The 226092-nt window shown below is 64.0% G+C and carries 214 protein-coding genes and 2 tRNA genes (2 of these 216 running past the window's edge); 69 read left to right on the plus strand and 147 right to left on the minus strand.

What is annotated here, in order from left to right; genetic code table 11:
- Positions 1–1306, plus strand: the 3' portion of a protein-coding gene (locus tag F0Q04_RS22635; protein ID WP_182343644.1) for an ATP-binding cassette domain-containing protein. It extends 611 nt beyond the left edge of the window; the window shows 1306 of its 1917 coding nt (coding positions 612–1917); its start codon lies beyond the left edge, outside the window; the stop codon is at positions 1304–1306.
- A 40-nt stretch (positions 1307–1346) separates the two neighbouring features.
- Here the strand turns inward: F0Q04_RS22635 and F0Q04_RS22640 are convergent, their stop codons facing one another.
- On the minus strand, positions 1347–2813 hold the full coding sequence (locus F0Q04_RS22640) for a PLP-dependent aminotransferase family protein (RefSeq protein WP_182343646.1): 1467 nt from the start codon (positions 2811–2813) through the stop codon (positions 1347–1349).
- A 236-nt stretch (positions 2814–3049) separates the two neighbouring features.
- Here F0Q04_RS22640 and F0Q04_RS22645 point away from each other — a divergent pair, with 236 nt between their 5' ends.
- The 7 genes from F0Q04_RS22645 (at position 3050) to F0Q04_RS22675 (ending at position 9466) form a co-directional block, all read left to right on the plus strand.
- Entirely contained in the window at positions 3050–3646 is a 597-nt protein-coding gene (locus F0Q04_RS22645; RefSeq protein ID WP_116927847.1) for a LysE family translocator, read from the plus strand.
- A 265-nt stretch (positions 3647–3911) separates the two neighbouring features.
- Positions 3912–5099 carry a PLP-dependent aminotransferase family protein gene (locus F0Q04_RS22650; protein ID WP_182343648.1) on the plus strand — a complete coding sequence of 396 codons (1188 nt, stop codon included), beginning with the start codon at positions 3912–3914 and terminating at the stop codon, positions 5097–5099.
- Between the two features lie 111 nt (positions 5100–5210).
- A complete protein-coding gene (locus F0Q04_RS22655) occupies positions 5211–5852 on the plus strand; it encodes a glutathione S-transferase (RefSeq protein ID WP_182343651.1) in 642 nt (213 codons plus the stop codon).
- Positions 5853–5930: 78 nt separating this feature from the next.
- Complete coding sequence (locus F0Q04_RS22660; RefSeq protein ID WP_182343653.1) at positions 5931–6815, plus strand: PhzF family phenazine biosynthesis protein; 885 nt, start codon at positions 5931–5933, stop codon at positions 6813–6815.
- A gap of 22 nt (positions 6816–6837) precedes the next feature.
- Positions 6838–7776, plus strand: coding sequence for a PhzF family phenazine biosynthesis protein (locus F0Q04_RS22665; RefSeq protein WP_182343655.1), 939 nt, complete (start codon positions 6838–6840; stop codon positions 7774–7776).
- Complete coding sequence (locus F0Q04_RS22670; RefSeq protein ID WP_232539449.1) at positions 7773–8465, plus strand: VOC family protein; 693 nt, start codon at positions 7773–7775, stop codon at positions 8463–8465. The genes F0Q04_RS22665 and F0Q04_RS22670 overlap by 4 nt, the downstream gene beginning before the upstream one ends.
- A gap of 32 nt (positions 8466–8497) precedes the next feature.
- The gene (locus F0Q04_RS22675; protein WP_182343657.1) at positions 8498–9466 is read left to right on the plus strand and encodes a threonine dehydratase; all 969 of its coding nucleotides are present in this window, start codon (positions 8498–8500) and stop codon (positions 9464–9466) included.
- 17 nt (positions 9467–9483) lie between these two features.
- On the opposite strand, the gene F0Q04_RS22680 is transcribed toward F0Q04_RS22675, so the two are convergent.
- Positions 9484–10329 (minus strand): creatininase family protein, encoded by an 846-nt coding sequence (locus F0Q04_RS22680; protein WP_182343660.1) that lies wholly within the window; start codon positions 10327–10329, stop codon positions 9484–9486.
- Between the two features lie 69 nt (positions 10330–10398).
- Entirely contained in the window at positions 10399–12387 is a 1989-nt protein-coding gene (locus F0Q04_RS22685) for a sigma-54-dependent Fis family transcriptional regulator (protein ID WP_182343662.1), read from the minus strand.
- A gap of 295 nt (positions 12388–12682) precedes the next feature.
- Between F0Q04_RS22685 and F0Q04_RS22690 the strand changes: the two genes are divergently transcribed.
- From F0Q04_RS22690 to F0Q04_RS22700, 3 genes are all read left to right on the plus strand, one after another.
- Positions 12683–14203, plus strand: coding sequence for an aldehyde dehydrogenase family protein (locus F0Q04_RS22690; protein ID WP_116926383.1), 1521 nt, complete (start codon positions 12683–12685; stop codon positions 14201–14203).
- Positions 14204–14342: 139 nt separating this feature from the next.
- Positions 14343–14744, plus strand: a complete 402-nt coding sequence (locus tag F0Q04_RS22695) for a DUF779 domain-containing protein (RefSeq protein WP_182343663.1) — start codon at positions 14343–14345, stop codon at positions 14742–14744.
- Between the two features lie 172 nt (positions 14745–14916).
- Positions 14917–15357, plus strand: a complete 441-nt coding sequence (locus tag F0Q04_RS22700; protein ID WP_133248163.1) for a polyhydroxyalkanoate granule-associated phasin — start codon at positions 14917–14919, stop codon at positions 15355–15357.
- Between the two features lie 12 nt (positions 15358–15369).
- Here the strand turns inward: F0Q04_RS22700 and F0Q04_RS22705 are convergent, their stop codons facing one another.
- Positions 15370–17196, minus strand: a complete 1827-nt coding sequence (locus F0Q04_RS22705; RefSeq protein WP_182343665.1) for an ABCB family ABC transporter ATP-binding protein/permease — start codon at positions 17194–17196, stop codon at positions 15370–15372.
- 41 nt (positions 17197–17237) lie between these two features.
- Between F0Q04_RS22705 and F0Q04_RS22710 the strand changes: the two genes are divergently transcribed.
- Entirely contained in the window at positions 17238–17651 is a 414-nt protein-coding gene (locus F0Q04_RS22710) for an acyl-CoA thioesterase (protein WP_021028940.1), read from the plus strand.
- 105 nt (positions 17652–17756) lie between these two features.
- Here the strand turns inward: F0Q04_RS22710 and F0Q04_RS22715 are convergent, their stop codons facing one another.
- Entirely contained in the window at positions 17757–18377 is a 621-nt protein-coding gene (locus F0Q04_RS22715) for a bactofilin family protein (RefSeq protein ID WP_182343667.1), read from the minus strand.
- Between the two features lie 172 nt (positions 18378–18549).
- Entirely contained in the window at positions 18550–19065 is a 516-nt protein-coding gene (locus F0Q04_RS22720; protein ID WP_116926379.1) for a thioesterase family protein, read from the minus strand.
- Positions 19066–19163: 98 nt separating this feature from the next.
- On the opposite strand from F0Q04_RS22720, the gene F0Q04_RS22725 reads away from it, so the two are divergent.
- From F0Q04_RS22725 to F0Q04_RS22735, 3 genes are read left to right on the plus strand one after another with little or no spacing between them, the layout of a single operon-like run.
- Positions 19164–20231, plus strand: coding sequence for a glycosyltransferase family 2 protein (locus F0Q04_RS22725; RefSeq protein WP_116926378.1), 1068 nt, complete (start codon positions 19164–19166; stop codon positions 20229–20231).
- Positions 20228–20662, plus strand: coding sequence for a GtrA family protein (locus tag F0Q04_RS22730; RefSeq protein ID WP_420093992.1), 435 nt, complete (start codon positions 20228–20230; stop codon positions 20660–20662). The genes F0Q04_RS22725 and F0Q04_RS22730 overlap by 4 nt, the downstream gene beginning before the upstream one ends.
- Positions 20659–21474: a ChbG/HpnK family deacetylase gene (locus F0Q04_RS22735; protein ID WP_232539451.1), complete on the plus strand. Its 816-nt coding sequence runs from the start codon at positions 20659–20661 to the stop codon at positions 21472–21474. The genes F0Q04_RS22730 and F0Q04_RS22735 overlap by 4 nt, the downstream gene beginning before the upstream one ends.
- A 7-nt stretch (positions 21475–21481) precedes the next feature.
- On the opposite strand, the gene F0Q04_RS22740 is transcribed toward F0Q04_RS22735, so the two are convergent.
- From F0Q04_RS22740 to F0Q04_RS22800, 13 genes are all read right to left on the minus strand, one after another.
- A complete protein-coding gene (locus F0Q04_RS22740; protein ID WP_182343671.1) occupies positions 21482–22264 on the minus strand; it encodes an enoyl-CoA hydratase in 783 nt (260 codons plus the stop codon).
- Between the two features lie 93 nt (positions 22265–22357).
- Entirely contained in the window at positions 22358–23200 is an 843-nt protein-coding gene (locus tag F0Q04_RS22745) for a thioesterase family protein (RefSeq protein ID WP_116926375.1), read from the minus strand.
- A 164-nt stretch (positions 23201–23364) separates the two neighbouring features.
- On the minus strand, positions 23365–24564 hold the full coding sequence (locus F0Q04_RS22750; protein ID WP_182343673.1) for an acetyl-CoA C-acyltransferase: 1200 nt from the start codon (positions 24562–24564) through the stop codon (positions 23365–23367).
- Between the two features lie 2 nt (positions 24565–24566).
- On the minus strand, positions 24567–25016 hold the full coding sequence (locus tag F0Q04_RS22755; protein WP_182343675.1) for an endonuclease domain-containing protein: 450 nt from the start codon (positions 25014–25016) through the stop codon (positions 24567–24569).
- A gap of 8 nt (positions 25017–25024) precedes the next feature.
- Positions 25025–27433, minus strand: a complete 2409-nt coding sequence (locus F0Q04_RS22760; protein WP_182343677.1) for a 3-hydroxyacyl-CoA dehydrogenase/enoyl-CoA hydratase family protein — start codon at positions 27431–27433, stop codon at positions 25025–25027.
- Positions 27434–27501: 68 nt separating this feature from the next.
- Positions 27502–27951, minus strand: coding sequence for a DUF2147 domain-containing protein (locus tag F0Q04_RS22765; protein ID WP_420093966.1), 450 nt, complete (start codon positions 27949–27951; stop codon positions 27502–27504).
- Between the two features lie 39 nt (positions 27952–27990).
- Positions 27991–29793 (minus strand): acyl-CoA dehydrogenase C-terminal domain-containing protein, encoded by a 1803-nt coding sequence (locus F0Q04_RS22770; protein ID WP_182343679.1) that lies wholly within the window; start codon positions 29791–29793, stop codon positions 27991–27993.
- A 19-nt stretch (positions 29794–29812) separates the two neighbouring features.
- Positions 29813–30562 (minus strand): TetR/AcrR family transcriptional regulator, encoded by a 750-nt coding sequence (locus tag F0Q04_RS22775; protein WP_021028953.1) that lies wholly within the window; start codon positions 30560–30562, stop codon positions 29813–29815.
- Positions 30563–30732: 170 nt separating this feature from the next.
- A complete protein-coding gene (gene slmA / locus F0Q04_RS22780) occupies positions 30733–31413 on the minus strand; it encodes a nucleoid occlusion factor SlmA (RefSeq protein ID WP_021028954.1) in 681 nt (226 codons plus the stop codon).
- Between the two features lie 200 nt (positions 31414–31613).
- A complete protein-coding gene (gene argB, locus F0Q04_RS22785; protein WP_116926370.1) occupies positions 31614–32507 on the minus strand; it encodes an acetylglutamate kinase in 894 nt (297 codons plus the stop codon).
- Positions 32508–32580: 73 nt separating this feature from the next.
- Positions 32581–33681 (minus strand): glycosyltransferase family 4 protein, encoded by a 1101-nt coding sequence (locus F0Q04_RS22790; RefSeq protein WP_116926369.1) that lies wholly within the window; start codon positions 33679–33681, stop codon positions 32581–32583.
- Complete coding sequence (locus tag F0Q04_RS22795) at positions 33681–34472, minus strand: glycosyltransferase family 2 protein (protein WP_232539452.1); 792 nt, start codon at positions 34470–34472, stop codon at positions 33681–33683. The genes F0Q04_RS22790 and F0Q04_RS22795 overlap by 1 nt, the downstream gene beginning before the upstream one ends.
- Before the next feature lie 65 nt (positions 34473–34537).
- Positions 34538–35431, minus strand: coding sequence for a glycosyltransferase family 2 protein (locus tag F0Q04_RS22800; RefSeq protein WP_182343681.1), 894 nt, complete (start codon positions 35429–35431; stop codon positions 34538–34540).
- 93 nt (positions 35432–35524) lie between these two features.
- Between F0Q04_RS22800 and F0Q04_RS22805 the strand changes: the two genes are divergently transcribed.
- Together F0Q04_RS22805 and F0Q04_RS22810 are read left to right on the plus strand one after the other, a co-directional pair.
- Positions 35525–39217, plus strand: a complete 3693-nt coding sequence (locus F0Q04_RS22805) for a methyltransferase domain-containing protein (protein ID WP_182343683.1) — start codon at positions 35525–35527, stop codon at positions 39215–39217.
- A gap of 64 nt (positions 39218–39281) precedes the next feature.
- Positions 39282–41312, plus strand: a complete 2031-nt coding sequence (locus tag F0Q04_RS22810; RefSeq protein WP_182343685.1) for a glycosyltransferase family 2 protein — start codon at positions 39282–39284, stop codon at positions 41310–41312.
- A gap of 1218 nt (positions 41313–42530) precedes the next feature.
- Here F0Q04_RS22810 and F0Q04_RS22815 read toward each other — a convergent pair.
- From F0Q04_RS22815 to F0Q04_RS22925, 23 genes are all read right to left on the minus strand, one after another.
- Positions 42531–43397, minus strand: coding sequence for a class I SAM-dependent methyltransferase (locus tag F0Q04_RS22815; RefSeq protein ID WP_182345874.1), 867 nt, complete (start codon positions 43395–43397; stop codon positions 42531–42533).
- 14 nt (positions 43398–43411) lie between these two features.
- The gene (locus F0Q04_RS22820) at positions 43412–44308 is read right to left on the minus strand and encodes a class I SAM-dependent methyltransferase (protein ID WP_116926364.1); all 897 of its coding nucleotides are present in this window, start codon (positions 44306–44308) and stop codon (positions 43412–43414) included.
- An 86-nt stretch (positions 44309–44394) separates the two neighbouring features.
- Entirely contained in the window at positions 44395–45702 is a 1308-nt protein-coding gene (locus F0Q04_RS22825) for an ABC transporter ATP-binding protein (protein WP_116926410.1), read from the minus strand.
- Between the two features lie 11 nt (positions 45703–45713).
- Complete coding sequence (locus F0Q04_RS22830; RefSeq protein ID WP_182343687.1) at positions 45714–46514, minus strand: ABC transporter permease; 801 nt, start codon at positions 46512–46514, stop codon at positions 45714–45716.
- A gap of 89 nt (positions 46515–46603) precedes the next feature.
- Positions 46604–47485, minus strand: coding sequence for a peptidylprolyl isomerase (locus F0Q04_RS22835; protein WP_165841201.1), 882 nt, complete (start codon positions 47483–47485; stop codon positions 46604–46606).
- A gap of 178 nt (positions 47486–47663) precedes the next feature.
- Complete coding sequence (locus tag F0Q04_RS22840) at positions 47664–49178, minus strand: cell surface protein (protein WP_182343689.1); 1515 nt, start codon at positions 49176–49178, stop codon at positions 47664–47666.
- Between the two features lie 178 nt (positions 49179–49356).
- Positions 49357–49800, minus strand: a complete 444-nt coding sequence (locus F0Q04_RS22845; protein WP_133248161.1) for a hypothetical protein — start codon at positions 49798–49800, stop codon at positions 49357–49359.
- Complete coding sequence (gene gspD / locus F0Q04_RS22850; RefSeq protein WP_182343691.1) at positions 49800–52247, minus strand: type II secretion system secretin GspD; 2448 nt, start codon at positions 52245–52247, stop codon at positions 49800–49802. Before gspD ends, F0Q04_RS22845 begins: the two co-directional genes overlap by 1 nt.
- Positions 52248–52290: 43 nt before the next feature.
- Complete coding sequence (locus F0Q04_RS22855; protein WP_116926359.1) at positions 52291–52932, minus strand: hypothetical protein; 642 nt, start codon at positions 52930–52932, stop codon at positions 52291–52293.
- Positions 52929–53495, minus strand: coding sequence for a type II secretion system protein GspM (gene gspM / locus F0Q04_RS22860; protein ID WP_116926358.1), 567 nt, complete (start codon positions 53493–53495; stop codon positions 52929–52931). The genes F0Q04_RS22855 and gspM overlap by 4 nt, the downstream gene beginning before the upstream one ends.
- Positions 53492–54853 carry a PilN domain-containing protein gene (locus F0Q04_RS22865; RefSeq protein ID WP_182343693.1) on the minus strand — a complete coding sequence of 454 codons (1362 nt, stop codon included), beginning with the start codon at positions 54851–54853 and terminating at the stop codon, positions 53492–53494. Before F0Q04_RS22865 ends, gspM begins: the two co-directional genes overlap by 4 nt.
- 18 nt (positions 54854–54871) lie before the next feature.
- Positions 54872–55735 (minus strand): general secretion pathway protein GspK, encoded by an 864-nt coding sequence (locus tag F0Q04_RS22870; protein ID WP_232539453.1) that lies wholly within the window; start codon positions 55733–55735, stop codon positions 54872–54874.
- Between the two features lie 5 nt (positions 55736–55740).
- The gene (locus F0Q04_RS22875; protein ID WP_182343695.1) at positions 55741–56463 is read right to left on the minus strand and encodes a prepilin-type N-terminal cleavage/methylation domain-containing protein; all 723 of its coding nucleotides are present in this window, start codon (positions 56461–56463) and stop codon (positions 55741–55743) included.
- Entirely contained in the window at positions 56460–56900 is a 441-nt protein-coding gene (locus F0Q04_RS22880; RefSeq protein WP_021028971.1) for a type IV pilus modification PilV family protein, read from the minus strand. Before F0Q04_RS22880 ends, F0Q04_RS22875 begins: the two co-directional genes overlap by 4 nt.
- Positions 56897–57352: a GspH/FimT family pseudopilin gene (locus tag F0Q04_RS22885; RefSeq protein WP_116926355.1), complete on the minus strand. Its 456-nt coding sequence runs from the start codon at positions 57350–57352 to the stop codon at positions 56897–56899. The genes F0Q04_RS22880 and F0Q04_RS22885 overlap by 4 nt, the downstream gene beginning before the upstream one ends.
- A gap of 82 nt (positions 57353–57434) precedes the next feature.
- The gene (gene gspG / locus F0Q04_RS22890; protein ID WP_021028973.1) at positions 57435–57866 is read right to left on the minus strand and encodes a type II secretion system major pseudopilin GspG; all 432 of its coding nucleotides are present in this window, start codon (positions 57864–57866) and stop codon (positions 57435–57437) included.
- Between the two features lie 27 nt (positions 57867–57893).
- Positions 57894–59168 (minus strand): type II secretion system F family protein, encoded by a 1275-nt coding sequence (locus tag F0Q04_RS22895; protein WP_116926354.1) that lies wholly within the window; start codon positions 59166–59168, stop codon positions 57894–57896.
- A complete protein-coding gene (gene gspE / locus F0Q04_RS22900; protein ID WP_182343697.1) occupies positions 59161–60897 on the minus strand; it encodes a type II secretion system ATPase GspE in 1737 nt (578 codons plus the stop codon). The genes F0Q04_RS22895 and gspE overlap by 8 nt, the downstream gene beginning before the upstream one ends.
- A 109-nt stretch (positions 60898–61006) precedes the next feature.
- The gene (gene rfbC, locus F0Q04_RS22905) at positions 61007–61555 is read right to left on the minus strand and encodes a dTDP-4-dehydrorhamnose 3,5-epimerase (protein ID WP_116926352.1); all 549 of its coding nucleotides are present in this window, start codon (positions 61553–61555) and stop codon (positions 61007–61009) included.
- A gap of 4 nt (positions 61556–61559) precedes the next feature.
- A complete protein-coding gene (gene rfbA / locus F0Q04_RS22910) occupies positions 61560–62450 on the minus strand; it encodes a glucose-1-phosphate thymidylyltransferase RfbA (protein WP_182343699.1) in 891 nt (296 codons plus the stop codon).
- Positions 62451–62452: 2 nt separating this feature from the next.
- Positions 62453–63346, minus strand: coding sequence for a dTDP-4-dehydrorhamnose reductase (rfbD, locus tag F0Q04_RS22915; RefSeq protein ID WP_182343701.1), 894 nt, complete (start codon positions 63344–63346; stop codon positions 62453–62455).
- Between the two features lie 58 nt (positions 63347–63404).
- Positions 63405–64460: a dTDP-glucose 4,6-dehydratase gene (rfbB, locus tag F0Q04_RS22920; protein WP_116926349.1), complete on the minus strand. Its 1056-nt coding sequence runs from the start codon at positions 64458–64460 to the stop codon at positions 63405–63407.
- 117 nt (positions 64461–64577) lie between these two features.
- On the minus strand, positions 64578–65351 hold the full coding sequence (locus tag F0Q04_RS22925) for a type III pantothenate kinase (protein WP_116926407.1): 774 nt from the start codon (positions 65349–65351) through the stop codon (positions 64578–64580).
- 176 nt (positions 65352–65527) lie between these two features.
- On the opposite strand from F0Q04_RS22925, the gene lysM reads away from it, so the two are divergent.
- A complete protein-coding gene (gene lysM / locus F0Q04_RS22930; protein ID WP_116926348.1) occupies positions 65528–65992 on the plus strand; it encodes a peptidoglycan-binding protein LysM in 465 nt (154 codons plus the stop codon).
- Between the two features lie 73 nt (positions 65993–66065).
- Here lysM and F0Q04_RS22935 read toward each other — a convergent pair whose 3' ends face one another.
- The 6 genes from F0Q04_RS22935 to F0Q04_RS22960 all read right to left on the minus strand — a co-directional run bounded on the left by F0Q04_RS22935 (position 66066) and on the right by F0Q04_RS22960 (position 73687).
- The gene (locus tag F0Q04_RS22935) at positions 66066–68915 is read right to left on the minus strand and encodes a class I SAM-dependent methyltransferase (protein WP_182343703.1); all 2850 of its coding nucleotides are present in this window, start codon (positions 68913–68915) and stop codon (positions 66066–66068) included.
- A gap of 5 nt (positions 68916–68920) precedes the next feature.
- Entirely contained in the window at positions 68921–70306 is a 1386-nt protein-coding gene (locus tag F0Q04_RS22940; protein WP_182343705.1) for an ABC transporter ATP-binding protein, read from the minus strand.
- The gene (locus tag F0Q04_RS22945; protein WP_232539454.1) at positions 70296–71123 is read right to left on the minus strand and encodes an ABC transporter permease; all 828 of its coding nucleotides are present in this window, start codon (positions 71121–71123) and stop codon (positions 70296–70298) included. The genes F0Q04_RS22940 and F0Q04_RS22945 overlap by 11 nt, the downstream gene beginning before the upstream one ends.
- Positions 71124–71223: 100 nt before the next feature.
- Positions 71224–71655 carry a rhodanese-like domain-containing protein gene (locus F0Q04_RS22950; RefSeq protein ID WP_182343707.1) on the minus strand — a complete coding sequence of 144 codons (432 nt, stop codon included), beginning with the start codon at positions 71653–71655 and terminating at the stop codon, positions 71224–71226.
- 39 nt (positions 71656–71694) lie between these two features.
- The gene (locus F0Q04_RS22955; protein ID WP_232539455.1) at positions 71695–72786 is read right to left on the minus strand and encodes a M48 family metallopeptidase; all 1092 of its coding nucleotides are present in this window, start codon (positions 72784–72786) and stop codon (positions 71695–71697) included.
- A 73-nt stretch (positions 72787–72859) separates the two neighbouring features.
- Positions 72860–73687 (minus strand): lysophospholipid acyltransferase family protein, encoded by an 828-nt coding sequence (locus tag F0Q04_RS22960; RefSeq protein ID WP_116926344.1) that lies wholly within the window; start codon positions 73685–73687, stop codon positions 72860–72862.
- Between F0Q04_RS22960 and F0Q04_RS22965 the strand changes: the two genes are divergently transcribed.
- Positions 73686–74159: a hypothetical protein gene (locus tag F0Q04_RS22965; protein WP_133248160.1), complete on the plus strand. Its 474-nt coding sequence runs from the start codon at positions 73686–73688 to the stop codon at positions 74157–74159. The two genes, F0Q04_RS22960 and F0Q04_RS22965, sit on opposite strands and share 2 nt — an antisense overlap.
- A 312-nt stretch (positions 74160–74471) precedes the next feature.
- Positions 74472–76580 (plus strand): replication restart helicase PriA, encoded by a 2109-nt coding sequence (gene priA / locus F0Q04_RS22970; RefSeq protein ID WP_182345880.1) that lies wholly within the window; start codon positions 74472–74474, stop codon positions 76578–76580.
- On the opposite strand, the gene F0Q04_RS22975 is transcribed toward priA, so the two are convergent.
- The 5 genes from F0Q04_RS22975 to F0Q04_RS22995 all read right to left on the minus strand — a co-directional run bounded on the left by F0Q04_RS22975 (position 76577) and on the right by F0Q04_RS22995 (position 79820).
- The gene (locus F0Q04_RS22975; RefSeq protein WP_116926343.1) at positions 76577–77527 is read right to left on the minus strand and encodes an AEC family transporter; all 951 of its coding nucleotides are present in this window, start codon (positions 77525–77527) and stop codon (positions 76577–76579) included. The genes priA and F0Q04_RS22975 overlap by 4 nt on opposite strands.
- 161 nt (positions 77528–77688) lie before the next feature.
- Positions 77689–78048 carry a hypothetical protein gene (locus F0Q04_RS22980; RefSeq protein WP_021028991.1) on the minus strand — a complete coding sequence of 120 codons (360 nt, stop codon included), beginning with the start codon at positions 78046–78048 and terminating at the stop codon, positions 77689–77691.
- A gap of 109 nt (positions 78049–78157) precedes the next feature.
- Positions 78158–78556 (minus strand): roadblock/LC7 domain-containing protein, encoded by a 399-nt coding sequence (locus F0Q04_RS22985; protein WP_021028992.1) that lies wholly within the window; start codon positions 78554–78556, stop codon positions 78158–78160.
- Entirely contained in the window at positions 78553–79119 is a 567-nt protein-coding gene (locus F0Q04_RS22990) for a GTP-binding protein (RefSeq protein ID WP_232539456.1), read from the minus strand. The genes F0Q04_RS22985 and F0Q04_RS22990 overlap by 4 nt, the downstream gene beginning before the upstream one ends.
- Entirely contained in the window at positions 79116–79820 is a 705-nt protein-coding gene (locus tag F0Q04_RS22995) for a hypothetical protein (RefSeq protein WP_116926341.1), read from the minus strand. The genes F0Q04_RS22990 and F0Q04_RS22995 overlap by 4 nt, the downstream gene beginning before the upstream one ends.
- A 272-nt stretch (positions 79821–80092) precedes the next feature.
- Between F0Q04_RS22995 and F0Q04_RS23000 the strand changes: the two genes are divergently transcribed.
- Genes F0Q04_RS23000 through F0Q04_RS23010 form a run of 3 tightly spaced genes read left to right on the plus strand, consistent with a single transcriptional unit; the run spans position 80093 to position 83856 of the window.
- Positions 80093–82171 carry an ATP-dependent helicase gene (locus F0Q04_RS23000; RefSeq protein ID WP_116926340.1) on the plus strand — a complete coding sequence of 693 codons (2079 nt, stop codon included), beginning with the start codon at positions 80093–80095 and terminating at the stop codon, positions 82169–82171.
- Positions 82172–82177: 6 nt separating this feature from the next.
- Positions 82178–82606, plus strand: a complete 429-nt coding sequence (locus F0Q04_RS23005) for a hypothetical protein (protein ID WP_182343709.1) — start codon at positions 82178–82180, stop codon at positions 82604–82606.
- Between the two features lie 59 nt (positions 82607–82665).
- Positions 82666–83856, plus strand: a complete 1191-nt coding sequence (locus tag F0Q04_RS23010) for a phospholipase A (RefSeq protein WP_182343711.1) — start codon at positions 82666–82668, stop codon at positions 83854–83856.
- Between the two features lie 197 nt (positions 83857–84053).
- On the opposite strand, the gene F0Q04_RS23015 is transcribed toward F0Q04_RS23010, so the two are convergent.
- From F0Q04_RS23015 to F0Q04_RS23075, 13 genes are read right to left on the minus strand one after another with little or no spacing between them, the layout of a single operon-like run.
- On the minus strand, positions 84054–84950 hold the full coding sequence (locus F0Q04_RS23015) for an alpha/beta hydrolase (RefSeq protein ID WP_232539457.1): 897 nt from the start codon (positions 84948–84950) through the stop codon (positions 84054–84056).
- The gene (locus F0Q04_RS23020) at positions 84940–85338 is read right to left on the minus strand and encodes a RidA family protein (RefSeq protein ID WP_116926337.1); all 399 of its coding nucleotides are present in this window, start codon (positions 85336–85338) and stop codon (positions 84940–84942) included. Before F0Q04_RS23020 ends, F0Q04_RS23015 begins: the two co-directional genes overlap by 11 nt.
- A 27-nt stretch (positions 85339–85365) precedes the next feature.
- The gene (locus F0Q04_RS23025) at positions 85366–85821 is read right to left on the minus strand and encodes an acyl-CoA thioesterase (RefSeq protein WP_116926336.1); all 456 of its coding nucleotides are present in this window, start codon (positions 85819–85821) and stop codon (positions 85366–85368) included.
- 1 nt (position 85822) lies between these two features.
- Positions 85823–86533 carry an ABC transporter ATP-binding protein gene (locus F0Q04_RS23030; protein WP_182343713.1) on the minus strand — a complete coding sequence of 237 codons (711 nt, stop codon included), beginning with the start codon at positions 86531–86533 and terminating at the stop codon, positions 85823–85825.
- Positions 86533–87297, minus strand: a complete 765-nt coding sequence (locus F0Q04_RS23035) for an ABC transporter ATP-binding protein (protein WP_116926402.1) — start codon at positions 87295–87297, stop codon at positions 86533–86535. The genes F0Q04_RS23030 and F0Q04_RS23035 overlap by 1 nt, the downstream gene beginning before the upstream one ends.
- 11 nt (positions 87298–87308) lie before the next feature.
- Complete coding sequence (locus tag F0Q04_RS23040; protein ID WP_182343715.1) at positions 87309–88319, minus strand: branched-chain amino acid ABC transporter permease; 1011 nt, start codon at positions 88317–88319, stop codon at positions 87309–87311.
- Positions 88312–89232: a branched-chain amino acid ABC transporter permease gene (locus tag F0Q04_RS23045; protein WP_182343717.1), complete on the minus strand. Its 921-nt coding sequence runs from the start codon at positions 89230–89232 to the stop codon at positions 88312–88314. The genes F0Q04_RS23040 and F0Q04_RS23045 overlap by 8 nt, the downstream gene beginning before the upstream one ends.
- A gap of 3 nt (positions 89233–89235) precedes the next feature.
- A complete protein-coding gene (locus F0Q04_RS23050; RefSeq protein WP_116926332.1) occupies positions 89236–90420 on the minus strand; it encodes an ABC transporter substrate-binding protein in 1185 nt (394 codons plus the stop codon).
- A gap of 44 nt (positions 90421–90464) precedes the next feature.
- Positions 90465–92096, minus strand: a complete 1632-nt coding sequence (locus tag F0Q04_RS23055; RefSeq protein WP_182343719.1) for a benzoate-CoA ligase family protein — start codon at positions 92094–92096, stop codon at positions 90465–90467.
- A 59-nt stretch (positions 92097–92155) separates the two neighbouring features.
- Positions 92156–93331, minus strand: a complete 1176-nt coding sequence (locus tag F0Q04_RS23060; protein ID WP_182343722.1) for an acyl-CoA dehydrogenase family protein — start codon at positions 93329–93331, stop codon at positions 92156–92158.
- A gap of 1 nt (position 93332) precedes the next feature.
- A complete protein-coding gene (locus F0Q04_RS23065) occupies positions 93333–94187 on the minus strand; it encodes an enoyl-CoA hydratase family protein (RefSeq protein ID WP_116926401.1) in 855 nt (284 codons plus the stop codon).
- Between the two features lie 23 nt (positions 94188–94210).
- Positions 94211–94984 (minus strand): SDR family NAD(P)-dependent oxidoreductase, encoded by a 774-nt coding sequence (locus tag F0Q04_RS23070; RefSeq protein ID WP_116926329.1) that lies wholly within the window; start codon positions 94982–94984, stop codon positions 94211–94213.
- A 12-nt stretch (positions 94985–94996) separates the two neighbouring features.
- Positions 94997–97324 carry a bifunctional salicylyl-CoA 5-hydroxylase/oxidoreductase gene (locus F0Q04_RS23075; protein ID WP_182343724.1) on the minus strand — a complete coding sequence of 776 codons (2328 nt, stop codon included), beginning with the start codon at positions 97322–97324 and terminating at the stop codon, positions 94997–94999.
- Between the two features lie 116 nt (positions 97325–97440).
- On the opposite strand from F0Q04_RS23075, the gene F0Q04_RS23080 reads away from it, so the two are divergent.
- Positions 97441–97974 (plus strand): MarR family winged helix-turn-helix transcriptional regulator, encoded by a 534-nt coding sequence (locus F0Q04_RS23080; protein WP_420093967.1) that lies wholly within the window; start codon positions 97441–97443, stop codon positions 97972–97974.
- 80 nt (positions 97975–98054) lie between these two features.
- On the opposite strand, the gene F0Q04_RS23085 is transcribed toward F0Q04_RS23080, so the two are convergent.
- Entirely contained in the window at positions 98055–98540 is a 486-nt protein-coding gene (locus F0Q04_RS23085; protein ID WP_021029012.1) for a universal stress protein, read from the minus strand.
- A 125-nt stretch (positions 98541–98665) separates the two neighbouring features.
- Between F0Q04_RS23085 and tgt the strand changes: the two genes are divergently transcribed.
- Together tgt and F0Q04_RS23095 are read left to right on the plus strand one after the other, a co-directional pair.
- Positions 98666–99838 (plus strand): tRNA guanosine(34) transglycosylase Tgt, encoded by a 1173-nt coding sequence (tgt, locus tag F0Q04_RS23090; RefSeq protein WP_182343729.1) that lies wholly within the window; start codon positions 98666–98668, stop codon positions 99836–99838.
- A 368-nt stretch (positions 99839–100206) separates the two neighbouring features.
- Positions 100207–101628, plus strand: coding sequence for a GGDEF domain-containing protein (locus F0Q04_RS23095; protein WP_116926326.1), 1422 nt, complete (start codon positions 100207–100209; stop codon positions 101626–101628).
- Here the strand turns inward: F0Q04_RS23095 and F0Q04_RS23100 are convergent.
- The 3 genes from F0Q04_RS23100 to F0Q04_RS23110 are packed head-to-tail and all read right to left on the minus strand — an operon-like array spanning position 101625 to position 103443.
- Positions 101625–102410, minus strand: coding sequence for a DUF2145 domain-containing protein (locus F0Q04_RS23100; protein WP_232539458.1), 786 nt, complete (start codon positions 102408–102410; stop codon positions 101625–101627). The two genes, F0Q04_RS23095 and F0Q04_RS23100, sit on opposite strands and share 4 nt — an antisense overlap.
- Positions 102411–102427: 17 nt before the next feature.
- The gene (locus F0Q04_RS23105; protein ID WP_116926325.1) at positions 102428–102904 is read right to left on the minus strand and encodes a hypothetical protein; all 477 of its coding nucleotides are present in this window, start codon (positions 102902–102904) and stop codon (positions 102428–102430) included.
- A 38-nt stretch (positions 102905–102942) separates the two neighbouring features.
- Positions 102943–103443, minus strand: coding sequence for a YiaA/YiaB family inner membrane protein (locus F0Q04_RS23110; RefSeq protein WP_116926324.1), 501 nt, complete (start codon positions 103441–103443; stop codon positions 102943–102945).
- A gap of 226 nt (positions 103444–103669) precedes the next feature.
- Here F0Q04_RS23110 and mdeB point away from each other — a divergent pair, with 226 nt between their 5' ends.
- From mdeB to F0Q04_RS23125, 3 genes are all read left to right on the plus strand, one after another.
- Positions 103670–106309: an alpha-ketoglutarate dehydrogenase gene (gene mdeB / locus F0Q04_RS23115; RefSeq protein WP_116926323.1), complete on the plus strand. Its 2640-nt coding sequence runs from the start codon at positions 103670–103672 to the stop codon at positions 106307–106309.
- Positions 106310–106564: 255 nt separating this feature from the next.
- Positions 106565–107770: an ABC transporter substrate-binding protein gene (locus tag F0Q04_RS23120; RefSeq protein ID WP_021028330.1), complete on the plus strand. Its 1206-nt coding sequence runs from the start codon at positions 106565–106567 to the stop codon at positions 107768–107770.
- Positions 107771–107921: 151 nt separating this feature from the next.
- Positions 107922–108830, plus strand: coding sequence for a dienelactone hydrolase family protein (locus F0Q04_RS23125; RefSeq protein WP_116926322.1), 909 nt, complete (start codon positions 107922–107924; stop codon positions 108828–108830).
- A gap of 98 nt (positions 108831–108928) precedes the next feature.
- Here F0Q04_RS23125 and F0Q04_RS23130 read toward each other — a convergent pair whose 3' ends face one another.
- Genes F0Q04_RS23130 through F0Q04_RS23140 form a run of 3 tightly spaced genes read right to left on the minus strand, consistent with a single transcriptional unit; the run spans position 108929 to position 112137 of the window.
- A complete protein-coding gene (locus F0Q04_RS23130; protein ID WP_182343733.1) occupies positions 108929–109222 on the minus strand; it encodes a DUF333 domain-containing protein in 294 nt (97 codons plus the stop codon).
- Positions 109223–109250: 28 nt separating this feature from the next.
- Positions 109251–111227, minus strand: a complete 1977-nt coding sequence (locus F0Q04_RS23135; RefSeq protein ID WP_116926320.1) for an MFS transporter — start codon at positions 111225–111227, stop codon at positions 109251–109253.
- A 55-nt stretch (positions 111228–111282) separates the two neighbouring features.
- Positions 111283–112137 carry a hypothetical protein gene (locus tag F0Q04_RS23140; RefSeq protein ID WP_133248159.1) on the minus strand — a complete coding sequence of 285 codons (855 nt, stop codon included), beginning with the start codon at positions 112135–112137 and terminating at the stop codon, positions 111283–111285.
- Between the two features lie 91 nt (positions 112138–112228).
- On the opposite strand from F0Q04_RS23140, the gene F0Q04_RS23145 reads away from it, so the two are divergent.
- Positions 112229–112981, plus strand: a complete 753-nt coding sequence (locus tag F0Q04_RS23145) for a helix-turn-helix domain-containing protein (protein ID WP_182343735.1) — start codon at positions 112229–112231, stop codon at positions 112979–112981.
- Here the strand turns inward: F0Q04_RS23145 and F0Q04_RS23150 are convergent.
- Both F0Q04_RS23150 and F0Q04_RS23155 read right to left on the minus strand, forming a co-directional pair.
- Entirely contained in the window at positions 112978–114198 is a 1221-nt protein-coding gene (locus F0Q04_RS23150) for an FIST signal transduction protein (RefSeq protein WP_232539459.1), read from the minus strand. The genes F0Q04_RS23145 and F0Q04_RS23150 overlap by 4 nt on opposite strands.
- Positions 114199–114310: 112 nt before the next feature.
- Positions 114311–115255, minus strand: a complete 945-nt coding sequence (locus F0Q04_RS23155; RefSeq protein WP_182343737.1) for a PhaM family polyhydroxyalkanoate granule multifunctional regulatory protein — start codon at positions 115253–115255, stop codon at positions 114311–114313.
- Between the two features lie 154 nt (positions 115256–115409).
- Here F0Q04_RS23155 and F0Q04_RS23160 point away from each other — a divergent pair, with 154 nt between their 5' ends.
- Complete coding sequence (locus F0Q04_RS23160; RefSeq protein WP_182343739.1) at positions 115410–115823, plus strand: VOC family protein; 414 nt, start codon at positions 115410–115412, stop codon at positions 115821–115823.
- Positions 115824–115977: 154 nt separating this feature from the next.
- Here the strand turns inward: F0Q04_RS23160 and F0Q04_RS23165 are convergent.
- The 20 genes from F0Q04_RS23165 to F0Q04_RS23260 all read right to left on the minus strand — a co-directional run bounded on the left by F0Q04_RS23165 (position 115978) and on the right by F0Q04_RS23260 (position 127094).
- Positions 115978–116054: transfer RNA gene (locus F0Q04_RS23165), tRNA-Met, on the minus strand.
- A 210-nt stretch (positions 116055–116264) separates the two neighbouring features.
- A tRNA-Met gene (locus F0Q04_RS23170) sits at positions 116265–116341 on the minus strand.
- Positions 116342–116507: 166 nt separating this feature from the next.
- A complete protein-coding gene (gene rplQ, locus F0Q04_RS23175) occupies positions 116508–116894 on the minus strand; it encodes a 50S ribosomal protein L17 (protein WP_021028321.1) in 387 nt (128 codons plus the stop codon).
- Positions 116895–116998: 104 nt separating this feature from the next.
- Positions 116999–117994, minus strand: a complete 996-nt coding sequence (locus F0Q04_RS23180) for a DNA-directed RNA polymerase subunit alpha (protein ID WP_021028320.1) — start codon at positions 117992–117994, stop codon at positions 116999–117001.
- Between the two features lie 119 nt (positions 117995–118113).
- A complete protein-coding gene (gene rpsD / locus F0Q04_RS23185) occupies positions 118114–118737 on the minus strand; it encodes a 30S ribosomal protein S4 (RefSeq protein ID WP_021028319.1) in 624 nt (207 codons plus the stop codon).
- An 82-nt stretch (positions 118738–118819) separates the two neighbouring features.
- Positions 118820–119221, minus strand: a complete 402-nt coding sequence (rpsK, locus tag F0Q04_RS23190; protein WP_021028318.1) for a 30S ribosomal protein S11 — start codon at positions 119219–119221, stop codon at positions 118820–118822.
- An 18-nt stretch (positions 119222–119239) separates the two neighbouring features.
- A complete protein-coding gene (gene rpsM / locus F0Q04_RS23195; RefSeq protein ID WP_021028317.1) occupies positions 119240–119605 on the minus strand; it encodes a 30S ribosomal protein S13 in 366 nt (121 codons plus the stop codon).
- A 22-nt stretch (positions 119606–119627) separates the two neighbouring features.
- Entirely contained in the window at positions 119628–119741 is a 114-nt protein-coding gene (rpmJ, locus tag F0Q04_RS23200) for a 50S ribosomal protein L36 (protein WP_003050535.1), read from the minus strand.
- A 93-nt stretch (positions 119742–119834) separates the two neighbouring features.
- Positions 119835–121154, minus strand: a complete 1320-nt coding sequence (secY, locus tag F0Q04_RS23205) for a preprotein translocase subunit SecY (protein ID WP_021028316.1) — start codon at positions 121152–121154, stop codon at positions 119835–119837.
- A 21-nt stretch (positions 121155–121175) separates the two neighbouring features.
- The gene (gene rplO, locus F0Q04_RS23210; protein WP_027011218.1) at positions 121176–121607 is read right to left on the minus strand and encodes a 50S ribosomal protein L15; all 432 of its coding nucleotides are present in this window, start codon (positions 121605–121607) and stop codon (positions 121176–121178) included.
- 11 nt (positions 121608–121618) lie between these two features.
- A complete protein-coding gene (rpmD, locus tag F0Q04_RS23215) occupies positions 121619–121801 on the minus strand; it encodes a 50S ribosomal protein L30 (protein ID WP_021028314.1) in 183 nt (60 codons plus the stop codon).
- 11 nt (positions 121802–121812) lie between these two features.
- Positions 121813–122331: a 30S ribosomal protein S5 gene (gene rpsE / locus F0Q04_RS23220; RefSeq protein ID WP_027011217.1), complete on the minus strand. Its 519-nt coding sequence runs from the start codon at positions 122329–122331 to the stop codon at positions 121813–121815.
- Positions 122332–122346: 15 nt separating this feature from the next.
- Positions 122347–122712, minus strand: coding sequence for a 50S ribosomal protein L18 (gene rplR, locus F0Q04_RS23225; protein ID WP_021028312.1), 366 nt, complete (start codon positions 122710–122712; stop codon positions 122347–122349).
- A gap of 11 nt (positions 122713–122723) precedes the next feature.
- Positions 122724–123257 (minus strand): 50S ribosomal protein L6, encoded by a 534-nt coding sequence (gene rplF, locus F0Q04_RS23230; protein WP_027011216.1) that lies wholly within the window; start codon positions 123255–123257, stop codon positions 122724–122726.
- Positions 123258–123283: 26 nt separating this feature from the next.
- A complete protein-coding gene (gene rpsH / locus F0Q04_RS23235) occupies positions 123284–123679 on the minus strand; it encodes a 30S ribosomal protein S8 (RefSeq protein ID WP_021028310.1) in 396 nt (131 codons plus the stop codon).
- An 18-nt stretch (positions 123680–123697) separates the two neighbouring features.
- On the minus strand, positions 123698–124003 hold the full coding sequence (gene rpsN / locus F0Q04_RS23240) for a 30S ribosomal protein S14 (RefSeq protein WP_021028309.1): 306 nt from the start codon (positions 124001–124003) through the stop codon (positions 123698–123700).
- Positions 124004–124011: 8 nt separating this feature from the next.
- Positions 124012–124560, minus strand: coding sequence for a 50S ribosomal protein L5 (rplE, locus tag F0Q04_RS23245; RefSeq protein ID WP_021028308.1), 549 nt, complete (start codon positions 124558–124560; stop codon positions 124012–124014).
- A gap of 10 nt (positions 124561–124570) precedes the next feature.
- Entirely contained in the window at positions 124571–124888 is a 318-nt protein-coding gene (gene rplX / locus F0Q04_RS23250) for a 50S ribosomal protein L24 (protein WP_021028307.1), read from the minus strand.
- Between the two features lie 12 nt (positions 124889–124900).
- A complete protein-coding gene (gene rplN / locus F0Q04_RS23255; protein WP_027016133.1) occupies positions 124901–125269 on the minus strand; it encodes a 50S ribosomal protein L14 in 369 nt (122 codons plus the stop codon).
- Positions 125270–125495: 226 nt separating this feature from the next.
- Positions 125496–127094, minus strand: a complete 1599-nt coding sequence (locus F0Q04_RS23260; RefSeq protein WP_116926312.1) for a glycerol-3-phosphate dehydrogenase/oxidase — start codon at positions 127092–127094, stop codon at positions 125496–125498.
- Between the two features lie 346 nt (positions 127095–127440).
- Between F0Q04_RS23260 and F0Q04_RS23265 the strand changes: the two genes are divergently transcribed.
- Together F0Q04_RS23265 and glpK are read left to right on the plus strand one after the other, a co-directional pair.
- Positions 127441–128214 carry a DeoR/GlpR family DNA-binding transcription regulator gene (locus F0Q04_RS23265; protein ID WP_116926311.1) on the plus strand — a complete coding sequence of 258 codons (774 nt, stop codon included), beginning with the start codon at positions 127441–127443 and terminating at the stop codon, positions 128212–128214.
- Positions 128215–128282: 68 nt separating this feature from the next.
- A complete protein-coding gene (glpK, locus tag F0Q04_RS23270; protein WP_182343741.1) occupies positions 128283–129776 on the plus strand; it encodes a glycerol kinase GlpK in 1494 nt (497 codons plus the stop codon).
- Between the two features lie 68 nt (positions 129777–129844).
- Here the strand turns inward: glpK and aqpZ are convergent, their stop codons facing one another.
- A complete protein-coding gene (aqpZ, locus tag F0Q04_RS23275) occupies positions 129845–130546 on the minus strand; it encodes an aquaporin Z (protein WP_021028304.1) in 702 nt (233 codons plus the stop codon).
- Between the two features lie 146 nt (positions 130547–130692).
- On the opposite strand from aqpZ, the gene F0Q04_RS23280 reads away from it, so the two are divergent.
- The 3 genes from F0Q04_RS23280 to F0Q04_RS23290 all read left to right on the plus strand — a co-directional run bounded on the left by F0Q04_RS23280 (position 130693) and on the right by F0Q04_RS23290 (position 134518).
- Positions 130693–131967, plus strand: coding sequence for an esterase-like activity of phytase family protein (locus tag F0Q04_RS23280; RefSeq protein ID WP_182343743.1), 1275 nt, complete (start codon positions 130693–130695; stop codon positions 131965–131967).
- 138 nt (positions 131968–132105) lie between these two features.
- Entirely contained in the window at positions 132106–132939 is an 834-nt protein-coding gene (proC, locus tag F0Q04_RS23285; RefSeq protein WP_182343745.1) for a pyrroline-5-carboxylate reductase, read from the plus strand.
- Between the two features lie 298 nt (positions 132940–133237).
- Positions 133238–134518 (plus strand): aspartate carbamoyltransferase, encoded by a 1281-nt coding sequence (locus F0Q04_RS23290; RefSeq protein ID WP_021028302.1) that lies wholly within the window; start codon positions 133238–133240, stop codon positions 134516–134518.
- 253 nt (positions 134519–134771) lie between these two features.
- Here the strand turns inward: F0Q04_RS23290 and F0Q04_RS23295 are convergent, their stop codons facing one another.
- The 6 genes from F0Q04_RS23295 to F0Q04_RS23320 all read right to left on the minus strand — a co-directional run bounded on the left by F0Q04_RS23295 (position 134772) and on the right by F0Q04_RS23320 (position 147227).
- Positions 134772–139814: an ExeM/NucH family extracellular endonuclease gene (locus tag F0Q04_RS23295; protein ID WP_182343747.1), complete on the minus strand. Its 5043-nt coding sequence runs from the start codon at positions 139812–139814 to the stop codon at positions 134772–134774.
- A 171-nt stretch (positions 139815–139985) separates the two neighbouring features.
- On the minus strand, positions 139986–140870 hold the full coding sequence (ubiA, locus tag F0Q04_RS23300; RefSeq protein ID WP_182343748.1) for a 4-hydroxybenzoate octaprenyltransferase: 885 nt from the start codon (positions 140868–140870) through the stop codon (positions 139986–139988).
- A 46-nt stretch (positions 140871–140916) separates the two neighbouring features.
- A complete protein-coding gene (locus tag F0Q04_RS23305) occupies positions 140917–141717 on the minus strand; it encodes a phosphatase PAP2 family protein (RefSeq protein WP_182343750.1) in 801 nt (266 codons plus the stop codon).
- Between the two features lie 193 nt (positions 141718–141910).
- Positions 141911–142879, minus strand: coding sequence for a LysR substrate-binding domain-containing protein (locus F0Q04_RS23310; protein ID WP_021028298.1), 969 nt, complete (start codon positions 142877–142879; stop codon positions 141911–141913).
- A 502-nt stretch (positions 142880–143381) separates the two neighbouring features.
- Positions 143382–145604, minus strand: coding sequence for an ATP-dependent DNA helicase RecG (gene recG, locus F0Q04_RS23315; protein ID WP_182343752.1), 2223 nt, complete (start codon positions 145602–145604; stop codon positions 143382–143384).
- Positions 145605–145691: 87 nt separating this feature from the next.
- Complete coding sequence (locus F0Q04_RS23320) at positions 145692–147227, minus strand: glycine betaine ABC transporter substrate-binding protein (protein ID WP_232539460.1); 1536 nt, start codon at positions 147225–147227, stop codon at positions 145692–145694.
- A 179-nt stretch (positions 147228–147406) separates the two neighbouring features.
- Between F0Q04_RS23320 and queA the strand changes: the two genes are divergently transcribed.
- Positions 147407–148552: a tRNA preQ1(34) S-adenosylmethionine ribosyltransferase-isomerase QueA gene (gene queA / locus F0Q04_RS23325; RefSeq protein WP_182343754.1), complete on the plus strand. Its 1146-nt coding sequence runs from the start codon at positions 147407–147409 to the stop codon at positions 148550–148552.
- A gap of 36 nt (positions 148553–148588) precedes the next feature.
- Here the strand turns inward: queA and F0Q04_RS23330 are convergent, their stop codons facing one another.
- The 5 genes from F0Q04_RS23330 to F0Q04_RS23350 all read right to left on the minus strand — a co-directional run bounded on the left by F0Q04_RS23330 (position 148589) and on the right by F0Q04_RS23350 (position 152802).
- The gene (locus F0Q04_RS23330; RefSeq protein WP_116926303.1) at positions 148589–148936 is read right to left on the minus strand and encodes an FHA domain-containing protein; all 348 of its coding nucleotides are present in this window, start codon (positions 148934–148936) and stop codon (positions 148589–148591) included.
- Positions 148937–149008: 72 nt separating this feature from the next.
- On the minus strand, positions 149009–149764 hold the full coding sequence (locus F0Q04_RS23335; protein WP_182343756.1) for an ABC transporter ATP-binding protein: 756 nt from the start codon (positions 149762–149764) through the stop codon (positions 149009–149011).
- 15 nt (positions 149765–149779) lie between these two features.
- Positions 149780–150781 carry an iron chelate uptake ABC transporter family permease subunit gene (locus tag F0Q04_RS23340; protein ID WP_116926301.1) on the minus strand — a complete coding sequence of 334 codons (1002 nt, stop codon included), beginning with the start codon at positions 150779–150781 and terminating at the stop codon, positions 149780–149782.
- A 1-nt stretch (position 150782) separates the two neighbouring features.
- A complete protein-coding gene (locus F0Q04_RS23345; RefSeq protein WP_182343758.1) occupies positions 150783–151814 on the minus strand; it encodes an ABC transporter permease in 1032 nt (343 codons plus the stop codon).
- A 37-nt stretch (positions 151815–151851) separates the two neighbouring features.
- On the minus strand, positions 151852–152802 hold the full coding sequence (locus F0Q04_RS23350) for a siderophore ABC transporter substrate-binding protein (protein WP_182343760.1): 951 nt from the start codon (positions 152800–152802) through the stop codon (positions 151852–151854).
- 563 nt (positions 152803–153365) lie between these two features.
- Between F0Q04_RS23350 and F0Q04_RS23355 the strand changes: the two genes are divergently transcribed.
- Positions 153366–154217, plus strand: coding sequence for a DMT family transporter (locus F0Q04_RS23355; RefSeq protein WP_232539711.1), 852 nt, complete (start codon positions 153366–153368; stop codon positions 154215–154217).
- A gap of 83 nt (positions 154218–154300) precedes the next feature.
- Here F0Q04_RS23355 and F0Q04_RS23360 read toward each other — a convergent pair whose 3' ends face one another.
- Together F0Q04_RS23360 and F0Q04_RS23365 are read right to left on the minus strand one after the other, a co-directional pair.
- Complete coding sequence (locus F0Q04_RS23360) at positions 154301–155902, minus strand: gamma-glutamyltransferase family protein (protein ID WP_116926298.1); 1602 nt, start codon at positions 155900–155902, stop codon at positions 154301–154303.
- 74 nt (positions 155903–155976) lie between these two features.
- Entirely contained in the window at positions 155977–156966 is a 990-nt protein-coding gene (locus tag F0Q04_RS23365) for a Bug family tripartite tricarboxylate transporter substrate binding protein (RefSeq protein WP_165841204.1), read from the minus strand.
- A 267-nt stretch (positions 156967–157233) separates the two neighbouring features.
- Here F0Q04_RS23365 and F0Q04_RS23370 point away from each other — a divergent pair, with 267 nt between their 5' ends.
- Entirely contained in the window at positions 157234–158157 is a 924-nt protein-coding gene (locus tag F0Q04_RS23370; protein WP_182343762.1) for a LysR family transcriptional regulator, read from the plus strand.
- Positions 158158–158166: 9 nt separating this feature from the next.
- Here F0Q04_RS23370 and F0Q04_RS23375 read toward each other — a convergent pair whose 3' ends face one another.
- A complete protein-coding gene (locus tag F0Q04_RS23375; protein WP_116926394.1) occupies positions 158167–158859 on the minus strand; it encodes a uracil-DNA glycosylase in 693 nt (230 codons plus the stop codon).
- Positions 158860–158894: 35 nt separating this feature from the next.
- A complete protein-coding gene (locus F0Q04_RS23380; RefSeq protein ID WP_182343764.1) occupies positions 158895–160676 on the minus strand; it encodes an enterochelin esterase domain-containing protein in 1782 nt (593 codons plus the stop codon).
- A 174-nt stretch (positions 160677–160850) separates the two neighbouring features.
- Here F0Q04_RS23380 and F0Q04_RS23385 point away from each other — a divergent pair, with 174 nt between their 5' ends.
- The gene (locus F0Q04_RS23385) at positions 160851–161258 is read left to right on the plus strand and encodes a DUF5329 domain-containing protein (protein WP_182343766.1); all 408 of its coding nucleotides are present in this window, start codon (positions 160851–160853) and stop codon (positions 161256–161258) included.
- A 33-nt stretch (positions 161259–161291) separates the two neighbouring features.
- On the opposite strand, the gene trpC is transcribed toward F0Q04_RS23385, so the two are convergent.
- The 8 genes from trpC to gph form a co-directional block, all read right to left on the minus strand.
- Positions 161292–162092, minus strand: coding sequence for an indole-3-glycerol phosphate synthase TrpC (gene trpC, locus F0Q04_RS23390; RefSeq protein WP_182343768.1), 801 nt, complete (start codon positions 162090–162092; stop codon positions 161292–161294).
- Between the two features lie 26 nt (positions 162093–162118).
- A complete protein-coding gene (trpD, locus tag F0Q04_RS23395; RefSeq protein WP_116926293.1) occupies positions 162119–163150 on the minus strand; it encodes an anthranilate phosphoribosyltransferase in 1032 nt (343 codons plus the stop codon).
- Between the two features lie 28 nt (positions 163151–163178).
- On the minus strand, positions 163179–163838 hold the full coding sequence (locus F0Q04_RS23400; protein ID WP_182343770.1) for a LysE family translocator: 660 nt from the start codon (positions 163836–163838) through the stop codon (positions 163179–163181).
- Positions 163838–164410, minus strand: a complete 573-nt coding sequence (locus F0Q04_RS23405) for an anthranilate synthase component II (protein WP_116926291.1) — start codon at positions 164408–164410, stop codon at positions 163838–163840. Before F0Q04_RS23405 ends, F0Q04_RS23400 begins: the two co-directional genes overlap by 1 nt.
- 2 nt (positions 164411–164412) lie before the next feature.
- Entirely contained in the window at positions 164413–164742 is a 330-nt protein-coding gene (locus F0Q04_RS23410) for a chorismate mutase (protein WP_116926290.1), read from the minus strand.
- Entirely contained in the window at positions 164739–166238 is a 1500-nt protein-coding gene (gene trpE / locus F0Q04_RS23415; RefSeq protein WP_116926289.1) for an anthranilate synthase component I, read from the minus strand. The genes F0Q04_RS23410 and trpE overlap by 4 nt, the downstream gene beginning before the upstream one ends.
- Before the next feature lie 292 nt (positions 166239–166530).
- Positions 166531–166941, minus strand: a complete 411-nt coding sequence (speD, locus tag F0Q04_RS23420; protein ID WP_182343772.1) for an adenosylmethionine decarboxylase — start codon at positions 166939–166941, stop codon at positions 166531–166533.
- A gap of 40 nt (positions 166942–166981) precedes the next feature.
- Positions 166982–167692 carry a phosphoglycolate phosphatase gene (gene gph / locus F0Q04_RS23425; RefSeq protein ID WP_182343774.1) on the minus strand — a complete coding sequence of 237 codons (711 nt, stop codon included), beginning with the start codon at positions 167690–167692 and terminating at the stop codon, positions 166982–166984.
- Between the two features lie 148 nt (positions 167693–167840).
- On the opposite strand from gph, the gene F0Q04_RS23430 reads away from it, so the two are divergent.
- The 6 genes from F0Q04_RS23430 to F0Q04_RS23455 all read left to right on the plus strand — a co-directional run bounded on the left by F0Q04_RS23430 (position 167841) and on the right by F0Q04_RS23455 (position 175075).
- Complete coding sequence (locus tag F0Q04_RS23430; protein WP_269780252.1) at positions 167841–168437, plus strand: GspH/FimT family pseudopilin; 597 nt, start codon at positions 167841–167843, stop codon at positions 168435–168437.
- Between the two features lie 95 nt (positions 168438–168532).
- A complete protein-coding gene (pilV, locus tag F0Q04_RS23435; RefSeq protein ID WP_182343776.1) occupies positions 168533–169135 on the plus strand; it encodes a type IV pilus modification protein PilV in 603 nt (200 codons plus the stop codon).
- A gap of 1 nt (position 169136) precedes the next feature.
- A complete protein-coding gene (locus F0Q04_RS23440; RefSeq protein WP_182343778.1) occupies positions 169137–170105 on the plus strand; it encodes a PilW family protein in 969 nt (322 codons plus the stop codon).
- A gap of 21 nt (positions 170106–170126) precedes the next feature.
- Complete coding sequence (locus F0Q04_RS23445) at positions 170127–170924, plus strand: pilus assembly PilX family protein (protein ID WP_182343780.1); 798 nt, start codon at positions 170127–170129, stop codon at positions 170922–170924.
- Positions 170925–171022: 98 nt separating this feature from the next.
- Positions 171023–174634, plus strand: coding sequence for a pilus assembly protein (locus tag F0Q04_RS23450; RefSeq protein ID WP_182343782.1), 3612 nt, complete (start codon positions 171023–171025; stop codon positions 174632–174634).
- A 12-nt stretch (positions 174635–174646) separates the two neighbouring features.
- The gene (locus F0Q04_RS23455; RefSeq protein WP_269780253.1) at positions 174647–175075 is read left to right on the plus strand and encodes a type IV pilin protein; all 429 of its coding nucleotides are present in this window, start codon (positions 174647–174649) and stop codon (positions 175073–175075) included.
- 94 nt (positions 175076–175169) lie between these two features.
- Here F0Q04_RS23455 and rpe read toward each other — a convergent pair whose 3' ends face one another.
- The gene (gene rpe, locus F0Q04_RS23460) at positions 175170–175850 is read right to left on the minus strand and encodes a ribulose-phosphate 3-epimerase (RefSeq protein ID WP_182343784.1); all 681 of its coding nucleotides are present in this window, start codon (positions 175848–175850) and stop codon (positions 175170–175172) included.
- 50 nt (positions 175851–175900) lie between these two features.
- Between rpe and apaG the strand changes: the two genes are divergently transcribed.
- The 6 genes from apaG to F0Q04_RS23490 all read left to right on the plus strand — a co-directional run bounded on the left by apaG (position 175901) and on the right by F0Q04_RS23490 (position 180902).
- Positions 175901–176311 carry a Co2+/Mg2+ efflux protein ApaG gene (apaG, locus tag F0Q04_RS23465; protein WP_021025695.1) on the plus strand — a complete coding sequence of 137 codons (411 nt, stop codon included), beginning with the start codon at positions 175901–175903 and terminating at the stop codon, positions 176309–176311.
- The gene (locus F0Q04_RS23470) at positions 176311–178404 is read left to right on the plus strand and encodes a site-specific recombinase (protein ID WP_182343786.1); all 2094 of its coding nucleotides are present in this window, start codon (positions 176311–176313) and stop codon (positions 178402–178404) included. The genes apaG and F0Q04_RS23470 overlap by 1 nt, the downstream gene beginning before the upstream one ends.
- Position 178405: 1 nt before the next feature.
- A complete protein-coding gene (thiL, locus tag F0Q04_RS23475; RefSeq protein WP_182343788.1) occupies positions 178406–179389 on the plus strand; it encodes a thiamine-phosphate kinase in 984 nt (327 codons plus the stop codon).
- A 65-nt stretch (positions 179390–179454) separates the two neighbouring features.
- A complete protein-coding gene (locus F0Q04_RS23480; RefSeq protein ID WP_420093968.1) occupies positions 179455–180009 on the plus strand; it encodes a phosphatidylglycerophosphatase A in 555 nt (184 codons plus the stop codon).
- Positions 180006–180533, plus strand: a complete 528-nt coding sequence (locus F0Q04_RS23485; RefSeq protein ID WP_116926278.1) for a CinA family protein — start codon at positions 180006–180008, stop codon at positions 180531–180533. The genes F0Q04_RS23480 and F0Q04_RS23485 overlap by 4 nt, the downstream gene beginning before the upstream one ends.
- Before the next feature lie 132 nt (positions 180534–180665).
- Complete coding sequence (locus F0Q04_RS23490; RefSeq protein ID WP_027010612.1) at positions 180666–180902, plus strand: glycine zipper domain-containing protein; 237 nt, start codon at positions 180666–180668, stop codon at positions 180900–180902.
- 43 nt (positions 180903–180945) lie between these two features.
- Here the strand turns inward: F0Q04_RS23490 and F0Q04_RS23495 are convergent, their stop codons facing one another.
- From F0Q04_RS23495 to F0Q04_RS23505, 3 genes are all read right to left on the minus strand, one after another.
- A complete protein-coding gene (locus F0Q04_RS23495) occupies positions 180946–182031 on the minus strand; it encodes a TFIIB-type zinc ribbon-containing protein (protein ID WP_182345893.1) in 1086 nt (361 codons plus the stop codon).
- Positions 182032–182194: 163 nt separating this feature from the next.
- On the minus strand, positions 182195–183298 hold the full coding sequence (locus F0Q04_RS23500) for an SPFH and helix-turn-helix domain-containing protein (RefSeq protein ID WP_182343790.1): 1104 nt from the start codon (positions 183296–183298) through the stop codon (positions 182195–182197).
- A gap of 139 nt (positions 183299–183437) precedes the next feature.
- Positions 183438–184247, minus strand: coding sequence for a UPF0149 family protein (locus F0Q04_RS23505; protein WP_116926275.1), 810 nt, complete (start codon positions 184245–184247; stop codon positions 183438–183440).
- Between the two features lie 216 nt (positions 184248–184463).
- Here F0Q04_RS23505 and F0Q04_RS23510 point away from each other — a divergent pair, with 216 nt between their 5' ends.
- Together F0Q04_RS23510 and F0Q04_RS23515 are read left to right on the plus strand one after the other, a co-directional pair.
- Complete coding sequence (locus F0Q04_RS23510; RefSeq protein WP_182343792.1) at positions 184464–186185, plus strand: FMN-binding glutamate synthase family protein; 1722 nt, start codon at positions 184464–184466, stop codon at positions 186183–186185.
- A gap of 69 nt (positions 186186–186254) precedes the next feature.
- Positions 186255–187121, plus strand: coding sequence for a hypothetical protein (locus F0Q04_RS23515; protein WP_116926391.1), 867 nt, complete (start codon positions 186255–186257; stop codon positions 187119–187121).
- Between the two features lie 75 nt (positions 187122–187196).
- Here the strand turns inward: F0Q04_RS23515 and F0Q04_RS23520 are convergent, their stop codons facing one another.
- Positions 187197–188540 (minus strand): dicarboxylate/amino acid:cation symporter, encoded by a 1344-nt coding sequence (locus F0Q04_RS23520; RefSeq protein WP_165841196.1) that lies wholly within the window; start codon positions 188538–188540, stop codon positions 187197–187199.
- A 156-nt stretch (positions 188541–188696) separates the two neighbouring features.
- On the opposite strand from F0Q04_RS23520, the gene F0Q04_RS23525 reads away from it, so the two are divergent.
- Positions 188697–191357, plus strand: a complete 2661-nt coding sequence (locus F0Q04_RS23525; RefSeq protein ID WP_182343794.1) for a PAS-domain containing protein — start codon at positions 188697–188699, stop codon at positions 191355–191357.
- Here F0Q04_RS23525 and F0Q04_RS23530 read toward each other — a convergent pair.
- From F0Q04_RS23530 to F0Q04_RS23545, 4 genes are all read right to left on the minus strand, one after another.
- Positions 191343–192005 (minus strand): response regulator, encoded by a 663-nt coding sequence (locus tag F0Q04_RS23530; protein WP_182343796.1) that lies wholly within the window; start codon positions 192003–192005, stop codon positions 191343–191345. The two genes, F0Q04_RS23525 and F0Q04_RS23530, sit on opposite strands and share 15 nt — an antisense overlap.
- Before the next feature lie 80 nt (positions 192006–192085).
- Positions 192086–193072 (minus strand): tripartite tricarboxylate transporter substrate binding protein, encoded by a 987-nt coding sequence (locus tag F0Q04_RS23535; protein ID WP_182343798.1) that lies wholly within the window; start codon positions 193070–193072, stop codon positions 192086–192088.
- Positions 193073–193140: 68 nt separating this feature from the next.
- A complete protein-coding gene (locus tag F0Q04_RS23540; protein ID WP_116926390.1) occupies positions 193141–194283 on the minus strand; it encodes an acyl-CoA dehydrogenase family protein in 1143 nt (380 codons plus the stop codon).
- Between the two features lie 41 nt (positions 194284–194324).
- Positions 194325–195902, minus strand: coding sequence for an AMP-binding protein (locus F0Q04_RS23545; RefSeq protein WP_182343800.1), 1578 nt, complete (start codon positions 195900–195902; stop codon positions 194325–194327).
- A gap of 210 nt (positions 195903–196112) precedes the next feature.
- Here F0Q04_RS23545 and F0Q04_RS23550 point away from each other — a divergent pair, with 210 nt between their 5' ends.
- From F0Q04_RS23550 to F0Q04_RS23580, 7 genes are all read left to right on the plus strand, one after another.
- Positions 196113–197294, plus strand: coding sequence for a thiolase family protein (locus tag F0Q04_RS23550; RefSeq protein ID WP_116926270.1), 1182 nt, complete (start codon positions 196113–196115; stop codon positions 197292–197294).
- 61 nt (positions 197295–197355) lie between these two features.
- On the plus strand, positions 197356–198123 hold the full coding sequence (locus F0Q04_RS23555) for an SDR family NAD(P)-dependent oxidoreductase (protein ID WP_116926269.1): 768 nt from the start codon (positions 197356–197358) through the stop codon (positions 198121–198123).
- A 41-nt stretch (positions 198124–198164) separates the two neighbouring features.
- Positions 198165–198941, plus strand: a complete 777-nt coding sequence (locus tag F0Q04_RS23560) for a crotonase/enoyl-CoA hydratase family protein (RefSeq protein ID WP_116926268.1) — start codon at positions 198165–198167, stop codon at positions 198939–198941.
- Positions 198942–199015: 74 nt separating this feature from the next.
- Positions 199016–200002, plus strand: a complete 987-nt coding sequence (locus F0Q04_RS23565) for a Bug family tripartite tricarboxylate transporter substrate binding protein (RefSeq protein ID WP_182343802.1) — start codon at positions 199016–199018, stop codon at positions 200000–200002.
- Positions 200003–200014: 12 nt separating this feature from the next.
- Positions 200015–201745, plus strand: a complete 1731-nt coding sequence (locus F0Q04_RS23570) for a long-chain-fatty-acid--CoA ligase (RefSeq protein ID WP_182343804.1) — start codon at positions 200015–200017, stop codon at positions 201743–201745.
- Positions 201742–202545, plus strand: coding sequence for an SDR family oxidoreductase (locus tag F0Q04_RS23575; protein ID WP_116926265.1), 804 nt, complete (start codon positions 201742–201744; stop codon positions 202543–202545). The genes F0Q04_RS23570 and F0Q04_RS23575 overlap by 4 nt, the downstream gene beginning before the upstream one ends.
- Positions 202542–203339, plus strand: a complete 798-nt coding sequence (locus tag F0Q04_RS23580) for an enoyl-CoA hydratase/isomerase family protein (RefSeq protein WP_116926264.1) — start codon at positions 202542–202544, stop codon at positions 203337–203339. The genes F0Q04_RS23575 and F0Q04_RS23580 overlap by 4 nt, the downstream gene beginning before the upstream one ends.
- Positions 203340–203349: 10 nt before the next feature.
- On the opposite strand, the gene F0Q04_RS23585 is transcribed toward F0Q04_RS23580, so the two are convergent.
- The 3 genes from F0Q04_RS23585 to F0Q04_RS23595 all read right to left on the minus strand — a co-directional run bounded on the left by F0Q04_RS23585 (position 203350) and on the right by F0Q04_RS23595 (position 205731).
- On the minus strand, positions 203350–203682 hold the full coding sequence (locus F0Q04_RS23585; RefSeq protein WP_116926263.1) for a hypothetical protein: 333 nt from the start codon (positions 203680–203682) through the stop codon (positions 203350–203352).
- 67 nt (positions 203683–203749) lie between these two features.
- Positions 203750–204865, minus strand: a complete 1116-nt coding sequence (locus F0Q04_RS23590; RefSeq protein ID WP_182343806.1) for a CaiB/BaiF CoA transferase family protein — start codon at positions 204863–204865, stop codon at positions 203750–203752.
- 83 nt (positions 204866–204948) lie between these two features.
- Positions 204949–205731 carry an IclR family transcriptional regulator gene (locus F0Q04_RS23595; protein ID WP_116926261.1) on the minus strand — a complete coding sequence of 261 codons (783 nt, stop codon included), beginning with the start codon at positions 205729–205731 and terminating at the stop codon, positions 204949–204951.
- A 143-nt stretch (positions 205732–205874) separates the two neighbouring features.
- Between F0Q04_RS23595 and F0Q04_RS23600 the strand changes: the two genes are divergently transcribed.
- The gene (locus tag F0Q04_RS23600; RefSeq protein ID WP_182343808.1) at positions 205875–206273 is read left to right on the plus strand and encodes a hypothetical protein; all 399 of its coding nucleotides are present in this window, start codon (positions 205875–205877) and stop codon (positions 206271–206273) included.
- Positions 206273–206605, plus strand: coding sequence for a YnfA family protein (locus tag F0Q04_RS23605; RefSeq protein ID WP_116926259.1), 333 nt, complete (start codon positions 206273–206275; stop codon positions 206603–206605). Before F0Q04_RS23600 ends, F0Q04_RS23605 begins: the two co-directional genes overlap by 1 nt.
- Positions 206606–206623: 18 nt before the next feature.
- On the opposite strand, the gene F0Q04_RS23610 is transcribed toward F0Q04_RS23605, so the two are convergent.
- The 4 genes from F0Q04_RS23610 to F0Q04_RS23625 form a co-directional block, all read right to left on the minus strand.
- Positions 206624–207754 (minus strand): 3-deoxy-7-phosphoheptulonate synthase, encoded by a 1131-nt coding sequence (locus F0Q04_RS23610; protein WP_116926258.1) that lies wholly within the window; start codon positions 207752–207754, stop codon positions 206624–206626.
- A 73-nt stretch (positions 207755–207827) separates the two neighbouring features.
- Entirely contained in the window at positions 207828–208145 is a 318-nt protein-coding gene (locus F0Q04_RS23615) for a DMT family transporter (protein ID WP_027010449.1), read from the minus strand.
- A 220-nt stretch (positions 208146–208365) separates the two neighbouring features.
- A complete protein-coding gene (locus F0Q04_RS23620) occupies positions 208366–208860 on the minus strand; it encodes a putative toxin-antitoxin system toxin component, PIN family (protein WP_116926257.1) in 495 nt (164 codons plus the stop codon).
- A complete protein-coding gene (locus F0Q04_RS23625; protein WP_116926256.1) occupies positions 208857–210134 on the minus strand; it encodes a THUMP domain-containing class I SAM-dependent RNA methyltransferase in 1278 nt (425 codons plus the stop codon). Before F0Q04_RS23625 ends, F0Q04_RS23620 begins: the two co-directional genes overlap by 4 nt.
- Before the next feature lie 197 nt (positions 210135–210331).
- Here F0Q04_RS23625 and F0Q04_RS23630 point away from each other — a divergent pair, with 197 nt between their 5' ends.
- Positions 210332–211084 carry a hypothetical protein gene (locus F0Q04_RS23630; protein WP_182343810.1) on the plus strand — a complete coding sequence of 251 codons (753 nt, stop codon included), beginning with the start codon at positions 210332–210334 and terminating at the stop codon, positions 211082–211084.
- A gap of 147 nt (positions 211085–211231) precedes the next feature.
- On the plus strand, positions 211232–212146 hold the full coding sequence (locus F0Q04_RS23635) for an aspartyl/asparaginyl beta-hydroxylase domain-containing protein (protein ID WP_420093993.1): 915 nt from the start codon (positions 211232–211234) through the stop codon (positions 212144–212146).
- 75 nt (positions 212147–212221) lie between these two features.
- Here F0Q04_RS23635 and rpoN read toward each other — a convergent pair whose 3' ends face one another.
- The 9 genes from rpoN to F0Q04_RS23680 all read right to left on the minus strand — a co-directional run bounded on the left by rpoN (position 212222) and on the right by F0Q04_RS23680 (position 221546).
- Positions 212222–213838, minus strand: coding sequence for an RNA polymerase factor sigma-54 (gene rpoN / locus F0Q04_RS23640; RefSeq protein WP_182343814.1), 1617 nt, complete (start codon positions 213836–213838; stop codon positions 212222–212224).
- 105 nt (positions 213839–213943) lie between these two features.
- Positions 213944–214720 carry an LPS export ABC transporter ATP-binding protein gene (lptB, locus tag F0Q04_RS23645; RefSeq protein ID WP_116926389.1) on the minus strand — a complete coding sequence of 259 codons (777 nt, stop codon included), beginning with the start codon at positions 214718–214720 and terminating at the stop codon, positions 213944–213946.
- Between the two features lie 23 nt (positions 214721–214743).
- Positions 214744–215412, minus strand: a complete 669-nt coding sequence (lptA, locus tag F0Q04_RS23650; RefSeq protein ID WP_116926252.1) for a lipopolysaccharide transport periplasmic protein LptA — start codon at positions 215410–215412, stop codon at positions 214744–214746.
- Positions 215413–215522: 110 nt separating this feature from the next.
- A protein-coding gene (locus tag F0Q04_RS23655) for an IS3 family transposase (RefSeq protein WP_182345607.1) occupies positions 215523–216898 on the minus strand; the annotation gives its coding sequence in 2 pieces (ribosomal slippage) (positions 215523–216409 and positions 216409–216898; 1377 coding nt in all).
- Between the two features lie 87 nt (positions 216899–216985).
- Positions 216986–217630 carry a thiol:disulfide interchange protein DsbA/DsbL gene (locus tag F0Q04_RS23660; RefSeq protein WP_021025053.1) on the minus strand — a complete coding sequence of 215 codons (645 nt, stop codon included), beginning with the start codon at positions 217628–217630 and terminating at the stop codon, positions 216986–216988.
- Positions 217631–217686: 56 nt separating this feature from the next.
- Positions 217687–218391 (minus strand): SPOR domain-containing protein, encoded by a 705-nt coding sequence (locus tag F0Q04_RS23665; RefSeq protein WP_116926251.1) that lies wholly within the window; start codon positions 218389–218391, stop codon positions 217687–217689.
- Between the two features lie 26 nt (positions 218392–218417).
- Positions 218418–220127 (minus strand): arginine--tRNA ligase, encoded by a 1710-nt coding sequence (gene argS / locus F0Q04_RS23670; RefSeq protein WP_116926250.1) that lies wholly within the window; start codon positions 220125–220127, stop codon positions 218418–218420.
- A gap of 41 nt (positions 220128–220168) precedes the next feature.
- Positions 220169–220615, minus strand: coding sequence for a DUF2214 family protein (locus F0Q04_RS23675; protein WP_182343816.1), 447 nt, complete (start codon positions 220613–220615; stop codon positions 220169–220171).
- 4 nt (positions 220616–220619) lie between these two features.
- Positions 220620–221546 carry a LysR family transcriptional regulator gene (locus F0Q04_RS23680; protein WP_021025057.1) on the minus strand — a complete coding sequence of 309 codons (927 nt, stop codon included), beginning with the start codon at positions 221544–221546 and terminating at the stop codon, positions 220620–220622.
- A 169-nt stretch (positions 221547–221715) separates the two neighbouring features.
- Here F0Q04_RS23680 and F0Q04_RS23685 point away from each other — a divergent pair, with 169 nt between their 5' ends.
- A complete protein-coding gene (locus F0Q04_RS23685; RefSeq protein WP_182343818.1) occupies positions 221716–222966 on the plus strand; it encodes a PAS domain-containing sensor histidine kinase in 1251 nt (416 codons plus the stop codon).
- A 96-nt stretch (positions 222967–223062) separates the two neighbouring features.
- Entirely contained in the window at positions 223063–223749 is a 687-nt protein-coding gene (locus tag F0Q04_RS23690; RefSeq protein ID WP_182343820.1) for a response regulator transcription factor, read from the plus strand.
- A 71-nt stretch (positions 223750–223820) separates the two neighbouring features.
- Here the strand turns inward: F0Q04_RS23690 and F0Q04_RS23695 are convergent, their stop codons facing one another.
- The 3 genes from F0Q04_RS23695 to F0Q04_RS23705 all read right to left on the minus strand — a co-directional run bounded on the left by F0Q04_RS23695 (position 223821) and on the right by F0Q04_RS23705 (position 225129).
- Complete coding sequence (locus tag F0Q04_RS23695) at positions 223821–224180, minus strand: hypothetical protein (protein WP_116926388.1); 360 nt, start codon at positions 224178–224180, stop codon at positions 223821–223823.
- Between the two features lie 366 nt (positions 224181–224546).
- A complete protein-coding gene (locus F0Q04_RS23700) occupies positions 224547–224906 on the minus strand; it encodes a hypothetical protein (protein WP_116926246.1) in 360 nt (119 codons plus the stop codon).
- Complete coding sequence (locus F0Q04_RS23705; protein ID WP_182343822.1) at positions 224878–225129, minus strand: hypothetical protein; 252 nt, start codon at positions 225127–225129, stop codon at positions 224878–224880. Before F0Q04_RS23705 ends, F0Q04_RS23700 begins: the two co-directional genes overlap by 29 nt.
- 175 nt (positions 225130–225304) lie before the next feature.
- On the opposite strand from F0Q04_RS23705, the gene F0Q04_RS23710 reads away from it, so the two are divergent.
- Positions 225305–226092, plus strand: partial view of a malate synthase G gene (locus F0Q04_RS23710; protein WP_116926245.1) — the 5' portion only. The gene runs 1405 nt beyond the window's last position; 788 of the gene's 2193 nt are visible here — the first part of the coding sequence; it begins with the start codon at positions 225305–225307; its stop codon lies off the right edge, out of view.

Here is a 226092-nt window from a genome sequence, read left to right on the forward strand (position 1 = left end):
CTTTCTGGATGCGGTCGCGACCCGCATTGTCGAGCTGGACCGTGGCCAGCTGCGCAGCTACCCCGGCAACTTTGCGCAGTACGTCGTGCAAAAGCAGGAGCAGTTGGCACAAGAGTCGGTGATCAATGCCAAGGCCGACAAACTGCTGGCCCAGGAAGAGATCTGGATCCGCAAGGGCGTCGAAGCCCGCCGCACGCGCAGCCAGAGCCGGATCGAGCGGCTCAAGGTGATGCGCAACGAGCATGCCGCACGCCGCACCGCCCAGGGCAGTGTGAAGATGGACATTGCCTCGGGCACGGGCAGCGCCTACCAGGGCAAGATCGTTGCCGAGCTGACCGATGTCAGCAAGCGTTTTGGCGACCGGACCATTGTGCGCAACTTCAGCACCACGGTGCTGCGCGGCGACAAGATCGGTCTGCTCGGCCCCAATGGCGCGGGCAAAACCACCTTGCTGAAGATGATTCTGGGCGAGTTGGCCGCAGACAGCGGCACGATTCGCCAGGGCGCCAACCTGCAGGTGGCCTATTTTGACCAGATGCGCGATGCCATCAATCTGGATGCAACCCTGGAGGACTTCATCAGCCCGGGCAGCGAATGGATCGAGATCGGCAACCAGCGCAAGCATGTGAAAAGCTACCTGAGCGATTTCCTGTTCTCGCCCGCACGCGCGCACTCCCCGGTGCGTTCCCTGTCGGGTGGCGAGCGCAACCGCTTGCTGCTGGCCCGCTTGTTTGCCCGCCCCGCCAATGTGCTGGTGCTTGATGAACCCACCAACGACCTGGACATCGACACCCTGGACCTGCTGGAAGACCTGCTGCAGCAGTACGACGGCACGGTCTTCCTCGTCAGCCATGACCGGACCTTTTTGGACAACGTGGTCACCAGCATCATCGCCGCCGAAGGCGATGGCCATTGGCGCGAGTACGAGGGCTCGGTGCAGGACTGGCTGATCCAGTCACGCCGCTCGCGTGAGATTGCCGAGCAGCGGGATGCTGTGCAAGCCAGCAAGCTGGCCAAAGAGAGCAAGGCCGCCGCCGCTGCCCCCGCGCCAGCGCCCGCTGCAACAGCCGTGCCCAGCGCACAGCCCAAGCGCAAGCTGAGTTACAAGGACCAGCGCGACCTGGACACCTTGCCCGCCCGCATTGCCGAGCTGGAGGCCGAGCAAAAGGACATCCAGGCCAGGCTGGCCGATGGCAGCCTCTACACCAAGGACTATGGCCAGGCGATGCAGTTGCAGCAGCGCGATGCCGCCATTGAAGAGCAGCTGCTTGAAGCATTGATGCGCTGGGAAGAGCTGGCCAGCTGATCCGGCGCCGCGCTGTGCCTTTGAACAGGTTCTTAGCGATTCAGCGCGGCATGGACTCGGCCTGCGCAAACTCCGCGCGCACCCGCTGGTAAACCCGCCAGAAGCTCGGGTCCTGCGTGCAGGCATAGTTGATGCGCATCAGCGTGGACGGCTGGCGGCTCGCATGAAAGAGGCTGCCTGGCGCAATCAGGTAGTTTTCATCGAGCATGCGCTGGGCCAGCACCTCGGTATCCATGCCGGTATCGACCCAGCCGAACATGCCTGCGGGCTCGGTGACAAAGCGGCAACCAGCCTCCAGCGCCAGCGGCACGCTGTGCTTGCGCGCCTGCACTAGGTGGCTGCGCATGCGCTCGATATGGCGCCGCAGCTGGCCGTTTTCCATGCACAGCGCCATCGCGCGCTCCATCAGCGCCGGGCTGGTCAAGGTCGACAGCAGCTTGGTGTCCAGCATGCGGTCCACCAGATCGGGTGGCGCCGCCATATAACCCACGCGCCAGTTGGGCGCCAGAATCTTGGCAAAGCCGCTCACATAGATACTGCGCTTCAAGCCATCGAGCACGCTGAGCCGCGTGGCATGCTCGGGGGCGATATGGCTGTAGGTGTCGTCCTCAACGATATAGAAATTGAAGGCCTGCGCCAGTTGCAGCACCTGGTGGGCGGCTGCCGGGTGCAGGCTGTAGCTGGTGGGGTTGTGCAGCACGCTGACGCTGACATAGAGCTTGGGCGCATGGGTTTCGCAGTAATGGCGCATGACGGCCAGATCCGGGCCATCGGGCCCGCGCGGCACCGGCAGCACCTGCATGCCCAGCGCCGCCAGCCGGGCAAACTCCACCGACCAACCAGGCTCCTCCACCATCACCGCATCGCCCGCTTTCAGCAAGGTGCGGCTGACAATATCCAGCCCCTGGGTGGCGCCCATCGTGGTCATCACCTGCTCCACCCCCACCGGCAAGCCCAGCTCCTTGAGCCGATCGGCCAGCAGCGCGCGCAGCAGCTCATCGCCCATGGGCGCGCCGTAGCTCCAGTGCATGGCATGCAGCGCGTCCGAGCCCACGACCTTGCGCAGCGCCGATTGCAAAAACTGGTTCTGCAGCCATTCGGGCGGGAACATGCCCGCCCCCGGCTGCGGGTGCGTGGCCTTGTGCATCATGCCCCGGATCAGCGAGGTCGCATTGATGCGGGCAGAGGCCGCCGGCAGCGACAGCGACACCGCATCCTTCAAGGTCTTGTCCTTGGCCGCAGGGGCAGCGGATGGCGCGGTGACCACGGCCTTGGCCACATAGTCACGCACATAAAAGCCGCGTTGGCGGCGCGCCTCGACCAAGCCCTGGGCCTGCAGCAAGTCATAGGCCGCGACCACGGTATAGGGGCTGACGCTTTGCTGGGCAGCGCAGGCCCGCACCGACGGCAGCCGCGCGCCGGCCGGCAGCAGGCGCGAGCGAATGCGTTCGGCAAAGCGCGCCGCCAGTTGCTCGGTCAGGGTATGGGTGGTATCGCGGGTCAGCATGGCAAAAGAGTGAGATGTACTGGTTTTGGCACCAATACAGTTCATGGTATTGATTTTCTGTCTGTACTGTAACTGTATTGCTATCAGCGCTACATTATTTTTTGGCAAGCCTGCCCCCGAGGCCCAAACTGTCCCCGCCGCAACCGGACCGCCCCCTCGCTCTGCCGGAATGCTGCAGCGGCAGGGCATGATGGGATCCCCCAAGGGCCGTAGATACGATCACCATGACAACGACCATGACCGCCGTAGAGTTCAGCGCATTTCTGGTACTGGCCACGGCCATGAGCTTCACCCCCGGGCCCAACACCACGATGGCGGCAGCCATGGGTGCCAACTGGGGGCTCAAACCCGCGATGCGCTTTGTCTGGGGCGTGCCCCTGGGCTGGGGCGCCCTGCTGCTGCTTTGCGCCAGCGGCGTGGGTGCGCTGGTCATGGCGGCGCCCGCTCTCAAAGGCGCCATCAAGGCGGTCGGCATTGTCTACCTGGTCTGGCTGGCCTACAAACTCAGCCGCAGCGGCCGATTGGCTGAGGCCCAAAACGGCCATCTGCTCGGTTTTTGGCAGGCCGTGGGCTTGCAGTTCGTCAACGTCAAGGCCTGGTTGTTGGCGCTGGCCATTGTCGCGGGCTGGATTGTCGGCTTTCAGGATGCGCTGACGCGCCTGGCCATCGTGCTGCCGGTGATGCTGTTTTACGCCTTTGCCAGCAACTTTCTCTATGCCTCCGTTGGCGCGCTGCTGCGCAGCTGGCTGGCCCAGGGCCAGCGCCTGCTGTGGTTCAACCGGGCGATGGCGCTGATCCTGGTGCTGACCGCAGCCTGGATGATCAAGGCCTGAAGCCCGGAAGAAACAAAGCCTGTGCCACCACCCTCAAGCCCACCGCTAGACGGACAATCAAAGCCCTACTGGCAGGCCCGAGATGAGGCCTGCCCCTGCAAACCAACCAACATGCAGGCCAAAAGCCTGCCGGCAGAGGCCGCCCGCCGTGTGCCATCCCAGACGCCCGGCCCCGCCAATACGCCAACCCCAAGGTGGCTCTGCGCTGCATCCACCCCGGCCAGGGCGATGTCGCCCCGGCTACCTGTAATGAGATGAGGAAATGATGACGAACTGGACCCTGGCCAAACGCGCCGCCAGCATGAACCCCTCGGTGATCCGCGAGATCCTGAAAGTGACCGAGAAGCCCGGCATCATCAGCCTGGCCGGTGGCTTGCCCTCCCCCAAGACCTTCCCGATCGCGGCCTTCAAGGAAGCGGCGGACAAGGTGCTGCTGCAAGACGGCGCCTCTGCGCTGCAATACGCCGCCAGCGAAGGCTATGCGCCGTTGCGCGAGTTTGTGGCCCAGCAGCTGCCCTGGGACGTCAGCCCCGACCAGGTGCTGATCACCACCGGCTCCCAACAGGGCCTGGATTTGATGGGCAAGATCCTGCTCGACGAGGGCAGCCGCCTGCTGGTGGAGACCCCCACCTATCTGGGCGCGCTGCAGGCCTTTTCCCCCCAGCAACCCCAGGTGGTGGGGGTGGACAGCGATGACCAGGGCGTGATCCCCGACGACCTGGTGCGCAAAGCCGGAGAAGGCGCGGACAAGGCACGCATGGTCTACCTGCTGCCCAACTTCCAGAACCCGACCGGCCGCAGCATGGACGACGCCCGCCGCCAGGCCGTGGTAGACCGCCTGGCCACATTAGGCATTCCGTTTCTGGAAGACAACCCCTATGGCGACCTCTGGTACGACCAGGCGCCCCCTGCCCCGCTGACCGCCCGCAACCCCGAGGGCGGCGTGTACCTGGGCTCCTTCTCCAAGGTGCTGGCACCCGGCCTGCGCCTGGGTTATGTGGTGGCGCCCAAGGCCGTCTACACCAAGCTGCTGCAGGCCAAGCAGGCGGCCGATCTGCACACGCCCACCTTCAACCAGCGCATGGTGGCCGAGGTGGTGCAAAGCGGCTTTCTGGACCAGCATGTGCCCACCATCCGCACGCTCTACAAAAAGCAGCGCGATGCGATGCTGGCCGCGCTGGCTGAACATTTCGCGGACCTGGATGTGCAGTGGACCACGCCGACGGGCGGCATGTTCCTCTGGCTGCGCATGCCCGAAGGCATTGATACCGTCGCCATGCTGCCCGCCGCCGTCGAGCGCAATGTGGCCTATGTGCCCGGCAGCGCCTTCTATGCCAGCCAGCCCGACAACCGCACGATGCGCCTGTCCTATGTAACGGCCTCGGAAGAGCAGATCCATATTGCGATCCGGGCGCTGGCTGATACGGTGCGTGCCGCGCTGGCAGCGCGATAAGCCAGCTGGCCTGATCGCCAGAGCGCCAGTCCGCATGGCAGGCACTCTGGCCACACCACCACCACGCAGCCCGCCTGTGCGCGGGCCGCGCGCCAATACCAAGGAAGAGACATGCTGAAAATCTGGGGCCGCATCAGCTCGATCAATGTGCGCAAGGCCGTCTGGGCCGCGCAGGAAGTGGGCGTTGCGTTTGAGCGCATAGACACCGGCGGCAAGTTTGGCGGCACGCAGACGCCGGAGTTTCTGGCCCGCAACCCCAATGCGATGGTACCGGCCATCGAAGACGGCGAAGGCGCCATGCGGCTGACCCTGTTCGAGTCCAATGTGATCGTGCGCTACCTCTGCGCCCGCTACGCGCCCGGCGTGCTCTACCCGGCAGCGCTGGCCCAGCGCTTTGATGCCGAGCGCTGGATGGACTGGCAGCAAACGACGATGAACCCCGCCGGGCGCGATGCGTTTATCCAGCTCATCCGCACCGCCCCCGCGCAGCGCGATGCGCCAAAGATCGCCGCCTCCATCGCCGCAATGGAGCCCTTGCTGCAGCTGCTGGACCGGCATCTGGCCAGCCAGCCCTATCTGCAAGGCGCACAGTTCGGCATGGCCGATATCCCCGTCGCCTGCGAGGTGCACCGCTGGTGGAACCTGCCCGCCGCCGCCTACCAGCGGCCCCACTACCCACATGTGGAGCGCTGGTTTGCCGCGATGCTGGCCCGCCCGGCCAGCCGGGGCGTGTTGGATATCACGATCGAATAAGCGCCGCCCAGCCCGCTCCCCGCACCGCGCCAAAACGGCTCGCCCCACCATTTGTTGACATCCCAAGACCCAACCACCATGCAGCCACGCCGCTTTGCCCAGCTCGATGTATTTGCCCACCATGCGCTGCAAGGCAATGCGCTGGCCGTGGTGCTCGATGGCGAGGGCCTCAGCGCCGCGGCGATGCTGAACTTTGCGCGCTGGACCAACCTGTCCGAAACTACCTTTGTGCTGCCGCCCACGGCCGAGGGGGCCGACGGTGGCGCCGATTACCGCTTGCGCATCTTTACCCCGGCGGGCGAGCTGGCCTTTGCCGGCCACCCAACCCTGGGCAGCTGCCAGGCCTGGCTCAACGCCGGCGGCACACCGCGCCAAGCGCAGCGGGTGGTGCAGGAATGCGCCAAAGGCCTGGTCAGCATCCAACGCTCGGCTGCTGCTGGATTGGAGGGCTTGGCCTTTGCCGCGCCACCGCTGCAGCGCAGCGAGGTACCCGCCGGTGTGCAGGCGCAGGTGCTGGCCGCCCTGGCACTGCAGGCCGATGACCTGGTCGCCGCGCAGTGGCTGGACAATGGATCACGCTGGATGGGCTTGCTGATGCGCGATATAGAGGTGCTACCCCGCGCCCAGCCCAACGCGGCTGCGCTGCGGGCACTGGGCGTCAAGGCCGGCCTCTGCGCCCTCCACCGGCCCTGCAGCGGCACGATTGCGGCAGAACCTGTGCTGGAAGTGCGCGGCATCACCTTGACCGCCCACGGCATTGCCGAAGACCCGGCCACCGGCAGCCTCAATGCCAGCCTGGCCCAGTGGCTCAGCGCAGTCGGCCATATCGCTCTGCCCTACTGCGTGCAGCAAGGGGCGGCGATCGGCCGCGCGGGCCGCATGCGCCTGGTCGCCGATGCGCAGGGCCAGATCTGGGTGCAGGGGCGTGTACACAGCGTGGTCACCGGCCACGTCGTTCTCTGAATACCGAAGAAAGGAAGCTCTTATGCGTACACGCGCCTTTATGCAGGTGGATGTGTTTTCCGAAACCGCCTACCGTGGCAACCCGCTGGCCGTGGTGCTCGAAGGCGAGGGCCTGAGCGACGAGGCCATGCAGGCCTTTGCCCGCTGGACCAATCTGTCCGAAACCACCTTTTTGCTGCCACCCACACCCGAGGGCCGCGCCCAGGGTGCGGACTACCGGGTGCGCATCTTCACCCCCGGCGGCGAGCTGCCTTTTGCCGGCCACCCGACCTTGGGCAGTTGTCACGCCTGGCTCGCAGCCGGCGGCCAGCCGCAGCAGACCGGCCGCATTGTGCAGGAATGCGCCAAGGGCCTGGTGCCCTTGCAGCAAGACGCGCGCAATGGCCGGCTGGCCTTTGCCGCGCCCTCACTCAGCCGCAGCGCCATCAGCGCGGCCGAGCTGGCCCCGGTGCTGCAGGCCATCGGGCTGCAGGCAGACCAGGTGCTGGCCCAGCAAAAGCTGGACAACGGCCCCGTGTTCTGGGCCTTGCTGCTGGACGACCCCGACACTGTGCTTGCGATCCAGCCTGATCTGGCGGCGCTGCATGGCCTGGGCATGGAGCTGGCCGTGGCCGCGCTGTACCCGCAAGCGGGCAAGGCACTGATCGGCCGCGCCAGCCGCGAGGCGCGTGCGTTTGACGGCGCCACGGGCCAGGCCAGCCGCCCACCGGAGGCCGATATCGAGGTGCGCGTCTGGTTCAACACCGGCACCAGCCTCAGCGAAGACCCGATCACCGGCAGCCTCAACGCCAGCCTGGCCCAGTGGCTGCTGGCCGAGGGCCATCTGCAGGCCCCCTATGTCGCCAGCCAGGGCATCAACCTGGACCGCAGCGGCATCGTCAACATCGCGCAGGATGCGGCAGGCCAAGTCTGGGTAGGCGGCCATATCTCCGCAGGCATCCAGGGCGAGGTGCTGCTGTGAACGGCGCCGGACTGGACCACCTGGTTGTCATGGCCGCCAGCCTGGACGAAGGCCTGGCCTGGTGCGAGGCGAGCTTGGGCGTGACGCCTGATGCGGGCGGCCAGCATGCCTTCATGGGCACCCACAACCGCCTACTGCGCATCAGCAGCCCGGCCTTTGCAGCGAGTTACCTGGAGATCATCGCGATCGACCCGCAAGGCCAGGCGCCTGGCGGCCATCGCCGCTGGTTTGACATGGACGATGCCGCGCTGCAGGCCCAGGTGCGCAGCCAGGGGCCGCAGCTGACCCACTGGGTCGCGCGCGTCAGCGGCATAGCACAAGCGACCGAGGCCTTGCGCGCCCTGGGCTATGGCGCCGGCACGCCCCAGGCCGCCAGCCGGCAAACGCCCCGGGGCCTGCTGGCCTGGCAAATTGGCCTGCGCCCCGATGGCCAGCGCCTGCTCCAGGGCCTGCTGCCCACCTTGATTGAATGGGGGGAGCAGCACCCGGAAACCAGCATGGCGGATAAAGGCGTTGCACTGCAGCAGCTGCAGCTGCTGCACCCCGATGCAGCGGCCCTGCACACCGCGCTGCAGGCAATAGGCCTGGGCAGCCACCCCGCCTTACAGGTGGCCCAAGCGCCCACGCCTGCGCTGGTCGCGCATTTGCACACGCCCAAGGGGCTGGTGCAGCTGCGCAGCCGTCTCTGACCCGCTCTTCAACGCACCCTTTTTTCTGATCTATGCAAGCCATCTCCCTGCCCAGCCTCGCCGAAATCGAGGCCGCCTCCCGCATCGTCTACCGTGAGTTCCAGGCCACGCCGCAGTACCGCTGGCAGCTGCTGGGCGAACGCCTGGGGGCCGAGTGCTGGCTCAAGCACGAGAACCACACGCCCGTCGGCGCGTTCAAGATCCGGGGCGGTCTGTCTTACTTTGCACAGATGGCAGCGCGCGGCACCCTGCCCGCGCAGGTGATCAGCGCCACGCGCGGCAACCATGGCCAGAGCATTGCCTGGGCTGCGCGCAGCCATGGCGTGCGCTGCACCATCGTCGTGCCCCATGGCAACTCGGTCGAGAAGAACTTGGCGATGCGCTCGCTGGGTGCCGAGCTGATCGAGCACGGAGACGACTTCCAGGCCGCCCGCGAGCATGCGATGGCGCTGGCCGAGCACAGCGGCGCCCACATGGTGCCCAGCTACCACCCGGACCTGGTCAGCGGCGTCAGCACCTACTGGTGGGAATTTTTGCGCGCCGTGCCGCATTTGCAGACCGTCTATGTGCCCATTGGCCTGGGCTCGGGCGCCTGCGCCGCCGTGGCGGCCAAGCTGGCCTTGCAGCACCCGGTGCGCATTGTCGGCGTGATCAGCACCGGCGCCACCACCTACCGTGATTCCATCGCCGCCGGTGAAGTAGTCGAGGCGGTGGTCAGCACCGAGATTGCCGACGGCATGGCCGTGCGCCGCGCCGACCCGATGGCCCTGCCGGTGCTGCGCCAGCACCTGGACCACCTGGTGGCCGTCAGCGACGACGAGGTGCGCGCAGCGATGCGCTTCCTGTTTACCGACACCCACAATGTGGCCGAAGGCGCCGGTGCCGGCGCCCTGGCCGCCGCGCTGCAGGAGCGCGAACAGATCACCGGCCAGACCGTGGGCCTGGCGCTGACCGGCGGCAATGTCGATGCGGCCGTGTTCAGCGAGGTGCTGCGGGGTTGATCCTCAGCGGGTAGCCATCAGCGCGGCGGCACCGTCCACGCCAGCTGGTGGATCTCCTGCAGCAGCAAGGCCAGTTGCTGGGCCGCTGCCTCGACCACCGCCCGGCCTTTGTCTGCCGTGGCGCCCGCGGCATTGCCAACGGCGCCGCAGGGGTTGTAGTCTTCCATCGCCCAGCCCATCTTGGCGCTCTTGCCATTGCCCACAATCGCAAAGCGCCGCGCCCGGTCCTGCGACGTGGAATGGAAGCAACCCGCCTGCGCCATGTCCACCTGCGCGGGTGCAAGGTGCAGCATCATCGAGGTTTCCACCTCGCCGCCATGGATGCCAAAGCGGTGCTCCTCAGCGCTGAACAGGCCTGTCACTTCAGCGGGCAACGGCAGGCCGCCCCAGCTGCTGCTGTAGACCAGCATGCCATGGGCGATGCGCAGCTCGCGCGCGACGATATCCATCACCGCCACCTGCCCGCCATGGGTGTTGAACATCAGCAGCTTGCGGATACCCGCACGCGCCACCGCCTGGCCCAGCGCCGTCCACAGGTCGATGATGAGCTTGGGCGGCAGGCTCAAGGTGCCGGGAAAGTTCAGGTGCTCGGTGCTCAGGCCAATGTTCTGCGCCGGCAGCACCAGCACGGGCACATCGGGTGGCAGCAGCGGCATGGCCGCCGCCACAATGCCTTGCAGCAAGGTGGCATCGACAGAGACTGGCAAATGCGGGCCATGCTGCTCCACTGCGCCGACGGGCAGCACCGCCACCGTGCTGGCCGCCAGGCCGCTGGTCTGCGCCTGGGCAAATTCGCGCGTGCTGATATCGGCCCACCAGCGCGAAGACCAGGTGGCGACAGCAGGGTTTTCAGAGGCGGGCATGGGCATTCCAACAAACAGGCGGCACACCATGTGCCGGCGCAGCAGCTATCTTAGGCCATGCAGCTAAGCCTAAGCCGTCTTGAGCCGGCGGTACAGGGTCTGCCGGCTGATGCCCAGCAGCTTGGCCGCCTGTGATACATTGCCCCGGCACTGCTGCAGCATCTGCGCAATGGCGGTGTGCGAGAGGGTTTTCAGATCGGTGGCCGGCAGGCTGGGTGGCTGCGCTTGCGCGGCCAAAGCGGCTACCGCCATCGGCGCGCCCTCGCGGTAGCGCAGCAGCTCCTGCGCCAGATCGTCGGAGAGCTGCGACCAGCCAATCGTGTCCTCGCCGGGCAGCAACAGCGCCGATGCGGTCTGCAGCGCGTTGGCGTACTCGCGCAGATTGCCGGGCCAGGGGTAGTGCGCCATTGCAAAGGCCAGATCAGGATGCAGCCGTACCGGCTGGCTGGGGTTGAACTGGTCCAGCAAGCGGCGGGTGATGGCCTCGCGGTCGCTGCGCTCGCGCAGCGCGGGCAGCTGCAAGGCCAGGCCGTTGATACGGTAGAACAGATCGGCCCGAAAGCGCCCCTGCGCCACCGCCTCGCGCAGCTGGTGGTGGGTGGCACAGACCAGCGCAAAATCGAGCTGCTGGGCCTTGCCGCCGCCCAACGGCGTGATGCTGCGCTCCTGCAGCACACGCAGCAAACGGGTTTGCAGCGCCAGCGGCATATCGCCAATTTCATCGAGGAAAAGCGTGCCGCCCTGGGCCTCGCGCAAGCGGCCCAGTTGGCCATCGCGCCGGGCGCCGGTGAAAGCCCCGGACTCGTAGCCAAACAGCTCGGCCTCGATCAAATGCTCCGGAATCGCCGCGCAATTGATGGCCACAAAAGGCGCGGCATGGCGTGCGCTGCTGTCGTGCAGCGCGCGCGCAAACAGCTCCTTGCCTACGCCCGATTCGCCCTGCACCAGCAAGGCAATGCCCTTGCCCCAGGTGCGCCGCCCGCGCTCGGCCGCAGCGCGCCAGCCCGGGTCACCGGTGTCCAGCCGGGCCAGCGCATCGGGCGCCGCTGGCTGGGGCACGGCCACGAGCGGCGCCCGGCCCGCGCGATCGCCTGGCAGCGCGGGCGGTGCAGCGCCCACCGGCGTGGCGTGTGATGCCTGAGGCAGCACCAGGCGCGCAAACACGCTGCGGCCGGTGTGCAGGGCCGCCAGATGCAGGCGCTCGGTCTGGGTATGGCCCCGGGCCAGCCAGTCGCGCAGCGGCATCGCGCTGATGTCGTCCCAGTGCAGATGGCCCCAGTCGGCCGCGGCAATCTTGAGGCTTTGCATGGCGGTGCGGTTGCCGCCCAGCAGCAAACCATCGGGCGTCAGCGCCAGAATGCCTTCGGCGGCGGTACCCACCCCTTCGGCCTGGGTGTGGAAATGCATGCGCCAGTCGCGCTGGTGGCGTGCCAGCAGCCAGCGGTTTTCGATCATGCGGGCAGCGGTGGTGGCCAGCCCCAAGGTATGGGCCTGGGCCAGGCGCTGGTCGCCAGAGATATCGAGCACGCCCAGCAGCTGGCCCTGGGCGCTGAAGATGGGCGAGGCTGCGCAGTTCAAAAAACTGTTGGCCTCCAGAAAGTGCTCCGCGCCTTCGACGCGCAGCGGCGTGGCTTCCACCAGCGCCGTGCCAATCGCATTCGTGCCGCGCGCCTCTTCGGTCCAGATCGCGCCACTGCGCAACGCCACGCGCTCGGCCTTGTTCAGAAAAGGGGCGTCACCCAAGGTGTGCAGCAGGGTGCTTTGGGCGTTGGCCAGGATGACCATGCTGTGGCTGTCCTGGATCTGCTCGAACACATAGTCCATCACCGGCCGGGCAATGGCCAGCAGGTCTTCGCTGCGCGTGAGCACCTGGCGCATTTCGGAGCCGGTGAGCGGATCGCCGCAAGACACCCGGCCGACTGGCTGTACCCCTGCGCGCAGGCTGCGTTGCCAGGAGCTGGCAATGCGCGCCTGCACCGCCCCGGGCGGGCATTCACCATGTGCCAACAAATGCACCCGTGCCTGGCGCAGCACCTGGGAGGTGATCTGGGGATCCATGTTGTCTCCTTGCAAGCCTGTCTGCGCAGGCCCATGGGGACAGTATAGGAAAGCGGCCGCACGGAGTCGCCGTGAATAGCCATGCCGCTGTCCGACTGTTCCAGATTGGAACACCTGCATTGTCCGGCGCTGTTCCAACGCCAGCCATCGCGGCCAGCGGGACTGATACAAATCAAGCACTTGGCACGCAATCGGGCCTGGCATGCATCTTGATATCTCAGGTGTGACTCGTGCCTTTTCCTGCTGGCATCCGGCACGAATCAGCTTGCGATATCCATTTCCAAGGAGACACACCATGCAATACGTATTTCCCGGCCAATCGGGCGCCAAGATCAGCTACAAAAAGCAGTACAACAACTTCATTGGCGGCCAGTGGAAGGCGCCGGTCAAGGGCCAGTACTTTGATGTGATCTCGCCGATCAACGGCCAGGTCTACACACAGGCCGCACGCTCGACCGCCGAAGATGTGGAGCTGGCACTGGATGCCGCCCATGCCGCGGCCGATGCCTGGGGCAAGAAATCAGCCACCGAGCGCTCCAATGTGCTGCTGCAGATTGCCGAGCGCATCGACGCCAATACCGAACTGCTGGCCTACGCCGAAACGGTGGACAACGGCAAGGCGATCCGCGAGACGCTCAATGCCGACATTCCGCTGTCGGCCGACCACTTCCGCTACTTTGCCGGCGCGCTGCGGGCGCAGGAAGGCGGCATCAGCGAGATTGACAACACGACGGTGGCCTACCATTACCACGAGCCGCTGGGCGTTGTGGGCCAGATCATTCCCTGGAACTTCCCCATCCTGATGGCTGCCTGGAAACTGGCCCCCGCCATTGCTGCGGGCAACTGCGTGGTGCTCAAGCCCGCAGAATCCACCCCCATCAGCCTGCTGATCCTCATCGAGTTGATCGAAGACCTGCTGCCCGCCGGCGTGCTTAACGTGGTCAACGGCTATGGCCGTGAGGCCGGCATGCCGCTGGCCAACAGCAAGCGCATCGCCAAGATTGCCTTTACCGGCTCGACCAGCACCGGCCGCGTCATCGCCCAGGCCGCTGCCAACAACCTGATTCCAGCCACCTTGGAGCTGGGCGGCAAGTCGCCCAATGTGTTCTTTGCCGATGTGATGGACCAGGACGATGCCTTCCTCGACAAGGCGATCGAAGGCCTGGTGCTGTTTGCCTTCAACCAGGGCGAGGTCTGCACCTGCCCCAGCCGCGCGCTGATCCATGAGTCCATCTATGACCGCTTCATGGAAAAAGTGCTCAAGCGCATTGCCGCCATCAAGCATGGCAACCCGCTGGACACCGACAGCATGATGGGCGCGCAGGCCAGCAAGGAGCAGCTGATCAAGATCAGCAGCTACCTGGACCTGGGCCGCCAGGAAGGCGCTGAAGTGCTGATCGGTGGCGCCGAAGCCAAGCTAGGAGGTGACCTGGACGGCGGCTACTATGTGCAGCCCACGGTGTTCAAGGGCCACAACAAGATGCGCATCTTCCAGGAAGAAATCTTTGGCCCGGTGTTGGCCGTCACCACCTTCAAGACCGAAGAAGAAGCGCTGGAGCTGGCCAACGATACGCTGTACGGCCTGGGCGCAGGTGTGTGGACGCGCAATGGCAACCTGGCCTACCGCATGGGCCGCGCGATCAAGGCCGGCCGCGTCTGGACCAACTGCTACCACCACTACCCCGCGCATGCCGCCTTTGGCGGTTACAAAGAGTCCGGCATCGGCCGTGAGAACCACAAGATGATGCTCAACCACTACCAGCAGACCAAGAATCTGTTGGTGTCCTACTCCGAAAACAAGCTGGGCTTCTTCTAATAGACAGGGTATGCAGGGCGGTGTGCCCGACCCAGGCTGCCTCAGCAGTCAGGGCTGGGGCCACGCACACCGCCTGTGCAACACCACCCATTCTGGCCGGCATGGCACCTGCCTTGCCCACCTCACAGGAGACAGCAACATGGTTGTGGAAAAGGTAGTGGCCACCCCGGCCGCGCAAGCGCTGATTGCCTTGCTCAAAGACAAGCATGGCCCTGGCCTGATGTTTCACCAATCGGGCGGCTGCTGCGACAACAGCGCGGCCAACTGCTACCTGCTGGGCGAGCTGACGATTGGCCAGGGCGATGTCTACCTGGGCGATATAGGGGGCTGCCCGTTTTACATGAGCACCTCCCAGTACACGTACTGGAAGCACACCCAGCTGATCATCGATGTGATCGACACGCACGGCGGCGGCACCTTCTCACTCGAAGGCCCCGAGGGCAAGGCCTTTCACACGCGCTCGCGCGTCTTCAGCAGCGACGAGCTGGAGGCGCTGCAGCAACAGGACGCGCCAGCCATTGCAAACAATGCGCAGTCCTAGGCCAGGTCAAGCGCTGTACCTACCCCACAAGAATGGTGCAAGAAATACAGGTATTCTTTTCATATCAATGGCTTAAGCAATAACCATGGGTGCAGGCAGGTGAAGTTGCTGCAATGCAGCATTCTTCAAAGCTTTCTACAATTTCCCTAGTTTTAACCCACTGGGAATGCCCATGACTGCAAGACACACTACCCAAGCCAAGGTCCAGAATCTGGCCACCAAAAGCCTGGAGCTCAGCTTGGCTGCTCCCCAGGTGGTCGCACAACGCGTGGGCCGCATGATGCTCGCTGGCACCCAGCCTTCGGCGCGCGACCAGCAAGAGTTCTACCGCATGGGCAACGAAAAGGTCACCGCCTTTTACGAATCCTGGATCGGGATGTGGACCCAGGCCTGTACAGCCTACTGGCAGGCCGCCGCCAGCCTGTATACCGTCCCAGGGCCGTTCACCCCCGGCAGCAGCAACCCGCTGGCCGCCTTTGGCGTGGGCAAGGCTACCTCGCGTATGGTCACGCAGCAGGTACGGGCCGTCACCGACGTGCTCAACGCCGGCATCACACCCGTCCATGCCAAGGCCGTAAGCAACGCCAAGCGGCTCTCGCGCAGCAAGCGCTAAGCAAATTTCAATCTACTGCTGCACCTGGTTGCGCTGCAAGGCCCACATGCTGGCATAGCGCGCACCCTGCGCCAGCAGCTGCGCATGGGTGCCGCGCTCCACAATGCGGCCGGCGTCCATCACCAGGATTTCATGCGCATCCACCACGGTGGACAGGCGGTGGGCAATCACCAAGGTGGTCTTGCCCTGCGCGGCCTTTTGCAGCTCCTGCTGGATGGCGCGCTCGTTGGCCGAGTCCAGCGCCGAGGTGGCCTCGTCAAAGATGAGGATCGGCGGGTTCTTGAGCAAGGTGCGGGCAATGGCCACGCGCTGCTTTTCGCCGCCCGAGAGCTTGAGCCCGCGCTCACCCACACGGGTGGCATAGCCTTCGGGTGAGGCCGCGATCATCGTGTGGATGCGCGCGGCCTGCGCAGCCTGCACGATCTCCTGTTGCGATGCGCCGGGTCGGCCATAGGCGATGTTGTAGGCGACGGTGTCATTGAACAGCACTGTGTCCTGCGGCACGATGCCGATCGCTCGGCGCAGGCTGTCCTGCGTCAGATCGCGGATGTCCTGGCCCGCAATGCGGATGGCGCCCGCCTGCACATCGTAAAAACGAAAGATCAACCGCGCGAGCGTGGATTTGCCGGCGCCCGAAGGGCCCACCACCGCGACGGTCTTGCCCGCAGGCACGACAAAGCTCAGGCCCTGCAAAATGGGGCGATCCGGGTGGTAGGCAAAATGCACGTCGTCAAAACGCAGCTCAGGCTCGGCCTGCAGCGCCAGCGGCTGGGCCGTCGGCGCATCAGCCACCTCGCGCTGCTGGTCCATCAGCACAAACATGCGGTCCAGGTCGGTCAGGCTTTGCTTGATCTCGCGGTACAAGGTGCCCAGGAAATTGAGCGGAATGTACAGCTGGATCATGAAGGCATTGATCATCACCAGATCGCCCAGGCTGAGCCGGCCGTCGACCACGCCCTGGGTGGCACGCCACAGCATTGCGACCAGCGCGACTGCAATGATCAGCTGCTGGCCACTGTTGAGCAGGCTCAGGCTGCTTTGGCTCTTGAGGCGCGAGCGGCGCAGTTTTTCCAGATCCCCGTCATAGCGCTGGGCTTCAAAGGCCTCGTTGTTGAAGTATTTCACCGTCTCGTAGTTCAGCAGCGAGTCAATCGCCTTGCTGTGCGCCGAGGAGTCGATCAGGTTCGCCTCGCGCCGAAAATGCGTGCGCCACTGGGTGACCACCACGGTGAACGTGATGTAGACCGTGAGCGCAACGATGGTGATGATGGCAAACCAGATATCGAACTGCACGGCCAGAATGCCCAGCACCAGCGCCAGCTCGATCAAGGTGGGCACGATGCTGTAGAGCGAGTAGGAGATGAGGGATTCCACCCCTTTGACGCCGCGCTCGATATCGCGCGTCATGCCGCCGGTCTGGCGCTCGAGGTGAAAGCGCAGGCTCATCGCATGCAGATGCTCAAAGGTCTGCAGCGCAATTGCGCGCGCGGCGCCCTGCGTGGCTTTGGAGAACACCAGCTCGCGCAGCTCGCCAAACACCGAGGTCAAAAGCCGCAGGCCCCCGTAGGCCAGCAGCAGTCCCACCGGCACCACCAGCAAGGCCTGGGGTTGGCCGGGCCGGATATCGAGCGCATCGACCACATGCTTGAGCAGTACCGGCACGCCGACATTGGCCACCTTGGCCCCCACCATCAGCACCAGGGCGGCGAGCACCCGCCACTTGTAGGTCCACAAATACGGCAGCAGTCGCTTCAAGGTACGGCCGTCGCCAGCGGTCAGATTTTTTCCATCACTAGGGGTAGGGCTTGTGGCGGCGGGCGCCTCGGCATAACGTCGCATCGGAGACAATGGTGGGTTTGTTATAGACCTCCATTGTGACCATGAATACCCCACGCACCGCATCCAACGCGCTTCCCCAGGACAAAGAGCTGGTTTTGCGCGTGGTTCCCATGCCCGCCGACTGCAATGCCAACGGCGATATCTTTGGCGGCTGGGTCATGTCGCAGGTGGATCTGGGCGGCTCGGTACTGCCGCTGCGCCACTCGCGCGGCCGCACCGTCACCGTGGCGGTCAATGAATTCATCTTCAAGCAGCCCGTGCGCGTGGGCGACATCCTGTCGTTCTACGCCAAGCTGGTGCGTGTGGGCACGACCTCGATGACGGTTCAGGTCGAGGTGTTTGCCGAGCGCCTGTCCAAGCAAGGCCAGTTCTTCAAGGTGACCGAGGCGACCTTGACCTATGTCGCCATCGATGACGAAGGCCATCCCCGCACCGTGCCTCCGCTGCCGGTCTGACCGGCCATGGACCACCGGCGACCGGCCTAAAAACACCAAAGCCGCTGCAACGCAAATCTGCGCTGCAGCGGCTTTTTCACAAGCGGGAGGCCGGGGCCTCAGCGATCAAGCCAGGCTTTCGGCGGGCTTTTCCGTCTTGTTGGTCGTGGTGCTGGCGGCCACGGTTTTGCGCGTGCTGTTGGAGCACTCGATCTCGCCGGTCAGCTGACCACCTTCTTCGATGATGACCTTGCCGTAGCGGATCTTGCCGTGCACACGGCCGCTGCCAAAAATCACCAGCTTGTCGCGCACCGTCAGGTTGCCTTCGAATTCGCCATGGATTTCGGCGATATCGATCTCCGCCGAGCCACGGAAGGCCCCTTCTGCGGCAATCTGGATCACGCGCGAATCCATCGTGGCCTCGACCGTGCCTTCCACCACCAAGGTGTCGCAATCGGTGATCTCAACGCCCTTGAGCTTGATATTGGGGCCAACAGTCAGTTTGCTGCCGGTGCCGGCGGTGGTGTCAGTGGTCACGGTGCTGGTGTAGGAAGAGGTAGGAGAGAGGTTGCTGGGCTCGTCGGCCTTGTGGCCGCTCAGGTTGCCGCCGAGCACGGAGCTGGCAGAGCCCGCTGCGGTGCTGGGCAAGGTGCTGCCCGAAGTACTCGAAGCATTGCCTCCCATGAATTTGGAGGCAGAAGAGTCATTGTCACGGCGTCCGCCGAAGAAAGGGTTTTGTACAGCCATCGGTTCTCCTTGTGAAAAGCTTCAACATGCTATTCAATTTATAGCTAGGGTGTTCACAAAATTTGACACTAGTCGTAACAGGCGGCAACTATGGCGGCCTTTCCTATCAATACTTTCATAGGTCGGACAAATCTCACATTTCCCAACATCGCAATAGTACCGCCAGCCCGCATCAGGACACGATATAGGCCGCCGTGGCCGTGGCCAGCACCTGGCCGCTGCTGTCGCAAAAATCCGAGCGCGTCGTCGCCACCCGCGAGCCCAAGCGCAGCACCCGGGCCTGCAGCCCAAAAGGGCCGTGGGTGCCCGGACGCAGGTAGTCGACCCGCAAATCAATGGTGCCCAGCTTGGCAAAACGCATCAGGCGCTGCATCACCGGCTCACCCACATGTTTGGCGCCGGAGGCCGCCATCACCGCGATGCCGCCCAGCGCATCCAGGCTGGCACTGATGACGCCCCCGTGCACGCGCTGCAGGCCAAAATGGCCAATCAGCTCGGCGCGCATCTCCAGACTCGCCCAGACCGCATCGTCCTGCACGGCCTGGAGCTTGAGCCCCAGCAGCTTGTTGAAAACGATGCGCTCTTCAAAAATGTCGCGCAGGCCTTCGACATAGGCGTTATCCAGGCCCTGCATGGAGACATAGGCTGGTGCTTTGGAATGCGGGGCAGGCAAGGTGGCGGTGCTCATCCACCGCAGTATGCAGTCAAGCGCCCTGCACGGCAATCGCAGATTCTGCTGGATGCCACCGCGCCATGCGCTAGACTGCGCGCAAATGCAGCCCATCTATGCCTGATACCCTGCCCCCCGCCCCGCCCGCCGCCCGCACAGCGCCCAGGCCGCCCTTGCGCCTGAGCTGCGTGGTGCCCGCCTACAACGAAGCCAGCAACCTGGAAGCCTTTCTGCCCGCCCTGTACGAGACGGTGCGCGCGCTGTCCGTGGAATGCGAGATTGTGCTGGTCAACGACGGCAGCAAGGATGCGACTGATGAGGTGGCCCAGCGCCTGGGCCAGCAGCTGCCGCTGCACTACATCCAGCTGGCGCGCAATTTTGGCAAGGAAGCGGCGATGACCGCCGGGCTCGACTATGCACGCGGCAATGCGGTGCTGTTGATCGATGCGGATTTTCAGCACCCGCTGCCCCTGATTGCTGAGATGGTGCAGCTGTGGCAGGGCGGCTATGACATGGTCTACGGCGTGATTGCCGACCGCGCCGGCGAAGCCAAGGCCAAGCGCTGGGGCACGTCGCTGTTCTACTACCTGATGAACCGCGACAACGCGATCCATATCCCCGAGAATGCCGGCGATTTCCGGCTCATGGACCGCAAGGTCGTCGATGCGCTGCGCCAGTTGCCCGAGCGCAACCGTTTCATGAAGGGCTTGTACGCCTGGGTCGGCTTCAAGAGCGTGGCACTGCCCTTTGTGCCCGACAGCCGGCGCAGCGGCCAGTCCAGCTTCAATTTTCACCGGCTCTTCGCGCTGGCGTTCCAGGGCCTGACCTCGTTCACCACCTTGCCGCTGCGTATCTGGAGCCTGGTGGGCTTTTGCATCTCGGTCATCGCCATCATCTACGGCATCTACATCACCATCGAGACCCTGGTGCTGGACAACCCCATCGATGGCTGGCCGACCTTGGCCGCCGGCCTGATGCTGTTCTCCGGCGTGCAGCTGATGTCCATCGGCATGCTGGGCGAGTACATCGGCCGCATTTACGACGAGGTCAAGCGCCGGCCCCTGTACATCGTGGCGAACAACGACGACCGCAGCCCCGTGAGCAGCGAGCCCGCTGCGCCCCCGCTTGTGCCCGCATCCGCCACCGCGCCCGCACCGGTCGCGCCGATGCCGCCGGAGTCCTGAGCTTGCCGATCGCTGCCTTGGCCGATCGCCTGCGCAGACTGCCCCAGGGGCTGCAGTTTATTGCCGTGGGCGGCTCGGCCGCTGCCACCCATTTGCTGGTGGTGCTGCTGCTGGTCGGCGGCGCAGGCATGGCACCGCTGCTGGCCAATGTGCTGGCCTTTCTGGTCGCCTTTGTGGTCAGCTACAGCGGGCACGCCTGGCTGACCTTTGCCGATAAACAGGCGCCGCATGCCCAGGCGCTGCCGCGCTTCTTTCTGGTCGCCTGCAGCTCCTTTGCCCTCAATGAACTGCTCTACTACCTGGCGCTGCACCAGCTGCACTGGCACTACGCCTGGAGCCTGGTCGCGGTGCTGGTCGTCGTGGCGGTATTTACCTTTGCCGCGGCCAAATGCTGGGCCTTTGCCCACGCTCGGCCGCACTGCGCACCATGAAACACATCACCCTTTGCGCCGACGATTTTGCGCTGCACCCGGCAGTCGATGCCGCCGTGCTGGAGCTGGCGGCGCTGGGCCGCTTATCGGCCACCAGCTGCATGACCACCGCGCCGGGCTGGCGTGACGCAGCGCGGGCCTTGCCAGCAGTGCGCGGCCAGCTGGACCTGGGCCTGCATTTCAACCTGACCGAAGGCCATGGCGTGGGGCCAGATACTGCGATCACGCGCATTCTCAGCCAGGCCTATACCGCCCGGCTGTCTGCCGCTGCGCTGCGCGACGCCTGGCGCCGCCAGCTCGATGCCTTTGAGGATGCGCTGGGCATGCCGCCCGTCTATGTGGATGGCCACCAGCATGTGCACCAGCTGCCCGGCGTGCGCAAGGCGATGCTGGCTGAACTCGAAGCGCGCTATGGCGCAGCAGCGGCCCGGCAAATCTGGATCCGCTCCACGGCCCCTGCGGGCGCCCTGCGCTGGCAGGCCAAATCAGCCACGATTGCGCTCCTGGGCGGCTGGCGCCTCAGCCACCAGCTGCAGCGCCAGCATTGGGCGACGAACCGGGGCTTTGCCGGGGTCTATGGTTTTGATGCGCCGACGGAAGCCGCCTATGGCGGCCTGATGGCGCAATGGCTGGCTGAATGCCAAGACGGCAGCTTGTTGATGTGCCACCCGGCACAAACGCCGATGCCAGACGACGCCATTGGCCAGCAGCGGCCAGTGGAATGGGCCTATCTGCGCTCGCCCGCGTTTGGCGCGCTGCTGGCAGCGCAGGGCTGCCGCATTGGCAAGCTGGCGCCTGGCAAGCCAGCCTGAGCAGGGATCACAGACCGCTGAAGTTGGGCTTGCGCTTTTCCATAAAGGCCTGCATTGCCTCTTTGGCAGCGGGCTGCTGCAGCAGATCGGCAAACACACGGCCTTCCTCGGCGATGCGCGACTGAACGGCCGCCATCTGGCCGCTCTTGAGCAGGCGCTTGCTCGCCATCAGCGAGGCCAGCGGCTTGGCGGCCAGCTTGGCCGCCTGCGCCTGGGCAATGGTGTTGCATTCGGTCGGGGGCACCACGCGGTTGACCAGGCCCACTTCCAGCGCCGCCTCGGCCATGAAGGGGTCGCCCAGCAGCAAGGCCTCGCAGGCACGCTGGTGGCCCATCAGCTGGGGCAACAGCAGGCTCGACGCACCTTCGGGGCAGAAGCCCAGGTTGACAAAGGGCAGCGAGAACATCGCGTTGTCACCGGCATAGACCAGGTCGCAGTGCAGCAGCATCGTCGTGCCAATGCCCACGGCCGGGCCGCAGACGGCCGCGACGATGGGCTTGGGGCAGGCGGCCAGCGCCTGCAGGAACTGGAACGGCGGCGCGTTGTCATCGGGCTTGGGGCCGTGGAGGAAATCGCCCAGGTCGTTGCCCGCCGTGAACACCGAGGCATCGCCCTGGAACAGCACCACGCGCACCTCGGCGCTGCTGGCGGCCTGCTGCAAGACCTCCGCCAGGGCCAGGTACATGGCGCCGGTCAGCGAGTTCTTCTTGGCCACCCGGTTGAAGGTGATGGTGCAGATGCCCGCTTCGGCCAGCACCCGGATATCGTCGCACGAGGATTGGATCGTCATAACAGTCTCTCAAAAAAGGGGTCGGTGCCGGGCCCGGGCCACGGCCAGGGCGCACACCGAAGACGCTGGCATGCTAACCGGATTTGGCGCGCCTTATTCCTTGTAATAGACCAGCTGGTGGCTGGTGGCCAGCAAAACGCCCTGGGGGGACCAGATCTGCGCGGTCTGGTCAAAAAAACCATCCCGAAAGCCCTGGCCCTGGGCCTGGGCCAGCACCGGCTGGGTGCCGACTGCGGCCAATTGCTCGGCACTGGCATGCACATAGACCGTCAAGGACACGGTGCCCACCGGCACGCGCTTGGCGCGGCGCAGCCAGATGCGAGGAAAAAACACGTCACACAGCGAGGTGAGCGCCGGCACATCGAGCGGGCGCGGGGGCTCGTCACTGACCCACATGCGGGTCAGGCTCGGGCTGCTTGCGCCGTCCCACTCCGTCGGATAGCCGCCCAACAGCGGGCGGATGTTGTAGCGGTTCAGCCATTCCACGCGGAAATCGGTGGTGTAGCGTTCCACCGCGCTGGAAGGCGGCACCTCGGGCATCACGTACTCGTCATCCGACCAGGTATCGCGCGCCAGGGCCGTCATCGCGGTCGCGGTGGTCGTCGTGGACCACTGGCCCTCGGCGTCTTGCTCGCGCAAGGTGATGATCCAGTGCTGGGTGCTGCGATTGGTGCGCGCCGGGATGGCTTCGATCACATAAGGCCGCTCGCCCACGGCGCCGGCGTAGTTCACGGTGACCGCCACCAGATCGCCCAGGCGCTGCGGGTGCTGCAGCACGGCCTGGGCCACTTGCGCAGCAGTGATGCCGCCGTAGGGCCCGACCATGTTCCAGTAGTCCTTGCTAGCCTGCGCCGCATACTGGTTCTGGCCGCTGGGTTCCATGGCCATCGCACGGTCAAAGGCATGGCGGGCGTGGTGGGAGGAGAGTTCACTCATTCGGACATCTTTCGCAGAAATTTTCGAATCCGCCGAAAACGCCATGTGCCCGTACCAAGCCTTTCAAGACCTGTCTTGCAGTTGCATTTTCTGCCACCCGACATTAGCAGCCAACGGCATCTGTTGCAGCCCAGTGGGCGACAGATGCCGTAGCCAGCGCCGGTTTAGACGCGCTCCAGAATGCCCGCCGCGCCCTGCCCCATGCCCACGCACATGGTCACCATGCCGTACTTGAGCTTGTTGCGCTGCAGCGCATGCACGACGGTGGCCGCGCGGATGGCACCGGTGGCGCCCAGCGGGTGGCCCAGCGCAATTGCGCCGCCCATGGGGTTGACCTTGGCCGGATCCATGCCCAGCTGCTGCATGACCGCGATCGACTGCGCGGCAAAGGCCTCGTTCAGCTCGATCCAGTCGATATCCTGCAAGGACAGGCCGGCATGGCGCAGCGCGACCGGGATCGCCTCGATCGGGCCAATACCCATGATCTCGGGCGGCACGCCCTTGCTGGCATAGCTGACAAAGCGCGCCAGCGGCGTCAGGTTAAAGCGCTTGAGCGCCGCCTCGCTCACCACCAGCAAGGCACCTGCGCCATCGCTGGTCTGCGAGCTGTTGCCGGCAGTGACAGAGCCGCGCGCCGCAAACACGGTGCGCAGCTTGGCCAGTCCCTCGATCGACGTGTCCGGGCGCGGGCCTTCATCGAGGTCCACCGTGCGCGAGCGGCTGACCGCCTCACCCCGGGCGATGTCCACCCCCCGGTCGGTCACGGTGATCGGCGTGATCTCAGCGGCAAAATCGCCGGCCTGCTGCGCCGCCAGCGCGCGCTGGTGAGACTGCAGTGCAAAGACATCCTGGGCATCGCGGCTCACCTTCCAGCGCTGCGCGACTTTCTCGGCAGTCAGCCCCATGCCGTAGGCAATGCCGACATCGCCTTCGCGCTCAAAGATGGACGGCGACAGCGACGGCGAGTTGCCCATCATCGGCACCATGCTCATGCTCTCTACACCGGCGGCGATCATCACATCTGCCTCACCCACGCGGATGCGGTCGGCCGCCATCTGCAGTGCCGTCAGGCCCGATGCGCAAAAGCGGTTGACCGTCACCCCGCCCACCCCCACCGGCAGCCCTGCCAGCACCGCGCTGATACGCGCCACATTCAGGCCCTGCTGGGCTTCGGGGATCGCGCAGCCGCAAACCACATCCTCAATCGCCTGCGGGTCCAGCCCCGGCACCTGCGCCAGCACGGCCTTCATCGTGGTGGCCAGCAGATCGTCAGGGCGCATATTGCGCAGATAGCCTTTGTGCGACTTGCCAATCGGCGTGCGCGTCGCCGCAACGATGTAGGCGTCTTGAACTTGTTTACTCATGGTCACTCGTCCTCTGTATTCACCTCCCTCTCCCGCAAGCGGGAGAGGGCTGGGGTGAGGGCCTGCAGCAGCTGCGCAAGCACCTCGTTGGTTTGTTGCAATACGTCGTGGTTCCAGAATCGCAGCACGCGCAAGCCTTGCTGATGCAACCACACCGTGCGCTGCTGGTCATAGGCTTGCGCCTGCAGATCCGCATGCTGGCCGCCATCGATCTCCACCACCAGACCCTGCTCCAGGCAGACAAAATCCAGGATGTAAGGCCCCAGCGGATGCTGTCTGCGGAACTTGGCGCCCGCCAGTTGGCGGTTGCGCAGGTGGCGCCAGAGCAGTTGTTCTGCAGTGGTGGAGGCTTGGCGCAGGGCGCGGGCTTGCTGCACGCTGACATCCGCCCTCACCCCTGCCCTCTCCCGCTTGCGGGAGAGGGTGTTGGAGAGCAGGGCGTTGTCTTGCATGCTGGGCCTCAGTTGCGGACCGGCTTGCCGGTGTTCAGCATGCCCAGAATGCGCTCCTGGGTTTTTTCCTTCACGATCAGGTCGGTGAAGGCCTTGCGCTCCAGCGCCATCAGGTACTCCTCGTTCACCAGGGTGCCGGCATCCACATCGCCGCCGCAGACCACATCGGCCATATGGCTCGCGATCAGCATGTCGTGCTCGGTGATGAAGCCGCCTTCGCGCATGTTGACCAGGGTGCTGCGCAAGGTGGCTGCACCACTGCGGCCGGCCACCGGGAAGGGCTTGCGCTGCGGTGGGCGCCAGCCCGACTGCGCCATGGCCTTGGCCTGCGTCAGCGCCACAAACAGCAGCTCGTCGCGGTGCGGCACGATGACATCATCGGCCTGCAGGTAGCCGATGGCCTGCGACTCCAGCGCGCTGGTGCCGACGGTGGCCTTGGCGGCTGCGGTAAAGCCATTGGCCAGGAAGGGCAGCAGATCCGTGCCGGTGGAATACTGCGCATGGCGCGCGGCCTGGTAGGCGACATTGGTGAGGCCGCCGGCGCCGGGCACCAGGCCCACGCCCATCTCCACCAGGCCGATATAGCTTTCCATATGCGCCACGCGGCGTGCGCAGTGCAGCAGCAGCTCGCAGCCGCCGCCCAGCGCCATGCCATGCACAGCGCCAACCACCGGGATCTGCGCATAGCGCACCGACAGGAAGAGCTGCTGCATCACCTGCTCGATCTGATCGATGGCCATCGGGCCTTGCAGTGCAAAGGCCGGCATCATCGCCTGCAGATCGGCGCCCACGCTGAACGGTGCATCGCCCGACCAGACGACCATCGCATCAAAATCCTTTTCGGCCAGCGTCAGCGCGGCCTGCAGGTCTTCCATCACATCGGGGCTGATGGCATGCATCTTGGTCTTGATGCTGAAGACCAGCACCTGGTCATCGAGGGTCCAACTGCGTGAGGCCTTGCTCTCGGCCAGGGTGCGGCCTGCCGTGCGCCAGTCCTGCGCGGGCGCGCTCGTCTCGCCCAGCACGCGCTCGGGAAAGAGCTGGCGCGCATAGACCGGCAGATCGCGGCGCGGCACAAAGCGGTTCTCGGCAGCGCTCCAGGAGCCCTGCGCCGTGTGCACACCGCCGGCGTCCGCCACGGGGCCTTCAAACACCCATTGCGGCAGCGGCTCGGTGCTGAGTGCCTTGCCAGCGTCAATGTCCTCCTGCACCATCTTGGCCACCTGCAGCCAGCCGGCTTCCTGCCACAGCTCGAACGGGCCTTGCTGCATGCCAAAGCCCCAGCGCATGGCCAGATCCACATCGCGGGCATTGTCGGCAATGTCTTTCAGGTGCACGGCGGCGTAGTGGAAGCTGTTGCGCAAGATGGCCCAGAGGAACTGGCCTTGCGCGCCCTCGCTGCCCCGCAGCAGCTGCAAGCGCTCGCCCGCCGGCTTTTTCAGCATGCGGGTATAGACGTCGTTGCCCTTTTCGCCCGAGGGCACATAGGCCTGGTGCGCGGAGTCAAAGCGCTCGATGCCCATCCTGGTCTTGCGGTAAAAACCCGCCTTGGTCTTTTGGCCCAGCGCGCCGTTGGCGATCAGCTGGGTCAATACCGCCGGCGTGGTGTAGCTGGCGTAGAACGAGTCGCTCTGCGCCGTCAGCTGGGTCTGCATCGTCGCGATGACATGGGCCAGGGTGTCCAGGCCCACCACATCGGCGGTGCGGAAGGTGCCCGAGCTCGCGCGCCCCAGCTTCTTGCCAGTCAGGTCATCGACCACGTCGTAGCTGAGACCAAAGCGCTCGGCCTCGGCAATGGTCGACAGCATGCCCGCCACGCCGACGCGGTTGGCAACAAAGTTGGGCGTGTCCTTGGCGCGGATGACGCCCTTGCCCAGCTGGCTGGTGGCAAAGCTCTCGAGCTGGTCCAGCACCTGGGGCTCGGTCGCTGCCGTGGGGATCAGCTCCACCAGCTGCATATAGCGCGGGGGGTTGAAGAAGTGGATGCCGCAGAAGCGGTGGCGCAGCTGCTCTGGCAATGCTTCCGACAACGCAGTGATCGACAGCCCCGAGGTGTTGGAAGCCAGGATCGCATGGGGTGCGACAAACGGCGCAATCTGGTGGTACAGATCACGCTTCCAGTCCATGCGCTCGGCAATCGCCTCGATCACCAGGTCGCAGTCCTTGAGCTGCGCCAGGTGTTCTTCGTAGTTGGCGGGCGTGATCAGATCCGCTTCAGCCGCCACGCCCAGCGGCGAGGGCTTGAGCTTTTTCAGGTTGGCAATGGCCTTCTGGGCAATCTCGCTTTTGGGGCCTTCCTTGGCAGGAAGGTCAAACAGCACCACCGGCACGCGCACATTGACGAGGTGGGCCGCAATCTGCGCGCCCATCACGCCGGCGCCGAGCACCGCCACTTTTTTCACCACAAATCGGGACATGGTTACTCCACATTTCATGGCTGTCAGCCCCTGATAGGGATGCGCTGACAAGCCGTTGTATTCAAAACCTATTCGACGCGCGTCCAGGTCTGCGTGCGGCCAAAGGGGCCAATCGATCCGCGCACATCGAGCTTGTTGCCGTTGTCCGCAGGTGTGAGCTTGAGGCTGTAGCTGCTGCCGTTTTCCGGGTCGAGGATCTTGCCGTCTTCCCAGACCGCCTTGCCCGGCGCCTGCTTGGCACCGCGGATGATCTCCAGGCCGACGAGCGGCTGCCCCTTGCGGTCATCGCTGCAGCGGTCACAGACGGCCTGCGGATCGGCGCCCTTGCGCAGCAGCTTTTCCACCTTGCCGCTGAGCACCCCGCCGCTGTCGCTGATGCGCACCTCGGACTTGGGTTCACCGCTTTTCTCGTCAAAGGTGCGCCACAGGCCCACCGGCGACATGTCCGCCGCGAGCGCTGGCAGTGCCACCGCCAAGCTGCCAGCCACCATCAGCACAGGTTTCAGCAAGGTTTGCATCAGGGTCTCCTTCGGTGTTTTTCGGCAGCACTGCAGCTGTCAAGCCAGCGCCGCGTCGGTGTTCATCAAGAGCTTGCTGCCGGTGCGCATGGTGCGCACGCGCAGGCCCGCCTCGGGGAACAGGCGCGCAAAGTAAAAGCGTGCCGTCTGCAGCTTGGCTTCGTAGAAGGTCTTGCCCGTCACATCGCCTTCGGCCAGTGCGCGCAGCGCGGTCTGGGCCATGCGCGCCCACCAGTAGCCCATCACCAGGTGGCCCATCACACACAGGTAGTCGGTCGCCGCAGCGCCCACTTCGTCAGGGTTTTGCAGCGCCTTGAGGCCCAGCTCGGTGGTGATGCCGGTCATCTGGCCGGCCAGCTGCGCCAGCGGGTTGATGAAGTCGGCCATGCGCTCGTTGACGCCCTCTTCCTCGACCAGACCCTGCACCAGCTTGCCCAGCGCCTTGAGCGCCGCGCCCTGGTCCCCCAGCACCTTGCGCCCCAACAGATCCAGCGCCTGGATGCCATTGGTGCCTTCGTAGATCATGTTGATGCGCGCATCGCGCACAAATTGCTCCATGCCGGTCTCATGGATGTAGCCATGGCCGCCAAACACCTGCTGGCACAGCACGGTCACCTCAAAACCCTTGTCGGTCAAAAAGGCCTTGAGGATGGGGGTGAGCAGGGCCACCTGCGCGGCATGGGCCTTGCGCACGGCTTCGTCGGGGTGGTTCAACTCTTCGTCGACCAGGGCCGAGGTGGCGACCATCATCGCGCGGCCGCCTTCGCTGTAGGCCTTGGCGGTCAGCAGCATGCGGCGCACATCGGCGTGCACGATGATCGGGTCGGCCGGCAGGTCCTTGGCCTTGGTGCCCGACAGGCTGCGCATCTGCACGCGGTCCTTGGCGTAGGCCAGTGCATTTTCATAAGCCACGGCCATCAGGCCCAGCGACTGGTTGGCAACGCCCAGGCGTGCGGCATTCATCATCACAAACATGGCCTGCAGGCCCTTGTTGGCCTGGCCAACCAGGCTGCCCACGGCGCCATCGATGGCGATCTGGGCGGTGGCATTGCCATGGATGCCCATCTTGTGCTCCAGGCCCGAGCAGCTGATGGGGTTGCGCGCACCCAGCGAGCCATCGGCATTGACCAGGAACTTGGGCACCAGGAACAGGCTGATGCCCTTGCTGCCCTTGGGCGCATCGGGCAGGCGGGCCAGCACCAGGTGCACGATGTTGTCGGTCATGTCGTGCTCACCGGCGCTGATGAAGATCTTGTTGCCGGTGATCTTGTAGCTGCCATCGGCTTGGGGCTCTGCCTTGGTGCGCAGCAGCCCCAAGTCGGTGCCGCAATGGGGCTCGGTCAGGCACATGGTGCCGGTCCATTCACCGCTGGTGAGCTTGGGCAGGTAAAGCTTTTTCTGCTCGTCCGAGCCATACACATGGAGTGCCTCATAGGCGCCGTGCGACAGGCCGGGGTACATGGCCCAGGCCTGGTTGGCGCTGTTGAGCATCTCATACAGGCACTGGTTCAGCACAAAGGGCAGGCCCTGGCCGCCATAGGCGCTGTCGCACGACAGGGCAGCCCAGCCGCCTTCCACATACTTGGCATAGGCCTCCTTGAAGCCCTTGGGCGTGGTCACGCTCGAATCGGCCGGGTTGCGCGTGCAGCCTTCGGCATCACCAGGCAGGTTGAGTGGCTGCACGACCTCGACCGCAAACTTGCCGGCCTCTTCCAAAATCGCATCCATGGTGCCGGTGTCCACCTCGGCATAGGCCGGCAATTGGGCAAAGCGGGCCGGCAGGTCCAGCACTTCTTGCATGAGGAACTGCATGTCGCGCAGCGGTGGGGTGTACTGAGGCATGGAAAGTCCTTTGGAAAAATTACGAGGTCAAAACAGAAACGGAGGCGGGCGCGGCCGCATCGGGCAGCGCTGCCAGGCAAGGGGCCAGCGCGGCATCGATCAAGGCGGCCTCGCGCTCGGGGTTCACCGCATGGCGCAGCAAGATGCCGCGCAGGCCGGTGGCAGCATGGCGCAGCGCCTGCGGGCCATGGAGAAAGCGGGTTTCATAGTGCAGCGACAAAATGATGCCGTGCAGCTCGAACAGCACCTGGTCGGGAGCGACATCGCTGCGCAGCTGGCCTTCGGTCTGGGACTGCACAATCGCGCGGCGCATCGCATCCATCCAGATGCGCACCGACTCGGACAGCGCATCGCGCACATCGCCGGGCCGGTCATCAAACTCCACCGCGCCGCTGATGTAGAGGCTGCCGTAGAGGCGGCTGGCATCATTGGGCTGGGCGGTGCTGCCCATCCAGCCGGTGGCCATATGCAGCAAGCGGGCCAGCCCACGGGGCACCTGCAGCGCCGGTACAAAGATCTCGCGCTCAAAGCGCTCATGGTATTCGCGCACCACCGAGCACTGGAGCTCCTCACGTGAGCCAAAGTGGGCAAACACCCCTGACTTGCTCATGCCCATGGCCAGCGCCACCATGCCCAGCGACAGGCCATCGAGCCCCTCTTGCGCGGCCAGGGACAGGGCGGCATCCACAATCGCAGCACGCGTTTGGGCGCCTTTGGCCAGCTTGGCGATCTCGGCAGGGCCTGGGGTGGAAGCAAGGGGTTTGGTCATAAATCAAAAAATAGCACGGTCGTTCTTTTTTTGATTCTTGCACAAACCCAGTGTGCTGCCAACCGTTGGTGTGCAAAGCAAGGGTAAACCACGGCAACGGCCGTGCCCCCCATGAAAAAAGCTGCTGGCCTTGTCAGGCTCAGCAGCTTTTGCGATGGGGTTGGCTGGCGTCAGTGCGCCATCAAGGACAGGCAGGCGTCGAGCTGCTCGGTGGGCAGGCGGCGGAAATCCGAACGCGCAAAGCGCTGCAGGCGGCCGATCAGGAAGGACATCAGCACGCTGGAGCGCACATTGGCATCCACGGTGGGCGTAGCCGATGCATCGCCGCCGGGCACCACGCGCAGGCACTGGCGCAAGGTGGTCTCGATGCGCTCGAAGAACTGCTGCATGCGCTGTTGCAGACGGGGGTTTTCGGACTGCAGCGCATCGCCCAGCATCACGCGCACCATGCCGGGGTTGCGCTCGCCAAACTGCAGCACCATGGCCACGACCCGGTGGGCCTGGGCAATGCCCTGCTCCACGGTCTTGGCGGGGTCCGGCACATCGCGGCCGGTGATCTGCACGGCCAGGCTGTAGACGGACTGCTCGATGAACTCGATCAGGCCTTCGTACATCTGGGCCTTGCTGGCAAAGTGGCGGTAGAGGGCCGCCTCGCTGATCGACATTTGCGCGGCCAGTGCCGCCGTGGTGATGCGGTCTGCGCCTGGCTGCTCCAGCATGGCCGCCAGCGTCTGCAGAATCTGGATTCGACGCTCTCCGGGTTTTGGACGTTTACGGGTAGGTGCCGGGTTAGCGGCTTCTAGCGGCGCATCGACGAGGTCGGCGGCGAAAGAAGATTCTTGATCAGACATGCGTTGAATATGAGGCTGCACCCGACGCAGTCTCCCAACACCGCCAGGTATTTTTTATTGATAAAAGTAAGGCACTCGCCTCACAGGTTGCCAGCGCAACCTTGGGCCCTCTGTAACATCTTACTGCAAAAGAACTGCAGAAAAATGATAAAAATCATGTGCATTGCTAGATGCACAAATCAATTACGCAATCAAATGTATCAATAACTACGAATCATTGTTCCGTAGGCTGTGTCGGTCAAAATTTCGAGCAGCATCGCGTGTGGCACGCGGCCATCGACAATATGCACGGCATTGACACCGCTCTTGGCGGCATCGATGGCGCCAGCCAATTTAGGCAGCATACCACCCGAGATGGTGCCGTCCTCGATCAGTTCATCGATCTGGCGCGAGGTCAATTCGGTCAGCAGCTGGCCTTGCTTGTCGAGCACACCAGGGATGTTGGTGAGCAGCATCAGCTTTTCGGCCTGCAGCACGGTGGCCAACTTGCTGGCCACCACATCGGCATTGATGTTGTAGCTCTCGTTGTTCTCACCGAAGCCAATCGGGCTCACCACGGGGATGAAGGCGTCGTCCTGCAGCGCCTTGACCACGCTCGGGTCGATGGACAGGATGTCGCCGACCTGGCCGACATCGTGCTCGACCGACGGATCCTTGTTGTCCTTCAACTTGAGCTTTTGGGCGCGGATCAGGCCGCCGTCACGGCCGGTCAAGCCCACGGCCTTGCCGCCTGCCTGGTTGATCAGGCCCACGATGTCTTGCTGCACTTCGCCGGCCAGCACCCATTCCACCACTTCCATGGTTTCGGAGTCGGTCACGCGCATGCCCTGCACGAACTTGCCTTCCTTACCCAGGCGCTTCAGTGCGTTTTCGATCTGCGGGCCACCGCCATGCACCACCACAGGGTTGATACCCACCAGCTTGAGCAGCACCACGTCTTCGGCAAAGTCGGCCTGCAGCTCGGGGTCGGTCATGGCGTTGCCGCCGTACTTGATGACCATGGTCTTGCCATGGAACTTGCGGATGTAGGGCAGTGCCTGCGCCAGAATTTCAGCCTTGTCGCGCGGGGCAATGGAGAGAGAAGGAGTCGTCATGGTTGCAGGCCTTTACAGCAGCGGAGAAGATGCAAAACGCGCATTGTGCCCCAAAGTGCCGCCTGCCTGCTGATCAGCGAATCCAGCCCGGTAGCTTGAAGCGCACGATCACCAGATAGGCAGCGACATAGGAGACACAGAACAGCGCACAAAAACCGATCAGGATATAGGTGTTGCGCCAGAACAGGACCGCCGGCACCACGGTGAGCAAAGTGAACGCCCACAAATACGGCGCGGTCCGGTTATTGCGGCGCAGCATGCGGCGCGCCGCATTCTCATCGAGCACGCTGCGCACGATGCGGCGGTAGATCAGCTGGTGCAGGTGCAGCGCATCGGCCATGCCCGGCGAGTCGCCGCGCGCGAGCTTGCGGTAGATGGAAAACATGGTCTCCCAGACCGGATAGATGAGCAGCAGCATCGGGAACCAGGGCGATACGATGGGGTGGCGCTGCACCAAGGTGATGCTGCAAAAGGCGATCACGATGCCCCAGACATAGGCGCCGCCATCGCCGGCAAACAGCTGGCCCATGGGGTAGTTCCAGAACATGAAGCCCAGGGTGGCGGCGGCCGTGATCACCAGGATCGCTGCCAGCTCGCGGTCACCCAGCTGCAGCGCCACATGGGTGAGCGCCGCGCAGATGATGACCGCCACCATGCCGGCCAGGCCGTTGTAGCCATCGATGATGTTGAAGGCATGGGGCAGGCCCGCAATGGCCAATACGGCCAGCGCCATGCCCAGCCAGGGCGCGGCGCTCAGCACCGTATCGAGCCAGACCAAGCCCATGCGCGGCACCGTCATGCCCAACAGGTAGACGGCCAGCAAGCCGGTCAGCAAAGTGAGGACCAGGCGGTAGCGCACCGTCATGCGCTGGGTCATGTCTTCGGCAATACCACCGGCGACGGCGGGCAGCATCGCCATGAAGAAATACAGCACCCACTGGTTCCAGTGCAGCGCATTGCCGTAGTAGCCCCACCAGTTCTGCAGGCCGGCGACGCCCACCGTCAGCACCAGGCTGACAAACATCGCCAAACCGCCCAGCCGGGGGATGTTGCCCATATGGAAGCGCTGGGGCAAATCCTTGCCATAGCGTTTGGCATGGCCGCGCATGCGGCGCACGATGAAACCCGCGCCAATGAGCGTACAGAGAAAAGCGACCACTGCCAGGAAAATCATTATTCAATCATCGTGAGTGCTGCCGTGGGGGTACGCCGGAGCAAGGCCCGGGCGCGCCAGAAAACTGCCGAGGTCCACAGCCGCAGCAAGCTGCGAATATGCCACAAAGCATGGCGCGCCCGGCGGTGGCTGGCGCGCTGGCCGGCATGGCCCACCACGCAGGCGGCGCGCGCCAGGGTCCAGCCCGCCAGGCGCAGGCGCAGGCACAGATCCACATCCTCGCAGTACATGAAGTACGCAGTATTGAGCCCGCCAATCCCCTGCCAGACGGGGGTGGGCAGCAGCCACATCGCACCATTGACCCATTCGGCCCGGGTCTCGCGCCGTTTGACCGCATAGCGGCGCAGCAAGGACCAGGGGGTGGGCAGCTCGCGCTCGCTGTCCTGCAGCTGGCCGTTTTCATCCACCTGCATCGGGTAGGCCAGGCCCACACCCTGGCGCTGCAGCGCGCGCACCAGCGCGGGGAAGGGGTTGCCGCCCGTCAGATCCACATCCGGGTTCAGCACGCAGACCAGGGGCTCGGTCGCGCCGGCCAAGGCCGCATTGTGGTTGGCTGAAAAGCCTTGCGGCACGCTGTTGTGGCGCAGCTCCAGCACAAAGGGCCAGCCGCCGGCGGGCGCCAAGGGTGCGGGCTCGGGCAGGTTCAGGGTCAGCACCACGCGGCGGACACCGGTGCCGCCCGCGCCGTGCAGCGCCAAGGCATCGAGCAGCTGCTGCACCATCGCCCCATGGCCATGGCTGACCACGGACAAGGCGATGGGAGGGAGCGGAGAGGTGGGGCTGGCGGACATCAGCGGGCATTATCCATCAGCGGCCAGTGCTGAAATCAGCCCAGCGCGCCAGTTGTAACGGCACCTCAGTACAGGCGCAGCGCCAGCAGCACACGCAATATCAAGGTGTCAACCTTGCTCATGCGCCAGTAATAGCGCTGGGTCGAGGCGCGCAACGCCGTCGCCCAGCTGCTGCGGGAGCGGATCAGCATGCGCAGCTGGCGGCGCTGGGTATGGGCCAGGCTGGGGCCATGGAGCCGGTCGAACTCGCTCAGCTGGTCGATCCAGCCGGGGCCCGCCTGGCGCAGCCGGCGCCAAAAGCGCTGCACGCGCGCCCATTGGCCGGCCAGGCCCTGCTTTTGCATGCCGATGGTGTTGCTGCCATGCTGGCGGTAGAGGATGTGGCTCTCGCTGTCGAACACCACCTGGCCAAAGGCCGATACCACCAGGTAGGCCCACCAGTCATGCGCCAGGCAAAAGCCGGGGCGCTGCGCCAGCAGGCGCTCGCGCGCCGCGCGGTTGAGCGCCATCGTGCAACCGGTCGCAATATTCTGCACCAGCGCATTGCCCCAGCCAATGCAGCGGCGGTCGTAATCGGGCGAGGGGCCGATGGGCTGCAGATCGCGGTCCACATACTGGGTTCGCGAGCAGTAGAGCGCCGCGCCCTGCTTGCCTTCCAGCAGCGCCAGCGCGCGGCTCACCTTGCCGGGCAGCCAGACGTCATCCTGGTCGCAGAATAAATAGAAATCATAGCCAGCGCCCACGTTTTGCAATAATTCGTAAAAACTAGCTACAAAACCAAGGTTTTCGCCGGCCTGGATGTGGATGTTTGGATGGATGCTGGCATAGCGCCGGACAATGGCCAGGCTCTGGTCACTGGAGCCATCATCGCGCACCCAGATATCGCAACCCGCATGGCTTTGCGCCAGCAGGGAATCGAGCTGCGCAGGCAGAAACGGCTCGCCGTTGAATGTAGACAATAGAATTGCCACACGATTTTGCTTGTCAGTCATTCATCTTTCACCTGCATCTGCAGGCCTATCTCGGCAAAATTCCTACCCATTCCCATATCCATGACCCGCGAACACCACGTCTACACCCGCCACATCGATCTCCAGCAGCGCAGTTCGCTGTCCGTGCTGGCGAACAAGATACAGCCGGGCGCCCGGGTGCTCGATCTGGGCTGCGGCCCCGGCGTGCTGGGCCAGTACCTGCACGAGCACAAGGCCTGCACCCTCGATGGTGTGACGTTCAGCGCTGAGGAGGCCGCGCTCGCCAGGCCGTATTATCGCGATCTGGCTGTGGCCGATCTGGAACAGATCAACCTGGCTGAAGCTTTTGCGCTGCGCCAGTATGACTATATCGTCTGCGCCGATGTCCTGGAGCACCTGCGCCAGCCCGAGCAACTGCTGGCCGACTGCCGCGATCTGCTGGCAGAAAACGGCGAAATCCTGGTCTCGATCCCCAATGCGGGCTACTGCGGCCTGGTGATGGAGCTGATGCAAGGTGAGCTGCGCTACCGCGAAGAAGGCCTGCTTGACGCCACCCACCTGCGCTTTTTCACCCGCCAGTCGCTGCTGCGGCTGATGCAAGCGGGCCAGTGGAGCGTGCAGTCGCTCGAGACCATCGACCGCCCGCTCGACGAATCCGAATTTGCGCGGACCACCGCCGACAGCCTGCCGCCCGCCGTGATGCGCTACCTGCTGGCCCAGCCCGATGCGCTGGCCTACCAGTTCATCTGCAGTGTCCGGCCCAGCAGCGATGCCGCTGCAGCCCAGGCCCATGCGCTGCTGGCGATCGAGAGCGAGGCCAACACGGCGCATGCCAGCTTCACCACCAACCTGTACTGGGCCTATGCCGGCCAGTTCAGCGAGTCGCACAAGCTGATTGCCAAGGGCCAGATCGGCGCCCTGCAGCAGAGCATTCGCTTTGCGCTGCCGCGCTTTGAAGGCACCCAGCCCACATTGCGCTGGGACCCGGCCGACCGCCCCGGCTTTTTGCACCTGCATGCGATGCGCCTCTATGACGCCAGTGGTGCGCTGCGCTGGCGCTGGGAAGCGGACCGGCCAGAAGCGCTGGCCCAGGTGCCGCACAGCCAGATCAGCTGGCAGCCGGCCCCCGCCACCGCGCCGGGCAGCACGCTGCTGTTGCTGACGGGCGATGACCCGCACCTGCACCTGCCGATTGCCCCGGCGCTGCTGCAGGACTGCCTGCAGACCGAAGGTGCGGTGCTCGAAGTCAGCCTGGGCTGGCCGATGTCGGCCGACTACGCTGCGCTGGCCGATAGCGCCCAGGAGCTGCAGGCCCGCATCCGCCACGCTGATACCGAGGTGCTGCGCGCCCAACAGGCCCAGGCCGATGCCCACACCCAGCTGCGCCTGCTGCAGGCCCATATGCAGCAGCAGAAAGAAAACCTGGAAGCCGCGATTGCCCAGCAGCAAGAACATATCCAGGGCCAGCAGACCCATATCGGCAACCTGCAAACCCACCTGGGCAATATCGAAGCCTCGGAGGCCTACCGTGTGGGCCAGAAACTGGCCAGCGCCAAGGCGCGGCTGCGCGGCCGGCCTGCGCCCGCCCCGGCCGTTGTGCATGTGCCCGAGCCTGTGCAGGATGCAGTGCAAGCAGTCGATGCACAGGAGGTGATCGCAGAGCTGGAAGATGATGCAGTGCTCGCCGTTGTTGTCGATGAAGCTGCGCCCGCTGAATCCCGGCCCGAGCCTGTGCGCCCGCTCGCAGCAGCCCAGCCCGCTCCCATGGTCGACATCATCGTCCCGGTCTACCGGGGCCTGGTCGATACGCAACGCTGCCTGCAGTCGGTGCTGCAAGCGGCCACGCAAACCAATAGCCAGCTGGTGGTGATCAATGACGCCAGCCCCGAGCCGGAATTGACCGCCTGGCTGCGCGAGCTGGCCCAGCAGGACAGCCGCGTGCAACTGCTGGAAAACGACAGCAACCTGGGGTTTGTCGCCACCGTCAACCGAGGCATGGCGCTCAACCCCAGCCATGATGTGCTGCTGCTCAACAGCGACACGGAGGTGTCGCACGAATGGCTGGACCGCCTGCACCGGGCGGCCTACAGCGCCACCGATGTGGGCAGCGTCACGCCGCTGTCCAACAACGCGACGATCTGCAGCTACCCGCGCTTTTGTGAAAAGAATGCGCTGCCGGCCGACGCCGATCTGCTGCGCCTGAACCACCTGGCCGCCAGCGCCAATGCCGGGCAGACGGTCGAGGTGCCCACCGGCGTGGGCTTTTGCATGTACATCCGCCGCGACTGCCTTGCGCAGACCGGCCTGTTTGATGTGGCGCATTTCGGCAAGGGCTACGGCGAAGAGAACGACTTCTGCATGCGCGCCCATGACCTGGGCTGGCGCCATCTGCTGGCGCTGGACAGCGTGGTGCTGCACACCGGCGGCGTCAGCTTTGGCGACAGCAAGACGCCGCGCGAGCAGGCCGCCTACCAGACCCTGCTGCAACTGCACCCTGCTTACGACAGCCTGGTGCAAGCGCATCTGAAGGCCAACCCGGCCCAGGCCGCGCGCAATGCCATCGACAAGGCACGCCTGCGCCAGCACCCGCTGCCGCGCGTGCTGATGGTGCTGCACAACGCCGGCGGCGGCACCCTGCGCCATGTCAAGGAGCTGGCCCACAGCCTGCGCGACCGCGCGGTATCGCTGGCCCTGACCCCGCTGGAAGACAACTACATCCGCCTGCAGTGGCTCGATGCGGCCGAAGGCTATGACGAGGAGTTCCACTGGCCCACGCAGTCTGACGCACTGGTGGCGCAGCTGCGCGAGCTGGGCGTGAGCCATATCCACTTCCACCACCTGATGGGGCTGAACCTGGAAGTGATGCGCCTGCCCGAGCTGCTGGGCGTGCGCTATGACTTCACCGCCCACGACTACTACGCGATCTGCCCGCAGATCAACCTGATGGAGCCCACCCACAACCCGCGCTATGCGGCGCTGGGTGTGCCGCAGTGCCCGCAATGCTCTGGCGCCGAGCCCGCGCCCACCGGCGAGTACATCGATGCCTGGCGCATGCGCCACCGCCTGTTCCTGAACCAAGCGCGCTATGTGCTCGCACCCAGCAAGGATGCGGCACTGCGCATGCACGAGTACTTCCCCGATGCGCCAGTGCGCTATGTCACCCACCATGACATCCCTGATGCAGCCTTGCTGCCTGTGCCCAAGGGCCAGCCGCTGGCGCCCCATGCCCATCTGCGCGTCTTTATCCTCGGCGGCGTGAGCCTGGCCAAGGGGGGCGATGTGATGGAAGCCGTGGCGCTGGCCGCCGCCCAAAGCCAGGCGCCGGTCGAGCTGCACCTGCTGGGCTACCCGCACCGCCGCATGCGCACCCAGCCCCATGCCAGCCTGACCGTGCACGGCCCCTATGACGATGCCGACCTGCCCGCACTGATGGCGCGCCTGCAGCCCGATGTGGTCTGGTTCCCGGCGCTGTGGCCCGAGACCTATAGCTACACCTTGAGCGCTTGCCTGCAAGCCGGTGTGCCGGTGATCGCGCCCGATATCGGCGCCTTCCCCGAGCGACTGGCAGGCCGCCCCTGGACCTGGCTGCGTCCCTGGAGCACCTCGGCCGACGAATGGCTGGCGCTGCTGCAGGACATTCGCCAGCGCCAGTACGTCGACGGCCAGCCACCGCTGCCTGCCCCGGCTGCCGCGGTCGATCTGAAAGCCCAGTACCTGCAGCCCTGGAGCTACGGGCACGATTACCTGACGGGTCTGCGCCCGGCCCTTAATTAAATAAAATAGGCCAATAGTGCTTGCAAATCAAGCAGCCACCGCTACAAAAACAAAGAGCCATTCCTTGTCATCCACTCTCTCTACCTTGCGCAAGCTGCCCCACAAGCTGCGCCAGCTCAGCCGCAGCCTCTACCTGCTGGCCGCCGATCCACGCCAGTTGGGCAGCAACAGCCGCAGGCTCTGGCGCGCCTGGCGCACGGGCGGCAGCCAGATGCTCAAGCACCAGCTGCTGTCGCTGGGCCATCCCGATGCACCGACGGTGCCCGTCGCCCCTACCGATGCCTGGCAGGACTACCAGCAGCGCCTCTCTAGCGAAGTGCTGCCCGTGCTGCGCGCCGAGATTGCCGCGTTAAAGCAACCCGTCAGCATCTCCATCCTGGTGCCCACCTACAACACCGACCCGGCCATGCTCACCGCGATGGTCGACTCGGTACGCGCCCAGATCTACCCGCACTGGGAGCTGTGCATTGCCGACGATGCATCGCCCAAGCCCCATGTGCGCCAGATGCTGCAGGAGCTGGCCGCGCAAGAGCCGCGCATCAAGCTGCACCTGGGCGAGAGCAACCATGGCGTATCACACGCCAGCAACCGGGCGCTGGCCTTGGCCACGTCCCCGTTTGTGGTGCTGCTCGACCATGACGACCTGCTCCAGCCGCAGGCGATCTACCGCGTCGCGCAAAGCGTCATGGCCGATGACCCGGACATGCTGTACTCGGACGAAGTGCTGGTCAGCCCCGATGGCAAAGAGGTGCTGCAGTACTTCCACCGCCCGGCCTTCTCACCCGAATACCTGCGCAGCCACCCCTATATCGTGCACATGGTGGGCTTTCGCACGGCGCTGCTGCGCAGCCTGGGTGGCTTTGACGAGACCTTGGGCATCTCGCAGGACTACGACCTGATCCTGAGGGTCAGCGAAGCGGCCAGCCGCATCGTGCACTTGCCGGAGATCCTCTACCAATGGCGCACCCACACCGGCTCGGCCGGCCACGACAAGATGGCCCAGGTGATGAGCACCTCGACCGCCGTACTGCAGCGCCACCTGGACCGCAGCGGCGTGGCGGCGCGCTCGGCCCCCGGGGTGTCGTTCAATTTCTTTGAGACGCAGCACCAGATCGCCGATGGCCAGCGCGTGGCCATCATCATCCCGACCAAGAACTACGGCAGCCTCGTGCGCCAGTGTGTGGACAGCATCCGCGCCACCGTGCAGCATGCCGCCTATGACCTGATCGTGATCGACCATGCATCGACCGAGCAGGCCAGCCTCGACTACTTTGCGCAACTGGAGCAAGAAGGCACCGCCACCGTGCTGCGCTACCAGGGCCCCTTCAATTTCTCGGCCATCAACAACTGGGCGGTGCGCCAGCTGACCCGGCCGTATAGCCACTACCTGTTCTGCAACAACGACATCGAGGCGCTGGAGAGCGGCTGGCTGGAGCACATGCTGTCACAGTGCCAGGACCCGAGCGTCGGCATGGTGGGCGCGCAGCTGCTCTACCCCGACCGCACGTCGATCCAGCACGCCGGTGTCTGCGTGGGGGCCTTCGGCATTGCCGAGCACTATGGCAAGTTTTTGAAGCTGCCGCCCGACCGCGTCGATATCGCCTTCATGGGCCGTTTGGTGAGCACGCGTGAGGTATCGGCCGTAACCGCTGCCTGTCTCTTGATGCGCAAGGAAACCTTTGATGCCATCGACGGCTATGACGAAAAGCTGGCCGTGGGCTTTGGCGACGTGGACCTGTGCCTGCGCACCTTGCAGCTGGGCTGGCGCGTGCTGTACTGCCCGCAGGCCACCTTGGTACACCATGAGTCGATCACCCGGGGCAAGGCCGAAGGCTATGACCCGCACCCCGAGGACTCGGCACTGTTCGCCAGCCGCTGGCGCGATTTTCTGGACCAGGGCGATCCGTACTTCCACCCCGCATTTGAAGTGCGCCATACCTGCTGGCTGGTGCGCACGCCCCTGCATTGTGAGGCCTCGATCAACCGCCGGCTCTTTAGCCGCAGCGGCCTGGGCCAGCGCATGCAGCGCCTGAGCTACAGCGCCAGCGTCTCGGTGCCAATCCAGCAGGAAGACCCTACAACCGTCAACGCATGACCCTCATGCTCGCTACAAGGCGAGGTAAGGCTCCGGTAGGCTGTTAAGCCAAACAGGTCCGGGAGACTGTGGGTATCCCACATCGTATTTCGCCATATAAAATCCCCACTGTTTGGAGCAGTGTCCAAGCAGTGAGGTGACGTTTAATGAGATGGTTTTGAAGGCGAACTCAACTCAGTTTTTACGGATTTCCCATTCCCATCCATTTGCACCGGTTCCGCCAGGCTGGCGGCAAATATAAGAAGATCTGCTATTGCTGGCTACGGTCCATCCTGTCGGAACAGGCCCAGCACATGTTGTCATGATTGTGCCTCGCCTGAATGCCGGAAATACATTGAAATTTCTGTACTTCATATAAGTCTGCACTCCGAAGGAATTTGGTGGTGGACAGTTTGCGGATGGTGGAGGGCTGCCACCCCATGCGATCGCAGCCCAACCTGGTCCAGGCCGTTGGATATTGCAACCCTCAACAACCACATATGGTGGACTGGGTGGCGGTGGTGGGGGTGGAGGAGGTGGTGGCGGAGGCGGAGGAGGCGGCGGATTCCCAAACTGGACATTCCTCACTGGTGAGCCTGAGACTTCGAAGTGAGATCCATCTGCGCGAATAAAATACAAATTAATATCGTATCTTCTGCCATCTAGCTTGCTCGCATCATAGATAAAGTCGCCTCCGAATCCATGATTCCCATTGCCGCCGCAGAGATTTGCCACGGCTTGTTCTCGCGGATGGTTCGCTTCAAGCACCCCTAAGAAGAGGCCATCTGCTCGGTACGCGTGAATCACTCCTTGGTAGTTTGGCAGCTCCGAGGTGCATGCCCAACCCCAAGATGCCCTTGCATCGGCATGGTCCACAGATCCTGCATCCGCAGCATTTGCAGCCGCTGCACTAAATAGTGCTGTAAGCGCTACTAAATTTCTCATAGCTATCCCTCCATGAGCGAATGAAAATTCGTCTTTACATAGATTAATGCTATTAGATAATACCTACTCGAACCTTACAAAACCTTGTGGAATTGTCACGAGATGCTGCTAGATTGCACGCATAGCGCAGCGGTTGCATTGGCTAGGCAACAGATCAGTTCTAACCCGCTCTAGGTGTGATGTTTCAATAGCTTGTTCAACGGGACCGGTCTGGGTATGGGGGATGCCCACGTATCTAGACTTGGCGTAAACAACGTATGGCAAATCTACACCTAGTGGGCGGCAGGCTGGCGATCAAGCGGGGCGCTGCAGTAGCAAAAAGATCTCGTTGTTGGTCAACACCTCACGCGGGTACTGCGCCAGCAAGGCCTCGGGCACGGGCCCCGGTTCATAGTGGCGGCGCTCCTCGCGCGCCACCGTAAAGCCCGCCTCCTGGGCCAGCGCTACCAGTTCATCGGCGGTCAGGCGGTTGAGCTCCTGGTATTCCTTGAACACAAAGCGCTTGTAGCCCTCCGGCCCAAAATCGGCAAAGCCAAAGTCCACCTCATCGGGGCTGAGTTCGCCGTCGTAGGCTTCAATGACCTTCCAGAGCGCATCTTCGTCCACCAGCAAGTGGTGCCAAGCCACATCGTCATAGCGGCGCAGGTGTGAGCCAAAGGCCGAGTAGAACAGCGGCTCGATCTGCAAGAAGAAATGCCCGCCCGGCTTGAGGCAGGCCAGCAGGTCTTTCAAGATGGGCAGCAGCTGGTCGCGCTGCACATGCTCAAAGGTCGACCAGCTCATGATGCCGTCGTAGAGCGGCGCCTGGCCCGCCAGCGGCGCGCTGGGCGTGATGGTCTGAAAACTCAGCGCCGCCGGAATGCGTTGCATGCCCAGTTGATCCTGCGCAATGCGGGGCAGCTTGGCGTATTCCTGGCGTACATCGATGCCGTGGATGGCGCCCGCGCCATGGCGCAGCACCAAGGCCAGATCGGTGATGCCATCGCCGCAGCCAAACTGCAGCAGGCGGGCCGCACTCAGATCCATCACCGGGCTGAGCCACTGTGCCACCACATCGGATGCGTAGTGGAAGTGGGAGCGGAACCACTCGTCGGTAATTCGGCTATCGTCAAAGTCAGGCAAGCCCAACCGCTTTTCACGCAATTGCGCCAGGCGGCGCATACGGCTTCCGCGGTTCATGATGGCTTTCGCAGCACGTACACATCCTGGTGGTTCCAGAACTGCACGGGCGAGAAATACTCGAGCTTGTCGGCGCCCACGGTCTCGGCAATGCGGGCGCGCACAAAGGCTTCGGTCGTAAAGGCCGTGCCGTACTCGTTCGGGTCGATCGCGTTTGACTCGCTCGACGGCGCAAAGAAAAATCCCTCGTCGTCGAGCGGCACGCTGTCAAACCGCGCCGCCTTGATACCGTGCGTGCTGAACACCAGAATGCCTCCCGGCGCCACCACGCTGTACAACACCTGCAGCCAGCGGCCCCAGGTGCTGCGCGGCAGGTGGCTGAACAGCGACAGCACAAAGACCGTGTCGTACTGGCGCGGCGCCACCAACTGCTCAGGGACGCTGGCCGAGACAAAGCCCTGCACGCCAAAGGTGCGCTGCGCGAAGTCCACCGCATCGGGCACCACATCCGACACCGTCACCTTGTCCGGCCCCAGCAGATGGGCCAGATGGCGGGTAAAGCGGCCATGGCCGCTGGCAAACTCCAGAAAATGCTGGCTCTGCACCAACGGCTGGCCGACCCGCTCCATCACCGTCATCAGCTCGGCCAAGGTACGCCAGCCATCGGCCAGGTAATCGCGCAGCGGGTTGCTGCTGCTGGCGTGGCCGGCAAAGAAGCCAAAAATATCATCGGCCGAGGAAATCGTGCAGTCAAGGCCGAAGATGTTGCGGAATGAGCCGGTCAGCCCGTGCTGCTCGATCAGCGCATGCGCTGCCAGCATTGTGTCTTTTTCGGCACGGGCGCGCAGCAGCAGGCCCGAGGCCGCTTCAAAATTGCCATGTGCCAGCATCAGCTGTGCATCGGCCAGCAGCTGCTGGCCCTGACTGGTCGCAGAAGGAGAATTCGTGGTCATAAATCTGGGGGCGATGAGCGCGCCAGCGCGGATGCCGGCGCTCTCGTTGGCTGGGGTTCAAGCCGCACGCGCAGTTGCACGCAGCCTCAGCCCCAGTGGTGGGGCAATCGTACCAGTCCAGGCAGCGGCTTGGGGTAGATAAAGCGGAAGACGGTGTATTGGAACCATTGGTCGTAGACCGCCAGGCCCGAGCCATCGAACAAAAAGGCGCTGACCACATAGTCACCGCTGTGCAAGGGCAGATCCGGAAAGCTCAGCACCGATTGCCAGCTACCATCGGCCAACTGCACGGGCACAGCGTCTTCCTCATGCGTCGCCAGGCAGGCAATGCCTACGCCCTTGTTCTGCTCGATCATGAAGCCAATATTGGGCTGCTCGGCGCCATTGCCGCGCGCCTTGATCGTGACGACCAGGTCCTGCCCTTGCAGCACCGGGGGATCGCCCGGGCCCAGGTTCGCAATATCGACCGACAGAATGCAGGCGTTGCCTGCCTCTTCGGACTTGGGCTGCGATGGCGGCTGTACCGCATATGGCGTATCCAGCGGGTCGATGGGCTCTGTAGCGACGGCTGCGGCGGCCACATCGGCCAGCGCATCCGGCACCGCAGCTGCCGCATCATCGCCCCACTGCAACTGGTCCTTTTCCTCCCGCTTTTGGCGGGTGCGCACATCGTAGGCAGCCAGCACCGCTTCGGTCTCGCCAAACATCTGCACCTGGCCCTGCTCCAGCCACAGTGCGGCATCGCAGAGATGGCGAATATGGTAGGGGCTGTGCGAGCAAAAGAGGATGGTGCAGCCCTTTTGGCGAAAGTCCAGAATGCGCTCGATGCATTTTTTCTGAAAGCTCTGGTCACCCACGGCCAGCGCCTCATCGACGATCAGCACATCGGGCTGCACGGCAGTGACCAGCGCAAAGGCCAGGCGCACATTCATGCCGGAGGAATAGGTTTTGACGGGCCGGTCGATCGCATCCTGCAGCTCCGAGAATGCAATGATCTCGGGTTCGAGCTTGCGCATCTCCTCCTGGCCGATGCCAATCAGGCTGCCGGCAAAATACAGGTTGTCGCGGCCGCTGAAATCGGGATGAAAGCCAGCGCCCAACTCCAGAATGGCGGTGATGCGGCCCGAGCGCTCAATGGAACCTGTAGACGGCTGCATGGTGCCGGCCAGCAGCTTGAGCAGCGAGCTTTTGCCCGCGCCGTTGTCGCCCACCACGCCAATGCACTGGCCGCGCCCCAGACTGAAGCTGACATCGCGCAGCGCCCAGTGGCTGCGGTGCATGGCCCGGCCCGTCAGCAGCGCCTTGACGCGCTGGCGCGGTGAGTCGTAGAGCTTGTATTCCTTGCCCAGATTCTTGACCACCAGCACCGCAGGAGCCTCTTGCGTCTTTGCCATCTGCACGCCCGTCATAGCCAGTCCACCAGCTGGTCACGGCTGCGCCGCACCAGCACATTCACCACCACGGCAAGCAGTGCAATCCACACCGCGCTCACCACCCAGACCTGCATTTCCGGCCACTGGCCTTGCAACAGTGCCGACTGGTAGCCCATCACATAGGACGCCATCGGGTTAAGCCACAGCAGCCAGCGCCAGCCCTGCGGAAACATCGTAATCGGAAACAGGATGGGGGTCAGGTAGATACCCACCGACAATGCAAAACCCACCAGCTGCACGGTGTCGCGCAGGGCGGCGGCAAAGATCGCCAGCGCATAGGACAGCAGCAAGGTCATCAGCAGCTGCATCGCCATCAGCGGCAGCAAGGCAAGCACCCCCCACTGCAGATGGTGCACGGGGATATAGCACAGCGCCAGCAGCAGCATCAGCGGCCCGAAGATCCAGGAGCTGGCCAGCACCGAGCGCACCGGGAACAGCACCGGTGGCAGCGGATTCTTCTGCAGGATGGAGCCCGCCTCCAGCAAGCTGCCCATGCCCCGCGAGACCGCATCGCAAAACGCCATCCAGGGCAGCGCGCCCACAATCAGGAAGGTGCCCACCGCATGGCTGGATGCACCCTCTCCCAGCCGCATCGCGAACACGATGTCGAACACCAGGTAGTAGGCCGCCACGGACAGCAGCGGCTGCAGATAGGGCCAGATGACGCCCAGCGCGGTGCCGGCATGGCGTGCCGCTACCTCGCGGCGTGTCATCACGCCGATCAGCGCGCGGGCGTTCCAGACCTCTTGGATACTGTGCAGAAAGGTGCGCATCAAAGTTCGATATTGAAAGACAAAGCGCCCATGAAAAAAGGAGAAGGCCATTTCAGCCTCCTCCTTGCCCCATCGGCAGTGACTAGCGATTATTTTGCCTTATATTGCGCCAAGAACGCTTCCAAGGCTTTTTCATCAAACTTGGCCTTGCTGGTGACCTTCTCGACTTCGGCCTCGCGCGCAGCCTGCAAGGCCTTTTGCGTGAATTGCTTCTCCAGTTCAGGGCGCGCTTCTTCAAAGGTCTTCTGCACCGCGGGCTTGCGCTCGATGAACTTGATCACATGGTAGCCAAACTGGCTCTCCACCACAGGAGCGAACTCGCCGGGCTTGCTCAGCGCAAAGCCGGCCTTCTCAAACTCGGGCACCATCCGGCCACGGGCGATGAACCCCAGATCACCGCCACGTGCAGCGCTGCCAGGGTCTTCAGAGTTGTCCTTGGCCAGCTGCGCAAAATCTGCGCCAGCCTTCGCTTCGGCCAGCAGCTTCTCTGCCTTTTGCTTGGCTGCATCCGTCTTGCCCTTGACCAGGATATGTGCCAGATGCACTTCTTCAGGCGTCGCCATGCTGTCCTTGTTAGCAGCGTAGTGCGCCTTGATCTGCGCCTCGATCAACTTCGGATCAGGCGCGTGTTGGGCATTGAATTTGGCCAGATAGGCATCCGAGATCACCTTGTCCGCAGCGATGCGCGCGGCGGCGGCCACCTGGGGGTCATCTGCCACACCCACAGAGCGCGCATGGGCTGCCATGGCACGGCGGACAAAGAGAGCATGCACCATCTGCTGCACGCCATCCTTGTTGGCCAAAAATGAATCACGCATCTCTGCTGGCAAGCGCTGTGCTTCCGCCTGGATGTCAACCACCTTCACCTCAGCGCCGGGCACGCCCGATACCAGCACAGGGCTGTCGCTGGAGGCCGCCGAGGCCGTCATGGCCAACACACTCAACACGATGCCCACAGGGGCAAAAAACATACGGTTACGCATTCACAGTCCTACTGGCAAAAGAAGCAGCATAACAAATCAAGCTGGATCTCGCTGTGCTCTGGATGGGACAAATATTCCAAAAATGTAAAAAGGGCAGAGATTGCTCTCTGCCCTTTGGCTGATTCTCTCAGTACTTCAAACTTAGGCCTTACGGCCAAAGGGTGAATTACTTGGAGAAACGGTGTGGCCAGGTGATACCGTAGGTACCGCTGAAGCCGTTAGCTGCGCCACCGGAGTTGGTCAGCTTGATGAACGAGGAACCCACCACTGGCAGCGGACGGGTGTAGTTCACTTGGCCCCAACCGTTTTCGTAGGTCACAGCAGCGGTCTGACGAGCCACCGTAGCACCCAGCACGGAAGTGCCGGTGTCCTTGAATGCCAACACGTTCACTTCGCCGCACAGCGAGATGATCTTGGCAGTGCCGGGAGAGATCACAGCGCCGTTACGCACGGAAGATTCTTCACGGTCGTAGAAGGTGTTGCTGGTGGTGGTCACGCAGATGTTGCCATCGGTATCAACAGTGGTGGAGCCAGCATCGAAGAATCGGGCGCCGCCAGCGGTCACAACCAGTGGGTTGAACACGCGGTATTGCTTAGCATCGGTAGCAGCGTAGTTTGCACCAACGCTGTAACGACGGGTAGGCATCGACAGAACCCAGTCAGTCTTCGCTTGGATCAGGGTATCGGTAGCGAACTGGTTAGACACACCGGTGTTAGCCACTGCTTGGGTCAGCAGCGAAGCTTGCTCTTCAGGCGTTGCGGTGGAGGTCAGGTAAGGGGTAGACAGATCTGGGAAGTCATAGTTCACAGCAGCAACCAAGTTGACTGCTGGGCTGTTGTCAGCAAACACAGCACCAGTGGTCTTGAACAATGGATCAGCAGTGTACAGATCGTTGTTCAGGCCGGTGGACTGGTTGTCCTGTGGGAATGCCACGAACTTGCCGCGAGCGTTTGCACCTGCGTCGTCCACAGCCTTGATAGCGGTAGCAGCACCGGAGAACGTGGTGGTTTGGGCCACGTTCAGGATGTACCAGTCGCCGGTCAGTTGGCCGGTAGGCGTGTCGTAACCCAGGGTTGCAGCGGCCGATTCGGTCGTTGGGTTGATCGCCAGGGTACGCTCCAGCACCGAGTCAGCGCAAGCAGGCGCGCCGTTGGCAGCGTGCTTGATGGTCTTGAACAGATCGGAACCTGGCTTCACGTCAGCCATGTTCAGGATTTCGACGTAGCCTTCCTTCGTGTTGTTCACACGCTTTTCGGCGGTCCAGCCATTGGCCAGACGGTCTTGCACGAAGCTGACCTTTTGACCGTGGATGTTGGGGTACGTGCAGCTGTTGTCAGCCGTCATGAAGTACGAACCATTGGCATCAGCTTGCACCGAACCGGTCCACACGTCGTAAGGCGACAGGAACACGGTAAAGTCCAAGATATCGTCAGAGTTGGCAGCGCCACGGAAACGAACCTTCAGAGCCTTGCCGTTGGTGGTATCGGTGTTCACAACGTGGAACACGGACATGTTGTCATTTTGCGTGGTGAAGTAAGGAACCACCAAAATGTGACCCACGCCGCCTTCGGACTGCTCGAACTTGGTTGCCGTAGGGGCAGTGAAAGTTTGAGCGGAAGCAGCACCAGCAAAACCGCCAATCATGGCAGCAATGCTCAGAGCCAGAACATTTTTCTTCATAAACACACTCCAGTTAAAAAAAGTTAGTCAGCGCAACTACCACGATTGTTTACGCTAAGAAATAATAGCATAGCGCTTCCGCGGTTTGCAAAGCAAGCGCCCTGTTTTTTTGCAGTGCCTGTTGAGTATTTACAACAATCATCGCATTCCAGGCGGCCCACTGAGCTTGGCAATGGGCTCAGGGCTCCAGATAGAGTCGCCACTGACCGTCTTCGAGCAACCAAGTTTGCTTCGAATACATATCAATGGTACCCAGATTTTTCCCGATCAGCGGCGGTTTGACCTTCAAATTGACACCCACATCGCACTTTTCCGCGTCGCACTTGACATCATGGATCTCGGCGGATTGCGCAAAAGTGCCGGGAAAGGCCTTCTTGTATTGCTCCAGCGTGCGCGCCTTTTGGTATGCCGCATTGGTATAGGCATAGGCGGCCGCATGGTCGCCTTGGATCCGGGCGTTGGTAAAAGCCAACGCGTTTTTGGCGACAACCTCTTCAGGCGTTGCAGGCTGCAAGCTCGCACAGCCCACTACGGCCGCGGCGGCTCCGATTGCAAACAAAACTTTCGCAGACTGAATCATCACGTTAGAGGTCATTTTCAATATCTTTACAACAGAGTTCATTACTGTGCCTGCGCAGGCTGCACAGGGGCAACACGGGATGCAGGGGCGGGAGCATTGTTGGCACGTATCAACAGGTCGTCGTCGTTCAAGCCACGCAGGCGGTCACGCAGCTCTTCGCTGACCTCACGGACATCCACATCGGTACGTACCACACGAGGCGTCATCACTAGCAGAAGTTCCGTGCGCCTGGAGTTTCTGGTGGTGGAGCTGAAGGCTTTGCCGATGATAGGAATGTCCTTCAACAAAGGAATGCCCGAGTTGATATCTTCATTCTGGTCTTTGATCAAGCCGCCCATGACGATCGACTCACCAGAACGCACCGCCAGCTTGCTGGTCAGTTGGCGGTTGGAGAACTTGGTCTGTTGCGACGCGGTGTCGAGGCCGGCGGTATCGATGACCGACTGGTCGATCAGCAAACTGACCATATTGCCGGAATTGACCGAAGGCGTGACATTCAGGATCACCCCCGTATCCTTGAGCTGGTAGTTGTCCGACAAGTAGCTGTTGGTGGTGATGTAGCTGCTGACCTTGACAGGGACCTGCTCACCAACCGAGATGGTTGCAGGGTGGTTGTCCATCACCATCACCGACGGGCTGGACAGCATCTTCACCTGTGTCTGGCCTGCAATAGCGCTCAAACGTGCGGCAATGTTGTCACCACTGAACAGCGAATAGGTGAAGGTCCCAGCCACCGCGCCATTGTTGGCACTGGCGCCGGTTGCCGACAAGCCGCCCAAATTGCCAATCCCGGAATAGTTGCGGCCGCTGCCGCCAAGGCCGCTATTGCGGAACAACCACTCCACACCATATTGCAAGTTGTCATTGAGCGACACCTCAATGATGCTGGCCTCAATCAACACCTGGATAGGCGCCACATCCAAGCGCTTGAGCGATGCCTCAATCTTGCGGAACTGCGAGCCGGTGGCCCAGACCAGGATGGTGTTGTTGAATTCATCGGCCACTACACGGATATCGCCAATCGCGGTGGCCGTGATGGTCGGTGTACCGCCTTGTTGCTGGGCGTTTCCGGTATTGCCAAATCGGTTGGCATTGCCGCTATTGCCGAATCCAGAAGAAAAACCGGAGGTGCTGCCAAAGTTGTTGAACCCGCCGATACGGTTATTGTTATTGTTATTGATGCCGTTCAGACCTGGCGCAACCCCAGAAGTCATATTGCCGCTAGCACCCTGCTGGCCACCAAAGATGCCATTGAGCACCTGCGCCAGGTACTTGGCATTGCCGTTTTGCACGCGGTAGACATAGAGCTCGGGCTCACTGCCGCCGTAACCTGGCACATCCAGGCGACGAATCCAGCGTTCGGCTTCGTCCAGATAGGAGGCACGCGGCGTGATCACCATCAGCGCATTGAGGCGCGGGATGGGCAGCACGCGCAGCGCACCAAACAGCGGGTTGGAATCGCCCAGCGAGGTCAGCAGTGCGGCAGCGGCGGCCGCATTGCCGCTCAGCTGGTTATTGCCTCCCCCACTGGCAGCGGCGCCAGTCGCCTGGCCGGGGCGGCGCGCAGCGGCAGCGCTCGCAGGGCCACCCGCAATGCCTGCAGACCCGGCAGCGCCTTGGCCCTGCGCTGCCTGGCCACCGCCGCCATTGACCATTTGCAGCGCCGCACTGACTTCTTCAATCGAGGCGTGCTTGAGCGGATAGATGCCCACCGACATGCCCTTGAGCAGGTCCACATCAAAGGTCTTGACCATCTCCATCCAGCCTTCGGACTGGGTCCGCGTGCCTTGCATGATCAGCACATTGCGCACGGTATCCACCTTGATGAGGGCCTCTGCCGGGATGATGGGCTTGAGGATATTGGACATCTCCGTGGCGCCAATGTATTGCAGCGGCACCACGATCACGCCGTAGCCGGGCGCCATGCTGCCGGGAGCCCCGGCCATGCGCACATTGCCCACCAGGCTGCGCAGTACCTCGGGCTTGCCCACCTGGTAGGTGCCGCGGGCATCGCGCACCATCGCCAGGCCGTTGGCCTGCAGCGCCGCCTCCAGCAGGAAGACTGCCTTGTCCGGGTCGATCGGCTTCGGTGTCGTCAAGGTCACCGTGCCCTGCAGCGGCGGGTGCATCACATAGTCGATCTTGAGGATATCGCCCAGTACGGTGCGAACCACCTCGGCCACTGGTGCTTCCTCAAAGCGGAAGCTGACGGGTGCGCCGGCGGCAACGGGAGCGGACTTGTCGATATTGAGCAGTTTGTCCGTGCCACGCATCACGCGCGGCTCGGTCGACTCCTCCTCCTCATCTCCGCCCTTCTTGGGGCTGATCATGATATTGGGCGCTTGCAGTACCGGCAGCTGAGCACCTGCTTGTGCTGCAGGCGGGGCAGACGGCTGCGGCGCAGCGGTTTGCGCATGGAGCGGCAGCAGCATGCCCATCTGGCCCAGTGCGACCACCAGTGCAGTCTTGAAAAATACGGGAGACTTCATGGTTCTAACCCTAGGATCTATCTATATATAGGGATTGCCGCGCTCAAGGGCGCTGGGCAGCGGAAGTGCCGCCGATGCTCGCACGGCGACGGGGTGTTGGGGAATCGGCGCCAGTGGGCGGCTGCCCGATCTGCGCGGGCATCGCCCTTTGCGGCACAGCGGGCTCGGCGGCAGGCGTATAGCCCTGCTGCAGCTTGCCCTTTTGCAAGGCAATTTCCTTGGTCACGCCATCGCGGGTGAAATACACCCGGTTATCAGCGACCGAGCTCAAGGTCCAACCGTCCAGCGTGCCACGCAGCGGCAGCGACTTGTCCTTACCCTGGAACTTGATGATGATGCCGCCGCTCTTGCCATCCTCGCCGATGTAGACGCCACTGAGCACGGCATCGGCCAGGTAATCAGGCGGAGGAGGAGGCGCCTCGGCGGCCGCCACAGGGGGTGGTGGCGGGGGCCGCCGGCTTAAAGAAAACAGGGGGCGATCCAACATGGCCAGAAACTGGCTATGGTCCATCGGCTGCGCCTTGCCCAGACGAGGGATGACACCATCGAGATTGGCCTTTTGTCCTCTGGGTACCGTCCAGTGGACATTCTTGATCCCGCCACTGGGTGAGAACCACATCCAGGCCAGCACCAACACCAACACAATATTGGCCGCTACCAAAATGGCACTTGTATGGCGCTTCATGGACGCTCCCTCAAAACGCTCAAGGTCATCTGGAGAGTCAGCCGCGGCGCCAGCTTCTCATTCATCACCTGCAGGGTCCCCTGGTTTCTGACTTCCACATCGGCCAGCAGCATCACCGGCAACTGCTCGTTCAATACCGCCAGTGCACTGTCCACGGCCAGCAGATCCCCTTCGGCCCGCACCGACAAGGGGATACGGTCAAAGCCCTTTTCTTCCTTGGCAGGCAGCACCTGGCTGCTGACCACCGTCAACCCTGCCGTGGTCAACAGGCTGCGCACCTTCTGCTGCACCGCATTGCCGGTCTGGGCCACATCCTGGCTGCCTGGGTAAATATAGTCAGCGCGGATCTGCAAGGCGCGCTCGAGCGACTGGTCAATTTCCTCACGCTGCAGGTCAAGACCTCGCAGCCGTGCATAACGGGGCTCGAACTCCGACAGGCGCGCCTGCGCCCACAGATGCTTGCTGACGACATAGCTGCCCAGCGCCACCAAGGGCAGCAGCACCAGCAATGCGGTGGCCACTAGAATCAGCAGCTCTTTACGATTTGGACGGTTCGCGATCATGGATTTTTCCCTCCTTGCTCGGCAGCAGGAGGGGGAGACGAAGGTTTGCTTCCCCCCAGACTGGGGCCCGACTTGGTACCCCCCAGGGTCGGGCCAGACTTGCCGCCGCCGACACTGGCCTTAGGTGGCACCCTGGTATCCGTACCGGGAGAGGCAGCAGGCGCGCCTGGGGCGGTCGCAGCCGGTGACGTGGGTGCTGGCGCTGCAGGCGACCCGCCCTCTGCAGCTGGCGCAGCAGCAGCGGGCTGCACAGGCTCTTGCTTGGCCGCAGCCTCCGCTTCCAGCACCGTCTTGGGACCAAAGACCTTGGCATCCAGCCCCAACTCGATGGTGAAGCTCTCTTTATTACCGCCACCCATGCGCGTGGCAGCGCTGGGCGCACGCACGTCCTTGACGCCATCCTGGTTGCTCAGCTTCTGCATCAAGGCCGAGGCATTCTCGGTCAAGCCAGAGATCGTCACCTTGCTGCCCTGGATGCGGGCCGATTGCAGCGCCGTATCATCGGGCAGCACCTTGGTCAGCATGCTGAGCACCTGGACCCCATCAATGCGCTCAGCCAGCAACTCCGACAGCCCGGCGACCTTGTCGGCACTCTGGATCAGCGATTCGCGTTTGGCCACCACATCGGCGGTCTTGGCGGCCATGCCCTCATAGGCATGGGTTGCCTCGATCGCGCGCAGGCGCAGCTGCGCCGTAGGGGTGCCTGCAATCGCAGCGAGCAGCAGCAAGGCGAGCGCAACGCCACTCACATTCCACCACAGCCGCTTGCGGCCCCAGGCGTAACGGGCGTGTTCACCAAAGCCCTGGAACACCACCGGGTTGCGCTCCGGAGCAAACACCCATACCTCGGGCTGCTCCAAGGATTCGGCCTTGGTCTGCCCCTTGAGCGTTTGCAGGTGCAACTGCTCCGCAACCCGGGCCTGCAGATAGGGCTCGGTCTGGGTTCTGGAGGCCAGCACCACCAGCAATTTGACCGCCTTGCTGCTGCGGCTCAGCTCGGTGTAACCCCAGAGCAGGTCGTCTGCGGCAAAGGGGCTGATCGCCTGCACTTCCAGCTCGGCAGCGCTGGCGCAATCCTGGGGATCCAAGGCTGGCAGCGCCACCGTCTTGCGCAGCACCATGTGCTCGGGCAGCTCCACCGCCCAAAACGCAGGCTCCCGCCCGGGCTTGGCCACTGGCTGGCCGCTCTCCCATACCACGGTGGGAGCGCCTTCGGCAGGCACCAGGCGCAGCATCTGCTCGGGCCGCAACCATGACAGCGGCGGCCACTGCGGCGCCCTGCGCCATGTCTTTAAAACATCGGCCTTGAGCTGGTTCAGATCCAGCCCAAAAAAGCGCGATTCAGTTGAAATTGCCATAAGGGTTCTTTGCTTCGATCAGGATGCTGGCTGCAGCATCTGGCGCGCCTCAAACGTGTACCAGGGCAGGCCGTCGCGCGTTCTGGCCCCAAAGTACACACTGCGATCTACGAGAAAAATACGGCCATCGGCCATCGGTACCTGGGCGGTTATCCGGTAACGGCGTTGCGCCCCGCCGGGTCGCGCCAGGTTGGCGTCCAGGCCCGTCGTATCCAGACCGGTCTGGCCGGATCCACGCGATGCGGCAATGCGGGCGGCAATACCCTCGTCCCCATTGGCCAGCACCCGCAGCACCTGGGGAGGCGCTGCCAGCGGATTGACCGTGGCACCTCCCGAGCCGGTGGTGGACGCGGTGATCAAGGGCGCGAGTCTAGCATAGAGGTCGTAATCGATTCCGGGCACCTGCATCAGGTCTTCTATCGCCTCAAAACGCTCAGGGCGGCGGCCATCGAGCGACGCGCGCTCGCGGCGATCGAGCACCGCCACGGCGAGTTCCTGGGCTGCAGATTCGGGCAGTCCGCCACCGACGCTCATCAGGGCCGTCAACAGCGGCAGCGATGCGCCATTGATATTGATCAGGCCATTGAGCGGCATCACACTGACCGCCACCTGCGCGCCCTGGTAGTTGACCGAGGTTTCGGTGGTCTCCTGCAAGATCGTGCGGTCGGCCGACAGCTGCTGCAGCACCATGACCACGGCCGCATCGCCCACGGCCTGCGCGGTCACCTTATCCTTGGCAACGCCCACCATCTTGGCTTCCTGGCGTACCACACCACTGACGCCCGTGACCATCAGGCTCAATGCCGCGACCAGCCAAAGCACGGCGATCAAGGCCATCCCCTGCTGGGAGGGTGCTGTGGCCGTGCGGCGTTGTACCTGCAAGCGCATCATCCGTTCGAGCCTCCCAGGCTCGCGCCGCCACCACCACCTCGAGGATCCCCCGCGGGCATCACGCGCAACTGCACCACCACCGGTGCCAGCACCATGGATTCGGTGGACATCACCACCTGCACCGCCTGCGGCAGCCGGTCCACCGCGCCCCAGTCGCTGCCCCATTGCGGCGGGTCAATGGCCCCATCCAGGTACTGGAAAGACAGCCCTGTTGCATGCTGCAGCAGCGGATAGGTCTGCGCTCCGCCCCAGTCGGGCAGGGTCTGCTGGTCGATCCAGGGCAGGTAGCTCAGAATGACGGCCGGCGCGCCGTCGTAGCTGCCCATCGCCAGCCGGAAATGGTAGCGGCCACCGACGCCGTAACGTGCCGGCATCACCCCCACCCAGGTCATCGACTGGCCTGCGCCTTCAAAGAAAAACGCCGAGGGCGTGGCACTGAGCATGCCTTGCTGCTGCAGCCCCTGCACCCGTTTGGCGGAGATGCGGCCCAGTACGGCGCGCAAAAAATCGGTGCTGGCGCGCGACTCGTCCATGCGCTCGAGCCGGTTGTCGATGCTGGTCTCCGTCCGGCCCATGGTGCCCATGGCGCCGGCCAAGCCCAGCACGATCAGTGACAGCAAGGACATGGCCACCAGCATCTCCACCAGCGTGAAGCCAGAGGCTGGACGGCGCAGGCCATGCAAGCGGCGCGCAAAGAAATACGGGGGAATGCGGCTCATCCTGGTGGCACCACATTCTCGGCCGGGTCGGGCGGCCGGCGCTGCGCACGCAAGGTCGTGAGCTCAAATACACGCGCGCGCTCGCCCTCGGCCCAGTGCACGCTGATGTGGACCTCGTGCAACACGGGGATGTTCGGGCTCTCGTCCACGCCGGTCTTGAATGGCGCGCTTTGCACGCTCCACTGGTAGCCATTGCTCTGGCCCGATTCGTTCCAGCCGCTTTCGTAGACCGAGTCGCGCGAGTCCATAATGGACTGCGCCAGTTGCACCGCGTACTGGTAGCGGTCGAGATCGCCGACGCTGCGCGCATTGCTGCCCGTGGCGCGGTAGATCATGCCCAGCGAGATTGCCATGATGGACAGCGCCACCAAAATCTCCAGCAAGGTCATGCCTTGCTGCTGGCGGGGCCGCAGGGACAGAGACGACAGCGCCCTCATTGGAACAAGGGCTCCTGCGTGACGCGGCCCGAGAGCCAGTCCACCCGCAAACGCGTGCCGGCGCCGTTTTTGCGCAGAATCTCCACGCTGCCGCCAGTGGAGCCCCCCGAGGCCAGAAACACAATCGAGGCCGAGCTGTTGGGCACAAACTCGCGGTCTGCGACCGTGGTGCGCAGATCGACGGTCTCGGGAATCTCCTTTTCCGCGCCCGCATAGCCATAGTGCCTCGTCTGCAGGTCCACGGTAAAGCGCACCGGCTCGCCTTGCGAGACGGCGGTATACCGGGCCGAGCGCAGCTGACTGATCATCGTGCGCACGGTGTCGCGGTACTGCACCCCGTCTTTCAGCCGGTCATAGGCGACCGGCGCCATCGCCACCACCAGGGCCATGATGGCGAACACCACCATCAACTCGATCAAGGTAAAGCCTTGATGGGCTGCTGGGCGCTGCATAACGCGTGGGTGTCGGCGCAGCCATGGCAAGGCAGTCGGCACGGGGATTCCTGGTCAGACCGGAAAAGTGGCAGATGCCGGTTTACTGGGCGTTGCGCACGTCGGCGGCTTCGCCTTCGCCCCCGGGCTGGCCATCAGCGCCCAGCGACAGGATGTCTACCCGGCCGCCGTTGTAGCTGTAACGGTAGGGGTTGTTCCAAGGGTCATTGGGCACGCCACCCGACAGATAAGGGCCGTTCCAGCCGCGCACATTGCCCGGCTGCTTGGCCAGCGCGTCCAGACCTTCTTCGGTGGTCGGGTAGCGGCCGGTATCGAGCTTGAAAATATCCAGCGCCTTTTGCAAGTCGGCAATCTGCACGCCGGCGGTCTTGGATTTGGCGCCGCCCAATTGGCTCAGCACCTTGGGGCCCACCAGGCCAGCCAGCAGCGTCAGGATGGCCAGCACCACCAGCAGTTCGATCAGCGTAAAACCACGGCTTTTGCGTGGCGTCTTTTGGGTGAAAAAGGCCTTCATGGCGGGCTCTCCTTGCAGTATTAAAAATTAAGCAGCCAGATCGTTGACGGACAGAATGCCCATCAAGATAGACACAATGATGGAAGCAATCATGATGCCCAGCACCAGGATCAGCACTGGCTCGATCATGGTCAGGGCGCGTTTGATGCCGGTTTCCACCTCACGGTTCAAAATATTCGACAGCTCCAGCATCATCGAGCCCAGGCGGCCGGTCTCTTCACCGACGCGCACCAGGTTCACAGCCAGCGGCTCGAACACCGTAGTCGTGTTCATCGCCTGCACCATCTTGCCGCCCTCTTTGACAATGGGCGGTATCTTGGCCAGCTCGGCCTGGATCAGGCGGTTGCTGACCGTATCGGTCGCGATATGCAGTGCGGTGAGCAAGGGCACACCATTGCCCAGCAAGGTGCCCAGCGAGCGCGAATACAAGGTCAGCTGATACTTGAGCGCCAGGCGCCCCAAAATCGGCATGCGCAGCAACACGCCCTGCCACCACAACCGGCCCTTGGGCGAACGCAGCCAGCTGCGCATCACATAGACCACAGCGGCACCACCCAGTAACACCACCCAACCGTTCTTGCGGAACACCTGGCCGATGGTCATCACGATCTTGGTGGGCGTGGGCAGTGCATCGCCCATGTCGGTGAACAGCTTCTCGAACTGCGGCACCACAAAGCCCAGCATCGCGATCAGCGACAGAATGGCCACGGCCACGAGGATCATCGGGTAGATGGTGGCCGAGACCACGCTTTCCTTGAGCGCACGCTGGCGTTCTAGGTGTTCCACCAGGCGCTGCAGCACGGCCGACATCTGGCCACTGGCCTCGCCAGAGCGCACCATGTTGATGTAGAAATCGCCAAACAGCTCCTGGTGCACCATCAGCGCCTTGGACAGCGGCACCCCGCCCTTGACTGCTTCGAGCACGCCGGTCAGCAGCTCGCGCATGCTGTCCTTGAAGGCCATGTCGATCAGCACGCGCAGCGCGTTATCCAGCGCTAGGCCGGCCTTGAGCATGATCGACAGCTCCGAGGTCATCGCCAGCACATCGGCGGCCTTGGCCGGGCCCTTTTGCGACTTGGGCGCCTTGGCCTTGCCAATCGCACTGGCTGCCGCCGGCTTGGCCCCTGCGGCCTTGGCGCCCGCTGGCATCAGCGCGGCAGCGTCCACCGCATCGACAATGCGCACCGGCGTGAGCTTTTGCGCGCGCAGGTGCTTTTGCACCGCAGCGGCATTGGGCGCTTGGAAAGTGCCGCGAACCTGCTCGCCCGCGGAATTGATCGCGTGCCAGGCAAAATCAGCCATCGATCTGGTCCTGGGTGACGCGGGCGACTTCGTCCAACGTGGTCATGCCGGCGGCCACCTTGCGCAGGCCGTCCTCGTGCAGGCTCAGCATGCCGGATTTGGCCGCCAGGTTGAACAGCTCGTTCGAGTCCTTGCCCGCATTGATCGCATTGCGCATCGGCTCGTCGAGCACAAACAGCTCGTGGATGCCGGTACGGCCCTTGTAGCCGGTCTGGCGGCATGCATTGCAGCCCACGGCGCGGTAAATCACTTGGCCTACTTCGCTGAAGCGCGCCAGGCCGGAGCGCTTGCGCACCTCTTCGCCCGGCTCGTAGGCCTCTTTGCAATTGCCGCACAAGGTACGCACCAGGCGCTGGGCCAGCACCCCATTGACCGAGGAGGTGATCAGGTAGCTCTCCACCCCCATGTCCTGCATACGGGTGATGGCACCGGCGGCGGTGTTGGTGTGCAAGGTCGACAGCACCAAGTGACCCGTCAGCGCCGACTGCACCGCGATCTGCGCGGTTTCGCCATCACGCATTTCACCGATCATGATGATGTCCGGATCCTGGCGCAGGATGGAGCGCAGCGCATTGGCAAAGGTCAGGTTGATCTGGGCATGCACCTGGATCTGGTTGATCCCTTCGAGCTGGTACTCGACCGGGTCTTCCACGGTGATGATCTTGTTCTCGAGCGCATCGATCTTGGACAGCGCCGCATACAAGGTGGTGGTCTTGCCCGAGCCGGTCGGCCCGGTCACCAGCAAAATGCCGTGCGGGCGGCCCAGCAGGTCGTTGAACTTGGACAGCGTGTCCTTGGCAAAGCCCATGGTTTCGAGCTGCAGCCGCACGCTGGCGCGGTCCAGCACCCGCATTACGATGCTCTCGCCATGCACGGTGGGCACGGTGGAGACACGCAGGTCGAGCTCGCGGCCCTTGACGCGGGTCTTGATGCGGCCGTCCTGCGGCAGGCGGCGCTCGGCAATATCCAGATGCGCCATCAGCTTGACGCGCGAGCCGACAGCGGCCGACAGGCGCGGCGGCACGAGCTCACCGGGGTGGATCACACCATCGACCCGGTAGCGCACATGCAGGCCGTCGTCAAAAGGCTCCAGGTGGATATCGGAGGCGCGCAGATCGGTCACCTTGCCGATGATGCTGTTGACCAGGCGAATCACGGGTGCCTCGCTCGCCAGGTCCTTCAGATGCTCGACAAAGTCGCCCACATCGGAGCCATCGCCAAACATGTCATCGCCGTCGTCCTCTTCGGCTTCGGGCTCGGGCTCCTGCAGCGCCTTTTCAATATCGGCCTGCAGCGCCAGGTGCGGGCGAATCTGTAGCCCGGTCGACATCTGCAGCGCCTTGATGACGAACGGGTCCTGGGGCGAGGCCATCGCCACATCCAGCACGCCATCCTGCAACTGCAAGGGGAAGACATGCTGCGAATGCTGGAACTCGGGCATCAGGCCCGGCACGCTGATCGCCTCGGCGGGGAAATCGGTGCCCAAGGTGAAAGGAATCTGCAGCTGGGTTGCCAGCGTGTGCATCAGGTCCAGCTCGGAGACCAGGCCCAGCTGCACCAGCACCTGGCCGATGAGGCTGCCCATCTCCTGCTGCGCCTGCAGCGCACGCTCCAGATCGCGTGGCGACAGCTTGCCCGCCTGCACCAGCATCTCGCCCAGCAAAGGGCGGCGCCCGGGCTGTGTGGCCAGGGCTGCATCGCTGAAATCGTCAATGGTGCTGGTGCTCATGCGTTTATGGTCTCAAATGCCTATGGCAGGCGTGGTATCTATCCCCTTAGCCTATAGGGCACCCAGTGTAGGCGCCAGGCATGGGAGACATTTGGTAGGAAAAGCAAACTCAGGCAAAAACATCGGCCTCGGCAAAGGCCTTGCCCTGCTGGTCCTTGGACGACAGCTGCGGCTCCAGACCGTTCAACTGCCAGTCGATCGACAATTGCGCATCATTCCAGATAATGCAGCGCTCGTGGGCCGGCGCGTAGTAGTCCGTTGTTTTGTAGAGGAACTCTGCCGTCTCGCTGAACACCACAAAGCCATGGGCAAAGCCCGGCGGCACCCACAGCTGGCGTTGGTTGTCCTCGCTCAGCTCGACGGCCACCCATTGGCCAAAGCTGGGTGAGCTTTTGCGGATGTCAACGGCCACATCCAGCACCCGGCCCTGCACCACCCGCACCAGCTTGCCCTGGGCCTGTTCCAGCTGGTAGTGCAGGCCGCGCAGCACACCGCGGCTGCTCTTGCTGTGGTTGTCCTGCACAAAGTCATAGTGCTGGCCCACCGCCGCATCAAAGGCCTTCTGGTTGAAGCTTTCAAAGAAAAAGCCGCGCGTGTCGCCAAACACCTTGGGCTCGATGATCTTGACGTCGGGCAGCGCCGTGTCGATGGCTTGCATGCCTTTACTCCTTGGGCTCGTGCAGCAGGCGCTGCAGGTACTGGCCGTAACCGTTCTTGGACAACGGCTTGGCCAGCGCGGCCAGTTGCGCGTCGCCGATATAGCCGCTGCGCCAGGCAATCTCTTCCGGGCAGGCAATCTTCAGGCCCTGGCGGCTTTCCAGCGTGGCGATGAACTGGCCCGCATCCAAGAGACTGTCATGCGTGCCGGTATCGAGCCAGGCATAGCCCCGGCCCATGATCTCAACGCTCAGCTGGCCCTGCTCCAGGTAGAGGCGGTTCAAATCGGTGATCTCCAGCTCGCCGCGTGGTGAGGGCTGGAGGCTCTTGGCCAGATCCACCACCTGGCTGTCGTAGAAATACAGGCCGGTCACCGCATAGTTGCTCTTGGGCTTGGCCGGCTTTTCTTCCAGCGACAGCACCTTGCCCTGCTTGTCAAAGTCGGCCACGCCATAGCGCTCGGGGTCGGTCACATGGTAGGCAAAGACACTGGCGCCCGCGTCGCGCTGCATCGCGCTGGCCAGCAGCTTGTGGAAATCATGGCCGTAGAAGATGTTGTCGCCCAGCACCAGCGCGCTCGGCGCACCGGCCAGGAAGCTCTCACCAATCAAAAAGGCCTGCGCCAGCCCATCGGGGCTGGGTTGCACCGCGTATTCCAGGTGAATGCCCCACTGGCTGCCATCGCCCAGCAGCTGCTCAAAGCGCGGCGTGTCCTGCGGCGTGCTGATGATCAGGATCTCCTTGATCCCCGCCAGCATCAAGGTGGTCAGTGGGTAATAGATCATCGGCTTGTCGTACACCGGCAGCAGCTGCTTGCTGACCGCCAGGGTGGCCGGGTGCAGGCGGGTGCCGGAGCCGCCCGCCAAGATGATGCCTTTGCGTGCTTGCACTGTCATGTTCAGAGAATCTCCTGCAGCATGCGCTGCACGCCGGTCTGCCAGTCAGGCAAATCCAGCACAAAGCGCTGCTGCAATTTGTGGGTGTTCAAACGGGAATTGTGGGGGCGGCGCGCCGGTGTTGGGAAGGCCGAGGTGTCGACCGCCTGCACCTCCTGCGCGGTCAGATTCAGCGCCGGGTTGATCTTGCGCGCCGTCTCCAGCACAAAGCGGGCATAGCGGTTCCAGGTGGTTTCGCCACCGGCCACCAAGTGGTAGATGCCGCTCAGGCCGTCACCCGATGCCATGGCGGTGCGCAGCGCATGCGCGGTCACATCGGCGATCAGGTCAGCACCGGTGGGCGCACCCCACTGGTCGTCGATGACGGCCAGCTTGTCGCGCTCCTGCGCCAGGCGCAGCATGGTCTTGGCGAAGTTGCCGCCCCGCGCGGCATAGACCCAGCTGGTGCGAAAAATCAAATGATTGGCACCGCTGGCCGCAATCTGCTGCTCGCCTTCGAGCTTGGTCTGCCCGTAGACCGACAGCGGGCCGGTGGCCTGGTCCTCGCGCCAGGGCAGGTCGCCGCCGCCATCGAAGACATAGTCGGTGCTGTAGTGCACCAGCCAGGCGCCCAGCGCCTGGGCCTCGCGCGCCAGCACGCCCACGGCCTGGGCATTGATGGTGCGCGCAGCCTCGGGCTCACTCTCGGCCTTGTCCACTGCGGTGTAGGCAGCGGCATTGACGATCACATCGGGGGCCAGCGCACGCACGGTTTCGGCCAGTGCCTCGGGGCGCAGCAGGTCGCCGCACAGCGGGGTGCTGGCGCGGTCCAGCGCAATCACCTCGCCCAGCGGCAGCAGGCTGCGCTGCAGCTCCCATCCGACCTGGCCATTCTTGCCCAACAACAGTATTTTCATCGCATCGTCCTGTCAGGCGGTCCCGGTATACAGATGCCTGGCCCGCCCACAACCGCCATCAGGCGTACTGCTTGCTGACCCAGTCCTTGTAGTCACCCGACTGCACCTGGGCCACCCAATCCTGGTGGTCCAGGTACCACTGCACGGTCTTGCGGATGCCGCTGTCAAAGGTTTCAGCCGGCTTCCAGCCCAGTTCCTTCTCCAGCTTGCGCGCATCGATCGCATAGCGGCGGTCATGGCCGGGGCGGTCCTTTACATAGCTGATCTGCTCGGCGTAAGACTGGCCATCGGCACGCGGGCGCTGGGCGTCAAGCAGGCGGCAGACATGCTGGACGATCTCGATATTGGGCATCTCGTTCCAGCCGCCCACGTTGTAGGTCTCGCCCAGACGGCCCGCCTCCAGCACGCGGCGGATGGCGCTGCAGTGGTCCTTGACATAGAGCCAGTCGCGGATCTGCATGCCGTCGCCATACACGGGCAGGTTCTTGCCCGCCAGCGCGTTGACGATCATCAAAGGGATCAGCTTCTCGGGGAAGTGGTAGGGGCCGTAGTTGTTCGAGCAGTTGGTGGTCAGCACCGGCAAGCCATAGGTGTGGAACCAGGCACGCACCAGATGGTCGCTGGCCGCCTTGCTTGCGCTGTAGGGGCTGTTGGGCTCGAAGTTATGGGTTTCTGTGAAGGCCGGGTCGTCCTTTTCCAGGCTGCCGTAGACCTCATCGGTCGATACGTGCAGAAAGCGGAAACCGGTCTTGCGCTCGCCTTCCAGGCCACTCCAGTAGGCACGGGCGGCCTCCAGCAGGCGCAGGGTACCCACCACATTGGTCTGGATGAAATCCTCGGGGCCGTGGATCGAGCGGTCCACATGGCTTTCGGCGGCAAAGTGCACGATGGCGCGCGGCTGGTGCTCGGCCAGCAGGCGGTCGAGCAGCGCGCGGTCGCCGATATCGCCGTGCACAAAATGGTGGCGGCTGTCGCCCTGCAGGCTTTCTAGGTTGTGCAGATTGCCCGCGTAGGTCAACTTGTCGAGATTGACCACCGGTTCATCCGAACCCGCCAGCCAGTCCAACACAAAATTCGAGCCGATAAAGCCGGCGCCTCCGGTGACGAGAATCATGGTCAGTACAGGTAGTTCAACAAATAACCGTCCATTATCGCATTGCCCTTCTGCTGCACCAGCAGCCCGCTGGCAATAGAGGGCTATGTCTGTAAGCGCATGTGGCGCAGGTCTGCGTCAGCCCTTGGCGCCAAAGCGGCTGTGGGCAATATGCAGCAGGCCGTCAAAAATCAGGTTTTCGACCAGCTCAAAGGGCCGCGTCATGCTGGGCATCATCTTCCAGCCGGCGCCGCCTGTCATCACGCAGGCGGGCTCCTGGCCGCAGTGGGCCATCACATGCTGCACCATGCGCTCGACCGCACCGGCAATGGCATAGGTGCCGCCGCTGGTCAGTGCATCGCTGGTGTTGGTGGGAAATGGCCGCACCTCGCCGGTCGGCACATGCAGGCCAGCGGTGCCCGACTCCAGCGCCTTGAGCATGATGCCGTGGCCCGGCAAGATCAAACCGCCCAGAAACTTGCCATCGGCATCGATGGCTTCGACAGTGACCGCCGTACCCACCATGACCACCACCACCGGGCGCTGGCGCCCCTGGGCCAGCACATGGTGCCAGGCGCCCACCATCGCCACCCAGCGGTCCGTGCCCAGGCGGCTGGGGTGGTCATAGCCATTGGTCAGGCCCGCCTCCGCATTGGACGACACCACCCAGTTAGGCGCCAGGTCCCAAATGTCCATCTGCGTCTGCACCCGGCGGCGCACCACGTCGCCGGCCACCACACAGCCGAGCATGTGCTGGGGCTCGGGCAGCTCGGCCCAGCTGCCTTCGGCCAGGCGCTCGATGTTGTCCAAGAACTCCACGCCATGGGCCAGCACGGCGGCGCCCGGTTGAGCTGCGTCATACATCGCCCACTTGAGGCGTGTGTTCCCTACGTCGATGGCCAGAAAATGCATGGGCGGCATTATCGGCCTTTTTGCTCGCCCGCCTTGTTGCCCGTGCAACATCCCCGGGATCCCGCGTCTTCCCGGCACCACTGTGAATTTTTTTCAAGCGGCACCGTCTGACTTCATCGCGTTCGCAAATACCTATATATTGGACAGTTCCTGTAACCAACCCTCTAGGAGTCACCATGGGACTGTTCAGCTTTATCAAGGAAGCCGGTGAGAAATTGTTCGGCGGCAAGGAAGCGGCTGCCGCTACGGCACCGCAAGACCTGAACGCGACGGCAGGCGCTGCCATCGAAAAATACATTGGCACCCAGAACCTGGGCGTGTCTGATGTGAAGGTCGCCTTTGATGCCGGCAAGGTCACCGTGACCGGTGTGGCCCCCACCCAGGCGGCGAAGGAAAAAGTCACGCTGTGCTGCGGCAATGTCTCGAGCGTCAGCGATGTCGACAACCAGATGACCGTTACCAACCCTGAGCCAGAAGCCAAGTACTACGACGTGGTCTCGGGTGACACGCTGTCGGGTATCTCCAAGAAGATGTATGGCGATGCCAACAAGTACATGACGATCTTCGAAGCCAACAAGCCCATGCTGAGCGACCCCAACAAGATCTACCCCGGCCAGAAGCTGCGCATTCCAGCGCTGTAATCCAGCCCCGTCCATCAAAAAATCCCGCAACCGGACTGGCCGGTGCGGGATTTTTTTCGTCCAGGCTCGCGGGTTAGCGGGCCTGCGCCTGCTGAAAGCGCTCGACCAGCTGGCGCAGATCCTGCTCGGCCTTGTAGATGACCGCCAGGTACTCGTGGTTGTTGATGCCCCAGAGCGAGGAGTCCATGTCGGTGGTGTGAGCCACCAAAAACGGCAAGGTGGTGACCACCCGCATCTGGGCGCGGCCCTGCAGGTAGCTGTCGATGGTGTTGGTATGCGGGTCGCGGATGGAGGAATTCCACTGCGCCAGCGCTTCGAGCGCGGGCTGCGCGTAGATGTTGTGCACCATGCTGGTCATGCGGTCGAGCACCACAAAGGTCTCACCGTCCCGCTCCTGCACCTCCAGCACCTGGGTGCCCGGGTGGATCTTGGCGATCAGACCGGCAAAGATATCCCACTGACCGTCATGGGCAGCCAGCCAGCTATCGACGCGGGCGCGGCGCTGGGCATAGTCGGGCGGCATCTCGACATCGTCTTCCATGATCTCCAGCTGCGTCGCCCCGGTCTGCAAGGCCTTGCGCGCCAGGTACTGGTAGCTCATCGCGCAGCCCAGCCAGCCGGGGCTGTAGCGCACGCCATCGAACACCGCCACCTCGGACTGCAGACCCGGCAAGGTCTGCTCGATGAAATGGGCGCGGCGGCGCACGGTCTCAGGCATGCTCAGCACCATGCAGCGGCCGGGCAGCGGCTGCGGCATCGTCAGCGCCTCCCACTGCGCCGCATCGATGCGGCCCAGCGCATAAAGAGCGCGCAGCACCATGAATTCAAACTGCTGGCCGCTGCGCACCACCTCATCCGCCAGCCCTTGCTGCAGCTGAGCCGGCGAGTGCACCTGCTGCTCCAGCATCTCCTGCACGGCCTGCACCATCGCCTGGGCGTCGCCCACCGGCGTTACCCGCAGCGCGGGGTTGTCCAGCAAGGCCGCATGCTGGTGGATATCGGCACTGCTCTCGGTCACCACGGGCGTGCCCAGGCTCAGACATTCGTACACCCGGGTGGTCTCAAGCAAGGCGCCTTCGTAGTAGTGGATATTGACAACCACCCGCGCCTGGCGCACGGCCTGGCGCAAGGCATCGCCAAACAGGTTGCCCTCGATGCGCACCGAGAACTGGCGCTGCAAGGCCTGCAGCATCTCCTGGCGCCGCGGCGCATTCACATCGCCGTAGAACAGCACATCGCAGTTCGGCTCGACGGGCGACAATGCAGGCTCGCCGCAGTCCTGCAACAGCTGCGAATACGCGGCCACGCCACCAATGGGCACCAGGAAGGTGTGCGGATAGCGGATGCCCTTGGTCTCCAAAAAGGCCAGGTTGGCTGGTGCATAGTCCCAGGCGGACAGCGAGTTTTCCAAGATCGCCAGGTAGTCATCAGTGAACCAACGCGGGCTGACGCTTTGCTCCATCTGAAAGACGATGCGCTTCTCACCGGGCGGCAGCTGTTTGAACATCTGCGGGCAGACCACGATGTACATATCCAGACCAAAGCCCTCGGCCGGCACATCCTGCAGCAGGCTCACTTCAAAGCCGGCCTTGCGCAGCACCTGGGCCAGCGCATGCGCAACAAACTGCGTGTGCGCCGTGGCCAAAATGCCGTAGTGCCGGTTGTTGCCAGGCAGCAAGGCTACCGCCGACCCCGGCGCGCCCCGGGCCTGGCGCATCTTGCGGCGCAGCGCATGGCGCAGCCGGCGCAGGCCAGCGGGCTCATAGGGCGCCAGCTTTTGCTGGAGCCGGAAGACCACGCGCTTGCCTTTGCGCAGCAAATCAGTGATCTGCCACATGGGCGAGAGCTTGCGCGCCAGCGCCTGCATCTGCTGGGCCTGCTGCTCGATCTGCCACTGCTTTTGCGCGGCCTCTTGCTGCAGCGCCAAGAACTTGATATCTTGTTGCTGTTGGCGGGTCTCCCACTGAGCCGTCAGCCATTGGGCCTGGGCCTGTGCCTGCTCCAACGCATTCTGGCTTTGCTGGGCCTGGGCCTGGGTGCCCTCCAGATGGCCCCGCAGCTGCTCGCGCTCCAGCTCCAGGCTGCGGATATCCGCATCGAGCTTTTCGATCCAGCTGTGGCGCTGCTGGCCAGCCGCTTCCAAGGACTGTATCTGCTCGCGCTGGTCGCCCAGCGCATGCTGCAGCGCCATCATCTCAGCCTTGGCTTCCAGGCGCGCGCCCAGCGCCGCAAACACGCGGCAGACTTCGCGCTGAAAGGCTGCATCACTGCGATCACAGAGGCTGCGCAGCAATGCAGGCTGCTGCGCGCCCACCAGCAACACGCCCAGGCCATTGCTGTGCGGAAAATGCAGGCTGGGGTAGCGCCCCTCCAGCTCCGCCCAGAGCTGGTGCACGCCAAAGTCATCGCGGTGCACATTGCTGTCGTGGAACAGCACCACGCCACGCTCGCTCAGCTTGGGCAGCCAGGTCTCGAAATCATGGCGCACCGCCTCATAGGTGTGCAGGCCGTCGATATGCAGCACATCCACACTGCCATCGGCAAAACTGGGCAAGGCCTCGTCAAAACGCATGCGCATCAGGGTCGAGAACTGGGTGTAGTGCGGGTCATGGGCCTGGCGCAGGCTGGCCAAAATGCCCTCACCGTAGGCGCCCGCATGGGCATCGCCCTCCCAGGTGTCGACCGCGTAGGTGCGCGTCATCAGCCCCTGCTCCGCAATCGCCTGGCAAAAAGCCAGGTAGGAGATGCCCGAATAAGCGCCCAACTCGACCAGGCTGCGCGGCTGTGCCACCGCCATCAGCCAGGCGGCAAACGGAATATGCCCCGCCCAGGGCGCGGGATGGGTCAGATGGTAGGGCTCCATCAAGGCGGCGGGCAGCAACCAGCCATCGCTGGCGCGCGTTTGCCCCGGGAGGTCTGTCATACGATTCATGGGGAAGAGGTTTCCTGTTGCGCCTGGCCAGCCTGCAGCACGATGGACCGCATCGGAATGCCCAGCAGTCCAGTGGCCATGTTCGTGGACTCGGACTTGAAGTGCAGCGCATCCTGGATCCAGTGCTGCTGTACGTGGTCGTGCTGCGAGCCATCAGCGAGTGCGACGTCGATCGCGTAATTGCCCACCGGCATGCGGGGCATGTCAAAACTGAACTCTGCCTGCAGGACCTGGCCGCCGGCACAGGCCACGGGCTGACCCAAGTAGCTCAAATAGCTGTTGTCACCAAACACGGCCTGGCCAGTGCGGTCCTTGACCACAAAGCCGACGATGGGCGAGGCTAGAGGCTGGTGGCACTGGGCCTGGATGCGCAAGACCACAGGCTCGCCCCCCACCACCCAATGCAGGGGGTGCTGCTGCGTATCCATCAGCCAGGCGCCGGTAATGCGCGCGCCACCCAGGCCAAACGATGGCGCCTCGGGGTTGAAGCGAAACACTTCGATATCGTTGCGCAGCGGCTCGGCGCGGAAGAAGTCGCGCCGCTGGTCATGCCAGGGCAGACCGGCATCGAAGACGGGTGCCGCCGGCGCCGCCGCAGCAGCCGGGCCACTGCCCTGCTCGGCCTCATAGCATGCCTGCATATAGCGGTCGCAGACCTCCTTGGTCGGGCCGATCTGCATCACCTGGCCCTTGTCGATCCAGACCACGCGGTCGCACAGGCTCTTGATGGCGGCCGTATCGTGGCTGACAAAGAGCAAGGTGCCGCGCTCCATGAAGCTGCGCAAAAAGCGCATGCACTTCTGGGTGAACACCGCATCGCCTACGGCCAGCGCCTCATCGACCACCAAAATATCGGCGTCCACATGGGCAATCACCGCAAAGGCCAGCCGCACATACATGCCGCTCGAATAGGTCTTGACCGGCTGGTCGATGAACTCGCCAATATCGGCAAAGGCGGCAATCGAGTCAAAGCGCTCGGCGATCTGCGCATCGCTCAGCCCGAGCAGCGCCGCATTCATCGCCACATTGTCCCGGCCCGAGAACTCGGGGTTGAAGCCTGCGCCCAGCTCCAGCAGCGCGGCGATCCGGCCATGGGTGGTGACCGCGCCGCAACTGGGCGCCAAGGTGCCGCAGACCATCTGCAAGAACGTGGACTTGCCCGAGCCATTGCGGCCGATGATGCCAATGGTCTCACCCTTGGCCACCTGCAGGTCCAGCCCGCGCAGCGCCCAGAACTCGCGGTGGTAGGGCTTGGGCTCGCGTCCCAGGAGGCGCGAGAGGCGGGGCATCACAAACTGCTTCAAGCGGTCGCCGGGCGCGTCATAGATATGGAAGCACTTGCCCAGGCCCTGCACGTCCAGCGCGATAGCTTCAGAGGACATCGGCAAATCCCTTGCGCGTCTTCTGGAACCAGGCAAAGCCCAGCCAGGCGACCAGGCTGCAGGCCAGCATGCTGATAGCCCAGCCGGTCCAGTCCGGCATGCGGCCCCAGATCAGCACGGCGCGTGTCTGTTCAATGAAAAAAGTCAGCGGATTGAGCCACATCGCGGTCTGAAAGCTCGCAGGCAGCGCATGCACGGGGAAGAAAATTGGCGAGATAAACATCAGCATGGTCGTCATCACCCCGGTGATCTGCTTGAGATCGCGGGCAAACACGCCCAGCGACGCAAAAAACCAGCCCACGCCGACACTGAGCAAGACCAAAGGCGCCCAGACCAGCGGCAGCAGCACGGCCGTGAGCGGAATCTTGCCGTTCAGCACCAGCAGCGCCACCAGCAGCACCACCAGACTGGCCAGCGCCTGGAACAAGGCCGAGCACACGGCCACGACCACCAAAATCTCCAGCGGAAACACCACGCGCTTGACGTAGTTCACATTGGCCAGCACCAGGTGCGGGGCGCGGTTGAGCACATCCGAGAAAAGCCCGTAGACGATCAAGCCGGCGAACAGCACCATCGCAAACTGGGTCTTGGACTCAGGCCCCTCGCCCCAGCGCGCCTTGAACACCACCGAGAACACAAAGGTGTAGATGACCAGCATGCACAGCGGTATCAGCACGGCCCACAGCCACCCGCCAAGCGATCCCTTGAAGCGCTCACTCACTTCCCGGCGCGTCATCTTGACCACCAGCGGCCAGTGCGCACGCACGCTACCCACCAATGCGCGCGCAGAGGCCGCGCTGCCTACACCGACAGTCAATGTGTCACTCCATCCATCATGAGGCGGCCAAGTTTACAGGCTCGGCGCTATTCCGACTGCCTCCCAGGCAGCTGGTTACAAGCAGCGACGATTACAAATGTCACTGGGACCAGGGCAAACCCTGGTATCGCCAGCCACCGAGTTGGCCGCGTTGCCCCTGGGCATTGGCATCGCCCTCAAAGCCCTGCAGGATGTTGTAGGCTTCCAGCCCCAGTTGGCTGGCGCGCTGCGCCGCTGCCACCGAGCGCACGCCACTGCGGCACAGCAGCACGATCTTGGCGCCTGGCGCCCGCTGGGCCAGGGCCAGCAGCTGGGCATCAAAATCCGGGTTCATCGCCATGTCCGGCCATTGCTTCCAGGCAATGGCCACGGCCCCAGGCACCTGTCCCACCCAGGCGCGTTCGGCATCGGTGCGCACGTCAACCAGCACGGCCTGCTGGTTTTGCACCCAGTGCCAGGCCAGGCGGGCACCAATATCACCGGCATAGCCATTGGCAGGCGCAATGGTCTGCTGTTCTGCGGTCAAGCTCATAGACACCTCTTCCAAAAATAGCGGGTAGACCCAGCCCCGCTATGCTGCCCGGTCCCAGGGCGGGGCCGGCATATCCTTCAGCTGCTGGCGCAGTGCGCGGTGGTCAGGCACCACCTCGGCCACGGTATCCCAAAAGCGGGGGCTGTGGTCCATCACCCGCAAATGCGCCAGCTCATGGGCCACCACATAGTCGATCACGGCCGGCGCATAGTGCATCAGCCGCCAGTTAAGCCGGATCGAGCCATCGGACTTGGCACTGCCCCAGCGCGTCTCGGCACTCGAGAGGCGCAAGCTGGTGTAGTGCACGCCCAGCAGCGGCGCAAAATGCGCCAGCCGCGCCAAAAAATGCTGGCGCGCGCTCTGGATGAACCAGGCCTGCACCAGATCGCGAATCTGTGTGCGCCCCGCACTGGGCGGCAGCGCCAGATAGAGGCGCGAGGGTGAGTCCGGCGCCTCTTCCTCGACCCGCCAGACCGCCCCGGAGCGCGCCACGCGCTGCTCGCTGTCGACCACCAGCTGCAGCGGCTGGCCCAGAAAAAGCAGGCTCGCGCCATCTTCCCAGCGGATGCTGGCGCTCAGGCTGCTGGCGCGGCGCTGCTGCATCTCGGCGATCTTGCGCACGATCCAGCCGGCCTTGTCCTGCAGCGCCTCGTCAATGCCCGGCTGCGTCACCCAGCGCGGCGCGCGCACCACCAGGCCGTCCTCACTGACCACAAACCCAATACTGCGCCGCTTGGCACGCTGGAGCAAGTAGGCCACCCGCTGGCCCTGCAACAGAATGCTGCGGTTGGCCACAGGATGGGCCTGCAAGGAGGCCGGCGCTGCGGGGGCGGCAGGGGCTGTTGGCCTGGCGGCGACCGGCACAGGCACAAGCACAGGCACAAGCACAGGCACAGGCACAGGCACAGGCACAGGCACAGGCACAGGCACAGGCACAGGCACAGGCACAGGCACAGGCACAGGCACAGGCGCTGGAGGCGCTGCGGCAGCAGGCGCGGGCGCCAGCACAGGCTGGGCATCAGCGACCGCCACAGCCGCAGGAGCAGGTGGTGATGGCCGCACAGCGGCAGTCGGCTCGCTGCGCTCCCACAGATCCAGCGCCATCTGCACCAGGCGGCGGACATCAACCATGGCAGCTCCCCGCTCTGCGGCAGCAGTAGGTCAACAAGACACGCTCAGCGGCGGACACGGCAGTCTTTTTCCTTTATTTGGCAGCGGTACCCGGCTCGGCAGCGGCGGATGCTGCACCCACGGCCGCAGCGGGCGCCTGCAGCGCAGGCTTGCCCACATAGGCCTCGGGGTCCAGGCGGCGCATTTCGGACTCGATCCAGTACTCCACCTCGGCCATCAGCTCGTCGTGCTTGCGGCCCTTGCTGTCGATGGGCTTGCCGACCGACACATCGACAATGCCGGGCGTCTTGACAAAGGCCTTGCGCGGCCAGCATTTGGCCGACGTCACCGCAATCGGCACCACCTGGGCACCGGTCATGATGGCCAGGCGCGTCGCGCCGGTCTTGTATTCGCCGCTTTCACCACGTGCAATGCGTGTGCCCTCGGGGAACATGATCACCCAGATGCCCTGGCCCAGCAGGCGCCTGCCCTGCTCCACCACCTTGTGAAAGGCGCGGCTGCCATCCTTGCGGTCGATATGGATCATGTCCAGGCTGCCAATGGACCAGCCAAAGAAAGGAATCTTCAGCAGTTCCTTCTTGAACACATAGGCCAGCGGTGTGGGCATGATGGCCGGCATCAGAAAAGTCTCGAAGGTCGACTGGTGCTTGCACAGCAGCACCACACCCTTGTCACTGCCGGGCTGGCCGGCCACTGGCAGATTCTCCATACCCTGGGTGCGAACCCGGATGCCGCAGAACCAGCCGGCGCTGTCTGCCGACAGCTTGAGCCAGCGGCGCGCCACTGCATAGCGGGCCTGGCTGCTGGCACCGCAGACCCGCAGCAGCAAGATGGTCAGGGTATAGGGAATGACCGTCAGGCCCATAAAGAGCGTGTGCAGTATCGAGCGGAGCAGTGGCATGGATCAAGTAAAAAAGGCAGAAGGACGCAACAAGCCTGGCCCCTTGCTGGCGATGGCCAGCGGGCCCAGCCTGGAGCCGCAAACCAGCGCAGCTGCATCGCACAGTGCGCCGAAGGCTGCTGCAAAAATTTCGACCCACGCCATGCAAAACAGCGCTGCGCAGGCGTGGTTGGCGCTAAATCATATCGGAAGCCAAGGCCCCCGGTCCGCGGCCTGTGCACGAACCTGCATCCAGCAACCGTATAAGCCCAGCACAAAACGCCAATTTCTGAATCACATCAAAGAATTGCAGTGGATAACTCAGCTAATTGGCGAAAAAATGTGGATAAGCGACGATGGGCTGCGCGCCCGCTCGGCGCGGTACCCGGCACCGGAGCAAGCACTTATGCACACAATGTGGAAAGCAGACCCTCTAGCACAATATCCTGGCTCTATCGACAACATTGCCAGATCACAAAACATAACTCAATGAAAGATATAAATAAAAAAATTTTGTCAGCCAATTCCACAAGCCAACTGACAATGTGTGGTAATTCCGATCCAGCGCAGAGCGCCGATATTTCAACAAAGTTATCCACAGAAATATAAGTCCCGTATTGATTTTTCTGAGGATTTGCCTTGTGTATAAGTTCTTTGGTTTCTCACAGGATTGCAGCCTTCCCCGCTTGCAATCAGGACAAACACCATACTGAGCGGCTCAGGCACCTCCACCGGGCCGGGGCCATGCGGTGCCACGCTAGTCGCTACACTCCAAGTTCCCGCGTCTCATTCCGCCCTCCCCTTGATTTTTCTGTCCATCGCCGTCCACACGCCCGCCTACAGTGCCATCAGCGCGGCCAGTGAACTGCTGACCTACCAAGCCCCCCATGCACTGCCCGCTGGCAGCCTGGTGCGCGTGCCGCTGGGCAAACGCGAGGTGCTGGGCGTGGTCTGGGGCCCGGATACCGCATTTGCAGGCGACCCGGCCAAGATCAAACCGATCACCGCGGTACTGGAGGCGATTGCGCCATTGCCTGCAAGTTGGCTGCGTTTGGTGCATTTTGCAGCCCGTTACTACCAGCGCAGCTTGGGCGAGATGGCGATTACTGCGCTGCCACCCGCGCTGCGCGACCTCACGGTGGAGCAACTGACCCGCCGCCTCAAGCGCAAAAAGACGGCGATCGACAGCGATGTCGCCGCCGACCAGGCGCTGGCCTTGAGCCAGGAGCAAATGGAGGTTTGCGAACAAATAGACAAAAATGCCGGCCCCTTCCTGCTTTTTGGCAGCACCGGCAGCGGCAAGACCGAGGTCTACCTGCACCAGGCCGAGGCCTTGCTGGAGCGCGATCCCCAAGCCCAGGTGCTGGTGATGGTGCCGGAGATCAACCTGACGCCGCAGTTAGAGGCCCGCTTCCAGGCACGCTTTTCGGCCCGGCTGGGCGAGAGCGCGGTTGTCAGCATGCACAGCGGCATGACGGCGCCCCAGCGCCTCAAAAGCTGGCTGGCTGCCCATACCGGCCAGGCACGCATCGTGCTGGGCACGCGCATGTCGGTGTTTGCCTCGCTGCCGCACCTGCGGCTGCTGATTGTCGATGAGGAGCATGACGCCAGCTACAAACAGCAGGAAGGGGCGCGCTACTCGGCGCGCGACCTGGCCATCTGGCGCGGCCATGACCTGCAGGCCCAGGTGATTCTGGGCTCGGCCACCCCCTCGCTGGAGAGCTGGTGGGCCAGCCGGCCGGCCCAGGGTGAGGATGCAGGCGGCCGCTACCTGCGGCTGGCCATGCCCAGCCGCATTGGCGCCGGTCAGATGCCGCGGCTGCGCCTGGTGGACATGCGCCAGCAGCCGCGCCAGGCGCTGTTCTCGCCCGCGCTGCTGCAGGCGATTACACAGCGGGTGGAGCGGGGCGAGCAGGCGCTGGTGCTGCTGAACCGGCGCGGCTTTGCGCCGGTGCTGTTCTGCGGCGACTGCGGCTGGAAAAGCGATTGCCCGCACTGCAGCGCGCACCAGGTGTTCCACAAGATAGACCGCACACTGCGCTGCCACCACTGCGGCTTCAGCCAGCGGGTGCCGCTGGCCTGCCCCAGCTGCGGCAACCCGGATATCCTGCCGCTGGGCAAGGGCACCGAGCAGCTGGAAGAGGCGCTCGAGCGCCTGCTGCGCAATGTGCAGCGGCCCGACGGGCAGCCGGCCCGCATTGCCCGCATCGATGCCGACACCACCAAGGCCAAGGGCGCGCTCGAAGAGAAGATGGCCGATATGCATGCCGGCGATGTCGATGTGCTGGTGGGCACACAGATGGTCGCCAAGGGCCATGATTTTCGGCGTGTGACCCTGGTGGCCGCCGTGCAGCCCGATGATGCGCTGATGTCCAGCGACTTCCGCGCGCCCGAACGCCTGTTCTCGCTGCTGCTGCAGGCGGCTGGCCGCGCCGGACGCGATGCGGCTTACGTGGCCGCCCAGGGCAGCGCCGTCGAGATGTGGCTGCAGACCCAGCAGCCCGAGCATGCCGTCTACCAGGCCCTGCGCCAGTGGGACTACAGCGGCTTTGCCGCCCAGCAGCTCAAGGAGCGGCGCGATGCGGCCATGCCGCCCTTTGCCCACCAGGCCATCATCCGCGCCGATGCAAGGTCCCAGCAAGAGGCCCAGGCCTTTTTGCGCGCCGCCTCCGAGCTCGCCCACAGCCAGCAGCTGCTGGACGGCAGCGAAGTCTTTGTCTACCCGCCGATTCCGCTGTCCATGCAGCGCGTGGCCAATGTGGAGCGCGCCCAGATGCTGATCGAGAGCCCCTCACGCAAGGCCTTGCAGCAGTTTTTGCGCGCCTGGCAGCCTTGCCTGCACTGGTTGCGCGCGCATCCGGAGCACAAGGGCCTGGTGCGCTGGCTGGTCGATGTGGACCCCCAAGCTATCTAGACCAACCAGGTCACCGCCGCCGAAAAGCTGACAAAGGCCAGCGCCGTGCTGACCAGGATGATGTGCGCAATGCGGCCATTGTGGGCGCCATAGCGCCCGGCCAGCAAGGTAACATTGCTGGCACTGGGCAGCGCAGCCACCAGCGCAACGACCAGCAGCGCAAACGGCTGGACCGGCAGGCCCGCAGCCATGGCGGCATGGCCCAGGCCCAGCACCAAGAGCGGATGCACAAAAAGCTTGACCAGCGCCAGCGGCACATAGCTGGCGGGGGCAGCATATTCCGCCTCCACCATCTTGGAGCGGGCCAGCACGGCGCCCACAGCAAACAGCGCCACCGGCGTGGCAGCGCTGCCCAGCAGGCCGGCGGTCTGGTCCAGCGGCTGGGGCAGCGTCCACTCCATGAACGAGGCCAGCGCGCCCAGCAAGATGGCCCAGGGCATGGGGTTGGTGAGCACGCCTTTGAGCGCCTTGAGCAGCGCCGCACGTGCATTGCCTGCGGCCCCATCCATGCGCGACAGCGCCAGGCACAGCGACGTGGTGAACACCATGTCGACCAGCATGGTGACAATGGCCGGGCCGGCCGCGGCTTGACCCAGCAGCGCAACCAGCAGCGGCAAGCCCATGAACCCGGTATTGGGAAAAGCGGTCACCAGCGCGCCAAAAGCGCTGTTGTTCCAGTCCATGCCGCGCAGGCGCGAGGCCGCCACGCAGCCCGCGACCAGCAACAGCTGGCACAGCACATAGAGCAGCAAGATGGGCAGGTTCATCAACTGCGCAAAGGGCAGCGATGAGCCCGCTTTGTACAGCATGCAAGGCAGTGCGAAATACAGCACAAAGGCATTCACGCCCGCAATCGCGGGCAGCGGAAAAATGCCGCGCCGCGTGGCCACAAAGCCGCACAGAACCAGCGCAAAAAACGGAAAGGTGACTTGGAAGACGGACAGCACGGCTCGATTGTGCCCAGAATGCGCCAGCGCAGATGTAGCGCGAGGGACCGGCACTGGTTGGCGCGGCCCATAAAAGAAAAGACCGGCCATGCGCATGGCCGGTCTTGCAAGGCAGGGATCTGGCCGAAACCCGGATCAGTGCCTACAACGACCTGAAAATCTCAGATCGTCACCAGTTTCTCGACTTCCGCGCATTTGCGCCGGGCCAGCGCCAGGTTGCTGCGCTGCTTGTCCAGCACCAGGTACAGGAACAGGCCTTCCTTGAGCGCCACCGGGCGGATGATGTGGTACTGCGAGCCCAGGGTGATCAGAATGTCATCGATGGAATCTTGCAGACCCAGCGACTTCATGGTCTTGAGCTTGGCCCGCACGACCTCGGTGTTGCCAGCGGCTGCCAGCTCCAGGTCCAGGCCCGATCCGGCACTGCCCAGAAGCATGCCGCTGCCACTGTCCACCAGCGCGGCGCACATGGCGCCCTCCACCGTCAAAAGTTGCGTCAACGTGTCTTGAACCGAAGCCATCTCACTCCCCCTTCACACACTGGCGGTTTATCGTTGCTGCGCCATGCGGCCAGTGCGGCGCATACGCAGCTCTCCCACAACAAGATGCCGGCCGCAGCCAGACTTGCCATCAGACTTTGTTCATCTCCGCGCCCACTTCGGCCGCTGCCCACAGCACGCGGCCCAGGATCGCATTGGTATCGAGCACCATGCACAGAATGCAGGGGAACTCCGAGGTGACCGACTGGAACACGACCACGCCGCTCTCGGTCTCGAACGTCAGGCGCTTGCAACCGGTGTGGTTGATCTCTCGCCCCACCGCACGTGCCATCGCCATCAGGGAGCCGGCCATGGCCGACAGGCGGTTGAGCTGCAGCTCGCTGTTCGTGCGCAAGGACGCAATTTCAAATCCATCGGGCGTGCTCAGCAGTGCCACACGCACGCCATCAACAGGACCAATAAGCTTATCAAGCGCCTGCTGGCCTGCCTTGACGACTTGGGCAGGGATCAGAGGTTGTGATGCAGTCATGAATTCTCGCTTTGCAGAGACAGCATGGAAACAAGTACGCTCATCGCATCCAGCAGCTGCCCACGGTCGCGCGGGTCCGCTTCCAGAACGGGAATCACCCCATGGCCAGCAGAATACACGCCTTGGGCGAATGTTTCAATTTGTTGTGTTGTGGCCGGGCGTGCGCTCAGCACCAGCGTGACAGGTGGCTGGGGGAGTTGCCCGATCTCGTCGAGGATATGGTTGGTCTCGGCCAGGCTGGTCGGACTGTTCACATCGGTCATGATGAACACCCCCATCGATACCGACAGCACCCACTGGCGCACAAAGCTGAAACGCTCCTGGCCCGGGCAGCCGCAGATCTGCACCACCTCACCGCCGCCCAGATCGATCTCGCCAAACTCGGTGCCGACCGTGGTGAGTTCCTTGCTGTGGGCCGCCAGATCGAGGTTGCGGACATCGGAGCTGGACATCAGCGCACCGCACAGCGAACGCACGGCGGTGGTCTTGCCAATGCCCATGGGCCCGCACAGCGCAATGCGCGGCATCTTGTGCGGCCCGACTCCGCCTGATTCTTGATTCATCCCGGCTTACCTCCCCCTCGTATCCATCGGCCCAAACGGCTGAGCAAACCTTTGGAGTGTAGCGGCTCGCGATGGTGGGAGGGGGAAGAAGCAGCGGAAATGACAGGCATGGCCACGCCGCGCAGCACGCCGCGGCGGCCCAGCTCGACCAGGAGACCACGGGCCAGCGTGTTGTCCAGCCCGCTGTGCAGGCACAGCTGGGCGATGGAGACCGGTTCGCGCGAAAGCAGCGCCAGCGCGCGGATGCAGGGGCCGGTATTGAAGGGCGCGCCCACCGACACCCAGGACTTGAGCTGGTAGCGGAACTCCTGGCGCGCAGCTTGCGCAGGCTGTGCAGCAGCCCGCTCCGATTCATGGCGGATGACCTTGTTGCGCGCATCCCAGTCGAGCAGAAAGACCGCTGCGCGGTCGAACATGTCGATCAGGTCGCTCAAGGTGTAGTCTGCCTCCAGGCGACCGACCCAGCTTGCCCCGTCGAGCATGGCGGTCTTCACCTGCCCGATGCAGACCACGCAGGGTGCCTTGCCCAGCGACGAGATGGCATCAGCCATGCCCTGGTCCAGCACAATCAGCTGAGCGCGGTCACGCGGTACCTCTTTCCAGGGAAGCACCGATTTGCGTGAGGCCACGCCATACAGCGGCGCAAAGCGGTTGCGGCTGCTGGGGGTCAGCAATTCTGCGGAAATACCGGCGGTCTGCATGGCGATAATTTCACACTCTTATTGGCTTAATTAATAGGGTTTGCCACTTAGCCGCAGCAATGCTATCGGCATTCTAAAAGCTTGCCTGCCAGACGCAAGTGTTTATTCGGGGGTTTTACCATCTGCTCTACATTCATTGACAATTTCAAAGATTCTGTGGTTTTTTGTGTAAGCAAACATGTAAAAGCCAAAGTCCTGAATCTGCACATGGCTGCCGTTGCGGCTATTCTTCTGCGCTCTCCTTCCTGATCTGCAAAGGTTCTTTCGCCACCATGGCCGCTGGTCTCAATCTCGCCCAATTACAAGCTGTGCACTACACCCAGGGACCTTGCCTGGTGCTGGCCGGTGCCGGATCGGGCAAGACCCGGGTCATCACCCACAAGATTGCCCGCCTGATCGAGACCGGCATGGCGCCGCGCAAGATTGCGGCCATCACCTTCACCAACAAGGCTGCCTCCGAAATGCGCGAGCGCGCCAAGAGCCTCATCGGCCGCCAGGCCAAGGATGTGCTGGTTTGCACCTTCCATGCGCTGGGCGTGAAGATGGTGCGCGAAGATGGCCATGTGCTCGGGCTCAAGCCCCAGTTCAGCATTCTGGACAGCGACGATGTGGTCGGCATCCTCAGGGATGCGGCTGGCGGCACTGCCGATGTGGCCACCGCCCGCCAGTGGCAGTGGACCATCAGCAAGTGGAAAAACATGGGCCTCGACTACAAGGAGGCGCTGGCCCAGGCCGCCGATGACAACGAGCGCGCCATTGCCGTGCTGATGCAGCGCTACGACGAGCGGCTGACCGCCTACCAGAGCGTGGACTTTGACGACCTGATCGGCATGCCGCTGCGCCTGCTGCGCGACCACCCGGAGGTCCGTGCCAAGTGGCAGGCCAACCTGGGCCATGTGCTGGTCGACGAATACCAGGACACCAATGCCACCCAGTACGAGCTGCTCAAGCTGCTGGTGGGCGAGCGCGGCCATTTGACCGCCGTGGGCGATGACGACCAAAGCATCTATGGCTGGCGCGGCGCCACCTTGGACAACCTCAAGAAGCTGCCGGTCGACTACCCCCAGCTCAAGGTGATCAAGCTCGAGCAGAACTACCGCTCGACCAGCGCCATCCTGCGCGCGGCCAACAATGTGATCCAGCCCAACCCCAAGCTGTTTCCCAAGACCTTGTTTTCCGAGCTGGGCGAGGGCGAGCCGGTGCGCATCGTCGATTGCGACTCCGAAGAGCACGAAGCCGAGCGCGCCGTCGCCCGCATCCTGAGCCTGCGCGCAGCGGCCAACCCGCCGCCGGACTGGAAGAACTTCGCCATCCTCTACCGCGCCAACCACCAGGCCAAGCCTTTCGAGAAGGCGCTGCGCAAGGCCAATGTGCCCTACAAGGTATCGGGCGGCACCAGCTTTTTTGACCGCGCCGAAATCCGCGACCTCTGCGCCTGGTTCCGGCTGTGGATCAACAACGATGACGACCCGGCCTTTCTGCGCGCCATCACCAACCCCAAGCGCGGCATCGGCCACACCACCCTGGGCCGCCTGGGTGAATTCTCCAAGGCCCACCGCTGCAGCATGTTTGGTGCGCTGTTCAACGCCATGCTCGAAGACGCGATGCCTGCGAAGGGCCGCGAAAGCCTGCTGGAATTTGGCCGCTATATCAACGACCTGGAATACCGCGCCCGCCAGACGCGCGGTGCCGAAGAATCGCTGGCCTTCCTGCTCGACTGGCTCAAGGAGATCGGCTACGAGCAGCATTTGTATGACGCCGAAGACAGCGAGAAGGTCGCCGCCGCCCGCTGGACCAATGTGCTGGAGTTCTGCGACTGGATGGCCCAGCGCGCCGGCGGCCAGACCACGACAGCGGCCGACACGACGACGGTGAGCGAGTCCAAGAGCCTGCTCGAAGTCTCGCAGACCATCGCCCTGCTCTCGACCATCAGCGAGCGCGAAAAGGAGCAGGACATGGTGATCCTGTCCACCTTGCATGCCAGCAAGGGCCTGGAGTGGCCGCATGTGATGCTGATCGGCGTCAACGAAGGGCTGCTACCTTTCAAGCTCGACGACGATGACGGGCGCCAGCAAAAGGTCAGCGACGACACCGCGCAGCGCCTGCAGGAAGAGCGCCGCCTGATGTACGTGGGCATCACGCGGGCCCAGCGCTCGCTGGCCGTCAGCTGGACCAAGCGGCGCAAGAAGGGCCGTGAGCTGGTCTCGGCCCTGCCCAGCCGCTTTATTGCCGAGATGGGCCTGGACAGCAGCACCGCCCGCGAAGACCCGCGCGAAAAACTGCGCCAGCTGCGCGAAGAGTTCGCGCGCAAGGCCCAGAGCACCGCCGCCGCCAGCCCTGATCCCCTCTGACTATCCATGACCAAGACCCTGATCCTGACCGCCTTGTGCGCTGCACTGGCCAGCGCCTGCACCAGCACCCCCGCCCCCCGCCCTGCCTGCCCCAGCGCGCTGCAGATGGAGCAGCCCGAGCTGCTGGGCCACTGGCAGGCCGAGCTGCCCGGCCTGCCCGGGCCCGTCACCCTGCAGCTGGCCCCCCACCCCGAATGGAACGGCACCGTCAAGGGCCAGATCCAGCGGCCCGGCAGCAGCGCCATCGTCGTCGGTGATGTGGACAAGGGCAAGCTGACGATGGAGGAGTCGACCGATGGCAAAAAAGTCTCGGGCACCTGGCTGGGCGAGGTGGTCGACGGCAGCTGTGGCCGAGAAATCCGGGGCGAATGGTTGGATGCGAACGACAACAGCCACGCCTTCGTCATGCGCAAGCCATCGAAAACCCCGCAATAGCCGCAATAATGGGCATCGGCGCAGCCGTCACCGCCACGCCCCTAACTCCCTTCTCGACCATGACAACTTCGAAATTTCTGCGCTCGCCAGCCCCGCTGGCGGCGAGCCTGCTGATGGCCGGTCTGCCGCTGGGCAGCTTCGCGCAAACGCCCGCCGCTGCCAGCGGCTCGGCGGCCACGGTGTGGCAGCAATGCACAGCGCTCAGCGACGGCACCGCCCGCCTGGCCTGTTTTGACCAGTGGGCCCAGCAGCAGTCGCAGCAGCCCCTGGTCAGCCAACAGGCGCAGCCAGTGGCCGCCGCGCCTGCCGCCTCGGCCAACGCGATGGTGGGCCTGACCCCACCGGCGGGCGCACTGGCCGCCGCCGATGTACCGGCCCCCATCGGTGGCTGCCGCAATGACGGCTACACCGAGATGTCCCGCTTCTGGGAGCTGGAAGCGGGCACCGACTGCGGCACCTTCAGTTTCCGTGGCTACCGCCCCCTGTCGGTGTCGGTGGCTGTTGGCGACAAGGTCAACCGCCAGCCGACCTCGCTCAACCCCGTCAATGCAGCAACGACCGAGACCGACTACCAGCGGCAGGAAATGCGCATCCAGCTGTCGGTGCGCACCAAGCTGGCGCAAAACATGCTGACCGATCCGAATGGCAAGCTGCGTGATTCGCTGTGGATCGGCTACACCGGCCTGTCCTACTGGCAGGTGTTCAACTCGGACCTCTCGCGCCCCTTCCGCACGACCGACCACCAGCCCGAGATCTTCTATGTCTACCCGACCACCGCCCAGCTGCCCTTTGGCTGGCGCTGGCGCTACAGCGGCATTGGCCTGGAGCACCAGTCCAACGGCCAGAGCGACCCGCTCTCGCGCAGCTGGAACCGTACCTACCTGATGACCGGGTTTGAGCTGGACAACCGCTGGCAGCTGCAGGCCAAGATCTGGCACCGCATCAACGAGAGCGCGGAAGACGACAACAACCCCAATATCCAGAACTACATCGGCCGCAGCGAGCTGAAACTGGGCTGGAACGTCAACCAGCGCAACTGGATGGGCGTGACCGCACGCGGCTCGCTCAACGGCCATGGCAAGGGCTCGGGCCGCGTCGAATGGATGCACACCTTGGGTGATGGCTGGATGGGCGGCAAGAGCAACCTGCGCCTGCATGCCCAGCTCTTCCACGGCTATGGTGACAGCCTGATCGACTACAACTACAAGCGGACGGTGTTCTCGCTGGGCTTCAGCCTGCTGGACTTTTGAGCGCCACGACCACAACCCTTGAAACGTCGTTGCCTGGCCGGCCGCGCCAAGCCTTGCCGTACTACCGTACTGTCTGCGGCTTGACGCCTGGTCGGGGGCGCCCAGCCTCAAACGCAAACCTTCGGTTTGCTGGGTCGTGCTCGCGGCTTCTACGGGACGTCTGCTCAGCAGACGTTTCCCGTTTCCCAATAGGATCTTCAGGCAGAAAGCCGCAGCAGGCGCTGGCACAGATCCGACTGCGGATCCTCCAGCCCATGGAGCACCGAGAAATGGTCGCAGCCGGGCAGCGCCGCCTGCTCGGCCACATTGCCCGCCGCCTGCCAGGCGCTGTGCATCAGCAGCGACTGGCGCTCAAACTCGCTTTGTTCGCGCCCGCCCCAGACCAGGTGCATGGGGGTGGCGCAGCGTCTGGCCGCAAACGCGGGTGAGTTGCGCGCAACCAGCCCGTCGTCGAGCTGGATCAGCGGCTGCAGGTAGCTGTAGCGCAGCGGCGTGATATCGTAGAGGCCGCTGATCAGCAGCGCGCCGCGCAGCGGGTCATCGGGCAGGCCATAGTCGCGCTCCCAGGGCGTTTGCAGGCACATCGCGCCCAGTTGGCCACCGGCAGAATGCCCGCCCACCACCACCCGCGCCGGGTCGCCGCCATAGGCCTCGATATGGCGCAGTACCCAGGCCAGGCTGGCGCGGCACTGGCGCACGATTTCGTCGATGCTCACCTGCGGGCACAAGGCATAGTTCACCACCACGGTGCAAAAGCCCAGCGCCTGCGGGCCGAAGGCGACGCAGCTGAACTCCTTGGAGGTATTGGCCCGCCAGTAGCCGCCATGCAGATAGACAAACACGGGCGCTGCCGCGCCGCCTGCGGCCGGGTAGATGTCCAGGGTCTCGGCCAGAGTCGGGCCAAACGGCACATCCAGAACGCAGCGCAGCCCCCTACGCGCCTGGGCACTGCGCTCGGCAAAATGCTGGCGCGCGGCGGCCGGGTCGGCCACCGGGCGCAGCGGGTCGTACTGCGCATCAATCTGCGACTGCGATTCAAAATCGCGGTACAGCTTGAAAAGCCGGGGACCAGCCATGGCCGGGTCAGCCGGCATCGGGCACCACGGCGGTGACCTCGATCTCCACCTTGGCGCGGTCCTCGATCAAGGCCACGACCTGCACCGCCGTCATCGCCGCGTTGAAGCTGCCGATCAGCTCGCGGTAGGCCTTGCCGATCTCCGCCTGCTGGGCCATATAGGCCTCTTTGTCGGTGATGTACCAGGTCATGCGCACGATATGCTCGGGCCGGGCGCCGCCCTCTTCGAGCACCGCCACAATGTTCTGCAGCGCCTGGCGCACCTGGCCGGCCAGTTCATCGGTGTGGAACACCCCTTGCGCATCCCAGCCGATCATGCCGGCGACAAAAATCTGCCGGCCGCTGACCATGACGCCATTGGCATAGCCCTTGGGCCGGGGCCAGCCCTGGGGAAGTAGTACTTGCATGAGACGATTCCTTCTAAAAACCAAGCATTATTGAAAGCGCTCACCGGCCAGCCAGGCCGCCATGCGGCGGTGGATGGCGGCCGGTATGCGAATGGCTTCATGGCTGTCCAGGCTGGTGAACACCAGCGCCTGGTGGGCCAGTGCTCGCACCTGGCCGTCGTCACCCACACAGCGCAGCGCCAGCTGCAGCGAGCGGCTGCCCAGCCGCAGCACGGCCAGCTCCAGCTGCACCGCATCGCCCATGCGGGCAATCGCCCGAAAGTCGCAGGCCAGGTGCACGATCGGCAGACCCGTGCGTTCGGGCCCCAGCATCTGGGCATAGGGGTAGTGCAGCGCCTGGTTGAACCAGTCCTCCACCAGCGACTGGAACAGCACCAGGTACTGCGGATAAAACACAATGCCGGCCGGGTCGCACTGCGCAAAACGGATGCCGGTGGCCACGCGAAAAACGGGGCCGGTCTCGGGCCAGGTCAAGGCTGCCATGTCAGACCCCGATATAGCGTTGCCACAGCGCGGGCTGCGCCTCCAGCTGCGCCGAGCTGCCCTGCCATACCACCTGGCCGCGCTCGATCAGCGTGTGCTGGTCGGCCAGCGCCATCAGCCGCTTGACGTATTTGTCGATCACCAAAATCGCCTGGCCCTGCGCGCGCAAGGCCGCCAGGCATTGCCAGATCTCCTCGCGGATCAGCGGCGCCAGGCCCTCGGTGGCCTCGTCCAGAATCAGCAGATGCGGGTTGGTCATCAGCGCCCGGCCAATGGCCAGCATCTGCTGCTCGCCGCCCGAGAGCCGGTTGCCGGGGTTGCCGGCGCGCTCGGCCAGGCGCGGGAACAGCTGGTAGACACGGTCGAGCGACCAGGGGTTCTCCGAGGCATTGCGGTTGGCCGCAAAGGCCTGCAGGTTTTCCTGCACCGTCAGGTTGGCAAAGATCTGCCGGCCCTCGGGCACCACGGCCATGCCCATGCGCGCAATGCGGTCGGCGGGCAGGTGCTCGATGCGCTCACCCCGAAACCGCACGCTGCCCGCCGATGCCGGTGTCATGCCCAGGAGGCTGCGCACCGTCGTGGTCTTGCCCATGCCATTGCGCCCCAGCAAGGTCGCGACCTCGCCCGCCGCCATGCGCAGATGCATGCCAAACAGCACCTGGCTGCTGCCGTAGCAGGTCTCCAGTGCATCCACTTCCAGCAAATTGCTCATCAGGCGGCCTCCTCTGCAGCTTCATCGCCCAGGTAGGCACGCCGCACATCCGGGTTGCGCCGAATCTCATCGGGCGTGCCCGTCGCAATCACCTTGCCAAATACCAGCGTCGAGATGCGGTCGGCCAGCCGGAAGACCGCGTCCATGTCGTGCTCGACGAGCAGGATCGTCGTGTCCTGGCGCAGCTGCAGCAGCAGCTGCACCATGCGCTCGGATTCGTCCGGGCCCATGCCCGCCATCGGCTCATCGAGCAGCAGCATGCGCGGCCGCGTGGCCAGCGCCAGTGCCACCTCCAGCTGGCGCTGCTCACCGTGCGCCAGCAGGCCCGCCGTTTGCTGCAACTGGGCGGCCAGGCCTACGCGCTCGGCCACCTCGGCCGCCTGCGCATAGCGTGCGCTTTCGCTGCGTGCCGGGCGCCAAAAGCGCCAGCTCGATCCATCGCGTGCCTGCACGCCCAGTGCAATGTTCTCCAGCACCGTCAGGCGCTTGAAGATGCTGGTGATCTGGTAGGAGCGCACCAGGCCGGCCTGCACCCGCGCGGGCATGGGCTTGCGCTCCATGGCCTCACCGGCAAACAGGATCTGGCCCGCATCGGATGCCAGCGCGCCCGACAGCTGGTGGATCAAGGTCGTCTTGCCCGCGCCGTTCGGCCCGATCAAGGCATGGATCTGGCCGGCCTGCACCGCAAAGCTGGCATGGTCGGTGGCGGTGAGGCCACCAAAGCGCTTGACCAGGTTCTGCACCTGCAACAAAGGGGTTGGCATCTTGGCCGTGCTCATCGCTTGCTCCACATGCCGCGCCGCAGGCTCAGCAAACCATTGGGTGCCACCAGCACCACGATCAGCAGCACGGCGCCCAGGCCCAGCTGCCAGTGCACCGTATAGGCGGCCAGCACTTCTTCGAGCAGCAGGAACACCGCCGCGCCCAAGAGGCCCCCATACAGATGGCCGACACCGCCGAGGATGACCATGATCAGCAGGATGCCCGACTGGGTCCACTGCAGCATGCCGGGGCCGACAAAGCTGCCCTGGTTGGCCAGCATCGCGCCGGCCAGGCCAGCAAAGGCTCCGGCCAACGTGAAGGCCACGAGCTTGTAGCGGTAGACCGGAAAGCCGATGGCCTGCATGCGGGTCTCGTTCTCCTTGATGGCCTGCAGCACATGGCCAAAGCGCGCATTGAGCACGCGCGCCATCAGCAGCAGGCTGGTGCTGACCAGCGCCAGCACCACATAGTAGAAGGTCGCATCCTGGCCCAGATCCAGACCCAGCCCGATATCCGAGCGGCTGGGCAGCGACAGCCCGTCATCACCGCCCAGCGATTTGAACGACATGATCAGGTAGTACAGCATCTGCGCAAAGGCCAAGGTGATCATGATGAAGTACACGCCCTGGGTGCGCAGACTGATCGCGCCCACCAGCAGCGAGAAGGCCGCGCCCATCAGCATGGCCAGCGGCCAGGCCAGCCAGGCCGAGGTAATGCCCTGCTGCATCAGCAGGCCCACGGTGTAGGCACCCAGGCCGACAAAGGCCGCATGGCCAAAGCTCACCATGCCGCCAAAACCGAGGATGAAGTTGAGGCTGGCAGCGGCCAGGCCAAACACCAGCACACGGCTGGCCACGCCGATGTAGAAATCCTCACCCGTCGCCTGGGCGATCAGCGGAAAGGCAATCAGCAGCGCGAGCAAAGGCAGCACCAGCCGGGGCTGCAGCCGGTGGTCGAAGACGCTGGGCTGCGTGGCCCGTATCGCCTGCGCAGCGGCGGGTTGGGGGGCGGATGTGTCAGTCATGGGCGGGGAACAGACCTTGGGGTTTGGTGAAAAGCACGGCAGCCATCAGCACATAGATCAGCACCGAGGCCACGGCAGGGCCAGCGTTGGCTGCTACCTCGGGCCCCATGGCCTTGTCAAACAGCAAGGGCACCAGGGTGCGGCCGGCGGTATCGACCAGACCCACCAGCAAGGCGCCCATCAGCGCGCCCCGGATCGAGCCAATGCCGCCAATGACGATCACCACAAAGGCGAGGATCAGAATGCTCTCGCCCATTCCCACCTGCACCGCCAGCAGCGGGCCCAGCATGCCGCCCGCCACCGCACACAGCGCAGCGCCCAGCGCAAACACCAGCGTGAACAGCCGGCGCACATTGGCGCCCATGGCAGTCGCCATCTCGCGGTTGGCCGCGCCCGCGCGCACCTGCATGCCAAAGCGCGTGCGGGTCACCAGGAGCCACAGCAGTAGCGCCACGGCCAGGCCCACACCGATGATCAGCAGCCGGTAGGCCGGGTAGGAGAAACCATCCATCAAGGTCACCGGCCCGGCCAGCGCGGCGGGCGGGTTGAGCATCAGCGGCTGCGCGCCCCAGATGATGCGCACGATCTCGTTGCTCATCAGCAAGATGGCAAAGGTGCCCATCACCTGCGAGAGGTGGTCGCGGTGGTAGAGGCGGCGCAGGATCGTGTATTCCAGCAGCACGCCCACCACCACGGTGGCCAGCACCCCCAGGCCCAGGCCCAGCCAGAACGAACCGGTCGCCTGGCTGAGGCTGGCCACCAGGTAGGCGCCGATCATGTAGAGCGAGCCATGGGCCAGGTTGATCATGTCCATGATGCCGAACACGAGCGTGAGGCCGGCGGCCAGCAGGAACAGCATCAGGCCGAACTGCAGACCGTTGAGCGTCTGCTCAAGAATCAGGATGGTGTTCATCGATCAGGAGGGCATCTTGCAGTCTTTGACGTAGGCATCCTGGTGGTTCTTGAACACCGTGCCCACCGTGCGGTTGGTCAGCTTGCCCTGCGCATCCTTGCTCACCACGCGCAGGTAATAGTCCTGCACCGGGAAATGGTTGCTGTTGAACTTGAAGCTGCCGCGCACCGACTCGAACCTGGCCGCCTCGATGGCCTTGCGCAAGGCCGCCTTGTCATCGAGCTTGCCCTTGACATCGCGCACCGCCGCGTCCATCAGGCGGGCGGCGTCATAGCCGTGCGAGGCGTAGAGCGAGGGGTTGCGGCCAAACTCCTTCTGGAAGTCGGCGACGAATTTCTTGTTCGCGGCATTGTCCAGGTCATGCGCCCACTGCGAGGTGTTGAAGGTGCCCAGCATCGAGTCACCCACCGCGCGGATCACGTCCTCATCGGCCGAGAAGCCCGGCGCATACAAGGTGATGTCCTTGGACAGGCCGGCACCGACAAACTGCTTGATGAAGTTCACGCCCAGGCCACCGGGCAGAAAGATGTAGACGCCATCGACCTGGGCCGCACGCATCTTGGAGATCTCGGCGCCATAGTCCAGCTGGCTCAGCGAGGTATAGGTCTCCATGCCGATCTCGCCCTTGTAGAAGCGCTTGAAGCCGGCGATCGAGTCCTTGCCTGCGGGGTAGTTGGGCGCGATCAGCGCCACACGCTTGAAACCCTTGTCCTGCATGGTCTGGCCCGCTGCCTCATGCAGCGCATCGTTTTGCTGCGAGACATTGAAGAAATACGGGTTGCACTGGGCGCCCGCGTACTGCGAGGGGCCGGCATTGGGGCTGATGAAGAAGGTCTTGTTCTGGAACGCGGCCGGGCCCACGGCCAGCATCACGTTGGAGAACACGGTGCCGGTCATGAAATCCACCTTGTCGCGCTTGAGCAGGCGCTCGGCCGTCTGCTTGGCCACCTCGGGGTTTTGCTGGTCATCGACCACCACCACCTCGGCAGGCAGGTTGCCGATCTTGCCGTTCATGTGCTTGACGGCCAGCTGGAAGCCGTCGCGGATATCGGTGCCCAAACCGGCGCCGGGGCCCGACAAGGTGCTGAGCAACCCCACCTTGACCTGGTCGGCGGCACTGGCGCTGCTGGCGCACAGCAGCGCGATGGACAGACTGACAAGACTGCGATGCAAGAGATGAGGCTTCATGCTGGTTCCCTGGTTGAAGTACGTAAAAATTCGCCGAGCCGCTACTATGCCGGGCTGTGCAGCCGAAACCGTTGTAGTTTTCCCGTAGCCGTGCGCGGCAGCTGCGCGACAAACTCCACGGCCCGTGGGTATTTGTAGGGCGCCACCGTGCTTTTGACAAAATCCTGCAAGGTCTTGGCCATGTCCGCGTCCGCCACAAAGCCCGGGCGCAGCACCACAAAGGCCTTGACGATCTGGCCGCGCTCGCTGTCGGGCAGCCCGATCACCGCGCATTCGGCCACCGCCGCATGCGCGAGCAAGGCGTCTTCGACCTCCGGCGCGGCGATGTTGTAGCCCGAGGAGATGATCATGTCATCGGTGCGGGCCTGGTAATGAAAATAGCCGTCCGCATCCATCACATAGGCGTCACCCGTCAGGTTCCAGCCTGCGTGCACATACTGGGTCTGGCGGCTGTCGTTCAAATAACGGCAGCCGGTAGGGCCCTGCACCGCCAGCTTGCCCACCGTGCCGGCCGGCACTTCCTGGCCCTGATCATCAACCACCTTGGCGTGGTAGCCGGGCACCGCCCGTCCGGTGGCGCCGGGACGCGCCTCATCCTCGCGGTGCGAGATGAAGATGTGCAGCATCTCGGTCGAGCCAATGCCGTCGATGATCTCGATGCCGGTCGCCTCTTTCCACAGCGCGCGGGTCGAGGCATTCAAGGCCTCGCCGGCCGATACGCATTTGCGCAGCCGCGTCTGGCGCAGCCGCTCGCCCTGCTGGGCCATCACGCGGTACGAGGTGGGCGCGGTGAACACCACGGTCGCGCCAAACTGCGCGATGCCATCGACCAGCTGTGCGGGCCCTGCTTTTTCCAGCAGCGCCATCGACGCACCAATCGCCATCGGGAACAGCACCTGCCCACCCAGGCCAAAGGTAAAGGCCAGTGGCGGGCTGCCGATAAACACATCATCGGGCGCAGCCCGCAGCACATGGCGCGGCCAGCAGGCACAGACCGCCATGACATCGCGGTGGAAATGCATCGTGGCCTTGGGCACGCCCGTGGTGCCCGAGGTAAAGCCCAGCAGGCAGGTGTCGGTCGCCGCCGTCTGCACCGTGTCGAAATGCGGCGAGGCCTGGGCCATCAGCGGCTCCAGCGCCTGCGCTGCCGGCAGGCCACTGCCATTGAAGTACCGCACCGCCTGCAAGCGCGGGTTGGCCGCCTGCGTCGCCTGCACCTCGGCCTGCAACGCCGCATCGCACAGCGCATGGCTGACCTGGGCAATCTCGATGATGGTGCCCAGCTCCTTGGCGCGCAGCAGCGGCATCGCAGCCACCGCAATGCCGCCGGCCTTGACCACCGCAAACCAGCTCGCCACCATCATCGGGTTGTTGGGCGCGCACAGCAGCACGCGGTTGCCGGGCACCAGGCCCATCTGCGCGGTCAACACATTGGCGATGCGGTTGGCCTGGGCCTGCAAGTCGGCATAGGTCCAGCGCATGCCCTGGGCCTGCAGGCACAGGCGCTCGCCCCGGCCCTCGGCCACATGGCGGTCCAGCAGCTCGGCGGCGCAGTTGAGGCGCTCGGGGAACTGCAGCTCGGGCAGCTCGAACAGGTAGTCGGGCTGCAACTCGGGCGGCGGCAAATGCGTGGCCGCAAAGCGGTCGGTATGCGCGGTATAGGGCGTGGCAGACATCTCGCAAACTCCAGACTGAAAGGAGAAACCGGAACCGGAATCCAGGTGCTAGGCAGAGCTCAAGGCGCAGCGGGCGCCACTTGTTTGAGCAGCTCGCGGGCGATGATGAGCTGCTGCACCTCGGTCGCTCCTTCGTAAATGCGCAGCGCGCGGATCTCGCGGTACAGGCGCTCGACCGGCTGGCCGCTGACAACACCCAGCCCGCCCCACATCTGCAGCGCTGCATCGATCACCTGCTGGGCGTTCTCGGTGGCGGTCATCTTGGCCATCGCCGCCTCGCTGGTCACGCTCTGGCCCTGGTCACGCTGCCAGGCGGCGCGGTAGGTCAGCAGCGCGGCGCTGTCGATCTGGGTGGCCATCTGCGCGAGCTTGGCCTGGGTGAGCTGAAAATCGGCCAGCACGCCCTGGAACATGCGGCGGCTGGTGGCGCGCTGCAAGGCCTCGTCCATCGCGCGGCGCGCAAAGCCCAGCGCGGCGGCGGCCACCGAGGTGCGGAACACATCCAGGGTGCGCATCGCCAGCTTGAAACCCTCACCGGCCGCGCCCATGCGCTGGCTCGCCGGCACGCGGCAGCCGCTAAAGCGCAGCCGCGCCAGCGGGTGCGGCGCGATCACATCGATGCGCTCGGCAATCTCCAGGCCAGGCGTATCCGCATCCACGATCAGCGCCGAGATACCGCGCGCCCCCGGCGCCTCGCCGCTGCGCACAAACACCACATAAAAGTCGGCAATGCCACCGTTCGAGATCCAGGTTTTTTCGCCGTCGATGACATAGTGGTCACCGTCCAGGCGGGCCGCGCAGGCCATGGCGGCCACGTCCGAGCCGGCGTCGGGCTCGGACAGCGCAAAGGCCGCAATGGCCTCGCCCCGGGCCACCCGGCCCAAGTAGCGCGCCTTCTGCGCCTCCGTGCCCGCCAGGCTGATCGCGCCCGAGCCCAGCCCCTGCATCGCAAACGCAAAGTCGGCCAGGCCGTTGTGGCGTGCCAGGGTTTCGCGGACCAGGCAGATGGCGCGGGTGTCGATTTGCGCGGCTACGCCGCCATGCGCCTCGCCGGCCACCGCATGGCGCAGCCAGCCCGCCTGGCCCAGCGCCTTGACCAACGCGCGGCAATCGCCGTCGGTGTCGCTGCTGTGCACATGGGCGACATGCTCGGCGGCCCAGGCATCGAGCGTCTGCGCCAGCTGCGCGTGGCGGGGCTCAAAAAACGGCCACTGCAGGTAACGGGTGTCGGCCATGTCAGTTCCCCTGGAATTGCGGCTTTTGCTTGGCCACAAAGGCCTCGTAGGCGCGCTTGAAGTCTTCGGTCAGCATGCAGATGGCCTGCGCCTGCGCCTCGGCCTCAATGGCCTGGTCGATGGTCATCGCCCATTCCTGGTGCAGCTGGGTCTTAGTGATGCCATTGGCAAAGCTGGGGCCCGCGGCCAGGTCAGCCGCCATCTGCTGGGCCTGCGCCAGCAGCGCTTCGGGCTCGGCCAGGCGGTTGAAAAAGCCCCAGCGCTCGCCCTCTTCGCCGCCCAGGCTGCGGCCGGTATAGAGCAGCTCGCTGGCCCGGCCCTGGCCGATGATGCGCGGCAAAAAGGCGCAGGCGCCCATGTCGCAGCCGGCCAGGCCCACGCGGTTGAACAGGAACGCCGTCTTGCTGCGCGCCGTGCCCAGGCGTATGTCCGAGGCCATCGCCATGATGGCGCCGGCGCCGGCACAGATGCCATCGACCGCCGCAATGATGGGCTGCGGGCAGGCCCGCATGGCCTTGATCAGCTCGCCGGTCATGCGGGTGAACATCAGCAGCTCGGGGGCCTTGAGGGCCACCAGCGGGCCGATGATTTCATGCACATCGCCGCCGGAGCAGAAATTGCCGCCCGCGCCCACCAGCACCACGGCCTTGACATCCTGCGCCCACTTCAGCCGGTGGAACAGATCGCGCAGCTCGGCATAGGAATCAAAGGTCAGCGGATTCTTGCGCTCGGGCCGGTTGAGCGTGATCGTTGCCACGCCGGCATGGACCTGCCACAGAAAATGCCGGGCCTGGTAGCCGGCCAGCTGCTGGTGGTTGCCCGCCACCAGCGCGGGGTCAATGGTGTATTCGCTCATGCCTGTCTCCACAAATTCGGGGTTCACATCACTTCGCCGCCAGCCACCGCAATGGCCTGGCCGGTCATCGCGCCAGCGCCCTTGCCGCAGAGCCAGACGACGGCATCGGCCACCTCCTGGGGCTGCACCAGGCGGCCCTGGGGGTTGTCGCGCACAAATTCGGCCATGGCCTGCTCGGGGCTGCGGCCGGTCTTGGCCACCACCCGGTCGATGCTGGTCTTGACCAGGTCGGTTTCGGTGTAACCCGGGCACACCGCATTCACGGTGATGCCCCGGCTTGCCACTTCCAGCGCCAGCGCGCGGGTCAGGCCCACCACACCATGCTTGGCCGCCACATAGGCCGATACATAGGCGTAGCCGGTCAGGCCTGCGGTGCTGGCCACATTGACGATGCGGCCATAGCCTGCCGCCTGCATCGCCGGCAGCACCTGCTGCATGCACAGCATCGTGCCGGTCAGGTTCACCGCCAGCATCTGCGACCACAGCTGGGCATCGGTCTTCATAAAGGGCGCGCTCTGCGCCTGGCCGGCGTTGTTCACCAGGATCTGGATATCGCCAAAGGCGGCGACAGCCTGCGCAAAGGCTGCGACCACTTCAGGCCCTTGCGCCACATCGGCCAACACCCGCTGGCACTGGCCTGGGTGGGCATCCACCAGTTGTTGCAGCGGCTCGGGCCGGCGGCCCAGCACCGTCACCCGGGCGCCCTGCGCCAGCAGCTGGCGGGCAATCGCCTCGCCAATGCCCTGGCCGGCGCCGGTTACCAGTGCATGCTGTCCTTCAAAGCTCTTGCTTGACATCGGCAGCGCTCCTCAATGGCCGGCGGCCGCTTGCTGGGCCTTCTCGCGCTCGAACAGGCTCTCCATCTGGCGCTTGCCGGCAAAGTAAGGCTTGGGCCAGGCAATGGCGGTGTAGCCAATCTTGGCCGCCTCGGTCAGGGTCCAGGCCGGGTTGGCCAGGTGGGGGCGGGCGACAGCACAGAGATCGGCACGGCCGGCGGCAATGATGGAGTTCGCATGGTCGGCCTCGCTGATCGCGCCCACGGCCATCGTCGCAATACCCGCCTCCTGGCGGATGCGGTCGGCAAACGGGGTCTGGAACATGCGGCCATAGACCGGCTTCTCCTGCTTGCTGACCTGACCGGACGAGCAGTCGATCAGGTCCGCGCCTGCGGCCTTGAAGGCCTTGGCAATCTCTACCGCGTCATCCGGCGTGATGCCGCCGGGCACCCAGTCATGGGCGGAGATGCGCACCGACATCGGCCGCTCCTGCGGCCAGACGGCGCGCACGGCCCGGAACACCTCCAGCGGGTAGCGCAGGCGGTTTTCCAGGCTGCCGCCATAGGCATCACCCCGCTGGTTGGTCAACGGCGAAATAAAACTGGACAGCAGATAGCCATGGGCGCAGTGCAGCTCCAGCCAATCGGCACCCACCTCGGCAGCCATCTGGGCGGCTTGTACAAACTGCTGCTTGACCTCGTCCATCTGGGCCAGGCTCATCGCCTGCGAGATCTGGCTCACGCCTTCCAGGTACTGCTGGGGCGAGGCCGAGATGATGGGCCAGTTGCCCTCGGCGAGCGGCAGGTCCGTGCCCTCCCAGGCCAGGCGGGTGGAGGCTTTCGCTCCGGCATGGCCGATCTGCATCGCAAACTTGGCATCGGTGTGGGAGTGGATCCAGTCGCTGATGCGCTGCCAGGCCTGCTTTTGTGCCTGGCTGTAGGTGCCGGGGCAGCCGGGGGTGATGCGGCCTTCTGGGCTGACGCAGGCCATCTCGGCAAACACCAGACCGGCGCCACCCATGGCCCGCGCGCCCAGGTGCACCAGGTGGTAGTCGCCGGGCACGCCATCCACCGCCGAGTACTGCGCCATCGGCGAGACGACGATGCGGTTCTTCAAGGTCAGGCCGCGCAGGGTATAGGGCAGGAACATCGGCGGCGGCGCCTTGCCCTGCACCTCCACCCCGTTTTGCGCGGCCAGCCAGGCCTCATAGCCGCCCAGCCAGGCGGCATCGCGCAGGCGCAGGTTCTCATGGCTGATGCGCTGGCTGCGTGTCAGCATCGAGTACATGAACTGCTCGGGTTCGAGCTGGTCGCAGTAGCGCTTGCCGCAGACCTCGAACCACTCCATCGCGTTCCAGGCGGCATTCTGGATGCGCAAGGTCTCCACCCGGCGCAGCGCCTGGTAGGCCTGCAGCACCGCCGGGATCTGCGCCTTGCCATCGCCCAGCTGCTGGAACTGCCGCGCCAGCTCGATCGCATCCTCAATCGCCAGCTTGGTGCCCGAGCCAATTGCGAAATGCGCCGTGTGCACCGCGTCGCCCATCAGCACCACATGGCTGCCCTTGGCGTTTTGCAGCCACCACTGGTCGCAGACCACGCGCTGAAAATTGATCCAGGCCGAGCCGCGCAGATGGCGCGCATTGGTCATCAGCCGCGCGCCTTGCAGGTTGTCGGCAAACAGCTCCTCGCAAAAGGCAATCGACTGCGCCTGGTCGGCCGTGTCCAGGCCGCAGGCCTTCCAGGTCTCTTCGGTGGTCTCGACGATGAAGGTCGAGGTCTTGTCATCGAACTGGTAGATATGGGCCTGGAACCAGCCGTGCTCGGTGCGCACAAAGTCAAAGGTAAAGGCCTCGTAGACCTTGTTGGCGCCCAGCCAAATAAAGCGGTTGGGGCGGGTGACGATATCGGGCTTGAAGACCTCGGCATATTTGCTGCGGATGCGCGAGTTCACACCATCGCTGGCGATGATGAGGTCGGCATCGGCATAGTCCTCGTCGGACTGCACATCGGTCTCGAACACGAGCTGGACACCCAGCTGCTCGCAACGTGCCTGCAGAATGTTGAGCAAATGCTTGCGGCCAATGCCGACAAAGCCATGTCCGCCCGAGCGGATCTTGCGCCCCTTGAACAGCAGCTCGATATCGTCCCAGTGGTTGAAGGCCGCTTCGATCTGCGCAGCCGTCGCCGGGTCCCATTCGCGCATGTTGTCCATCGTCGCGTCAGAGAACACCACGCCCCAGCCAAAGGTGTCATAGGGCTTGTTGCGCTCGACCACGGTCACGTCATGCGCGGGGTCCATCTGCTTCATCAACAGCGCGAAATACAAGCCGGCGGGGCCGCCGCCGATGCAGACAATTTTCATGGCCAGGACCATCCTGAAAAATACTTTATAACTAAATTATTGATGCATAAATAATTCACTAAAATACGCACATACCCTATCACTGGAGCCGCCTGCGGTACTGCACCATGGGCGCCATGGCTGACATGCAAACCCTCTGCAACTCCCCCTCCGATTCCGGTGGCGGCATGGCTGGCCGCGAGGCCGGCCTCGCCCATGACGAACACCAGGCCGTGCGCCTGTGGCTGCGGCTGATGACCTGCAGCACGCAGATCGAACAGGTGATTCGCAGCAAGCTGCGCACCCAGTTCGCCACCACCTTGCCGCGCTTTGACTACCTGGCCCAGCTCAGCCGCTTCCCCAAGGGTTTGCGCATGAAGACGCTGTCCGAGTACCTGATGGTCACCGGTGGCAATATCACCGGTCTGACGGACCAGCTGGTGGCAGAAGGCTGGGTGGAGCGGGTGGCCGATGACGAGGACCGGCGGTCGATGACGGTGCGCCTGACGCGCAGCGGCAAAAAGCAGTTCAGCGCCATGGCCAAGGCGCATGAGCAGTGGCTGGAGCATTTGCTCGCACCGCTGGGCGCAGATGCCGCGCGTGAGCTGTATGAGCAGCTGGGCGTGCTGCGGCAGATTGTGGGCCAGCGGGTGGAGCCGGTTGCCGACTGAATACCGCCCCAAAAATGACAAAGAGCCTGCGGACGCGCTGGTCCGGCAGGCTCTCAGAAGTCTCTGGCCCTCTTGGGGAATTACATCGCGGTATCAGCCTGGCTGAGGTCGCCATCTGCCTCATCGGCCTCCAGCACCTCGGGCATCTTGACGATGGTGGTCGGCACCTTGCTGTGGCGCGCCACCTCGCGCGAGACCGAGCCGATCAGAATGCTGCCCAGCATGCTCTCGCCGGTGGCACCGAGCACGATCAAGCCGCAGCCCTTCTCCTCTGCGATGTCGAGCAGGCTCGCGTAGATATCGCCCAGGCGGATCTCCACCTCATACGACACACCGGCCAGGCGCAGCATGTCCAGCGCCGGAGCAACCAGGTCCATGCCCGCCTCCAGGCTGGCGTTGGCGATCAGCTCCGAATCCTGCGTAGCCAGCTCCAGAAAGCTGGCCTCCTTTTGCACATGGGCGACCACCACATGGGCGCGCAAGCCCTGCTGCACCAGCTGCACGCCGTGCTGCACCGCCTGCAGCGAGTTGGGCGATCCGTCGACGGCGATCATGATGTTGAGCATGGGCTTCTCCTTGGCAGTGAAAGATAAGACCAGTGTAGCGATCTGCCGGCAGCCCCTGTGTCAGAGACGAGCCTGCGAAACCCGCCGCGCCGTCAACTACCGCACATCTGCGAAAATGCCCGGTTATGCTGCAGTTCGACCTTCTCAAAACCGATCCCACCAGCCACGCACGCCGTGGCACGCTCACGCTCAACCATGGCGTGGTGCAGACCCCCATCTTCATGCCCGTGGGCACCTATGGCACTGTCAAGGGCGTGATGCCGCGCAGCCTCGAAGAAATGGGTGCCCAGATCATTCTGGGCAATACCTTCCACCTGTGGATGCGCCCGGGGCTGGATGTGATGAAAAGCTTTGGCGGCCTGCACGGTTTCGAGAAATGGGACAAACCCATCCTGACCGACTCGGGCGGCTTTCAGGTCTGGTCGCTGGGCGCGATGCGCAAGATCACCGAAGAAGGCGTGCATTTCCAAAGCCCGGTCAATGGCGACAAGCTGTTCATGTCGCCCGAGGTCAGCATGCAGATCCAGACGATTCTGAACTCGGACATCGTCATGCAGCTCGACGAGTGCACGCCGTACGAGACCAACGGCAAGAAGACCACCGAGGCAGAAGCGCGCAAATCGATGGAGATGAGCCGCCGCTGGGCCAAGCGCTCCAAGGAAGAGTTCGAGCGCCTGGACAACCCCAATACCTTGTTCGGCATCGTGCAGGGCGGCATGTTCAAGCACCTGCGCGAGGAATCGCTGCAAGGCCTGCTGGAGATCGATTTCCCCGGTTATGCGGTAGGCGGCGTCTCGGTGGGCGAGCCCAAGGACGAGATGCTGGACATCATGCAGCACACGCCCCACCTGCTGCCAGCCCACAAGCCGCGCTACCTGATGGGCGTGGGCACGCCCGAGGACCTGGTGCAGGGTGTGGCCGATGGCGTGGACATGTTCGACTGCGTGATGCCCACGCGCAATGCGCGCAACGGCACCATCTTCACCCGCTATGGCGACCTGAAGATCCGCAACGCCCGCCACAAGACCGACCACCAGCCCATCGACACCTCCTGCACCTGCCACGCCTGCGCCGGCAAGAGCGGGGTGAGCTGGGACAACGGCGGGCGCGAGGGTTTCAGCCGCGCCTACCTGCACCACCTGGACCGCTGCGGTGAGATGCTGGGCCCCATGCTGACCACCATCCACAACCTGCACTACTACCTGAACCTGATGCAGGAAGTGCGCCAGTCGCTCGATGCCGGCCACTTTGCCCAGTTCCGCGCCCAGTTCAAGTCGGACCGGGCACGCGGTATCTGAGTGCCAGGCCCTCTGCGCGGCAAAGCGTGGGGGCCACGAGACAATGCCACGCCACGCTTGACAGCCCCAGCGTAAAGTACGAGACAGGGCCATCTTGTGCTGAGCGCCCACTGCCAAGCCCCATCCAGCGGCCACCACAGCACCAGTCCTCAGCGGCATGTTCCTGCTATAGGCGCCACTGGCATGAATTGTTAGCTCCTTTTTTGGAAGCAACAGTAAATGAATGAGTTTATTAGCTCATAAAAACTTCAGTCTGCCGCGACCTTGCGGCTGCAATTGCCCACCTGCCAATGCGTGACTGGCCCACGGGGTTGGGCCCATGGCTTGGCAGGTGAGCGGGTATATTTCGCCCATCCTCCCTCATTCCCATGCCGACCGCGTCGTCCGTCCATCCCTTGGAGCAACCCCATAGCGGTCGCTTGCTGCTCTGCGCCAGCTTGGCGGTGTTTGCGGCGGCGATGGTGGGCATCTTGCTGCGACCGCTCGGCTACCTCTCGGTGTTCTGGCCTGCCAACCAGATCGTGCTGGTGCTGTTGCTGCGCTACCCGCGCCTGATGCGGCCTGTGGGGCTCGCTGCCCTTTTTGCCAGCTTTGTGCTGGCCGATCTGATCACCGGTACCTCCTTGTGGCTGTCCCTGGGCTTTACCACCGCCAACCTGTGCGGCGCCGCCTGCGGCTGGCTGTTTCTGCGCCGGCAATCCCAGCGCGATCTGCAGATGGAGGGCCAGTATTCCGCCTTGCTGGTGTTCTTTGCCAGCGGCATGGCATCGCTGGTATCGGCGGCCATTGGCGGGCCCATCAGCGCCTGGGCCTTTGATCTGTCGATGCGCCAGGGGCTGCTGATGTGGTGGACCGGCGAATGGATGAACGCGATGGTGCTGCTGCCGTTCCTGCTGGCGCTGCCCTCGGCACGCAGCAGCGGCGCAAAGCAAGAGCGCCAATCCTGGGCCTTGAAACTGCTGCCCGCGCTGGCCGTGGTCGGCCTGGAGATGACCAGCTACATGGTGGGCAACAAGGTCGGCTCGCTGGTGTTCTCGCTGCCCGCGCTGCTGTGGTGCGCGCTGTCCTACCGCATCCTGACCACCGCCATCATCACCATGGTGGTGTTTGTGACCAAGGTGATCGTGATCTCCAACATCGTGGGCTTTATCCCGGCCAATGTGCTCGATGTGGCCAGTCTGCGCCTGGGCATCACGATGCTGATCCTGGGGCCGCTGTCGGTGGCGGGCTCGCACGCCGCACGCGCCGAGCTCTTGCACCGCATGCGCTACCAGGCTCACCACGACAGCCTGACCGATGTGCTCAGCCGCAATGGCTTTGTGCAGGCCAGCCATGCGCTGCTCAAGCGCCTGACCCATGAAGGCAGTTCGGCGGCGGTGCTGATGCTGGACCTGGACCATTTCAAGCGCGTCAACGACAACCACGGCCATGCCAGTGGCGACCGTCTGCTGCGCGATGTCAGCCAGGTGCTGACCGAATCGCTGCGCCCGCAGGATGTGCTCGGCCGCATCGGTGGCGAAGAGTTCGCCGTGGTGCTACCCCATATCAGCTTTGAAGACGCCACCGCCATTGCCGAGCGCCTCTGCCATACCGTGCGCAGCGGCCGCTTTCTGACGGCGCACCACGAGCCGCTGCAGGCCACGCTTAGCATCGGCCTGGCCTACAAGCAAACACTGCAGCACGGCGACAGCCTCGAAGACCTGCTGCGTGAAGCGGACCTGGCCCTTTACCAAGCCAAGGCCCAGGGCCGCGACTGCGCGGTCTGGACGGCGCCGCTCTCTGCGGCTTAACGCAGCAGCACCGGCGCCGACGCCAAGCCGCTCCTCTGCAAAAACGCCAACGCCGAATCCACTGTCGCCGTTTCAATGTGGCCGGCAAAGCGCTTTTCCGGCGGGTGGTCGTCAAAGGCAATGTTGGCGCGCGTCATGCGGCCGCCCAGCCGGGTCATCGCACCAATGCGCAAGTCGCTGGGCTGGTAGCCCTGCAGCTGCAACCAGGCCTGCGCCTGGCCCCGGTCATGCACAGTCTGCGGCGCCAGCGCCTGGGCCAGGGTCTCCAGCGCCCACTGGTTGCTTTGCTGGTAGCGCTGGCTCCAGGGATAGGCCAGCATGCTGTAGCGCGGCTCGTGCAGCTGCAAGGGCTGCGCGTTGGCCGACAACGCCAGCAGCAGCTTTTGCTGCACCTCCTTGGCCGGCACCACCACCACCGCCTGGTAGCGCCACATATCGTCCAGAAAGAACTCGCCCAGCCCCTGGCGGTAGACATGGGAGGCGGCGGTGCCGCAGTCATTGAGCTTGTGCACCACACGCCAGGCACCGGTGGCCGACTTGTAGGCCCAGCCCATGTGCGAGAACTGCAGCTGGTACTTGCGCAAATCCTGCCCCTGGCGGCCCAGCAACACGACCTGCGCACCGCTGGCATCCAGCGCCTGAGCAACGTTCTGTGCCAGGTTCAGGCTTTGGCGCACGCTATCCAGCGTGGGCTTTTGCGGCTCGCAGCTGCGGCCGGCCTGGGCGCCCGTGGCGGCCAGCAGTGCGGCGGCCAGCAGGCCCAGGCGCAGAGGTTTCAACATGGCCATCTCCTTGGTCATCACAGGCGCTCGTTGTAGAGCAGCGCTTTGCCGATCGCATTGGGGATAAAGGCGATCACCTCGCCAGCGGCCGACAGCAGCACGCCCGTGCCCACCACGCTGACGAGGATGGCCGTGCCGACACCGGCGGCGCTGGCGCCCAGGGCGCCGGCCGACAGTTCAATGCTGGCCGCCGCGCCGTCCGATGCGCTCTCCAGCAACCAGACCGTGCCCTTGGCCGAGGCCTGCACGCCCTTGACGATGAGCTGGGCCCCATCGACCGACAGTGCCACCGGAATGGAGACAACGGTGGCCGACGCCCCCACCGAGGCCGCCGTGCCCACGACCACCGAGGCAATCGGCAGCGCCGAGAGCATCAGGGACGCATCGCTTTGCGCCTGGGCCGCCGGTGCGGTGGCCAAACCCAGCACCAGGGCGGCGCTGGCCAGAGTGGCAGAAGCGCGGCGCTGCCATTTGCTGCAAGTAAGACTGAACATATGCTGCTCCCGTGTTGGCTGCATCATCCGATGGGCGCTCACACGCGCTCCTGCGGGTGGCCCACGTCATGCTCGCGGGGCGCACTGCGCATGCTGCGGGCCTGGTGGATGGCGGTGGCCAGGTCCGACTCATGCTTGTCGCGCAGCATCTTGGCCAGGGTGAAGGCGGTGGTGATCATGTACATCCAGCTCACGCCCAAGAAGGCCTTGTAGGTCGGGTTGATGTCCATGCTGAGCAAACCCCAGCCGGTCAGCCCCATCGCGATCGCAAATCCGCCCCAGACCACAAAGCGCCACATGGGCGTGTCGCCAGCTGCCTGGCTGCTGCCCGCTTGCTTATCCCGCACAAACTTGGCCAGCACAAAGGCGGCCGACAGGCAGAACATATAGCCCATCACCATGAATGCCTGCTCCAGGTGTTGCCCTGGCAGCCAGGCCAGGCCGATCGCGCACATCGAGACCGCAATACCAAACGAGATCCATACCTGGTATTGCCAGGCACGGGTGTCACGCTGAACAGGATTGGAGAATGGAGACATGGTGGGTCGGAGCAACAGGGCCCCGCTTTGGTTGAACACGCTGCGATGATGCGGGCAAGCAGCTGCGCCAGCATCCCCTTTTAATGCCGGTAGCAGTTTTCAAAGAATCAGGTATCGCGAGGCAATACTTTCAAGGCGCTGCCGTTGTCGCGGGGCCTCGCGCCTGGGCGACGCTTCCATGGCATGATCCCAAGCATTCACACCTAGAACCAGACAGGAGACCACCGTGCGCCAGCCGCCCCACCATGTGCCCGCCACCCCGCAAGCTGACCCGGCCGAACTGGCCGAGTGGTGCGATGCCTTCGATGGAATGCTGGCGGCCTATGGCTCGGCGCAGGGCAAGGAGCAGGCTGGTGCGCTGCTCGATGCGCTGCTGGCCCATGCCCGCAAGCGCCATGTGGCATGGAAGCCCTCGGGCAACACGCCCTACATCAACACGGTCACGGTGGATGAGCAGCCGCCCTACCCCGGCGATGTGGCGCTGGAGAAAAAGCTCTCGGCCATCCTGCGCTGGAACGCGCTGGCGATGGTGGTGCGCGCCAATGCCGCGCATGGCGAGCTGGGCGGCCACATCGCCAGCTATGCCTCGGCGGCCGATCTGTTCGAGACTGGCTTCAACCATTTCTTCCGCGCCGATGATGGCCACCAGGCCGCTGACCTGGTGTACTTCCAGCCCCACTCCTCGCCCGGCGTCTATGCGCGCGCCTTTCTCGAAGGGCGCCTGGGCGAAGAGAACCTGGCCCATTACCGTCAGGAGCTGGTGGCCGCCAGCCAGGGCATCCAGGGGCTGTGCTCCTACCCGCACCCCTACCTGATGCCCGAGTTCTGGCAGTTCCCCACCGGCTCGATGGGCATCGGACCGATCAATGCGATCTACCAGGCGCGCTTCATGCGCTACCTGGCCGACCGGGGCCTGGCCGATACCGCAGGCCGCAAGGTCTGGGGCTTTTTTGGCGATGGCGAAATGGACGAGCCCGAATCCATCGCCGCCCTCACCCTGGCCGCACGCGAGGGGCTGGACAACTGCATCTTCGTCATCAACTGCAACCTGCAGCGGCTCGACGGCCCGGTGCGCGGCAATGGCCGCATCATCGATGAGCTCGAGGCGCTCTTTAGCGGCGCGGGCTGGAACGTCGTCAAGTGCCTCTGGGGCTCGGAGTGGGATCCGCTCTTGGCGCGCGACCACAGCCATGTGCTGGCGCGCACGTTTGCGCACACGGTCGATGGTGAGTTCCAGACCCTGTCGGCCAACGATGGCGCCTTCAACCGCGAGCATTTCTTCAACCAGAGCCCCGAGCTAGCGGCTTTGGTCGCCCACCTGTCGGACAGCGACATCGACCGCCTGCGCCGCGGTGGCCATGACCCGGTCAAGATCCACGCCGCCTTTGCCAGCGCCGCTGCGCACAGCGGCCAACCCACCGTGGTGCTGGCCAAGACGATGAAGGGCTATGGCATGGGCAGCATCGGCCAGGGCCGCATGACCTCGCACCAGCAAAAAAAGCTGGGCGCCGAGGACCTGCTGGCCTTCCGCGACCGCTTCAACCTGCCGCTGAGCGATGCGCAAGCCACCTCGGCCGCCTTTCTCAAGCCCGCCGATGGCAGTGCCGAGATGCGCTATCTGCTGGCGCGCCGCCAAGCTCTGGGCGGCTTTTTGCCGGCGCGCAAAGGCCAGGCCATGCCGGTGGCCGTGCCCGATCTGCAGGTGACGGCCGGCTTTGCGCTGCAGGCCGAGGGCAAACCGATGAGCACCACGATGGCCTTTGTGCGCCAGCTGGGCAACCTGCTCAAGGACCCGACCCTGGGCCCGCGCATCGTGCCCATCGTGGCCGATGAGGCGCGCACCTTTGGCATGGCCGGGCTGTTCCGCCAGGTGGGCATCTACGCGCCTTTTGGCCAGCTCTACCAACCCGAGGACAACGCCTCGATGCTGCTCTACCGCGAAGCGAGCAGCGGCCAGATCCTGGAAGAAGGCATCAGCGAAGCGGGCGCACTGTCGTCCTGGACGGCGGCCGCCACCAGCTACAGCACCCATGGCGCCGCCATGCTGCCGTTTTTCATCTTCTACAGCATGTTCGGCTTCCAGCGTGTGGGCGATTTGATCTGGGCCGCTGCCGACCAGCGCGCACGCGGCTTTTTGATCGGCGCCACCTCCGGGCGCACCACCTTGGGCGGCGAAGGCCTGCAGCACCAGGACGGCAGCAGCTTGCTGAGCGCCTCCACCGTGCCCAACTGCAAGAGCTACGACCCCGCCTTTGCTGGCGAGCTGGCCGTCATCATCGACCATGGCATGCAGCGCATGTTGCAAGAGCAGCGCGACGAGTTCTTCTACATCACCGTCACCAACGAAAACGTGGCCAACCCCAGCCTGCCGCCTGAGGCCCATGAAGGGGTTATCCGCGGCATGTACCGGCTGCAGGCCGGCTCTGCGCACAGCCCGCGCCGGGTGCAGCTGCTGGGCAGTGGCGCGATCATGGGCGAGGTGCTCAAGGCCGCTGCCATTCTGGAGCGCGAGCACCGCGTCGCTGCCGATGTCTGGAGCGTCACCAGCTATGCCGAGCTGGCCCGCGATGGCGAGGCCCAGCTGGAGCTCTGGCGCGCAGGCAAGGCCAGCGCCCCCAGCTGGTTTGCGCAGCAACTGGCGTCCTCGCAAGGCCCCATCATTGCCGCCAGCGACTATGTGCGCGCCTTGCCCGAGCTGGTGCGCGCTTACCTGCCCACCGACGACCGTGGCCTGCCGCGCCAGCATTACTACACGTTGGGGACGGACGGCTTTGGCCGCAGCGATTCGCGCGCGGCGCTGCGCCAGCATTTCGCCGTCGATGCCGCCGCCATCGTGCAGACCTATCTGCGCAGCCAACAGACCTGAGCACCTGCTTAAAAGGGGGTGCGCAAAAAAGCCAAGCCACTGTGCACAAGCGCCCAGCCGGGCGCACAACTCCTGATTTGATAGCTGACCGTGCTTTTCTGACAAGCACGGGCAGCTATTTTTAGGGAAGCTCTGCCGAAGAAGGCACCCGGTGCAGCGCAGTAATTGTCCCAATACCACCCAGCGCTGTGCATGCCAGTATCGGGTCCATGCGGCTGCCGCATCGAGACAACACCATAAACATTAGGAGCAACTATGCAACGCACTCGCCTGGCGCAAGCCTTGGCCACCTTGGGACTGCTGGGCTTGACCGCCGCCATGGGCACGGCCCATGCACAGGACAAGGTCAAGATCGGCTATATCTCCGACCTGTCGAGCCTGTATGCCGACCTCGAAGGCAAGGGTGGCGCCACCGCCATCCAGATGGCGATTGACGACTTTGGCGGCAAGGTGCTGGGCAAGCCGATCGAAATGCTGGTCGTTGACCACCAGAACAAGGCCGATATCGCCGCCAGCAAGGCGCGCGAGTGGATCGACACGCAGAACCTGACGATGATCTTCAGCGGCACCAACTCGGGCACGGCGCTGGCGCTGGCCAAGGTGGCCGATGAGAAAAAGCGCGTGATGATCAACAATGGCGCGGGCACCTCGGCGCTGACCAACGAGGCCTGCACGCCCTACACCGTGCACTATGCCTATGACACCGTGGCGCTGTCCAAGGGTGCGGCCGGCGCCATTGTCGACAACGGCGGCAAGAACTGGTTCTTTCTGACCGCCGACTATGCCTTTGGCCATGCGATGGAAGCCGATGCCACCAAGGTCGTCAAGGCCAAGGGCGGCGCCGTGGCTGCGGCCGTGCGCCACCCGCTCAATGCCTCCGACTTCTCGTCCTTCCTGCTGCAGGCGCAAAGCTCCAAGGCCCAGGTGCTGGCGCTGGCCAATGCCGGCGGCGACACCATCAACGCCATCAAGGCGGCCAAGGAATTCGGCATCGACAAGTCGATGAAAATCGCGCCGCTGCTCGTCTTCTACAGCGACATCCACAGTCTGGGCCTGAAGAACACCGCCGGCATGCAGTTCGTCACCAGCTGGTACTGGGACATGAACGACGCAACGCGCAAGTTCGCGGACGCCTACATGAAGAAAACCCAGCGCCGCCCCACCGAAATCCAGGCCGCCGACTACTCGGCCACGATGAACTACCTCAAGGCCGTGCAGGCCGCCGGCACCACCGATGCCGACAAGGTGATGGAGACCTGGCGCGGCATGAAGATGGACGACTTCTTTGGCTCGGGCACCTTGCGCGCCGACGGCAGCTACATCCACGACATGTACCTGGTCCAGGTCAAGACCCCGCAGGAATCCAAGGGCACCTGGGACTACTACAAGATCGTCAAGAAGCTGCCGGGTGACGAGGTGTTCACGACCAAGGAAGAAACCAAGTGCGCGCTGTGGAAGTGATCTGAGCCCAGCCACCACCACCACGATGCCTGGCGATGCCAGGCATTTTTCTTGCATGAACACGGCGGCGCCGGCGCGCCAGCCACCTTGTCACGGGCTGTTTTTTATCGTCCCCCATAATGGGCCTGCCATCCGCAGAAAAGGAAATCCTATGTCCCAGACTCCCAGCAATGCCGATTTCGACTCCCTTCTCCCTGGCCGCGCCACCTTGGCCGGCAGCACCCGCCGCAGCGCCCTGCAAATGGCGCTGGGCGTAGGCTACGCCGCAGCAGCGGTGCCAGTGATGGCGCAAACCGCCATCAAGACCCCCGATACCGGTCTGACGGCCGGCACGATCCAGTACACGGTTGACGGCTTCCAGGTCAGCGCCTACCGCGCAGCGCCTGCTGGCAAGACCCACCTGCCGGTGGTGCTGGTGATCCAGGAAATCTTTGGCGTGCACGACTACATCGCCGACACCTGCCGCCGCCTGGCCCAGTTGGGCTACCTGGCCATTGCGCCCGAGCTGTTTGCGCGCCAGGGCGACCCACGCAAGTACACCGAGATCAGCCAGCTCCAAAGCGAGCTGGTCAGCAAAGTGCCCGATGCCCAGGTCATCAAGGACCTGGACGCCGCCCTCGCCTGGGCCAAGGACAATGGCGGCGACACCAGCCGCGCCGGCATCACCGGTTTTTGCTGGGGTGGCCGCATCACTTGGCTGTATGCCGCCACCGGCAAGGTCAAGGCCGGTGTTGCCTGGTATGGCCGCCTGCAAGGCGCTGCCAGCGAGTTGCAGCCCAAGCACCCGATTGACCTCAGCAGCGCGCTCAAGGCCCCCGTGCTCGGCCTCTACGGCGGCAAGGACCAGGGGATTCCGCTTGAGTCCGTGGAGGCCATGAAGCAAAGCCTGCAAAAGGCCGGTGCCGCAGGCAATGCGGCCGCTGCTGCATCGAGCTTTCATGTCTATCCCGAAGCGGGCCACGCCTTCCATGCCGACTACCGCCCCAGCTACCGCAAGGATGCGGCAGATGACGGCTGGAAGCGCATGCAGGACTGGTTCAAGACGCATGGCGTCATCTAAACCCCTGAGCCCCGCCTAGCCCGCCACAGGCTCCGCAAGACAAAACCCTGCCAGCGCACCATGCGCTGGCAGGGTTTTTTATAGTCACCTTGCGGTCCTCAGTTCATCGGGTTGTCGCGCCAGAACAGGTCCCAGGGGTCCATTTCCTTGCCGTCGGGGAATTTGCACACCGTGTTCTTGCCCTTGGGCGTGTTGAGCAAGGAGCCGCCCATCTGCACGCAGTAGGCCGATGCAGGGCTGCGCGGGCCGGCATAGGTGGTGGCGTAGGAGGCGGCTTCCTTCTCGTCGGGGTCACGCAGCGGCTTGAGGCCCGAAGAGCTGCTGCAGGCGGCCAGGGCGGACACAGCCACCAGGGCTGCCACGCTTTTGCACAGAATCGATAAAGAGGTCATCACAAAGCCATTCGTTGTCCAGCCTGCATTATCCCAAAGCGGGCGAGCCACTGCCATGGCCGCCCTCCTGGTCCAGCAGCTCGCCCACACGCTGGCGCAGTTGCTCGGCAGAACACTCGGCAGCCGGGCTGGCCGCTCCAATGCGCAAGGTCACGCGGTTGAACAAGCCTCGGCGGAACGGCCGGGTCATCGCGCCTTGGGGCTCGATGCGGCTGAAAAACGACCCCCAGAGGTTGGTCAGTGCCATCGGCACCACGGGCACGTCCAGCCCATCTGCACGGGCCTGCTCCAGGATCTTCATCACACCGCCCTTGAAGGCCTGCAGCTCGCCGTCGCGGGTGATGCCGCCCTCGGGAAAGATAGCGAGCAGATCGCCCTCGCGCAGCACCTGCGCGGCGCGGGCAAAGGCGGCCTCGTAGACGGCAGGGTCTTCGCTGCGGGGCGCCACCGGAATGGCTTTGCACAGGCGGAACAGCCAGCCCAGCAGGGGCGTGCGGAAGATACGGTAGTCCATCACAAAGTAGATCGGGCGCGGGCTGGCGGCCATCATCAAAATGGGGTCGACAAAGCTCACATGGTTGCAGGTCAGCAGCGCCGGCCCGCTGGTGGGGATGTGCTGCGCGCCCTGCACGCGAAAGCGGTAGACCAGGTTGGTGACCAGCCAGGCAATGCAGCGCAGCAGGTATTCAGGCACCAGCAAGAAGATGTACGTGGCGACAATCGCATTGGCAATGCCGGTGAACAGGAAAATCTGCGGCACCGTGAAGCCCGCGCCCAGCAAGGCGCCAGCGATCACCGAGCTGGCAATCATGAACAGCGCATTCAAGATATTGTTGGCCGCAATGATGCGGGCGCGGTGCGTGGGCTGGCTGCGCAGCTGGATCAGCGCATACATGGGCACGCTGTACAGGCCCGCAAACAGCGACAGCAGCGCCAGATCGGCCATCACGCGCCAGTGCGCCGGCTGGCTGATGAAGCCCAGTGCCGTCCAGGCCTGGGCCGGCTGCGCCAGGCCGCGCGAGGCAAAGTACAGGTCAATCGCAAACACGCTCATGCCGATGGTGCCAATGGGCACCAGGCCAATCTCCACCTGGCGGCGCGAGAGCACCTCGCACAGCAGCGAACCCAGGCCGATACCGATGGAAAACACCACCAGCAGCAGCGAAGCGACATGCTCATTGCCATGCAGCACCTCCTTGGCAAAGCTGGGGAACTGGCTCAGAAACACCGCGCCAAAGAACCACATCCAGCTGATGCCCAGCAGCGAGCGGAACACCACCACATTGCCATGCGCCAACTTCAGGTTGCGCCAGGTCTCGCTCACCGGGTTCCAGTTGATCTGGAGGCCCGGGTCGGTGGCCGGCACCACCGGCACGCCTTGCGCGGTGAGGCGACCCACCACCGCCAGGCCCAGGCAGGCCACGCCCACCGCGGCATGGCCGATACCGGGCAGAGCCACCAGCAGCCCACCCACCACATTGCCCAGCAAGATGGCGACAAAGGTGCCCATCTCGACCATGCCATTGCCGCCGGTCAGCTCATCGTCGCGCAGCACCTGGGGCAGGTAGGCAAACTTCACCGGCCCGAACAGCGTGGAATGCAGGCCCATCAAGAACACGCAGCCCAGCAGCACAGCCGGGCTCTCGATCCAGAAGCCCACACCAGCGATCAGCATCACGCCAATCTCCAGGTCCTTGACGAAGCGGATCATGCGGTGCTTTTCGTACTTGTCGGTCAGCTGCCCCGAGGTCGCCGAGAACAGCAGAAAAGGCAGGATGAACAAGGCCCCGATCACCAGGCCGGCCATGGCAGGCGGCATCCAGGCCACCTGCAGCTGGTAGGTCACCATGACGGTGAAGGCGAACTTGAACAGGTTGTCGTTGGCGGCCCCGGCAAACTGGGTCCAGAAGAAGGGGGCAAAGCGGCGCTGGCCCAGCAAGGCAAACTGGTTGGGGTGGTCTGGCGCATCGAAGGCAGGCACAGACGGGGCATGTGGACGGTTCATGGAACAAGCATCTCCTGGCGGATCAAGGGCGGTGGGGGTGGTCGGTACCGGGCATTCAGCGCAAACGCACTGCCCCCAGCGCGCCGTCCCCGATTGTGCCTGCGGACGCGCGGTTTGGGCACGCCAGTTGGCGCGCTTGCAGCGCCGTTCGCAACAGTGGCACCAGCGCAAGCGCAGCGGCCAGGTGCTTGAGCGCATGGCCGGCCACCAGATGGCCGCTGCCGGCCCAGACGGCGGCATCGCCCAGCTCGAACAGCTTGGCCAGCGCATACCAGGCCACAACGGCCGCCAGGGGCCAGCGGATAAGTGGCGCGGCCGGCGGGCTGCGCTGCTGCCACAGCGCCACTACCACCAGCAGTACCATGCCAGCGCCCTGCAACACGGCCCAGGGCAGCAGCTGCCCGGTCTGCAACCAGATCCACAGCGCCAGTGGCCCGCCCAGCAGCACGGCGAGTGCTGTCAGCCAGGCGGCGCGGGCATTCAGCTGCGACTGCAGCGCCAGGCCCAGCACACCGGCAAACACCGGCACCATGCCCATGCGGTCCCAGAAGACACGCACATCGCCGGGCAGCAGGTGGTAGTAGGACGAACCGACGGCAGTCAGCACCAAACCGCCAAACACCAGCAGCAACCAGGGCTGCGCGCCTTGGGATCGCAAGGTGTCAGCGGGTGTTTTGACACTCGCCAACAAGCCCCAGATGCCGACCAGCAGGAACGGCAGATTGCTCAGTACATCGGCCGCGTTGGCCAGGCCCAGCAGCGGGCGCTGATCGGCGAAGTCATGGTAATGGGCCGCCTGCGGCACATAGGGCCCCAGGCAGGCAAGGGCCAGCATGGCGGCATAGAAGGCGTAAAGCACGCATTCCGCAGCCAGGCTGCGGGGGCTTGGAGGTTGGGAGGTATCAGTCATGACCTGCACTGTGCCGCTGGCGCGCCAGAGCGTCTCGCAATCCCGGCGCGATCCCCTATGATGGCACCCAAAGTATGACAGGACGATACCCATGAGCACCACCGCCGATCTGGTACTGGCATTGAAAAAAGAGCTAAAAGCCGCACAAATGACCTATGCAGACCTGGCCGAGGCGCTGGGCATGGCCGAGTCCAGCGTCAAGCGCATGCTGGCCAAGGGCGACATGCCGCTGTCGCGCATCGATGCCATCTGCCATGTGCTGCGCCTCGATTTTGCCGACCTGGCACGCCGCGTGGCCGACAACCAGCCGCTGATCAAGGAGCTGACGCAGCAGCAGGAGCAGGCGGTGGTGGCAGACAAGAAGCTGCTGCTGATGGCCATCTGCGTGCTCAGCCAGTGGACGCTGGAGCAGGTGCTGGCCACCTACCGCTTGAGCGAGGCCGAGGGCATCAAGTACCTGGCGCAGCTCGACCGCATCGGCATCATCGAGCTGCGCCCGATGAACCGCTACCGGCTCAAGCTGGCCAAGACCTTCCGCTGGCGCCCGCATGGCCCGGTGATGGAGTATTTTCGCGAGAACGCGGTGCACGACTATTTCTTGGGCACGTTCGACAAATCCGGAGAGGGTTTGATGCTCGTGCATGGCGCCATCAGCCGCACCTTGGCCCCCGCCTTTTTGGAGCGCCTGCAGCGCGTGGCCCAGGATTTTGCCCAGCAGCACCTGACCGACCAGCGCCTGCCCGAGAAGGAGCGCGAAGGCTATACCCTGCTGCTGGCGATGCGCAGTTGGGAGCTGTCGGTGTTTACCGAAATGCGGCGCCTTCAGCCGGGTGGCAATCGTTAAGCCGCCTGGGTAAACAGCATCAGCGCACCGGCATAGCGGTGCAGCTGCTGGCCGGCAATCTCGCCCTGGCTGAAAAAGCCCACCAGCGGGATATCGCCCAGCACATGGTGGATCAGCTCCAGCTCGGCACCAGGCACGCCGAAATAGGGGCTCGCCCGCTGCGCGCAGCTGATATAGACGGCCCCCGCAATGCGGCGGCCGGCCGCCGCATCGCCCAGCGCGCTATCGCCCAGCGGCAGGCCGGTTTGCGCCTCGGCGGGGGACAGTGACTCTTGCAGCTCGGCACACATGCGCAGCAAATCGGCGCGGGCCGCCGACAGGTTGCGCTGGCAAAAGCACAGGTACTGCTGGGGCTGCGCCTGCTCTGACAGCACAATGCCCCGGCTGACCATGTCCACGCCCACCAGCGGCACCACGCGCGCCTCCGGGCCCAGCTGCCCGGCATGCACAGCCGATTCGGGCGCATGCGGCTCCAGCGCGGCATGGATATGGCGCATCGTGCGGGTGGCCCGCTCGGGGTCCGCATCCAGCCGCACGGGCATCAGCTCCTCAAGCACATCGAGCGCGGGCCGGCCATCCAAAGCCAGCACCACATGGCCTTGCATTGCGGTGATGCGCATGCGCGCACCCATCACCTGGCAGCCCTGGGTCAGCTCTTGCACCACGCCGGCATCGGCAGAGAACGCCAGGCCCGAAAGCCCACCGCGCAGCACCCCGTTGTGACTGGGGCCCAGCGCCTTGCTCCAGGCCAGTTGCAGCGGCGCTACCGCCTCGGAATTGAGGCCGCCCAGCACGCTGCCAGCGCGCGTGCGCGCGGCCAGCTCTTCGAGCAGTTCTGCAAAATCCGGCAGGCCCGCATCGGCATGCACCAGCGCGCGGTCCCAGGGCGATGTAGGCGCCACCGGCAGCGGCGCAATGCCTGAGAACAAGCGGTAGGAATGGGCAGGCAGCTCCAGCAGCATGACCGACAGCGCCGGCTCGTTCAGGTACTCGGCATGCGAGGCCATCACGCCAACGCCGACCGAGCCGCTCCAGTCGCCGATCTGCGGAAACTCGTCCTGCAAGGCCTCCAGCAACTGCGGCGCATGGCGTGCAAAGGCATCCGTAAAATACACCAGGCCGAGGTTGGGCGCGCTGGCATAGCCCGCCTGGGCCATGCGGCCTCTCAGTTGCGCCACCACCAGCGCCACAGCCATCCGCCAGTCGGGATGGGTCACATGACCATAGGGAAAAAGCTTTGTGCCTGCCATTGTCAACAACCTGCTGCTGCGCGGCTGCCGGCCCAGTCCCGCGCTAAAAAATCACGATCACTCAAGCGTTCTTGCTGGCTCAACGCTGGCCGGAGGAAGGCTTGCGGGGCGCGGCGTTCCGTGAGGCGACCTTGCTTGGGGCGGCTTGGCGGGCGCCGTTGGCAGAGCCTGCGCCTTTGGACGGTGTCGCCTTGCGGGGTGCTGGCTTGCTGGAGCCGCTTCCTGCGCCAGCCTGCGGCCCGCTCCTAGGCTTCTGACCAGCTGCTGTGGCAGCCTTGCTGCGGCCTGCCGCAGCAGCGCTGCGCTTGGCCGATGTCTGCTGGCCCATCGCGGCCTTGGCCGCCGCCTTGCCGGCTTCGGCCATCTCCTGGGCTGTGCTGCGCACCGCCTGCGCAGCGGAGGCTGCCGCCCGTTGGGTACTGGCTGCATGGACCATCGCCTGCTCGGTGACATCCTGCACAGCCTGCTGGGCGATGTGCTGGAACTGCTGGGTCAGCGCGCCCCACCACTGCATGGGGTCGGTCGCCGAAGCGGCGGCGGCACTGGCCTGTTCAGATTTCTCGGGCTGTTCTGTTGCGGCAGCGGCCGGTGCGGGCGCGGGCGCGGGTGTGGTTGCGGCTGCAGGGGCGGGGCTGGGCGTCTCGGTGGTTGTTGGCGCCACCGCTGCCGCTTGTTGCGCCTGCGCAGCCGTGCTCTGGGCAAACTGCTGCCAGCTTTGCACCATGGTGCTGGCCCAGTTCTCTACCGGCACATTCATCGTCTGCAAGGCCGACAAGGTCATCTTCTGCACTTCCATCGCCTGGATGGTGGCGGCCAGCGCCCGCTGGTTCTGCTCCAGCCAGAACAGCACGGTCTTGAGCTCCTGAATGCGCTTTTCCAGGTCCGGCACATTCATCGTCGGCGCCACCCATTCCTGCCATTGCGCAAAGGCCGCAGAAGGCTTGGAGCTACCGCCCGCTGCGAGCTTTTGCAGAAAATCAAAGCCGGGGGCAAAGGGGTTGAAAGACGGGGCGGAGTCTTGCATGGTGTTGTCTCCAGGAGTTGGGCCGTCGGCCGCGTGTGCAATGCCAGGGTGTATGCTGCACAGCTTAGCGGATTGTGCAGCCCCTGCCTATGTGATAAATCGCTTGCGGCTGCGTACGACCACCCTTGCAACCTGCCTTTTTGAGCCCGCCACCATGCAGAGCCTTTTCCATCTCGCCTTCCATGTGCACGACCTGGATGCTGCACGCCACTTCTACCGCGACACGCTCGGCTGCGCCGAAGGCCGCAGCACCGACAGCTGGGTGGACTTTGATTTCTTTGACCACCAGATCTCCTGCCACCTGGGCAAACCCTTTGAGACCAGCAATACCGGCCTGGTGGGCAACCACAAGGTGCCGATGCCGCACTTCGGTCTGGTGCTGAAACTCGAGGACTGGAAGCAGCTGGCCGAGCGCCTGCGCGCCGCCAACACACGCTTTGTGCTCGAGCCCCAGGTGCGCTTTGAAGGCGAGCCCGGCGAGCAATGGACGATGTTCTTCTACGACCCGAGCGGCAACCCGATCGAGGTCAAAGGCTTTCGCTCGCTGGCGCAGTTGTACGCGCATTGATGGGGCGCTGTGGCCCCGCCAGGAGCATCTGAGGCGGGGCAAGCGCTGCTGCCGCCCTGCCTGTGGTGGCTAGCGCAGCGATCAGACTTGGTGTCCATCGGTACTTGAGAAACGGGCACAAAAAAGCCAGCTCGAAAGCTGGCTTTTGGTGTTTTGGTTGCGCGAGAAGGATTTGAACCTCCGACCTTTGGGTTATGAGCCCAACGAGCTACCAGACTGCTCCATCGCGCACCGCAATTATAGCGCGACTTTGGTACTGCATTTTGGCGGAATGCGCTTTTAGCGTATATTTTTTGCGCTTCGACTTTTATAGCAATCTTGGCGGGATCAAAGCGGCGGCCTTACCGGCCCACTTTTCAGGCTGACCAGCCCAGTCCGCAACGGTTGCTGCCCGGCAGCCAGGCACAAAAAAGCCAGCTCGAAAGCTGGCTTTTGATGTTCTGGTTGCGCGAGAAGGATTTGAACCTCCGACCTTTGGGTTATGAGCCCAACGAGCTACCAGACTGCTCCATCGCGCACTTGCATTATAGCTCGGGTTTTCCTTAATGCGAAGCGCTTTGTCATCATTTGGAAAACTATTTGTGGAATGAGGGCCTCAAGCGCTGCTTGCAGCGATCGGCAAAGGCGCAGCGCCATAGAAAAAGCCCACCGAAGTGGGCTTTTCAGTCGGGACCTGCAGAGGGCTTATTCTGCTGCGGCATCACCGGCTTCTTCAGCGCGGTCCACCAGTTCAACATAGGCCATAGGCGCGTTGTCGCCCACGCGGAAACCCATCTTCAGGATACGGGTGTAGCCGCCTGGACGGTTGGCCGAGCGAGGACCCAGCACGTTGAACAGCTTGGTGACGCTGTCGCGGCTGCGCAGACGGTCAAAAGCCAGACGGCGGTTAGCCACGGTGTCCACCTTGGCCAGCGTGATCATGGGCTCGATCACCTTGCGCAGTTCCTTGGCTTTAGGAACGGTGGTCTTGATGGCTTCGTGCTCGATGAGCGAATTCATCATGTTTTGCAGCATCGCCTTACGGTGAGACGAGGTGCGGTTCAGTTTGCGGAGGCCGTGTCCGTGACGCATGGTGCTTTTCCTTTTAGATTGATTCAATCAAACAGCCGTATCAGGTACTGTTCGACGCACTACGATTGAGCTCCCCCACCATTGGGAGAGCTCTCCATTATAACTTAACGCTTTTCCAAACCGGCTGGTGGCCAGTTTTCAAGCTTCATACCCAGGGTCAGACCACGGGAAGCCAACACTTCCTTGATCTCGTTGAGCGACTTGCGACCCAGATTCGGGGTCTTGAGCAACTCATTTTCGGTGCGCTGGATCAGGTCACCGATGTAGTAGATGTTCTCGGCCTTCAAGCAGTTGGCAGAACGCACGGTCAGTTCCAGCTCGTCCACAGGACGCAGCAGGATCGGATCGAACGTGGCGTTGTTGCGCGCCTGGCCACCTGGCTGGTCGAACACATCCAATGCGCCGCCTTCGAGCTGCGCAAACACGGCAAGTTGCTCCACCAGGATCTTGGCCGACGAGCGCACTGCATCTTCTGCAGCGATGGCACCGTTGGTTTCGATCTCGAGAACCAGCTTGTCCAGATCGGTACGCTGCTCCACACGGGCGGATTCGACCGTGTAGCTAACGCGCTTGATCGGCGAGAACGATGCGTCCAGCACAATGCGGCCGATCGACTTGGTCGACTCGTCACCGTAGCGGCGCACGTTACCGGGCACATAGCCACGGCCTTTTTCCACCTTGATCTGCATGTCCAGCTTGCCGCCTTGCGACAGGTTGGCGATGACATGATCAGGGTTGATGATTTCTACATCGTGAGGCGTCTGAATGTCAGCAGCCGTCACCACGCCTTCGCCATCCTTGCGCAGGCTCAGCGTCACTTCGTCACGGTTGTGGAGCTTGAACACCACGCCCTTGAGGTTCAGCAAGATGTTGACCACATCTTCCTGGACGCCGTCGATAGACGAGTACTCGTGCAGCACACCTGCAATGGTCACTTCCGTCGCTGCATAACCCACCATCGAGGACAGCAGAACACGACGCAGCGCATTGCCCAGCGTGTGCCCGTAGCCGCGTTCAAACGGCTCCAGCTCTACCTTGGCGCGATTGTGGCCCAGCTGTTCTACGTTAATTGTCTTGGGTTTCAGCAAATTGGTCTGCATGCAAACTTCCTCTCAATACCCCCGGCTCGTTACACCGGTAAGGCTGGTGAAGCACCAGAACCGCGATGCCTCGCGGTTCTGGGACGGATACACTTTCGCAGTCGAAAACGACCGTGAAATTAACGAGAATACAATTCGACGATCAGCGATTCGTTGATGTCAGCACCGAATTCATCGCGGTCTGGAGACTTCTTGAAGACGCCTTCAGCCTTGTCAGCCGACACGTCCACCCAAGCGGGGAAGCCCACTTGACCAGCCAGTTGCAGCGACTCAACGATACGGGCTTGCTTCTTCGACTTTTCGCGCACCGCCACCACGTCGCCTTCCTTCACCGAGTAGGAAGGAATGTTGACGGATTGACCGTTCACTGTGATGGCCTTGTGGGACACCAGCTGACGCGCTTCGGAGCGGGTCGAGCCAAAGCCCATGCGATACACCACGTTGTCCAGACGGCTTTCCAGCAGGCTCAGCAGGTTCGCGCCGGTGTTGCCACGGCGACGATCAGCTTCAGCGAAGTAACGGCGGAATTGCTTCTCCAGCACACCGTAGGTGCGCTTGACCTTTTGCTTTTCACGCAGTTGCAGACCGTAGTCCGAGGTACGCGTGCCGGAGGTGCGGCCGTGTTGACCTGGCTTGGTGTCCAGCTTGACCTTGTCCGCGATCGAGCGACGTGCGCTCTTCAAGAACAGGTCTACGCCTTCGCGGCGGGAAAGTTTGCCCTTAGGGCCAATAAAACGTGCCACTTGAATATCCTTTTTTCAGCTACCGCATAAATGCGGGAGCCGCCAGAGCACCATGCACTGGCGGCGGTGGGCTTATGGTGAGTTAGATACGACGACGCTTTTGAGGGCGGCAACCGTTGTGCGGGACTGGCGTCACGTCGGAGATCGACGTGATGCGGATGCCCAATGCACCCAGAGCACGCACCGAAGACTCGCGACCTGGGCCTGGGCCCTTGATCTCGACGTCCAGGTTCTTGATGCCCTGTTCCATGGCAGCACGGCCGGCCACTTCGGAAGCAACCTGGGCTGCGAAAGGCGTCGACTTGCGCGAGCCCTTGAAACCCTGGCCACCGGATGAAGCCCAAGACAACGAGTTGCCTTGGCGGTCGGTGATCGTGATGATGGTGTTGTTGAACGAAGCGTGAACGTGTGCAATGCCGTCAGAAATGTTCTTGCGAACTTTCTTACGTACACGTGCAGCTGCGTTGTTCTGAGACTTAGCCATTATGTACCTTCAATCTCTTTATTTCTTCAAAGCCGCTGCGCCTTTGCGCGGACCCTTGCGGGTACGGGCATTGGTGCGGGTACGCTGACCACGCATGGGCAGACCACGACGATGACGGAAACCGCGGTAGCAGCCGATGTCCATCAAACGCTTGATGTTCATCGTGGTTTCACGGCGCAGGTCACCTTCCAGGGTCAGGTGAGCGATTGCGTCGCGGATCTTTTCCAGATCAGCGTCCGTGAAGTCCTTGACTTTCTTGGCGTAGTCGATACCAGCGGCTTCGCAGATCTTGCGAGCGGTGGTGCGACCGATGCCATAGATAGCGGTCAGGCCGATCTCCGCATGCTTGTGCGGAGGGATGTTAATACCAGCAATACGTGCCATTTGTGTCCTCTAATACTTTAGATTAACCTTGGCGCTGCTTATGGCGCTGGTCGGTGCAGATCACGCGTACGACACCCTTGCGACGGATGATCTTGCAGTTACGGCAAATCTTCTTTACCGAAGCTGAAACTCTCATTTCATTCTCCTAAAACTTCCATCCGCTCCAGTCTGTGACGGCATTTCAAATATTTAGCCCGAACAGACTGGAGGGCACACTTTCCTGTCGATCTCAGTTTTTGGCTGAGGCCTTGAAGTTCGCCTTCTTCAGAAGCGACTCATACTGCTGAGACATCATGTAGTTCTGGACCTGGGACATGAAGTCCATGGTCACCACGACGATGATCAACAAGGAAGTGCCACCGAAATAGAACGGAACGTTGTACTTCAGGATCAAGAACTCTGGCAGCAGACACACGAAGGTGATGTAAACAGCACCCGCAAGCGTCAAACGCACCAAAATCTTATCAATATAACGTGCTGTCTGATCCCCTGGTCGAATCCCGGGAATAAAGGCACCACTCTTCTTCAGGTTATCGGCCGTTTCGCGGCTGTTGAAAACCAAGGCCGTATAGAAGAAGCAGAAAAAGATGATCGCTGCGGCATAGAACATCACATAGATGGGCTGACCAGGAGTCAGCGTGCTAGCAATGTCCTTGAGCCAACGCATCGATTCGCCAGCGCTGAACCAGTTCACAACAGTGGCAGGCAGCAAGATGATCGACGAAGCGAAGATGGGCGGAATCACACCAGCCATGTTCAGCTTCAGTGGCAAGTGCGAAGACTGACCACCATACACCTTGTTTCCAACCTGACGGCGCGCGTAGTTCACCAGGATCTTGCGCTGTCCACGCTCGACAAACACGACGAAGTACGTCACGGCTGCCACTACGAGAACAATGAAGATCGCGGCAATGATGCTCATCGCACCAGTACGCACCAATTCGAGCAATCCACCGATGGAGCTGGGCAGACCCGCAGCAATACCGGCGAAAATCAGGATCGAGATCCCGTTGCCCAAACCACGCTCGGTGATCTGTTCACCCAGCCACATCAGGAACATCGTACCGGCGGTCAAGCTGACCACGGCGGTAAGACGGAACCCGAAACCAGGGCTGAGGACCAAACCGGCAGTGCCTTCCAGCGCCACGGCAATGCCGAGCGACTGGAACAGCGCAAGCGCCAATGCACCGTAACGGGTGTACTGGGTAATCTTGCGACGGCCGGCTTCGCCTTCCTTCTTCATCTGTTCGAATGTCGGGACGACGTAGGTCATCAATTGCATGATGATCGATGCCGAGATGTACGGCATGATCCCCAGTGCAAACACGGTGAAGCGCGAGAGCGCTCCGCCCGAGAACATGTTGAACAGGTTGAGAATGCCACCCTGTTGGCTATTGAACAGCTGCTGCAACTGGTTGGGATCGATACCAGGCACCGGAATATGAGCTCCGATGCGGTAGACGATCAGCGCCAGCAACAGAAAAACCAAACGACGACGCAGATCGCCGTATTTACCGGTCTTTGCAATAGTTGCGGTGTTCGTAGCCACTGATGAATCTTTCAGAAAGGGTTAGGCGACGCTACCGCCAGCAGCTTCGATCGCAGCCTTGGCACCAGCGGTGGCGCCGATGCCGTTCAGCTTGACAGCCTTGGACAGAGCACCGGTGTTGATCACCTTGACGACCTTGGCGCGTTGGCCAACCAGACCGGCTTGCTTGAGCACTGCCAGATCCACATCCGCAGCGCCCAGCAGCTCGAGCGCGGCCAGGGAGACTTCGGCGTTGAACTTCAACGTGGTGGACTTGAAACCGCGCTTGGGCAGGCGACGCTGCAAAGGCATTTGACCGCCTTCGAAGCCTACCTTGTGGTAGCCACCCGAACGCGACTTTTGACCCTTGTGACCACGGCCGGCGGTCTTACCCAGACCCGAACCGATACCGCGACCCACGCGACGCTTGGCGTGCTTGGCACCTGCTGCAGGCTTGATGCTATTGAGTTCCATCATCAATCCTTTCAGAGAACCTTCACCAGGTAGGCGATCTTGTTAATCATACCGCGCACTTCGGGGGTGTCCTTCAGTTCGCTGATGCTGTTCAGCTTGCGCAGACCCAGACCACGCACGGTGGCGCGGTGGTCTTCTTTGGTACCAATCGGGCTACGCACCAGTTGGACCTTCACAGTTTGTTGCGTTGTCATAGTGACTCCGATCAGACGAACAGGTCTTCAACCGACTTGCCACGCTTTGCAGCCACTTCCGCAGGGGTCGTGGAGTTGTTCAAAGCGTCGAAAGTGGCGCGAACCATGTTGTAGGGATTCGACGAACCATGGCTCTTGGCCACGATATCGGTGATACCCAGAACTTCGAAGACGGCGCGCATGGGGCCGCCGGCGATGATACCGGTACCCTTGGGGGCAGGAGCCAACATCACGTTGGCAGCGCCATGGTGACCCATCACTTTGTGATGCAGGGTGCCGTTCTTCAACGAAACCTTGATCATGTTGCGACGGGCTTCTTCCATAGCCTTCTGCACGGCAGCAGGCACTTCCTTGGACTTGCCCTTGCCCATGCCAACGCGGCCGTCACCATCGCCAACCACGGTCAGTGCAGCGAAGCCGAGAATACGACCACCCTTCACAACCTTGGTGACGCGGTTGACCGCGATCATTTTTTCGCGCAAACCGTCGTCATTCGCCTGGTCTTGCACCTTGGGGGAAAATTTAGCCATTTCTATCCACTCCGCTTAGAACTGCAGGCCGGCTTCGCGGGCTGCATCAGCCAGAGCCTTGACGCGGCCGTGGTAGGCAAAACCTGCACGGTCGAATGCAACCTTCTCAACGCCAGCTGCCTTCGCCTTTTCAGCGATGCGCTTGCCGATGAGAGTAGCTGCGGCGGTGTTGCCACCCTTGCCAGCTGCGCCCAGGTTGCTGCGCACTTCGGCTTCTGCCGTAGATGCGGTTGCAATCACCTTGGTGCCGTCGCCGGAAATGATCGTGGCATAGATATGGAGGTTCGTACGGTTCACCGTCAAACGCGCAACGCCTTGGTTGGCAATGCGGATACGGGTTTGCAGGGAACGACGAAGACGCTGCTGTTTCTTGTTCAACATGATGCAGCTCCTTATTTCTTCTTAGTCTCTTTGATCGTGACCTTCTCATCCGCATAACGGATGCCCTTGCCCTTGTAAGGCTCGGGAGGACGAACGGCACGAATCTCAGCTGCCAGCTGACCAACGCGTTGGCGGTCAGCACCCTTGATCACCACTTCCGTAGGGGTAGGGGTGGCCACGGTGATGCCAGCAGGCATTTCAAAGTTGACTGGGTGGGAATAACCAACGCTCAGGTTCAGCTTGCTGCCAGAAGCAGCGGCCTTGTAACCCACGCCGACGAGAGACAGCTTCTTCTCGAAGCCCTTGCTCACACCAACCACCATGTTGTTCACCAGCTGACGCATGGTGCCGCTCATGGCATTGGCTTCACGGGAGTCATTCACCGGCTCGAAAGCCAGCTTACCGTCGTTGTTGGAAACCTTGACCAGGGCGTTGGGGGTCAGCAGCAGCGTGCCGCCTGCGCCCTTGACGCTGATTTGGTCTTCCTTGATGGAGACATCCACACCTTGGGGGATGCTCACAGGCATTTTTGCTACACGGGACATGTCAGTATTTCTCCTTCAATGCCGCGTTAAGCCACATAGCAAAGCACTTCACCGCCGACACCGGCAGCGCGCGCTTTACGATCGGTCATCACACCCTTAGGCGTGGTCACGATTGCAACACCCAGGCCGTTTTGGACTTGAGGAATTGCAGTGCAGCCCTTGTACACACGCAGGCCAGGACGGCTCACGCGCTCGATACGCTCGATCACTGGACGACCAGCGTAGTACTTCAAGGTAATTGCGAGTTCAGACTTGCCATCTTCGGTCTTCACTTCGAAGCCATCGATGTAACCCTCGTCCTTCAAAACCTGTGCAATGGCAACCTTCACTTTGGAGGAAGGAACCAGCACGGTGGCTTTGGACACCATTTGTGCGTTACGGATACGGGTCAGCAAGTCAGCGATTGGATCACTCATGCTCATGTTTAATCTCCTGACTGCTTACCAGCTGGCCTTGGTCACGCCTGGGATGGCGCCGACGAATGCCAGTTCACGAATCTTGGCGCGGCCCAGACCGAATTGACGGAAAGTGCCACGGGGACGACCCGTGATTTCGCAACGTGCACGTTGACGAGTGGGGTTTGCATTGCGAGGCAGCTTTTGCAGGCCCAGACGGGCTGCATCACGCTCTTCGTCGGAACGCTTGGCGTCGCCGGCGATGGCCTTCAGTTCTGCATACTTGGCTGCGTACTTGGCAGCCAGCTTTTCACGCTTCAGTTCGCGTTGGATCAGTGCTTGTTTAGCCATGCATCACCTCAGTTCTTGAACGGGAAGCGGAAAGCCTGCAACAGTGCCTTGCACTCGTCGTCATTCTTCGCAGTCGTCGTAATGCTGATATTGAGACCACGCAGTGCGTCGACTTTGTCGTACTCAATTTCAGGGAAGATGATTTGTTCTTTGACGCCGATGTTGTAGTTGCCACGGCCATCAAAGGCGCGGCCAGAAATACCACGGAAGTCACGCACGCGGGGCAGAGCCACGGTGACGAAACGGTCCAGGAATTCATACATCTGAACGCCACGCAGGGTCACCATGCAGCCGATAGCTTGGCCTTCGCGGATCTTGAAACCAGCGATAGCCTTCTTGGCCTTGGTCACCACAGGCTTTTGACCAGCAATCTTGGTCAGGTCAGCCACGGCGTTGTCCATCACCTTCTTGTCGGAGACGGCTTCGCTCACACCCATGTTCAGGGTGATCTTCGTCAGGCGAGGCACTTCCATCGAGGAGGTGTAGCCGAACTTCTTCATCAGTTCGGGAGCGATTTGCTCACGGAATTGTTTTTGCAGTCGTGCAACGTTTGCCATGTCTTACTCCTTAGGCTGCGATTTCAGCGCCATTGGACTTGAACACGCGAACACGTGCGCCGTCGGCGTTCACCTTGATGCCCACGCGATCAGCCTTGCCGGTTGCCGCATTGAAGATAGCCACGTTGGATTGGTGGATAGGCATAGCCTTTTCCACGATACCGCCGTTGGTGCCCTTCATGGGGTTTGGCTTGACGTGCTTCTTCACCATGTTGATGCCTTCGATCACCAGGTGGGAGTCGTCCGCACGCAGGGTCACGGTGCCACGCTTGCCCTTGTCACGGCCGGTCAGCACGATAACTTCGTCGCCCTTGCGAATCTTGTTCATAGTGCTATTCCTTTAGAGAACTTCGGGGGCCAGCGACACGATCTTCATGAACTTTTCGGTACGCAGTTCACGGGTCACGGGACCAAAGATGCGGGTGCCGATAGGCTCCAGCTTGGCGTTGAGCAACACAGCAGCGTTGCCATCGAATTTGACGAGCGAACCGTCAGCACGGCGAATACCCTTTGCGGTACGCACCACCACAGCACTGTAAACCTCGCCTTTTTTGACGCGGCCACGTGGAGCAGCTTCTTTCACGCTCACCTTGATAATGTCACCAACGCTCGCATAGCGACGGTGCGAACCACCCAGCACTTTGATGCACTGGACAGACTTCGCGCCGGTATTGTCGGCAACCTCGAGTCGAGATTCTGTCTGGATCATTTCAATATTCCCAACTTGCACCAGCAGACCAGACAGCCCAATAAGAATTAATCCTCATGGACAGCCAAGCAGCCAGTCAGTCTTGGGCCCGTCGTCCACACCGCAACCATTTACGATGCTTCTCCTGGGCAGAAACCTCGCGCATTAAACGCGAAGCCCTCTATTGTGTCAGAGCTAGCACACCTCGTCAAGGGCGCGCACCCAAACCAGCGGTAAATTTGTATTTTTACGCCACTTTTTCGCCGGCGTACTGCTGCGCCAGCACCAGGAAAGCGGTCAGAGCCGTATCCGACCCCAATTCTTCCTGCAAGATCTCGGCCACGCGCGGGGCCAGCTTGGCGGCCAGGCGGGCATCCAAGAAGAGCAGGCGGCTGCGGCGGGCGAGCACGTCTTCGACAGTGCGCGCATATTCATAGCGCGCAGCAAAACGCACCATGGCTTCGCTCAGGCCATTGGCCAGCCAGACGTCGGCGCCTGGCAAGGTGGCCACAAACTCAGCCTCGCTGCCATAGGAGTGCATGCCTTGGGCCATGTGCATGCTGTGCTGGGCGCGGCCCGATGCGGGCGTACCCACCAGCGGCAGCTTCACGGTCACGCCACCGGGCTTGCGCGGCAGGCGCTGGGCATCGAAGCAGGCATTGAGCACGTCCTCGGCCATCGCGCGGTAGGTGGTCCACTTTCCGCCGGTCACCGTCACCATGCCGGACTTGCTGGTCAGCACCGTGTGCTCACGGCTGATACCCTTGGTGTTTTCGCCATCGTCGTCTTGCGGCTTGACCAGCGGACGCAGCCCGGCCCACATGCTGCGCACATCGGCCATCGTGGGGGCGCGGCTGAGGTACTTGCCCGCCTCGCTCAGGATGAAGTTCAGCTCTTCCTCAAACGGACGGGGCTCGCGCGCCAGGTCATGGCGCGGGGTGTCGGTCGTGCCCAGAATCACCTTGCCCAGCCATGGCACCGCAAACAGCACCCGGCCGTCGGCCGTCTTGGGCACGAGCAGGGCATGGTCCGAGGGCAGGAAATCGCGGTCCACCACCAGGTGCACGCCCTGGCTGGGCGCCACCATGGGCTTGACGGGCTTGCCCATCATCTCGGCATCCTGCTGGCGCAGGTGGTCCACCCAGGGGCCCGTGGCGTTGACCACGCAGCGCGCACGCACCGTGTAGCGCTGGCCAGACTCGGCATCCTTGCAGACCACGCCTGCGACCCGGCCCTCCTCCTGGATCAGCTCCGTCACCGGGCAGTAGTTGACCAGCAAGGCCCCCTTGGCAGCGGCCGTGCGGGCCAGCGCAATCGCCAGGCGGGCGTCGTCGAACTGGCCATCCCAGTATTTGACGCCGCCCTTCAAACCCTTGTCTTGCACCGTGGGCAGCAGCCGGCGCGTGGCGCCAGCCGAGAGAAACTGTGTCGAGCCCAGACCCGCCTTGCCCGCCAGCGCGTCGTACATCTTGAGGCCGATGCCATAGAACGGCGTGTCCAGCATCTTGTAGGACGGCATCACAAAGGCCAGCGGCTGGGCGATATGCGGCGCGTTGTTGAGCAAGGTGGTGCGCTCATGCAGAGCCTCGCGCACCAGCGAAATATTGCCCTGTGCCAGATAGCGCACGCCGCCATGCACCAGCTTGGTGGCGCGCGACGAGGTGCCCTTGGCAAAGTCCATCGCTTCGAGCAGCGCCACCTTGAAGCCGCGCGCGGCCGCATCGAGCGCCACGCCCAGGCCCGTGGCCCCGCCCCCGACCACCACCAGATCAAATACCGGCGTGGCGCCCAGGCGGGCCAGCAAATCAGTACGGTGAACAGACAGCGGTGCAGCAGCAGTGGACATGCGAAGTAGAAAGAAAGGTCTGAGGGTTGCGGCGCGCCGGCCTGGCCAGGATCGCCGCAAAGTGCCAAAGCCTGGAAGCGAGATTCGCTTTTGCGCTTTTGTCTCTAAATTTTATTCGTTTTTGATCTTTTTTGTTCGTTATTGGCAAATTTGCCGTTGGCGAAGCCCAAGATCTCAGCGGCGCAGCATGCCAGCCTGGCATGCCAATCTGATGACAAAACCACCCGCCAGCCATGGCTGATGCGGGGACCGCCCGGTGCGGCACGCCACCTCCTGCCTGCTGCACTGTTGCGTTTTGCACTATATTGGCGGGAGTTTTCGTTTTCATTCGTTTCAGATCCACGCCATGACGGAGCTCTACAACAGCAACCCTCGCCAACTGCTGCTCTTGCAAGAGGTGCAGCGCCGCAGCTCGGCCACCGTCGAGGAGCTGGCCGCCTTCCTGGGTGTGACGCTGCAGACCGTGCGCCGCGATGTGCAGCGGCTGTCCGAAGCCGGGGTGCTCACGCGCTTTCATGGCGGCGTGCGCGTGCCCAACTCCACCACAGAAAATCTCGCCCACCAGCAGCGCGAAGCGCTCAATGCCGACGGCAAGACCCGCATTGCCCAGGCCGTGGCCGCCCAGGTGCCACACAACTGCTCGCTGATCCTGAACATCGGCACCACGACCGAGGCGATTGCCCGCGCGCTGATGCAGCACCGGGGGCTGCGCATCATCACCAACAACCTCAATGTGGCCGCCACCTTGAGCAGCAATGCGGATTGCGAAGTGATCGTCGCCGGCGGCGTGGTGCGCGGCCGCGACCGAGGCATCATCGGCGAGGCTGCGGTGGACTTCATCCGCCAGTTCCGCGTCGATATTGCGCTCATCGGTATTTCCGGCATTGAATCAGACGGCAGCCTGCGCGACTATGACTTCCGCGAAGTGAAAGTGGCCCAGACCATCATGGACCAGGCACGCGAGGTCTGGATGGCGGCCGACCACAGCAAGTTTGGCCGCCCGGCGATGGTCGAGGTGGGCCCGCTCTCGCGCATTGACCGGCTGTTTACCGATGCCCCGCCGCCCGACCCCTTCCCCCGGCTGCTGCAGGAAGCCCATGTGCACTGCACCGTCGCTTGACAGCCGGGTACAGCCCGCCTGCCCTTTGTTGATTTGATTGAAATACCGGCTCAGACCGGCCTTGAGACATGACCTATCTGCTCGCTCTGGACCAGGGCACCTCCAGCTCCCGCACCATTGTGTTTGACCGCCAGGGCGCCATCGTGGCCCAGGCGCAGCGCGAGCTGCCGCAAATCTATCCCCGCCCCGGCCATGTGGAACACGACCCAATGCAGATCTGGGGCACGCAGTTGGCCACGGCGCAGGAGGCTTTGACTACCGCCGGCATCAGCGCCAGCCAGGTCACCAGCCTGGGCATCACCAACCAGCGCGAGACCACCATCGTCTGGAACCGCAAGACCGGCCAACCCATCCACAACGCGCTGGTCTGGCAGGACCGCCGCGCCGAGCCCGTCTGCGCCCAGCTGCGCGCCGACGGCCATGCCACGCTGATCCAGGAAAAAACAGGCCTGCTGGTCGATGCCTATTTCTCGGGCACCAAGCTGCAGTGGCTGCTCGACCATGTGCCGGGCGCACGCGCCGCTGCCGAGCGCGGTGAACTGGCCTTTGGCACGGTCGATACCTGGCTGGTCTGGCAGCTGACCCAGGGCCAGCGCCATGTCACCGATGTGAGCAATGCCAGCCGCACCATGCTGTTCAACGTGCACAGCAATACCTGGGACCAGGAACTGCTGGACCTGCTGAACATCCCGCGCTCGCTGATGCCCGAGGTGCAGCCCTCGGCCAGCCATTTTGGCGATACCGCCGCGCAGGTGCTGGGCGCTGCCATCCACATCGGCGGCATGGCCGGCGACCAGCAAAGCGCGCTGTTTGGCCAGGCCTGCTTTGCGCCGGGCATGGCCAAGAACACCTACGGCACCGGCTGCTTCATGCTGATGCACACCGGAGCGCAGTTCCACCCCTCACGCAATGGCCTGCTGACCACCAGCGCCGCGCAGACCGACACCACCCCGCAGTATGCGCTCGAAGGCAGCGTCTTTGTCGGCGGCGCCGTCGTGCAGTGGCTGCGCGATGGCCTGCGCGCCATTGAACACAGCGGCCAGGTGCAGCAGTTGGCCGAGAGCGTGCCCGACAGCGGCGGCGTGATGATGGTGCCCGCCTTCACCGGCCTGGGCGCGCCCTACTGGGATGCCGATGCCCGGGGCACCATCACCGGCCTGACGCGGGGCACCACGGTGGCCCATATTGCGCGGGCTGCGCTGGAATCCATTGCCTACCAAAGCGCCGCGCTGCTGCAGGCCATGAGCCTCGATGCCGTCGCCAACGGTGGCCAGCCGGTGACGGAATTGCGCGTGGATGGCGGCGCCAGTGTCAACAACCTGCTGATGCAGTTCCAGGCCGATTTGCTGGGCATTCCGGTGGTGCGCCCGGCCTGCGTGGAGACCACCGCCTTGGGCGCTGCCTACCTGGCAGGCCTGACCACGGGCATCTACCACAGCAGCGAAGAGCTGTCGGCGCTGTGGAAGGCCGAGCGCCGCTTTACACCCACACAGGACAAGGCGCGTGCTGATGCGCTGATGGCGCGCTGGGAGCAGGCGGTGCGCCAGACGATGGCGCGCTAAGCGACTTTTCCCAAACGAGAACAGGGGCCGCAGCCCCTGTTGTTGTCTATGCCTTCAATGGGATCCGCTTATTCCTCGTCGCCACGCAGCAAGGCGCGGTGGATCAGCGCACCGATCACGGCACCCACAATCGGCGCCAGCCAGAACAGCCACAGCTGCTCCAACGCAATGGCGGGGCCAAACAGCGCAGGACCGGTGCTGCGTGCAGGATTCACCGAGGTATTGGTCACGGGGATCGAGATCAGGTGGATCAAGGTCAGGCACAGGCCAATGCTCATGCCGGCAAAGCCCACGGCCGCCTTCTTCGTGGTCGAGCCCAGGATCACCAGCAGGAAGACCGCGGTCAGCACCACCTCGGTCAGCAGCGCCGCCAGCATCGAGAACTTGCCTGGCGAATGCTCACCAAAGCCATTGGTGGCCAGGTCCGTGACCTGCGCGCCTGCCTTGCCGCTGGCAATCAGGTATAGCAGGCCGGCCGCCACAATCGCACCCAGCACCTGGGCAATGATGTAGCCCGGCAGGTCCGAGGCCTTGAAGCGCCCGGCCACCGTCAAGCCGACCGAGACGGCCGGGTTGAAATGGCCGCCCGAGATCGGGCCAAAGGCATAGGCGCCGGTCAACACCGTCAGGCCAAAGGCCAGGGACACACCCAGGAGGCCAATCCCCACTTCCGGGAAGGCCGCAGCCAGCACCGCGCTGCCACAGCCGCCAAACGTCAGCCAGAACGTACCCAGGCATTCCGCCGACCATTTTTGCAGGTTGGATGTCATCTCTCTTACCCCTTCATCAGTCAGACCCGCGGCATGCAACGCACACACAGGCGGGCCCTAGTAGCCGAGATGATAAGGAGCGAGCGGCGTTTGAAAATGTCAACAATTGCCGGTGCAACAAGCGCGCTACACTTGCCGAAAATGCTATGAAAATCAATATTCAAATACATTATTCGTTTGGCCTACTCAACGCGCTGTCGCTCTCCGTTGCGCTGCTTTTGGCGGGCTGCAAGACCTCTCCGGAGCCTGCACAAGAACCGGCTTCACTGCCTACTCCCAAGCCTGCCGCCACCCTCGCCTGCCATGCCGCCGGCAGCCCAGCCTGGCAACTGCTCGGCGAGCAGCGTTGGCCGCTCGATACCAGCTGGGCCGGCACGCCCATCAGCGGGCTCTCGTCCATCGATTACAACCCTGCCGATGACAGCTATTACCTGGTGAGTGACGACCGCTCGGCCAAGGACAGCGCCCGCTGGTACCAGGCCCGCATCCGCTACAACGCCAGCGGCCTGCAGCAGGTCAGCATCACCGGCCAGCAGTACCTGCAGACACCGTCAGGCACGCCCTACCCCAGCAGCCGCACGGCGGCAGCGGACACGGCCGTGCCCGACCCCGAAGCGCTGCGGCTGCTGCCCGGCGGGCGCAGCGTGGTCTGGAGCAGCGAAGGCGACTTTGCACGCGGCTTTGGCCCCGCGTTGCAGCAAGCCGGGCTCGATGGCAGTTGGCAAAAAACCTGGCCCCTGCCCGCGCTGCTGCAAGGCCCGCTGCAGCCCGCAACCGGCCGGGGCCCGCGCAACAATATGACCTTGGAGGGCATCGCGATCAGCGACGACCAGCGCAGCCTGTGGTTGGCCATGGAAGGCGCCTTGCGCCAGGACGGCCCGCTGCCGCGCCGGGGCCAGATTGGCGGGCCGCTGCGCATCACCCAGTATGACCTGGCCAGCCAGCAGCCTGTGCGCCAGATCGCCTACATCCCCGACGCGCTACCCAAGGACAACCTGCTGCTGCCGCTCATTGCCATCAATGGCGTCAGCGAGGTCCTGGCCGATGGACCCGACCACCTGCTGGTGCTCGAGCGCGCCTATGTGCTGGGCGCAGGCTTTTCTGTACGCGTCTACCGCATCAACACCCAGGAGGCCAGCGACACCTTGGCCATCGATGCGCTGCAGGACGCGGCATACACCCCCGCCCACAAGGAGTTGCTGCTGGATTTTGCGCAACTGGGCCTGCGCACCGTGGACAACCTCGAAGGCATGACCTGGGGCCCGCGCCTGGCCAGCGGCGAGCGCGTGCTGCTGCTGGTCAGCGACAACAACTTCAACCCGGCCCAGGTCACGCAGTTTTTGGCGCTGGTCGAGACACCGGCCTGCGCCAGCGCATCGGGCAATACATCCGGCCACGCCGGCCAATCGCATCGCAATTGAAATTGATAGCAAAACCTGTGCGCCCCGCATGGCTTGCCGCGCCAGCGGTTTGAGCTTTGCGCTGGCCGCCGCTATAGTGGCAGCCACAGCAGCACGCGCTGGTTTTGCCCCCTTTTCTCTTTGTTTGCACCTGCCGCCATGTCCACTACCGATCTGTCCCAATTTCCCGCCATCGCCTTTATCGGCGGCGGCAACATGGCCAGCGCCATCATCGGCGGCCTGATCTGCCAGGGCCTGCCCCAAGACCGCATCCAGGTGGTCGAGCCCTACGAGCCCCAGCGCCAAGTGCTGCAGCAGCAATTTGGCATCAACGCGCTGCCCGCCGCTGACAGCAGCCTGGCGCAGGCCCAGGTCGTTGTCTGGGCCGTCAAGCCGCAAACCTTTGCCCAGGCCGCTGCCGCGGTCGCCGACCACAGCCGCCATGCGCTGCACCTGAGCGTGGCCGCCGGCATCCGCAGCGACAGCATTGCCCAGTGGCTGGGCAATGACCAGATCGTGCGCGCCATGCCCAATACGCCGGCCCTCGTCGGCCAGGGCATGACGGGGCTGTTTGCGCGCCCGCAGGTGAGTGCTGCCCAGCAGCAGCTGGCCGAGCAGATCATCACCACCACCGGTCAGCTGGTCTGGGTGCAGCAGGAGTCGCAGCTCGACGCGGTCACCGCCCTGTCGGGCTCGGGCCCTGCGTATGTGTTCTATTTTCTCGAAGCCATGCAGCAAGCCGGTGTGGAGATGGGTCTGCCCGCCGAGCAGGCGCTGCAGCTGGCCATTGGCACCTTCAGCGGCGCATCGGCCCTGGCTGCGCAGTCGGGCGAAGCCCCCTCGGTGCTGCGTGAGCGCGTCACCAGCAAGGGCGGCACCACCTTTGCTGCGCTGGAGCACATGCGGGCTGCCGATATCGCGGCCCACTTCATCGGCGCCATGCATGCCGCCGAGCGCCGCGCCAAGGCCCTAGGCGACGAGTTCGGCGGCTAAGAGCCAGCGCCTTTGCGGCCGCCCGGGCAGGGGCGGTCTGCGTTGTTGCAGCGCTTGCCAATAGCTGGCTATTGGCTGCGCACTGCGCCTAGCATCCCATCCCGCAAAGACACTGTCGCGGTCCGAGGAGAACAGACTCTCAAACTCCTGCAGCGGCAGTCTCCAGCCAAATACCGGTGCGCCCCACCGCGCCAGCAACTTTGCAGAAATGCAGCAACGCATTGCGTATATTTCACACAGAAGTCAAACGCAAAGCGTATAATCCGGCCGCATTCACACCTTTGCACGGAGCCAGGTCATGGACAGCCAACAGGATTTTCTTCGCGACGCAATGCGCCGTTTGAACTTGACGCGCGACGCTTTTGCCGAGCGCCTGGGCGTGCGCCGCCGCACCTTGGACACCTGGCTGTTGCCCGAGGCCTCGGGCGAAGCCCGCGCCATGCCAGATATGGCACAGAAGTTTGTCTCCGAGATCCTGTTTCGCGAAGCCGAGGGACACGACGCCCAGAAGCACCACCGCCCGCTGGCCGAGCGCATGTCGGCCGATGGCCGGCCACAGCTGCTGTCGGTGGCCCAGCTCGAGCGCGAAAGCCTGGAAGAATTGTTCCGCATCGCCGATGTGATGCAGCCCATTGCGCGCCGCCACAAGGTCTGCCGCGTGCTCGAAGGCGCCGTCATGGGCAGCCTGTTCTTTGAAGCCAGCACCCGCACCCGCGTGAGCTTTGGCGCCGCCTTCAGCCGCCTGGGCGGCTCGGTCTGCGACACCACCGGCTTTACCTTCTCGTCGATGGCCAAGGGCGAATCCATCTATGACACCAGCCGCGTGATGGCCGGCTATGTCGATGCGCTCGTCATCCGCCACCCCGAGCAAGGCTCGGTGGCCGAGTTCGCACGCGCGACGAACATCCCTGTGATCAATGCCGGCGACGGCCCCGGCGAGCACCCCAGCCAGGCGATCTTGGACATGTACACCATCCAGCGTGAGTTCTCGCGCCTGGGCAAGCTGATGGATGGCGCCCATATCGCGATGGTGGGCGATCTGAAGTACGGCCGCACCGTGCATTCGCTGATCCGCCTGCTGTCGCTGTACAAGGGCATGAAGTTCACGCTGATCTCGCCCAGCTCGCTGGAGATGCCCGCCTACCTGATCGAGCTGGCCTCGACCAATGGCCATGTGGTGGAGGTCTCGACCTCGCTGCAAGACCTCAAGGGCGCCGATGTGGTCTACGCCACGCGCATCCAGAAAGAGCGCTTTGCCGGTGAGAACATCGAGGGCTATACGCCCGAGTTCCAGGTGCAGAAATCGCTGGTCGATGCGGTCTGCAAGCCCGACACCATCATCATGCACCCGCTGCCGCGCGATGCCCGCGCCGGCGCCAACGATCTGTCCACCGATCTGAACCTGGACCCGCGCCTGGCCATCTTCCGCCAGACCGACAATGGCATCCCTGTGCGCATGGCTTTGTTTGCCGTTTTGATGGGTGTCGAGAGCCAGATTGCCCGCAATTTGCGCGATGTCACCTGGCGTTCTCCGGCTTTTGTAGGCCCGGATGATGCAGTGTTTGATACTTTGGATTAAACTCTGCCTTACACAACACCATGATTTGAGACATTTTTTCGAAGCGCCCACTACTTGCTTCGAAAGAATTAACGTTTTTTTCCTGCGACTCCAGTGTTAGCGGCCATCTATCGATGGCCGCTTTTTTGTCTGCGTGTAGTGCATTTTTCGTCTCTCCACTACGCTCAGCCCGGCATGAAAAAAGGACTTGCAAGCAAGTCCTGGACAGAAGTGTCAGGCCCCTGCGGCCCTAAGCCGCAAGGGCTGGTTGCGCTTAGCGGCCCAGACCGAGGCGGCGCCGGCCCGCAGCGAGCAGACCCAGCAAGCCGCTCAGGCTCAGCAGGCTCCACAGACCCAAGGCCGGCACCGGCACAGCGCTGCCTGCGCCAGGCGTGCCCGGGTCGACGGGAGTGCCTGGGTCAACCGGCACATCGGCCAGCCAGCCAGCACCACCGGGATCGGCGATCTGGCCGTTGGCGACCATGTCGTCATCCCCATCACCACCATCGACGATCTGCACGGTCAGCGTATTGCCGTTCACGGCCGATGGCAGGTTGTACCAATGCGGCGTGGTGTTGGCCTTGGTGGGACCGAACTTCCAGTACTTGGCGTTGGCGGGCAGGGCTGCGGGGTAGCTGATGCTCATCGTGCCATTGCCGCCCATCGCGCAGCCCGTGGCCGTCCACTGCAGGGCGCCGTAGGGAACGCTCAGGCCTTGGGGCAAGGCGCCCAGCGAGGCAGCCGAAACAGCGACCGGCGCTTGCGCCAGGCGGCAGGCGTCCGCGCTGGTCCACTGCACCGCAGCGCTGCCGCCACCGCCAGCAGCGGGCAGCTCGACCTCAAAGTTCTGCTCCGGATCGGGGTCGACGGGCGTGCCTTCCAGGTTCAGGCCCAGCACGATCGGGTTGTGGTCGCTGGAGCGGTAGGCATCGGCCGCGTAGAACGAGGTGACTTGCGCGGCGCTCTTGAAGTTGGTGTTGTAGTCGATGACCGGCGGCTCTTCCGCATTGATCTGCCACTTGACCACATTTCCCACCTGGCTGGAGAGCGCCGAGCTGACCAGCACATGGTCGAGCGAGCCCCACAGCGTCTGGAAGCTGTACGAGTACTGCCCCGCGCCCAGCTTCTGGTAGCCATGGCCTTCCAGGAAGGAGATCGGGTCTTCCTTGGCATAGGCGTTGAAGTCACCCATCAGCACATTCTTGCCATTGCCCGCTTGCGTCGGGTTGCCTTGCAGCCAGGCTTGCAGCTGCTCGACGGCACGCTTGCGCGACTGGTTGTTGGCGCCCTGGCCGTCGCCGATGTCGGGATCGTTGACACTGCCCTTGGACTTCAAGTGGTTGACCACCACGGTGAACTGGTCCTTGCCGCCGCCAGCGAGCGTCTTCTCGAAGGTCTGGGCCAGGGGCACGCGGTTGCCATAGGTGGCGTTGAAGGCATCGTACTGCGCCTCATCGGGCACGGCCGGCACACCCACGGGGGTCACACGGTCCTTGCGGTAGATGACCGCGACAGTGATCGCATCATGGCCTGCAGCGACTGCCGTTTTGCCGCCACCGGCATGGAAGGGGCCCTTCACGTAGTCATAGACATCGCTGCCATGCTGGGCGTTGAGGGCCCGGGTCAGCGCCGCCAAGGCGCTGGTGGTCTCAAAGCCGTTGTTCTGGATTTCCATCAGGCCGTAGACGTCGGCATCCAGCCCCAGCAGATTGCTGACGATCTTGTCGGTCTGACGCGTCAGTTCCTCGGCATTGTCCGCACCCCGGCCTTCGAGCGAATCGCCGTAGGGGTTGGTAAATTTAGCCGTGCCCAGGGTGCTGAAGAAATTCAGCACGTTGGCCGAAGCGATCTTGACCGTCGGGCTGCCCACCGCTTGCTGCAGGTCGGCCACCGTGGGGCGCGCGGCACCGCTGAAGACCGGCTTTTGCAGCGGCTGCACCCGGTAGCTGGTCTGGTGCTCGCCCGCAGCCGTATCGATGAAGTGGTCCAGAATGCCTTCAATCGCTGGCGTGCTGTCTCCCGCACGCAAGCTGTTGCTGGCGCTCAGGTCCTGGCCATTGCGGCCCAGCACGGTGGCCGGGTTTTGCTTGCTGCTGCCATCGTCCAGAATGATCTGGCTGCGCTTGACCGTCTCCAGATAGGCCTTGTTGCCATTGATGTCGGGCGCATTCAGCTCGGTGTACTGCACCAGCTTTTCCTTGTCACTCAGCGTGACCATGCCATAGCGGCCCAGGTAGTAGTTGTCCGTCACGACCAGTGGGCCGGTGCTGCCGGTGATGCGCACGCGCATGCCTTCGTAGCGCTCCCAGTTGGCATAGGCGGGCATGGGCAGGCTCAGCTCCACCAGCGCTGGCAGCGCCTGCTTGGCGCCGCCATTGAGCACGCTGAAGTTCAGGATGCTGCCACCCAGCTGGGTCAGGCCCTTGTACTCGCTGACCGTGGCGGTCAGTTGCACGGCCTGGCCCACGCTGTCAGCGCCCAGACCGGCAATTGGCGTGCTGCCGTAGTAGACAAACACCGCCTCGGAGGTGGCGACATTGTTGTCGTCGTCTTCGGGCAGCGACTGGATATAGAAGCCGCTGAGGTCAGGCAGGTACGCGGTCACAATGCCGCGCACCGTCACGCTCTGGCCCACCAGGGGCGAGGCATCACCTGCGCCCTGCACCGCAGAGATCGGGGTGGTGGCCACCGGTGCCAGGTTCTGCGCCAAACCGGGCGAGCCGATATTGACAGGCGTCGAGGGCTGGGCAAAGCCGTCGAGCACGCCGACCGCAGCAGCGGTATAGCGCGGCTCGGACGTGGACTTGCCATCCCATACCGCCGACACACCATTGCCGACCGTGGTGCCCGCATTGCGCACCGCCGCACCGGCGTGGTCGCTGGTGGAAACGGCTGTGCCGCTGGGGTTCTTCGCAGGAGCCACGGTCGAGCCATCGGTCGCCGTCAGCGCCTTGCTGCCGTAGTTCATGGCGGCCGCCACGTAGCCATTGGCGTCGTACACCAAGACGGCATCGCCCTTGCCCAGGCCTTGTCCGGCGACCAGGATGACGGGTGTGCTGGCCTGCAAGCCCCAGGCGGTACGGAAGGCATCGGGTGTGGTCTCATTGAGCACCACCAGACGTGCGCCCGCTGCCAAGCTGGTGCCGGCGGGGAAGGCGCTGGGCACCGCGCCGCTGCTGTCAGTCCAGCCCCAGCCGCTCAGATCCACGGGGCTGGTGCCGTAGTTGAACAGCTCAAAGAAATCGCCGCCGTCGGCATTGGAGTTGACCTCGGAGATCAGCACCTTGGCCGTGGCTGCCACCGCGCTGCTGACGGTAAAGCTCAGCGTCTGCTCCGCGGCCAAGGCGTTGCCGGCCATGTCCTGCACCGCCCCGGCGGGCAGCACCAGGCTGTAGCGCTTGCCCGGCTGGTAGCCGCCGCTGCGCGTAAAGCTCAGCGCGCTGCCATTGATGGCCACTTGCGCATCGGTCATCGGCACGGTAGCGATCACGGCACCGTCTTCCAGCAGCGAGAGGCTGCCGCTGCCGCGCTGCACCGTTTCGCTGAACTGCAGGCGCACCACGGCCGTCTTGCCCACTTCCACGGCGTTTTGCAGGGGGCTGGTGCTTTGCAGCACGGGGGCGGTGGTGTCGGCAGCGACGGGGCCGCCGAGCTTGACGGTATTGCCCTGGAACTGCTGGTCTGCAAAAGGCAGGTCCTTGGAGACTGAGCCCTTGCCCGGCCAGATGGTGTCGCCATTGTCCTGCAGCAGCTGCACGGTGGTGCCTTGTGCGGTGCTGGTGGGGCTGACCAGGGTCTCAAAGCTGCCACCAGTGGTGCGCAGCAGGTTGTCCAGTACGTTGTCCAGTTGCTGCACGACGGTGGTGCCCGGGCCATTCCAGACAAAGAATGCAAAGTTGGTGTTGACAGCCGGATCGGCCTTGCCCGGAGGGCCGGCCAGGATCAGGAACTTGCCGTCATCGGTACGCTGCATGTCGCGAATGCCGCGCCCGCCCAGGTTCAGCTCGATGGGCGCGCCCAGCACAGGCGCAGTGCCCGCCACCATGGCTGCCGGGTTGGTGACCGGGATGATCAGCGCGCGGTTGCGCAGCTGGGCGCTGGCCAGCGGCGCGCGGAAGCCCAGCAGCAGTTGGCCGTCAGCGGTGGCCGCCATGCCTTCGATCGAGAAACCTGCAGCCGACTCGGGTGGCACCTTGTCAGCCGACGAGGCCACAAAGCCGTAGTAGTTGGCGCCCTTGCCATGGACATTCGTGCGGTCCCAGGTGGTCAGCTGCATCTCCAGACCACCGTACGAACCCTTGAAGGTAAATTCCGTGTTGGCGCCGGTGCCCGACACATCTACCGCAAACAGGTGCTCGCGGTTGTCCGCCTCGCTGCCATCGGACTTGTTGCTGTGCGAGCCGGTGAAATACAGCGTGTTGCCGATGCGCGTGCCGGCCTCCAGGTCCAGCTCCTTGGTCAGCCCCAGCAAGCTGCCAAATTCCCATTCCTTGATCGCCACACCGCCACCACGGGGGTAGACGCGCAGCACATTGCCTTCGTCGTCACCCACCACCATGTAGCTGGCGTCGAGTGCAATGCCGGCGGAGGCGTCCGAGCTACCCGCCGTGGTCGTGGGCAGCGGGGTGAAGGTCGCGGTCTCGCCAGCATCCGGATCCACCACGGTCATCGCCGTGGGCGCCGTGCCGTTGCCCGTCCAGTTGGCAGCGGTGCTGATGGCCGACAGCAGCTCTGCGGCCGTGCCTTCGGTGACGCCCTTGGCGCCGTCATACGCAAAATTGTTTTGCTTGACCAGCGCAATGGCCGTGCCGCCATTGACCAAGCCAGGTGGCAAGGCCGAGGTATTGGAGTTGCTGGCGTTGCTGTCCCAGGTGCCAGCGGTCACATTGTTGAGCGCATACAGGAACCGTGGGGTGGCCTCAGAGCCCTGGTAGACCAGCACGCTGTCACCACCAGCGGCCAAGTTGAAGCTGCCCGTGGCGGTAACGCTACCGTAGTTGGCCGTGGGGGTCTTGGTATCTGCGGCGCCGATCTTGACGATGGTGCCCGCAGGCAGGTCCTCCGTCGCTTGCCACACCAGCACACCCTCGCCGCTGCGAAACGCGCCGGCATTGGTCCAGCCGTTGTCGGTCACACGGATCTCGGTGCCCGCTTCGATGTTGCGCAGCAGCACCAGGCTGACGGCATCGGGCGTATCCGACGCAAAACCGACCACCGCCACTTCGCCAGCGGCAAGCGTGGTCTGGGCAGAAGCGGGCAGCACACTGGCAGCCAGCAGCAAGGCAGCGGCCAGCGACAGGCCTTGGGATGCACGCACGCTGGCGCGGCATGCAGAGGAAATGGAGCGAAGAGCAAACATGGCAGCTAAGGAGGAAGTGGCAAACAACCTCTCTTTGTCGCCGCTGGCGATGAAAGCTCCGTGTCAGAAACTGTAAGCGTTCCCAAAAACCGACATCGCCGCCCTTGTCAGCACCCGGTCACAACCAGGTCACATTGCAAAGGCAAGCGCCACGCCAGCAAACAGGCTCACACCGATCCAGTGGCTTTTGCTGAAGGCGGTAAAACAGCCTTCGCGCGTGCGCTGGCGGATCAGGCTGTAGTGCCACAGCATCTGCGCGGCGGCTACAGCCACGCCCAGCCACCAGGGCCAGGCCAGCTGCAAGGGTGCCAGCGCCAGCACCGTCAGGCCCAGGCAGACCACAAAGAAAGCCATGATGGCGGCGACATCAAAACGGCCCAAGGTGATGGCCGAGGTCTTCATGCCAATTTTCAGATCGTCGTCGCGGTCGACCATCGCGTACTCGGTGTCATAGGCCAGCACCATGCACATATTGGCCAGCCACAAGAGCCAGGCCATCAACGGCACCTGGCCTTGCACAGCGGCAAACGCAATCAGCACGCCAAAGTTGAAGGCAATGCCCAAGAAAGCCTGGGGCATGGCAAAAAAACGCTTGGTAAAGGGGTAGAAGATGGTGAACAGCACCGCAGGCACCGACCAGGCCACCGCTTCCCAGCGCGTGGTCAACACCAGCGCCAGCGACAGCAGGGTCAGCACCACGCCGACCATCGCCGCCTCGAACACCGAAATCTTGCCGGTGGTGATGGGGCGCTGCGCCGTGCGTTTGACATGGCGGTCGAACTTGCGGTCGGCAATGTCATTGATGCAGCAGCCTGCGCTGCGCATCAGAAAAGTGCCCAGCACAAACACCAGCACCAGGTGCCAGCCCGGAAAGCCCCCCGACGCGGCCCACAGCGCCACCAAGGTGGGCCAGACCAGCACCAGCCAGCCGGCAGGGCGGTTGAAGCGGATCAGATCCAGGTACAGCGCAAAGCGCTCAGACAGCGAGGTGGAGGGATGGGCAGCAGCAGACATAGGGGGCAAGCATAGCGTCACAGGTCTACCCTGTGCCCTGTCTTTGTCAATTTTGGCGCTCGCCCCGCCCCAGCACCAGGGCCGCCAGCGCGCACCAGGCCAGGCCCAGCAGCGCGCCAGCGAGCACATCGCTGGCAAAGTGCGCCTGCAGCAGGATGCGGCTGAGCGCAATGGTGGCGACCAGCAGAGCGCAGCCCCAGGCCAAGGCCCGGCTCGCCGTCGGCGAGAGGCTGCCGCGCAGCGCCAGCCATAGCAGGCCATAGACCACCACAGCGCCCGAGGTGTGGCCACTGGGAAAACTGGCGCCCGATGTCAGCATCTCATGGAGTACCTCGGGGCGGGCGCGGTCCAGCAGGTTTTTCAGCAGGCGCACCGCCAGGCCATTGAGGCCGATGAAAAACACCCAGGCCCACAAGGCCTGCCACTGCGCGCCCAGCGCCAACCAGCCCGCCACCAGCAGCACCATGACCGCCAGCCAGCGCACATCGCCCGCAGCGGTCAGCACATGCAGCAGCTCCCGCATGGGCGCCGAGACATGGTCTTGCGCCCATTGCTGGGCCCCCGCATCGGCCGCCATCAAACGGGCATGGCCGGCATGCTCCGGGTAGACCACCACCCAGGCGAGCATCGCAAACACCAGCAGGCAGCCCGCTGCCACGCCCAGCGGCATCGCCACTGGCCGCTTGGCGGCATACAGCACGGCGGCCTGCCTGCGCGGCAGCCAGCGCCAAACCAGCGCCCCTGCCAGCAACCAGGCGGCGAGCAGCACCGGCATCCAGGCATCCAGCATGGCCAAGGCCTGAAAGAAGATGCGCGATCCCCCAGCCAGCTCCCGGCTCTGGGCCACCGCATGCTCAGCACCGAAAAGCCCCAGCGCGACCAAGCACAGCCCCTGGCGACACAGGCCTCGGCCAGCCGCCAACAACGATAGCCACCGAAGCGGCAACAACACAGACAACACGTTCACAACACCCCAGAAAATACAAAACCCCATGCAGGCATGCCATGCATGGGGTCCAAAAGAAACCGTGCAGCGCGGTTTAGGCTTGCAGCATGGTCACGCCTGGCAGGTTGCAGGCAAAGATCGCATTGCGCAGCGCGGCAATGGCTTCGTAGCGGGTGAAGCTGCGGCGCCACACCAGCACCACGCGGCGCTTGGGTGCTTCGTCGTTGATCTCGTCGGTCAGCGGAATGTAGCGGATATGGGTCTCGTCCGATTTGCGGCGGCGCACACCCTTTTCCAGCGCATCCTTGGGCACCGACAGACGCGGCACCAAGGTCACACCCATGCCGGCAGCCACCATGTGCTTGATGGTCTCGAGCGACGAGCCTTCAAAGGTGCGGCGGATGCCTTCGGTGTTGCTGGAGTAGCGCGCGAACTCGGGGCAGACTTCGAGCACATGGTCACGGAAGCAGTGACCAGCGCCCAACAGCAGCATGGTTTCGTTCTTCAGCTCGCTGGCCGAGATGCTGTCACGCGTAGCCAGCGGGTGCACGCTGGGCACGGCCGCAAAGAAGGGCTCGTCATACAGCGGTGCCATGGCCAGACCGGTATCGGGGAAGGGCTCGGCCACGATGGCGCAGTCGATCTCACCGGTACGCAGCATTTCCAGCAGCTTGGCGGTCATGTTCTCGTTGATCATCAACGGCATCTGCGGCGTGCGCTCGATCGACTGGCGCACCAGCTCGGGCAGCAGATAGGGGCCGATGGTATAGATCACACCCAGGGTCAGCACACCGGCGAGCGGGTCCTTGCCGCGCTTGGCAATTTCCTTGATCGCGGCAGCCTGGTCCAGCACGATTTGCGCCTGGCGCACGATCTGGTCACCCAGACTGGTGACCGACACTTCCGAGGCACTGCGTTCAAACAGCTTGACCTCGAGTTCTTCCTCCAGCTTTTTGATGGCGACAGACAAGGTAGGTTGCGACACGTAGCAGGCATCAGCGGCGCGGCCGAAATGCCTTTCACGGGCGACAGCAACAATATATTTGAGTTCTGTAAGTGTCATGTCAGTTTTTAGTGCGAATCGCGTATTGTGCATGGCCTGTGCACCGCCTGGCTAGAGCGCCAAGAGGACAAAGTGCCACACTGTGTTTCATCAGAACCGCAAGCTATGAGTTGTACTCTATTCCAGAGCACCATGGGTACCAATGAGCGACAACAAAAATAGCATTAATCTATTATGCGTCAAATGCAAGCGCTTGCTCACCGCTCACGTAGGTAAATATGGATGCCGGCATTTACATAATGCTACATAGTCATGCACCTACTTGCTTCGCTACCTCCCTGTTTCATAAGACATATTTGCGGTTTTTGACGCCGAGATACGCCATAAATCCAGTTACAGGATACGTTTAACATCCTCTATTCACGCAACACCATCATCATTTTGCGCAGCACTCATAGCACGAATCAATCAATATTTACCTAAATTTCGTCGTGTTTTTGCAACTTTTGAATCTTGTTTGCAATGCTGCCATGCAGCGTAACTGGTAGCTATGTACCCGTTTTCAAGCTTTGAGGTACTCCGCCTTGCCGCCTAACCAGCGCAGCACATGGCTGGCCGCCAGATCCGGCCAGCGGTCCAGCATATGCGGCGCCAGCTCCCGCGCCCATTCCAACAAATGCTTGTCGGCCTCCAGATCGGCAAAACGCAGCAACGGGGCGCCTGACTGGCGTGCGCCCAGAAACTCGCCCGGCCCCCGGATTTCCAGATCGCGCCGGGCAATCTCGAAACCATCCGAGGTTTCGGCCATCGCCCGCAGGCGCTCTTTGGCCGTTTCGCCCAGTTTGCCGTTGTCCCCCACCGCGTACAGCAGCACACAGGCCGATGCGGCAGCGCCTCGCCCCACCCGCCCGCGCAGCTGGTGCAGCTGGCTCAGGCCAAAACGCTCGGCATGTTCGATCACCATCAGGCTGGCATTGGGCACATCGACGCCCACCTCAATCACCGTGGTGGAGACCAGCACGCCCATCACGCCTTCGCTGAACAAAGCCATGACGGCTTTTTTCTCGGCGGTCGGCATGCGCGAATGCAAGAGACCCACCATGACCCCGGGCAGCGCCTCGCTCAGGTCGGTATGGGTCGCAGTGGCATTGGACAGGTCCAGCGCCTCGCTCTCCTCGATCAAGGGGCAGACCCAGTAGACCTGGCGCCCCTGGGCAATCTGGTCGGCAATGCGCGAGACCACCTCATCGCGCCGGCTGTCGCTGATCAGCTTGGTGACCACCGGCGTGCGGCCCGGGGGCAGCTCATCGATGGTGGAGACATCCAGGTCGGCGTAATAGCTCATCGCCAAGGTGCGCGGGATGGGCGTGGCGCTCATCATCAGCATATGCGGCTCCATGCCGGTGGACAGCAGCTTTTGCCGCAGCGCCAGGCGCTGGGCCACACCAAAGCGGTGCTGCTCGTCGATGACGGCCAGCCCCAGCTTTTGGAACTGCACCTGGTCCTGGATGACGGCATGCGTGCCCACCACCAGCGCGGCCTCGCCGCTCTCGACCAGGGCCAGCATCTCGGTGCGCTGTTTTTTCTTTTGCGCACCGGCCAGCCAGGCCACCTTGAGGCCGCGCGGCGCGAGCAGGGGCTCGAGCCAGCCCACCAGCTTGGCAAAATGCTGCTCGGCCAGGATTTCGGTGGGCGCCATCAGCGCGCACTGCCAGCCCGCATCGATGGCGATCACCGCCGACAGCGCCGCCACAATGGTCTTGCCCGAGCCCACATCGCCTTGCAGCAAGCGGTGCATCGGTATGTTGCGCCCCAGGTCGCGGGCGATTTCCTCGCAGACCCGGCGCTGCGCCCCGGTCAGCGCAAAGGGCAGCGCGGCCAGAAACTGCTCATGCAGGTTCAGGCTGCCATCAGCCATGCGCTGCGCCGCCAGCGCCGGTGCGCGCAGGCGGTCGCGCTCGCGCTTGGCCGTCAGCTGCGACAGCTGCTGGGCCAGCAGCTCTTCGGCCTTGAGGCGCTGCCAGGCCGGGTGGCTATGGTCCTCCAGCGTTGCCAGCGCCACATCGGGCGTGGGGTGGTGCAAAAACTGTAGCGCCTCGCGCAAGGTGTAGGCCCGGCCCAGGCCGCCCTCACCCTGGTAGCGGGCGTAGGGCAGGTCCACACCGGGCGGCAGGGTCTCGCTCAGGTCGGCGCGCTGCACGCCGCTGATCACCGCGCGGCGCAGATAGGGCTGGGGCAGCCCTGCCGTGGTGGGATAGACGGGCGTCAGCGACTGAGGCAGCTCGCCACCGGCCAGGCGAAAGGCCGGATGCAGCATTTGCCGGCCCCAAAAGCCCCCCTTGACCTCGCCACGGATGCGCAAGGTATTGCCCACGGCCATGGTCTTTTGGTGCGAGGGGTAGAAGCTGAAAAAGCGCAGTTCGCAGGGGTCGCCATGGGCGTCCTCCACTCGAACCACCAACTGCCTGCGCGGGCGCAGCTGCACATCGGCCGACACCACCGTCGCCTCGATCTGCGCGACCTCGCCGTCACGCGCATTGCGCAGCGCAATGATGCGCGTCTCGTCCTCGTAGCGCAGCGGCAGGTGCAGGGCCAGATCGATGTCGCGCGTCAGCCCCAACTTGGTCAGCGCTTGCTGGGCCGGGTTCTTGGCAGGACTCTTGGCGGCGCTGGCTGCAGGCGCCACCTCAGGCGTCGCGCCCGTTACCTTGCGCGGCCGGCCAGGCTTACGCCCCTTGGCGGGCGCGGCATCATCAGCGGAGTTGGCGGGCGTGGCAGCGGACATGGAGGCAGTTTCAGCAATGCTGCATTCTGGCATGCTTTGCCGCACGACTGGTTAAAAAGACAGTGCCTCTGCAGGCCGCCCGCAGCATCAGCGCCGCACGCGACGGCGCCGCAGATAGCGCTCCCAGAGCTCGAACACCAGCTCAGACAGCAGCGCCAGCGCCGCAGCGGGCAAGGCGCCAGCCATCATCAACGCGCTGTCGTTCAAGGCCAGACCGGTCACAATGCGCTCGCCCAGGCCGCCGGCGCCAATGAAAGCCGCAATCGTGGCCGTGCCAATGCCGATCGCGCAGGCGGTGCGGATACCCGCCACCACCGTGGGCATTGCAATCGGCAGCTCCACCCAGCGCATGCGCTGCGGCCGTGTCATGCCCAGGGCCGAGCCCGCGCTGCGCAAACCCGGCGATACCTCCGCCAAGCCCGCGCAGGTGTTGCTCAAAATCGGCAAGATCGAATAAGCCGTCAGTGCCACCAGCGCCGGCAGCCGCCCGATCACGCCAAACCAGGCAATCAACACCGCCAGCAGCGCCAGCGACGGAATTGTCTGCAGCACCCCAGCCGCGCCCAGCGCCAACGCGCGCGAGCGTGCATGCGGAAACAGCACAATGCCGGCGGGCACCGCCATCAGCGCCGCCACCCCTACCGAAATGAGCACCAGCGCCAGATGCTGCGCCGTCAACCGCCACAGATCGGGGGCCACCAGACGCGTCCACAGCCGCGCAGCAAAACTGGGCTGGCCAGCGGCTTTGGCATCGGCCGAGGTAGCGCCAGCCGCTTGCGGCGCCCCACCTGCCAGAAACTGCTTGGCAATCTCGGCGAAGCCCTGGCCCTGCAGCTCCGCCTGGGCATTCATGCCGATCATCGCCTCTTCGCTGATCCGGCCCTGCAGCTTTTGCAGCGCGGCCCAGGCCACCGGCTTTTGCTGGGGCAGCTCCTGGCGGTAGAGCAGCAGCGCGTCATAGCGCGGAAAGTACGCCAGGTCGTCCTCCAGCACCAAGAGGCCCAAATGGTCGATCTTGGCATCGGTGGTGTAGATATCCATCACATCGATGTGCTGCTGCGTGATGGCCTCATAAGCGAGGCCATGGTCCAGCCCCTGGGGCTTGGCCTGCAGGCGGTAGCGCTGGGCCAGGCCCGGCCAGCCGTCACCCCGGCCAATGAATTCGTTGGACAGGCCATAGCGCAGCTGACTGTGGCGCGCCAGGTCGCTCAAGCTTCGGATGCCCAGCTCCTCGGCCTGCTTGCGGCGCATCGCCAGCGCATAGCCGTCGTTAAAGCCCAAGGGCACACCCACCGCCAGGCCCAGCGGCGCCAGCGCTTCGTTCAGCGACGCCAGGTCGCTACCCTTGGCATGCTTGGCAATCTCCAGCGCAATGGTGCCGCTGTACTCGGCATAGACATCGATCTGGCCGGAGCGCAGCGCCTCGTAGACGATGGCAGTATTGCCCAGGCCCTGGCGTACCTGGGTCTGGACGCCAGCGGCCTGGGCCTGCTGGGCCATGATCTCGGCCAGCACATAGGATTCGGTAAAACGCTTGGAGCCCACGCGCAGGCTCTCCTCCTGCGCGGCCCCGGCAGCCGGTGCCGCGAGGATGCCCAGAACCCAGACCAGCGCTAAGGTCATCAAGTGGCAAAGACGTTGCATCGGGCCACTATAGCAAGCGCATCGCCCAGCCACGTAGGAGGCCACCACCAGCGGCCCCAAGCCCGCGCAGCCTGCTGCGCCTCTGCCACAGTGGCACAATCGCCCCCTTGTTTTGATCCCTGTGAGCTGCGGGTGTGTTCCGCCTGCATGAGCCAACGATGACTGCCTTCTCCGGTGTCCGCCGCACTTTTCAACTGAGCGATTTCGATTTCGAGCTACCCGAAGCACTGATTGCCCAACACCCGGCTGCCGAGCGCAGCGGCTCCCGCCTGCTGGATGCGCGCGAGCCCGGCCTGGTGGACCGCCGCTTCCACGAGCTGCCCAATCTGCTGCAGGCCGGTGATCTGTTGGTCTTCAACGACACCGAGGTGATCAAGGCGCGCATCTTTGGCGAGAAGTCCAGCGGCGGCAAGATCGAGCTGCTGATCGAGCGCGTGCTGCAGGACAACGAAGTCGTCGCGCACATGAAGGTCAGCAAAAAGCCGGCCGTGGGCGGCGTGCTGCACATGATGGGCGGCAAGAAGGCCGGCGGCTTTGACGCCACCTTGCTGGGCCGCTGGCCCAACGAGATGGGCGCACTGTTTCGCCTGCGCCTGAGCGGCCCCAACGGCGAATCGCCCTGGGAGCTGATGCAGCAGCACGGCCACATCCCCCTGCCCCCTTATATAGAGCGCGAGCAGCAGACCGGCCAGGATCCCAACCAGGCCGAGGACGAGCAGCGCTACCAGACCGTGTTTGCCAAGAACCCCGGCGCCGTGGCCGCCCCCACCGCCGCGCTGCACTTTGACGAGAAGGTGCTGGCTGCCCTGGAGGCCAAGGGCGTGGAGCGCGCCAGCGTCACCTTGCATGTGGGCGCAGGCACTTTCCAGCCGGTCAAGACCGAGAACCTCAAAGACCACCAGATGCACAGCGAGTGGTACAACATTCCACTGCCCACCCTGGCGGCGCTGGAGCGTTGCCGCCTGCGCGGTGGCCGGGTCATCGCGGTAGGCACCACCACGGTGCGCACCCTGGAGTCCTGGGCCCGCACCGGCCAGCTCTCGGACGACACCAATATCTTCATCACGCCCGGCTTCCCGTTCCGCGTGGTCGACATGCTGGTCACCAACTTCCACCTGCCCAAGAGCAGCTTGATGATGCTGGTCAGCGCCTTTGCCGGCTACGAGCACATCATGGGCCTGTACCAGCACGCGATTGCGCAGCAGTACCGCTTCTTCAGCTATGGTGACTCGATGCTGCTGCAGCGCCAAAAGGAGCCGGCCGCGGCCGACGCGGCCACCGAGCAGCCGCCTGCTGCGTTCTGACGCCCACGGCCAGGCTCCAGCCGGGCCCAGGCCGACTCAAGCCCGGCCACTGCCCAGCGCAGGCCCGGGCTGCCCCTGCGCGGCCGATCCCTGCAGGATATAGAGCTGGAAATCGCCGATCTGCACCACATCGCCGGCGAAGAGAATCTTGCGTTTGACCGGCACGCCGTTGACCAAGGTGCCGTTGGTACTGCCATGGTCCTCGATGGTCAGCACGCCGGCGCGTTCGCGCAGAAAAAACGCGCCGTGACTGCGGCTCACACTGGGGTGGTCCAGCATAAAGCGGCTGCCGGGGTCGCGGCCAATGGTCGAGAAGCCCTCCTCCACGCTCCAGGTGTGCAGGCTCAGTCGCTTCTTGTCCTTGACCAGAATATCTTTTGCCATCGCAGGTGCCTTCTGTGGTTGCCGTTGCAAGGTGGCATGCGCCGTCGCCAATCTACCAAACCAAGGCGCAATTCAGAAATAGTCGCAAAAGCGCCGGCCCCCCACCTCATGCACCTGCACGGGGATTTCATAGAGGTCGCTGAGCACTTCGTCGCGCACGACCACCTCGGGCGGGCCTTCGCAGTACAGCGCGCCGCCCTTCATCGCGATGATGTGGTCGGCATAGCTGGCGGCAAAGTTGATGTCGTGCAGCACGACCACCACGGTCTTGCCGGCATCCTGCACCGCCTGGCGCAGCAGCTTCATCATGCCCACGGCATGGGCCATGTCCAGGTTGTTGAGCGGCTCGTCAAACAGAATGTAGCGCGTGTTCTGGCACAGCACCATGGCGATATAGGCGCGCTGGCGCTGGCCCCCCGAGAGCTCGTCGAGAAAGCGCTCTGCCAGCGGCTGGAGCTTCAAGTAGTTCAGCGCCGCATCCACATGCACGCGGTCCTCTTCGGTCAGCCGGCCCTTGGAATGCGGAAAGCGGCCAAAGGCCACCAGGTCACGCACCGTCAGGCGCAGAGCGCTTTGGTTGTCCTGGCGCAAGATCGCCATCACCCGCGCCAGCGCATCGCTGGCGGTGGTCGTGATGTCTTGGCCCTCGATGCGCACCGTGCCCGAGGTCATCGGCATCAGCCGGCTGATGAGCGACAGTGCCGTCGATTTGCCCGCGCCATTGGGCCCGATGATGGCCGTCAGCCGCCCTTGGGGAATGCGCAGGCTCAGGTCATGCAGCACCGTCGTGGTGCCATGGGTCTTGCGCAGCTTGTCGGTTTCAATCATGGCTGGTCGCTGCGCTCAGCTCTTGGCCTTGCGCACTAAAAGATAGATAAAGGTCAGTCCGCCCAGGAACTCCACCACGATGGACAGCGAGGTGTTGAAGCCAAACAGGCGCTCGAGCACCATCTGCCCGCCCACCAGCAACAAGCCGCCCAGCAGCACCGAGCCGGCCAAGGTGTAGCGGTGCTGGTGACTGTGCATCAGCTGGTAGGCCATGTTGCTCACCAGCAGGCCAAAAAAGGTCACCGGCCCGACCAGCGCGGTCGAGATGGACACCAAAATGGCCACCACCACCAAGACGCCCATCACCGCGCGCTGGTAGTTCACGCCCAGGTTGACGGCCACCTCGCGCCCCAGCGCCAGCACGTCGAGCATGTGGCGCTGGCGCCAGACCCAGATGCCCACCAGTGCAATTGCCGGCAGCGACAGCAGCAGCAAGGGAAGCGAGACCGTGTTGAAGTTCGCAAACAAGCGGTCTTGCAGCACGGTGAACTCATTGGGGTCCATCACGCGCCAGACAAAGTTGTTGAGGCTGCGAAAAAAGATACCCGCGACAATGCCCACCAGCAGCAGCAAATGCAGGTTGCTGGCCTGGCCCCGGAACAGCCAGACAAACAGGCTCGTCGACAGCAGCACCATCAGTCCCACATTCATGCCAAAGCGCGAGAGCTCCGGAATCTGCATGGCCGCTGCGCCCAACGTAAAGGCCAGCACCGACTGGATCAGCTGGAACAGCGCGTCAAAGCCCATCACCGCCGGCGTCAGGATGCGGTTGTTGGTCACCGTCTGGAACAGCACGGTGGAGACGCCGATGGCAAAGGCCACCGTCCACATGGTTGCCAGCTTCTTGCCGCGCAGGGGCAGCACAAAGCTCCACTCGGCCTGCACCTGGCTGGTCATGAAGTACAGGCTGGCGAGCAGCGCCAAGGCCAGCAGCAGCCACAGACGCCGCGCCGGCGTGCCCAGCCACGAGACAGATGCAGGTGCCGCCACGGCAGGCGAGGTAGACAAGCTGTTCATCTCAGCCTCTCATGCGCTTGCGGCGCGACAGCAGCAGCGCCAGGAACATCGCACTGCCCAGCACCCCCATCACGGTGCCGATCGGTATCTCGTACGGGGCGATGACCACGCGCCCGATCAGGTCGCAGGCCAGCGCCATCAAGGCCCCCGCCCAGGCGACCCAGAGCACGGATTTGCGCACGTTGTCGCCCACCACCAGGCGCACCAGATTGGGCACGATCAGGCCGACAAAGGGAATGATGCCGACAGTGACGATCACCGACGCGGTGACAACCGCCACCACCAACACGCCCTGGGCCACCAGGCGCTTGTAGTTGAGCCCAAGGTTGGTGGCGAAGTCCTGCCCCATGCCGGCCACCGTGAAGCGGTCTGCCGCCAGCATCGCCAGCGCCGTGATGCCCAGCGACAGCCAGAGCATCTCGTAGCGGCCCTGCACAATGGCCGAGAAATCAGCCGTCATCCAGGAGCGCGCCGCCTGCATCAGGTCAAAGCGGTAGGCGATAAAAGTGGTGGCCGATTCGATCACGCCCGACAGCACGAGGCCCACCAACGGCACGATCAGCGCCGAGCGCAGCCGTATGCGGCTGAGCACCGCCAGGAACAGGGCCGTACCCGCCAGTGCAAACACCGCCGCCAGACCCATCTTGCCGAACACCGGCATATCGGGCCACCACAGGATGCCGATCAGCATGCCCATACCGGCCGATTCGGCCGTGCCCATGGTCGTAGGCTCGACATAGTGGTTGCGCGCCAGCATCTGCATCAGCAGGCCGGCCACCGCCATCGCGCTGCCGGCCAGCAGCAGTGCCAGCGTGCGGGGCACGCGGCTGGCCACCAGCACCTGGGTGGCCAGGTCATCGTCGTTGTGGGAGAACAGGCGCAGCAAGGTCGTCACCGACACATCGCTGACGCCCACCAGCAGGCTGACAAAGGCCAGCAAGGCCAGAGCCGCGACGGCGGGCAGTGCAAAGGCCAGCGCACGCAGCGCAGGGCTGCGCCCGCCGCGTGGCGCTTGGTCGGTCAAGGTCGTCATGCTGTGGCTCGCAACGGGGGCTGGCTCAGCACGCCAATCAGGCCTTGGAGAACGCGTTGATCAGCTGCGTCACATCGTCATGCAACGAGCCGGGGCTGGCATTGCCCAGCAGGTACCAGTTGGACGAGTTCAGGTAGACGATCTGCTTTTTCTTGGCCGCCTTGGTGGCGTTGACCAGGGGGTTGTCCAGCAGCTTGGCGGCCGATGCGCCTTCGCGGCCAATGGCGGCATCGCGGTCCAGCACAAACAGCCAGTCCGGGTTGGTCTTGAGGATGAACTCGAACGAGATCGCCTGGCCATGGCCAGCCACCTTGATGTCCTTGTTGGCGGCGGGAATGCCATAGACATCGTGCAGCATGCCAAAGCGCGAGCCCGGGCCATAGGCGCTGAGCTTGCCGCCATTGGTCATCACCATCAGGCCGGCGCCCTTGTTGGCCGTCAGGCCCTTGAGCTTGTCGATATCGGCCTGCATCGCGGCCATCAAGGTCTGGGCCTGGGCTTCGTTGCCGACCATCTCGCCCAGGATCTTCAAATGCTTGAAAGCGCTGGCCACCGGCTGGGTGTTGTCCACCGTCAGGTCCAAGGTCGGCGCAATCTTGGCCAGCTCGGCCACCTTGGCGGCCGAGCGGCCACCGGCGACGATCACATCGGGCTTGAGGCCCTTGACCACCTCGTAGTTGGGCTCGAACAGGCTGCCGATGCGGGTGTAGTCCTTGCTGGCGTATTGCTCCAGCACCGGCGGGAACTTCACGACTTCGGGTACGCCCTTGACCTCGGCGCCCAGTGCGCGCAGGCAGTCGAGCGCGGCCAGGTCAAACACCAGGATGGTCTTGGGCTTGACCGGGATCTGCACCGGGCCGCCCGCTTGCTGCACCGTCAGGGTCTGCTGCGCCAGTGCGGCGCCTGCCGCCCAGGGCAGGGTCACCAAGGCACCCAGTTGCAGCAGCGACTGGCGGCGGTTGACGGTAGAGCGAGCGGAGCGCGACATGGAACATCCTTTGGTTGGAAAGCCGGCAGCCCCTGCATGCACCCGACCCAAGACCGTATCGCTACTGTTTTTCTTGCGCCCGCACGCTGAGCCCCAGCGGTTGATGGAATGGAGATATCGCCTGATGCCTGCCAAGCTGCTGCGCCCGGAGGCTTTACACAACTGACACATTTGCGAATCGTTCTCATTTGAATGGTAACACGCTGTTTTGTTCCCCTCGGTTCAAGGCGGGTACAAACCCGCAGAACGATCCAGCAGCCGCCGGACTGTCCCTGATCGGACAGTGGGGCGCAAAAACTGCAGCCACAGCGCCACGCCGGGGCCCCCAGCGGACATCCGCTTTCTACAATGGAGCCACACCAAGCCAGCCCTTCGACTCCGCAGGAGACCGGCCGCCGCATGGTGCCCCTGCCCGCGTGACTCCCCCGACAGCCCCTGCCACTGCCTCTGCCCCACCCGGCAAAGGCCTGATAAGCCCCCATGCCCTTGCCGCGGACAGCGCCGCCCGCCTGCCCGAAACAACCCACACCCCGCCCCCGCGCCGCCCTGGTGAAGGCTCGGCTTTGACCGGCATCGTGCTCACGGTGCTGGCCTGCGCCTGTTTCTGCCTGCTCGATACCGGCTCCAAATACGCGGGCGCGCTGCTGCCGCTGTTGATGGCGCTGTGGCTGCGCTACATGCTGCAATCGGTGTTCACCGTCGGCTGGGGCGTCTACCAGTATGGCCGCAGCGTATTCCACACCACGCACCCGCGCTTTCAGATTGCGCGCGCTGCGCTGTTTTGCAGCAGCAATGCCTGCGCAATGATGAGCCTGCGCTACCTGCCGCTGGCTGAGTTCACGGCCGTCGTCGCGATGACGCCGCTGGCGATGACGCTGGTGGCAGCGCTCTGGCTCAAGCAGCCCGTCAGCCCGCTGCGCTGGGTGCTGGTGGCCATGGGCTTTCTGGGCACGGTGGTCATCATCCGCCCGGGCAGCGCCAATTTCAGCGGCGGCGCACTCATCTGGCCGGCGCTGCAGCTGGCAGCCAACACCGCCTACCAGATCGTCAGCAGCCAGATGGCCGGCAGAGAGCGCCCCGTCACCACCCAGATCTACACCAGCTTGCTGGCGCTGGTGCTGACCAGCGCCAGCCTGCCCTGGTTCTGGCAGATGCCGACCACCACCGCCCTGTGGCTGGCGGCGCTGGCCATGGGTGTGGGCAGTACCATTGGCCACCTGATGCTGCTCAAGGCCTATGAGCATGCCAAGCCGGCCACGATATCGCCCTTTCTCTACAGCCAGATCCCCTTTGCCGTGTTCTCGGGTTGGCTGCTGTACGGCCATATCCCCGACCACTGGGCGGTGCTGGGCATGGTCGCGATTGCGCTGGGCGGCGCGCTCAGCGCCTGGCTGTCGGTGCGCGAATCACGTTAATGCCCGCAGCCACATAGAGACGAAAAAAAGCGCCACCGAAACCTGTTCGGTGGCGCCCTGGGTGTGTTGGTTCCGCTTGCGCGTCAGTAGGCGACCGCCTGGCCGTCCTTGCGCGGATCGGAGCCGGCCGCATAGTGCCCGCCTTCACGCACAATCAGCTGCGCACCGCCAAAGGCGAACACGCCATGGCCTTCTTCGATGGTCACCTCATGGCCCAGCGCACGCAGCGCGGCAATCACCTGTGGGTCAAAGCCCAGCTCGACGGAGACCTGGTTGCCACCGGTCACGCGCCAGCGCGGTGCGTCTGCAGCGGCTTGCGGGTTCTGGCCATAGCGCAGCACGCGCACGGCCATCTGCACATGGCCCTGGCTTTGCATCGGGCCGCCCATCACGCCAAAGGCCATCTGCGGCGAGCCATCGGCATGCATCGCAAAGGCGGGGATGATGGTGTGCGAGGGGCGCTTGCCCGGCGCCACCTGGTTGGCGTGCCCCGCCTCGGTGGTAAAGCCCGCCCCCCGGTTTTGCAGGCTGATGCCGGTGCCCGGCACGACCACACCCGAGCCAAAACCCATGTAGTTGGACTGGATGAAGGACACCATCATGCCGCTCTCGTCGCAGGCCGTCAGGTAGACGGTGCCGCCCGGCTTGGGCGCGCCATAGCGGGCAACGCTGGCCTTGCTGCGGTCGATCAGCTGGGCGCGTTCGGCCAGGTAGGCCGGGTTCAGCAGGTCTTGCTGGGGGTGGACGCGCATATGGTCGATATCGGCGTTGTACTGGGCCAGGTCGGCCAGCGCCAGCTTCATTGCCTCGATCTGCAGGTGCACGGTCTCGGCGCTGTCCAGCGGCTGGTCGCCAATGCCAATGGCATCGAGCAGGCCCAGCGCAATCAGCGCGGCAATGCCCTGGCCATTGGGCGGGATCTCATGCACCACCGAGTCGCCAAAGGGCTGGGCCACCGTGCCCACCCAGTCGCAGCGGTGGGCGGCCAGGTCCTCGGCTGTCATCACGCCGCCGTTGGCCTGGCTGTGGGCCGCCATCTTTTGCGCCAGCGCACCCCGGTAAAAGGATTCGCCCAGGGTCTCGGCAATCTCTTCCAGGGTGCGGGCATGCGCCTCGCTCTGGAACCAGTTGCCCGCCTGCGGTGCCTGGCCGCCCGGCGCAAAGCATTCCTTGAAACCGGGCTGGTCGCCCAGCTTGGCCAGGCCCAGCGCCCAGAGCTTGGCAATCGTCGGCGACACCGCAAAGCCATGGCGCGCATAGTCGATCGCCGGTTGCGCCACTTGCGCAAAAGGCAGCTTGCCAAAGCGTCTGGACAGCTCCACCCAGCCCGAGACCGCACCGGGCACGGTGACCGCATTCCAGCCTTTTTCAGGGATACCGCCGAGCTTGTCAAAGTACTCCGGCGTCCAGCCCGCTGGCGCGCGGCCCGATGCGTTCAGGCCATGCAGCTCCTGGCCGTCCCAGACAATCGCGAAGGCATCGCTGCCAATGCCGCAACCCGTGGGCTCCACCACCGTCAAGGTCATCGCCGCGGCCAGCGCCGCATCCACCGCATTGCCGCCCGCTTGCAGCATGCGCAGGCCCGCTTGCGCGGCCAGCGGTTGCGAGGTGCTCACCACATTGCGGCCCAGGATGGGCGAGCGCTGCGAGGCATAGGGCTGGGCCCAGTCTTTCACGGTGGTCATGTCTTGTCTTTCTGAATGCAAACGAGATGGCAGCCGGGGCAGCAACCGCCGCCCCGGTCTTGAGGTGGCAAGGCTTATTCGAGCGTGATGTGGTTGTCCTGGATCACCTTGGCCCAGCGGGCGCTGTCGGCCTTGACCAGATCCGCAAACTGCGCAGGCGTACCAGGCTTGGCCACATCGGCGCCCAGCTTGGCCAGGCTGGCCACCACCTCGGGATTTTGCATGGCCTTGTTGAAGGCGGCATTGATCTTGGCGGTCAGCTCGGGCTTGAGGCCTGCCGGCGCATAGACGCCAAACCAGGTCACCGACGAATAGCCGGGCAGGCCCGATTCGGCCACCGTGGGCAGCTGGGGCGCGAGCTGGGTGCGCTCGGCGCTGGTCACCGCCAGCGCACGCAGGCGGCCGCTGGCCACATGGGGCATGCCGGTGGGGATGGAGTCAAACAGCAGATGCACCTGGCCGGTGGCCAGATCGCTGATCGACTGGGCCGTGCCCTTGTAGGGCACATGGGTCAGGGTGATGCCCGCCTGGGCTGCAAAGGCAGCGGTGTTCAGGTGCACGATGGTGCCATTGCCGCTGGTGGCGTAGTTCAGCTTGCCGGGGTTGGCCTTGGCATAGCTGATCAGCTCCTGCACGGTCTTGACCGGCAGCGAGTTGGTCACCAGCAGCACGCTGGCGGCATCGGCCACATGGGCAATCGGGGTGAAGTCCTTGTCCGCGCGGTAGGCCAGCTTGGGCATCAGATGCGGCGAGATCGCATGGGTGCTGCTGGTGGTGAACAGCAGGGTGTAGCCGTCGGCGCTGGCCTTGGCGGCCTCGGCGGTGCCGATGGTGCCGCCCGCGCCGGGGCGGTTGTCGATCACCAGCGACTGGCCCAGCTCCTGCGACACCTTTTGCGCCACCACGCGGGCCACCAGATCGGTCGCGCCGCTGGGCGGAAAGGGCACGATGACGCGGATCGCGCGCTCAGGCCATGGGCCGCCTTGGGCTGCGGCAAACGGGGACAGCACAGCCAGCGCCGCGCCAGCCACCAGGCCGGCGAGCATCGGCCGGCGGCCAGGCATGCGAGAGAAAAGAGAATTGGTAGTTGGCATGGTGGTGAGCGAGTTGCATAACATCTGCGAAGCACTCTGCGCTTGTGGCGCGGGCCAGAACAACCGGTTCTTATGCGCCCATGGGGGGTGTGCCATGCGCGCTGGGGCAAAGGCGCCTGCGTGAAGCATTGCATATTAAAAGCCTGTGACAACAGACACCACCACCGATTTGGCAAGGTAGGTTTGCCTATACGGCAATGGGTTTATGCTTAGACCATTCTTTTGCGCAATACCACCATGCCCCACCGCCCACCCACGCATCTGCAAGACACTGCCCTTCGCTACTTCCATGAGGTGGTGCAGTGCGGCTCGGTCAGCGCCGCATCGCTGCGTCTGCATGTGGCCAGCTCGGCCGTCAGCCGCCAGATCAGCGGGCTGGAGGCCCAGCTGGGCACGGCGCTGTTCGAGCGCCATGCGCGCGGCATGCAGCCCACGGCGGCCGGTCAGATCCTGGCCGAGCTCGCGCGCCGCATCAGCCTCGATGCCGAGCAGGCCATCGATGCCATCCATGCGCTTGACAGCCTGCGCGCCGGTCTGGTGCGCATCGCCACCTCGGATGCCTTTGCCAATGAGCTGCTGCCCCAGGCTTGCGTGGCCTTTCAGCGCCGTCACCCAGGCCTGCGCTTTGAGGTGAGCATGGTGCCGACCTTGCAGGTCTCGGCCAAGCTGCTGGCCGGCGAGGCCGATATTGGTCTGCGTTTCAGCATCTCGCCGCTCAAAAACATTGCCGTGGTGCACCGCCAAAGCGCGCCGGTGCTGGCCGTGTTGCCGCCCGGGCATGTGCTGGCGCGCCAGGCATCGCTCACCTTGGCCGAGCTGGCCCGGCATCCGCTGGCCTTGCCGCCGGCCGAGACGGCCATTCGCCAGATGATCGACCTGGCCTGCAGCCGCCAGGGCCTGCAGCTGGACCCGGTGCTGACCACCAACCACGCCAAGACCTTGCTCAATTTCGCGCTGCATGGCGGGGGCGTCACCGTCTCCAGCGAGGTGGGAGTGCGCCATATGCTGGCAGCGGGCAGCCTGGTCGCCCGCCCCTTGAGCGATGCCGGCCTGGACCTGCGCGATATCGAGGTGCAAACCTTGGCGGGCCGCCAGCTGCCCGCCGCCGCCCAGGCCTTTTTGGGGCTCTTGGTGCAAGAGCTGCAGGCCGTGCCGAGCTAAGCCATGTGTCTATAGACCCAGCTGCTTGCGAAACGCCTGCGCCTGGCTGAAGTGCCCATTGCCGATAAACGGCACCGGCGGGCGCAGCGCTGACAAGGGCGAGGGGTGGTTGCTGGTCAGCACCAGATGGCCCCGGTCCTGCGGAATCAGCACGCGCTTGCTTTGTGCATGGCTGCCCCAGAGCATGAAGACCACCGGCTTGTCGCCCTCGGCCACCTGGCGGATCAGCGCATCGGTGAGCAGCTCCCAGCCCTTGCCACTATGGCTGGCTGCCTGGCCCTCTTCCACCGTCAAACAGGTGTTGAGCAGCAGCACGCCATGGGTGGCCCATTTGACCAGGCTGCCACCGGGATCGGGGAAAGGCGGGAACGGCACGCCCAGGTCGCGCTGCATTTCCTTGAAGATGTTCTGCAGCGATGGCGGCAGGCGCACGCCGGGGGCCACGGAAAAAGCCAGACCCTCGGCCTGGCCGCGCCCGTGGTAGGGGTCCTGCCCCAGGATCACAACGCGCACGCTCTCGGGCGGGGTCAGGCGCAAGGCGCGCAGTGGCTCGGGCGGGAAGACCACCGCCCCGTCGTCCAGGCGCTGCTGCAGGTACTGCGACAGCTGCTGGCCTTTGGGGCTTGCAAAGAATTGGTCCACCGTGGCTTGCCAGCCGGCAGCCACCTGGTGGTCATGGAGCGCTTCAGATGTCAGTTGCATGCCCGCATTGTGCACGCTGCGCGGGCGCCTCTGCACTATCGCCCTTGGCAGACGGCTTGTTGCGCGGGCAGTGCTGCTGGGTTGAGCAGCGCCACCAGACCGCAGGCGATCGAGCCCTGCCAGTGCACGTAGTCGTGGCCGGTGCTGTGCTCCCGCTGCGTCACGCGGTAGCCCTGGGCCCGCAGCACATCGCCCAGCTCGCGGCTGGTCTCCAGAATGCCAGCTTGGCCGCCGCGTGCGCTTTCGTAGAGGCCCGCATCCAGGTAAAAGCGGACGTCCTTGCGGGGCGCTGCCGCCCACCAGCGCGCCATCGCATTGGGCGCTTCGGCCTGCGGCGCCCACCAGTAGGAGCCCGACAGGCTCAGCACATTGCCAAAGCGCTCCGGGTGGCGCAGCGCCATATAGCTCGACGCCAGACCGCCATAGCTGGAGCCGGCAATCACCGTGCGAACCGCTGGCACGTCCAGCCCCTGCTCAGCCAGCCAGGGCATCAGCTGCAAGCCCATGAAATCGGCAAATGCCGGATTGGGCGGCAGCTCGGTATTGCGCAGCTCGCTGCTGGCATTGGCCACCAGCACCACCGCCGTCGGTGGGATCAAGCCCTGCGCCTGCATCCGCTCGGTGATCGGCGGCGTGGGCACCTGGCGCAGATAGGCATGGGCATCGAACAGTACCAGCAAGGCGCGCTGCTCCGGGGTGGCCTGGGCCCAGCCAGCAGGGCGGTAGATCCAGACATCACGGCCATTGCCCAAGGCTGCCGAATGCAGCCAGTGGCGCTGCAGATCGCCGGGCAACGGCGTGCTTGCCGGCTGCGACCAGGGCTGCGCTGGGGCATCGGGCAGCTCCAGCACCGAGCGGCCCTGGTAGCGATCCACCGCAGCAGCTGCGCCATCCGAAGCAGCCCAGCTGCGCGGGTTCAAGGGGTCACGCTGCAAGGTGGCCAGAATGCTGCGGCGCTGCTCGATCGCCGTGCCTTCGATATTGGGCACATCGGGCGCCATGCCATAGCTCAGCCGGGCGTCGCTGGGCATCACAAAGCTGCTCCACCAGACATCCGAGTTGCCCAGGCGCTGCAGCGATTCATGGTTGCCCGAGGGGCTGCCAAACAGGCGCACGCTGTGCTGCGCGCCACGCCACAAAAAGGTGACGAGCCGCTCCTTCTCGCTCCAGGGCTCCACCAAAGGCGTGCCGCTCTTGGCCATCTCCTGCCAGAACGCATCGCTCGTGCCACCGCGCTCCAGATCGCCCGCCAAGGCCTGCAGACGCGGGCTTTGCAAGGGCTTGTTGGGCAAGGCCACCGACGGGTCAGCGCGCGGGGGCCAGGCGCGCTGGATCTCTATGCGGTAATGGCCTGCAGTGGCCTGCGCCGGCAGCTGGCCTGCCCCTGCGCCGCCGCTGGCGTAGGCGATGGCCGGCTGGGCATTCCAGTGCAGCACCAGTTGCTCACCCGCCTGGGCCTGCCAGGAGACGCCCTCCCCCACCCCATCGCTGCGCAGCAGGCGCCGCAGATGCCGGCCTGCCGCATCTTGCAGATCCAGCTGCACACCGCTGCCGTCCACCTCCGCACGCACCACGCTGCCGGCGGGCACCTGCCGGGCATCGAGCTGCCAGCGCTGCTGGGCGCCGGGGGCCAGCTGGCCTTGCACCGTTTGCCCGACAGCCAGGGGCTGCGCAGGCGGAACTGGCGCCGGCATGCTGGTGCATCCGCCCAGCACGATCAGCCCCAGCGCTGCATGGGCAGCGAGCCCGCGCAGACGAGACGGTGGAGGACCAAAGGCGCTGGGCGCTGGGGGGACATGGCGATCATGGATACTCATGGACAAACAATGGCAAACAGGCCCGCGCCCCTTGCTGGGCAGGGGCCGCTAGCCGGGTGGGAATGGGGAGCTACGCACAAAACCCATTGCCTGAAATTTAGAAATGGGAATTATTCTCAATTGATACTAGCACAGCGCCAGCGCTGGCCGACCCACCGAACTACACGACAAGCTATGCCCCACCGACAAAACCCATGGGCCCAGGCCCTGGCCGCTGCCTGTTTGTTGCTCAGCCTGGCAGCTGGCGCGCAGACCGGCAGCAGCGCAAACACCACCACCACCACCACCACCACCGAGCGGGAGATTCAATCGCTGTTCAAAGCGCTGCAGCAGTCGGGCTGTGAATTTGCCCGCAATGGCCAGTGGTACAGCGCCAGCGAGGCCAGCGCGCATTTGCAGCGCAAGTACAGCTACCTGCAAAAAAGAGCATTGGCGCCCACGGCCGAGGACTTTATTGCGCGTGCGGCCAGCCAAAGCAGCATGTCGGGCAAGCCCTATCTGGTGCGTTGCCCCGGCCAGCCTGAAACGCACAGCCAGCGCTGGTTTGAGGCCCAGCTGGCCAAAACACGCGCAGCCCGGTAGCGGCCTTGCACCGCTACTGGTGGGTGGGCTGCTTTAGGCGAACAGCTTGGCCAGTGCGTCGCCCGGCTCATCGGCGCGCATAAAGGCCTCGCCCACCAGGAAAGCGTGGATGCCGGCATCGCGCAGGGTCTTGACATCGTCCGGGCTGGCAATGCCCGACTCGGTCACCAGCAGGCGGTCTGCAGGCACCTGCTTTTGCAGATCCAGGGTGGTCTGGATGCTGACTTCAAACGTGCGCAGGTTGCGGTTGTTGATACCGATCAGCGGCGTCTTGAGCTTGAGCGCACGCGCCAGCTCGGCGCCGTCATGCACCTCGACCAGCACGGCCATGTCGAGGCTGCGCGCGATCTGCTCCATCTCGGCCATCTGGGCGTCGTCCAGGCAGGCGGCGATCAGCAGCACGCAGTCGGCGCCCATCGCGCGCGATTCATAGATCTGGTAGGGATCGACCATGAAATCCTTGCGCAGCACCGGCAGCAAGGTGCTGGCGCGCGCCTGCTTGAGAAAATCAGGCTCGCCCTGGAAGAACTGTCGGTCCGTCAGCACCGACAGGCAGGCGGCGCTGGTCTTGCCATCGCCCACCATATAGCTCTGGGCAATGTCGGCGGGGTCAAAGTCGGCACGGATCACGCCCTTGCTGGGGCTGGCCTTTTTCACCTCGGCGATCACGGCGGCCTGGCCTTGCGCAATCTTGGCGCGCAGCGCGCCGACAAAGTCACGGGTCAGCACACGGCTTTCGGCGTCGCGGCGCATGGCCTCGAAGGGAATGCGCTTCTTGGCGTCGGCCACTTCGATAAGCTTGGCGTCGCAGATGGTTTTGAGAATATCGGACATAGTTTTCCTTGTGTAGGGTGGCCCGCTCAGGCGGCCAGTTGGCGCGTCAGCGCCACCAGGTCCTGCAGTTTTTGCAGGGCCGCACCGCTGTCGATGGCGGCGCGGGCGCGCTGCAGGCCATCTTCGATCGAACTGGCCACATTGGCCGCATAGAGCGCCGCGCCGGCATTGAGGCAGACGATATCGCGGGCGGGGCCCAGTTCGCCTTGCAAAATACCCATCAGCATGGCCTTGGACTGCTCGGCATTGTCCACGCGGAAGGCGCGGGTACCCACCATCTGGATACCAAAGTCTTCCGGATGGATCTGGTACTCGCGCACCACGCCGTCCTTGAGCTCGCCCACCAGCGTGCTGGCACCCAGGCTGATTTCGTCGAGGCCATCGCGGCCATAGACCACCAGCGCATGCTCGGCGCCCAGGCGCTGCAGCGCACGCACCTGGATACCGACGAGGTCCTCATGGAAGACGCCCATCAGGATATTGGGTGCGCCGGCCGGGTTGGTCAAGGGGCCCAGGATATTGAAGATGGTGCGCACGCCCAGCTCCTTGCGCACCGGGGCCACGTTCTTCATCGCCGGGTGGTGGTTGGGCGCAAACATGAAGCCGATGCCCACCTCGGCAATGCTCTGGGCGATCTGCTCGGGGCTCAGCTGGATATTGACGCCCAGCGCTTCCATCGCATCGGCACTGCCCGATTTGCTGGAGACACTGCGCCCGCCATGCTTGCTGACCTTGCCGCCAGCCGCGGCAATCACAAACACCGAGCAGGTCGAGATGTTGAAGGTATTGGCGCCATCGCCACCGGTGCCGACGATGTCGACCAGGTGCTGGCGATCAGCGACATGCACCTTGTTGGAGAACTCGCGCATCACCTGGGCGGCGGCGCTGATCTCGCCAATGGTTTCCTTCTTGACGCGCAGGCCCGTCAGGATGGCGGCGGTCATCACCGGGGAGAGTTCGCCCTGCATGATGATGCGCATCAGGTGCAGCATCTCGTCGTGGAAGATTTCGCGGTGCTCGATGGTGCGCTGCAGCGCTTCTTGGGGAGTAATCGACATGGAGGTTCTCGCTGTATCTGGGGGAAGGTCAGGCGCCGGGCTTGTCGCTCAGCGCCAGCTTGAGGCCAAAGCCAATGAACATGGCGCCCGCCGCGCGGTCGAGCCAGTGCAGCCGCTGGCGCAGCCAGCCCGCGCGCCGCGCCATGCCAGCGCCCATCCCCACCCAAAGCACATTGACAGGTATGGCGTTGAGGTTGAAAAGCAGGCCCAGCGCGGCAAAGGCCAGACTCTTGTGGGCATAGTCAACGGCGATGAACTGTGGAATAAAGGCCAGAAAGAAGATTGCGACCTTGGGATTGAGCACATTGGTCCAGAAGCCGCCCCAGAAGATGCGCGCCAGGCTGGTATCGGGCTCAGACAAGCCCGGCTCCGTACCGGCAGGTGCCACCAGCTTGCTATTGCTTTTGCTGCGCAGCATCTGCACGCCCATCCACAGCAGATAGGCCGCGCCCAGCCACTTGAGCACGCCAAAAGCGGTGGCTGAGGCTGCCAGCAAAGCACCAACGCCCAGCGCAGCGGCCGCCACATGCACCATGCAGCCGGCGGTGATGCCGGCGCTGGCCACCAAGCCGGCACGCCAGCCCTGGCGCGCCGCATGGCTGAGCATGTAGAACACGTCCGGCCCTGGGGTGAGGTTGAGCAGCCAGCCAGCTGCCATGAACATCAGCAACTGGTGCAGCTCGATCATCAGCGCTGCTCCAGAAAGTTCTTCAGCATCGCGTGGCCATGCTCAGTGAGGATGCTCTCGGGGTGGAACTGCACGCCCTGGATCGGCAGGCTCTTGTGGCGCACGCCCTGGATTTCGCCGTCTTCACTGGTGGCAGTCACCTCCAGGCAATCGGGGCAGCTGCTGCGCTCGATCACCAGCGAGTGGTAACGGTTGACGGTGAACTGCGCAGGCAGATCGGCAAACACACCGGCTTGCGTGGTCGTGATCACGCTGGTCTTGCCATGCATTTGCTGCACGGCCCGCACCACCTTGCCACCAAAGGCCGCGCCAATGGCCTGGTGGCCCAGGCACACGCCCAAAATCGGCAGCTTGCCGGCAAAGTGCTGGATCGCCTCGATGGAGATACCGGCTTCGGCCGGCGAGCAGGGCCCGGGCGAGATGACCAGCCAATCGGGCTGGTGGGCGGCGATGGCCTCGAGCGAGGTCTCGTCATTGCGCACCACGACGACCTCGACCCCCAGCTCACCGAAGTACTGCACGATGTTGTAGGTGAAGCTGTCGTAGTTATCGACCATCAACAGTTTTTTCATCGTCACTCCCGGGGTTTGCCGCCCGCCTGCAGGCGGGCGAGTTCGCGGTGCTCGTAGGCGATGTAGGCCTCCATCATCGCGCGGTAGATGGCCTCGATCACATCGGGCTGGCCGCCTTCGAGTGCTGCGCGTTCACGCACGCGGGCAACGATGGTTTCGATGCGCTCTTCATCGCGCACCAGCTCGGGGTTGTTCTTGACCTTGGCGGCCTGGGTCATGTAGCCGCCGCGCTCCACCAGCAAAGGCACCAGGATGTCGTCGAGCGCATTCACGTTGCGGCGCACATCGGCCATGGTGTTGCAGTCTTCTACTTTGTCGATAGCGCGGGTCATTCCAGTCCTTCCTCAACGAGTTCAGCGGCACGCAACAGTGCGCGTGCCTTGTGTTCAGTCTCTTTCCACTCCAGCTCGGGCACCGAGTCGGCGACCACGCCGGCCGCTGCCTGCACATAGAGCATGCCGTCCTTGATGACCCCGGTGCGGATCGCAATGGCCAGGTCCATGTCGCCAGCAAAGCTCAGGTAACCGCAGGCGCCGCCATAGATGCCGCGCTTGACCGGTTCGAGCTGGTCGATCACCTCCATCGCATGCACCTTGGGCGCGCCCGACAGGGTGCCAGCTGGGAAGGTGGCCTTGAGCACATCCATGCTGGTCATGCCGTCTTTCAAAATGCCCTCGACATTGCTGACGATGTGCATCACATGGCTGTAGCGTTCGACCGCAAAGGCCTCGGTCACCTTGACCGAGCCGGTCTTGGCAATGCGGCCGATATCGTTGCGCGCCAGGTCGATCAGCATCACATGCTCGGCGCGTTCCTTGGGGTCGTTCACCAGCTCCTGCTCGGTGGCCTTGTCTTTCTCTGGCGTGGCCGCGCGCGGCCGGGTGCCGGCCAGCGGGCGGATGGTGATCTTCTGCCCTTCTTCGACCTGCTCCTGGCGCACCAGAATCTCGGGGCTGGCCCCCACCACCTGGAAATCGCCAAAGTGGTAGTAGTACATATAGGGGCTGGGGTTGAGCGAGCGCAGCGCGCGGTACAGCGACAGCGGGTTTTCGGTATAGCGCTTCTGGATGCGCTGGCCCACCTGCACCTGCATGAAGTCGCCCGCGGCAATCATCTCCTTGGCCTCCAGCACAGCCTTGAGGTAATCGGCTTTCGCAAAGCTGCGCTCGGACGGGTAGCTGTCGCCAGCCTTGATCTGCGGCACGCTGACCGAGTAGCGCAGCTGCTCCTTGAGCTGGCGCACGCGCTTCTTGGCCTTGGAATAGGCCTCGGCCTCGGCCGGGTTGGCGTAGACGATCAGGTAGAGCTTGCCCGAGAGGTTGTCGATGACGGCGACTTCTTCGCACTGCAGCAGCAGGATGTCGGGCGTGCCCAGGCTGTCGGGCGGGCAGCTGTTCTCGAGCTTTTTCTCGATGTAGCGCACCGCGTCATAGCCGAAATAGCCGGCCAAGCCGCCGCAAAAGCGCGGCAGGCCGGGCGACAGCGCGACCTTGAAGCGCTTTTGGTAGTCGGCAATGAAATCCAGCGGATTGCCCGCATGGGTCTCGACCACCTGGCCATCGGTCACGATCTCGGTGCGGGCATCGGCGCCAAAGCCGCTGGCGCGCAGCAGGCTGCGGGCGGGCAGGCCGATAAAGCTGTAACGGCCAAAACGCTCGCCGCCAACGACGGATTCGAGCAAAAAGCTGTGCTTGCCATCGTCATGCGTGTGGCAGAGCTTGAGGTACAGGGAGAGAGGGGTTTCCAGATCCGCAAACGCTTCTGCGACGAGAGGAATGCGGTTGTAGCCTTGGTTGGCCAGACTTTTGAATTCGAGTTCGGTGATCACGAAGAACCATCCCCAGCTTGAGCAGCGCACGCTGGATGTGTGCGTATCGTGCGCTGCAGTTCATCTTTGGTGGACTGGTCTTGCAACCAGCCCTCGGGCGCACGCTGGGGCGTGTTACCCAGCGGCAGTCAAACAGTCATAGATACAGGCTTACGCCAGGGCCAAGCTCCCCGGTCGGAACGACCTGTAATGACTGCATGATGGATGAACATGGCGCCTAGTGTAGCAAACGAATCCGCAAACGACGGTGTAAAAACCAGAAAACCGGGGATTAACCAGAAAACGGAGGATTTCAGCGCGGCAAGCCCGCAGTTGCCCCGCCGCTGGCCTGCAGACTGCCCCGCTGCAGCCGCTGGTGCTGGCAGCGCGTGGGCTGCAACGCGCCCACCAAGGTATCGACGACCTGCTGGGCCTTGGCCGAGTTGTCGCCCGAGAAATTGCAGACATAGACATCGAGCGTGGCATGGCCCAGCTCCGGCCAGGTGTGGATCGCCACATGCGACTCGGCCAGCAGCACCACGCCAGTGACGCCGCCGGGCTGGCCGTTGTGGCTGGGAAACGGCACCCAGCTGTCATGCATGCGCGTCAACCCCGCATCGGCCACCGCCTGGTTGCACAGCGCAGCGAGCGCCTGCGCATCGACCAGCCAGGCCGCAGGGCACTGGCAGTCATACAGGTCGGCGGTCAGGTGCAGCCCGTCCACGTCTTGCTCTTCTCAATACCGGTCTGGGCGGCGCGGCGCCTCAGGCCTGCAGCTCGCTGAGCGCATCGACATAGCCGGTCGCCGCCACCTGGCGGATCGGCTGGCCATGGTTGTAGCCGTAGCTCACCAGCACCACCGGGCAGCCCGCGTTGTGCGCCGCCTCGGCGTCGTTGCTGCTGTCACCCACCATCAAGGTCAGTGCTGGCTTGCTGCCCAGCGCCTCGCAGGTCTTGAGCAGCGGCAGCGGATCGGGCTTCTTGCGCTCAAAGGAATCGCCGCCAAACACATGGTCAAAATAGTCGCGCAGCCCCTTGGCGCGCAGCAGTGGCTCGGCAAAGGCCAGCGGTTTGTTGGTCAGACAGGCCATCTTCAGCCCCTTGGCGCGCCATTGCGCCAGCCCCTTCTCCACACCGTCATACACCCGGGAGAAGCGGCCATTGATGGCCAGGTAGTGGTGCTGGTAGCGCTCCCAGGCCTGCGCATAGCGGTTGTCGATCTCGGTGGCCGGCACCGGCTGGCCGACCAGTGGGTGCACCTGGGCCAGCACATGGGTCAGCACCGCCCGCAGCAAGTGCTCCGAGCCCTTGCCCACCATGGGCTCAATGGTCTGCACATCAATCGCCGGCAGCTGCAGATCGGCTAGCATGCGGTTGAGCGCCTCCACAAAGTCCCCCATGGTGTCGACCATGGTGCCGTCGAGGTCGACGATGACGGCTTCGCAGCGCTGCAGGGTTTTGTTCACTTCAGTCATTAGAGATTCTTTTGAGCCCAGCCGGTGATTGTGCCGCAGATCATCCAGTGCCTCAGTTCCCGGTGGCCATGCATCTGCGGCCAATGCCGCTCATCGCCTCTGCCCTTCCGCTCGTCGCCCGTGTCCGCTTATTAGCAAAGTATTACCTATGATTCATTTCATGAAACATGGGCAATGGTCACTGCTGCGTCGGACATCCGGCTTTACCGCCATCGAGCTTTTGGTGGTGATCGCCATTGTGGCGATTCTCGCTTCGCTGGCTCTGCCCAGCTTCAAGGGCTTAACCGAACGCTGGCGTGTCCGCAGCGCAGTAGAAGATCTGCAGTCCACCCTGTACTACGCCCGTTCAGAGGCCATCCGGCGCGCGGGCAATGTGGTCATTGTCAAAAAGGCCGATGGCGATGGCTGCACCAATGCTGGAAGCGACGCGCAATGGGGCTGCGGCTGGTTGGTGTTTGTCGATACCAACCGCGATGGCGCCCAGAGCGGCACTTCAGAAATCACACTGCAGCAAACCAGTGCGCCGAAACGCACCGAAGTGGAGATCAGCAGTGCGGGCACCACCATGAACGCCATGATCAGTGTCGACCGCTGGGGACATTTCAGCAATAACACTGCACAGACCTTCGTCTTTCGGGCTTGGCCGCAAGGATCGAGTAGCAGCGACTCCGCAGCCTCCGCGCTTTGTATCCAGCCCGGTGGCTTGATCAAACGTCTGAACTCAGGCGCCGCAGATTGTCCTTGACTATGCAATGCCCATCGATACGCAGCCCACGGTCTCCCATGACAAGCCCAGATACAGAAAGAAGTCCTATGCGCAGATTGACGAGAATCTCTGCAATGCAGCGCAGCCAGCGCGGCATCAGCTTGCTGGAGTCACTGATCGCCCTGGTGGTCGCCGCCCTCGGCATCTTGGGCATCGTGGGCGTGCAACTGCGAACCCTCAGTGACACGCAAACCAGCGTGCGCCGAGAGCAGGCGATCAGGCTCATCGAAGACCTGAGTGAGCGCATGAAGGTCAATCCCAATGCGATGGCCAATATGAGCAGCTATCTCAGCGATTGGGACGATACACCCAGCCCCAGCAAAATTTGCAGCACCGTTGTTTGCACGGGGGCGGAACTCGCCGTCTACGATGTTTCTCAGTGGAAAGCATTTGTCAGCAGAGCATTGCCATTGGGCGATGCCAATCTCTTCACGTCCGCAGGAGAAGACGTCGCTGCCAACCGTCGTCAGTTAGGCGTGATGATCCGGTGGCGAGAAAACGAGAGAAAAGGGGCCGACAGCGACTACCGCTCCGCCATCAATGCCGCTGCGGACAGCGGCGCGGCCGTGAGCTGCGGCGAAGGCTACACCTGCCACCTGCAGTACATCCCCGTCAGTGCCCGCTGCGCCCCCTACAAGGGCACCAGCACTGCCCGTTTTTTCTGCCCAGGGATTTGATATGCGTACCAAAATTACAAAGGGCTTGAACAGTGTGCCTGCAGCGAATCTGGGCCACTCCCTCCAACCAAGGCACCAAAGCGGCATCACTCTGGTTGAGCTGATGGTCGGCGTCGCCATCGGTTTGATGGTTGTCGCCGTCGCAGGCGGCGCGCTGATGGTTTCGCGCAGCACTTCAGGGACCGTCAGCGATGCCAGCCAGTTGCAGCAACAAGCTGGATATGCCTTTCGCGTCATTGGACAACAACTGAGGCAGTCGGGCTCGCTTTACCTCAACCTCAATGCCACCAAGAATGCTAGCACCGACATTGACCGGTATGCGCTACCGGTGGCTTTCGAGACCAAGGCCATCTCATCAGAACCGGACCGGAATTTTTCCCCCGCCACTGACACCATCAACGGCACAGACACCACGCTCACCGTCGGTTACCGACGCTACAAGGAACCGGTGTACCCACTCAGCGACACATCCCTCGCGACGCAGTCGCTGTCCCGGGATTGCCAAGGCGGCCCCCAGGACCTGGACACGGCGGACAACAACAGCTTTATGCGTATTTCCAGCGCATTCGCACTCAACACCAACAACCTGGTCTGCACGGGAACGTCAGGTTTATCCCAGCCGGTGATTGGCAACGTCGCCAACTTCAGAATCCGCTATCTGCGTATGACCGACATCGCCAGCGGCGCGCCAAAAATCCAGTACGTCAATGCAGCTGGAGTCGGTACCAACTGGGGACAAGTCACCGGTGTGGAAGTCTGCATCGTGCTTTATGGCACCGAGCGCATGAACCTGCCCTCCACGTCCAGCTATACCGACTGCGACGGCACCACCGAGGTTGACTACGCCAGTGCCGACGCCACCGATATGAGCGGCAGCGCCATCGGCGCAGATCGCGCCCAACGCCTGCACATGGTGTTTCGCAGCGTCTACCAATTGCGCAGCCAGGGGCTGATCGGCAATGTGCTGTAACCCGAACCAAGAGCCCTAACCATGCAAGGCAGATTCTTCATTCGCGACCAACGCCCACCACTCAGCCAGCAACGCGGCGTAGCGCTGTTCGTCGTCATCATCTTTGTCATGCTGTCGATGCTGCTGGCCCTGTGGTCGGCTCGTACCTCTTTGTTTGGGGAGATGTTGGTCAGCAATGATGCAGATTACCAGCGTGCCTTCGAGGCCGGACAAGCGCTGCTGCAGGATGCCGAGCTGGACATCCGCAACGAGAATGCTGACGGATCGGTGTGCAGCGGCACTGGCGATGTCTGCCGTCAGAGCACCGCAGACCAGATTCCGCTGGAAGCGCCCTCCGTCGGCAAGCTGCTGGCAACGCTGGACAGCCAAACCTACAAGTGCCGCAACGGCCTGTGCACCAAGCGCCAGGGCAACCAGGATTTCTGGAACAACAGCGATGCCGATCGCGGCGTCACCTTGGCGCAGATGACCAGCACCCCCACCGGCGGTGCTCCCGTCGGTGCGCGTTATGGCCAGTACACCGGAGCGAAGCTGGGCAATGCCAGCAACCCGGCCAACCCCATTCTTGCAGACCGCAGTGCTGCCAACCGCGGCGGCTGGTACTGGATTGAGGTGCTGCCCTATGACGAAAGCAGCAAGAACTCGAACCTGATCGTGGCCGAAGACAGTGCCGGCAACAGCATGGTGGCCAATAACTTTTTGGCGCTGAATATGATTCCGAATGTGGTTTATCGCATCACCAGCCTTGCACATGGCCGCAAGCCCAATACCCAGGTCGTTTTACAGCAGACCTATGCCCGGCAGCGGCTCAAGGACTGAGTCTGTGGCGCTGGATCTTTCACGCTTTACCAGCCACATGCAGGCCTAGTGCCGGGACTGGCTAAAACCCATTATTCGCAGTATTGACAGGAGGCGCTGTGGCTCATAACAACACCCCCCATTTCCGCAAACATCTGCTGGCCTTGGCGGCCTGCGCGGCTTTGCTACCGCAGGGCAGCTGGGCACTGGACCTGGCCAGCGGACCGCCGGGCACCAAAGAGCCCTATGTGGCCCCCAACATCATCATCTCGATCGATGACTCAGGGAGTATGCAATACCGCCTGGACCGCGAAAACCAAAGCGGCGCGAGCAACACCCAGGTGCCAAATGCCGATGGTTCTTGGCCATCGTCAGCCCGGCGTATCAATGTGCTTAAGTACGCCCTTATCGGAAATGGTGGCAGCGGCGGCGTGCTTCGCGATACCTCACTGCTGCCAGACGGCAAGGTGCGCATGTCTTGGCAGGCCATGTGGAACAACGGCAATGCCTCAGGTGCAGGCAGCGTCGACAGCACCTCGATGAACACCAACTCGATGCGGGTCCTCAATACCAGCCACCGCAACAACTTGATCAGTTTTGTCAACGGCCTCAGCGCCGTGAACGGCACACCCTCACACAAGATGTTCTCGCAGGCTGATGCCTACATGCGACGCCCGCTCTCGACGAACAGCCCCTGGGCGTCGGTCCCTGGAACGACAGGATCGCCTTATCTGGGCTGCCGCCGCAGCTACCACATCATCATGACGGATGGCCGCTGGAACAGTGGAGCCTCCAAACCCAGCCAAACGGACAACGCCACGAACCTAACCTTACCAGATGGTACCGTCTACGGTGGCACCACGGCCGCCGCCCGAGCCAAGAGTGCACTGTACCGCGATGCATTTGACAATACGTTGGCGGACTGGGCCTTCTATAGCTGGGCCGTGCCACCGCACACCACCGGCTGGACTGGCACGATGCAGCCCACGGCTGACTACCGCAAAGCGCCGGCCACCGAAACCTTCACCAGCGGGACCACCACTGGCACGCTGGACCGCTACTGGAACCCTCGCTACAACCCGGCCACCTGGCCGCATATGGTGACCTACACCATCGGTTTCAGTGCGCTGTCCTACACATGGAAGCAGAACTACAGCGACGCAAAGTACAACATCAGCGCTTCATCCAGCATGGTGCCTTTTGGCTATGACGGCAGCTTTCCCGCGCTGGTCAATGGCACCAAGACCTGGCCCGACATGAATGGTGGTGGTGAAGATGTTCGTGCATTGGACCTGTGGCACTCAGCCATCAATGGGCGGGGCCGCTTCTATGCAGTAGAAAAAGGCGAGGATCTGGAGAAGGCCTTCCGCGAGATCTTTGGCCAGATCAACACCCAGACAGATGCCGACCTGACCTCCTCGGTCAGCAGCGGATCGAACGCGGCGCGCTACGATGTGGCCACCTTCACTGCGGGCTACCAACCCGACTCCAACTGGAAAGGCTATGTCGCAGCCAGAACCGTGAACAAGAGCGGCACCAGCACGCCAGCATGGGAGAACAAAACCACCGCCGACTTGCTGGATGCCCGCACCGGTGTGACTGATCGACTGGTCCTTGGTTGGAGTGACCAGTGGGTGACCAAAACCGGCACGACCTCAGGCGACAAAGGTGGTGTGCAGTTCAAGTGGGCCAGCGACCAGACTTACCTGAGCACTGCGCAGAAGGCCAAGATTGGCCTAGCCAGTGCCACCCCTATTTCCACCAGTGGCGAGAGCATTGTGAACTTCATCCGAGGCGATCGCACGCTGGAAGGCTCGGACACCACCGGCTACACCACCGCAAAGCCCTTCCGCGAGCGCAAGAGCCGCCAAGGTGACATCATCAACTCCGGCGTCTGGTACACCGGCGCGCCGTCCGGTACCTACGCACTCCAAGGCTACAGCAGCTTTGTGCAAGCCCAGAAGAATCGCGTTCCTATGGTCTATGTCGGCGGCAATGATGGCATGTTGCATGGTTTCTCAGCCACCGATGGCTCTGAAAAACTGGCCTACGTCCCCAATGGCGCCTTGTCAACGATTAAGAACCTAGCTGGCTCCGGCTATACCCACCAGTACTATGTCGATGGCTCCCCCATGACGGGCGATGTGGAGCTTGGCGGCGTCAAGGAAACCACTCCTGGCACCGAAGCCTATATTGCCGACTGGCGAACCTTGTTGGTGGGCACCATGGGCGCTGGCGGCAAAGGCTACTTTGTGCTGGATGTCACCAACCCGGCGGCTGGCAGCACCTCTAGCGCACCCAGCTTTGCGGCAGCCAATGCCAACACCCTGGTGCGCCTGGACCGGACTCGCGGCGTAGCAGACGCTTTGGATTGCACCGCGCTGACGGGCACTCAGCGCACCGCCTGTATTGCTACCGCTAGCGAGAACAACGACATCGGTCACATAACTGCCAAGCCGGTGATGGACGAAACTGACTTTCTGCGTACCACACAGATCACGCGGATGAACAATGGCCGCTGGGCCGTGGTGATGGGCAATGGCTACAACAGCACCAACCAACGCCCCGTTCTGCTGATTCAGTACCTGGACAAGGGCCAGGAACTGGTACGCCTGCCAGTCACCAGCCAGGCGGCTGGCACCGGCTATGCCATTGACAATGGCCTGTCCGCTCCGCGCCTGATAGACCTAAATGGCGATGGACGGGTAGACATCGCCTACGCCGGCGACAACCAGGGCAACCTCTGGAAATTTGACCTCACCAGTGACGTCGCCAGCGAGTGGAATGTGGCCTTTAGCAGTACGCCGCTGTTCACCGCACGCGGTCCTTCGGCCCTCAGCTCCTCATCGCGCAGCAATGTGCAGCCGATCACTGTTGCACCGACCGCTCGCGCGAACGATCGGGTCAAGGAAGTGACGCAAACAGACGGCACCAAGAAATCTGTACCCGTGGGCGGCATGATGGTGGCATTTGGTACCGGCCGTAATGTGAGCCGAACCGACCCCAGTGATGTTCTGGTGCAAAGCATTTATTCCGTGCTGGACAATACACGCTACCGTGTCCGAAAAACCGAAGGTTCCAGCCAATGGTTGGAAGTACACCCTGGCAAGGCTTGTACATCGTCTGCACCTGCAGAATGTTTGACTGTCCCTGCACCTGCCGCTTTGGGAACGGGGGTGGCTACTGCTGGCCTGGCCAAGCGGGAAATCGCCGAGCTGACGATTGCTGGAGGCGTAGGCGGCCGGGTGGACGAAGTGGACACGCTCGACAAGACCACCTGGGGTACGACCTACAACGGTTGGTACATGGACCTGCCAGCGGTGGGCGAGCGCGCGCTCAAGAACCTGGAGCTGTATGACAACACCAATATCCTGGTTGCCTACACCCAGGTGCCGGCCAAAGGCCTGGATGTGGATGTCACCCGCGAAAGCTGCGACTCCACGTCGGTGGATACCGAACGCCAGTACCGCACCATGCTCAATATCATGGACGGCAAAAAGCCCAGCATCCAGCTGATCAACCTGGGCAGCAATACCTCATTCGGCGCGACGGAAAACGGCAATGCTTCGCGTGCACAGGTTGACAAAGGCTCGCACTCGCAGGTCGCCGCATCGGAGACGCAGATGCTCGATATCAGCACCTGTACCGGCGACCGCTGCATCAACAATATGGAGGCACTGCTGCGCATGCCTGAACAAACTTTGCGCCCCAGCTGGCGCCAGCTGCAGTAAGAAAGACCAGCGATGACACACAATACCGTGACCCAACAGCGTGGTTTCACGCTGATCGAACTCATGATCGTGGTGGCTGTGGTCGGTATCCTGACCGCAATTGCCCTGCCCAGCTACAACGAATACATTCTGCGTGGTCACCGCGCAGAAGGCCGTGCGGCCTTGCTGCAAGCCGCGCAATGGATGGAGCGCGCGGCAACAGCCAATGGGGACTATCCGAAAACAGCAGCATTTCCCGCTGCTATGTCGAGCATCCCTTCCGGCCGCTACGCCATTAGCCTCAACTCGGATGGCGCTACCTTTACGCTGACCGCTACTGCACAAAATGCCCAGGCCAGTGACAAATGCGGCAATTTGACCCTGAGCAATACCGGCCTGCAGGGTGCCAAAGACAAAAAAGAAGGTGACTCTGGATACGACAGCAGCTGTTGGAGCAAATAAGCCTACTCTGCACTTCTTCTTAAGGTAATGCAAAAGGCTCCGGCAACCCAATTTGCCGGAGCCTTTTTCTCGCCCCATCCTCAGGGCAACTGCATCACCCCAACGCCCCCCGCATCTGCTCAATCACCCCCTTGTAATCAGGCTTGCCAAAAATCGCGCTACCCGCCACAAAGGTGTCCGCCCCCGCATCCGCCACGCGGCGGATATTGGTTTCCTTGATGCCGCCGTCGACTTCCAGGCGGATGTCCTTGCCGCTGGCGTCAATGCGCTTGCGCGTCGCTTCGATCTTGCGCAGGGTCGAGTCGATGAAGCTTTGGCCGCCAAAACCGGGGTTGACGCTCATCAGCAAGACCAGGTCGATGTCCTCGATCACCCAGTCCAGCACGTCGAGCGGCATCGCCGGATTGAACACCAGACCGGCCTTGCAGCCCTGCGCCTTGATGGCCTGGATGCTGCGGTGTACATGGGCCGAAGCATCGGGGTGGAAGCTGATATAGTCGGCGCCTGCCTGGGCAAAGGCGGCGGCCAGCTCGTCCACCGGCTGCACCATCAGGTGCACATCGATGGGTGCCGGCGTACCGTCGGGCTTGATCGCATGGGGCTTCAAGGCTGCGCAAACCATCGGCCCAAAGGTCAGATTGGGCACATAATGGTTGTCCATGACGTCAAAATGTATCCAGTCCGCGCCGGCGGCCAGTACGTTGCGCACTTCCTCGCCCAGGCGGGCAAAGTCTGCGGACAGGATTGAGGGGGCAATTCGGTAGGTGGAGCTCATCCCTCTATTGTCGCAGTTAGTATTTCTACCTGACTTCAATCCAGTTTCACATGCCAAAGTTCCAGTTTGAGGTGTCGGTGACACCACAGTACCTGCCCGAGCAGTCCCTGCCCGAGGCCGGCGTATTCCACTTTGTCTATAGCATCATCATTCGCAACAGTGGTGAGGTTCCCGCGCAGCTGATCGCACGGCACTGGATCATCAAGGACGCCACCGGTCTGGTCCAGGAAGTCAAAGGCCTGGGCGTGGTGGGCCACCAGCCGCTGCTCGCGCCCGGCGAATCCTTCGAGTACCAGAGCCAGTGCCGCCTGGCCACGCCGCAAGGCAGTATGGAAGGCAGCTACCTGTGCATCAGCGATGAGGCCCAGACCTTTGACTGCCCGATTCCGCGCTTCACGCTCGACGCCACCCAGTACCCCGCCCAAGACGACGACCTGGCGCAAGGACGAGTGCTGCATTGATGTTCCGCAAGAAGAAACCTGATCCACTGGCGCAGTTGCTCGCAGCGCTCGACCCCGATGCACCGCTGGCCGAGCGCAACCTCTGGATCATTGAGATCGCCGCCTGGATTCGCGGCCAGCAAAACTCGGTCGACGCGGCCGTGGCCCGCGTCAGCCAACTGCTGGACGCCATTGAGGGCGATGCCGCGCTGCGGGACAAAGTGCAGCGCTGGTGGGCCGTGCAACTGCAGACGGTGGACCTCACCGCGCTGCTGGCCGATTTTGGCTTTGCGCCCCGCACCGCCTTCTTCAACGAGATGGCCGAGCGCCTGCGCTGGAAGCTGCTGCCCTCTACGCCCGAGACGATCGACGCCACCGTGCTGTTTTCGATGGTCTTGCACACGCCTTTTGATGCCCAGTGGCTCAAGGCCATGGACAAGCCCTTGCTCGAGCGCATTGCCCAGCTGCTGTCGCCCGGCTTTGTGTCACTGGAGGTGATGGTCGTCCCCACGCAGATTGCGCAAAGCGATGTGGGTGCCGGCAGCATTGCCGGGCTGGAGCACTACGGCAACCGCCTCTCGCCCTGGCAGCATCTGGTGCTCAACGCGATCACCTATTGCGCCGGCCAGATTCTGGCGGCCGGCTTTGCGCCTGAGCTGCGCCTGCGCATGAGCGGCAGCGCCAAAAACACCCAGCCTTTCTACAGCCTGATCAGCGGCGTCGAAGAGCTGCGCCGCGCGATGCTGCACCCCAGCCCCAAGGCCGCCGAAGTGCTGGAGGCCGAAGAGAATGTACGCCGCAGCCTGGACGAATGCCGCACCGCCGTGGCCTCGATCTACGAACACTTTGAAGACAATGGCGTCTCGGTCGGGGTCGTCTTCCGGCTGCGCCAGCTGCGCATGCGCATCTTGCGCGTGCGCGAGCTGCTCGACTGCCTGCTGTCGGCCAACCCCAAGGTCATCACCGCCAAGCTGCTGGCCCACCTGGTGGCCGTGGGCCTGGAGCGCCAGAGCATCCGCGCGCTGATCTCGTCCAACTCGTCGCTGCTGGCCTCCAAGGTGGCCGAGCGCAGCGCCGAGACCGGTGAGCACTACATCACGCGCGACAAGCGCGAGTACGCGCAGATGGCGCGCAAGGCGGCCGGTGGCGGCCTGGTGATGGCCTTCACCACCTTGATCAAGTTCGCACTGCATGCGGTGGCCATCTCCGCGTTCTGGGGCGGCTTCATTGCCGGCATCAACTACGCGATCAGCTTTGTGCTGATCCAGCTGCTGCATTTCACCGTCGCCACCAAGCAACCAGCGATGACGGCCCCGGCGATGGCCGCCAAGCTCAAGGAATCGGGCGATACCGAGGCGGGCATGGCCTCCTTTGTCGACGAGGTCAGCTACCTGGTGCGCTCCCAGGTGGCCGCCGTGCTGGGCAATGTGTTCACCGTCTTCCCGATGGTGCTGCTGCTCACCTGGGGCTGGGCGCGAGCCACTGGCGCGCCCTTTATCGACCAGCACGAGGCCGAGCAGACGCTGAAGTCATTGACCCTGCTGGGCCCCTCGGTGTTCTATGCCGCGTTCACCGGGGTGCTGTTGTTCTCCTCGAGCATCATCGCCGGCTGGACCGAAAACTGGTTTGTGCTGCACCATATGGATTCGGCCATCCGCTACAACCCGCGCATCACCGGCTTTTTGGGCAAGGCGCGGGCTGCGCGCTGGGCGGGCTTCATGCGCCGCCATATCTCCGGCTTTGCCTCGAATATTTCGCTGGGTTTCATGCTGGGCTTGATCCCCGTAGTGGCACAGTTCTTTGGCCTGCCCATCGATATCCGCCACGTGACCCTCGCTGCCGGCCAGATCGCCGCAGCTGCCACCAGCATGGGCTTGGAGGTGCTGCATTTCCACGGCTTCTGGCTCTGCGTGGCGGCCCTGCCCTTGCTGGGCGGCTTCAACATTCTGGTGAGCTTCTACCTGGCGTTCCGCCTGGCCCTGCGCGCGCAAAACGTCAGCAATGTCGAGCGCTCGCACATCTACAAGGCGCTCATCAAGCGGGTGCTGACGCGGCCACTGAGCTTTTTGCTACCGCTGCGCCTGAACCGCAACGCTAGCCCGGGAGGCCGCTGATATGGCACAGGGTGAGTTCGAACTGATTGCGCAGTACTTCCATCGGCCGGTGCAGCGGGCCGTGCTTGGCGTCGGTGACGACTGCGCCCTGCTCGCACCCAAGCCCGGCATGCAGCTGGCCATCTCCAGCGATATGCTGGTGCAAGGCCGCCACTTCTTTGCCGATGTGGACCCGCGCACGCTGGGCCACAAGGCGCTGGCCGTCAACCTCAGCGACCTGGCCGCCACGGGCGCCCAGCCGCTGGCCTTTACCCTGGCGCTGGCCCTGCCATCGGTCGATGCGCCCTGGCTGCAAGGCTTCTCGGAGGGCATGTTCGCCTTGGCCGATGCGCATGGCTGCGAGCTGGTGGGCGGTGACACCACCCAGGGCCCACTCAATATCTGCATCACCGTGTTGGGCGAGGTGCCGGCCGGCCAGGCGCTGCTGCGCAGCGGCGCCCAGCCCGGCGATGACATCTATGTCAGCGGCCAGCTGGGCGATGCCCGCTTGGCGCTCGAGGCCTTGCTTGGCCAGGTGCAGCTTCCCGCCGCTACGCTGGCCGCTGCCCGCCAGCGGCTCGAAAGCCCCAGCCCGCGTGTCGCCCTGGGCATGGCGCTGCGCGGCATTGCCAGCAGTGCGCTCGATCTGAGCGATGGCCTGGCCGGCGACCTGGGCCATATCCTGCAAGCCAGTGGCGTGGGTGCCGAGCTGCAGGCGGACCAGGTACTGGCGTGCATGGCAGCGACCGCAGGTGCCCCGGGCGCTGCGCTCAACCTGCCCATCGATCTGCAACTGCAATGCTGCCTGGCGGGCGGCGACGACTACGAGCTGTGCTTTACCGCCGCCGCAGACCGGCGCGATGCCGTGCAGCAGGCCAGCCTGGCCGCGCAGACGCCGGTGCAGCGCATTGGCCGCATCACCGCTACACTGGGCCTGCGCGTGCGCGATGCGCAGGGCCAGCCCATCGCGCAGCGCTGGGCCTCGTTTGACCACTTCAAGGCCTGACGGCTTGGTGGGCTGGCGCCGTTTGGCGCTGCACAGCACCTTGCCGCAGGCTTATGATGGCGGGCATGAGCGACTCGCCCTTTCCACCTTCTGCGCCCGGCGCCGCAGCCAACGCATCGGCGCCACGCCGCGCCAACTGGACCTTCATGCTGCGCAACCCTTTGCACTGGATGGCGCTGGGCTTTGGCTCGGGACTGAGCCCGGTGGCACCGGGAACGGTGGGCACCTTGTGGGCCTGGGTCGCCTACCTGGTGCTGCAGCTGTGGCTGACGCCTGCGGCGATTGGCTGGGTGATTGGCGCATCGCTCGTGCTCGGCTGGTGGGCCTGCACGACCACCGCGCGCAACCTGGGCGTGGCGGATCCCGGCGCCATTGTCTGGGACGAGATCCTCGCCTTCTGGCTCATTTTGTGGCTGGTCATGCCCACGGGCTTCTGGGGCCAGCTGACGGCCTTTGTGCTGTTCCGCTTTTTCGACGCCGTCAAACCCCAGCCGGTGCGCTGGGCGGATCGCTGCTTCAAGGGCTTTGGCTGGGGCGGCGGTTGGGGCATCATCTGGGACGATCTGGTCGCCGCTTTCTGCACCTTGCTTGTCATCGCCATCGGGAGACATCTGCTATGAACGCCACCGCCGCCTTGCTGACCAAAGATGGGCTGCCCCTGCCGGAAACCGTGGCCCAGCTGGCCCAGCACCTGAGCCAACGAGGCTGGATGATGGCCACGGCCGAAAGCTGCACCGGCGGCCTGATCGCAGGCGCTTGCACCGAGCGGCCCGGCTCCAGCCAGTGGCTCGATTGCGGCTTTGTCACCTACTCCAACCGGGCCAAATCCGCGATGCTGGATGTGCCCGCTGCGCTGATCGCCGCCCACGGCGCCGTCAGCGAGCCCGTCGCCCGCGCGATGGCCGAAGGTGCGATCGCGCAGTCCCAGGCACAGGTCAGCGTGGCGGTGACCGGCGTGGCCGGGCCCGATGGCGGCAGCGCGAGCAAGCCCGTTGGCACCGTTTGGTTTGGCTGGCAGGTGGCCGGGCAACTGCACAGCGAAGTGCAGCGCTTTGACGGCGACCGCCATGCAGTGCGCCAGGCCACCGTGCGGCATGCGCTGCGCCGCCTGCTGGAGCTGGTGCAGGCCGCGCCTGCGCAGTAAGCGCTGTCCCACATCCGAACTTAGCCTTGGCCGATGTGGCAAGCGCGTGCGCTGCGCCACACTTCAACCATGGCAACCCGGTTTGCAGCACTCTTCTGACTGACAGCCGATGAGACCAAGAGGAGAACCCTGATGAAACGACTTGCAATCACTACCGCTTCCATCGTTCTGGCCCTGAGCGGCCTGACCGCTTGCTCCAGCAATCCCACCAATGCCCAGATCGGCACCGGCGTAGGCGCTGTCGCCGGTGGTGTGTTGGGTGATGCCGTGTTCGGATCGACCTTGGGTACCATTGGCGGTGCTGCTGCCGGCGCCTATTTTGGTAACCAGGTCGGCGACAACATGGATGGCAACCGCCGCCGTCGTTAAGCCTTGAACCCAGGGGCCTTATCGGCCCCTCAGGTATTCCCGGCTATCGGCCCGCTGTCATCAGCAGCACCAGCACCAATAAAACTGCCAGTGCGGTGAACAGGATTTTTACCCAGCTATAGGGTTGCTCACCGGCCAACTGGCCGGTGTAGCCGTTGGCAAGAATCTGGTAGCTCTTGCTGCCATAGGTGTAGCCTACCAGCCAGACAGGCACCAGCACATGCTTGAAGCTGCGCCCCTGGTACTGGCGCTGCACCTGCAGGTTGCGGTAGGTATCGCCCGGTATCTGGCGCGCGCACAGGGCCTCTACCTGCTGGTCCATATCCCCTTCATTGATCGTCGCGGCCCGGTTCAGGTCGACCTGGTAGCGCTCCACGGTCCAGCCGCGCACAAACTCGGGCGAATAGGGTTTGAGGTCCGTCCGCGTTGGAAAAGGCTCGACCTTCTGCAGCAGCCCCTGGTGCACCCCGACCGTGCCCGCAACCAGTTCATCGTCAAAGAAATGCTGCAGGCTGCCCGAGGCCGGCTCCCAGCGCACATGGCGTACCTGGCGCGTGCTGATGTTGCCATTGGCGTCGCGGTACTGCTCGGTGGTGTAGTAGTAAAAGCCGGCGTCCGCCCGCCACTGGGCCTGCACATGGGCGTCAAAGGTCCAGTACGGCAGGTATATACCTTTGAGCGTATCGGTCAGCGCCGCGTTCTTGAACTTGTTGGGTGCAAACCAGCGGCTGCCATACCATTTGCGGATCAGGTCGCGCACCTGGCCATCGCTCACCTTGAACGGCAGCAGGCTTTGCGGCGTGATCGCATCGTTGCGCTCTTCATGTGCCTGGATGGCCGGTGAACCACAAAAATCGCAGCGCGACGCGACCCGCCCGTCGACAAAGACCGAAATCGCGCGGCAGTTCTGGCACTGGTACTCGCGCCGCGCCTCGCCCCAGCCGCGTCCGCTGGCGGGGTTGGCCAGCGCGGCGGCCAGGTCCTGCTCGACGATGTCACCGCCCAGCTGTTGCTGCTGCTCGTCGGTCCAGGGCACCACCGTGCCGCAGTAGGGGCACTTGAGCGACTGCGCCTTGGCATTCCATTCCAGATTGCCGCCGCATTCGGGGCAGACATGCCTGGCCACCATCGAGGTCGGTGGCGGCGCAAAGGGGTCGGTGGCGGGAGTGGGTGAATTCACGGTCAAACTCAGCGTTGGCGCACAGCAGGTCTGCGCCACGGGCTCTCAAAACGGGGGCACGCCAACGCACATGCACCGGCAAAGCAGCGGTACATGCGCGGTGAGTGCAGATTTATCCGCGCAGGAATTCGTTCAGCGATTCCTGCGAGATGCGCCAGGCGCTGCCAATCTTGCGGCCCTTGAGCGCGCCCGACTCCAGCTCAGTCAGCACCTCCTGCACCGTCACGCCCAGCGCCTGGGCCGCCTGCTCGGGCGTCAGCACCTGCAGGCCGGCGCCGGCGGCCGCAGCCGCAGCGGGCGCCGCTTGCGCAGCCTGTGCGGCAGCGGGCGAGAAGGGGTCGGCTGCAGCAGCGCCAGAAGGCTGCTGCATCCCCTTCATCATCTCCTGCGCCATGCCAAAGCCCATCGCCATGGTCGCGGGGATGGTGGCCGCCGCTGCGCCTTCGCCGCCGTTGGCCATCGCCTGGCCCATCTGGTACTTCACATAGTCGTTCAAGTTGCCGATCGCGCTCATCGACGAGCGCTTGTCGATCGCCTCTTCGACTTCGGGCGGCACCGAGACGTTTTCCAGGAGGAAGCTGGTGATCTCCAGGCCGTATTTTTCGGTAACGGCCGGGTTGATCAGCTGCAGCAGTGCATCGCCCATCTCGGTGTAGCGCTGGGCCACATCAAGCACAGGCACCTGGGCGCGGGCCAGTGCTTCGCTGAAGATGCTGACAATGCGCGAGCGCATCGTGTCGGCAAACTCGTCGAGGCGGAAATTCTGGTCCGTGCCCGCCACCTCCTTGAGGAACTTGGCTGGCTGGACAATGCGGAAGTCATAGGTGCCGAAGGCGCGCAGGCGCACAACACCGAAGTCCTTGTCGCGCATCATCACCGGGTTGGAGGTACCCCATTTGTTGCCGGTGAAGAGGCGCGTATTGACATAGTAGACATCGCACTTGAAGGGCGAATTGAAGCCGTACTTCCAGCCGCGCAGGGTCGACAGAATCGGGATATTCTGCGTCGTCAACTGGTGGCGGCCGGGGCCGAACAGGTCGGCGAACTGGCCTTCGGAGACAAACTGCACCTGCTGCGATTCGCGCACGATCAGCTGGGCGCCGTTCTTGATTTCCTTGTCCTCATCGGGCCAGCGGTACGACAAGGTATCGCGCGAGTCATCGGTCCACTCGATGATCTCGATCAGTTGCTTGGTGATGATGTTCATGAGGTTCATCGGGGATCCTTGGCCAAAAGAGGATGAAAACCAAGCCATTCTAGAGCCACTGCCCGCTCGCGGCCATGCCAATCTGGGCCCGCACAGCAAAACAGCCGCAAAAGCGGCTGTTCTCAGAGCGGATGGTGAACGCCTGCTATCAGGCGCCGCAACATTTCTTGAACTTCTTGCCGCTGCCGCAGGAGCAGGGGTCATTGCGGCCGGGCACCTCGCCCTTGACGATGGTGGCCTGGCGCGGGCCCATGCTCTTCCAGATCTGGCGCAGGTCATACACCGCCCAGATCGCCTCACCAAAGGTCTCCACGCGCTCCTGGCTGGTGCTGGCCGGGCCGTTTTCGTCGTACATGCAGACGGTGGGAGTGCCGGTGTCATCCTCGGTCAGGGCCACCACCGATTCGAGCGCGTCGTTCAGCCAGCGGGCCGCTTCCTTGTCGCGCGGTGCGATCCACTCATCGGCCCAGTTTTCCACGACAAACATGAAGCCCAGCGCCCAGACCTGGCCAAACGAGGGGATCTCCTGGCCGTCCAGCTCCTGGCGCTCTTCCTCGGGCAGGCTGGCAATGGCGCCGCGCATGTCCATCGCATCGGGCTGGAAGGTGTCATCGTCTTCGAGGCTCTTGACATCGGCGTCAAGCTGGCCCGTCACTTCGTTCCAGCGGATCTGCCACAGTTCCAGAAAGCGGTCCTGCTGGGCGCGGTCCTTGAAGGCCGGCAGCAGCGGCAGCTTGCCGTCCGCATCGCGCTCCAGCAGCTCGCCATCGCCCACCAGCATCGGCAGAAACTCCTCGACCGGCACCGCGCGGCGCGTGCAGACCAGCGCGGTGAGTGCGCCGTCGGCAAATTCCCACTGCGGAATTTCTTCGGCGCGCGTGCGCATGTCTTCCAGGATCTGGTCGATCTCGGTCAGCTGGTCGTCATTCAATCCATCGGGGATCTGGGGCTGGGTCATCGGTGCTCTCTCAATAGGGGGCCGCACAGCACAAACCCCTGCACGCTTGCAATGCCACCAGCGCCCCCTATGATGGGTCTGGTTTTGTAACAACATTGCAATGGCAGACGGCCGCTGCGCCAGGCAGGGCCTGCAGTGTAGCGCCAGCCAGGCGCCTGTGCTGCAGCCCGGGATTTGCGCGCGCTTTTGGGCCGTCTGACCTGCACAGACACCCCCATGAACCAGCTCAACAAGATTTTTCCCGTCCGCTACACCGTGATGGTGCTGTGCATGCTCCTGCTGGTCGCCGGCATCATCGCGCTGGTGCTGCAGGCCAGCGCCTGGTGGTGGCTGGCCGTGCTGGCCGGCGCCGCGCTCACGCTGCTGGGCCTGCGCGACCGGCGCCAGACGCGCCACGCTATTTTGCGCAACTACCCGGTCATCGGTCATATGCGCTTTTTCCTGGAGTTCATCCGCCCGGAGATGCGCCAGTACTTCATCGAAAGCGACACCGAGGCCCTGCCCTTCTCGCGCGCCCAGCGCTCGCTGGTCTACCAGCGCGCCAAGGGCGATCCGGACAACCGCCCTTTTGGCACCTTGATGGATGTGGGCGCACGCGGCTATGAATGGGTCAACCACTCGATGGCGCCCACGCGGCTGGACGGCCATGATTTCCGTGTCTGGATCGGCGGCTCGCCCGATGCGCCGTCGCAGTCGGTGGCGCCCTGCACCCAGCCCTACCATGCCAGCGTTTTCAACATCTCGGCGATGAGCTTTGGCGCGCTGTCGGCCAATGCCATCCTGGCGCTGAACAAGGGCGCGCAGATTGGCGGCTTTGCCCATGACACCGGCGAAGGCTCGATCAGCCAGCACCACCGCGTGCACGGCGGCGACCTGATCTGGGAGGTGGCCTCGGGTTACTTTGGCTGCCGCAATGACGACGGCAGCTTCAGTGAAGAGCGCTATATCGCCAACGCCACCCAGCCCCAGGTCAAGATGATCGAGCTCAAGCTCAGCCAGGGCGCCAAGCCCGGCCATGGCGGTGTGCTGCCCGGCGCCAAGGTCACGCCCGAGATTGCCGCGGCGCGCGGCATTCCGGTGGGCATCGACTGCATCTCGCCGGCCCGGCACAGCGCCTTCTCCACGCCCGAGGAGATGATGCACTTCATCGCCCGCCTGCGCACGCTCTCGGGCGGCAAGCCCACCGGCTTCAAGTTCTGCCTGGGCCACCCCTGGGAGTGGTTTGCCATCGTCAAGGCCATGCTCAAGACCGGCATCACGCCGGACTTCATCGTCGTCGACGGTGCTGAAGGTGGCACCGGCGCAGCGCCTGTCGAATTCACCGACCATGTCGGCGTGCCGCTGCAAGAAGGCCTGCTCTTGGTGCACAACACCCTGATCGGCGTGAACCTGCGCGACCGCATCAAGCTGGGTGCCGCCGGCAAGGTCATCACTGCCTTTGACATCACCCGCATGATGGCGCTGGGCGCCGACTGGTGCAATGCCGGCCGGGGCTTCATGATGGCGCTGGGCTGCATCCAGGCCCAGACCTGCCACACCGGCAACTGCCCCACCGGCGTCACCACGCAAGATGGCGTGCGCCAGCAGGCCCTGGTCGTGCCCGACAAGGCCACGCGCGTGGCCCAGTTCCACAAGAGCACCCTGCATGCGCTGCAGGAGCTGGTGCAGGCCGCCGGCCTCCAGCACCCTTGCGAGCTCAATGCCCACCATATCGTGCGCCGCATCAGCGACACCGAGGTGCGCCTGCTGTCCAACCTGCTGCTGCAGGTGCGGCCCGGCGCGCTGCTCGACGACCTGGCGCACCAGCACGATGTCTTTCGCACCTACTGGCCGCTGGCCAGCGCCGAGAGTTTCCAGCCGCTGGCGCAGCCCCATGTCAAACCCTCGGCACCGGCCGACCACCAGGACATGGTGCCCCAGGCCGCCGAGGCTTCTTGAGCGCGCAGCGATAATGCAAGGTTTTCACTGTTGCTGGAGTGGCCGCTGCGGCGTGCGCCCCGCTTGCGCATGACCGATACCGCTTCCCCCTTACAGCCCCCTGCCCCCGCTGGCGCCCCGCCCGGCGCCGCATCTGCCGAGCGCCCGGACTATGCCGCATTTTTGCAGCAGCACCTGGCCAGCCAGACCTTCAATGTGGTGCGCTATGAGCTGCCGGCCGAATCGGTCTGGCTCAAAAAAGCCGGCCCGGCAATAGCCGCCTGGCGCTACCGGACCTTGGGCCTGCTCTCGCGCTGGCTGGATGTGCCGGTGCTACAGCCCGTGGTCAACCCCGGCGGGCAAGCCGCTATTGCGACCGAGGTGCGGCGCCTGCGCGACCTGCATGCGCGCGGCCTGCGCGTGCCGCTGGTGCTGGCCGATGCGCCCGAGGGCTTTCTGATGCGCCACCTGGGCCTGCCCGGCGGCAATACCCCGTCGCTCAGCGACGAAATCGAGGCGGCAGCCCGCCAAGCCCCCGCCAGCACCCTGGCGCTGTGGCAGCAGGGCTTTGCCGCGCTGCAGCGCGTGCATGCCAGCGGCACCTGCCTGAGCCAGGCCTTTGCCCGCAACATGGTGCGCTGCCCCGATGGCGTCATTGGCTATATCGACTTTGAAGACGACCCGCTGGCGACCTTGCCGCCTGCGCTGTGCATCGTCAAGGATGCGCTGTGCTATGCGCATTCCACCGCGCTGTTCCTGGACAATGCCGGCACCCTGGAGGCCGCACGTGCCGATTGGCATGGCTGGCTGGCGCAGACCGATCCTGCGGTGCGCGCCGCGCTGGAGCGCACCGTGCAGCAGATGCGCTGGGTCGGCAAGCTGCCCAACCAGCGCAAGCTGGGGCGCGATACCTTGCGCCTGCGGGCGATGTACGGGCTGCTGCGCCCACTGCCCTGACCACCGGTTCGCGGCATTTCTCAGACAAAAAAATGGCCTGCATCTGCAGGCCATTCCTTTTGGAGCGAGGCGCTATCAGCCCTTGGCGGTATCCACCACCGGCACCTGCACGGGCGCGCTCTCCAGCACGGTTTCGTTGTTCAGCACCGCGTTGAGCTTGGTATAGTCCAGCGCGTTTTCCCAGCGCGAGACCACCACGGTAGCCACGGCATTGCCGATGAAGTTGGTCAGCGAACGGCACTCGGACATGAAACGGTCCACGCCCAGAATCAGCGCCATGCCGGCCACTGGCACTTCCGGCACCACGGCCAGGGTGGCAGCCAGCGTGATAAAGCCCGCGCCGGTCACGCCCGCAGCGCCCTTGGAGCTGAGCATCGCCACCAGCAGCAGCGCAATCTGGTGTCCCAGGGTCAGGTGGGTGTCGGTCGCCTGGGCGATGAACAGCGCCGCCAAGGTCATGTAGATATTGGTGCCATCGAGGTTGAACGAGTAACCGGTAGGCACCACCAGTCCCACCACGGACTTGCTGCAACCGGCCTTTTCCATCTTGTGCATCAGCGATGGCAGCGCCGATTCGGACGACGAGGTACCCAGCACCAGCAGCAGCTCATCCTTGAGGTAGCGGATCAGCTTGAGCACCGAGAAACCGCAGGCACGGGCCACGGCACCCAGAATCACCAGCACAAAGAGCAGCGAGGTGATGTAGAAGGTCGCGACCAGCTCGGCCAGGTTCAAGAGCGAGCCCAGACCGAACTTGCCGATCGTGAAAGCCATCGCGCCAAAGGCACCGATGGGCGCGAGCTTCATCACGATGTTGACCAACTTGAAGACGGGCTTGGTCAGCGATTCGAGCAGGTTGAGCACGGGCTTGCCGCTGTCACCGACCATGGCCAGCGACACGCCAAACAGCACTGCCACCAGCAGCACTTGCAAAATGTTGTCGCCGACAAAGGGGCTGATCAGCGTCTTGGGGATGATGTCCATGACAAAACCGGTCAGGGTCATGTCATGCGACTTGGCCACATAGGAGCTCACTTCCTTCTGGTCCAGATCGGCCACATTGATGTGCATGCCGGCGCCCGGCTGCATCACATTGGCCACGATCAGGCCCACGATCAGCGCCAGGGTCGAGAAGGTCAGGAAGTACACCATGGCCTTGCCAAACACGCGGCCCACGGTACTCAGGTGCGTCATGTTCGCAATGCCGGTCACGATGGTCAGAAAGATCACCGGCGCGATGATCATCTTGATCAGCTTGATGAACGCATCACCAAAGGGCTTCATCGCCGCACCATATTGGGGCTCGAAATGCCCCAACAAGACACCGATGGTGATACCGATAATCACCTGGAAGTACAAAGTCCGGTAAAAAGGCGGCGCCTGGACGGGCGCCTGGCTGGCGGTGGTATCAATCTGCATGGTGGGGCTCCAAAGATGCTCGGCACCAACTCGGTGCGCTGAGGCGCGTTTGTATCCCAGCCCTTACAGATTGCCCATTAGACATTAGTATTAGGCGCCGCCTTCCCAGAGCTACGGAAAACCCATACTTCGGGAAAATACCTAGGCCTCCGTTACATGTTTCCGATCATTCCCCGCCGCTCCCTGCGATCCCTGTGGACCTTCTGCGCCGTGCTGCTGAGCACGGTGGCTGCCGCTGCAGGCGCCTGGCACTGGATGCTGCAGCACAGCCTGGCCGAGGAAAACCTGCAGGCCCACCGCCAGCTCGTCCTATATGCGCAGGCGCTCAGCCAGCGCCTGGACCGCTACCGGGTGCTGCCCGATGTGCTGGCGCTCGACGCCGAGCTGCGCGAGGCGCTGACCCACCCGCAAAGCCCCGAGCAGGTGCTGCGCCTCAACCGCAAGCTGGAGCAGGCCAACGGCGCGAGCCTGGCCTCCACCCTCACCTTGATCGATGCCCAGGGCGTGGCGCTGGCAGCCAGCAACTGGCGCAGCCCTTCGAGCAATGTGGGCGAGGACTACAGCTTTCGCCCCTATGTGCAACTGGCGCTGGCCCAGGACAAGGGCAGCTTCTACGGCATTGGCATGACCACCGGCGAGGCCGGTTATTTCCTCTCGCGCGCCATCAGCAGCGATGCCGGTGGCCAGCACCGGGTGCTGGGCCTGATCGCGATCAAGATCGTGCTGCTGGAGCTCGAGCGCGAATGGATCCAGAACCCCGACATCGTGCTGGCCAGCGATGCCAATGGCGTCGTGTTTCTGGCCAGCAACGAGGACTGGCGCTACCGCAAGCTCAAGCCCATCGATGCCCGTGCGCAGCAGGAGATGGACCGCACCCAGCAGTACCGCAGCCAGCCGCTCAAGCCCATGCGCTATGCGCAGGAGCAGCCGCTGGACGAAGGCGGCGCGCTGGTGCAGTGGCAGGACCCGGGCGTGGGCCGCAAGCTCTGGCAAACCGTGACCTTGCCCGAAACCGGCTGGCAGCTGCATATCCTGCATGATGTGGACAACAGCGTGGCGTCGGCCTGGTGGGCCGCTGGCGCGGCGGGCGGCAGCTGGCTGGCGCTGTCGCTGCTGCTGCTCTATGCGCGCCAGCGCCAGCGCCTGTCGGCCTTGCGCCAGCGCAGCCGCGAAGAGCTCGAGGCCCTCTTGAAGCAACACGCGCAGGAGCTGCGCACTGCGCAAGATGGCATCGTGGCCGCCGCCCACCAGGCCGATGCCGGCCACAGCCAGAGCCTGGAACACCTGCCCCAGGGCGTGGTGGTGATCGATGCCGCGCTGAACCTGGTCGCCTGGAACTCGCGCTACATGGAGCTGTTCCGGCTGCCGGCGGGCCTGTTGAAAGTGGGTATGCCGGTCGAGGAGCTGTACCGCTACAACGCGCGCCGGGGCCTGCTGGGCTCGGGCGACATCGACGAGGCCATCGAGCGGCGCATGCAGTTTTTGCGCAGCGGCAAGCCCCATGCGCGCGAGAGCGAAAAGGCCGACGGCACGGTACTGGAGATCCGCGGCAACCCCCTGCCCGATGGCGGTTTTGTGACCAGCTATGCCGACATCACCAGCTACAAGAACGCCGCGCGCGAGCTGCGCTCCCTGGCCGATGCGCTGGAAAAGCGCATTGCCGACCGCACCGAAGACCTGGCCCAGGCCAAGCGCGAGGCCGAGCAGGCCAACCGCTACAAATCCAAGTTTGTCGCCGCCGCCGTGCATGACCTGCTGCAGCCGCTGAACGCCGCGCGCGTGTTTGCATCGCTGCTGCGCCAGCATGTGCAGGGCGACAAGGCCTTGCAGCTGGCCAGCGATGTCGAAGGCGCGCTGGCCTCGCAGGACGACATCCTGAACAGCCTGCTCGATATTGCACGCATGGAATCGGGCCAGCTTGAGGTGAACCGCCGCGACTTTGCGCTGCAGCCCATGCTGGCCCAGCTGGGCAGCAGCCTGGGCGTGCTGGCCCAGGGCCATGGCCTGCAGCTGCAGGTCATTCCCTGCCGCGCGGTGGTGCACAGCGACGAGGCGCTGCTGCGCCGCATCGTGCAGAACTTTCTCTCCAACGCCATCCGCTACACGCGCCAGGGCCGCATTGTGCTGGGCTGCCGCCGCGTCGGCCAGCATCTGCGCATCGAGGTGCATGACCAGGGCCCGGGCATCCCCGAGAGCCTGCACCGCGAGATTTTTGAAGAATTCCGCCGGCTGGAGACTGGCCGCCAGCATGAGCGCGGCGCCGGCCTGGGCCTGGCCATTGTCGAGCGCCTGGGGCGCCTGTTGCAGCACCCGATTGGCCTGCGCTCGGCGCTGGGCCGGGGTTCGGTCTTCTGGGTCGAGGTGCCATTGAGCCAAACCGCCTTGGCCCCGGAGCCCGCGCGCGAGCCCATGGAGGCAGCACCTGCGGTCGCCAACGCCGCACCGCTGCAAGGCGCCAGCGCCTGGTGCATTGGCCCGGCCGCCATCGCCGGCGCCGCCCCGCTGCTGCAGCGCTGGGGCTGCCAGGTGGTACCGCAGGCCGATGCCGAGGCGGCCTTGGCACAGGCCCAACGCAGCCAAAACGCATGGCCGGCTTTGCTGGTGGTGGATGCGGCGCATGCCACGCCAGCAGCAGTCCGTGCCTTGCAGGCCTGCGGGCACAAGGCGCCGGGCGTTGTCTGGCTCAGCACCGATGCGGGCCAGCAGGATGCCGCCAGCCAGCAGGCCAGTGTGCTGGGTTGGGGGGTGCTGACGCAGCCCGCGCGGCCGGCGGCGCTGCGTGCGCTGGTCGGCCAGCTGCTGCTACGCCAGCGCTGAATCGCCTGTGGGCAAGCCGCCATCGGCCTCCAGGTTTCGCACCAGCACGGCAACCTGGGTGCGGCTGTGGCAGCCGAGCTTTTTCAGGATCGCAGTCACATGCACCTTCACCGTGTGCTCGGTCACGCCCATCTCCTGCGCAATCTGCTTGTTGAGCAGGCCATCGGCGAGGTACAGCAGGGTCTTGAACTGGTGCGGTGTCAGCTGCGCCATGCGGGCGGCCAGCTCGGCGTCTTCCTGCGACAACTCGGCGGCCATTGAGGGGAAGACCGTGTCGCCCTCCAGCACCGCCTCGATCGCTGCGGTGATCGCGTCGGCGGCGGCGGCCTTGGAGATAAAGCCCGAGGCGCCAAACTGCTGGGCGCGGCGGATGATGCGCGGGTGGTCGTTGGAGGAGATAACCACCACCGGCAGCTGCGGGTAGGCGCCGCGCACATGCAGCAGCGCCGAAAAGCCATGCGTGCCCGGCATCGTCAGATCGAGCAGCACCAGCTCGATGCCCGGGTGCGCCGCCAACGCCGCGCTGAGCGAGCTGGCACTGGAGGCTTCGAGCACCTCGAAGGCGCCAAAACGCCCCCGGATCACCTGCACCACGGCAGCGCGAAACAGGGGGTGGTCATCGGCAACAAGCAAGGCGGGAGGGGACATAGACGCTAGTCTGCCATGGCTGGGCTTCTCCTGTACTGCGCCACCTCCCTGAAGTCCCGCTAAAGCGCTGTGTTTTCGCGTCAATCCATCGAGATCTTCGCCGCATCGACAATCGATTTCCAGTGCGCCGCATCGCGCGCGAGCAGCGGCTTGAACTCGGTCGGCGTCGAGCCCACAGGAATCAGGCCCATGTCCAGCAGGCGCTTGCTGATCTCGGGCATCTTGACGATGGCAGCCAGCTCGTTGCCCAGCTTGTCCACAATCGGCTGCGGGGTGCTGGCCGGCACAAAGTAGCCAAACCAGCCATTGGCCTCAAAGCCGCTGTAGCCAGCCTCGGCCATCGTTGGCACATCGGGCAACGCCGGGTGGCGCTGCGCGCCCGTGACCGCCAGGATGCTGACCTTGTCCGATTTGATATGCGGGTAGGCAGCGGCCGCATCGATAAAAGCCGATTCGAGCTGGCCGCCGAGCATCGCCGCCATCTCCGGGCCCGAGCCCTGGTAAGGCACGTGCACCATGTCGATGCCGGCCTTGAGCTTGAGCTGCTCGCCATGCAGGTGTGACGAGGTGGCATTGCCGTAGGAGCCATAGTTGAGCTTGCCCGGCTGGGCCTTGGCCTTGGCGACAAACTGCTGCAGGCTGGTGATGCCCGAGCTGCGCGGCACAAACACCAGGTCGGCCGACTTGACCGCCTGCGACACGGGCGCCAGATCGCTCAACTGGTAGGGCACCTTCTTGTAAAGCGCCGGGATCTGCACCAGCGCGGTGATGCCCAGCAGCACCGTGTAGCCATCGCCCGGCGCCTTGGCCACCAGGTCGTTGCCCATCATGCCGCTGGCTCCGGGCTTGTTGTCCACAATCACCGGCTGGCCCCAGCGCTGCGACAGCTGGGTGCCCATCAGGCGGGCAATGATGTCGGTGCCCCCTCCTGCGGGGTAGGGCACCACCAGGCGGATGGGCTTGCTGGGGTAGTTGTCAGCGGCCAGGGCGCTGCCCGTGGCGAGCATCAGGGCAGCGCAGGCGGCAGTGGTGAGCACACGGCCCAGGGCCGAGCGGCGGTTTTGCATGGTTTGTCTCCTTGTTGCTGGTTATGCCGCTGGCGCGCTCTGTGGCGTGCTCGGGGCGCTGATCATGGTCAAAGCGTTCTGGCAATGATTTCCTTCATGATCTCGTCGCTGCCGCCGTAGATGCGGCCAATGCGGGCATCGGTCCAGGCCCGGCCGACCTGGTACTCGGTCATATAGCCGTAGCCGCCGTGCAGCTGCAAAAATTCGTCAAGCAGCTTGTTCTGCAGCGCCGTCGCATTGAGCTTGACCATCGCTGCGCGGTCCGGTGTCAGCTCGCGCGTCAGGTGCAGGCGCATGCAGTCATCGACAAACACGCGCAACATCGTCGCCTGGGCCTTGGCCTCGGCCAGCTTGAAGCGGGTGTTCTGGAACTCAAACACCGTCTGGCCAAAGGCCTTGCGCTCGCGGGTGTAGTCCACGGTCTTTTGCAAGAAGGCCTCGATCGACATCGCAGCGCGCACCGCCACCACCAGGCGCTCCTGCGCGAGCTCGTGCATCAGGTACTTGAAGCCCATGTTCTCTTCGCCCAGCAGGTTGTCCACCGGCACGCGCACGTTGTCAAAGAACAGCTCCGAGGTGTCCTGCGCCATGAGACCGATCTTCTCGAGCTTGCGGCCCTTGGCAAAACCGGGCGTGCCGTCTTCCACCACGATCAGCGATACGCCCTTGGCCCCCAGATCGGGCGCCGTCTTGCAGACCACGACGACGATCTCGGCATTGATGCCGTTGGTGATAAAGGTCTTGGCGCCATTGATCACATAGTGATCGCCGTCACGCTTGGCCGTGGTGCGCACCGATTTGAGGTCGCTGCCCGCGCCGGGCTCGGTCATCGCAATCGCGCCGATCATCTCGCCCGCTGCCATCTTGGGCAGCCAGCGGTCCTTCTGCGCGCTGTTGCCATAGGCATGGATATAGGGCGCCACGATGTCCGAGTGCAGCGGAAAGCCCAGGCCGCTGGCACCCGTGCGGGCAATCTCTTCGATCAGCACCGCCGCATGGCCAAAATCGCCCCCGCTGCCATAGGGTTCGGGCAGCATGGTGTTGAGCAAGCCCTCGCGGCCTGCCTTGCGCCAGACCTCCTTGGGCACAATGCCATCGCGCTCCCACTGCGCATGGAAGGGCACGATCTCCTTGTCAAAGAAATGGCGGACGGCATCACGAAATTGCACATGGTCTTCGCGGAACACGCTGCGTTGGGTCAGGTCTTGCATGGTGGTCAAAGGGTGAAAGGAAGAGAAATGAATGAGGGGCATCAGCCCTGGGGGCCGCTGCTACTGCGCAGGCCAAAACCCGCCTGCGGCGCCTCCTTGAAACGGTCCTTGAGCACGCGGCGCAGCAGCTTGCCGGTCTCCAGCCGGGGCAGGCTGGCCTCAAACACCAGGCGCTGCGGCCGCTTGACCTTGGACAGGCTGCCAGCGGCCTGCTCGACGATCGCGCGGGCCATGGCCTCGTCGGGCGAAAAGCCGGGCTTGAGTACCACGACGGCCAGGGTCTGCTCGCCAAAGTCCTCATCGGGCACGCCAACCACGGCCACCTCTTCCACGGCGGCATGCTGGGCCAGCGCGTTCTCAATCTCTTGCGGATAGAGGTTGACCCCGCCCGACAAAATCAGGTCAGCGCGCCGGTCGCTCAAAAACAGAAAGCCTTCGGCATCGACATGGCCGATGTCGCCATAGGTGGCCCAGCCGCGCGCGTCGATGGCCTCGCGCGTCTTGCGCTCGTCATTGAGGTACTGGAAAGCGCCGCCGCCCGAGAAATACACGCGGCCCACTTCGCCGACCCCCAGCTCCTGGCCGTCGTCGCCAACGATATGCAGCTGGCCGCTGATGGCCCGGCCCACCGAGCCCGGCCGTGCACGCCATTGGGCCGAGTCGATCAAGGTGGTGCCGCAGCCTTCGGAGCCGGCGTAGTACTCCAGCAAGATGTCGCCCCACCAGTCCAGCATGCCTTGCTTGACGGCCACCGGGCAGGGCGCTGCCGCATGGATCGCCACGCGGTGGCTGTCCAGCCGGTAGCGGCGCTTGACCTCATCAGGGAGCTTGAGCAGGCGCCCCAGCATCGTCGGCACCCACTGGCTGTGCGTGACCTGGTAGCGCTCGATCAGCGCCAGCGCCTGCTCGGGGTCGAAGCGGCTCATGATGATGGCCGAGCCGCCGACATCCAGGGTGCGCAGGCTGTAGCGCAAGGGCGCTGCATGGTAGAGCGGCGCGGGCGAGAGGTAGACGGCGTCTTCATCAAACCGCATGCTGCGCATCCAGGCGGCGACCTCGGGATCGCGCTGCTGCCGATAGGCCGCTGCCAGCAGCGGCTTTTTGATGCCCTTGGGCCGGCCGGTGGTGCCGCTGGAATAGAGCAGATCGCGGCCCAGCGGGCGCGTGGCCAGGTCGATCTGCGCGCCCTGGGGCACGGCGGCCAGCGCATCGGCCAGGGGCGCCACGCCGGGCGTATCGCCATCGACCGAATAGCAGGCCAGCGCCAGGCCCTGCACGGCCTCTTGCGCGGTCGGCCAGGTCTTGCTGGAGACCAGCAGCATCCGGGCGCCGCTGTCCTGGGCGATATAGGCCACCTCGGCGGCCGTCAGGTGCGTGCTGATGACGGCCGCATACAGGCCGGCCAGCCGCGCGGCCAGCACCAGCTGCACGATCTCATAGCGGTTCTCCAGCAGCACCGCGATGGTCTCTTCGGCCTGCAGCCCCTGCTGCGCCAGCCACTGCGCCATCTGCTGGGCCCCCTGCGCTATCTCGCCTGCGGTGTAGCGCCTGCCGCTGTCGGCCTGCGTCAAAACCACCCGCTCGGGCTGGGCCTGGGCCCAGCTGAAGAAGTTGTGCATCTCCTCGGTCTCCGTGGTGCACAGGAGAGCGCTGCACGCAATCACCTGTGTTACATCTTTACTCTAATTTTGAATCAGTCGTCTCGAATTTCGAGATTTCACGGACAGTATCTGGCGTTTATTCGGAAATTTACTGCGGGTAAATACCAGTAGGTATTCGGTTTTTTGAAACCTATTATTAATTTAATGATCCACAAGTCTCATTAAATGATGAAAACACCCGTCATAGTCGATGCCATCCGCAGCCCCATGGCCCGGGCCAAGCCCGATGGCGCCCTGGCCGAACTCCACCCGGTTGATCTGCTCTCCCAGGTGCTGGAGCAACTGGTGGCGCGCAACCAGTTGGACCCCGCGACCGTCGATGACGTGATCTGCGGCTGCGTCAGCCAGGCCGGCGAGCAGGCCGGCACGCCCGGGCGCCTGGCCTGGCTGGCAGCCGGCCTGCCCGCCCATGTGCCCTCGACCACCATCGACCGCAAGTGCGGCTCCAGCCAGCAGGCGGTGCACTTTGCCGCCCAGGCCATCATGTCCGGCACGCAGGACATTGTTATCGCCTGCGGTGTTGAATCGATGAGCCGCGTGCCGATGGGCAGCTCGCGCATGGGCAAGAACACCACCGGCGCGCGTTTTGACGAGCGCTATGCACCGGGCCTCGTGGGCCAGGGCGTGTCGGCCGATCTGGTGGCCGCCAAATGGGGCCTGTCGCGCAGCGATCTGGATGCCTATGCCGCCCGCTCGCACCAGCGCGCCCATGCCGCGCAAAGCAGCGGCGCGTTTGCACGCGAGATCGTGCCCATCCGCAGCCCGCTCGGCCTCGTCAGCGCCGACGAGACCATCCGCGCCAGCACCACGGCCGAGAAGCTCGCCGGCCTCAAGGCCGTGTTCGAGAACGAAGAGCTCTCGGCCCGTTTCCCGCAGATCCAGTGGAGCACCACCGCCGGCAATGCCTCGCAGATGACCGATGGCGCCAGCGCCATGCTGATCATGAGCGAGGAGCGCGCGCTGCAGCTGGGCCTGCGCCCGCGCGCCCGCTTTGTGGCCTTTGATGTTGTGGGCGACGACCCGCTCTACATGCTGACCGCCCCCATCCCGGCCACCCAGCGCGTGCTGGCCAAGGCGCGCATGCAGCTGGCCGACATTGCGCACTACGAGATCAACGAAGCCTTTGCCTCGGTGCCGCTGGCCTGGCAAAAGGAGCTGGGTGCCGACGGCGAACGCCTGAACCCGCGCGGCGGCGCCATTGCGCTGGGCCACCCGCTGGGCGCATCGGGCATCCGGCTGATGACCACGATGCTGCATGCGCTCGAAGACAGCGGCCAGCGCTATGGCCTGCAGTCGATGTGCGAGGCCGGAGGCATGGCCAACGCCACGATTATTGAGGTGCTGCGCTAAAAGCCTCACAGCCCTCCGGGCTCCATCGGATTGAACGTTTGAACTGACAAGGATTGTTGAGATGCAATTGACTAAAGGAATGACCGCCCTCGTGACCGGCGGCGTATCGGGGCTGGGCGAAGCCAGTGCCGTAGCCCTCTTGGAGCGCGGCCTGAACGTGGTGGCGGTGGACCTGAACGAAGAGCGCGGCGCGGCCATGGAAAAGCAGTACGGCGGCCAGCTCCAATTCATCAAGGCCGATGTGGCCGATGCCGAGCAGATGCAAAAGGCGGTGTCGGCCGCCCAGGCCTGGGGCCAGTTCCGTGCGCTGGTGCATTGCGCCGGCATCGGCGGCCCGGTGCGCCTGATTGAAAAAGACGGCAGCCCCGGCTCGCTGGAAAAGTACACCAACATCATCCGCATCAACCAGATCGGCACCTTCAACACCTTGCGCCTCTCGGCCGTGGCGATGGCCCAGAACGAGCCGGTCGAAGGCGAGCGCGGCGCCTGCGTGCTGACCGCCTCGGTCGCGGGCTACGAAGGCCAGATTGGCCAGATCCCCTATGCCTCGTCCAAGGCCGCCGTCATCGGCATGACCATCGTCGCCGCCCGCGATCTGGCCTCCAAGATGATCCGCGTCTGCACCATTGCGCCGGGCCTGTTCGACACCCCCATTCTCGCCAAGCTGCCCGAGAACGTGCGCCAGTCGCTGGCCGCCTCGGTCCCCAACCCGGCCCGCCTGGGCCGCCCGCCCGAGTATGCGATGACGGCGCTGCACATTCTGGAGAACCCGATGCTGAACGGCGAAACCATCCGCCTGGATGGCGCCATCCGCATGCAACCGCGTTGAGGCGCACTGCCCTGCACCCAACAGTCTGTTGAAAGGTCCCCATGTCTGGCTCTGATACCGCAGAACTCCTGGTCGAAACCCGCGGCCCGGTGCTCATCATGCAGCTCAACCGCCCCCAGGCGCGCAATGCCGCCACCCTGGAGATGGCCGAGGCGATGGCCAGCGCGCTCGATGCGCTGGACAGCCAGCCGGACCTCAGGGTCGGCATCATCACCGGCGCGGGCGGCAGCTTTTGCGCCGGCATGGACCTCAAGGGCTTTTTGCAGGGCAAGCGCCCCAGCCTGCCGGGGCGCGGCTTTTGCGGGCTGACGATGCGGCCGCCGGCCAAGCCGCTGATCGCGGCGGTGGAAGGCTATGCGCTGGCCGGCGGCTTTGAGCTGGCGCTCGCCTGCGACCTGATCGTTGCCGCGCGCGACGCCCAATTTGGCCTGCCCGAAGTCAAGCGGGGCCTGGCCGCATCGGCCGGTGGCCTGCTGCGCCTGCCCAAACGCCTGCCCTACCACGTGGCGATGGAGTGCATTCTGACGGGCGACATGTTTGGCGCCGAGCGCTTTGCCCAGCTGGGCCTGGTCAACCGTTTGACCGCGCCCGGCGGCGCACTCGATGCCGCGCTGGCACTGGCCCAGACCATTGCCGCCAACGGTCCGCTGGCAGTCGCCGCGAGCAAGCAGGTAGCCAGCCAGTCGGGTGAATGGCCGCTGGCGGAGATGTTCGACCGCCAGGCCGTCATCACCGCGCCTGTCTTCAGCTCGCAGGACGCGCGCGAAGGCGCAGCCGCCTTTGCGGAAAAACGCCCACCGGTCTGGAAAGGTGCCTGAACCCCGTCCAGCCCGGAACTCTCAGTTGCACAGCCCTAGACGCGCCACAGAAGCGCGCAGCAGGAGACAAAACCATGCCACGTACCAGCCATCCACGCCAGCCCCTGCGGGCCTTGGCGGCCCTGGCGCTGCTCGCCAGCGCGCTCAGCGCCCATGCCGAGGCCAACTGGCCCACGCGCACCATCACCTTGATCGTGCCCGGCGCCGCAGGCGGATCGACCGATATCCCGGCGCGCCTGCTGGCGCAAAAGCTGGGCCAGCGCCTGGGCCAGCCGGTGATCGTCGACAACAAGCCGGGCGCCGGGGGCAGCCTGGGCGCCAGCCTGGTCGCGCGCGCCCAGCCCGATGGCTACACCGTGCTGGTGGGCAACAGCGGCTCCAATGCCATCAACTACACGGCCTACAAAAAGCTCAGCTACAAGCCTGGCGACTTTGCACCGCTGACCGACATGATCTCGTTTGCCAACGTGCTGGTCGTGCCCGCCAAGTCGCCGATCCAGAGCCTGGATGCGCTGGTGGCGGCGGCCAAGGCGCAGCCAGGCAAGCTGTCGTTTTCGTCCGCCGGTGTGGGCCAGACCACGCACCTGATGGGCGAGCTCTTCAAGGAGCGCACGGGTACCGATGTGGTCCATATCCCCTATAAGGGATCGGCCCCCGGCACCATGGCGATCGTGACTGGCGAGACCCAGTTCATGTTCGACAACATGACCGCCTCCCTGGTCCATATCAAGGACGGCAAGCTGCGCCCGCTGGCTGTTACAGGCGACCAGCGCGAGCCCGATCTGCCCGAGGTGCCGACGATGACCGAGCTGGGCATGCGCAACTTCAACCAGGTCGGTTGGATGGGCTTCTTCGTGCCCGCCAAGACCCCGCCCGAGGTGCAGAAAAAGCTGGCCGAGAACCTGCAGGCCGTCTTGCATGACCCCGACATCATGCGCCGCTACCGCGAGCTGGGCGGGCGCCCGGGCGGCATGCCGCAAGCCGGTTTTGCCAAGTTGGTGGCCGATGACCAGCAGACCTGGGGCGCGCTGATCCAAAGCCAGCAGTTGCAGCTGGATTGAGGCGAGCTGACGATGCCTGACACCTCCACCTCCACTTCCACCGCTTCCCCACGCCCTGCGCTGCCGTTCTACTGGCCCAAAGGCGTCTCGCGCGATCTGCGCGTGCCCCGCATCACGCTGGACGACAACCTGACGGCTTCGGCCCAGCGCTACCCCGACAAGGCCGCCATCATCTACGCGGGCGCCAGCACCAGCTATGCCCAGCTGCTGGGCCAGGTGGAGGCGCTGGCCGGGTTCTTGCAGCAACGCCTGCAACTGGCACCGGGCCAGCGCGTGCTGCTGCAAAGCCAGAACTGCCCGCAGTTCGTCGTTGCCTGCTATGCCATCTTCCGCGCCGGCGGCGTGGTGGTGCCGGTGAGCGCGATGACCACCGCCACCGAGCTGCGCTACTACGCCGACAACAGCGGCGCGCGCCTGGCCATCGTCGCCCAGGAGCTGTTGGCCAGCGCCCAGCCCTGTGTGGACGAGGGCCTGCTCGATGCGGTGATCGTCCACGCTTACAGCGACGCGCTGCCCACCACGCCGCCACCTGATGCCCTGCCCGACGTGGTGACCGCGCCGCGCCAGCCGCTGCCTGCCGGCCCCTACCATGGCTTTGCCGCAGCGCTGGCGCTGCAGCTGGCGCCTGGCCCGCGTGTGGCGCAGGCGGGCATGCTCGCCACCATCCCCTATACCTCGGGCACCACCGGCCACCCCAAGGGCTGCATGCACAGCCACCATTCGGTGCTGGCGTCGCTCACCGGCTCGCGCCTGTGGCGCGGCTTCAATGACGACCTGGTGTTTCTGTCGGTCGCGCCGATGTTCCACATGCTGGGCACGCAGTACGGCATGAACATGCCCATTGCCGTGGGTGGCACCGTGGTGGTGATGCCGCGCTGGGATGCGCTGCTGGCTGCCCGGCTGATCGAGCGCCACCAGGTCACCGCCTGGACCGCGCCGCCCAGCATGGTGATCGACCTGTTCAGCCAAGCCGCTGCCCATGGGCTGGACCTGTCGAGCCTGGCCATGCTGGCCGGCGGCGGCGCGGCCATGCCCGAGGCCGTCTCGCAGATGCTGGCCGAGCGCTATGGCCTGCACTACAGCGAGGGCTATGGCCTGACCGAGACCGCCGCTTTCTTGCATGCCAACCCGCCGGGCCACACCAAGCGCCAGTGCCTGGGCGTGCCCACCCAGGGCGTGCATTCGATGGTCGTTGACCCCGAGACCCTGCAAGAGCTGCCCGCTGGCGAAGTGGGCGAGCTGGTCTCTAGCGGCGCGCAGGTGATGCAGGGCTACTGGCGCAATGACGAGGCCAACCGCGAGGCCTTTTTCGAGCGCCATGGCCGGCGCTACTTTCGCACTGGCGACCTGGCCTCGGTGGACGCGGACGGTTATTACTTCATGCGCGACCGCTTGAAACGCATGATCAATGCCAATGGCTACAAGGTCTGGCCCGCCGAGGTCGAGAACATGCTCTACAGCCACCCGGCCGTGCTCGAAGCCTGCGTGATCGCCGTGCCCGATGCCAAACGCGGCGAATCGGTCAAGGCCCTGGTGGTGCTACGCCCCGGCGCGCAGGCCTCGGCGGACGAGATCATCGGCTGGAGCCGCGCACAGATGGCCGCCTACAAGGTGCCGCGCGCGGTGGACTTTCTCGCCGCGCTGCCCAAATCCGCCACCGGCAAGATCCAGTGGCGCGCACTGCAGGAGGCGGCGCAGCAAGCCGCCGCCCCCTCCCATTCTTTGCATACGGAACACCCATGAGCTCTTTCTCCTTTCGCCACCAGCATGTGTTTGTCTCAGGCGGCAGCAGTGGCATCAACCTCGGCATTGCCAAGGCCTTCGCCCGCGCGGGCGCGCATGTCGTGGTCATGAGCCGCTCGGCCGACAAGGTGGCCCAGGCCGCCGCCGAGCTGGAGGCGCTGGGCGCCCAGGCCCTGGGCCTGAGCGCCGATGTGCGCGACCCAGCCGCCGTGCAGGCCGCGCTGGAACAGGCCCATGCCCGCTTTGGCCCCATCGATGTGCTGGTCTCGGGCGCGGCGGGCAACTTCATTGCGCCGGCCAAGGACCTGTCGCCCAACGGCTTCAAGACCGTTGTCGACATCGACCTCAATGGCAGCTTCCATGTGCTGCGCCTGGCCTACCCGATGCTGCGCAAGCCCGGCGCCAGCGTCATCAACATCTCGGCGCCGCAAGGCGTGAACCCGACGATGTACCAGGTGCATGCCTGCGCGGCCAAGGCCGGCATCGACATGATGACCAAGGTGCTGGCACTGGAATGGGGCGAGGACGGCATCCGCGTCAACAGCATCTCGCCCGGCCCCATCGGTGATACCGAGGGCATGCGGCGCCTGGCGCCCACCGCCGATGCGCTCGAGCGCGCCGTCTCCACGGTGCCGCTGCTGCGCATGGGCAGCACCGATGACGTCGCCCACATGGCGCTGTTCCTGTCGTCCGCGCTGGCCAGCTATGTGACCGGCGCCATCATCCCGGTCGATGGCGGCGCCGCGCTGCGTGGCGGGCGTGACATGCGCGCCTCGTACGTGCCCCGGAGCGCCGCATGAGCCGCCACTACGAACGCATCATTTTTGAGCGCCAGGACGGCGTGGCCACCTTGCGCTTCAACTACCCGGCCAAGCGCAACGCCTTTGACCCGCAGATGCGCGAGGAGATGGCCGAGGTGGTGCGCCTGGTGCAGACCGATGCCAGCCTGCGCGCGCTGGTGCTGACCGGCGTGGGCGAGCACTTTTGCTCGGGCGGCGACCTGGGCAATATTGCAGCATCTGGCCTGGACAATGCCGGCTGGCGCGCGCGGCTGTCCAGCCTGCACCACTGGCTCAAGGACCTGATGCTGCTGGACAAACCGGTGATTGCCGCGGTGGACGGCGCCGCCTATGGTGCGGGCTTTAGCCTGGCCTTGGCGGCGGACTTCATCATTGCGTCCGACCGGGCGCGCTTTGCGATGTCGTTTATCCGCGTCGGCGTGGTGCCCGATTGCGCGGCCTTCTACACCTTGCCGCGCGTCGTGGGCGTGCAGCGCGCGCGGGAGCTGATGCTCTCGGGCCGCGAGGTCTCGGCGCAAGAGGCCTTGCAGCTGGGCATTGCCAGCGAGCTGGTCGCCCCCGGGCAGCTGCAGGCACGGGCCCAGGCGATTGCGCACTGCTTTGTGGACGCATCGCCGGTGGCGCTGAGCTTGATCAAACGCTCGCTCGCGATGGCGGCGAACGACTTGCCCGCGCTGCTGGAGCAAGAGGCGAACGCCCAAGCGCTGGCCATGGGTACGGCCCAGCACCGCGAGGCCGTGCAGGCCTTTTTGAACAAGCAGCCTGCGCCCTTCCAGTGGCCTGCGCGAAGCTGAAAAAGCCCGCTTATTCGTTGCTGGCGCTGCCGCGCGTTTTGGGCGGCTCCATCGCATTGCGGCGGCTCATCCCTGCCCGCCCGGCCTTGCTCCAGTCATAGTGCTCGCCATCGGGCGTGCGGCCGTCTTCAACGGCGGCCACCCCTATTTGCCCGACCATGTCGCGCAGCTCGGACGACATCACCACATGCGCATGGCGCGGGTCGGCACGCAGGCGCTGGCATTGCGCCAGCGCCTCGCTCATCTGCTTGTCGCTATAGGCCAGGCACTGCGGCTGCCAGTCGGGCGGCACGCCCTCGGCATCCTCGGCCTTGTTGCGCAGGTAAAAAACCACGATGCCCATCGGCAGGTCCCTTCATCGGTGCCCAGCCAGACCTTGTCTGGGCAGCGCATTGTCGCACCTGGGAAGCTTAGCGGCGCCAGGCGGCGCTGGCATCGCCTGCAGCCACCAACGCCAGCACGGCCTCGGTATGCGCGCCAGCGGCACACATCTCGGGGGTGTCATAGGCCTGGCCGTCAAAGCGCGGTGCGGGCGCTGCCTGCAAAACACCACCTTGCTCGTGGTACACACCACGCGCCTGCATATGCGGGTGGCCAGCGGCCTCCAAGGGGCTCAATACAGCGCCAAAGCAGACATCGCTGCCCTCGAACACCTGCTGCCAGTGCGCGCGCGGCTCGGTGATGAACAGCGCCTGCAGGCGCGCACGGCGGCGCGGCCACAGCGCCTTGTCCCATTGCGACTGGGGCGCGGCAAAGTCTGGGTCATCGGCCAGGCCCAAGGTCTGCAGCAGCAGCGCATAGAACTGCGGCTCGATGCTGCCAATGGTGATGTGCTGGCCATCGGCGCAGACATAGGTCTCGTAGAACGGCGCGCTGTCATGGATGCTCTGGCCGCGCACATCAGCCACGATGCCGCGCTGGCGGGCGCTGAGCGCCAGGTTCAGCATATGGGCGGCGCCATCGACAATCGCGGCATCCACCACGCAGCCCTTGCCGCTGCTGCGCGCCTGGATCACACCGGCGAGCAGGCCGGTCATCAGGTAGAGCGCGCCGCCGCCGATATCGCCCACCATCGCAAACGACGACACGGGCCGCGCATCGGCCGGGCTGCAGCCCCAGAGCGCACCTGAGACCGCTGCGTAATTGTTGTCATGGCCGGCGCGCGGGGCCAGCGGGCCGCTCTGGCCCCAGCCGGTCATGCGGCCATAGACGAGGGCCGGATTGATGGCATGGCACTCGGCCGGGCCCAGGCCCAGGCGCTCCATCACGCCGGGGCGCATGCCTTCGATCAGCACATCGGCCCCTTGCACCAGGGCCAGCACCAGGGCCTTGCCCTCGGGGCTTTTCAGGTCGGCAAACACCGAGCGCTTGCCCCGGTTGAGCAGGTTGCCCGTCGGCGCTGCGCCCTTTTCCTCGCGCACGATGGAGATCACATCGGCGCCCAGGTCGGCCAGGTGCATCGCGCAAAACGGGCCCGGTCCCAGGCCACCAATCTCCAGCACCTTGATGCCGTCCAATACTTTCATGCTTGTCTCCTGTGGTTGTTGTTTGCGTTGCGCCTTCAGGTCCGGCCAGGTAGATCTGGCCGGGCAGGCCCCGCCGGGTAAGGTCAGGATAGGCTGGAAGTACCAATCAGCCCTTCGAGCGAGCGCACCAGGGTCACCAGGCGCGGGCCGATGTCGGTCTCCAGCTCGCGGCTCTTGGGGTTGTAGGTGGGGACCGAGGCGCCAAACACCCAGCGCTCGCCATCGATGGGCTGCGACAGCGGCACGGCGATCGACAGAATCTCGCGGTGCAGATCGCCATGGCTGCGGCAAAAGCCGTGAAGGGCCAGGTCCTGGCGCGCATCGTCCAGGCGCTCGCGCAGCAGCGCAGCACGCTCGGGCGCGCGGCCATCCAATTCGTCCAGATAGGCCTGGCGCTCGGCTTCGCTCTGGCCCAGCAGGTAGGCGCGGCCCGTCGCTGTGCGCACCAAGGAGACGGCCACGCCGATCTCGGGCGTGAAGACCTTGTTGTCCATGCCATTGGCCAGCTCGGCCAGCACCAGGCGCCGGCCCTCACCGACGGCCAGCTGGATCTGGCCGCCCATGTAGTTGGCCAGCTCCTGCATCTGCGGGCGGGCAAACTGGCGTACCGTCATGCGCGATAGCAGCGGCGAGGCCAGGTTCAGCACTCCTATGCCCAGCACGTATTTGGACAGGCGCTCCGAATAGCGCAGCAGGCCCAGCTCGCACAGGGTCTCGGTCAGGCGGAACAAGGTCGGTTTGGGCAAACCCGTCAGGTCCATCAGCTCTTTGCCACTGAGTTCTTGCTGCTTGTTGTTAAAGCACTGCAAAATACTGACGCCGCGCACCAAGGCGCTGACCAGTTTTCCATCCGCTTCAGAATTCATATTTCAGTATATAAGTTACTTATTACGAGACTAATGTCTCAATTTATGAAATTCTAATCGGGAATGATCCGCTATGGGCAGCTTGCATGCTCGCTTGCTGCCCCCAGCCGCCTACGTGGCGGTTATCTGCAACACTCCCACCGATGAGCCTGAACCAATACGGCATGCCCTCACGCGTGCCCGCCATTGCCGAAATTGGCCGCCTGCTGGCCGGGCAGCAGCTGTCTGCCGCAGAGCAGCAGCGGGCGCTGGACCTGCTGGTGCAAGACCATGCCGATCTGGACGAGGTCGAAAGCCAGGCCGCCCTCTGGGCCATCGCCCAGCTGGGGCGCAGCGAGGCTGCATGCGCAGCGCTTCTGGCCTGCGCCGACATCTGGCTGAACAGCGCCGAGCTGGCCGCCTCGTTTTTGGATGGCTATACCCAGGTCTGCGGCAACACCATCGCGCCCGCTGCAGCGCCGGCCTTTGCCCAGCTGCAGCAACTGGCGCAGCACGACCCTGAACTGGCCGCCCGCCTGCCTCTGTTTGAGAAAGCCCCTTGATGTCCCTGCTGACCACCACCGCCTTGTTTGTGCTGACGGCAATTGCCGAGATCGTGGGCTGCTACCTGCCCTATCTCTGGCTCAAGGACAAGGCGCCGGTCTGGGTGCTGCTGCCCGCGGCGCTGGCGCTGCTGGCCTTTGTCTGGCTGCTGAGCCTGCACCCGACCGCATCGGGCCGGGTCTATGCCGCGTATGGCGGGGTCTATGTGACGACGGCAATTGCCTGGCTGTGGCTGGTCGATGGCATCCGCCCCAGCAGCTGGGATATCGCCGGCGTGCTGCTGTGCCTGGCCGGCATGGGTGTGATCATGCTGGGCGCGGCGCAGCGTTAAACCTGCGCCTGCCTGGTTTTAGCCTTGGTTGGCAGCGCGGCGCGCCTGCACCGCTTGCGCCAGCTGGGCCAGCACCGGCACGGTCTGCTCCATGCTGATGCAGGCATCGGTGAGCGAGACACCATAGGCGAGCGGCTGGCCTTCTACGATGTCCTGCCGGCCTTCGTGGATATGGCTCTCGATCATCACGCCGGTGATGCGGCGGTCGCCCCCTGCCACCTGCTGGGCCACATCGGCGGCCACCTCGATCTGGCGGCGGTGCTGCTTGCTGCTGTTGGCATGCGACAGGTCGATCATCACCTGCTCGCGCAGGCCACCCTTGGCCAGCACCTCGCAGGCGGCCTGCACATCGGCCGCGCTGTAGTTGGGCTGCTTGCCGCCGCGCAGGATGATGTGGCAGTCCTGGTTGCCCCGGGTCTCGAAGATGGCGCTCTGACCCATCTTGGTCATGCCCATGAAGGCATGCTCGGACTGCGCCGCCAAAATCGCGTCGCTCGCCACCTTGACGCCGCCATCGGTGCCGTTCTTGAAGCCCACCGGGCAGGACAGGCCGCTGGCCAGCTGGCGGTGGCTCTGGCTTTCGGTGGTGCGCGCGCCAATGGCGCCCCAGCTGACCAGGTCGCTGATGAACTGCGGCGAGAGCAGGTCCAAAAACTCGGTGCCGGCTGGCAGGCCCAGCGCCAGAATATCGAGCAGCAGGCGGCGCGCCAGCTCCAGCCCCTCGTTGACGGCAAAGCTGCCATCGAGGTGCGGGTCGTTGATATAGCCCTTCCAGCCCACCGTCGTGCGCGGCTTCTCGAAGTACACGCGCATCACCACCAGCAGGTCATCCTTCAAAGCCTCGGCCTGCACCTTGAGCTGGCGGGCATAGTCCATTGCCAGGTCATGGTCGTGGATGGAGCAAGGGCCCACCACGACGACCAGGCGGTCGTCCTGCCCGTGCAGGATCTTGGAGATGGCCGCGCGGCTCGATTCCACCAGCTGGTAGGCCTCGTCGGTGATCGGCAGCCACTCCTCGAGCAAGGCGGGCGTGATCAGCGGCCGCACCACCTTGATGCGGGTGTCATCGATGCGGGTCTTGTCAACCGTGGAAAGCCGGGACGGGGACTTGCGAGGCACGGTGCCTGCAGCGGTAGAGGAATCGGTCATCCCGCTATTGTCGCAGGGCCTGCAAACACGTTCACGGGCCTAAGGCATCCCCGCTGCAGCCACCCGCAGGCCATTAGGAAGAGGACAGCTTCATCAGTACCAAACCGCTGACAATCAGCAAGGCCGCCACGACGCGCATCGGTGTCAGCGCCTCGCCCAGCACGGTGATGCCCACGATAAAGGCACCTACGGCACCAATGCCCGTCCAGATCGTATAGGCCGTGCCCAGCGGCAGGCTGCGCATCGCGACCGACAGCAGACCAAAGCTGGCAATCATTGCCACCAGCGTGATTGCGCTGTATTTGATATTGGTAAAACCATGGGACTGCTTCATCGTGAACGCCCACACCACTTCCAGCACACCGGCAACCAGCAAATACACCCAGGCCATATCGAACTCCTTGAACAAAGGGAAATTTGGAATGGCCAGGCCGTCCTGGCGGTGGTGCGCGCCGCTGCTGCAGCGCCATGCAGGGCCGTCCCTGCGCAATGGGTCCCATGATAGCGGCGCGCGCCCAGACCGGCCGCACAGGCCGCGCATCGCCCGCCAGGCCATGGGTGGTTGGGGCGCAACAGTTGAAGCCGCGCCCGCCCTGTGCTGGCGCGGGCGCTCAGGCCAGCGCTTGGGCCTCGGCAGGCTCCATCTGCAGCAAGTTGCCCACGGTGGCGCCGTAGTAGGTGGCCACTCGTTTGCGCTGCTTGAGCACCGCCTTGTCCTTGCTCACCAGCAAGGCCTGGTGCTGGCTGGCCAGGTCCAGAAAATGCTGGTCGTCCGGATCGGTGCAGCTAAAGCGAATCTTGGGCGCGGCATCGACATACTGCACTGCGGCATCAAAGGCGGCCATTACGCCCTCGGGCGTCTTGCCGTAGTAGCTCACGCGCGGAGCGATCTGGCTGTAGTGCAGCACGCGTTCGAGCTCGATGCGCTGGGCCTCGTCGGCAATCCAGCGCAGCGCGCCCTGGGCCACCAGCGTGCGGATCGGCGGGATATGCGGGTCATCGAAGATCAGCATGTCGAGCACCACATTGGTGTCCAGCACCACCGGCCGGGGAAGCGGTCCGGTGTAACCTTCATTGCACGTTGGCCACTTGAGCACCACCTTCATGGTTGACCGCCTGGCGCGGGCTGCTCTCCCCGGGGCTTGAGCGCCCCCTTGATCATGTCAAAGCGGAACAAGCGGCACTCGATCGGGCCATTCCACATGGGGGTGCGGCGCGATTCCTTCAGGCGCATCTTGCCGGGCAGCTTCAGATCGGGGGTCAGCAGCCAGGCGCTCCAGCCGCTGTAGTTCTTTTTCCAGTGGCTGGCCAGCTGGGTGAAGAACTCGCCGCCATCTTCGGTCTGCGCCGTCTCGCGCCCTGCGCGCTCGACATGGCCCATGCGCTCGGCCGCATTGCGGCCGGCAGCGCCCGCCGCCGCGATACGCTCGCCATACGGCGGGTTGAGCAGCATCATGCCGGGCTGCTCGCAGGGGGGCATGCGCTGCAGCGCATCGCCGCCGCGCAGCTCGATGGTCTCGGCCACACCGGCGCGCTCGGCATTGCGCTGGGCAAAATCGACCATCCGGAACGAGATGTCCGAGCCATAGATGCCCACCGGGCTCTGGGGCAGGATCTGGCGCTCGGCCTCATCGAGCATCGCCTCCCAGACATGGCGCTGGAAAGGCACGAGCTTTTCAAACGCAAAGCGGCGCAGGATACCGGCCGGGATCTTGCGCGCGATCTGGGCCGCTTCGATCAGCACCGTGCCGCTGCCACAGCAGGGGTCGTAGAGCGGCTGCGGGTCGTCGCCGTGCGGGTCCCAGCCGCTCGCGGCAATCATCGCCGCGGCCAGCGTTTCCTTGAGTGGCGCATCGCCCTTGTCCTCGCGCCAGCCGCGCTTGAACAGCGCCTCGCCCGAAGTATCGATATAGATGGTGGCGCCATCGGTGGTCAGGTGCAGGTGCACGCGCACATCGGGGTGGTGCGTCTCCACGCTGGGGCGCACGCCGTGGCGGCGCTCGCGGAAGCGGTCGGCAATCGCATCCTTGACGCGCAGCGCGGCAAAGTTCAGGCTGGTCAGCGGGCTGTGCTGGGAGGTGACCTCGATCTTGAAGGTCTCCTTGGGCGAAAACCAGATCTCCCAGGCCACCTCGCTGGCGGCACGGTAGAGGTCGTTCTCGTTGCGGTACATGCTGTGCGAGAGCTCGACCAGCACGCGCTGGGCCAGGCGGCTGTGCAGGTTCAGCAGCAGCGCATCGCGCCACATGCCGCGCAGCATGACGCCGCCGCGCGCCACCAGGAGGTCCTGGCCGCTGGCGCCGGTGATGGCATGGACTTCGTCCGCCAAAAGGCCCTCGACGCCGGCGGCGCAGGGCAAAAACAAATGCAGTTGGTTCATAAGCAGGGGGGCAAGCATACGCGCTTGCCCCATTGTCTGCCAAGCGCACGGGAATGTGGACTGTGCCAGTGGCATTCGGCAGCCCGGCTCCTATAGCGCAGCGGTAACGGGTGGCTGGCTGCTATAGTCTGGCCCCAGAGCGGGCCGCAGCCCTCGGTGCAGCCGCCCTTCCCCTCCATCACTCAGAGAGAATGCGGATGCCCTACCTCGGAGCTGGCGTACACGTCATCATTGCGCTGTTTTTTGCGGTCCACGCCGTGCGCAGCGGCCAGAACAACTACTGGCTGTTTGTGCTGCTGGCCTTCCCCTTCCTGGGCAGCGTGGTGTATTTCTTTGCCATCTACCTGCCCAATTCGCGCCTGCAGCGCCATGCCCGCAGCCTGGCGAGCAACGCCGTCAAGGCGCTGGACCCGACCCGCGAGGTGCGCGAAGCCCAGGCCGCCTACGACTACAGCCCCACCGCGCAGAACCAGATCCGCCTGGCCCAGGCCCTGCTGGCCAATGGCCAGGCCGAGCAGGCCTTTGGCCACTTTGAGGCCAGCATGAAGGGTCCGTTTGCCAACGACCTCGATATCCGCTGGGGCGCTGCGCAAGCGGCCTACCAGGCCGGCCATCCGCAGCAGGCGCTGCAGCAGCTGCGCGTGATTGCCCAGGCGGATGTGCACTTCCGCGCCGAGGCCGTGGGCCTGCTGGTGGCCAAGGCCTACGCCCAGCTGGGCGACCAGGAGATGGCGCGCAAGAGCTTTGACTTTGTGCGCCAGCACTCGGGCAGCTTCGATGTGATGGCCGAGTACGCGATCTGGGCTGCGGGCCAGGGCGACTGGCAGACGGCCAATGGCCTGCAGGCCGAGCTGAACAAGGCGATGACGCACTGGAGCGGCCAGCAGCGCCAGCTCAACCGCGAGATGCTGCAGCGCCTGAAAACCGCCTTTGCCGCCCAGCCCAGGTAAGCCCACCTGGCTTGCCATTGACCAAACCGCAATAGGCCTGCTGCCAGCAGGCCATCCCACCGCCCCGCAGCCCTTGCCGCGCGCCAGTTTGCGCTTGCGCAGACAGCCGCCACAGCACAGTCGCTAAAATCGCTGTCTATGGCAAAAATCATCGTTCTGGCCCTGGTGCTGCTTTTCACTGGCTGCGGCCTCTACATGCACCTGCGTGGCAAGGTGCGGCACAAGCTGCTGCGCCAGCTGTTTGACCACTCCACGTTCACGGCGCCATTCAATGTGTTCATGCTGATGTTCAGCAAGGTACCGCGCACGCCCTACCTGCCCACCAGCACCTTCCCCGACCTGGCCCCGCTGCAGGCCCACTGGCGCGAGATCCGCGAAGAGGCCATCGGCCTGCACCAGGCCATGCAGATCAAGGCCGCAGCCAACAACGACGACGCGGGCTTCAACTCTTTCTTCAAGACCGGCTGGAAGCGCTTCTACTTGAAGTGGTACGGCCAGGCCCACCCGTCTGCGATGGAGCTGTGCCCCAAGACCACGGCGCTGGTGCAGTCCATCCCCGGCATCAAGGCGGCCATGTTTGCCGAGCTGCCGCCCGGCGCCAAGCTCAACCTGCACCGCGACCCCTATGCGGGCTCGCTGCGCTACCACCTCGCTGTGCTGGCGCCCAATGATGACCGCTGCATGATCGAGGTCGATGGCACGCCCTACAGCTGGCGCGAGGGCGAAGGCGTGATCTTTGACGAGACCTTCATGCACTGGGCCGAGAACCGGTCCGAAGGCAACCGCATCGTGCTGTTCTGCGATGTCGAGCGCCCGATGACCAATGGCTTTGCGCAGTGGCTCAACCGCTGGCTGGGCACGCATGTGGTCGCTGCCGCCAGCTCGCCCAACAACGAAGGCGATCCGCGTGGCTTCATCAGCCGCATCTTCAAGATCTCGTTCTACATGGGCCAGTACCGCCGCCGCTTCAAGGCCTGGAACAAGACGGCCTACAAGCTCACCAAGTTTGGCCTGATGCTGGCCGTGCTGGCCTTGTTCATCTGGTGGCTGTGGCCAAAGTAAAGCGGCTCCGTCTCAAAGCAAAACCGCAGTGCCTAACGCAACTGCGGTTTTTTTATGGGCCCTGGCTGCTTGCGCTTACAGCGCCTTGCGCAGGCTGGCCGGCGGGATGCGCATCGCCTCGCGGTACTTGGCCACCGTGCGGCGCGCGCATTCAATGCCCTGGGCCTGCAGCAGATCGGCGATTTTTGCATCCGACAGCGGCTTTTTCGCGCTTTCCTCGTCCAGCAGCTGCTTGATCAGCGCCTTGACCGCCGTGCTCGACGCACTGCCGCCGGTCTCGGTGCCCAGGCCCGAGCCAAAGAAGTACTTGAGCTCGAACGTGCCCTGCGGCGTGGCCATGTACTTGGCCGTGGTCACGCGGCTGATGGTGGACTCGTGCAGGCCCAGCTCATCGGCAATCTCGCGCAGCACCATGGGGCGCATCGCCAGCTCGCCATGGACAAAGAAATTGCGCTGGCGCTCGACGATGGCCTGCGAGACGCGCAAGATGGTGTCAAAGCGCTGCTGGATGTTCTTGATGAACCAGCGCGCCTCCTGCAGCCGCTGCTGCAGCGCGCCATGGCCTTCGCTGCCCTTGTGGCTGCGCAAGGCATTGGCGTAGACATCCTGCACGCGCAGGCGCGGCATCACCTCGGCATTGAGCTGCACGCTGAAACCGGGCACCGGCAGGCCGCGCTCATTGCTGAGTCGCACGATGACATCGGGGATGATGGTGTTGCGGTCCACATCGGCATAGGGCCGGCCGGGGCGGGGCTCGAGCTTGGCGATCAGCGCCAGCGCGCTGCGCACCGCGGCATCACTGCATCCGGTCAGTTGCACCAGCTTGCGCACATCACGGCGCGCCAGCAGCTCCAGCGATTCCTGGCAGACCAGCAAAGCGGTCTCCAGCGCCAGCGCATCGGCCTCGGGCGTGTCCGAGCCCTCTTCATCCAACAGGCGCTGCTGGGCCTTGATCTGCAGCTGCATGCATTCGGACAGGTTGCGCGCGCCCACGCCAATCGGCTCCAGGCTTTGCAGCAAGCGCAGCGCCACAGTCAGGTGGTGCAGCAGCACTTCGTAGCGCTCGGGGTCACTGGCGTCGCCAAAGCTTTGCGCGAGCTCGGCCAGCGTTTCTTCGAGGTAGCCGTCGTCGTTCAGTGATTCAATCAGAAAGTAGAGCGCGGCCCGGTCTTCCTGGCACAGGCGCAGCGACAAGGCCTGGCGGTGCAGCACATCCTGCAGGCTCAGGTGCTCGCTGCGCCGGTCGGACATCGGCGTCTCGTCGTCGTCATCGCTGGCGCTGGAGCGCGCGGGCAGATCGCCACCCCACTCTTCCCAGTCCGATGCCGAATCGCCGGCAGCGGCCTCGGCATCGACGCCGGTTTCCTTGCCCGCGCCAAAATCCAGCGGCTGGTCGGAGGTTCCGGGCTCGAAATCGCTACTGTTGTTGGTGTCGGTGCTGGCAGCAGTATCGGCACCCTTGTCGGCTGCGTCTGCAGCGTCTGCAGCTTCGGCAGATTCAGCGGCTTCTTTACCGGCTTCAGCCTCGGGGGCCTCATCGCCCTCGCGCTCCAGAAACGGGTTTTCGTCGAGCATCTGCTCGACTTCCTGCGTCAGTTCCTGCGTGGACAGCTGCAGCAGGCGAATCGACTGCTGCAGCTGGGGGGTCAGGGTCAGGTTCTGCGATACGCGCAGCGACAGCGACGGCATCATGGCTGCGCCTCCCCACGGGCTGGGGCAGCTGGCAACGGATCAGCCCTGCCGGCCCCGCAGCGCGGGACGGCATCTTGGCTGGCACGCCCGCCAAGGCGTGCGGTGTCACATACGGAAATGTTCACCCAGATACACCCTCCGGACCTCTGCGTTCTCCACAATCTCTTGCGGCGTCCCGGCGGCCAGCACCTTGCCATCGCTGATGATGCAGGCATGGTCACAGATACCCAGGGTTTCGCGCACATTGTGGTCGGTGATCAGCACGCCAATGCCGCGCTCCTTGAGAAAGGCGACAATGCGCTGGATCTCGATCACGGCGATGGGGTCGATGCCGGCGAAAGGCTCGTCGAGCAGGATGAAACGGGGCTGGGTGGCCAGCGCACGGGCGATCTCGACCCGGCGGCGCTCGCCGCCGGACAGCGCGACTGACGGTGATTCGCGCAGGTGCTCGACCCGCAGCTCCTGCAGCAGCGCGGTGAGCTGGCGCTCGACCTCGGCGCGCGAGAGCGGCTTGCCATGCTCATCTTTTTGCAGCTCCAGCACGGCGCGCACATTGTCCTGCACGCTGAGCTTGCGAAAGATCGAGGCTTCCTGCGGCAGGTAGGACAGGCCCAGCTGCGAGCGCTGGTGGATCGGCATATTGGCCACCGACTGCCCATCGATGCGGATATCCCCGCCATCGCTGCGTACCAGGCCCACGATCATGTAGAACGAGGTGGTCTTGCCCGCGCCATTGGGGCCTAGCAAACCCACCACTTCGCCCTTGCGCACCGACAGCGACACGTCCTTGACCACCTTGCGGCTGCCATAGGATTTCTCCAGGTGCAAGACCTCCAGCTGGCTGCGGTGGTCGCTGTTGGCGACCCGGGCGTTGACGGAAATGGTCGACGAGTTTTCTGCCACGGTCACTTGGCTCCGTCGTTCAGTTGGGTGCTGGGGCGCAATGGCGTCTTGTCATCGGCAGCGGGCTTGGCCGGGGCGCTGGCCTTGTCGTCCGCCTTGCCATCGGCCTTGGGCGTCAGGATCACACGGACGCGGTCCTTCTTGGGCGCACCGGGCTTGGGATCGGCCGCCGCCTGGGCGCCCTTTTGGCCGGAGACCGTGAAGGTATCGCTCAGATTGTTGTAGACGATCAGCGGGCCACTGACCTGGTCGGTCAACGTGGTCTCGCGGTAACGGCGCAACTCGCCGCGGCGCTCAAAGTGCACGGTGTCATCGCGGCCGTTATAGGTGATGACCTCGCCTTCGCCTTCGACGAACTCGTCAGGCGCGCCTGGGGCCGAGTCACGCTTTTGGCGGAAGAATGCGAGCTTGCCCGGCGCAGCAGTCACCACGCCGTGCTGGAAGCCGTCGCGGTCCTGGCTCACGGTCAGCTGCGCGCCACGGATGATGATGGTGCCCTTGGTCACCACCACATTGCCCGTGAAGACACTGGTCTGCTTGAGTTCATCGTGGCGGCCATCGTCCGCCTCGATGTTCATGGGTTTGGTGCGGTCTGCACGCTCGGCGTGCGACAGCAGCGGCACGGCCAGGGCCACTGCCACCAACAAAGAGTTAAAAATACGGTGTCTCATAAGGCATGAATCTTGCTCTGCCCCATTGTAGCCATGCTGGAGCGTTAGGCCGTTTCTGGCACAAAAAAGCCCGCGTGTGAACTGACCCCAAGAAGTTGGACAGTTGGAAGCTAGGGACTGAAGGCCTGAATCCGGTATTGCACCGGACTCAGGCCTTTTAGTTTTAGCTTGATGCGTTGGTGATTGTAGTAATGGATGTAGTGGTGAAGACCTTCTTGAAGCTGCGCCACACTGCTGAACTTGTTGAGGTGGAAGAACTCGGACTTCAAGGTTCCGAAGAAGCTCTCCATCGCTGCGTTATCCAAGCAATTGCCCCGACGTGACATGCTTTGCACCAGGCCATGATCGGCCAGCAAGCGGCGATAGGCACGACTTTGGTACTGCCAGCCCTGGTCGGAATGCAGCAATGGTTTTTCCTCCCTGCCCAGCTTGCCTAGCGCCTTGCGCAACATGTCACCCACCATCTTCAAGCGCGGTTGCGTATTCATCTGATAGCTCACCACCTCGCCATTGAATAGATCCATGACAGGCGACAGGTATAGCTTTTTACCCAAGACGTTGAACTCTGTCACGTCCGTCACCCATTTCTGGTTAGGCTGCTCGGCCATGAACTGGCGCTGCAACACATTGGCCACGTCCGCGTGCTGCCCGGCGCGATAGGAGCGATATTTCTTGGGCCGAACCAGGGACTTCATCCCCATTACCTGCATCAGGCGCTGCACGCTCTTGTGGTTCACATGACAGCCATTGCGCTTGAGTTCAAGCGCAATACGCCGATAGCCATAGCGTCCTTTGTGAAGCTCGTAGACAGATCGGATCTGAGCCTTGAGCTCAGCGTATTTGTCGCCTCTCCTGTGCACTTGAGCCTGGTAATAGAAGGTGCTGCGCGCCAGCTTACCTGCCCGCAGCAAGTCCTTGAGGTCGTGATCTGGCCTTAGCTCAAGCACTATCCGCGCTTTTTCTGCGCAGCTTGTTTTTTCGCCTGAACCAAGGCCTCCAATTTTTTTAGGTACGCCACCTCCGCGCGCAGGTACTTCACCTCTTTGAGCAAATCTGCGTGCGAACGCGTGTCGTCCGCAGACATAACTGCTTGTGCCTGTGCGGGCTTGGCTGTGGGTGGGTTTGGCATCTTCTTGGAGCGTCCTCTTGGCCGGGGTGCAAGTGCTTGCGGCCCACCGTCGTGATATTGCAGCTCCCAGGCGCTGATGACACCCGTGCCACCCCGGATATCAAACAAGGTAATCGTCTCTCGTGCAGACAGATCATCTCGCCACATCCGCTGCAACACTGCCAGTTTGAAGTCAGCGCTGTAGCGACTGAACTTCTTGCGCAACCCTGATAGGCCATGCTGCTGGTAGCTCTTTACCCAACGTCGCACTGTCGCTTGGTCGAGACCGTGAGCATGGGCCAGTGCTCTGAACCCATGCTGCCCCTGCACGTAGCCCTGGACAACTTCCAGCTTGTAACTCTCGTCGTACTTCGCCATGAAAAACACCCCAAAGGTTGGATTGATGTCCAACTTTTGGGGTGCAGTTCAGTGCGCGGGCTCTGTCTCAAGCGTTGGGGAATCCGCTCAGCCTTGTGCAGCCAGGAACTCTACCACTTGCAGCACGTTGCTCATCGAGCCGGCACGGGTTCCGTCGGTGTAGTACTTGCCCGCCACGCCCAGCGATGGAACGCCTTCGACGCCGTACGACTCTTGCAGCTGGGTGGCCTTGCGCACCTGGCCTGCGACGCTGAACGAGTTGTAGGCTTCCTTGAACTTGGCCAGGTCCACGCCGTTCTTGTCCATCCAGGCGAAGATCTCGTCGTCCTTGTTCAGGCGCTGGCGCTCGACGTGGATCGCACGGAAAACCTTGACATGTACGTCAGGGATCAGGCCCATCGACTCCAGCGCAAAGTAGATCTTTTGCTGCGGCACAAAGGTGTTGTTGAAGGCCACAGGCACGCGGCGGATCTGCAGGTTCTTGGGGGCAGTCTTGGCCCAGGCTTCAAACTGCGGCTCGAAGGCATTGCAGTGGGGGCAGCTGTACCAGAAGAATTCGATCACCTCGACCTTGCCAGCGGGCGCATCGGGGGTGACGGGCTTGGCCAGCTTCAGGTAGTCCTTGCCTTCCTTGAACTTGGCCTGTGCGTTGGCGCCGGTGGCAAAAGGCAGGCTCAGCGCCGAGGCGGCAGTAGCGGAAGCCGCCAAAGTGGAAAACTCACGACGTTTCATGTTTTGTTAACTCCAGTGACAAGTTGCGGTTAGGAGTGCCCTGCACCGCCAAAAGTTCAACGCTGCACGCGGACGATTTGCGCATCCACGCCGGCGCCATCGAGCTTGCCTTTGAGGCCATCGGCATCATCGCGCTTGTTGAAGGGGCCCACGCGCACCCGGTATACGGTGCGGCCATTGACTTCGCGCTCGCTCACGCGCGCTTCCCAGCCCATCATCGCCAGCTTGGCGCGCTGTGCATCGCCATCGGACTGGCTGCGGAAAGCACCGGCCTGCACGAAGTACTGGAAGCCGTCGGTGCCATCGGCACTGCGCGACTTGGCCAGATCGCCCAGCGGATCGGCGCCCTGGCCGGCCTTGGGGTCGAGCTTTGCGACCTGGGTCTTGTCTGCCGGCTTGTCAGCGGGCTTGGTGGTATCGGGCAGCACCACTTCGGGCTTGGCAGGCTTGTTTTCCACTGGCGCGGGGGCGTTGTCAGCCACCGTGCGCGGCGGCTCAGGCACCACCACGCCCTGAGCGGCCGGTGCCACAGCCGCGGGCGCACGCGCGGGGTTCTTGCCATAGAGCGGCGAGTTCGGGTCCCAGTTCTGGTTGCGCTGCGCCTCGGCCTTGTCCTTGGCCTCGCCGCGCACGCCACCTTTGTTGACAAACGGCACCGGCACATTGGTGACGTACACGGCCACGGCCAAGGCCGCGCCCACGCCCACCAGCAGCCCCAGGATCAGGCCCAGGATGGTTCCACCACGTTGATGTCGTCGCATTGCAGTTATTACCTTTGTTCGCAAAATCACATGCGCTCTGGTGCACTCACACCCAGCACGGCCAGGCCATTGCGCAGCACCTGCGCGACCGCTGCCACGAGTGCCAGACGGGCCAGTTTGGTGGCTTCGTCATCCACCAAGATACGCTCTGCATCATAGTAGCTGTGGTAGGCCGAGGCCAGGTCACGCAGATAGAACGTAACATCGTGCGGCGCATTGCCAGCCGCGGCGTTGCTCAGCATCTCGGGATACTGGGCCAGCATCTGCATCAGCGCCTGGGCCTGCGGCCCTTGCAGCGCGCCCAGGTCAATGCCGCTCAGCGCAGGCAGACCAGCGCCGCCTTGCTCCTGCCAGCCGCGCAGCACCGAGCAGATGCGCGCATGGGCGTACTGCACGTAGAACACCGGGTTGTCATTGTTCTGGGCCACGGCCAGGTCGACATCAAAGGTGTACTCGGTATCGGGCTTGCGCGAGAGCAGGAAAAAGCGCACCGCATCCTTGCTGGTCCACTCGATCAGGTCGCGCAAGGTGACATAGCTGCCGGCGCGCTTGCTGATCTTGACCTCTTCACCACCGCGCACCACGCGCACCATGGTGTGCAGCACATAGTCGGGGTAGCCCTGGGGAATGCCGACATTGACCGCCTGCAGACCGGCGCGCACGCGGGCGATGGTGCCGTGGTGGTCCGTGCCCTGGATGTTGACGGCCTTGCCGTAGCCGCGCAGGAACTTTTGCGTGTGGTAGGCCACATCGGGCAGGAAGTAGGTGTAGGTGCCGTCGGACTTGCGCATCACGCGGTCCTTGTCGTCACCGAAGTCGGTGGTGCGCAGCCACAGCGCGCCATCTTGCTCATAGGTGTGGCCGCTGGCGATCAGGCGCTGGACGGTCTCGTCCACATGGCCGTTCTGGTACAGGCTCGATTCGAGGTAGTACTCGTCAAACTTGAGGTTGAAGGCCTGCAGGTCCTTGTCCTGCTCGTTGCGCAGGTAGGCCACCGCAAAGTTGCGGATGTTGTCGTAATCCTCGACATCTCCATTGGCGGTGAACGCGCGGTCATCGGCCTCGATGGTCTGCTTGGCCAGGAACGCCTGGGCAATATCGCCGATGTAGTCGCCGTTGTAGAAGTTCTTGGCCAGCGGGTTGTCGCTGTCGGTGGGCCAGCAGTCGTCACCGGGCTTGAAGCCCTTGGCACGCAGCTGGGTGCTCTTGGTCAAGGTGTCGATCTGCACGCCCGCGTCGTTGTAGTAGAACTCGCGGTGCACGCTCCAGCCCTGGCTGCCGTAGAGGTTGCAGATCGCATCGCCCAGCGCGGCCTGGCGGCCATGGCCCACGTGCAGCGGACCGGTGGGATTGGCCGAGACAAACTCGACGATGATCTTTTCATCGCGCGGCGGCTGCATGCCAAAGCGCTCGCCCTGGGCCAGCACTTCCTGCACCACCTGCTGCTTGGCAGCGGGCTTGAGGCGCAGGTTCAAAAAGCCTGGACCGGCGATCTCGACCGCATCCACCCATTGCGCAAAGGCGGGCGCGGCCTCCAGCGCCGCCTTGAGCTGCTCGCCCAGCGCGCGGGGATTGGCCTTGAGCGGCTTAGCCAGCTGCATCGCGGCGGTCACGGCATAGTCACCGTGGGCGGCCACCTTGGGCGTTTCAAAGGCCGCACGGCTACCTGCGCCAGGCGACAATTTCTCGAGCTCGGCAGCAAGCACTGCGAGCAAATCTTTTTTGACTTGCAACATATTTGAAACTTAGACGAAGCGGTTACCAGCGCCAGGCCGGTTTACCAGCCCCGGGCATAAAACACGGCGACGGCGGCGATCACGGGAATCAGATGGGCTTGCCACATGACCCATTTACGCGTGGCGCGCACCTCGGCGTCCCCGGGCAAAGCGCCATTGTCGCGCAATTGCCGTAACCAGCGGCGGAACACGGCTGTCGGCTTGAAGGACAGCATCACGCCGACGACGACCAAGGTCATCTTCAGGTGAAAAAGCGGCTGGCTGACATACCAGGTCACGCCCTTGGCGCCCAGAAACAGGCGCAGCAAGCCGGTGGCCAGCACCGCCAGCGCGGCAAAGGCGTAGATCAGATCGAGGCGCGCTAAGCGCTGCACCACGGCCCCATTCATCCACTCGGCGCGGCACAACGCCGCCTCGCTGGAGAGAAAAACCACCATGGTCAACAAGGCCAGCAGGTGCAGGCAGGCCAGAACAGCTTCCAAAGTCATCGTGTTACTCCATCTTTTTCCAGAAATCGGCACGTTCGTAGTGCTGCTTGACGAAATCGATCCACAAGCGCACCCGCAGCGGCAGGTGCTTGCGCTGCTGGAACATCACATAGATGCCGTTGGGCGGCGCAGCAAAGTCCTCCAGCACCTCGACCAGGCGGCCGGCGGCAATCTCGGACTCGACCTCCCAGGTGCTGCGCCAGGCAATGCCCCAGCCTTGCTGGCACCAGTCGTGCAGCACCTGGCCGTCCGAGCAATCGAGCGGGCCGCCAGGCTTGAGGTAGACCACCTCGCTGGCGCCAGTGGCCGCCGGCATGCGAAACGCCCAGCCCCGCGTTTGCGAGGCCTCGCTCGACAAGGTCAGGCAGTCATGCTGGCTCAGCTCGCTGGGGTGGCGGGGAATGCCGCGGCGGCGCAGGTACTCGGGCGTGGCCACGCACAGGCGCCGGTTGTCGGCCACGCGCACGCTGACCAGTGAGGAATCGGGCAGGTCGCCCACGCGAATCGCGCAGTCATAGCCCTCGCCGGCCAGGTCGACCAGGCGGTCGCTCAGGTTCAGCGAGATCGTCACATCCGGGTGGCGCGCATGGTAGAGCGGCAGCAGCGGCGCCACATGGCGGCGCCCAAAGCCGGCCGGTGCGGTCACGCGCAGATGCCCAGTGGCCTTGATGCCCCCGGCGCTGACGCTGGCCTCGACACTGGCTAGCTCGGCCAGCAGGCGCTGGCAGTCTTCCAAAAAGGCCGCGCCCTCGTACGTCAGGGTGAGCTTGCGCGTGGTGCGCACCAGCAGCTTGACGCCCAGGCGCTCCTCCAGCGCATCGAGCCGGCGGCCCATGATGGCCGGGGCCACGCCTTCGGCCTTGGCAGCGGCCGTGAGGCTGCCGCGCGAGGCGATGGCGACAAATGATTCGAGCTGCTTGAGGCGATCCATACCAGACAGAACACAGAAAATACGCAAAGCCCGCTGGCCGCCGCTTGTGCGACGCGCTGGCTGGGCCACAGCCTATTATCATCGGGGCTCCGGCCTGGCGGGCGCATGAAAGCGCACATCCCGCTGCGACACTCATTGACAGCCGCTCTTTTCCCGCGCCCCCGCTCCTATGCCGTCAGCTTCAACGCCGCCCACCAGCACTCCCTCCAGCGCCGACGCGCTCTGGTACGCCCCCGCGCAACTGCTGCGCTTGTTTGGCAGCAGCCCCGTTGCCATGGCCTACTGGGGCCGTGACCAGCGCCTGCGCCTGGCCACGCCGCAGTGGTGCGAATGGTTTGGTGTGCCCACCACCGGCATCGTCGGCCAGCAGCTCGATGAAGCGCTGCCCCCCGACTTTGCCCAGCAGCACCACGCGGCGCTGCAGGCCGCCACCCAGGGCCTGCGCCAGCAGTTCGACACGTGCAAGACCGATGCCCATGGCCAGGTCGCCTGGCGCCGCATCAGCCTCTCGCCCCACCTCTGGCCCGGGCCGGCAGGCAGCAAAACCGCCCAGGGCGTGCTGATGCTGATGCAGGACTGCAGCGCCGAATACGCCAATGCGGCGCAAGCGGATGACCTGCGCGCGCAACTGGCCGCGCTGTCGTCCACCGACCTGGAGCGCACCGAGGAGAAAAGCGAGCTGCTCAAGCTGCGCACCTTGCTGGACTGGCGCACCGCCATGCTCACCGAGCACAGCGAAATGCTGCAGCTGCTCTCGCATGAGATCCGCCAGCCGCTCAACAACGCCTCGGCCGCGATGCAGGCCACCATGTCGGCCATTGCCGAGCTGCAGCTGAGCCAGACCACGCCGGCCACCAAGGCCTTGCTGCGCGCCGAGCATGTGCTCCAGCAGGTCATCGGCACCCTGGACAACACCCTGGCCGCCGGCACTATTCTTGCCGTGGGCGGGCGCGCTGGCGCCTCGTCCGATACCGATCTGCCCACCCTGGTCAACCTGGTGCTGCACGACATCGCTGCCGATGCCCGCCCGCGCATCCAGGTGGTCTGGGATGCCGAGGCGCGCACGGTGCAGCTGCACCCGGCGCTGATGCGGCTGACCATCCGCAACCTGCTCAACAACGCGCTCAACTACGCGTCGGTCGACAGCCCCGTGCTGCTGCGCCTGGCCGATTCGGACGACCCGCTGGCGCTGATCATCGAGGTGATCGACGAAGGCCCGGGCATCCCCGACAGCCTGCGCCCGCGCCTGTTCGAGAAAGGCACGCGCGGCACCGAGCACCGCCACCGGGCGGGTGCCGGGCTGGGTCTGTTCATCGTGCGCTCGGTGGTGCAGTTGCACCAGGGCACGGTGCAGGCCTTGCCGCGCCAGCCAAACGGCACCATCATGCGTATCGAGTTGCCCCAAGGGCTGGATGATTAGCCAGCCACGCGATGGCCACCGGCCGCTTGCCCCTGCAGAAGCTGGCACCGCGCTTCTCAGGACTTTTCACCGACTGCACCATTTCACGGAACCACCATGCTCCCCGCCACGCTCGCCCTGGTCGACGACGACCCCGAATACAGCGAATTTCTGGCCCAACACTTGCGCAACCAGGGCGTGCAGGTACAGGTTTACAACGACAGCAGCGACCTGCTGGCCGATATCGAGCCCTACCGTTTTGACTTCTATGTGCTGGACCTGATGCTGCCCGGCGTCAACGGCACCGAGCTGCTGCGCATTCTGCGCAAGCGCAACCAGGCGGGCGTGCTGATCGTCTCGGGACGGCTGGGCCCCGAGGTGTTTGCCGAGGTCATCAATGCCGGCGCCGACATGTACCTGACCAAGCCGGTGACCTTCGAGCAGGTGGAGCTGGCCGTGCGCGCCGTGCACCGCCGCATCATGACCACCGCCCAGGTCGCCACGGCCTGGAAGCTCGACAGCCACCGCAGCCTGCTGCTGACGCCCGATGGCCAGAGCGTGGAACTGAGCCCCACCGACCTGATGCTGATGCAGTGTTTTCTAAAAGCCCAGGGCGCCGTCGTGGGCCGCGACCAGATCCGTGAACTGCTGGGCTACCCGACCGCCAGCGACTCCGACAACAGCCTGCACGCCACCATCTACCGCCTGCGCCGCCGCATCGAGAAGGCCACGCCGCTGGCGGTGCCGCTGCAATCGCAGCAAAAAGTGGGCTACCAGTTCCGCGCGCCGCTGGTCTCGGCCTAACCTGCGCAGCACGGGCGCTGCAAAAGCAAACGGGCCCATCGGGCCCGTTGTGCTGTGGCGACCAACGTCGTTTACATGGTCATGTTCGATTCGACATCGGCCACCTTGCGGCGGGCCAGCGCCAGGTTGGAGCGGGCCTTGTCCAGCACGTAGTAGACGAAGATGCCGGCCAGCTTCTGCGATGGGCGGATAAGGTGGTACTGCTTGCCCAAGGTGATGAGGATGTCGTCGATGTTGTCGTTCAGGCCCAGGGCCTTCATCGTCTTCATCTTGGCGCGCACCACTTCGGTGTTGCCAGCTGCTGCCAGCTCCATGTCCACACCGCTGCCGATGCTGCCCAGCATCATGCCGCTGCTGTAGTCCACCACGGCAGCGCACAGCGCGCCGTCCATCGTCATCAAGTCGCTCAAGCTGTCGTTCAGATTTGCCATGTCGATCTCCAATCCATGTGATCTATATCAAGCACTACCACCTTATGAAGGTATAGATGATTCTAATAAGTCACTTCTGATCGGAGCAATCATTCTCTGCATGCGGCTGTTACCCAGGCAGGTGCATTCGGCGCAGATATTCGACATTTGGATAGCAACCGCGCATGGTCTGGCTTATGTCCGCCTGCAAAAAATGCAGGCGAAGACCATACCCGCATATCGTAACAAAGCGTATGTTATTTGCGACGCTATGGCCGCCTGGGCGCCCAGTCGGGTGGCAGGGCAGCGCACCACCCCAGGCACGAAGGCAAAACTGGCGCAGACGCCAGCTTGGCCTGGCGCGGCCCGGCCTGGCGCGGCCCGACCTTACATGGTCATCGCGCTTTCGACGTCGGTCACCTTGCGGCGTGCCAGTGCCAGGTTGGCGCGCTTGTTGTCGAGCACGTAGTACACAAAGATGCCGGCCAGACGCGAGCAAGGACGGATGATGTGGTACTGCTTGCCCAGCGTGATGAGGATATCGTCGATGTTCTCGTTCAGGCCCAGGGCCTTGATGGTCTTCATCTTGGCGCGCACCACTTCGGTGTTACCGGCAGCTGCCAGTTCCATGTCCACGCCAGTGCCGGCGCTGGCCAGCATCATGCCGCTGTTGTAGTCGACAACGGCTGCGCACAAAGCGCCGTCCAGAGACATCAGATCATTCAAGCTGTCGGTCAAATTCGCCATGGAAACACTCCTGAGAAGCGAAGGCGCGTGGAAAATTACCGCCTCCTGATGAAAATGATTGTATCTGATCATTTCTGATTTCCATCAAGCTTTGCGCGCTTTTCTGACGGCTTGCTACTTTTGGGCAACAGCTGTGGTAGGGGCGCTGCAGCAAGCCAGCGCCTACGCCGACAGCATCCTGACAAAGGCTTGATATATAAATATGTCGGATCAGATCATTCAAACCATCACATCCACACCCCCCCCCTAACGAGGCGCTGACAGTCGTTGATTACATCCATAAAAGTCATATATCAAAGTGTTTTTAATGGATTGATTGCCATGGCGGGTATGGAATAAAGTGTGCTGATGGGTGCTCCCGCGCACCTGCAGTTGTTAAGTATTGAAAGGTAGACACCATGACTGAACGCACCACCGTCCACGGCCTGCAAGTGGCCCAGGTTCTGTATGACTTTGTGAACACCCAGGTGCTGCCAGGCACCGGCGTGGAGCCCGCTGCGTTCTGGCAAGGTTTTGATGCCATCGTCTCTGACCTGGCGCCCAAGAACGCGGCCCTGCTGGCCGAGCGCGACCGCCTGCAAGCCGAGCTGGACAGCTGGCACAAGGCCCATCCCGGCCCGATCACCGACATGCCGGCCTACCGCCAGTTCCTGACCCAGATCGGCTACCTGGTCGAGCAGCCGCAAGACGTGAAGGCCAGCACCGAGAACGTGGACTCCGAGCTGGCCGTGCAAGCCGGCCCGCAGCTGGTGGTGCCCATTCTCAATGCGCGCTATGCGCTCAACGCGGCCAACGCCCGCTGGGGCTCGCTGTATGACGCGCTCTACGGGACCGATGTCATTGGCGAAGACGGCGGCGCAGAAAAGGGCAAGGGCTACAACCCGGTGCGCGGCGCCAAGGTCGTCGCCTATGCCCGCCAGTTCCTGGACCAGGCCGCGCCGCTGGCAAAAGGCTCGCACGCCGATGCCAGCGGCTACGCCGTCGAAGGCGGCCAACTGGCCGTCACGCTCAAGGACGGCAGCAAGACCGGCCTGCACGAAGCTGCCAAGTTCGTCGGCTTCCAAGGCGATGCCGCCGCACCCCAATCGGTGCTGCTGAAGAACCATGGCATCCATATCGACATCATCATCAACAAGGCCACCCCCATTGGCAGCAGCGATGCCGCCGGCGTCTCTGACGTGGTGGT

This window comes from Comamonas koreensis (assembly GCF_014076495.1).
In the GTDB taxonomy this organism is placed as follows: domain Bacteria; phylum Pseudomonadota; class Gammaproteobacteria; order Burkholderiales; family Burkholderiaceae_C; genus Comamonas; species Comamonas squillarum.

Bases quoted from the DNA above. Each gene is read 5' to 3' on its own strand.
- F0Q04_RS22640 (WP_182343646.1), bottom strand. From the start codon at position 2,813: ATGCTGACCCGCGATACCACCCATACCCTGACCGAGCAACTGGCGGCG.
- F0Q04_RS22645 (WP_116927847.1), top strand. From the start codon at position 3,050: ATGACCGCCGTAGAGTTCAGCGCATTTCTGGTACTGGCCACGGCCATG.
- F0Q04_RS22650 (WP_182343648.1), top strand. From the start codon at position 3,912: ATGACGAACTGGACCCTGGCCAAACGCGCCGCCAGCATGAACCCCTCG.
- F0Q04_RS22655 (WP_182343651.1), top strand. From the start codon at position 5,211: ATGCTGAAAATCTGGGGCCGCATCAGCTCGATCAATGTGCGCAAGGCC.
- F0Q04_RS22660 (WP_182343653.1), top strand. From the start codon at position 5,931: ATGCAGCCACGCCGCTTTGCCCAGCTCGATGTATTTGCCCACCATGCG.
- F0Q04_RS22665 (WP_182343655.1), top strand. From the start codon at position 6,838: ATGCGTACACGCGCCTTTATGCAGGTGGATGTGTTTTCCGAAACCGCC.
- F0Q04_RS22675 (WP_182343657.1), top strand. From the start codon at position 8,498: ATGCAAGCCATCTCCCTGCCCAGCCTCGCCGAAATCGAGGCCGCCTCC.
- F0Q04_RS22680 (WP_182343660.1), bottom strand. From the start codon at position 10,329: ATGCCCGCCTCTGAAAACCCTGCTGTCGCCACCTGGTCTTCGCGCTGG.
- F0Q04_RS22685 (WP_182343662.1), bottom strand. From the start codon at position 12,387: ATGGATCCCCAGATCACCTCCCAGGTGCTGCGCCAGGCACGGGTGCAT.
- F0Q04_RS22690 (WP_116926383.1), top strand. From the start codon at position 12,683: ATGCAATACGTATTTCCCGGCCAATCGGGCGCCAAGATCAGCTACAAA.
- F0Q04_RS22695 (WP_182343663.1), top strand. From the start codon at position 14,343: ATGGTTGTGGAAAAGGTAGTGGCCACCCCGGCCGCGCAAGCGCTGATT.
- F0Q04_RS22700 (WP_133248163.1), top strand. From the start codon at position 14,917: ATGACTGCAAGACACACTACCCAAGCCAAGGTCCAGAATCTGGCCACC.
- F0Q04_RS22705 (WP_182343665.1), bottom strand. From the start codon at position 17,196: ATGCGACGTTATGCCGAGGCGCCCGCCGCCACAAGCCCTACCCCTAGT.
- F0Q04_RS22710 (WP_021028940.1), top strand. From the start codon at position 17,238: ATGAATACCCCACGCACCGCATCCAACGCGCTTCCCCAGGACAAAGAG.
- F0Q04_RS22715 (WP_182343667.1), bottom strand. From the start codon at position 18,377: ATGGCTGTACAAAACCCTTTCTTCGGCGGACGCCGTGACAATGACTCT.
- F0Q04_RS22720 (WP_116926379.1), bottom strand. From the start codon at position 19,065: ATGAGCACCGCCACCTTGCCTGCCCCGCATTCCAAAGCACCAGCCTAT.
- F0Q04_RS22725 (WP_116926378.1), top strand. From the start codon at position 19,164: ATGCCTGATACCCTGCCCCCCGCCCCGCCCGCCGCCCGCACAGCGCCC.
- F0Q04_RS22735 (WP_232539451.1), top strand. From the start codon at position 20,659: ATGAAACACATCACCCTTTGCGCCGACGATTTTGCGCTGCACCCGGCA.
- F0Q04_RS22740 (WP_182343671.1), bottom strand. From the start codon at position 22,264: ATGACGATCCAATCCTCGTGCGACGATATCCGGGTGCTGGCCGAAGCG.
- F0Q04_RS22745 (WP_116926375.1), bottom strand. From the start codon at position 23,200: ATGAGTGAACTCTCCTCCCACCACGCCCGCCATGCCTTTGACCGTGCG.
- F0Q04_RS22750 (WP_182343673.1), bottom strand. From the start codon at position 24,564: ATGAGTAAACAAGTTCAAGACGCCTACATCGTTGCGGCGACGCGCACG.
- F0Q04_RS22755 (WP_182343675.1), bottom strand. From the start codon at position 25,016: ATGCAAGACAACGCCCTGCTCTCCAACACCCTCTCCCGCAAGCGGGAG.
- F0Q04_RS22760 (WP_182343677.1), bottom strand. From the start codon at position 27,433: ATGTCCCGATTTGTGGTGAAAAAAGTGGCGGTGCTCGGCGCCGGCGTG.
- F0Q04_RS22765 (WP_420093966.1), bottom strand. From the start codon at position 27,951: ATGCAAACCTTGCTGAAACCTGTGCTGATGGTGGCTGGCAGCTTGGCG.
- F0Q04_RS22770 (WP_182343679.1), bottom strand. From the start codon at position 29,793: ATGCCTCAGTACACCCCACCGCTGCGCGACATGCAGTTCCTCATGCAA.
- F0Q04_RS22775 (WP_021028953.1), bottom strand. From the start codon at position 30,562: ATGACCAAACCCCTTGCTTCCACCCCAGGCCCTGCCGAGATCGCCAAG.
- slmA (WP_021028954.1), bottom strand. From the start codon at position 31,413: ATGTCTGATCAAGAATCTTCTTTCGCCGCCGACCTCGTCGATGCGCCG.
- argB (WP_116926370.1), bottom strand. From the start codon at position 32,507: ATGACGACTCCTTCTCTCTCCATTGCCCCGCGCGACAAGGCTGAAATT.
- F0Q04_RS22790 (WP_116926369.1), bottom strand. From the start codon at position 33,681: ATGATTTTCCTGGCAGTGGTCGCTTTTCTCTGTACGCTCATTGGCGCG.
- F0Q04_RS22795 (WP_232539452.1), bottom strand. From the start codon at position 34,472: ATGTCCGCCAGCCCCACCTCTCCGCTCCCTCCCATCGCCTTGTCCGTG.
- F0Q04_RS22805 (WP_182343683.1), top strand. From the start codon at position 35,525: ATGACCCGCGAACACCACGTCTACACCCGCCACATCGATCTCCAGCAG.
- F0Q04_RS22815 (WP_182345874.1), bottom strand. From the start codon at position 43,397: ATGCGCCGCCTGGCGCAATTGCGTGAAAAGCGGTTGGGCTTGCCTGAC.
- F0Q04_RS22820 (WP_116926364.1), bottom strand. From the start codon at position 44,308: ATGACCACGAATTCTCCTTCTGCGACCAGTCAGGGCCAGCAGCTGCTG.
- F0Q04_RS22825 (WP_116926410.1), bottom strand. From the start codon at position 45,702: ATGGCAAAGACGCAAGAGGCTCCTGCGGTGCTGGTGGTCAAGAATCTG.
- F0Q04_RS22830 (WP_182343687.1), bottom strand. From the start codon at position 46,514: ATGCGCACCTTTCTGCACAGTATCCAAGAGGTCTGGAACGCCCGCGCG.
- F0Q04_RS22835 (WP_165841201.1), bottom strand. From the start codon at position 47,485: ATGTTTTTTGCCCCTGTGGGCATCGTGTTGAGTGTGTTGGCCATGACG.
- F0Q04_RS22840 (WP_182343689.1), bottom strand. From the start codon at position 49,178: ATGAAGAAAAATGTTCTGGCTCTGAGCATTGCTGCCATGATTGGCGGT.
- F0Q04_RS22845 (WP_133248161.1), bottom strand. From the start codon at position 49,800: ATGAACTCTGTTGTAAAGATATTGAAAATGACCTCTAACGTGATGATT.
- gspD (WP_182343691.1), bottom strand. From the start codon at position 52,247: ATGAAGTCTCCCGTATTTTTCAAGACTGCACTGGTGGTCGCACTGGGC.
- F0Q04_RS22855 (WP_116926359.1), bottom strand. From the start codon at position 52,932: ATGAAGCGCCATACAAGTGCCATTTTGGTAGCGGCCAATATTGTGTTG.
- gspM (WP_116926358.1), bottom strand. From the start codon at position 53,495: ATGATCGCGAACCGTCCAAATCGTAAAGAGCTGCTGATTCTAGTGGCC.
- F0Q04_RS22865 (WP_182343693.1), bottom strand. From the start codon at position 54,853: ATGGCAATTTCAACTGAATCGCGCTTTTTTGGGCTGGATCTGAACCAG.
- F0Q04_RS22875 (WP_182343695.1), bottom strand. From the start codon at position 56,463: ATGAGCCGCATTCCCCCGTATTTCTTTGCGCGCCGCTTGCATGGCCTG.
- F0Q04_RS22880 (WP_021028971.1), bottom strand. From the start codon at position 56,900: ATGAGGGCGCTGTCGTCTCTGTCCCTGCGGCCCCGCCAGCAGCAAGGC.
- F0Q04_RS22885 (WP_116926355.1), bottom strand. From the start codon at position 57,352: ATGCAGCGCCCAGCAGCCCATCAAGGCTTTACCTTGATCGAGTTGATG.
- gspG (WP_021028973.1), bottom strand. From the start codon at position 57,866: ATGAAGGCCTTTTTCACCCAAAAGACGCCACGCAAAAGCCGTGGTTTT.
- F0Q04_RS22895 (WP_116926354.1), bottom strand. From the start codon at position 59,168: ATGGCTGATTTTGCCTGGCACGCGATCAATTCCGCGGGCGAGCAGGTT.
- gspE (WP_182343697.1), bottom strand. From the start codon at position 60,897: ATGAGCACCAGCACCATTGACGATTTCAGCGATGCAGCCCTGGCCACA.
- rfbC (WP_116926352.1), bottom strand. From the start codon at position 61,555: ATGCAAGCCATCGACACGGCGCTGCCCGACGTCAAGATCATCGAGCCC.
- rfbA (WP_182343699.1), bottom strand. From the start codon at position 62,450: ATGACAGTGCAAGCACGCAAAGGCATCATCTTGGCGGGCGGCTCCGGC.
- rfbD (WP_182343701.1), bottom strand. From the start codon at position 63,346: ATGAAAATACTGTTGTTGGGCAAGAATGGCCAGGTCGGATGGGAGCTG.
- rfbB (WP_116926349.1), bottom strand. From the start codon at position 64,460: ATGATTCTCGTCACCGGAGGCGCCGGCTTTATCGGCTCGAATTTTGTG.
- F0Q04_RS22925 (WP_116926407.1), bottom strand. From the start codon at position 65,351: ATGCATTTTCTGGCCATCGACGTAGGGAACACACGCCTCAAGTGGGCG.
- lysM (WP_116926348.1), top strand. From the start codon at position 65,528: ATGGGACTGTTCAGCTTTATCAAGGAAGCCGGTGAGAAATTGTTCGGC.
- F0Q04_RS22935 (WP_182343703.1), bottom strand. From the start codon at position 68,915: ATGACAGACCTCCCGGGGCAAACGCGCGCCAGCGATGGCTGGTTGCTG.
- F0Q04_RS22940 (WP_182343705.1), bottom strand. From the start codon at position 70,306: ATGTCCTCTGAAGCTATCGCGCTGGACGTGCAGGGCCTGGGCAAGTGC.
- F0Q04_RS22950 (WP_182343707.1), bottom strand. From the start codon at position 71,655: ATGAGCTTGACCGCAGAACAGCAGACCATTGCGCCTGCCAATGGCTAT.
- F0Q04_RS22955 (WP_232539455.1), bottom strand. From the start codon at position 72,786: ATGGTTGATGTCCGCCGCCTGGTGCAGATGGCGCTGGATCTGTGGGAG.
- F0Q04_RS22965 (WP_133248160.1), top strand. From the start codon at position 73,686: ATGGATCAAGTAAAAAAGGCAGAAGGACGCAACAAGCCTGGCCCCTTG.
- F0Q04_RS22960 (WP_116926344.1), bottom strand. From the start codon at position 73,687: ATGCCACTGCTCCGCTCGATACTGCACACGCTCTTTATGGGCCTGACG.
- F0Q04_RS22980 (WP_021028991.1), bottom strand. From the start codon at position 78,048: ATGGCTTCGGTTCAAGACACGTTGACGCAACTTTTGACGGTGGAGGGC.
- F0Q04_RS22985 (WP_021028992.1), bottom strand. From the start codon at position 78,556: ATGACTGCATCACAACCTCTGATCCCTGCCCAAGTCGTCAAGGCAGGC.
- F0Q04_RS22990 (WP_232539456.1), bottom strand. From the start codon at position 79,119: ATGAATCAAGAATCAGGCGGAGTCGGGCCGCACAAGATGCCGCGCATT.
- F0Q04_RS22995 (WP_116926341.1), bottom strand. From the start codon at position 79,820: ATGCAGACCGCCGGTATTTCCGCAGAATTGCTGACCCCCAGCAGCCGC.
- F0Q04_RS23000 (WP_116926340.1), top strand. From the start codon at position 80,093: ATGGCCGCTGGTCTCAATCTCGCCCAATTACAAGCTGTGCACTACACC.
- F0Q04_RS23005 (WP_182343709.1), top strand. From the start codon at position 82,178: ATGACCAAGACCCTGATCCTGACCGCCTTGTGCGCTGCACTGGCCAGC.
- F0Q04_RS23010 (WP_182343711.1), top strand. From the start codon at position 82,666: ATGACAACTTCGAAATTTCTGCGCTCGCCAGCCCCGCTGGCGGCGAGC.
- F0Q04_RS23015 (WP_232539457.1), bottom strand. From the start codon at position 84,950: ATGCCGGCTGACCCGGCCATGGCTGGTCCCCGGCTTTTCAAGCTGTAC.
- F0Q04_RS23020 (WP_116926337.1), bottom strand. From the start codon at position 85,338: ATGCAAGTACTACTTCCCCAGGGCTGGCCCCGGCCCAAGGGCTATGCC.
- F0Q04_RS23025 (WP_116926336.1), bottom strand. From the start codon at position 85,821: ATGGCAGCCTTGACCTGGCCCGAGACCGGCCCCGTTTTTCGCGTGGCC.
- F0Q04_RS23030 (WP_182343713.1), bottom strand. From the start codon at position 86,533: ATGAGCAATTTGCTGGAAGTGGATGCACTGGAGACCTGCTACGGCAGC.
- F0Q04_RS23035 (WP_116926402.1), bottom strand. From the start codon at position 87,297: ATGCCAACCCCTTTGTTGCAGGTGCAGAACCTGGTCAAGCGCTTTGGT.
- F0Q04_RS23040 (WP_182343715.1), bottom strand. From the start codon at position 88,319: ATGACTGACACATCCGCCCCCCAACCCGCCGCTGCGCAGGCGATACGG.
- F0Q04_RS23045 (WP_182343717.1), bottom strand. From the start codon at position 89,232: ATGAACACCATCCTGATTCTTGAGCAGACGCTCAACGGTCTGCAGTTC.
- F0Q04_RS23050 (WP_116926332.1), bottom strand. From the start codon at position 90,420: ATGAAGCCTCATCTCTTGCATCGCAGTCTTGTCAGTCTGTCCATCGCG.
- F0Q04_RS23055 (WP_182343719.1), bottom strand. From the start codon at position 92,096: ATGTCTGCCACGCCCTATACCGCGCATACCGACCGCTTTGCGGCCACG.
- F0Q04_RS23060 (WP_182343722.1), bottom strand. From the start codon at position 93,331: ATGGCCGACACCCGTTACCTGCAGTGGCCGTTTTTTGAGCCCCGCCAC.
- F0Q04_RS23065 (WP_116926401.1), bottom strand. From the start codon at position 94,187: ATGAGCGAATACACCATTGACCCCGCGCTGGTGGCGGGCAACCACCAG.
- F0Q04_RS23070 (WP_116926329.1), bottom strand. From the start codon at position 94,984: ATGTCAAGCAAGAGCTTTGAAGGACAGCATGCACTGGTAACCGGCGCC.
- F0Q04_RS23075 (WP_182343724.1), bottom strand. From the start codon at position 97,324: ATGAAAATTGTCTGCATCGGCGGCGGCCCCGCCGGCTTGTATTTCGCG.
- F0Q04_RS23080 (WP_420093967.1), top strand. From the start codon at position 97,441: ATGGCTGACATGCAAACCCTCTGCAACTCCCCCTCCGATTCCGGTGGC.
- F0Q04_RS23085 (WP_021029012.1), bottom strand. From the start codon at position 98,540: ATGCTCAACATCATGATCGCCGTCGACGGATCGCCCAACTCGCTGCAG.
- tgt (WP_182343729.1), top strand. From the start codon at position 98,666: ATGCTGCAGTTCGACCTTCTCAAAACCGATCCCACCAGCCACGCACGC.
- F0Q04_RS23095 (WP_116926326.1), top strand. From the start codon at position 100,207: ATGCCGACCGCGTCGTCCGTCCATCCCTTGGAGCAACCCCATAGCGGT.
- F0Q04_RS23100 (WP_232539458.1), bottom strand. From the start codon at position 102,410: ATGTTGAAACCTCTGCGCCTGGGCCTGCTGGCCGCCGCACTGCTGGCC.
- F0Q04_RS23105 (WP_116926325.1), bottom strand. From the start codon at position 102,904: ATGTTCAGTCTTACTTGCAGCAAATGGCAGCGCCGCGCTTCTGCCACT.
- F0Q04_RS23110 (WP_116926324.1), bottom strand. From the start codon at position 103,443: ATGTCTCCATTCTCCAATCCTGTTCAGCGTGACACCCGTGCCTGGCAA.
- F0Q04_RS23120 (WP_021028330.1), top strand. From the start codon at position 106,565: ATGCAACGCACTCGCCTGGCGCAAGCCTTGGCCACCTTGGGACTGCTG.
- F0Q04_RS23125 (WP_116926322.1), top strand. From the start codon at position 107,922: ATGTCCCAGACTCCCAGCAATGCCGATTTCGACTCCCTTCTCCCTGGC.
- F0Q04_RS23130 (WP_182343733.1), bottom strand. From the start codon at position 109,222: ATGACCTCTTTATCGATTCTGTGCAAAAGCGTGGCAGCCCTGGTGGCT.
- F0Q04_RS23135 (WP_116926320.1), bottom strand. From the start codon at position 111,227: ATGAACCGTCCACATGCCCCGTCTGTGCCTGCCTTCGATGCGCCAGAC.
- F0Q04_RS23140 (WP_133248159.1), bottom strand. From the start codon at position 112,137: ATGACTGATACCTCCCAACCTCCAAGCCCCCGCAGCCTGGCTGCGGAA.
- F0Q04_RS23145 (WP_182343735.1), top strand. From the start codon at position 112,229: ATGAGCACCACCGCCGATCTGGTACTGGCATTGAAAAAAGAGCTAAAA.
- F0Q04_RS23155 (WP_182343737.1), bottom strand. From the start codon at position 115,255: ATGCAAGACTCCGCCCCGTCTTTCAACCCCTTTGCCCCCGGCTTTGAT.
- F0Q04_RS23160 (WP_182343739.1), top strand. From the start codon at position 115,410: ATGCAGAGCCTTTTCCATCTCGCCTTCCATGTGCACGACCTGGATGCT.
- rplQ (WP_021028321.1), bottom strand. From the start codon at position 116,894: ATGCGTCACGGACACGGCCTCCGCAAACTGAACCGCACCTCGTCTCAC.
- F0Q04_RS23180 (WP_021028320.1), bottom strand. From the start codon at position 117,994: ATGCAGACCAATTTGCTGAAACCCAAGACAATTAACGTAGAACAGCTG.
- rpsK (WP_021028318.1), bottom strand. From the start codon at position 119,221: ATGGCTAAGTCTCAGAACAACGCAGCTGCACGTGTACGTAAGAAAGTT.
- rpsM (WP_021028317.1), bottom strand. From the start codon at position 119,605: ATGGCACGTATTGCTGGTATTAACATCCCTCCGCACAAGCATGCGGAG.
- rpmJ (WP_003050535.1), bottom strand. From the start codon at position 119,741: ATGAGAGTTTCAGCTTCGGTAAAGAAGATTTGCCGTAACTGCAAGATC.
- rplO (WP_027011218.1), bottom strand. From the start codon at position 121,607: ATGGAACTCAATAGCATCAAGCCTGCAGCAGGTGCCAAGCACGCCAAG.
- rpmD (WP_021028314.1), bottom strand. From the start codon at position 121,801: ATGACAACGCAACAAACTGTGAAGGTCCAACTGGTGCGTAGCCCGATT.
- rpsE (WP_027011217.1), bottom strand. From the start codon at position 122,331: ATGGCTAAATTTTCCCCCAAGGTGCAAGACCAGGCGAATGACGACGGT.
- rplR (WP_021028312.1), bottom strand. From the start codon at position 122,712: ATGTTGAACAAGAAACAGCAGCGTCTTCGTCGTTCCCTGCAAACCCGT.
- rplF (WP_027011216.1), bottom strand. From the start codon at position 123,257: ATGTCCCGTGTAGCAAAAATGCCTGTGAGCATCCCCCAAGGTGTGGAT.
- rpsH (WP_021028310.1), bottom strand. From the start codon at position 123,679: ATGAGCATGAGTGATCCAATCGCTGACTTGCTGACCCGTATCCGTAAC.
- rpsN (WP_021028309.1), bottom strand. From the start codon at position 124,003: ATGGCTAAACAAGCACTGATCCAACGCGAACTGAAGCGTGAAAAGCTG.
- rplE (WP_021028308.1), bottom strand. From the start codon at position 124,560: ATGGCAAACGTTGCACGACTGCAAAAACAATTCCGTGAGCAAATCGCT.
- rplX (WP_021028307.1), bottom strand. From the start codon at position 124,888: ATGAACAAGATTCGCAAGGGCGACGAAGTTATCGTGCTGACCGGCCGT.
- rplN (WP_027016133.1), bottom strand. From the start codon at position 125,269: ATGATCCAGACAGAATCTCGACTCGAGGTTGCCGACAATACCGGCGCG.
- F0Q04_RS23260 (WP_116926312.1), bottom strand. From the start codon at position 127,094: ATGTCCACTGCTGCTGCACCGCTGTCTGTTCACCGTACTGATTTGCTG.
- F0Q04_RS23265 (WP_116926311.1), top strand. From the start codon at position 127,441: ATGACGGAGCTCTACAACAGCAACCCTCGCCAACTGCTGCTCTTGCAA.
- glpK (WP_182343741.1), top strand. From the start codon at position 128,283: ATGACCTATCTGCTCGCTCTGGACCAGGGCACCTCCAGCTCCCGCACC.
- aqpZ (WP_021028304.1), bottom strand. From the start codon at position 130,546: ATGACATCCAACCTGCAAAAATGGTCGGCGGAATGCCTGGGTACGTTC.
- F0Q04_RS23280 (WP_182343743.1), top strand. From the start codon at position 130,693: ATGAAAATCAATATTCAAATACATTATTCGTTTGGCCTACTCAACGCG.
- proC (WP_182343745.1), top strand. From the start codon at position 132,106: ATGTCCACTACCGATCTGTCCCAATTTCCCGCCATCGCCTTTATCGGC.
- F0Q04_RS23290 (WP_021028302.1), top strand. From the start codon at position 133,238: ATGGACAGCCAACAGGATTTTCTTCGCGACGCAATGCGCCGTTTGAAC.
- ubiA (WP_182343748.1), bottom strand. From the start codon at position 140,870: ATGTCTGCTGCTGCCCATCCCTCCACCTCGCTGTCTGAGCGCTTTGCG.
- F0Q04_RS23310 (WP_021028298.1), bottom strand. From the start codon at position 142,879: ATGACACTTACAGAACTCAAATATATTGTTGCTGTCGCCCGTGAAAGG.
- recG (WP_182343752.1), bottom strand. From the start codon at position 145,604: ATGTCCGCTGCCACGCCCGCCAACTCCGCTGATGATGCCGCGCCCGCC.
- F0Q04_RS23320 (WP_232539460.1), bottom strand. From the start codon at position 147,227: ATGACCTTAGCGCTGGTCTGGGTTCTGGGCATCCTCGCGGCACCGGCT.
- queA (WP_182343754.1), top strand. From the start codon at position 147,407: ATGACTGCCTTCTCCGGTGTCCGCCGCACTTTTCAACTGAGCGATTTC.
- F0Q04_RS23330 (WP_116926303.1), bottom strand. From the start codon at position 148,936: ATGGCAAAAGATATTCTGGTCAAGGACAAGAAGCGACTGAGCCTGCAC.
- F0Q04_RS23335 (WP_182343756.1), bottom strand. From the start codon at position 149,764: ATGATTGAAACCGACAAGCTGCGCAAGACCCATGGCACCACGACGGTG.
- F0Q04_RS23340 (WP_116926301.1), bottom strand. From the start codon at position 150,781: ATGAACAGCTTGTCTACCTCGCCTGCCGTGGCGGCACCTGCATCTGTC.
- F0Q04_RS23345 (WP_182343758.1), bottom strand. From the start codon at position 151,814: ATGACGACCTTGACCGACCAAGCGCCACGCGGCGGGCGCAGCCCTGCG.
- F0Q04_RS23350 (WP_182343760.1), bottom strand. From the start codon at position 152,802: ATGTCGCGCTCCGCTCGCTCTACCGTCAACCGCCGCCAGTCGCTGCTG.
- F0Q04_RS23360 (WP_116926298.1), bottom strand. From the start codon at position 155,902: ATGACCACCGTGAAAGACTGGGCCCAGCCCTATGCCTCGCAGCGCTCG.
- F0Q04_RS23365 (WP_165841204.1), bottom strand. From the start codon at position 156,966: ATGCCTGGCCGCCGGCCGATGCTCGCCGGCCTGGTGGCTGGCGCGGCG.
- F0Q04_RS23370 (WP_182343762.1), top strand. From the start codon at position 157,234: ATGCCCCACCGCCCACCCACGCATCTGCAAGACACTGCCCTTCGCTAC.
- F0Q04_RS23375 (WP_116926394.1), bottom strand. From the start codon at position 158,859: ATGCAACTGACATCTGAAGCGCTCCATGACCACCAGGTGGCTGCCGGC.
- F0Q04_RS23380 (WP_182343764.1), bottom strand. From the start codon at position 160,676: ATGAGTATCCATGATCGCCATGTCCCCCCAGCGCCCAGCGCCTTTGGT.
- F0Q04_RS23385 (WP_182343766.1), top strand. From the start codon at position 160,851: ATGCCCCACCGACAAAACCCATGGGCCCAGGCCCTGGCCGCTGCCTGT.
- trpC (WP_182343768.1), bottom strand. From the start codon at position 162,092: ATGTCCGATATTCTCAAAACCATCTGCGACGCCAAGCTTATCGAAGTG.
- trpD (WP_116926293.1), bottom strand. From the start codon at position 163,150: ATGTCGATTACTCCCCAAGAAGCGCTGCAGCGCACCATCGAGCACCGC.
- F0Q04_RS23400 (WP_182343770.1), bottom strand. From the start codon at position 163,838: ATGATCGAGCTGCACCAGTTGCTGATGTTCATGGCAGCTGGCTGGCTG.
- F0Q04_RS23405 (WP_116926291.1), bottom strand. From the start codon at position 164,410: ATGAAAAAACTGTTGATGGTCGATAACTACGACAGCTTCACCTACAAC.
- F0Q04_RS23410 (WP_116926290.1), bottom strand. From the start codon at position 164,742: ATGACCCGCGCTATCGACAAAGTAGAAGACTGCAACACCATGGCCGAT.
- gph (WP_182343774.1), bottom strand. From the start codon at position 167,692: ATGACTGAAGTGAACAAAACCCTGCAGCGCTGCGAAGCCGTCATCGTC.
- F0Q04_RS23430 (WP_269780252.1), top strand. From the start codon at position 167,841: ATGATTCATTTCATGAAACATGGGCAATGGTCACTGCTGCGTCGGACA.
- pilV (WP_182343776.1), top strand. From the start codon at position 168,533: ATGCAGCGCAGCCAGCGCGGCATCAGCTTGCTGGAGTCACTGATCGCC.
- F0Q04_RS23440 (WP_182343778.1), top strand. From the start codon at position 169,137: ATGCGTACCAAAATTACAAAGGGCTTGAACAGTGTGCCTGCAGCGAAT.
- F0Q04_RS23445 (WP_182343780.1), top strand. From the start codon at position 170,127: ATGCAAGGCAGATTCTTCATTCGCGACCAACGCCCACCACTCAGCCAG.
- F0Q04_RS23455 (WP_269780253.1), top strand. From the start codon at position 174,647: ATGACACACAATACCGTGACCCAACAGCGTGGTTTCACGCTGATCGAA.
- rpe (WP_182343784.1), bottom strand. From the start codon at position 175,850: ATGAGCTCCACCTACCGAATTGCCCCCTCAATCCTGTCCGCAGACTTT.
- apaG (WP_021025695.1), top strand. From the start codon at position 175,901: ATGCCAAAGTTCCAGTTTGAGGTGTCGGTGACACCACAGTACCTGCCC.
- F0Q04_RS23470 (WP_182343786.1), top strand. From the start codon at position 176,311: ATGTTCCGCAAGAAGAAACCTGATCCACTGGCGCAGTTGCTCGCAGCG.
- thiL (WP_182343788.1), top strand. From the start codon at position 178,406: ATGGCACAGGGTGAGTTCGAACTGATTGCGCAGTACTTCCATCGGCCG.
- F0Q04_RS23480 (WP_420093968.1), top strand. From the start codon at position 179,455: ATGAGCGACTCGCCCTTTCCACCTTCTGCGCCCGGCGCCGCAGCCAAC.
- F0Q04_RS23485 (WP_116926278.1), top strand. From the start codon at position 180,006: ATGAACGCCACCGCCGCCTTGCTGACCAAAGATGGGCTGCCCCTGCCG.
- F0Q04_RS23490 (WP_027010612.1), top strand. From the start codon at position 180,666: ATGAAACGACTTGCAATCACTACCGCTTCCATCGTTCTGGCCCTGAGC.
- F0Q04_RS23495 (WP_182345893.1), bottom strand. From the start codon at position 182,031: ATGGTGGCCAGGCATGTCTGCCCCGAATGCGGCGGCAATCTGGAATGG.
- F0Q04_RS23500 (WP_182343790.1), bottom strand. From the start codon at position 183,298: ATGAACCTCATGAACATCATCACCAAGCAACTGATCGAGATCATCGAG.
- F0Q04_RS23505 (WP_116926275.1), bottom strand. From the start codon at position 184,247: ATGACCCAGCCCCAGATCCCCGATGGATTGAATGACGACCAGCTGACC.
- F0Q04_RS23510 (WP_182343792.1), top strand. From the start codon at position 184,464: ATGAACCAGCTCAACAAGATTTTTCCCGTCCGCTACACCGTGATGGTG.
- F0Q04_RS23515 (WP_116926391.1), top strand. From the start codon at position 186,255: ATGACCGATACCGCTTCCCCCTTACAGCCCCCTGCCCCCGCTGGCGCC.
- F0Q04_RS23520 (WP_165841196.1), bottom strand. From the start codon at position 188,540: ATGCAGATTGATACCACCGCCAGCCAGGCGCCCGTCCAGGCGCCGCCT.
- F0Q04_RS23525 (WP_182343794.1), top strand. From the start codon at position 188,697: ATGTTTCCGATCATTCCCCGCCGCTCCCTGCGATCCCTGTGGACCTTC.
- F0Q04_RS23530 (WP_182343796.1), bottom strand. From the start codon at position 192,005: ATGTCCCCTCCCGCCTTGCTTGTTGCCGATGACCACCCCCTGTTTCGC.
- F0Q04_RS23535 (WP_182343798.1), bottom strand. From the start codon at position 193,072: ATGCAAAACCGCCGCTCGGCCCTGGGCCGTGTGCTCACCACTGCCGCC.
- F0Q04_RS23540 (WP_116926390.1), bottom strand. From the start codon at position 194,283: ATGCAAGACCTGACCCAACGCAGCGTGTTCCGCGAAGACCATGTGCAA.
- F0Q04_RS23545 (WP_182343800.1), bottom strand. From the start codon at position 195,902: ATGCACAACTTCTTCAGCTGGGCCCAGGCCCAGCCCGAGCGGGTGGTT.
- F0Q04_RS23550 (WP_116926270.1), top strand. From the start codon at position 196,113: ATGAAAACACCCGTCATAGTCGATGCCATCCGCAGCCCCATGGCCCGG.
- F0Q04_RS23555 (WP_116926269.1), top strand. From the start codon at position 197,356: ATGCAATTGACTAAAGGAATGACCGCCCTCGTGACCGGCGGCGTATCG.
- F0Q04_RS23560 (WP_116926268.1), top strand. From the start codon at position 198,165: ATGTCTGGCTCTGATACCGCAGAACTCCTGGTCGAAACCCGCGGCCCG.
- F0Q04_RS23565 (WP_182343802.1), top strand. From the start codon at position 199,016: ATGCCACGTACCAGCCATCCACGCCAGCCCCTGCGGGCCTTGGCGGCC.
- F0Q04_RS23570 (WP_182343804.1), top strand. From the start codon at position 200,015: ATGCCTGACACCTCCACCTCCACTTCCACCGCTTCCCCACGCCCTGCG.
- F0Q04_RS23575 (WP_116926265.1), top strand. From the start codon at position 201,742: ATGAGCTCTTTCTCCTTTCGCCACCAGCATGTGTTTGTCTCAGGCGGC.
- F0Q04_RS23580 (WP_116926264.1), top strand. From the start codon at position 202,542: ATGAGCCGCCACTACGAACGCATCATTTTTGAGCGCCAGGACGGCGTG.
- F0Q04_RS23585 (WP_116926263.1), bottom strand. From the start codon at position 203,682: ATGGGCATCGTGGTTTTTTACCTGCGCAACAAGGCCGAGGATGCCGAG.
- F0Q04_RS23590 (WP_182343806.1), bottom strand. From the start codon at position 204,865: ATGAAAGTATTGGACGGCATCAAGGTGCTGGAGATTGGTGGCCTGGGA.
- F0Q04_RS23595 (WP_116926261.1), bottom strand. From the start codon at position 205,731: ATGAATTCTGAAGCGGATGGAAAACTGGTCAGCGCCTTGGTGCGCGGC.
- F0Q04_RS23600 (WP_182343808.1), top strand. From the start codon at position 205,875: ATGAGCCTGAACCAATACGGCATGCCCTCACGCGTGCCCGCCATTGCC.
- F0Q04_RS23605 (WP_116926259.1), top strand. From the start codon at position 206,273: ATGTCCCTGCTGACCACCACCGCCTTGTTTGTGCTGACGGCAATTGCC.
- F0Q04_RS23610 (WP_116926258.1), bottom strand. From the start codon at position 207,754: ATGACCGATTCCTCTACCGCTGCAGGCACCGTGCCTCGCAAGTCCCCG.
- F0Q04_RS23615 (WP_027010449.1), bottom strand. From the start codon at position 208,145: ATGGCCTGGGTGTATTTGCTGGTTGCCGGTGTGCTGGAAGTGGTGTGG.
- F0Q04_RS23620 (WP_116926257.1), bottom strand. From the start codon at position 208,860: ATGAAGGTGGTGCTCAAGTGGCCAACGTGCAATGAAGGTTACACCGGA.
- F0Q04_RS23625 (WP_116926256.1), bottom strand. From the start codon at position 210,134: ATGAACCAACTGCATTTGTTTTTGCCCTGCGCCGCCGGCGTCGAGGGC.
- F0Q04_RS23630 (WP_182343810.1), top strand. From the start codon at position 210,332: ATGCCCTACCTCGGAGCTGGCGTACACGTCATCATTGCGCTGTTTTTT.
- rpoN (WP_182343814.1), bottom strand. From the start codon at position 213,838: ATGATGCCGTCGCTGTCGCTGCGCGTATCGCAGAACCTGACCCTGACC.
- lptA (WP_116926252.1), bottom strand. From the start codon at position 215,412: ATGAGACACCGTATTTTTAACTCTTTGTTGGTGGCAGTGGCCCTGGCC.
- F0Q04_RS23660 (WP_021025053.1), bottom strand. From the start codon at position 217,630: ATGAAACGTCGTGAGTTTTCCACTTTGGCGGCTTCCGCTACTGCCGCC.
- F0Q04_RS23665 (WP_116926251.1), bottom strand. From the start codon at position 218,391: ATGCGACGACATCAACGTGGTGGAACCATCCTGGGCCTGATCCTGGGG.
- argS (WP_116926250.1), bottom strand. From the start codon at position 220,127: ATGTTGCAAGTCAAAAAAGATTTGCTCGCAGTGCTTGCTGCCGAGCTC.
- F0Q04_RS23675 (WP_182343816.1), bottom strand. From the start codon at position 220,615: ATGACTTTGGAAGCTGTTCTGGCCTGCCTGCACCTGCTGGCCTTGTTG.
- F0Q04_RS23680 (WP_021025057.1), bottom strand. From the start codon at position 221,546: ATGGATCGCCTCAAGCAGCTCGAATCATTTGTCGCCATCGCCTCGCGC.
- F0Q04_RS23685 (WP_182343818.1), top strand. From the start codon at position 221,716: ATGCCGTCAGCTTCAACGCCGCCCACCAGCACTCCCTCCAGCGCCGAC.
- F0Q04_RS23690 (WP_182343820.1), top strand. From the start codon at position 223,063: ATGCTCCCCGCCACGCTCGCCCTGGTCGACGACGACCCCGAATACAGC.
- F0Q04_RS23695 (WP_116926388.1), bottom strand. From the start codon at position 224,180: ATGGCAAATCTGAACGACAGCTTGAGCGACTTGATGACGATGGACGGC.
- F0Q04_RS23700 (WP_116926246.1), bottom strand. From the start codon at position 224,906: ATGGCGAATTTGACCGACAGCTTGAATGATCTGATGTCTCTGGACGGC.